Annotated in this window: 211 protein-coding genes, 3 tRNA genes and 3 pseudogenes (1 of these 217 only partly in view); 113 read left to right on the top strand and 104 right to left on the bottom strand. The window is 67.6% G+C overall.

Annotation, left to right across the window (positions count from 1 at the left end; translation table 11 throughout):
• Positions 1–84 precede the first annotated feature (84 nt).
• The 11 genes from AB8K43_RS02855 to AB8K43_RS02905 all read right to left on the bottom strand — a co-directional run bounded on the left by AB8K43_RS02855 (position 85) and on the right by AB8K43_RS02905 (position 19,063).
• Positions 85–3,759: an Eco57I restriction-modification methylase domain-containing protein gene (locus tag AB8K43_RS02855; protein WP_370891241.1), complete on the bottom strand. Its 3,675-nt coding sequence runs from the start codon at positions 3,757–3,759 to the stop codon at positions 85–87.
• A 263-nt stretch (positions 3,760–4,022) separates the two neighbouring features.
• The gene (locus AB8K43_RS02860; RefSeq protein WP_370891243.1) at positions 4,023–5,618 is read right to left on the bottom strand and encodes a helicase-related protein; all 1,596 of its coding nucleotides are present in this window, start codon (positions 5,616–5,618) and stop codon (positions 4,023–4,025) included.
• Positions 5,579–7,186 carry a DISARM system SNF2-like helicase DrmD gene (gene drmD, locus AB8K43_RS02865; protein ID WP_370891246.1) on the bottom strand — a complete coding sequence of 536 codons (1,608 nt, stop codon included), beginning with the start codon at positions 7,184–7,186 and terminating at the stop codon, positions 5,579–5,581. Before drmD ends, AB8K43_RS02860 begins: the two co-directional genes overlap by 40 nt.
• Positions 7,187–8,322: 1,136 nt before the next feature.
• Positions 8,323–8,811, bottom strand: coding sequence for a hypothetical protein (locus tag AB8K43_RS02870; RefSeq protein WP_370891250.1), 489 nt, complete (start codon positions 8,809–8,811; stop codon positions 8,323–8,325).
• A 214-nt stretch (positions 8,812–9,025) separates the two neighbouring features.
• Positions 9,026–10,228, bottom strand: a complete 1,203-nt coding sequence (locus AB8K43_RS02875; protein WP_370891253.1) for a hypothetical protein — start codon at positions 10,226–10,228, stop codon at positions 9,026–9,028.
• 198 nt (positions 10,229–10,426) lie between these two features.
• Entirely contained in the window at positions 10,427–11,227 is an 801-nt protein-coding gene (locus AB8K43_RS02880) for a protein kinase (RefSeq protein WP_370891266.1), read from the bottom strand.
• Positions 11,228–11,448: 221 nt separating this feature from the next.
• Positions 11,449–14,844, bottom strand: coding sequence for a DEAD/DEAH box helicase family protein (locus tag AB8K43_RS02885; protein ID WP_370891268.1), 3,396 nt, complete (start codon positions 14,842–14,844; stop codon positions 11,449–11,451).
• Positions 14,841–15,266 (bottom strand): hypothetical protein, encoded by a 426-nt coding sequence (locus tag AB8K43_RS02890; protein WP_370891271.1) that lies wholly within the window; start codon positions 15,264–15,266, stop codon positions 14,841–14,843. The genes AB8K43_RS02885 and AB8K43_RS02890 overlap by 4 nt, the downstream gene beginning before the upstream one ends.
• Positions 15,267–16,373 (bottom strand): endonuclease NucS domain-containing protein, encoded by a 1,107-nt coding sequence (locus AB8K43_RS02895; RefSeq protein WP_370891274.1) that lies wholly within the window; start codon positions 16,371–16,373, stop codon positions 15,267–15,269.
• 3 nt (positions 16,374–16,376) lie between these two features.
• A complete protein-coding gene (locus AB8K43_RS02900; RefSeq protein WP_370891277.1) occupies positions 16,377–17,552 on the bottom strand; it encodes a restriction endonuclease subunit S in 1,176 nt (391 codons plus the stop codon).
• Complete coding sequence (locus AB8K43_RS02905) at positions 17,549–19,063, bottom strand: N-6 DNA methylase (protein WP_370891289.1); 1,515 nt, start codon at positions 19,061–19,063, stop codon at positions 17,549–17,551. The genes AB8K43_RS02900 and AB8K43_RS02905 overlap by 4 nt, the downstream gene beginning before the upstream one ends.
• A gap of 283 nt (positions 19,064–19,346) precedes the next feature.
• Here AB8K43_RS02905 and AB8K43_RS02910 point away from each other — a divergent pair, with 283 nt between their 5' ends.
• From AB8K43_RS02910 to AB8K43_RS02920, 3 genes are all read left to right on the top strand, one after another.
• Positions 19,347–19,580 (top strand): hypothetical protein, encoded by a 234-nt coding sequence (locus AB8K43_RS02910; protein WP_370891291.1) that lies wholly within the window; start codon positions 19,347–19,349, stop codon positions 19,578–19,580.
• A 138-nt stretch (positions 19,581–19,718) separates the two neighbouring features.
• Positions 19,719–20,678, top strand: a complete 960-nt coding sequence (locus AB8K43_RS02915; protein ID WP_370891294.1) for a site-specific integrase — start codon at positions 19,719–19,721, stop codon at positions 20,676–20,678.
• 10 nt (positions 20,679–20,688) lie between these two features.
• A complete protein-coding gene (locus AB8K43_RS02920) occupies positions 20,689–22,305 on the top strand; it encodes a hypothetical protein (protein ID WP_370891296.1) in 1,617 nt (538 codons plus the stop codon).
• 277 nt (positions 22,306–22,582) lie between these two features.
• Here the strand turns inward: AB8K43_RS02920 and AB8K43_RS02925 are convergent.
• Positions 22,583–22,665 (bottom strand) — tRNA-Leu (locus AB8K43_RS02925).
• Positions 22,666–22,871: 206 nt separating this feature from the next.
• Complete coding sequence (locus tag AB8K43_RS02930; RefSeq protein ID WP_370891298.1) at positions 22,872–23,333, bottom strand: MarR family winged helix-turn-helix transcriptional regulator; 462 nt, start codon at positions 23,331–23,333, stop codon at positions 22,872–22,874.
• 80 nt (positions 23,334–23,413) lie between these two features.
• Between AB8K43_RS02930 and AB8K43_RS02935 the strand changes: the two genes are divergently transcribed.
• The 8 genes from AB8K43_RS02935 to pknB all read left to right on the top strand — a co-directional run bounded on the left by AB8K43_RS02935 (position 23,414) and on the right by pknB (position 33,896).
• Positions 23,414–25,480 carry an MMPL family transporter gene (locus AB8K43_RS02935; protein WP_370891300.1) on the top strand — a complete coding sequence of 689 codons (2,067 nt, stop codon included), beginning with the start codon at positions 23,414–23,416 and terminating at the stop codon, positions 25,478–25,480.
• A gap of 608 nt (positions 25,481–26,088) precedes the next feature.
• Positions 26,089–26,295: a hypothetical protein gene (locus AB8K43_RS02940; protein WP_370891302.1), complete on the top strand. Its 207-nt coding sequence runs from the start codon at positions 26,089–26,091 to the stop codon at positions 26,293–26,295.
• 94 nt (positions 26,296–26,389) lie between these two features.
• Positions 26,390–27,340, top strand: a complete 951-nt coding sequence (locus tag AB8K43_RS02945) for an FhaA domain-containing protein (protein ID WP_370891304.1) — start codon at positions 26,390–26,392, stop codon at positions 27,338–27,340.
• Between the two features lie 38 nt (positions 27,341–27,378).
• Positions 27,379–27,867 carry an FHA domain-containing protein gene (locus tag AB8K43_RS02950; RefSeq protein WP_370891307.1) on the top strand — a complete coding sequence of 163 codons (489 nt, stop codon included), beginning with the start codon at positions 27,379–27,381 and terminating at the stop codon, positions 27,865–27,867.
• An 18-nt stretch (positions 27,868–27,885) separates the two neighbouring features.
• Positions 27,886–29,136: a Stp1/IreP family PP2C-type Ser/Thr phosphatase gene (locus tag AB8K43_RS02955; RefSeq protein WP_370891311.1), complete on the top strand. Its 1,251-nt coding sequence runs from the start codon at positions 27,886–27,888 to the stop codon at positions 29,134–29,136.
• A complete protein-coding gene (locus AB8K43_RS02960; RefSeq protein ID WP_370891315.1) occupies positions 29,136–30,512 on the top strand; it encodes an FtsW/RodA/SpoVE family cell cycle protein in 1,377 nt (458 codons plus the stop codon). Before AB8K43_RS02955 ends, AB8K43_RS02960 begins: the two co-directional genes overlap by 1 nt.
• Positions 30,509–31,966, top strand: coding sequence for a peptidoglycan D,D-transpeptidase FtsI family protein (locus tag AB8K43_RS02965; RefSeq protein WP_370891319.1), 1,458 nt, complete (start codon positions 30,509–30,511; stop codon positions 31,964–31,966). Before AB8K43_RS02960 ends, AB8K43_RS02965 begins: the two co-directional genes overlap by 4 nt.
• Positions 31,967–32,030: 64 nt before the next feature.
• Positions 32,031–33,896: a Stk1 family PASTA domain-containing Ser/Thr kinase gene (gene pknB, locus AB8K43_RS02970; protein WP_370891324.1), complete on the top strand. Its 1,866-nt coding sequence runs from the start codon at positions 32,031–32,033 to the stop codon at positions 33,894–33,896.
• A 15-nt stretch (positions 33,897–33,911) separates the two neighbouring features.
• Here the strand turns inward: pknB and AB8K43_RS02975 are convergent, their stop codons facing one another.
• From AB8K43_RS02975 to AB8K43_RS02985, 3 genes are read right to left on the bottom strand one after another with little or no spacing between them, the layout of a single operon-like run.
• Positions 33,912–34,895, bottom strand: coding sequence for a YihY/virulence factor BrkB family protein (locus AB8K43_RS02975; RefSeq protein WP_370891326.1), 984 nt, complete (start codon positions 34,893–34,895; stop codon positions 33,912–33,914).
• Between the two features lie 16 nt (positions 34,896–34,911).
• Positions 34,912–35,568 (bottom strand): aminodeoxychorismate/anthranilate synthase component II, encoded by a 657-nt coding sequence (locus tag AB8K43_RS02980; protein WP_370891328.1) that lies wholly within the window; start codon positions 35,566–35,568, stop codon positions 34,912–34,914.
• 36 nt (positions 35,569–35,604) lie between these two features.
• Positions 35,605–36,408 carry a DUF881 domain-containing protein gene (locus AB8K43_RS02985; protein ID WP_370891330.1) on the bottom strand — a complete coding sequence of 268 codons (804 nt, stop codon included), beginning with the start codon at positions 36,406–36,408 and terminating at the stop codon, positions 35,605–35,607.
• A gap of 141 nt (positions 36,409–36,549) precedes the next feature.
• Here AB8K43_RS02985 and AB8K43_RS02990 point away from each other — a divergent pair, with 141 nt between their 5' ends.
• A complete protein-coding gene (locus tag AB8K43_RS02990; protein WP_370891332.1) occupies positions 36,550–36,864 on the top strand; it encodes a cell division protein CrgA in 315 nt (104 codons plus the stop codon).
• A 104-nt stretch (positions 36,865–36,968) separates the two neighbouring features.
• Here the strand turns inward: AB8K43_RS02990 and AB8K43_RS02995 are convergent, their stop codons facing one another.
• Positions 36,969–37,802, bottom strand: coding sequence for a rhomboid family intramembrane serine protease (locus AB8K43_RS02995; RefSeq protein WP_370891334.1), 834 nt, complete (start codon positions 37,800–37,802; stop codon positions 36,969–36,971).
• 59 nt (positions 37,803–37,861) lie between these two features.
• Positions 37,862–38,380 (bottom strand): peptidylprolyl isomerase, encoded by a 519-nt coding sequence (locus AB8K43_RS03000; protein ID WP_370891336.1) that lies wholly within the window; start codon positions 38,378–38,380, stop codon positions 37,862–37,864.
• Between the two features lie 138 nt (positions 38,381–38,518).
• Between AB8K43_RS03000 and AB8K43_RS03005 the strand changes: the two genes are divergently transcribed.
• From AB8K43_RS03005 to AB8K43_RS03015, 3 genes are read left to right on the top strand one after another with little or no spacing between them, the layout of a single operon-like run.
• Positions 38,519–39,412 carry a hypothetical protein gene (locus tag AB8K43_RS03005; protein WP_370891338.1) on the top strand — a complete coding sequence of 298 codons (894 nt, stop codon included), beginning with the start codon at positions 38,519–38,521 and terminating at the stop codon, positions 39,410–39,412.
• 30 nt (positions 39,413–39,442) lie between these two features.
• Complete coding sequence (locus AB8K43_RS03010) at positions 39,443–40,300, top strand: LssY C-terminal domain-containing protein (protein WP_370891340.1); 858 nt, start codon at positions 39,443–39,445, stop codon at positions 40,298–40,300.
• Entirely contained in the window at positions 40,297–40,731 is a 435-nt protein-coding gene (locus AB8K43_RS03015; protein WP_370891342.1) for a hypothetical protein, read from the top strand. The genes AB8K43_RS03010 and AB8K43_RS03015 overlap by 4 nt, the downstream gene beginning before the upstream one ends.
• 570 nt (positions 40,732–41,301) lie before the next feature.
• Here the strand turns inward: AB8K43_RS03015 and AB8K43_RS03020 are convergent.
• The 3 genes from AB8K43_RS03020 to AB8K43_RS03030 are packed head-to-tail and all read right to left on the bottom strand — an operon-like array spanning position 41,302 to position 45,650.
• A complete protein-coding gene (locus AB8K43_RS03020) occupies positions 41,302–43,200 on the bottom strand; it encodes a DUF262 domain-containing protein (protein ID WP_370891344.1) in 1,899 nt (632 codons plus the stop codon).
• Positions 43,201–43,218: 18 nt separating this feature from the next.
• On the bottom strand, positions 43,219–44,178 hold the full coding sequence (locus AB8K43_RS03025; protein ID WP_370891346.1) for a BsuBI/PstI family type II restriction endonuclease: 960 nt from the start codon (positions 44,176–44,178) through the stop codon (positions 43,219–43,221).
• Positions 44,175–45,650, bottom strand: coding sequence for an Eco57I restriction-modification methylase domain-containing protein (locus AB8K43_RS03030; RefSeq protein WP_370891350.1), 1,476 nt, complete (start codon positions 45,648–45,650; stop codon positions 44,175–44,177). Before AB8K43_RS03030 ends, AB8K43_RS03025 begins: the two co-directional genes overlap by 4 nt.
• A 280-nt stretch (positions 45,651–45,930) precedes the next feature.
• Between AB8K43_RS03030 and AB8K43_RS03035 the strand changes: the two genes are divergently transcribed.
• Together AB8K43_RS03035 and AB8K43_RS03040 are read left to right on the top strand one after the other, a co-directional pair.
• The gene (locus tag AB8K43_RS03035; protein WP_370891354.1) at positions 45,931–46,485 is read left to right on the top strand and encodes a TetR/AcrR family transcriptional regulator; all 555 of its coding nucleotides are present in this window, start codon (positions 45,931–45,933) and stop codon (positions 46,483–46,485) included.
• A gap of 438 nt (positions 46,486–46,923) precedes the next feature.
• Positions 46,924–47,955: pseudogene (locus AB8K43_RS03040) on the top strand (recombinase family protein); the annotation flags it as partial.
• Here the strand turns inward: AB8K43_RS03040 and AB8K43_RS03045 are convergent.
• The 7 genes from AB8K43_RS03045 to gyrB form a co-directional block, all read right to left on the bottom strand.
• Entirely contained in the window at positions 47,875–48,309 is a 435-nt protein-coding gene (locus tag AB8K43_RS03045) for a hypothetical protein (RefSeq protein ID WP_370891356.1), read from the bottom strand. The pseudogene AB8K43_RS03040 and the gene AB8K43_RS03045 sit on opposite strands and share 81 nt — an antisense overlap.
• A 235-nt stretch (positions 48,310–48,544) precedes the next feature.
• Positions 48,545–48,617: transfer RNA gene (locus AB8K43_RS03050), tRNA-Ala, on the bottom strand.
• Between the two features lie 43 nt (positions 48,618–48,660).
• Positions 48,661–48,825: a hypothetical protein gene (locus AB8K43_RS03055; protein ID WP_370891358.1), complete on the bottom strand. Its 165-nt coding sequence runs from the start codon at positions 48,823–48,825 to the stop codon at positions 48,661–48,663.
• 30 nt (positions 48,826–48,855) lie between these two features.
• Positions 48,856–48,932 (bottom strand) — tRNA-Ile (locus tag AB8K43_RS03060).
• A 91-nt stretch (positions 48,933–49,023) separates the two neighbouring features.
• Positions 49,024–49,536, bottom strand: coding sequence for a DUF3566 domain-containing protein (locus AB8K43_RS03065; protein ID WP_370891359.1), 513 nt, complete (start codon positions 49,534–49,536; stop codon positions 49,024–49,026).
• Positions 49,533–52,088 carry a DNA gyrase subunit A gene (gene gyrA, locus AB8K43_RS03070; RefSeq protein ID WP_370892081.1) on the bottom strand — a complete coding sequence of 852 codons (2,556 nt, stop codon included), beginning with the start codon at positions 52,086–52,088 and terminating at the stop codon, positions 49,533–49,535. Before gyrA ends, AB8K43_RS03065 begins: the two co-directional genes overlap by 4 nt.
• A gap of 110 nt (positions 52,089–52,198) precedes the next feature.
• A complete protein-coding gene (gyrB, locus tag AB8K43_RS03075; protein ID WP_370892083.1) occupies positions 52,199–54,244 on the bottom strand; it encodes a DNA topoisomerase (ATP-hydrolyzing) subunit B in 2,046 nt (681 codons plus the stop codon).
• Between the two features lie 587 nt (positions 54,245–54,831).
• Here gyrB and AB8K43_RS03080 point away from each other — a divergent pair.
• Positions 54,832–55,350 carry a hypothetical protein gene (locus AB8K43_RS03080; RefSeq protein WP_370891361.1) on the top strand — a complete coding sequence of 173 codons (519 nt, stop codon included), beginning with the start codon at positions 54,832–54,834 and terminating at the stop codon, positions 55,348–55,350.
• Between the two features lie 31 nt (positions 55,351–55,381).
• Here AB8K43_RS03080 and AB8K43_RS03085 read toward each other — a convergent pair whose 3' ends face one another.
• The 8 genes from AB8K43_RS03085 to AB8K43_RS03120 all read right to left on the bottom strand — a co-directional run bounded on the left by AB8K43_RS03085 (position 55,382) and on the right by AB8K43_RS03120 (position 62,603).
• Positions 55,382–56,188: a hypothetical protein gene (locus tag AB8K43_RS03085; RefSeq protein WP_370891363.1), complete on the bottom strand. Its 807-nt coding sequence runs from the start codon at positions 56,186–56,188 to the stop codon at positions 55,382–55,384.
• A gap of 40 nt (positions 56,189–56,228) precedes the next feature.
• Positions 56,229–57,674: an aldehyde dehydrogenase gene (locus AB8K43_RS03090; protein WP_370891367.1), complete on the bottom strand. Its 1,446-nt coding sequence runs from the start codon at positions 57,672–57,674 to the stop codon at positions 56,229–56,231.
• 2 nt (positions 57,675–57,676) lie between these two features.
• A complete protein-coding gene (locus AB8K43_RS03095) occupies positions 57,677–57,883 on the bottom strand; it encodes a 4-oxalocrotonate tautomerase family protein (RefSeq protein WP_370891371.1) in 207 nt (68 codons plus the stop codon).
• The gene (locus AB8K43_RS03100; protein ID WP_370891374.1) at positions 57,883–58,665 is read right to left on the bottom strand and encodes a 2-keto-4-pentenoate hydratase; all 783 of its coding nucleotides are present in this window, start codon (positions 58,663–58,665) and stop codon (positions 57,883–57,885) included. The genes AB8K43_RS03095 and AB8K43_RS03100 overlap by 1 nt, the downstream gene beginning before the upstream one ends.
• The gene (gene dmpG / locus AB8K43_RS03105) at positions 58,662–59,738 is read right to left on the bottom strand and encodes a 4-hydroxy-2-oxovalerate aldolase (protein WP_370891383.1); all 1,077 of its coding nucleotides are present in this window, start codon (positions 59,736–59,738) and stop codon (positions 58,662–58,664) included. Before dmpG ends, AB8K43_RS03100 begins: the two co-directional genes overlap by 4 nt.
• A 2-nt stretch (positions 59,739–59,740) precedes the next feature.
• Complete coding sequence (locus AB8K43_RS03110) at positions 59,741–60,715, bottom strand: acetaldehyde dehydrogenase (acetylating) (protein WP_370891385.1); 975 nt, start codon at positions 60,713–60,715, stop codon at positions 59,741–59,743.
• Complete coding sequence (locus tag AB8K43_RS03115) at positions 60,712–61,512, bottom strand: 2-keto-4-pentenoate hydratase (RefSeq protein WP_370891389.1); 801 nt, start codon at positions 61,510–61,512, stop codon at positions 60,712–60,714. The genes AB8K43_RS03110 and AB8K43_RS03115 overlap by 4 nt, the downstream gene beginning before the upstream one ends.
• 278 nt (positions 61,513–61,790) lie before the next feature.
• Positions 61,791–62,603, bottom strand: coding sequence for an IclR family transcriptional regulator (locus tag AB8K43_RS03120; protein WP_370891390.1), 813 nt, complete (start codon positions 62,601–62,603; stop codon positions 61,791–61,793).
• A 94-nt stretch (positions 62,604–62,697) separates the two neighbouring features.
• Between AB8K43_RS03120 and AB8K43_RS03125 the strand changes: the two genes are divergently transcribed.
• Complete coding sequence (locus tag AB8K43_RS03125; protein ID WP_370891392.1) at positions 62,698–63,462, top strand: IclR family transcriptional regulator; 765 nt, start codon at positions 62,698–62,700, stop codon at positions 63,460–63,462.
• 237 nt (positions 63,463–63,699) lie between these two features.
• On the top strand, positions 63,700–64,641 hold the full coding sequence (locus tag AB8K43_RS03130) for a type IV toxin-antitoxin system AbiEi family antitoxin domain-containing protein (protein WP_370891394.1): 942 nt from the start codon (positions 63,700–63,702) through the stop codon (positions 64,639–64,641).
• Positions 64,642–64,851: 210 nt separating this feature from the next.
• Here the strand turns inward: AB8K43_RS03130 and AB8K43_RS03135 are convergent, their stop codons facing one another.
• From AB8K43_RS03135 to AB8K43_RS03175, 9 genes are all read right to left on the bottom strand, one after another.
• Complete coding sequence (locus AB8K43_RS03135) at positions 64,852–65,946, bottom strand: NADH:ubiquinone reductase (Na(+)-transporting) subunit F (RefSeq protein WP_370891396.1); 1,095 nt, start codon at positions 65,944–65,946, stop codon at positions 64,852–64,854.
• A gap of 101 nt (positions 65,947–66,047) precedes the next feature.
• The gene (locus AB8K43_RS03140; protein ID WP_370891398.1) at positions 66,048–66,377 is read right to left on the bottom strand and encodes a phenol hydroxylase subunit P4; all 330 of its coding nucleotides are present in this window, start codon (positions 66,375–66,377) and stop codon (positions 66,048–66,050) included.
• Between the two features lie 2 nt (positions 66,378–66,379).
• The gene (locus AB8K43_RS03145) at positions 66,380–67,924 is read right to left on the bottom strand and encodes a YHS domain-containing protein (protein ID WP_370891400.1); all 1,545 of its coding nucleotides are present in this window, start codon (positions 67,922–67,924) and stop codon (positions 66,380–66,382) included.
• Positions 67,925–67,936: 12 nt separating this feature from the next.
• Positions 67,937–68,230 carry an MmoB/DmpM family protein gene (locus AB8K43_RS03150; protein ID WP_370891402.1) on the bottom strand — a complete coding sequence of 98 codons (294 nt, stop codon included), beginning with the start codon at positions 68,228–68,230 and terminating at the stop codon, positions 67,937–67,939.
• Positions 68,231–68,241: 11 nt separating this feature from the next.
• Positions 68,242–69,237 (bottom strand): hypothetical protein, encoded by a 996-nt coding sequence (locus tag AB8K43_RS03155; protein WP_370891404.1) that lies wholly within the window; start codon positions 69,235–69,237, stop codon positions 68,242–68,244.
• Between the two features lie 26 nt (positions 69,238–69,263).
• Positions 69,264–69,710, bottom strand: a complete 447-nt coding sequence (locus tag AB8K43_RS03160) for a hypothetical protein (protein ID WP_370891406.1) — start codon at positions 69,708–69,710, stop codon at positions 69,264–69,266.
• A complete protein-coding gene (locus tag AB8K43_RS03165) occupies positions 69,707–70,144 on the bottom strand; it encodes a heme-binding protein (RefSeq protein ID WP_370891408.1) in 438 nt (145 codons plus the stop codon). The genes AB8K43_RS03160 and AB8K43_RS03165 overlap by 4 nt, the downstream gene beginning before the upstream one ends.
• Positions 70,145–70,237: 93 nt before the next feature.
• Complete coding sequence (locus tag AB8K43_RS03170) at positions 70,238–71,179, bottom strand: catechol 2,3-dioxygenase (RefSeq protein ID WP_370891410.1); 942 nt, start codon at positions 71,177–71,179, stop codon at positions 70,238–70,240.
• 3 nt (positions 71,180–71,182) lie between these two features.
• A complete protein-coding gene (locus AB8K43_RS03175) occupies positions 71,183–71,545 on the bottom strand; it encodes a 2Fe-2S iron-sulfur cluster-binding protein (RefSeq protein WP_370891412.1) in 363 nt (120 codons plus the stop codon).
• A gap of 198 nt (positions 71,546–71,743) precedes the next feature.
• Between AB8K43_RS03175 and AB8K43_RS03180 the strand changes: the two genes are divergently transcribed.
• Entirely contained in the window at positions 71,744–71,983 is a 240-nt protein-coding gene (locus AB8K43_RS03180; protein WP_370891414.1) for a hypothetical protein, read from the top strand.
• A gap of 34 nt (positions 71,984–72,017) precedes the next feature.
• On the opposite strand, the gene AB8K43_RS03185 is transcribed toward AB8K43_RS03180, so the two are convergent.
• The 5 genes from AB8K43_RS03185 to dnaA all read right to left on the bottom strand — a co-directional run bounded on the left by AB8K43_RS03185 (position 72,018) and on the right by dnaA (position 78,165).
• On the bottom strand, positions 72,018–72,593 hold the full coding sequence (locus AB8K43_RS03185) for a DUF721 domain-containing protein (RefSeq protein ID WP_370891416.1): 576 nt from the start codon (positions 72,591–72,593) through the stop codon (positions 72,018–72,020).
• Positions 72,590–73,840 (bottom strand): DNA replication/repair protein RecF, encoded by a 1,251-nt coding sequence (gene recF, locus AB8K43_RS03190; protein ID WP_370891418.1) that lies wholly within the window; start codon positions 73,838–73,840, stop codon positions 72,590–72,592. Before recF ends, AB8K43_RS03185 begins: the two co-directional genes overlap by 4 nt.
• A 3-nt stretch (positions 73,841–73,843) precedes the next feature.
• Positions 73,844–74,818 (bottom strand): phosphogluconate dehydrogenase (NAD(+)-dependent, decarboxylating), encoded by a 975-nt coding sequence (gnd, locus tag AB8K43_RS03195; RefSeq protein WP_370891419.1) that lies wholly within the window; start codon positions 74,816–74,818, stop codon positions 73,844–73,846.
• Between the two features lie 32 nt (positions 74,819–74,850).
• Positions 74,851–75,984: a DNA polymerase III subunit beta gene (dnaN, locus tag AB8K43_RS03200; RefSeq protein WP_370891421.1), complete on the bottom strand. Its 1,134-nt coding sequence runs from the start codon at positions 75,982–75,984 to the stop codon at positions 74,851–74,853.
• A gap of 684 nt (positions 75,985–76,668) precedes the next feature.
• A complete protein-coding gene (gene dnaA / locus AB8K43_RS03205; RefSeq protein WP_370891423.1) occupies positions 76,669–78,165 on the bottom strand; it encodes a chromosomal replication initiator protein DnaA in 1,497 nt (498 codons plus the stop codon).
• Between the two features lie 490 nt (positions 78,166–78,655).
• Between dnaA and rpmH the strand changes: the two genes are divergently transcribed.
• From rpmH to AB8K43_RS03245, 8 genes are all read left to right on the top strand, one after another.
• The gene (gene rpmH, locus AB8K43_RS03210; protein WP_370891426.1) at positions 78,656–78,793 is read left to right on the top strand and encodes a 50S ribosomal protein L34; all 138 of its coding nucleotides are present in this window, start codon (positions 78,656–78,658) and stop codon (positions 78,791–78,793) included.
• 15 nt (positions 78,794–78,808) lie between these two features.
• Positions 78,809–79,156: a ribonuclease P protein component gene (rnpA, locus tag AB8K43_RS03215; RefSeq protein ID WP_370891428.1), complete on the top strand. Its 348-nt coding sequence runs from the start codon at positions 78,809–78,811 to the stop codon at positions 79,154–79,156.
• Entirely contained in the window at positions 79,156–79,509 is a 354-nt protein-coding gene (gene yidD / locus AB8K43_RS03220) for a membrane protein insertion efficiency factor YidD (RefSeq protein WP_370891430.1), read from the top strand. The genes rnpA and yidD overlap by 1 nt, the downstream gene beginning before the upstream one ends.
• Complete coding sequence (gene yidC / locus AB8K43_RS03225) at positions 79,506–80,498, top strand: membrane protein insertase YidC (RefSeq protein WP_370891432.1); 993 nt, start codon at positions 79,506–79,508, stop codon at positions 80,496–80,498. The genes yidD and yidC overlap by 4 nt, the downstream gene beginning before the upstream one ends.
• A 116-nt stretch (positions 80,499–80,614) precedes the next feature.
• Positions 80,615–81,208 carry a protein jag gene (locus AB8K43_RS03230; RefSeq protein ID WP_370891434.1) on the top strand — a complete coding sequence of 198 codons (594 nt, stop codon included), beginning with the start codon at positions 80,615–80,617 and terminating at the stop codon, positions 81,206–81,208.
• Positions 81,209–81,490: 282 nt separating this feature from the next.
• Positions 81,491–82,159 (top strand): 16S rRNA (guanine(527)-N(7))-methyltransferase RsmG, encoded by a 669-nt coding sequence (gene rsmG / locus AB8K43_RS03235; protein WP_370891436.1) that lies wholly within the window; start codon positions 81,491–81,493, stop codon positions 82,157–82,159.
• 389 nt (positions 82,160–82,548) lie between these two features.
• A complete protein-coding gene (locus tag AB8K43_RS03240; RefSeq protein WP_370891438.1) occupies positions 82,549–83,778 on the top strand; it encodes a ParA family protein in 1,230 nt (409 codons plus the stop codon).
• Complete coding sequence (locus AB8K43_RS03245) at positions 83,775–84,794, top strand: ParB/RepB/Spo0J family partition protein (RefSeq protein WP_370891440.1); 1,020 nt, start codon at positions 83,775–83,777, stop codon at positions 84,792–84,794. Before AB8K43_RS03240 ends, AB8K43_RS03245 begins: the two co-directional genes overlap by 4 nt.
• Positions 84,795–84,914: 120 nt before the next feature.
• On the opposite strand, the gene trxA (AB8K43_RS03250) is transcribed toward AB8K43_RS03245, so the two are convergent.
• From trxA (AB8K43_RS03250) to AB8K43_RS03285, 8 genes are all read right to left on the bottom strand, one after another.
• Entirely contained in the window at positions 84,915–85,238 is a 324-nt protein-coding gene (gene trxA, locus AB8K43_RS03250) for a thioredoxin (RefSeq protein ID WP_370891442.1), read from the bottom strand.
• A gap of 67 nt (positions 85,239–85,305) precedes the next feature.
• Entirely contained in the window at positions 85,306–86,271 is a 966-nt protein-coding gene (gene trxB / locus AB8K43_RS03255; protein ID WP_370891444.1) for a thioredoxin-disulfide reductase, read from the bottom strand.
• 145 nt (positions 86,272–86,416) lie between these two features.
• On the bottom strand, positions 86,417–87,175 hold the full coding sequence (locus AB8K43_RS03260; RefSeq protein WP_370891446.1) for a hypothetical protein: 759 nt from the start codon (positions 87,173–87,175) through the stop codon (positions 86,417–86,419).
• A complete protein-coding gene (gene sigM / locus AB8K43_RS03265; protein WP_370891448.1) occupies positions 87,172–87,804 on the bottom strand; it encodes an RNA polymerase sigma factor SigM in 633 nt (210 codons plus the stop codon). Before sigM ends, AB8K43_RS03260 begins: the two co-directional genes overlap by 4 nt.
• An 11-nt stretch (positions 87,805–87,815) precedes the next feature.
• Positions 87,816–89,618 (bottom strand): discoidin domain-containing protein, encoded by a 1,803-nt coding sequence (locus AB8K43_RS03270; protein ID WP_370891449.1) that lies wholly within the window; start codon positions 89,616–89,618, stop codon positions 87,816–87,818.
• Between the two features lie 82 nt (positions 89,619–89,700).
• A complete protein-coding gene (murJ, locus tag AB8K43_RS03275; RefSeq protein WP_370891451.1) occupies positions 89,701–91,389 on the bottom strand; it encodes a murein biosynthesis integral membrane protein MurJ in 1,689 nt (562 codons plus the stop codon).
• Positions 91,390–93,495 carry a DUF6049 family protein gene (locus tag AB8K43_RS03280; RefSeq protein ID WP_370891453.1) on the bottom strand — a complete coding sequence of 702 codons (2,106 nt, stop codon included), beginning with the start codon at positions 93,493–93,495 and terminating at the stop codon, positions 91,390–91,392. It abuts the gene before it with no gap.
• On the bottom strand, positions 93,468–93,950 hold the full coding sequence (locus AB8K43_RS03285; RefSeq protein ID WP_370891455.1) for an NUDIX hydrolase: 483 nt from the start codon (positions 93,948–93,950) through the stop codon (positions 93,468–93,470). The genes AB8K43_RS03280 and AB8K43_RS03285 overlap by 28 nt, the downstream gene beginning before the upstream one ends.
• 198 nt (positions 93,951–94,148) lie before the next feature.
• On the opposite strand from AB8K43_RS03285, the gene AB8K43_RS03290 reads away from it, so the two are divergent.
• The gene (locus tag AB8K43_RS03290; protein ID WP_370891457.1) at positions 94,149–94,799 is read left to right on the top strand and encodes a prepilin peptidase; all 651 of its coding nucleotides are present in this window, start codon (positions 94,149–94,151) and stop codon (positions 94,797–94,799) included.
• A 30-nt stretch (positions 94,800–94,829) separates the two neighbouring features.
• On the top strand, positions 94,830–96,302 hold the full coding sequence (locus AB8K43_RS03295; protein WP_370891459.1) for a CCA tRNA nucleotidyltransferase: 1,473 nt from the start codon (positions 94,830–94,832) through the stop codon (positions 96,300–96,302).
• A gap of 35 nt (positions 96,303–96,337) precedes the next feature.
• On the opposite strand, the gene AB8K43_RS03300 is transcribed toward AB8K43_RS03295, so the two are convergent.
• Entirely contained in the window at positions 96,338–96,922 is a 585-nt protein-coding gene (locus tag AB8K43_RS03300; RefSeq protein ID WP_370891461.1) for a hypothetical protein, read from the bottom strand.
• Positions 96,919–98,013: an OmpA family protein gene (locus AB8K43_RS03305; RefSeq protein WP_370891463.1), complete on the bottom strand. Its 1,095-nt coding sequence runs from the start codon at positions 98,011–98,013 to the stop codon at positions 96,919–96,921. The genes AB8K43_RS03300 and AB8K43_RS03305 overlap by 4 nt, the downstream gene beginning before the upstream one ends.
• Before the next feature lie 407 nt (positions 98,014–98,420).
• Between AB8K43_RS03305 and AB8K43_RS03310 the strand changes: the two genes are divergently transcribed.
• Genes AB8K43_RS03310 through AB8K43_RS03330 form a run of 5 tightly spaced genes read left to right on the top strand, consistent with a single transcriptional unit; the run spans position 98,421 to position 103,551 of the window.
• Positions 98,421–98,894 carry a hypothetical protein gene (locus AB8K43_RS03310; protein ID WP_370891465.1) on the top strand — a complete coding sequence of 158 codons (474 nt, stop codon included), beginning with the start codon at positions 98,421–98,423 and terminating at the stop codon, positions 98,892–98,894.
• Positions 98,895–98,909: 15 nt separating this feature from the next.
• Positions 98,910–99,692: a PP2C family serine/threonine-protein phosphatase gene (locus AB8K43_RS03315; protein WP_370891467.1), complete on the top strand. Its 783-nt coding sequence runs from the start codon at positions 98,910–98,912 to the stop codon at positions 99,690–99,692.
• A gap of 39 nt (positions 99,693–99,731) precedes the next feature.
• A complete protein-coding gene (locus tag AB8K43_RS03320) occupies positions 99,732–101,285 on the top strand; it encodes an FHA domain-containing protein (protein WP_370891469.1) in 1,554 nt (517 codons plus the stop codon).
• A gap of 20 nt (positions 101,286–101,305) precedes the next feature.
• Positions 101,306–102,817, top strand: a complete 1,512-nt coding sequence (locus AB8K43_RS03325) for a serine/threonine-protein kinase (protein ID WP_370891471.1) — start codon at positions 101,306–101,308, stop codon at positions 102,815–102,817.
• Positions 102,814–103,551, top strand: a complete 738-nt coding sequence (locus AB8K43_RS03330) for a hypothetical protein (RefSeq protein WP_370891473.1) — start codon at positions 102,814–102,816, stop codon at positions 103,549–103,551. Before AB8K43_RS03325 ends, AB8K43_RS03330 begins: the two co-directional genes overlap by 4 nt.
• A gap of 103 nt (positions 103,552–103,654) precedes the next feature.
• On the opposite strand, the gene AB8K43_RS03335 is transcribed toward AB8K43_RS03330, so the two are convergent.
• A complete protein-coding gene (locus tag AB8K43_RS03335; RefSeq protein WP_370891475.1) occupies positions 103,655–103,873 on the bottom strand; it encodes a biotin/lipoyl-binding carrier protein in 219 nt (72 codons plus the stop codon).
• 89 nt (positions 103,874–103,962) lie between these two features.
• Here AB8K43_RS03335 and AB8K43_RS03340 point away from each other — a divergent pair, with 89 nt between their 5' ends.
• Positions 103,963–105,369 (top strand): OmpA family protein, encoded by a 1,407-nt coding sequence (locus AB8K43_RS03340; RefSeq protein ID WP_370891477.1) that lies wholly within the window; start codon positions 103,963–103,965, stop codon positions 105,367–105,369.
• 22 nt (positions 105,370–105,391) lie between these two features.
• Here AB8K43_RS03340 and AB8K43_RS03345 read toward each other — a convergent pair whose 3' ends face one another.
• Positions 105,392–105,661, bottom strand: coding sequence for a hypothetical protein (locus tag AB8K43_RS03345; RefSeq protein WP_370891479.1), 270 nt, complete (start codon positions 105,659–105,661; stop codon positions 105,392–105,394).
• 31 nt (positions 105,662–105,692) lie between these two features.
• Between AB8K43_RS03345 and AB8K43_RS03350 the strand changes: the two genes are divergently transcribed.
• The 3 genes from AB8K43_RS03350 to AB8K43_RS03360 all read left to right on the top strand — a co-directional run bounded on the left by AB8K43_RS03350 (position 105,693) and on the right by AB8K43_RS03360 (position 107,336).
• Positions 105,693–105,956, top strand: a complete 264-nt coding sequence (locus AB8K43_RS03350; protein WP_370891480.1) for a hypothetical protein — start codon at positions 105,693–105,695, stop codon at positions 105,954–105,956.
• 82 nt (positions 105,957–106,038) lie between these two features.
• Positions 106,039–106,917, top strand: coding sequence for a serine aminopeptidase domain-containing protein (locus AB8K43_RS03355; RefSeq protein WP_370891482.1), 879 nt, complete (start codon positions 106,039–106,041; stop codon positions 106,915–106,917).
• Complete coding sequence (locus AB8K43_RS03360) at positions 106,914–107,336, top strand: MarR family winged helix-turn-helix transcriptional regulator (protein WP_370891484.1); 423 nt, start codon at positions 106,914–106,916, stop codon at positions 107,334–107,336. The genes AB8K43_RS03355 and AB8K43_RS03360 overlap by 4 nt, the downstream gene beginning before the upstream one ends.
• A 102-nt stretch (positions 107,337–107,438) precedes the next feature.
• Here AB8K43_RS03360 and AB8K43_RS03365 read toward each other — a convergent pair whose 3' ends face one another.
• Together AB8K43_RS03365 and AB8K43_RS03370 are read right to left on the bottom strand one after the other, a co-directional pair.
• Entirely contained in the window at positions 107,439–108,530 is a 1,092-nt protein-coding gene (locus tag AB8K43_RS03365; RefSeq protein ID WP_370891486.1) for an inositol-3-phosphate synthase, read from the bottom strand.
• Between the two features lie 11 nt (positions 108,531–108,541).
• Entirely contained in the window at positions 108,542–109,153 is a 612-nt protein-coding gene (locus AB8K43_RS03370) for a PadR family transcriptional regulator (protein WP_370891488.1), read from the bottom strand.
• A gap of 246 nt (positions 109,154–109,399) precedes the next feature.
• Between AB8K43_RS03370 and AB8K43_RS03375 the strand changes: the two genes are divergently transcribed.
• From AB8K43_RS03375 to AB8K43_RS03485, 23 genes are all read left to right on the top strand, one after another.
• Positions 109,400–111,712 (top strand): transglycosylase domain-containing protein, encoded by a 2,313-nt coding sequence (locus AB8K43_RS03375; protein WP_370891490.1) that lies wholly within the window; start codon positions 109,400–109,402, stop codon positions 111,710–111,712.
• The gene (locus AB8K43_RS03380; protein WP_370891492.1) at positions 111,713–113,065 is read left to right on the top strand and encodes a hypothetical protein; all 1,353 of its coding nucleotides are present in this window, start codon (positions 111,713–111,715) and stop codon (positions 113,063–113,065) included. It begins immediately after the preceding gene.
• A 480-nt stretch (positions 113,066–113,545) separates the two neighbouring features.
• Entirely contained in the window at positions 113,546–114,469 is a 924-nt protein-coding gene (locus AB8K43_RS03385) for a type IV toxin-antitoxin system AbiEi family antitoxin domain-containing protein (RefSeq protein WP_370891494.1), read from the top strand.
• Positions 114,470–114,980: 511 nt separating this feature from the next.
• Positions 114,981–115,268, top strand: coding sequence for a 30S ribosomal protein S6 (rpsF, locus tag AB8K43_RS03390; protein ID WP_370891495.1), 288 nt, complete (start codon positions 114,981–114,983; stop codon positions 115,266–115,268).
• Between the two features lie 93 nt (positions 115,269–115,361).
• Entirely contained in the window at positions 115,362–116,003 is a 642-nt protein-coding gene (locus AB8K43_RS03395; RefSeq protein ID WP_370891497.1) for a single-stranded DNA-binding protein, read from the top strand.
• A gap of 107 nt (positions 116,004–116,110) precedes the next feature.
• The gene (gene rpsR, locus AB8K43_RS03400; protein ID WP_370891499.1) at positions 116,111–116,347 is read left to right on the top strand and encodes a 30S ribosomal protein S18; all 237 of its coding nucleotides are present in this window, start codon (positions 116,111–116,113) and stop codon (positions 116,345–116,347) included.
• A gap of 25 nt (positions 116,348–116,372) precedes the next feature.
• Complete coding sequence (gene rplI / locus AB8K43_RS03405) at positions 116,373–116,819, top strand: 50S ribosomal protein L9 (protein ID WP_370891501.1); 447 nt, start codon at positions 116,373–116,375, stop codon at positions 116,817–116,819.
• Positions 116,820–117,027: 208 nt separating this feature from the next.
• Entirely contained in the window at positions 117,028–118,782 is a 1,755-nt protein-coding gene (locus AB8K43_RS03410; RefSeq protein WP_370891503.1) for a hypothetical protein, read from the top strand.
• A gap of 147 nt (positions 118,783–118,929) precedes the next feature.
• Positions 118,930–119,469 (top strand): hypothetical protein, encoded by a 540-nt coding sequence (locus AB8K43_RS03415; protein ID WP_370891505.1) that lies wholly within the window; start codon positions 118,930–118,932, stop codon positions 119,467–119,469.
• A gap of 281 nt (positions 119,470–119,750) precedes the next feature.
• The gene (locus AB8K43_RS03420) at positions 119,751–119,993 is read left to right on the top strand and encodes a hypothetical protein (RefSeq protein WP_370891507.1); all 243 of its coding nucleotides are present in this window, start codon (positions 119,751–119,753) and stop codon (positions 119,991–119,993) included.
• A gap of 358 nt (positions 119,994–120,351) precedes the next feature.
• On the top strand, positions 120,352–120,900 hold the full coding sequence (locus AB8K43_RS03425; RefSeq protein WP_370891509.1) for a hypothetical protein: 549 nt from the start codon (positions 120,352–120,354) through the stop codon (positions 120,898–120,900).
• Between the two features lie 420 nt (positions 120,901–121,320).
• Positions 121,321–121,680, top strand: a complete 360-nt coding sequence (locus AB8K43_RS03430; RefSeq protein WP_370891511.1) for a hypothetical protein — start codon at positions 121,321–121,323, stop codon at positions 121,678–121,680.
• A complete protein-coding gene (locus AB8K43_RS03435) occupies positions 121,677–124,400 on the top strand; it encodes a VWA domain-containing protein (protein WP_370891512.1) in 2,724 nt (907 codons plus the stop codon). The genes AB8K43_RS03430 and AB8K43_RS03435 overlap by 4 nt, the downstream gene beginning before the upstream one ends.
• 33 nt (positions 124,401–124,433) lie before the next feature.
• Entirely contained in the window at positions 124,434–127,979 is a 3,546-nt protein-coding gene (locus AB8K43_RS03440) for a tubulin-like doman-containing protein (RefSeq protein WP_370891514.1), read from the top strand.
• A complete protein-coding gene (locus AB8K43_RS03445) occupies positions 127,972–130,617 on the top strand; it encodes a hypothetical protein (protein ID WP_370891516.1) in 2,646 nt (881 codons plus the stop codon). Before AB8K43_RS03440 ends, AB8K43_RS03445 begins: the two co-directional genes overlap by 8 nt.
• 3 nt (positions 130,618–130,620) lie before the next feature.
• Positions 130,621–131,391: a hypothetical protein gene (locus AB8K43_RS03450; protein WP_370891518.1), complete on the top strand. Its 771-nt coding sequence runs from the start codon at positions 130,621–130,623 to the stop codon at positions 131,389–131,391.
• 62 nt (positions 131,392–131,453) lie between these two features.
• Complete coding sequence (locus tag AB8K43_RS03455; RefSeq protein WP_370891520.1) at positions 131,454–133,640, top strand: hypothetical protein; 2,187 nt, start codon at positions 131,454–131,456, stop codon at positions 133,638–133,640.
• Positions 133,637–135,478, top strand: a complete 1,842-nt coding sequence (locus AB8K43_RS03460; protein WP_370891522.1) for a hypothetical protein — start codon at positions 133,637–133,639, stop codon at positions 135,476–135,478. Before AB8K43_RS03455 ends, AB8K43_RS03460 begins: the two co-directional genes overlap by 4 nt.
• A 281-nt stretch (positions 135,479–135,759) precedes the next feature.
• The gene (locus AB8K43_RS03465; RefSeq protein ID WP_370891524.1) at positions 135,760–136,602 is read left to right on the top strand and encodes a hypothetical protein; all 843 of its coding nucleotides are present in this window, start codon (positions 135,760–135,762) and stop codon (positions 136,600–136,602) included.
• Positions 136,599–137,597: a hypothetical protein gene (locus AB8K43_RS03470; protein ID WP_370891526.1), complete on the top strand. Its 999-nt coding sequence runs from the start codon at positions 136,599–136,601 to the stop codon at positions 137,595–137,597. The genes AB8K43_RS03465 and AB8K43_RS03470 overlap by 4 nt, the downstream gene beginning before the upstream one ends.
• Positions 137,594–138,151 (top strand): TerD family protein, encoded by a 558-nt coding sequence (locus AB8K43_RS03475; RefSeq protein ID WP_370891529.1) that lies wholly within the window; start codon positions 137,594–137,596, stop codon positions 138,149–138,151. The genes AB8K43_RS03470 and AB8K43_RS03475 overlap by 4 nt, the downstream gene beginning before the upstream one ends.
• A gap of 263 nt (positions 138,152–138,414) precedes the next feature.
• On the top strand, positions 138,415–138,975 hold the full coding sequence (locus AB8K43_RS03480) for a hypothetical protein (RefSeq protein ID WP_370891531.1): 561 nt from the start codon (positions 138,415–138,417) through the stop codon (positions 138,973–138,975).
• Between the two features lie 49 nt (positions 138,976–139,024).
• On the top strand, positions 139,025–139,576 hold the full coding sequence (locus AB8K43_RS03485; RefSeq protein WP_370891533.1) for a hypothetical protein: 552 nt from the start codon (positions 139,025–139,027) through the stop codon (positions 139,574–139,576).
• A gap of 9 nt (positions 139,577–139,585) precedes the next feature.
• Here the strand turns inward: AB8K43_RS03485 and AB8K43_RS03490 are convergent, their stop codons facing one another.
• Positions 139,586–140,530 carry a DUF2690 domain-containing protein gene (locus tag AB8K43_RS03490; RefSeq protein WP_370891535.1) on the bottom strand — a complete coding sequence of 315 codons (945 nt, stop codon included), beginning with the start codon at positions 140,528–140,530 and terminating at the stop codon, positions 139,586–139,588.
• A 245-nt stretch (positions 140,531–140,775) separates the two neighbouring features.
• On the opposite strand from AB8K43_RS03490, the gene AB8K43_RS03495 reads away from it, so the two are divergent.
• The 9 genes from AB8K43_RS03495 (at position 140,776) to AB8K43_RS03535 (ending at position 152,404) form a co-directional block, all read left to right on the top strand.
• A complete protein-coding gene (locus AB8K43_RS03495; protein ID WP_370891537.1) occupies positions 140,776–141,492 on the top strand; it encodes a response regulator in 717 nt (238 codons plus the stop codon).
• Positions 141,493–141,555: 63 nt separating this feature from the next.
• On the top strand, positions 141,556–143,907 hold the full coding sequence (locus AB8K43_RS03500) for a sensor histidine kinase (protein WP_370891539.1): 2,352 nt from the start codon (positions 141,556–141,558) through the stop codon (positions 143,905–143,907).
• 123 nt (positions 143,908–144,030) lie between these two features.
• The gene (locus tag AB8K43_RS03505) at positions 144,031–144,642 is read left to right on the top strand and encodes a hypothetical protein (protein WP_370891541.1); all 612 of its coding nucleotides are present in this window, start codon (positions 144,031–144,033) and stop codon (positions 144,640–144,642) included.
• Positions 144,643–144,747: 105 nt separating this feature from the next.
• The gene (locus tag AB8K43_RS03510) at positions 144,748–145,449 is read left to right on the top strand and encodes a LuxR C-terminal-related transcriptional regulator (RefSeq protein ID WP_370891543.1); all 702 of its coding nucleotides are present in this window, start codon (positions 144,748–144,750) and stop codon (positions 145,447–145,449) included.
• 184 nt (positions 145,450–145,633) lie between these two features.
• Positions 145,634–147,133: a CoA-acylating methylmalonate-semialdehyde dehydrogenase gene (locus AB8K43_RS03515; protein ID WP_370891545.1), complete on the top strand. Its 1,500-nt coding sequence runs from the start codon at positions 145,634–145,636 to the stop codon at positions 147,131–147,133.
• A 142-nt stretch (positions 147,134–147,275) separates the two neighbouring features.
• On the top strand, positions 147,276–149,147 hold the full coding sequence (locus AB8K43_RS03520; protein WP_370891547.1) for a DUF3352 domain-containing protein: 1,872 nt from the start codon (positions 147,276–147,278) through the stop codon (positions 149,145–149,147).
• A 137-nt stretch (positions 149,148–149,284) separates the two neighbouring features.
• Positions 149,285–150,823 carry a gamma-glutamyltransferase gene (locus AB8K43_RS03525; RefSeq protein WP_370891549.1) on the top strand — a complete coding sequence of 513 codons (1,539 nt, stop codon included), beginning with the start codon at positions 149,285–149,287 and terminating at the stop codon, positions 150,821–150,823.
• Between the two features lie 17 nt (positions 150,824–150,840).
• Entirely contained in the window at positions 150,841–151,704 is an 864-nt protein-coding gene (locus AB8K43_RS03530; protein WP_370891550.1) for an ion transporter, read from the top strand.
• An 85-nt stretch (positions 151,705–151,789) separates the two neighbouring features.
• Positions 151,790–152,404, top strand: coding sequence for a hypothetical protein (locus AB8K43_RS03535; RefSeq protein ID WP_370891552.1), 615 nt, complete (start codon positions 151,790–151,792; stop codon positions 152,402–152,404).
• A 7-nt stretch (positions 152,405–152,411) separates the two neighbouring features.
• Here AB8K43_RS03535 and rpsN read toward each other — a convergent pair whose 3' ends face one another.
• Genes rpsN through rpmB form a run of 3 tightly spaced genes read right to left on the bottom strand, consistent with a single transcriptional unit; the run spans position 152,412 to position 153,117 of the window.
• Positions 152,412–152,711 (bottom strand): 30S ribosomal protein S14, encoded by a 300-nt coding sequence (gene rpsN / locus AB8K43_RS03540; RefSeq protein WP_370891554.1) that lies wholly within the window; start codon positions 152,709–152,711, stop codon positions 152,412–152,414.
• Positions 152,711–152,881, bottom strand: a complete 171-nt coding sequence (rpmG, locus tag AB8K43_RS03545; protein ID WP_370891557.1) for a 50S ribosomal protein L33 — start codon at positions 152,879–152,881, stop codon at positions 152,711–152,713. Before rpmG ends, rpsN begins: the two co-directional genes overlap by 1 nt.
• The gene (rpmB, locus tag AB8K43_RS03550; protein ID WP_370891559.1) at positions 152,881–153,117 is read right to left on the bottom strand and encodes a 50S ribosomal protein L28; all 237 of its coding nucleotides are present in this window, start codon (positions 153,115–153,117) and stop codon (positions 152,881–152,883) included. The genes rpmG and rpmB overlap by 1 nt, the downstream gene beginning before the upstream one ends.
• A 58-nt stretch (positions 153,118–153,175) precedes the next feature.
• Here rpmB and AB8K43_RS03555 point away from each other — a divergent pair, with 58 nt between their 5' ends.
• Genes AB8K43_RS03555 through ykgO form a run of 3 tightly spaced genes read left to right on the top strand, consistent with a single transcriptional unit; the run spans position 153,176 to position 154,647 of the window.
• Complete coding sequence (locus AB8K43_RS03555) at positions 153,176–154,285, top strand: GTP-binding protein (protein WP_370891561.1); 1,110 nt, start codon at positions 153,176–153,178, stop codon at positions 154,283–154,285.
• A gap of 39 nt (positions 154,286–154,324) precedes the next feature.
• A complete protein-coding gene (gene rpmF, locus AB8K43_RS03560; RefSeq protein ID WP_370891563.1) occupies positions 154,325–154,513 on the top strand; it encodes a 50S ribosomal protein L32 in 189 nt (62 codons plus the stop codon).
• 11 nt (positions 154,514–154,524) lie between these two features.
• Positions 154,525–154,647, top strand: a complete 123-nt coding sequence (gene ykgO / locus AB8K43_RS03565) for a type B 50S ribosomal protein L36 (protein WP_370891565.1) — start codon at positions 154,525–154,527, stop codon at positions 154,645–154,647.
• A 21-nt stretch (positions 154,648–154,668) separates the two neighbouring features.
• Here ykgO and AB8K43_RS03570 read toward each other — a convergent pair whose 3' ends face one another.
• Positions 154,669–156,000: an MATE family efflux transporter gene (locus AB8K43_RS03570; RefSeq protein ID WP_370891567.1), complete on the bottom strand. Its 1,332-nt coding sequence runs from the start codon at positions 155,998–156,000 to the stop codon at positions 154,669–154,671.
• Between the two features lie 4 nt (positions 156,001–156,004).
• Positions 156,005–157,219 carry a PucR family transcriptional regulator gene (locus tag AB8K43_RS03575; RefSeq protein ID WP_370891569.1) on the bottom strand — a complete coding sequence of 405 codons (1,215 nt, stop codon included), beginning with the start codon at positions 157,217–157,219 and terminating at the stop codon, positions 156,005–156,007.
• Between the two features lie 177 nt (positions 157,220–157,396).
• On the opposite strand from AB8K43_RS03575, the gene AB8K43_RS03580 reads away from it, so the two are divergent.
• The 7 genes from AB8K43_RS03580 (at position 157,397) to AB8K43_RS03610 (ending at position 167,150) form a co-directional block, all read left to right on the top strand.
• Complete coding sequence (locus AB8K43_RS03580) at positions 157,397–159,517, top strand: discoidin domain-containing protein (protein WP_370891571.1); 2,121 nt, start codon at positions 157,397–157,399, stop codon at positions 159,515–159,517.
• Between the two features lie 225 nt (positions 159,518–159,742).
• Positions 159,743–160,015: a DUF2277 domain-containing protein gene (locus tag AB8K43_RS03585; RefSeq protein ID WP_370891573.1), complete on the top strand. Its 273-nt coding sequence runs from the start codon at positions 159,743–159,745 to the stop codon at positions 160,013–160,015.
• 417 nt (positions 160,016–160,432) lie between these two features.
• Positions 160,433–163,084 (top strand): replicative DNA helicase, encoded by a 2,652-nt coding sequence (locus tag AB8K43_RS03590; protein WP_370892085.1) that lies wholly within the window; start codon positions 160,433–160,435, stop codon positions 163,082–163,084.
• 433 nt (positions 163,085–163,517) lie between these two features.
• A complete protein-coding gene (locus AB8K43_RS03595; protein WP_370891575.1) occupies positions 163,518–164,318 on the top strand; it encodes an ABC transporter ATP-binding protein in 801 nt (266 codons plus the stop codon).
• Positions 164,315–165,112 carry an ABC transporter permease gene (locus tag AB8K43_RS03600; protein ID WP_370891577.1) on the top strand — a complete coding sequence of 266 codons (798 nt, stop codon included), beginning with the start codon at positions 164,315–164,317 and terminating at the stop codon, positions 165,110–165,112. The genes AB8K43_RS03595 and AB8K43_RS03600 overlap by 4 nt, the downstream gene beginning before the upstream one ends.
• A gap of 132 nt (positions 165,113–165,244) precedes the next feature.
• Positions 165,245–166,024: a MerR family transcriptional regulator gene (locus AB8K43_RS03605; protein WP_370891579.1), complete on the top strand. Its 780-nt coding sequence runs from the start codon at positions 165,245–165,247 to the stop codon at positions 166,022–166,024.
• Positions 166,025–166,754: 730 nt separating this feature from the next.
• Positions 166,755–167,150, top strand: coding sequence for a tautomerase family protein (locus AB8K43_RS03610; RefSeq protein ID WP_370891582.1), 396 nt, complete (start codon positions 166,755–166,757; stop codon positions 167,148–167,150).
• Between the two features lie 48 nt (positions 167,151–167,198).
• On the opposite strand, the gene AB8K43_RS03615 is transcribed toward AB8K43_RS03610, so the two are convergent.
• A complete protein-coding gene (locus AB8K43_RS03615; RefSeq protein WP_370891584.1) occupies positions 167,199–167,588 on the bottom strand; it encodes a GNAT family N-acetyltransferase in 390 nt (129 codons plus the stop codon).
• Between AB8K43_RS03615 and AB8K43_RS03620 the strand changes: the two are divergent.
• Positions 167,476–168,032 (top strand): annotated as a pseudogene (locus AB8K43_RS03620) (IS3 family transposase); the annotation flags it as partial. The gene AB8K43_RS03615 and the pseudogene AB8K43_RS03620 overlap by 113 nt on opposite strands.
• A 261-nt stretch (positions 168,033–168,293) precedes the next feature.
• On the opposite strand, the gene AB8K43_RS03625 reads toward AB8K43_RS03620, so the two are convergent.
• From AB8K43_RS03625 to AB8K43_RS03655, 7 genes are all read right to left on the bottom strand, one after another.
• Positions 168,294–168,650, bottom strand: a complete 357-nt coding sequence (locus tag AB8K43_RS03625; protein WP_370891586.1) for a hypothetical protein — start codon at positions 168,648–168,650, stop codon at positions 168,294–168,296.
• A 29-nt stretch (positions 168,651–168,679) separates the two neighbouring features.
• The gene (locus tag AB8K43_RS03630; RefSeq protein ID WP_370891588.1) at positions 168,680–169,066 is read right to left on the bottom strand and encodes a TetR/AcrR family transcriptional regulator; all 387 of its coding nucleotides are present in this window, start codon (positions 169,064–169,066) and stop codon (positions 168,680–168,682) included.
• A 651-nt stretch (positions 169,067–169,717) separates the two neighbouring features.
• Positions 169,718–170,323: a hypothetical protein gene (locus AB8K43_RS03635; protein ID WP_370891590.1), complete on the bottom strand. Its 606-nt coding sequence runs from the start codon at positions 170,321–170,323 to the stop codon at positions 169,718–169,720.
• 1,055 nt (positions 170,324–171,378) lie between these two features.
• The gene (locus AB8K43_RS03640; RefSeq protein WP_370891592.1) at positions 171,379–171,810 is read right to left on the bottom strand and encodes a VOC family protein; all 432 of its coding nucleotides are present in this window, start codon (positions 171,808–171,810) and stop codon (positions 171,379–171,381) included.
• A 212-nt stretch (positions 171,811–172,022) separates the two neighbouring features.
• Positions 172,023–172,658 carry a M23 family metallopeptidase gene (locus AB8K43_RS03645; RefSeq protein ID WP_370891594.1) on the bottom strand — a complete coding sequence of 212 codons (636 nt, stop codon included), beginning with the start codon at positions 172,656–172,658 and terminating at the stop codon, positions 172,023–172,025.
• 473 nt (positions 172,659–173,131) lie between these two features.
• The gene (locus AB8K43_RS03650; protein WP_370891596.1) at positions 173,132–173,419 is read right to left on the bottom strand and encodes a hypothetical protein; all 288 of its coding nucleotides are present in this window, start codon (positions 173,417–173,419) and stop codon (positions 173,132–173,134) included.
• A gap of 45 nt (positions 173,420–173,464) precedes the next feature.
• Positions 173,465–174,577 (bottom strand): DUF2332 domain-containing protein, encoded by a 1,113-nt coding sequence (locus tag AB8K43_RS03655; RefSeq protein WP_370891598.1) that lies wholly within the window; start codon positions 174,575–174,577, stop codon positions 173,465–173,467.
• Positions 174,578–174,721: 144 nt separating this feature from the next.
• Here AB8K43_RS03655 and AB8K43_RS03660 point away from each other — a divergent pair, with 144 nt between their 5' ends.
• Positions 174,722–175,579: an RCC1 domain-containing protein gene (locus tag AB8K43_RS03660; RefSeq protein ID WP_370891600.1), complete on the top strand. Its 858-nt coding sequence runs from the start codon at positions 174,722–174,724 to the stop codon at positions 175,577–175,579.
• 48 nt (positions 175,580–175,627) lie between these two features.
• Here the strand turns inward: AB8K43_RS03660 and AB8K43_RS03665 are convergent, their stop codons facing one another.
• From AB8K43_RS03665 to AB8K43_RS03685, 5 genes are all read right to left on the bottom strand, one after another.
• Complete coding sequence (locus AB8K43_RS03665) at positions 175,628–176,218, bottom strand: carboxymuconolactone decarboxylase family protein (protein WP_370891602.1); 591 nt, start codon at positions 176,216–176,218, stop codon at positions 175,628–175,630.
• A 12-nt stretch (positions 176,219–176,230) separates the two neighbouring features.
• Entirely contained in the window at positions 176,231–176,593 is a 363-nt protein-coding gene (locus AB8K43_RS03670; RefSeq protein WP_370891604.1) for a DsrE family protein, read from the bottom strand.
• Between the two features lie 105 nt (positions 176,594–176,698).
• The gene (locus tag AB8K43_RS03675) at positions 176,699–177,814 is read right to left on the bottom strand and encodes an alpha/beta fold hydrolase (RefSeq protein ID WP_370891606.1); all 1,116 of its coding nucleotides are present in this window, start codon (positions 177,812–177,814) and stop codon (positions 176,699–176,701) included.
• 244 nt (positions 177,815–178,058) lie between these two features.
• A complete protein-coding gene (locus AB8K43_RS03680; protein WP_370891608.1) occupies positions 178,059–178,823 on the bottom strand; it encodes an anti-sigma factor domain-containing protein in 765 nt (254 codons plus the stop codon).
• Complete coding sequence (locus AB8K43_RS03685) at positions 178,810–179,358, bottom strand: RNA polymerase sigma factor (protein ID WP_370891610.1); 549 nt, start codon at positions 179,356–179,358, stop codon at positions 178,810–178,812. The genes AB8K43_RS03680 and AB8K43_RS03685 overlap by 14 nt, the downstream gene beginning before the upstream one ends.
• A gap of 303 nt (positions 179,359–179,661) precedes the next feature.
• Between AB8K43_RS03685 and AB8K43_RS03690 the strand changes: the two genes are divergently transcribed.
• Positions 179,662–180,243 (top strand): fasciclin domain-containing protein, encoded by a 582-nt coding sequence (locus AB8K43_RS03690; RefSeq protein ID WP_370891612.1) that lies wholly within the window; start codon positions 179,662–179,664, stop codon positions 180,241–180,243.
• A 221-nt stretch (positions 180,244–180,464) separates the two neighbouring features.
• On the opposite strand, the gene AB8K43_RS03695 is transcribed toward AB8K43_RS03690, so the two are convergent.
• Both AB8K43_RS03695 and AB8K43_RS03700 read right to left on the bottom strand, forming a co-directional pair.
• Positions 180,465–181,700 carry an RNA polymerase sigma factor gene (locus AB8K43_RS03695; RefSeq protein WP_370891614.1) on the bottom strand — a complete coding sequence of 412 codons (1,236 nt, stop codon included), beginning with the start codon at positions 181,698–181,700 and terminating at the stop codon, positions 180,465–180,467.
• Positions 181,701–181,706: 6 nt separating this feature from the next.
• On the bottom strand, positions 181,707–182,093 hold the full coding sequence (locus AB8K43_RS03700; protein WP_370891616.1) for a YciI family protein: 387 nt from the start codon (positions 182,091–182,093) through the stop codon (positions 181,707–181,709).
• 151 nt (positions 182,094–182,244) lie between these two features.
• Between AB8K43_RS03700 and AB8K43_RS03705 the strand changes: the two genes are divergently transcribed.
• The 3 genes from AB8K43_RS03705 (at position 182,245) to AB8K43_RS03715 (ending at position 186,789) form a co-directional block, all read left to right on the top strand.
• Positions 182,245–183,663, top strand: coding sequence for an NAD(P)/FAD-dependent oxidoreductase (locus AB8K43_RS03705; RefSeq protein WP_370891618.1), 1,419 nt, complete (start codon positions 182,245–182,247; stop codon positions 183,661–183,663).
• Between the two features lie 71 nt (positions 183,664–183,734).
• Positions 183,735–185,909, top strand: a complete 2,175-nt coding sequence (locus AB8K43_RS03710; protein WP_370891620.1) for a heavy metal translocating P-type ATPase — start codon at positions 183,735–183,737, stop codon at positions 185,907–185,909.
• A 253-nt stretch (positions 185,910–186,162) separates the two neighbouring features.
• Positions 186,163–186,789, top strand: a complete 627-nt coding sequence (locus AB8K43_RS03715; protein ID WP_370891622.1) for a YdeI family protein — start codon at positions 186,163–186,165, stop codon at positions 186,787–186,789.
• A 118-nt stretch (positions 186,790–186,907) separates the two neighbouring features.
• Here the strand turns inward: AB8K43_RS03715 and AB8K43_RS03720 are convergent, their stop codons facing one another.
• Both AB8K43_RS03720 and AB8K43_RS03725 read right to left on the bottom strand, forming a co-directional pair.
• Positions 186,908–187,615, bottom strand: coding sequence for a VOC family protein (locus tag AB8K43_RS03720; protein ID WP_370891624.1), 708 nt, complete (start codon positions 187,613–187,615; stop codon positions 186,908–186,910).
• Positions 187,616–187,728: 113 nt separating this feature from the next.
• The gene (locus tag AB8K43_RS03725; RefSeq protein ID WP_370891626.1) at positions 187,729–188,448 is read right to left on the bottom strand and encodes a hypothetical protein; all 720 of its coding nucleotides are present in this window, start codon (positions 188,446–188,448) and stop codon (positions 187,729–187,731) included.
• Positions 188,449–188,656: 208 nt separating this feature from the next.
• Between AB8K43_RS03725 and AB8K43_RS03730 the strand changes: the two genes are divergently transcribed.
• Positions 188,657–190,072 carry a hemolysin family protein gene (locus AB8K43_RS03730; RefSeq protein ID WP_370891628.1) on the top strand — a complete coding sequence of 472 codons (1,416 nt, stop codon included), beginning with the start codon at positions 188,657–188,659 and terminating at the stop codon, positions 190,070–190,072.
• Positions 190,069–191,112, top strand: coding sequence for a CNNM domain-containing protein (locus tag AB8K43_RS03735; RefSeq protein WP_370891630.1), 1,044 nt, complete (start codon positions 190,069–190,071; stop codon positions 191,110–191,112). Before AB8K43_RS03730 ends, AB8K43_RS03735 begins: the two co-directional genes overlap by 4 nt.
• Here AB8K43_RS03735 and AB8K43_RS03740 read toward each other — a convergent pair.
• Complete coding sequence (locus AB8K43_RS03740) at positions 191,038–192,057, bottom strand: LysR family transcriptional regulator (RefSeq protein WP_370891632.1); 1,020 nt, start codon at positions 192,055–192,057, stop codon at positions 191,038–191,040. The two genes, AB8K43_RS03735 and AB8K43_RS03740, sit on opposite strands and share 75 nt — an antisense overlap.
• 112 nt (positions 192,058–192,169) lie before the next feature.
• Here AB8K43_RS03740 and AB8K43_RS03745 point away from each other — a divergent pair, with 112 nt between their 5' ends.
• Positions 192,170–193,021 carry a hypothetical protein gene (locus AB8K43_RS03745; RefSeq protein ID WP_370891634.1) on the top strand — a complete coding sequence of 284 codons (852 nt, stop codon included), beginning with the start codon at positions 192,170–192,172 and terminating at the stop codon, positions 193,019–193,021.
• Between the two features lie 12 nt (positions 193,022–193,033).
• Here AB8K43_RS03745 and AB8K43_RS03750 read toward each other — a convergent pair whose 3' ends face one another.
• Complete coding sequence (locus tag AB8K43_RS03750; RefSeq protein WP_370891636.1) at positions 193,034–193,687, bottom strand: YitT family protein; 654 nt, start codon at positions 193,685–193,687, stop codon at positions 193,034–193,036.
• Positions 193,688–193,749: 62 nt separating this feature from the next.
• Between AB8K43_RS03750 and AB8K43_RS03755 the strand changes: the two genes are divergently transcribed.
• Both AB8K43_RS03755 and AB8K43_RS03760 read left to right on the top strand, forming a co-directional pair.
• The gene (locus AB8K43_RS03755) at positions 193,750–195,198 is read left to right on the top strand and encodes a PLP-dependent aminotransferase family protein (protein WP_370891638.1); all 1,449 of its coding nucleotides are present in this window, start codon (positions 193,750–193,752) and stop codon (positions 195,196–195,198) included.
• Between the two features lie 37 nt (positions 195,199–195,235).
• On the top strand, positions 195,236–197,017 hold the full coding sequence (locus tag AB8K43_RS03760; RefSeq protein WP_370891640.1) for a glycoside hydrolase family 15 protein: 1,782 nt from the start codon (positions 195,236–195,238) through the stop codon (positions 197,015–197,017).
• Here AB8K43_RS03760 and AB8K43_RS03765 read toward each other — a convergent pair.
• Positions 196,998–197,696: a DUF4386 domain-containing protein gene (locus AB8K43_RS03765; protein ID WP_370891642.1), complete on the bottom strand. Its 699-nt coding sequence runs from the start codon at positions 197,694–197,696 to the stop codon at positions 196,998–197,000. The two genes, AB8K43_RS03760 and AB8K43_RS03765, sit on opposite strands and share 20 nt — an antisense overlap.
• Positions 197,697–197,794: 98 nt before the next feature.
• Between AB8K43_RS03765 and AB8K43_RS03770 the strand changes: the two genes are divergently transcribed.
• Positions 197,795–198,502: a TetR/AcrR family transcriptional regulator gene (locus tag AB8K43_RS03770; protein WP_370891644.1), complete on the top strand. Its 708-nt coding sequence runs from the start codon at positions 197,795–197,797 to the stop codon at positions 198,500–198,502.
• A gap of 85 nt (positions 198,503–198,587) precedes the next feature.
• Positions 198,588–199,235, top strand: coding sequence for a GAP family protein (locus tag AB8K43_RS03775; protein WP_370891646.1), 648 nt, complete (start codon positions 198,588–198,590; stop codon positions 199,233–199,235).
• A gap of 3 nt (positions 199,236–199,238) precedes the next feature.
• Here AB8K43_RS03775 and AB8K43_RS03780 read toward each other — a convergent pair whose 3' ends face one another.
• Both AB8K43_RS03780 and AB8K43_RS03785 read right to left on the bottom strand, forming a co-directional pair.
• The gene (locus AB8K43_RS03780; RefSeq protein WP_370891648.1) at positions 199,239–200,285 is read right to left on the bottom strand and encodes a TerC/Alx family metal homeostasis membrane protein; all 1,047 of its coding nucleotides are present in this window, start codon (positions 200,283–200,285) and stop codon (positions 199,239–199,241) included.
• 206 nt (positions 200,286–200,491) lie between these two features.
• Positions 200,492–201,547: a TIGR03617 family F420-dependent LLM class oxidoreductase gene (locus tag AB8K43_RS03785; RefSeq protein ID WP_370891650.1), complete on the bottom strand. Its 1,056-nt coding sequence runs from the start codon at positions 201,545–201,547 to the stop codon at positions 200,492–200,494.
• Positions 201,548–201,816: 269 nt separating this feature from the next.
• On the opposite strand from AB8K43_RS03785, the pseudogene trxA (AB8K43_RS03790) reads away from it, so the two are divergent.
• Positions 201,817–202,182: pseudogene (gene trxA / locus AB8K43_RS03790) on the top strand (thioredoxin); the annotation flags it as partial.
• A gap of 15 nt (positions 202,183–202,197) precedes the next feature.
• On the top strand, positions 202,198–202,503 hold the full coding sequence (locus AB8K43_RS03795) for a rhodanese-like domain-containing protein (RefSeq protein WP_370892087.1): 306 nt from the start codon (positions 202,198–202,200) through the stop codon (positions 202,501–202,503).
• Positions 202,504–202,518: 15 nt separating this feature from the next.
• Here the strand turns inward: AB8K43_RS03795 and AB8K43_RS03800 are convergent, their stop codons facing one another.
• The 4 genes from AB8K43_RS03800 to AB8K43_RS03815 are packed head-to-tail and all read right to left on the bottom strand — an operon-like array spanning position 202,519 to position 206,102.
• Entirely contained in the window at positions 202,519–203,400 is an 882-nt protein-coding gene (locus tag AB8K43_RS03800) for a biotin-dependent carboxyltransferase family protein (protein WP_370891652.1), read from the bottom strand.
• Positions 203,397–204,035: an allophanate hydrolase subunit 1 gene (locus tag AB8K43_RS03805; protein ID WP_370891654.1), complete on the bottom strand. Its 639-nt coding sequence runs from the start codon at positions 204,033–204,035 to the stop codon at positions 203,397–203,399. Before AB8K43_RS03805 ends, AB8K43_RS03800 begins: the two co-directional genes overlap by 4 nt.
• An 11-nt stretch (positions 204,036–204,046) precedes the next feature.
• The gene (locus AB8K43_RS03810; protein WP_370891656.1) at positions 204,047–204,829 is read right to left on the bottom strand and encodes a LamB/YcsF family protein; all 783 of its coding nucleotides are present in this window, start codon (positions 204,827–204,829) and stop codon (positions 204,047–204,049) included.
• Positions 204,830–204,875: 46 nt separating this feature from the next.
• A complete protein-coding gene (locus AB8K43_RS03815) occupies positions 204,876–206,102 on the bottom strand; it encodes an NRAMP family divalent metal transporter (RefSeq protein ID WP_370892089.1) in 1,227 nt (408 codons plus the stop codon).
• A 195-nt stretch (positions 206,103–206,297) separates the two neighbouring features.
• On the opposite strand from AB8K43_RS03815, the gene AB8K43_RS03820 reads away from it, so the two are divergent.
• Positions 206,298–206,999, top strand: coding sequence for a GntR family transcriptional regulator (locus AB8K43_RS03820; RefSeq protein WP_370891658.1), 702 nt, complete (start codon positions 206,298–206,300; stop codon positions 206,997–206,999).
• 6 nt (positions 207,000–207,005) lie between these two features.
• On the opposite strand, the gene AB8K43_RS03825 is transcribed toward AB8K43_RS03820, so the two are convergent.
• The gene (locus AB8K43_RS03825) at positions 207,006–207,482 is read right to left on the bottom strand and encodes a glutathione peroxidase (RefSeq protein WP_370891660.1); all 477 of its coding nucleotides are present in this window, start codon (positions 207,480–207,482) and stop codon (positions 207,006–207,008) included.
• Between the two features lie 9 nt (positions 207,483–207,491).
• Positions 207,492–207,920 (bottom strand): MauE/DoxX family redox-associated membrane protein, encoded by a 429-nt coding sequence (locus AB8K43_RS03830; RefSeq protein WP_370891662.1) that lies wholly within the window; start codon positions 207,918–207,920, stop codon positions 207,492–207,494.
• A 410-nt stretch (positions 207,921–208,330) separates the two neighbouring features.
• Between AB8K43_RS03830 and AB8K43_RS03835 the strand changes: the two genes are divergently transcribed.
• From AB8K43_RS03835 to AB8K43_RS03845, 3 genes are read left to right on the top strand one after another with little or no spacing between them, the layout of a single operon-like run.
• Positions 208,331–210,031 (top strand): carbon starvation protein A, encoded by a 1,701-nt coding sequence (locus AB8K43_RS03835; RefSeq protein WP_370891664.1) that lies wholly within the window; start codon positions 208,331–208,333, stop codon positions 210,029–210,031.
• Positions 210,032–210,033: 2 nt separating this feature from the next.
• Positions 210,034–210,303, top strand: a complete 270-nt coding sequence (locus AB8K43_RS03840) for a cory-CC-star protein (protein WP_370891666.1) — start codon at positions 210,034–210,036, stop codon at positions 210,301–210,303.
• A complete protein-coding gene (locus tag AB8K43_RS03845; protein WP_370891669.1) occupies positions 210,300–211,310 on the top strand; it encodes an ArsA family ATPase in 1,011 nt (336 codons plus the stop codon). Before AB8K43_RS03840 ends, AB8K43_RS03845 begins: the two co-directional genes overlap by 4 nt.
• Before the next feature lie 103 nt (positions 211,311–211,413).
• Here AB8K43_RS03845 and AB8K43_RS03850 read toward each other — a convergent pair whose 3' ends face one another.
• The gene (locus AB8K43_RS03850) at positions 211,414–212,412 is read right to left on the bottom strand and encodes an AraC family transcriptional regulator (RefSeq protein WP_370891671.1); all 999 of its coding nucleotides are present in this window, start codon (positions 212,410–212,412) and stop codon (positions 211,414–211,416) included.
• A gap of 118 nt (positions 212,413–212,530) precedes the next feature.
• Between AB8K43_RS03850 and AB8K43_RS03855 the strand changes: the two genes are divergently transcribed.
• The 5 genes from AB8K43_RS03855 (at position 212,531) to AB8K43_RS03875 (ending at position 217,557) form a co-directional block, all read left to right on the top strand.
• Positions 212,531–213,505: a quinone oxidoreductase gene (locus AB8K43_RS03855; RefSeq protein ID WP_370891673.1), complete on the top strand. Its 975-nt coding sequence runs from the start codon at positions 212,531–212,533 to the stop codon at positions 213,503–213,505.
• A gap of 43 nt (positions 213,506–213,548) precedes the next feature.
• Positions 213,549–214,451 carry a TauD/TfdA dioxygenase family protein gene (locus AB8K43_RS03860; RefSeq protein ID WP_370891674.1) on the top strand — a complete coding sequence of 301 codons (903 nt, stop codon included), beginning with the start codon at positions 213,549–213,551 and terminating at the stop codon, positions 214,449–214,451.
• 98 nt (positions 214,452–214,549) lie between these two features.
• Entirely contained in the window at positions 214,550–215,602 is a 1,053-nt protein-coding gene (locus AB8K43_RS03865; protein ID WP_370891675.1) for a 3-keto-5-aminohexanoate cleavage protein, read from the top strand.
• Between the two features lie 31 nt (positions 215,603–215,633).
• Positions 215,634–217,013, top strand: a complete 1,380-nt coding sequence (locus AB8K43_RS03870) for an MFS transporter (protein WP_370891677.1) — start codon at positions 215,634–215,636, stop codon at positions 217,011–217,013.
• A gap of 142 nt (positions 217,014–217,155) precedes the next feature.
• Entirely contained in the window at positions 217,156–217,557 is a 402-nt protein-coding gene (locus AB8K43_RS03875; RefSeq protein ID WP_370891679.1) for an RBBP9/YdeN family alpha/beta hydrolase, read from the top strand.
• A 109-nt stretch (positions 217,558–217,666) separates the two neighbouring features.
• Here AB8K43_RS03875 and AB8K43_RS03880 read toward each other — a convergent pair whose 3' ends face one another.
• Positions 217,667–217,996 (bottom strand): putative quinol monooxygenase, encoded by a 330-nt coding sequence (locus tag AB8K43_RS03880; RefSeq protein WP_370891681.1) that lies wholly within the window; start codon positions 217,994–217,996, stop codon positions 217,667–217,669.
• Positions 217,997–218,115: 119 nt separating this feature from the next.
• Between AB8K43_RS03880 and AB8K43_RS03885 the strand changes: the two genes are divergently transcribed.
• The 4 genes from AB8K43_RS03885 to AB8K43_RS03900 are packed head-to-tail and all read left to right on the top strand — an operon-like array spanning position 218,116 to position 220,937.
• Positions 218,116–218,616 carry a MarR family winged helix-turn-helix transcriptional regulator gene (locus AB8K43_RS03885; protein ID WP_370891683.1) on the top strand — a complete coding sequence of 167 codons (501 nt, stop codon included), beginning with the start codon at positions 218,116–218,118 and terminating at the stop codon, positions 218,614–218,616.
• Positions 218,613–219,482, top strand: coding sequence for a pirin family protein (locus tag AB8K43_RS03890; RefSeq protein WP_370891685.1), 870 nt, complete (start codon positions 218,613–218,615; stop codon positions 219,480–219,482). Before AB8K43_RS03885 ends, AB8K43_RS03890 begins: the two co-directional genes overlap by 4 nt.
• Positions 219,479–220,078 carry an NADPH-dependent FMN reductase gene (locus tag AB8K43_RS03895; RefSeq protein ID WP_370891687.1) on the top strand — a complete coding sequence of 200 codons (600 nt, stop codon included), beginning with the start codon at positions 219,479–219,481 and terminating at the stop codon, positions 220,076–220,078. The genes AB8K43_RS03890 and AB8K43_RS03895 overlap by 4 nt, the downstream gene beginning before the upstream one ends.
• A 52-nt stretch (positions 220,079–220,130) precedes the next feature.
• A complete protein-coding gene (locus AB8K43_RS03900) occupies positions 220,131–220,937 on the top strand; it encodes an alpha/beta fold hydrolase (RefSeq protein ID WP_370891689.1) in 807 nt (268 codons plus the stop codon).
• 5 nt (positions 220,938–220,942) lie between these two features.
• On the opposite strand, the gene AB8K43_RS03905 is transcribed toward AB8K43_RS03900, so the two are convergent.
• Both AB8K43_RS03905 and AB8K43_RS03910 read right to left on the bottom strand, forming a co-directional pair.
• Positions 220,943–222,523, bottom strand: coding sequence for an APC family permease (locus AB8K43_RS03905; RefSeq protein ID WP_370891691.1), 1,581 nt, complete (start codon positions 222,521–222,523; stop codon positions 220,943–220,945).
• Positions 222,483–223,334, bottom strand: a complete 852-nt coding sequence (locus tag AB8K43_RS03910; protein WP_370891693.1) for a universal stress protein — start codon at positions 223,332–223,334, stop codon at positions 222,483–222,485. The genes AB8K43_RS03905 and AB8K43_RS03910 overlap by 41 nt, the downstream gene beginning before the upstream one ends.
• 120 nt (positions 223,335–223,454) lie before the next feature.
• On the opposite strand from AB8K43_RS03910, the gene AB8K43_RS03915 reads away from it, so the two are divergent.
• The 3 genes from AB8K43_RS03915 to AB8K43_RS03925 all read left to right on the top strand — a co-directional run bounded on the left by AB8K43_RS03915 (position 223,455) and on the right by AB8K43_RS03925 (position 228,343).
• On the top strand, positions 223,455–224,495 hold the full coding sequence (locus AB8K43_RS03915; protein ID WP_370891695.1) for an agmatine deiminase family protein: 1,041 nt from the start codon (positions 223,455–223,457) through the stop codon (positions 224,493–224,495).
• Positions 224,496–224,606: 111 nt separating this feature from the next.
• A complete protein-coding gene (locus tag AB8K43_RS03920; RefSeq protein WP_370891697.1) occupies positions 224,607–227,366 on the top strand; it encodes a patatin-like protein in 2,760 nt (919 codons plus the stop codon).
• Between the two features lie 86 nt (positions 227,367–227,452).
• A complete protein-coding gene (locus tag AB8K43_RS03925; protein ID WP_370891698.1) occupies positions 227,453–228,343 on the top strand; it encodes an SGNH/GDSL hydrolase family protein in 891 nt (296 codons plus the stop codon).
• Between the two features lie 17 nt (positions 228,344–228,360).
• On the opposite strand, the gene AB8K43_RS03930 is transcribed toward AB8K43_RS03925, so the two are convergent.
• Positions 228,361–229,191, bottom strand: a complete 831-nt coding sequence (locus AB8K43_RS03930; RefSeq protein WP_370891700.1) for a GTPase domain-containing protein — start codon at positions 229,189–229,191, stop codon at positions 228,361–228,363.
• Between the two features lie 71 nt (positions 229,192–229,262).
• Positions 229,263–230,097: the 3' portion of a DUF2252 domain-containing protein gene (locus tag AB8K43_RS03935; RefSeq protein WP_370891702.1), read on the bottom strand. It continues 527 nt past the right edge of the window; the window shows 835 of its 1,362 coding nt (coding positions 528–1,362); its start codon lies off the right edge, out of view; it ends in the stop codon at positions 229,263–229,265.

Here is a 230,097-nt window from a genome sequence, read left to right on the forward strand (position 1 = left end):
GACGCTTCCTACTGTTCGTCATGATCTGACCAGTCTCCCTGCCCGCCACCGCGGGCAACAGGACGACTCGCATAACGACCGGACCTACGAAACGGGGTCAGCCCACCGGTACTCGTGAAACGCGTGGTTGGTCGCGATGTCGTCCCAGCCATAGGCAGCGTTGACTGCTAGGTCAACCTCGACGTGAAGATCGCGGATGCGGTCGACATCTGCGTCGCCCGCCACCGATCGATCGTTCACCATGTTGTACAACTTGGTAAGCCCAAGGTCGCGCCGAAGCATGATTCGCCGGCGTTCTGCGTCAAGTGCCCGGCCAATCTCCTGGAGTGCGTTGGCGCTGTCTGGGCGTGGGAAAGTCTCGAAGACGTCTGAGGGCGTGTAGCGCACTCGCGTTTCTAGTGTCGAGCCGTACGTGATCGCCCAGAGCTGGTGAAGGCTTGATGACAAGACTGCTTGGTCGCCGTAGCCATCAGTGGCGAAGACGCCGAGCGCATGGCTGAACACTTGACCCGCTGGAACTCGCAGCGGCATGACGGTCTTGCTGACAAGGGCGATGACCAGCACCTCAGGCAAATCCGCGATTGCCCGCCTCATGGACATCTGCTTCTCAGCGAACTGCCACCAACGGTCGCGGTACGCCTTCCTCGGCCCCTTCGCGCGTTCTGGCTGCACGTTCACAACCACATGGTCGAAGGGCGCAGAGTAGGTCTTTGCAACCTCAATCGGCCGGTCGGCGAAGTCAACGATCCAACGGGACGCAGAACTGTCGGGTCGTTGGTTCAGGTCTTCGCCGTTGAGGTAGGGAAAGACGACTTCGTTGACCCGAGGCTCATCCTCGACCCACGTGGCAGCGAGCTCCGGCGAGATGGTGAAGCCCATTCCAAGCACCAGGCAGCCAATGTGAGCAATGCCGGCGTTCTCGGCCAAGCGGGATGGGAGTCCTGCGACTCTCCCGACTGGTTCAAGTAGCGTGCTGATCCGCCGCACATCGGCGCCGTCGGCGACCCGTGGGAGGTCCTCCGGGACCGTCTCGACAGTGCCCCATACGGCTGCGTACTCCAGATTGGCGCTCGACGCCGGCCAGGAACGAGACTGGATCGCCCGGGTAATCGTGAAGCCGTTAGTGACCATGACGTCAAGCCCAACCTCACGGGTGTCGCCCTGAGCAACGGTGTTGGTCGCGATCAACCCCAGGGTGCCCTTCGCCTGCAAGAGCGACGTGGCACGCAGGAAGAAGTAGGCGACCAAATCAGCGTTCCCTTTCACGCCCGATGCCAGACGGTTGACGAACCACTCGCGGACCTCCGTGCCCACGGCTCCGCTGATCTTCTTTCCGCCAAGGAACGGCGGGTTGCCGATGATGGCATCGAAGCCGCCGTTGTCGATGATGACGTCGGGCGCCTCGATCACCCAATGAAGAGGCTGCCACCGCTCGTAGTCGGTCACGACCGTCGGCTTCAGTCCGGAGTCGATCAGAGACTCGAGGGAGGCGTCGTCGGGGTTGCCGTGGTCGGGGTACGCGGCTCGCACGGCAAGTCGCAGGTTGTCATACGCGTCGTCCAGCGCCTTGCCAGGCTTGCCGCCGCGCGAAAGACCAACGGCAACCACGCCGTCAGCGATGCGACGCAGGTCAGAGGTGACCTTCCGGAAATCCGCCAACTGACGCCGTTTGGCGGCGCTCGTACGTGCCGGGTCGTCTTCTTTGATTTCGGTCGCGAGCGTGCGTCTCAGCTCGGCAGCCTTGTGGATGATGGCGTCAATGTCGACGTCGAACTCTCGCGAGAAGACGAACTTCGGCTTCTTCTTCTCGTTGATATGAAGATGTCGGAGCTGTGTCAGGCTGGTGATCCCGAGCAGCGAGTTCCCCAGCAACACCTTGTCATCGACGAAGGAGAACGGCAGGTCCCTGTCGAGGGAGACGAGCCAGAGGGAGAGCTTGCACATCTCGACGGCCATGTCGTTGATGTCAGCTCCGTAGAGGCAATTCGCGACGACCTGGCGGATCGCGCGGGTATACAGATCCTTGCGGGAAGCGTTGCGCGGATCTTCGGACGTCCACGCTTCCACGACACGTTCAGAGAGATACCGAGCGGCTGCCACAAGGAACGCGCCCGAGCCACAGGCGATATCGGCGACCTTGAGACTCAGCAACTCGTGGGATGGCTTGAGCTTCCACTCCTCCTCATTAGCGGTCTGGTGCGGTCCTGGCGAGTAGCAGAGGGGCTGGAGCGCGTGGAGTACGACGTCTTCGGCAAGCGACTTGGGTGTGTAGTGCGCGCCGGCGTTCTTGCGGGAAGGGGTCTCCTTGACGACGAGGCCGCCATCAAGGACCACGAAGGGTCGCTGGCGCAGGTCGAGGCGGACCAGGCCGAGCCACGGCAGCACCCGGTCACGCAGTTCGAGGTCGCCACCAACAGCCTGAGTCAGTGCGCTGACGATGCTTGGCTTTACGTCCGCACTCATTGCCTTGGCGATGGCCGCCGCCGAAGAGGGCTTTGCCGAAGGCTGGTCGCCTACGACGAAGGCGCGGATTGCCGCGGCGAGCTCCTTCGGGTCGGCGTGCTCGGTCGCTAACTCTTCGAGTTTCGCGAGCGGGATCTCCGGCTCCGCGCCCAGGGTGCCCTTCAGCCCGACGGTGACTTCGCCGGTGATGGATGCTGTGTAGCCAAGAAGGCCCTCGTAGATGTAGCCGATCTGCTCGACGTCGATGTCGCGGAAAGAGATTCGGCGGGCTTCGCCCTTGATGTCGGCGACCTGGACTGAGCGCAGGACGTGGAGCATCACGCGGTCGGAGACCGTGATGGCGAGCGTCCCCTGCTCGTTGGTGTCGGTGAGGAACGGGAAACGGGCCGGGTCGAACAGTGAGCCGCCGTAGGCCGGCATCCGAAGGTTCTCGAAGCTCGCGCCCTGGTAGAGGGCCTGACTGGTGGCGAGGAGCCGGTGCCAGGTGAGCGAGGTCGCGTCGAGGGCCTCCTCGCTATCTTCTGTCTCACGCGCGATCAAGCGTTCCAGTTCGCGGGCAATGCCGTATCCCTGCTCGAACAGCTCACCCGAAGGCAGCAGTCCGCGCTCCTCGGCGAAGAGCAGGAAGACAGCCCGCATCATCACCGTGACGGCGGCCTCATAACTGTCGTGGGCGCCCCCTCTCGGATCAACCGGTGGGAGCGGGTTCGGCAGGCCCCGACGGCGTGCGTCGGCGGCGGACTCGGAGAAGGACTGAATGAGCAGCTCAACAGCGCGGCGGACCTGGGCACCGAGAGCTTCGGTGATCTCTTCTGCCGCAGCGACGGACTCCTCGAAGAGGGCAGGAAGCCGCTCGGTCGGGTCCCCGCCGATGAGGTGCTGTCGTCCGATAAGCGCGAAGAAGGCGTCGCGCGTACGTGGCTCTTCGATCCATGTCAGGGCGTCCACGATGCCGGAGGCGGCCATCGCGCCATCGCGGGCGCAGACGAGGCCCCACCAGCGGCCGTCGGTGACGATGCCGATCGGAATCTTGTTCTCACGAAGCATGACCTCGACGCGGTCGATGGGGTTGGCGGCCCACAAGTCACCGGGGGTCTGACGCAGCGAGTCAACAGAGTCGACGACATGGACGATCGCGCCGATGCCGTCGGCGCCGTCGAGAGATGCCTGGGGTCGGACCGTCACCGCTCGATTGGGTGACTGCGCCTCAACGCCGGGAATGTCGCCCCACGAAAGGGAATCGGCCCATCCGGCGACATCACGCAGGATCGTCTCAACCCACTTGTCGCGGGCCACGCGGTAGGAGTCCTGAGCGGTCTCGGAGTCGGGCAAGCGGTCGAGGGACTCCCATGCGGCTTCGAAGTTCTTACGAGCATCAACGAGCGTGGTCTTGCGCTCATCGGCGAGCCTGGGCATCCCTTGGGGCCACACCCGCTTCAGCGGCGGGATAGCGAGGAACGGTCCTTCGGTGTCGACGAGTTCTAGCCAGGCACGGTGCTGGTCGGAGGCGTTGATCGTCATGGCGCCACGAGTCGTGGTGCTCTTCTTGGGGCGGGCCATCACTCAATCCACCCGTCTGCGTCAGCGCGAGTCAGTGCGAACACCACGGCTGCCGCCGTGGTGTGGGGCTTGACGTCGGCGTAACGGTCGGCGATGGCGGCGATCTCTCGTGCTTCTTCATCGTCGAGTTCGTCGAGTCGGCGGCTCATGGCGTCGATGTCACGCCTCCACTGGCGCGTCTGGTCGGGGTCGGTGAATAACTGGCCCTGCGCCTCGTCCTCCTCCGCACGCAGCCGTCCGAGCGAGTCCCGAAGATTGGCACGGAATGCCGCGAAGATTTCCTTCGCGCGTTGGATGTCGGCGGCTTGGCGTTTGGCGAGTTGCTCAATCACCAACTCGTGACGACGGCCTGCACGGGCTTGCATCGACTCTTCCAGCCGCAGACGCAGCGGTGCGTCAGGAACGTTCCACAGATCGCAGAGCTGATCGCGGACACGGTCGGCGGCCACAGAGAGACGCTCACCGTCGAGTGCCTTGTCGAGCGCGGCTTCGGCCTTCTCTTCGGCCATCGCGCGGCGACCCTTCAACCGGACACCGGCGAGGAACACCTCTTCGTGGAGCCGGACACCGCCGCGGCCGACGAGCACCATGCGGGTGACGGCGGCGACGAAAGATTCTGCGAGGTCGTCGACCACTACGGCGGTCACCCGGTTGAGTGGCGAGTCAACACTCCACAACGAGCGGCGCAGGAGGCGCTGGGCCTTCTGCACGATGGGGTGCCCGAGGTGGACGTACACGAGGTCTTCCGGCCCAACTTTGTGGTCCTCGTCGAACGCGGCGGGGTCGAAGGTGATCGGTCGCAACTCGCCGGGCTTGAGTCGAGTGTCGAGGCCACGCAGCGTGTCGTGCCAGCCGGTCGTCAAAGTGGGGACGGTGAAGACTTCGGCGTCGGTGTCCTGAGCGAACTCGTGGTTTTCGATCAGTGGCGACTGGTGGTTGATCCGGAGCGCCGTGTCGACCACCCGACGCAGGTTGGCCGGGTCGAGGTGCATTTCCGTGCGGGACTCGTCGTAGCCCTGTTCCAAGTGGGTGAGGCGGGCGTTGAGCTCCCTGCCACCTGCGAGGGCCGAGTTGATGACCTCGTTGGTGTCGACACCCTTGGGCTTCGCCTTGGCCAGGGTGTGCTTGCCGAAGTGGCCCTGAATCTCCTCGCCGACGACCTGGTTGGCGGAGCCGAGGTCGTATTCGACCTGAGCAATCTTACGCGCGATGCGCTCCATGAAGTTCAGGTCGGCGGAGTACGTAGAGGAGTCGACGACTGGCACGAAGTGGAAGACCTGCGGCTCCTCGGTCTGGCCGTACCGGTCGATGCGGCCGATGCGCTGTTCGAGGCGCGAGGGGTTAAACGGGATATCGAAGTTAACTAGCCGGTGGCAGTAGGTTTGGAGGTCGATACCTTCACCAGCGGCGTCGGTGGCGAGAAGCACGCGCACGGGCTCCTTGGTGGGGTCGGCAGTGAACTGCGAACGGATGTACTCGCGCTCGTCCGTTGGCGTCGACCCCTGGATGACCGCAAGTCGATCACCGGTGTAGCCCTTCTGGTTCAGCACGCGACTCAGCCAGTCAACCGTGTGGGCATACTCCGTGAAGACCACGACGCGCTCGTTGGACCACGTTGTGCCAGCGGGCGGCAGACCGCGTCGAGGAACCTGATAAGTCGTTCGAGGCGGGAGTCGGCACGACTCTCGTAGCCCAGTCCCCACTCCATAAGAGTCTCGAGTTGGCCCGGTTCGGCCGCGACGAGCGGGTCGGACCCCTTGGACTCGCGCAGTTTCTCTGCCTCGTTCTGCTCCCACAGGCCCTCCTCCTCGTCCGACTGGCCCTCTCCGAAGATGTCGTCGTACTCGTCATCGGACAGACCGCGCCCGGCCTTCGAGGCAACGTAGTGGCTCAGCGTCATGCCGAAGGCGAACGGGCTGGACAGAAATCGCTTCTTCAGCAGCATCGTGACGATGTCGCCGCCAGGCTTGGTGCCGTTCTGCTTCGCGCTCTTGGTGACGACGTCGTCGAGCAAGGAGAACATCTGCTGCTCGGAGTCGGACGGCGTTACATCGAGGGTGCTGACCTTGCGCTTTTTGAATCCCTTGCCGGACAGGTCAGTCTTTAGTCGACGGACGGTGACGTCTTTCAGCGCGGCGGAGTCAAGGTTCGCGCCACGCGCGAAACGGCGCGGGTCGATCATTTCCATCAAGGCCGTGAACGACTCGGGGTGGCCGTTATGGGGAGTCGCACTTAGGAACAGGCGATGCTCGCACTTCTCGGCCAGTTGACGAACCGCCACCGTACGTTGGGTATCGACGGCATAGCCGCGACCGTCAGCGATGGATGATGGGCTCGAAGGCGCGACGTGGTGGGCCTCATCGACCACCAGGATGTCGAAGGCGTACCGCTTTCCGGTCTTGGGGTCGTTGGACTGGCCATAGACATCGCGGAGCAGGCGCTGGGCACGGACCTGCGGGAGCCACGCCATGCTGACGATGACGCGCGGGAAGAGTTGGAACGGGTTGGCGTGCAGGCCGTGGGTGCGACGGACCTGAGCCATCAGTTCGGAGTTGACGATCGTGAACTCCAGACCGAACTTCTCGCGCATCTCGTCCTGCCACTTCAGCCCGAGGCTGGGCGGGCAGACGATGACGGCAGTGCGAGCGCGGTGACGCAGGAACAACTCCTGAATCACCAGGCCGGCCTCAATGGTCTTACCGAGGCCGACGTCGTCAGCGAGCAGGAGGTTCGCGCGTGGGGCACCGAGGGCGCGACGGAGTGGTTCAAGCTGGTAGGCCTCGACGTTCACGCCCGACCAGAAGGGTGCTTGGTATCGGTTCGCGTCGGCACTGGTCACCGCTCCCCACCGCATCGCGTCGATGAACCCTGCGAGGGTGGCCGGCTCATCGAAGGCGTCCGCATAGATGACGTCCGGGAGTCCCTGTGCGGGAGTGACAGTGCGACCCACTTCGAGCTCCCAAACGACCGAAAGCTGCTCCCCCAGACGGTCCTCGTCTAGCGACTGAAGGTCGACAACGTGCGACAGCTGCGCAGTGGCCTCGTCGGCAGGACTGCGCGGCAGCCCCTGGACCTGCACATTGGCGACAGCCCACGTCGACCCCCGCACTTCGACAACCTGACCTGGCTCCGGACGCAAAGGGGTGGAGATCGAACTGCTCACGGTCCGACCCTACGAGACGAGTTCAAGAACTGGCAGACACACCGCGCCGCTTAGGGCGGTGAGCACCATCGATCATGCGTTAGCAGTCGGCGCCTCTTGTCGACGCCATCCAGGCCGACGAGCCTCTTGAATCGCAACAAATTGGTTGGCGAACGCCCTCGTTCGTCGGTCACAGTTCACCCAACCATGTGAGACCGACGGGACCCCCTAACCCGCAACGCGTGGTGCCAATGCGGGACTTCAGTCGCATGACCCGCACCGGCCTACGACGACAAGGCGACAGCTGGACCTCCCGAGCCGCCTGCGAACCTGTGGCAAGTTACTCGCATGGCTTGGGAGTGGGTAGGACCATCCGGAACGGTCGTTGTAGCACTGGCGGGTATCGGCGCAACCCTTCGGACGGCGGCTCAAGGTCGAACTCACGCCGAGCGCCTAGCCTCGGAGAATCATGAGCAAGCCAGTCAAGAGAGGCGGCGAGAAGAGCGTCTTCAGCTCTACTCACACGCGTTGGCTCACGCCGTCGATCAGGAACGCAGGCTAAACGCCGTATGGGTCTCGTCAGGAGAGCGGCACATTCAACTGTCGCCGACGCCGGCCGGGGGCGTTCCTCTTCTAGCCGCTATGGACGAGGTGACAGTCAAAATGCTCCTGATCGCCGAAGACGAGGTCGGGGAGGCGTGGACGGCATTTGTCTCAGCCTGGGAGCGTCTCCACTGGTGGGCGGCGAACGAGCACAGCGGCGACCCGAAAGAATCCGCACCTGTCGATATTGAAACACCGCTCAGAGCCTCGATAGAAGGCCTCAAGAACGCATGCATGCGCTCTCTGAACATGCTAGGGGACCGACGGCGCAGGTCGTGCACCCAGTCACGATCCTAATCCGGGCCCGGTGCGGCACCGCTGGCAATGACAAGCGACCAGACCGCCACTTAACCGCCGCGCAAACCTACAAAAAAAGCCCTGAGTCGCGACACCGTGTAGACGATGTCGCGACTCAGGACAATAGTGGCTGGTCAACGAAATTCGCTGACCAGCGCAATCGTGGATGCCACGGGAGGGTTGGCACGTCAGCTTCGGTGCGGTTGGCACAGGTGGGTGGACGGCTGACGGGTGGCGTGCCGAGACGCGCCGTTCGATCAGTCCGCAGACCAGGTTTCGTCGAACCAGTCGAGGAAGGCGGCGACGGATCCCACCTGGGCGATACGCGAATGGATTGCCCGCTGGTCGTGCCCCGGCAGGAACAGCGACTTCGTCTCAGCCCCGCAGCCACACCGGCAAGCGCCCATGTCGAAGGTGGAGTCCTCATACCGAATCGGATTCCGAGTGCCTTCGGCGTGCTTCCCAACGTAGGCATCGTAGACGGGGTGGCCGATCTTCAGCGGCTTACCCACGAGGCGGTAGCGGTCGTCCGTGCTCGGGCTCGCGGACTGCCCGGCGAGTGCAACGCCGAGGACTTCGATGGCCATGACCACCTTCCCGTCGTGGACGGCATAGGCAAACCGCTCGCGTTTCGCCCGCTCCGGGCTGAGGACCCAGTCGCCAGCCATACGGTCAAAGAGGGCCCTTTGGCCCAGGGACGCCACGGGCTTGTCGCCGTCGCGGTCAGTGAGGGTGATCTTCAGCATTGACCTCTCCGTATACATTTGGTAACCGGGAGTATGAAGTATTGCATGTAGAGACCTATACTTGCTACTCCCGGTGACCAGGAGTAAATCAGTCGCTCAATCAGGCCCCGCCCGTCTTGAACGTCTGGCAACGCCCCCACGGGAGCCGCACCGGTCAGGGCTCGACGACGCCCCACTCATCCACAGACGTGCTCGTCGGTGATGCCGCCGGCGCCTACTTCTCCCGGCTCTTGGAGGCAGCTACGGCCATGACACCGATGCCGATGGCGGCAGTGCCGGCCATCGATGCCTTCTGTCCTACCTCGATGCCTGCGGTCTTGAGCTGCTCCCGATCCCTCAATGCCTCGGTCCAGGCCTTGAGTAGAACTTCTTCCCGGTCGAGGGTGACTCCCAGCGGCGCGTGGAAGTCAGCGATCGTTTCCGCCGTTCGATTGAGCGAGCCGACGATGGAGCGGGCCGATCGGGCGTGCAGGAGGACATTTGCCGCGGCGACCTCCCCCGCCGCGTCGAGGCGCCCCATGATCCGACTGGTTCGCTCGAGTACGTCGTCGCGGCGCTGCTGCCGGGCTGCCTCGACACCTTGACGGTGTCCCGCGAGCGTCTTCGGAGCCGTCGCGTGGACATGGTCCAACTCGACGACGCGGAACTCGTCCTGCAACTCGAAGCACCGGGCAAGGATCGACAGCTGTAGACCGATGTCACCCTCGATCTCTCGTGCCACCTTCTTGAGCTCACCGGTCTTGGTCTTGCCCTCCACCTTGTCCGCCAGCGCTCCGAGCGCTCGGAGGGTGTATCGCTGCACCTCGTGAATGGCACTCGACTCGCCTTGCACCTTGTCCCATAAGGTCTCCGGATCCCCGCCATGCGCTCGTATCGTCATGGCCTCCTTGATCGCTTCAGCCGCCGCGTCCAACTTGGCAAGCACTTCGTCGCGCTGGGCCCGGCGCAGGTCGTCGAGCTTCTCGTCCATCCGCACGAGCAGCGCCTTGAGCTCCTGAGCCTCAGCCTGCTGGGCAAACTGGCTCATCACTCCACCGAGTCCGGCCAGAACCGCGGGGTTGGTCAGCAGTGCAGCGGCGCCGTCCTCCACCTGAAGCCACGAGCTGACGTCTCCCGGCTTGCCGAGCATGGCGTAGCTGATGCCGTCCTTCTTCGTCGGCATGAGGCCACCTGCATCCTTGAGCTTCTGCGCGGACTCCGGCGTCAGCTTCAGATAGCGAGTCGAGTGCTCGGCCACTTGCCCAGCGCTGATTGCAAGGTCGCCCGCGGTGCGCAGCCACGTGGACAGACTGCCGGGGGGGTACTCAAGCGCCGCGCCGAGCCAGTCGTGCTCTGCCAGGAACCGCTCGACCGCCGCGGCCTCTCCGGCAATGACCACGCCCTCGCCGTCACTGATCAACTCGATCTCGTCGCCCATTCGCACCCCTCAACGTCTCTCGGTCCACACCGTAGTCGGCCGGGTGAGCTACACCGGCCTCGGACGGCGGACTCACCCGACGCGCCGGGATGATGCGAGCCGGCGCCTTGGGCTCCCGATGGAGAACGAGCCCGAGCTTCCGTCCAGCCGTGAGGTGCCCGCGCCGACGTAGCGAAGGTGTGAGTCAAGTCCCGGCTGCTACAGGAGTCTGACGAGTTCAGCCGCGCTCTGGGGGCGCTGAGACTTCACCGAGATCGCCGCCTTGATCGCGTCACGCAGCGGACCCTTGGTCGTGAACCGGTTCACCGCGACCTTGCCCATCGTGTTGTCCTGCAGTTCTCCGGATGCAAGGGTGGCCATGAGAAGCCCGACCTGAAACACGTCATCCGCAGGCCGCCAGAAGGCCTGGAGATCGTTGGGGGCGAAGGCCCAGTTTGCTACGTCGGCGCGAACGCCCGAACGGATCAGCCCAGTCTTCGCGATGCCGAAGTCGCCCAACTTGAGAGCCTTTCGGTTTCCGACGAACACGTTCATGGGGGTGATGTCTCGGTGGCTCACACCCCTCTCATGTAACAGATCGAGGGTCCTCAGCAGCACCTTGGTCTTCCTGAGGACTTGCTCCTCGCCCCATGGCTCAGCGCCGAGCCCGAAGTGGTCGGCGACGCTGCCGCCGGGGATGTACTCCATGACGATCGCGAAACCTAGACGCTGCCCACCGCGCACGGGAATGAAGGTTGGGAAGGCGTCGAGCTGTCGAACTACGCTGGTGGAGCCCTTCAGAAGTCCGGCGTAGAAGGCCTCGCCATGCCAGACATCTGCATCTAGGCCCACCTTCACGCAGAAGGGGACGCCGTCGTGAAGGGGACGGCCGTCGGCCGGCGATGCGGCGAAAATCGTGCCGAATCCTCCCTGTCCGATTGTCGCTTCGAGTCTGTAGTTGTCGCCGGTGGTCATGTTGGTGAGCACGGTGCCGACTGGAATAGCCAAGGCCATGATCATTCCCTCCGTAGTAGTCCCGATGCGTGAAGCATGCTGCCCGCAATGCTGCCGATCTCCGATGACTCGAGCTATGACGTCACGACGGCCCTTCAAGGCCATGGACCTGTCGGACTGGACAGCAAGCCCGGCGGATCCGTGGCGCTTTCCCGTCCCTCCTGTCGGCGATCATAAGAGGGGTTAGATTTCGTTAAGAACCAGACACTCTGTGCGGGATGCCACCGTCACGCGACCGTCTGGGTAACGACGGCGCGGGCGCGGACCTGGTCGAGGACGACCACCAGCCGATCCACATCGCTGTCGTTGAAGAGGAAGTCCGGTCCCGTCGGGGCATGGTCGGTGAAGGGCGGTTCGTAGAGGCGCTTGGCCTCCAGCACCCCGTTGGCCGTCAGGTGCTCGACGATCAGCTGGATGAACCGGATCTCCGCGACGCTGAACCGTGAGTCGGTGAGGAACTCGGAGAAGGCATCGGTCGCTGCTTCACGATCCAGGCCGACGAGCGAGCGGATGAAGACGCCGAGCCCTTGGGACTCCTCGCGCGCTCGGCTGATGTCCTCGGCTCCGCCGGCGCCGGACGCAACAAGCATCTCTTCCAAGGCGGACAGATCGGTGTCGGTCATCTGCTTGTTCCGACGCAGTTTCTGCAAGGCGACGTGGTCCTCGTGGTCCTTCAGGTAGGCACGCGCCTTGGCCTTGAACCGTTCCCAGTTGGTGCCGACGGCAACTCCGGGCAGGGTGACGATCGACCCGTCGCCGATCTCATCCTCGAAGTTGGTGTAGACGATCGGGCGCTTGGTCTTCTCGAGGAACCTGACCAGGCCACGAATCCGTCGGCGCGCTAACTCGAGCATCGGCAGGGTGACGTCCACCCACCACTCATCCTCGGAGACCTCCGCCAGCAGCGCTTGCTGTTCGGCGATGGCAGGGATGGCGCTTTGGTTGAGCAGTGATGACGTGATCTGTTGGACCTGCTGGCGCAGGCGATCCGCGGTCAACTCATCGCCGTCGAGCTTGGCGAGCTGGATTTTGAGGATCACCAGGTCGAACCGCTTGGCGTCCTCGTCGTCGTCCCGTACGGCAGACGGGAGACCAGCCAGGTGAGTGGCGATGTCGCCGGCCGCCTGCGCCGATAGAGACGTCCATGGCTCCCACTCCGCGTACCTCTGGACCCATTCCCGCTCGGGACGCACCACGAAGTTGTCGAGGTTCATACCGACAACGACCTTGTGCAACTGCTTGGCCGTGTCATCACGCAGCGCTCCGACCTCGTCGGCGAGGTCAGCGTGATCGAGTGCCGCTACGAGTCCTAGGCGCGCCTCGAAGAGTCGCTGCCCGAGCGACTTCTGCACCGACCCCTCGGACCCGGCACCGGGCTGGTTGAAGTACTCGAGGTTCATGCAGAAGTCGAAGACGTAGAAATTGGCCTTGTGGTCACCGGGCCCGTAGAGGTCCTCGCAGAGCCGGGTGCCACGGCCGATCATCTGCCAGAACTTCGACACCGACCGCACGAGCTTGAAGAAGACGAGGTTGACGACCTCGGGCACGTCGATGCCGGTGTCGAGCATGTCGACGCTAATCGCGATGTGCGGCGCCTTCTCCTTCACGGAGAAGTCGTCGATGAGGCTCTGGGCGTACTCGGTCTTGTACGTCACGACCCGCGCGAAGTGACCCGCATACTCGGGGTATGCCGCGTCGAAGCGTTCGCGGATGAACTCGGCGTGGGCGTTGTTCTTCGCGAAGATGATCGTCTTGCCCAGTCGGTCACCGCCGGCAACCTTGTGCCCGTACTCCATGAGGTGCTTGAGCGCCTTGTCGACCGTGTCGGCGTTGAAGAGCCACTTGTTCAGCTCTTCGGGGTTGACATCGGTCGGGACCTGATCGTCCTCGCCCCAGTCGAGGGAATCCCACTCGTCCTTCTCGGCCTCGGAGAGCTGGTCGTAGTGGATCCCAGCCCGCATGAACTTCAACGGCACCGACACCGACACCGGCGGCACCAGGTATCCCTCGGCCACCGCCTCGTCGAGGCTGTAGACATCGGTTGGCACCCCCGCTTCCAGTCCGAACAGGGAGTAGGTGTTGCGGTCGATCTCGTCCTTCGGCGTCGCGGTCAAGCCCACGAGCATCGCGTCGAACCAGTCGAAGATCGCCTTGTACTTGGCGTACACCGATCGGTGGGCCTCGTCGATGACGATCAGGTCGAAGTAGCCCGGCCCGAACCGGCGGCCACCGACACCATCGGTTGAGTTGATGAGCCCCATCATCGTCGGGTAGGTCGAGACGAACACGCGCCCATCGGGGACCTTCTCGTCCACCAGGTTGATCGTCGCCACCGTTGGCAGGTGCGTCTTGAACGCCCCCACGGCCTGGTTGACCAACGCGACACGGTCGGCGAGGAAGAGCGCTCGTTTCACCCAGCCCCGCTTCATCAGCTGGTCGACAAGAGCAATGACCGTGCGGGTCTTGCCCGACCCGGTCGCCATGACGAGCAGCGCCTCGCGTCGATGGGCTTCGAACGACTCACCAACAGACCGGATGGCCCGGGTCTGGTAGTGCCGCTCGACGATCGCCCTGTCGATGACCGCGTCCTTGAGTGGCAGCCGCGTGTGGCGCCGCTGGACCATGAGCTCGAGCTCGTCCCTGGTGAGGAATCCGGCGATCCGCCGGGGTGGGTAGCCGGCGGCGTCGTCCCAGATCCAGTGCTGGTAGCCGTTGGACCAGAAGATGACCGGTCGCCGCCCCGTCATCGACCCGAGGCAGTCGGCATACAGCTTGGCCTGCTGCTGCCCGACCGCCGGGTCCTTCCGTGAACGCTTGGCCTCGATGACGGCCAGGGGAAGGCCGTCGTCACCCCACAGCACATAGTCGACGAACCCATCGCCGCTCTGGTTCGGCATGCCGGTGACTGGGAACTCCCGATCCCGGCCGGCGGTCAGCGCCCAACCCGCCTCCAACAGGTCGGCGTCGATGAACAACTCCCGCGTCGAGGCTTCATCCCAGTCGAACGCTGTTGCCCGAGGGGCCTTGGCCGCCTGCGCCGTGGCCACCTCCGCCCGCGCCTTCTCGAGCTCGGCCTGAAGGGCTGCACTGGTCTCCTTCGCCTCCGCCAGCGCGGCCTCCTTGGCCTCGAACGTGGCCAGCAGCTGGTTCAGCTCCGCGGTCGACAACGGCGGCTGGGCGCCGCTGCTCGCGGGTTCCGGAATGGAGGCGGGGTCGTATGCCGCGCTCGTCGGCACGGTGTCCGGTGCCGTCGAGTAGGTGTACGCCGCCCACTTGAGCACGTCGTGCAACTGCCGGAGGACGTTGAGCGCCGTCTGCGGGGTGATCTGCCGGTTCTCGTGGACGGCAACGTTCCCGACCTTGCGGATGGCGTCCATCTTGGCCGCGATGTCGGCGCCGACAGCCGACCGGAACCCGCTGTCGCCGATCCGGGCCGCCAAGTCCGGCTTGTACGGGGCGGCGAGACGCTCGAGGTCAAAGATCCGGACCACCACCTGCTCGACCACGCGACGTGCATAGAACACACAGGACCTGGGGTCGGTGCGCCCATAGGTCTCCGCCCGCACCGCGTCGGAGCGCGTCTCTCCCCAGCCGGCGGGAACGAAGTCGAAGTTCGACGTCACGTCGCCCCCTGGTCACTCGCCGAGGGGTCAAGGGTCCACACCCGGATGGTCCCGTGCGGTGACTCTCCGTCGAGGACCTCCCGCTTGCGGGCGCGGATCTCGTCGACCCGCTCATCGTCGACCTGGGGACTGCGCCACTGTCCCGGTCGGGAGCCGATGACGGTCGCCAACGCGTCGATGGTCGGCTTGATCAGGTTGTCCAGGTCCCAGCCGGGGTGGCCGCCTGGACGGGTCGGCAGAACGAAGTCGAGACCGATCCCCAGGCGCCCCTCAAACGAGGCTTGGCCCGTGACGCCGATCGCGGCAGCGGCCTCAACCTCCGCCCGCCAGGGCTTCTCCCCTGCGGTCGCGAAGGTTGCCGGCGTCGCGGACACGCGGAAGGCCACTTCGCGCCGACCATCGATCACGTCCCCCACCAGCACTCACTCCCCCTCGTCGCCGTCGAGGTCGAAGTGCTGCGCGAGCCGCTCGAGCGTGAACTCTTGGCGGAGCTTGCAGGCGCTGTTCTGGTTGGCGAACATCCCCTTCTCCCAGTACGCCTGCTCGGCCGGCACCGACGTGAACCACCGGACCGGCACGACCCACTCCCCCATCTCGTCGGTCTCTCCCTCTCCATCTCGACCACGCAGATATGTGCCGACCAAGGTTTGGCTCGCAAGTGGGACCTCGACACCGTCGACACTGATCTGCGCGCGGTCGAAGCGTTCCGCAGGCCCGATGACCTCGCCGATCGCCACGTAGCCGCGCGACGGGATGTGCACATTGATGCGCGCCCCGAGAGGCAGGTTGCGCAGGCTGCGTGAGTACCAGACGTCACCGCCAGCACTGACGAAGCCGTACTTCTCCCCGTCCACCCACGACCGACCAACGGGATCGTCGCCGAAGGACACGAACCAGTCACGTCCATTCCACTCGGCACGCTTGCCCTTCTTGGTCTTTGGGTATGCCGTGCCACCGGGTTCGCTCTCGTCCTCCCGCGCCAACCACGAGCGGGCGAGGTAGCAGCGACCGTCGTCCTCGAGGTAAGAGAAGAAGACCGCATTGACCGGGACGCCGAAGGTCCGCAGGTAGGTGACGATCCGCTCGGAGCCGGGGTCGAGGTCGGTGGCGACGATGGTCAGCTGCAGCGCGGCGTTGAGCTCGTCGGGTGCGGAGGTGCCGAAGACTTCCTCGAAGGCGGACTCGAAGGGCACGTCGAGGTGGTGGTTGGCGAGGTCGATGATCGAGTCACGGTCGAGGGTGCTCACCCACGAGCCGTAGTCGAGCACCTGAGCGACAACATCGCGTGGGGTCTTGTCCCGCTTGAGCTCCAAGACGTGGAGATTGCCCTCGCCGTCCATGGCGAGCAGGTCGATCAGCTTGCCGTGCGGCGTCTTCACCTGCCGGCCGATAACGAGGAGTCGCTCCCCGAGCAGCGAGGGGTCCTTCTCGAGGTACTGCTCCAACGTCGCCTCGGACGGCAGCATCGCTGAGGTTAGACGCTTCGGAGTGTCCCCGTCGATCCGCCACATCCCCATCTCCACCGGCATGTGTCACAGCCTCCCCGAAAATGCCCGGCCCTGCAGCGCTGCGAAGAATGCGGCCAGTTCGTCCCCCTGCCGCTGCATTCGATCCTGAACCGACTGCACCCCTTTCAAGCGATGAACGAACTCGCGCTGTGCATCGAGTGCGGGGATCCGGACCAGAAGACCCTTCAGCTTCGCCACGTTCAGCCCAGGCATGACCGCGCCTGAGCTTTGGCGCGCCAATTGGCCTGCTACGGCGGGACTGTGATGAAGCTGATGAGAGAGGAACTCCGGTAGCACACGATCGGTGTCAACCCGGATGCGGAGAAGATCTGAATGCATGATTCCCGGCTTCTCATGTTCTGGGTAGACAGCGCAGTTCCCAACGGTCCCCTTGCGCGTCATCACGATGTCTCCCGGCACGATGTCGTACGAGCGCAATCGCTGGGCCGTTGATTCATCGAGGAACTCATGGGTCGGGATACCGAAAGCACGGTTGACTTGCTTGATACCCCACAACGGGACCCCCGTCGACCGGAACTCAGATCTCTTCAGCTGGGTCCCGAAGGGGCCGCACTTGATGTCATCCGGGCTGTGGCAGAGGTCGGCAAGCGCAACCTTGGGGGCGTCGGTCGATGCAACCCTTTGGGCATAGACAGCCTGGACCAATGTGGCCGCTCCCTTCCGTGCCTCATTGTTTGAGGACATCAACCGGGCCGCCTGGTCGAGGATGGCGGCGATGCGGCGCTGCTCCTCGATCGGCGGCAGTGGAACCTCGAGGCCGCTCACGAATCCAGCGGGCACACGGCGTTGCCCGCCGCTGCCTGTCATACGCAACTCGCCTGCCTGACGGATCCAGGCTTGCCTGAGGAAGTGCAGCGCGTATCGGGGGTCTAGTCGATCAGCGTTGGGGCGGACAACATGAAACTCGGTCGATCCGACCCCGATCGGTCGACTCAGCTGAGCCTGTCCAATCTTGCCGTTCTCGAAACACGGAGTGATCTTCGCGACGAGCAGATCTTGGTCCCGAAAGATCGTGTAGCCCTTGGACACGTCCTCGAAGGGACGGACAGTACCGGGGCCAGCCACACCGATCTCGGCCGACAGATCGGCCATGCCAACGAAAGACACCTCCTCGTGGACGGACGGCCTGTCGCCGCGAGGGTTGATATCAGCCACGTCGCCCAGCGCAACCGTTGTCACTTGAGCATGGCTTTCAGATCGGTGAGCCCTTGCTGTATCTCGGCTTCGAGAGCTTCGAGGTCGGCGATGATGTCAAGCGGGTCGCGGTGCTCGACCTCCTCGTGGACGACCTCCTTGTATCGGTTGAGCGACAGGTCATACCCCTGCGCGACGATGTCCGCCTTCGGGACCAAGAACGACTGCTCGGTCCGCGCTCGCCCCGATTCGGTTGCGCGAGAACCCCACCGGGCGAGCACGTCGGGGAGGTTGTTGCGAAGGTGCTCGTCGTCGGAAAGGGGAGCGGACGACAGACAGCCGAGCTTGTCCTCGGCCAGCAACGGAGTCCGCTTGTCGTCGAGACTCCACCCATCCGCTTGGATGTCGTAGAACCACACGTCGTCCGTGCCGCCCGAGTCGGTGCGGGTGAAGAAGAGGATGGCGGTGGAGACACCGGCATACGGGCGGAACGCTCCCGAGGGAAGCTTGACGACAGCGTCGAGCTTCTGGTCCTCGACGAGTCGCTTGCGCAGCGTCTTGTGAGCGGTGCTCGACCCGAAGAGGACACCGTCCGGGACGATGACCGCCGCGCGTCCGCCGGGCTTGAGGAGGCGGAGGAAGAGGGCGAGGAAGAGCAGCTCGGTCTTCTTCGTCTTCACGTCCTTGAGCAGGGCCTTGGACGTCGACTCGTAGTCGAGGCTGCCGGCAAAGGGCGGGTTCGCGAGGACGAGCGAGTAGCGGCCCTCGTCGGACGCGGCGCCCTCGGAGAGGCTGTCGCGGTAGCGGATGTCCGGGGCCTCGACGCCATGGAGCAACATGTTCATGCTGCCGATGCGGAGCATGGTGTTGTCGAAGTCGTACCCGTGGAACATCGAGTGGTTGAAGTGCTTCCGCTGGGCAGTGTCCGTCATCACCGTCGGGTGGGTCTCGCGGAGGTGCTCGGACGCGGCGACGAGGAAGCCCGCGGTGCCGCAGGCTGGATCGACGATCTCGTCCGTCGGGGTGGGCGCGGTCATCGCCACCATGAGCTGGATGATGTGTCGCGGGGTGCGGAACTGGCCGTTCTGGCCGGCGGTGGCGATCTTGCCGAGCATGTACTCGTAGAGGTCGCCGTTGGTGTCGCGGTCGGTCATCGGCACGTCGTCGAGCATGTCGACGACCTTGGAGAGCAGCGCCGGGGTGGGGATCGTGAAGCGCGCGTCCTTCATGTGGTCGGAGTAGGTCGACTCCTCGCCGCCGAGCTGACGGAGGAAGGGAAAGACCTCCTCGCCGACGACCTTGAACATGACGGCGGGGTCGTCGTTCTTGAACCGGCTCCAGCGGAGATGGTCCTGGCCGGGGAGGAAGGTGGGGTCCTCGACCGGCTCCTTGAGGCGGCGCGCGCGGTTCTCCTTGAGGGTCTGGAGCTCGTCGAGTCGCCGGATGAACAGGAGATATGTGATCTGCTCGATCACCTCGATGGGGTTGCTGATGCCACCGGACCAGAAGGCGTCCCAGATGCGGTCGATCTTGCTCTTCAGGTCTCCGGTGATCACACGAATCAGGGTATCCATGGTGCAGTCTCCGCGCCGGAGAAGGCCGGCTTGCCGCCGACCACGGTGGCCAGCCCGACAGGATGACAGGGGGCACTGACAGAGGTGGCCACATCCCGAGCCATGGTCCTGTCGGCGTGGGTTCTGGAACGCGACCGCTTGCGTCGCTACCGTTGACCTCACCAACACCCGCAGGCCGACCACCTGCCGAGCGCGTCGGGAGACGCGCATGAGAAGGACCGCCCGAGGCGGCAGAGAACTTCAGAAGGTCGGCAGGAGAAGGGTGATGGGAATCGAGGAGACACAGCAGGTGCGCCTGCGCCGTGCTGCTACCGGGCGCCGTCGCGACGCCCGTGAGCTCGGGGTGGACGACGTCGTGCGCCTCGAGATCCGGTTGCCAGCGGCGGTCGCCGCGGTCCTGTTCGACCACGCTCATGAGACCCAGGAGCCGGTCAGCCGTGTCGCGGCCCGGCTCCTGGGCCGTTGCCTGGGTGTTTCCGTGGAGCCGCCCATGAGGTAGGCGATCCAGGTCGGCGCCCGACGACGCGCCCAGAAACGGCAAAGGCCGGGATTCGCACTCCCGGCCAGCCGCTCGGACAACGAGTTCGCACCTCGTGGTCCGCCCCGAAACCTCCCCGTCTCACTGAGGAGCTTCTGCATGCCATCGTCTCGTCCCGCCCGCCGCCGTGTCAACGAGCATCGCCGTCAGCCCGCGCTGACCGCTGGCCAGGCCATCGAGCAGTACCGCCCACACTTGGCCACTCGCGAAGAGTGGAGCGGAGTCGCGGACTTCGTCCGTGCGGCAGTTCGCGACCTCGACCCGGAAGGGCCACACCGAGCCCGGGAGTGGCTTCGGACCGTCACGGCTCTCGCCGTGTGGTCGCAGCGCGAGGGCATCCCGCTGGACCGGGAGGAAATCTTCGCCCCGGACAACATCCGGCGCTATGCCGAGATCGGTTGCCCTGAGCTGTCTTCTCCGTCGACCGCCACCAGGAGGGCGGTCCTGCGCACGATGGGTCGCGCACTCACCGAGGACGCGCCGTGGCCGGCGCCCGAGCCGATGCTGCCGCAGCGGCTGCGCCACCCGCCGTACAGCGCCCGGGACGAGCACCGCCTTCGCTCACTACGGCTGCCAACTCGATACCAGCAACGCCGACTCGACGCCGTCCTGGCACTCGGGCTTGGCGCGGGACTCTGGGCGCGTGAGTACCTGACCGCGACACCCTCCGACCTACAGACCGCCGACGGCGTCACCCGACTGCAGGTCCACGGCACACGCGCCCGGCAGGTAGTCGTGCGCGCTCGAGACGCTGCCACGCTCCTTCGGCTCGCTGCCGAGTACCCGCGCGAGAACTTGGCCGGGTTCCGCGCCAGCGAATGGGACCGCTCCCGGACATGGAACGCCATCCGCGCCATCGACACACCGACCGACCTGCGGCTGGAGACCGAGCGCCTACGCAGCACCTGGCTCGTGCACCACCTCGACCGCGGCGTGCACTTGACCGTCCTCGCCCGGCACGCCGGCCTGAAGACCACCCGCGCGTTCACGCTGCTCATGCCCTTCCTCACCGAGCCGCCCGAAGCAGTGACGAACCGGCACCTCGCGGACCTAGAGTGACGCGACGATCGTGACGACGCAGCCGGCAATCGAGCCTCGATGGCGGCCCCGGAACCGGACCGTGGCCGACCAGCTGCGCTACGCCACGGCCGCCGTCGACAACTCAGCCGAACTGATTGCCATCGCCGACGCCCTCACTGCCCGTACTGGCCGTCCCAGGAACATCCCCTTCCGCGCGCTGCTCATCGCCTGCTGCCTCCACGCCCGGGTGGACCCGACCAACATGTACCGAACGCGGATCGCGGACCTCCTTGTCAGCCTCAACGCCGCGCAGCGCCGCGAGCTCGGCATCGCTGGCCCCGTGTCCTACTCGCAGGTCGAGCGTGCCGCTCTCAAGCTCGACCGCGCCGCGCGAGACGGCATCACCCTCGCAGCGAACGACCACCAGAACGCTCAGATGCTCAACCTCGACGCCGTCATGTCCCTCATCTGCTCGGCCGCCCTGCCACCAGGCTTCATCACCACAGCGACGGTCGCCGCCGACGGCATGGACTTCGAGTCCCCCGCACGGCCCCAAGGATTCGTCGACAAGCGCACCGGCGAGATCCTGCAATGCGCCGACCCCGACGCGGGTCTTGGTCACCGGACCGCCACGCCGAGCCACCCGAGCTCGTGGTTCACCGGTCAAGAGGTCACTGTCGTCACCAACGCGCCCGATCGCCCCACCTCCCGGACACCCCCGGCACCCGCGCCCACAGTCGTCCTCGCCGCGGGCATCCGGGCGGCGGCCTCGGACCGAGCAGGAGTCACCGCCGGGCTCGTGTTGTGGTGGCACCAGCGCGTCCCGGTCCGAGAGTGCGCCGTCGATCGCGGCATCAGCCAAGGCAGCGACGACGACTTCGCTGCACCGCTGAGGCGCGCGGGGATCGAGCAGATCATCGACCTGAAGACCCAGGACCGGAAGATCCATACCGCGTGGACCAACGACCAGGTGCTCATGATCAACGGCGGTGTCTTCACCAAGGGCACCCCGGAGACGCTCTACACCGACCTGCCCACCCCGAAGATCTCAGACACCACCGAGGAGAAAGTCCGCAAGCACGAGATCTACGACCGGCTCCAACCCTTCGTCTGTCAGCCGCTGACCGCGATCGACGAAGCCGGTCGGCAACGCTTCCGCGGACCGGCCCACAAACGCGTCCGCCGTGTCCGCTGCCCCAACTCGCCACGGTCGATGCGATGGTCGCTGCTGCCGAAAACCCGGTGCGTCAAGGGCGAGCCCTGCATCTGCTCCATCACGTTCACCCTCGGTCCCGAGGACGACATCAAGCTCCGGCAGCGCGACCTGTGGATGACCACGAAGTGGAAGGCCAGCTACGGCCGGCGCAACATGGCCGAGCAGGGCATCTCCCAGGCCCGCGTTCACGCCGGCAAGCTGGTCCGCCTCTACACCCAGGTCCGCAACCGCGCCGGCCAGGGCATCGCCGCCGCGTTCTCCCTCTTCGGCACCAACCTAAAGATCATCCAGGACTGGTACGACACCCGAGGCATCGACGACCCCTGGGTCGCGTTCCTCGGCGAGCAGACCCTCGACTTCAGCGATCACCCACGGATCGCGCGCGCCAACCGCAAGAAGTACAAGGCCAGCCTGCTCAAACGGCTCACCTCGGGAACCGACCCACCCTGACCGGCCGAGCACCCATCACCACGGCGGCGGGATCCGGGCCGCGAACCACCAGCCGAGAAAGTGCAACAAGCTGCTGCACAATTGCGCCTCGCCGCGCCCGACCGTGGCCAACAGGCGCCCCATCAGGTCCGACCACGCGGCCCTGCCCCTCCCCACGACCTCCTGATCGCGGTCCGGAACGACATCGGCGCGCCACCAGACGCGAAAACTCCCGGCCGGGTGACCCGACCGGGAGTTTCGTTCAGCTTTTCTGGCTGATTCGTTGACCAGCCAATAGTGCGAGAGGGGGGATTTGAACCCCCACGCCCATAAGGACACTGCCACCTGAAGACAGCGCGTCTGCCGTTCCGCCACTCTCGCGTGAGTGCTGCCGACCGCGCGAAGCGCACGACCAGCCCCCATAGTGTGCTGCATGCCGGTCTGATCCGCCAAACCAGTTCGTCGATCACCCTCGCTAGGGATGCCTAGCCCCGTCGGTAGATTCCGCTAGACGACCACATCCACCGCGACCGACCCTCGCCACGAAGGGGGCACACCAACCAAAAACCGACACCCCACCACCAGCCCTACGGACCCTCCAACTGACGAATCGCCCTGGTCGCCGCCGTCAGGAAACGCACCACCGCCTCGCGCTCCTCATCGGTCATCGCCGCATCGACAGCCGCGAGTTCCGCGAGCATCGGCGACAGGTGGCCGATCGCCTCGGCCCGCCCCGAGTCCGAGATATCCACGACAGTCCGCCGGCCATCGGCCGGGTGTGGCGCCCGCGACGCGTGCCCCCGGGCCACGAGCCGGTCAACAATCCCCGACATCGCCGCGGACGTGACACCCACGACCCGACTGAGCTCAGCCGGACTCGTCGCCCCATCAGAGAGCAACTCGAGCACCTGGAGCTCGGAGTGCGACAGCCCCGCACGACGCGCCACCACGGCCGGAGTGCGCTGCGCCACTCGCACCAATTCGCGCAGGGCGAGCATCGTCTCCGGAGGCGTGGGCCGATCGCCTTCACCCCAAGGGGCGTTCGACACCGGCCGACCCGACCGCGTAGATTCGTCCACGATTGCTCACCAAGTTAGTTATCTGCTGACCTATTTCCGGGAGTCTACCGATGCTCGACCGCCTGACCGGCGTCGTGACGAATCGGCGCACCGCGCCCATCGTCATCCTCCTCGCCCTCATCGCCGTCGGGCTCGTCATGGGCGTCTGGGGCCAGGCCGAGCGCACCCCCGAGATCGGGGACCAACTGCCGAAGGGCGCCGACTCCACCCTCGCCGCCGAGATGCGCGACCAGCTCCCCGAGGAGCCCGGGTCGAGCGCGCTCATCCTCTTCACCGCCGACGAGGGCAAGCTCACCGAAGCCCAGATCGGGCAGATCGCCCAGGTCGCACAGAAGGAAGGGGGCGAGCAGGCCCGGCCGATCCCCGCCGAGGACGGCACCGCCGCCTTCGCCGTCATCCCGACCGAGTCCTCCAGCGCGAGCGCCAACGCCGACGAAATCACCTCCCTGCGCGACCGCCTCTCCGACGAAGCACCGGACGGCGTCACCGCCCGCGTCACCGGCCCGGCCGCCGTGCAAGCCGACCTCGCCGCGGTCTTCGAGGGCGCCAACTTCCGACTCCTCGGCGCCACCGCCACCGTCGTCGCGATCCTGCTGATCCTCACCTACCGCTCGCCGATCCTGTGGATCATCCCCCTCACCGTTATCGGCACGGCCGACCGCGTCGCGACGATGGTCGCCACCCACGTGCTCGAAGCCGCCGGCTCGATCGGCGTGGCCTGGGACGAATCCACCACCGGCATCCTCTCCGTCCTCGTCTTCGGCGCCGGGACCAACTACGCCCTGCTCCTCATCAGTCGATATCGCGATGAGCTCCGCCGTGCCCCAGAGACGGCCGAAGGGCGACGCGAAGCCCTCCACACCGCCCTGACGAGAGCCGCCGAGGCGATCTTCGCCAGCGGCACCACCGTCGTCGTCGGCGTCATCACGCTGCTGCTCAGCCTTACCCCCGCCACCCGCGGGCTCGGCCTCGCCTGCGCCGTCGGCATCTCCATCGCCGTCATCGCCGACCTCGTCGTGCTCCCGGCCGTGCTTTCCCTCTTCGGCCGCTGGATCTTCTGGCCCAAGGTCCCCCACCAGGGCCAGGCCGCCCTCACCGACACCCGCTCCCTCTGGCGCCGCGTCGGCGACACCGTCGCCAAGCGCCCGCCCGCCTTCGTCGCAGGAACCCTCGCCCTGCTCGTCGTCCTCGGCATTGGCCTCACCCAAGTCCGCCTCGGTCTGCCCGCCAACGAGCAGTTCCTGCGCACCCCCGAGGCGATCAGTGCCGCCGACCGCCTCGCCGAGTCCTTCCCTGCTGGCAGCGCCGACCCGGCCGTGATCGTCACCAAGGCCAACCCCGAGCAGGTCACCGAGGCCGCGAAGGGGGTTAAGGGCGTCACCGACGTCCGCACCACCGGCGGGGCGAACGGCATCGCCGAAATCCAGGCCGTCCTCGCCGACCCACCCGACTCCGACGCCGCCGAACGCACCGTCGGCGACCTCAGGTCAGCCGTCTCCTCCTTCGACGACACCCACGTCGGGGGCACGACCGCCGAAGCCATCGACATCGCCGACGGCGCCCAACGCGACCGGATGCTGCTGATCCCGCTGATCCTCGCGCTCGTCCTCGGCGCCCTGGTCCTCCTGCTGCGCAGCGCCGTCGCCCCGGTCATCCTCGTCGCGACCGTCGTCGGCACCTACCTGGCGAGCCTCGGCGTCTCGTGGTGGATCTTCACCGGCATCTCCGGCTTTAGTGCCCTCGACGACTCGGTACCGCTCCTCTCCTTCCTCTTCCTCGTGGCGCTCGGCGTGGACTACAACATCTTCCTCGTCACCCGCGCCCGCGAAGAGTCCCGCGAGCACGGCCCCCGCGAAGGGATGCTCCGCGCCCTCGCCGCCACCGGTGGCGTCATCACGAGCGCCGGCATCCTGCTCGCCGCGGTCTTCGCCGTCCTCGGCGTCCTGCCCCTGGTCGTCCTCGCCCAGATCGGTCTGGTCATCTGTATCGGTGTGCTGCTCGACACCCTCATCGTGCGCACCGTGCTCGTCCCGTCGATCGCGCTCACCCTCGGCGAGCGCTTCTGGTGGCCCCGCCGCATCGCCGATCCCGAGGCAGAACCCGCCTCCGCGGAGTGACCTAACGAACGCTCAGCCGCGGCAGCAGCAATGACAGCAGCTCGGGTCACTGTCGTTGACCTATGGCTAGGGTTGCTGATGTGACGACCGGTTCTCCTGGCGAGCCAGGCTCGAGCGTCCCTGGCGAGCAACCTGCTTCCATGGCTAAGCCAGGACCGAGCCGTCTCCTGATCGCGCTTCTCGCGGTCATCGCTCTGGCCACCGTCGCAATTGCTGGCCTACTTGGCTTCCTCGTGTACGAACGTACCCAGCCGACTGCTCGCGAGATCGGACGGTTAGAAGGTCGAGACTGGCGTGCTCACGCAAACCCTGGCGAGGAGCTGGGTCCGATGGGACGGCTAATCAAGTGCACGATGTCGGACGCCTTTGAGCCCGAGAGTGGTGCGATCGACCCCATCTACGTAGGCCCGGGGGACGAAGGAGATTTCTTGGATGCTTGCACGGCTAGCTTCAAAGAGGCCGCTGGCGGGGGATACATTCCGGATGCTGAAGAGGACCTCACCAACTGATCTGAGGGGGCTCCTTTCCCCAGGACGTGGCGTCAGGGAGCGACGGCCGAAACCGATCGAACCCCTCCGCCCGACGCGGTGGGAAACCCTCCGAAAGCGTTGAGCGGTGGCGCGGGTGAGTCTCGCGTCGCGCTCTACGCCGCGATCCGCCGCGAGGCCCGGGCTGGGATGTCGAACCGCGCCCTTCAACACAAGCACGGCGTCGGCTACCGCACCGCCCCCGCTGCGCTGAACTCGGTGTCGAAGGCGTCATCAGCGCGACGGACTTCATGGAACCCCGAGGACGCCCAAACGGCCTTCATCTAGCGCGCCCCAGGGTTCTCCCAGCCGCGCGCCGATAGGATCGGACGGATTGTGCTGACAATCGAGTAACCGATCGAGCCGAAGGGAGGCCACGCACGTGAGTCTGTTTGAACGCATGGAGCGCAAACTCGAGCGCACCGTCAACGGCGTCTTCGCCAAGGCCTTCCGCTCGGAGGTGCAGCCACTGGAGCTGGCCTCGGCGGTCCGCCGCGCGATGGACGACCGGGCCACGCTGCTCGGCCGGGGCAACACGATCGTGCCCAACCTCTTCACGATCGAACTCTCCGACGAGGACTTCGACCGGCTCATGGAGTACGGCGTCGAACTCGAAGACGAGCTGATCGCCGCCGCCCGCGACCACGCCGAGAGCCAGCGCTACCAACCGCGCGGCCCGCTCCAGGTCCTCTTCGACGCCGACCCCGAGCTCGAGGTCGGTGTCTTTCGGGTACGCCCCGCGACCTCCCGCCAGCGAGTCGAGCGCCCGGCCCAGGTCCAAGAGTCCGCCGACGATTACGCGGCCGACGACTACGACGAGTACAGCGACTCCTTTGCCGCCCGAAGCAAGGACGCCGACCCTGCGCCTGCGCCCCAGCCGGACGGACCTCCGTCGCCCCCACCGGTCCCGCCGGTCCCCTCCGCGCCGGCCGGTAATGCCGCCGCCGGGGCCCCTCCTGTGCCGCAGCCGACCTCGGCCCGTCCGGCGAGTCCTCCAGCTCGACCCGCACCCCCGGCCCCTCGCCGGGTGTCGGTCACCGAGCGCCCCTGGATCGAGGTCGACGGCGAGCGCTACCCCCTTCTCGGCAACCTCACGGTCCTCGGCCGCGATGACAGCGCCGACATCGTCTTGGACGACCCGGGGATCAGCCGCCGTCACTGCGAGATCCGGATCGTCGACACCGGCGATCGCCTGGACGCCTCGCTGCGCGATCTCGGCTCGACCAACGGCACCTTCGTCAACGGTCACCAGGTCGACGCCTCCCGGATCACCGACGGCGACCGGATCACCGTCGGACGTACGTCGGTGAAGTACCGCACAGCCTCGCGCTAAACCCCCGTTACCTCCGAGCAGTAAGGATTCTTGAGCCCATGAGCGAGCTGACCGTCACCGTGCTGCGGCTCGGCCTGCTCCTGCTCTTGTGGATCTTCGTGATGTCGCTCGCGGGCGTCTTGCGCACCGACCTGTACGGCACCAAGGTGATCTCTCGCTCAGGTGGCGGACGGCGCGAGACCCGCAAGGAACGCAAGGCCCGTCGAGCCGAAGAGGCCCCGCGCCGGGACCCGAAGATCCCCAACCATCTCGTCATCACCAACGGACCGCTGACCGGCACCCACCTGCCGCTTCGCGAACCGGGAGTGCTCATCGGTCGCAACCCCGAGTGCACCCTGGTCCTCGACGACGACTTCGCCTCCGGCCGGCACGCGCGCATCGTTCGCGGCGACGACGGCTGGTACGTCGAGGACCTCGGGTCCACCAACGGCACCTACCTCGGTCAGTACCGAGTCGGCGAGGCCGTGCCCATGGAGACCGGACAGAGCATCCGGATCGGCCGTACCGTCATCGAGTTGCGGAACTAGCGAGGTTAAGCCACCGACATGTCGATCGCCTTTAGCTACGCCGCCCGCTCCGATGCGGGCATGGTGCGCAAGAACAACCAGGACTCCGGCTATGCGGGTCCGCACTTGCTCGTCATCGCCGACGGGATGGGTGGCCACGCCGGGGGCGATATCGCGAGCTCGACGGTGATCTCCGAGCTCGTCTCGATCGACCACGAGTCCTTAACGGCCGGGGAGGCGAGCGAGCAACTCTCCAAGGCCATCGCGACCGCCAATGCCGAGCTCTCCCGCGCGGCCGAGGACAACCCTGAGCTCGAGGGCCTCGGCACCACCGTCACCGCGCTCATGCGCGCCCGCAACAAGCTCATCCTCGCCCACATCGGTGACAGCCGCTGCTACCTGCTCCGCGGCGAGAAGTTCACCCAAATCACCCACGACCACTCCTTCGTCCAGACGCTGATTGACGAAGGGCGGATCACCGAAGAGGAAGCCTCCACCCACCCGCAGCGCAGCGTCGTGACGCGCGTGCTGACCGGCGATCCCGGCGACGAGCCCGATGTCGGCGCGCGCGAGGCGATCGTCGGCGACCGCTACCTGCTCTGCTCCGACGGGCTCTCCGGCTTCGTCGCGGGCGACACGATCGAGGACATCCTGCGCGACGGCAAGGCTCCCGGGACGACCGCCGATGAACTCGTCGGCCTGGCCCTGAAGGCCGGCGCCCCCGACAACGTCACCGTCATCGTCGCCGATGTCGTCGACCTCAATGCCCTCGAGACCCCTCCATCGACCCAGCCCCAGGTCGTCGGCTCCGCGGCCCTGCGCCAAGAGCGCACCCGCCCGATCGAGAACTCGCCGGCCGCGAAGGCGGCGGCGCTCTCACCCCCTTCGGACGAGGCCCCGACCCAAGAGATCCGATTGGCCGAAGAGGAGCGCCCCGGAGCCCTCGGCCGCTGGGCCAAGCGCCTCGGCGTGCTCGCCGTCTTCGCCCTGATCGTTGGTGTCCTCGGCTACGCGGGTTGGACCTGGACCCAGAACCAGTACTACGTCGGCGCGCAGGACTCCCGGGTCACGATCTATCAGGGCATCAACCAAAACCTCGGCCCGATCCAGTTCTCCCACGCCGTTCGGCAGACCGACATTCCGTTGAGTGACCTCCCCGGCTTCTATCGCTCCACGGTCGAAGAGACCGTCGCCGTCGAATCCCTTGACGCCGCCGAGCAGCGCGTCGACAGCCTGCGCGTCGCCGCCGTGCGCTGCACTCAGCTCCGAGAATCCGGCCAGGAGTGTTGATGAGGGCGATCACCACGATCGCCCCCAAGCGGGGTCGTAACGTCGAACTCCTCCTCACCGCGCTCGCGATCGGGGTGGTGGTCCTCGCCTACGTCAACGTCGCGGTCGCCGAGACCGGCACGACCCCTCCGGACCTGCTCTTCCTCACCGGAATGCTCGGGGCGATCGCCCTAGTCTTCCACCTCGTACTGCGCTTTCGGGCCTCCTACGCCGACCCGCTGATCTTGCCGATCGTGGTGATGCTGAACGGCCTCGGCGTCGTCATGATCTACCGCCTCGATATCGCCGCGGGACGCTCGTTCAGCGAGGGCCAGGCGTTCAAGCAGCTCCAGTGGACCCTGCTCGGGGTGATCTTCGCGATCGCGGTGCTGATCATGCTCCGCGACCACCGCGTACTGCGCCGCTACACCTACCTCGCGGGCCTCACCGGCTTCATCTTCCTGCTGCTGCCGCTCATCCCCGGGCTCGGCCGCTCGATCTACGGCGCCCGGATCTGGATTGGGATCGGCCCCTTCTCCTTCCAGCCCGCCGAGGTCACCAAGATCCTCCTCGCGATCTTCTTCGCTGGGTATCTCGTCCAGACCCGCGATGTGCTCGCCCTCGCCGGGAAGAAGGTGCTCGGCTTTACCTTCCCCCGCGCCCGCGACCTCGGACCGATCCTGCTCGCCTGGGTCGCGAGCATCCTGGTGCTCGTCCTCGAGACCGACCTTGGGACCTCGCTGCTCCTCTTCGGCCTCTTCGTCTCGATGCTCTACGTGGCGACCGAGCGGGTGTCTTGGATCGCGATCGGCCTCACCCTCGCCGCCGCGGGCGCCTACGTGGCCTACCTCCTCTTCTCCCACCTTCAGGTCCGGGTGCTCTGCTGGCTCGATCCGCTCGGGCCCGAGGGACTGGAGCCCTGCTACCAGTTGAACCAGGGTCTGATGGGGATGGCCGCCGGCGGGCTCTTCGGCTCCGGTCTCGGCCAAGGGCGGCCGTGGCTCACCCCCCTTCCCGAGTCCGATTTCATCTACGCCTCGCTCGGTGAAGAACTCGGCCTGATCGGCCTCTTCGCGATCCTCGCCCTCTACGCCCTGCTCGTGCAGCGCGGGATGCGTACGGCGATCGGCCTGCGCGACGGCTTCGGCAAGCTGCTCGCGGTGGGTCTGTCCTTCACCGTCGCGCTGCAGGTCTTCGTCGTCGTCGGTGGGATGACCCGGGTCATCCCGCTCACCGGCCTGACGCTGCCCTTCATGGCCTACGGCGGATCCTCGCTGCTCACCAACTGGACCCTCATCGCGCTGCTGCTGCGGATGAGCGACCACGCGCGCCGCCCCGAGCCCGAACTCGACCCGGCCGCGATCGACGCACCGACCGAAGTGGTGTCGCTCAAATGAACGATCCCATCCGGCGCCTATCGATGATCACCGGCATCTTCTTCGTCATGTTGCTCGCCGCGAGCAGCTGGCTGCAGGTCCTCGGCGCGAGCGCGATCAACGAACGCGCCGACAACCGGCGGACCGTCTTGTCCTCCTTCGCCCGGGAGCGCGGTCAGATCCTGATCGACGGCAAGCCGATCGCGAGCTCGACACCCCTTGAAGACGGCCAGTACAAGTGGCAGCGGGTCTACGAGCAGCCGGAGCGCTACGCCCACGTCACCGGGTACTACTCCTTCCTGTATGGCGCCGGCGGTGGTATCGAGGGGGCCGAAAACAGCCTGCTCTCCGGCCAGGACGACAAGCTCTTCTACGGTCGGATCGGTGACACCCTCGCCGGGCGCGAGCCGAAGGGGGCGAGCGTCGAGCTCACCATCAACCCCAAGGCTCAGGCCGCGGCCGAGCAGGCGCTCGGCGACCAGCGCGGCGCGGTCGTCGCGCTCAACCCCAAGACCGGCGCGATCCTCGCGATGGTCTCGAACCCGACGTACGACCCCACCCCGCTAGTGAGCCGCGACCAGCAGGTCGCCGAACGCGCCTGGAAGTCCTACAACGAAGACTCCGCCCGGCCCATGGTCAACCGCGCGATCGGCGGCAACCTCTACCCACCGGGCTCGGTCTTTAAGGTCATCACCGCGGCCGCCGCGCTCGAGGACGGCCGCTGGGACGAAAACTCCTCGATCCCAGGCCCGGCCGTGCTCGACCTGCCGCAGACCAGCGCGGACCTGCCGAACTCTCACCCGGGCGCGTGCGGCCCCGGCGGCCAGGTGACGATCGCCGACGCGATGCGCCAGTCCTGTAACACCGCCTTCGGCTGGCTGGGCCTCGAGCTCGGCGGCCAGGCCGTCGGTGACCAGGCGAGCAAGTTCGGCTTCGGCGACAACCTCTCGGTGCCCATGCGGGTCACCCCGAGCACCTTCCCGACGAACCTCAACCCGCCCCAGGAGGCGCAGAGCGCGATCGGTCAGTACGACGTGCGCGTGACCCCCCTTCAGGTCGCGATGATGACCGCCGGTGTCGCCAACGACGGCGTCGTCATGCGCCCCTATCTCGTCGGCCGGACCCTCGGGTCGGATCTGAAGGTCCTCTCCGAGACCGACCCCGAAGAACTCTCGCGGGCAGTGAGCCGCGGCACCGCCGACCAACTGACCGACATGATGAAACTCGTCGTGAGTTCGGGGACGGGGACGCGCGCGCAGGTGCCTGGCGTGAGCGTCGCCGGCAAGACCGGTACCGCGCAGCACACCGCCGGCGCCGCCCCGCACGCCTGGTTCACCGGTTTTGCCCCCGCCGACAATCCCGAGGTCGCGGTCGCCGTGGTCGTCGAGGACGGCGGCAACGCCGGCAACGAGGCCGCGGGCGGGTCGGTCGCCGGTCCGATCAGCGCGGCCGTCATGCAGGCGGTGCTCAACTAATGATCTTCAACGCACGACGCCGAGACGACTTCTCCGGTCCCGGATCCACGAAGGAGAGTGCACCGTGAGCCCATCCACCCCACGCCTGCTCGGCGGCCGATACGAGGTCGACGAGCTGATCGGACGTGGCGGCATGGCCGAGGTCCACAAGGGGTACGACACCCGCCTCGGCCGCCCGGTCGCGATCAAGATCCTGCGTAGCGACCACGCCCGGGACATGACCTTCTTGCACCGCTTCCGCCGCGAAGCCCAGTCCGTCGCTGGCCTGAACCATCGCTCGATCGTCGCCGTGTACGACTCCGGCGAGGACCAGTACCGCGAGGCCGGGGGCGCCCTGCTCGACGTGCCCTACATCGTGATGGAGTACGTCGAAGGGCGCACGCTGCGCGAGGTCCTCAACGCCGACGGCCCCTTCGAGCCCGATGAGGCGGCCCGGGTGGTCGCGAGCATCCTCGACGCCCTCGCGTACAGCCACCAGATGGGCATCGTGCACCGCGATATCAAGCCCGGCAACGTGATGATCGGCGCCGATGGCGCGGTCAAGGTGATGGACTTCGGCATCGCCCGCGCCGTCGCCGACACCCAGGCGACGATGACCGCGACGAGCGCCGTCATCGGCACCGCCCAGTACATCTCGCCCGAGCAGGCCCGCGGCGAAACCGTCGATAACCGCAGCGATATCTACTCGACCGGCTGTCTCCTCTTCGAGCTCCTCACCGGCCGCACCCCGTACACGGGCGAACCGATCTCCCTTACCTATCAGCACGTCAACGCCGAGATCCCGCGCCCGAGCGAGATCAACCCGGATGTCCCGACCGAGCTCGATGCGATCACCACGCACGCGCTCGCGAAGGACCGCGACGATCGCTACCAGGACGCCGCCGATATGGCCGACGACCTGCGCTCGTTCCAGGCGAACCGCCCGATCAGCCCGGCCGCGCTCGCCTCGATCGGGTTTGGCGCAGCTGCTGGTGCGGCAGCCGCTGCTGCTGCGGGTTCCGATACCCCCACCGCCGCGATGACACGGGCGATGACCCCGCCGCCGAACCCTCCGGTGACCCCGGCCCCGGAGGACGAGGCCGACGATGACACCGCGGTCGCGAACCGTGCGCCCGAGAAGCGGCGCAGCCCGTGGGGTTGGATTGTCGCCTTCATCTTGTTGCTCGCGCTCGGTGGCGTGGGCTTCTGGGCGTTCAGCAACCGCGCGCCCGAGGTCGAGCGGGTGAGCGTCCCCGGCATCGTCTCGATGGATAAGGACGCCGCCGACGCCCGGCTCCAGGCCGAGGGGCTCGACCCGGCGGGAGAGCGGGTCGAGTCCGACAAACCGGTCGGCGAAGTGCTGACCCAGTCCCCCGAAGAGGGCACTCAGGTCGATCGGGGCGCTCGCGTCGAGTACACCTACTCCGGCGGCCCGGGCGCGACGACCGTGCCCCAGTTGGAGGGTCTCACCGTCGAAGAGGCCCGCACAGCCTTGGAAAACAACGGCCTCGAACTCGGCAATGTGACCGAAGAGGACAGCCCCGAGCAGGAGAAGGGCAAGATCATCAGCTCGAACCCGGGCCTGGCCTCCTCGGCGGAGAAGGGGAGCAAGGTCGACGTCGTCGTCGCCTCCGGCAAGGTCCAGCTGCCGAACCTCTCGGGCCAGAGCCTCGATCAGGCGCAGAACACCCTTCGGGATCTGAAGCTCAACGCCAAGCTGGAGCCGCGCGAGAGCGCCCGACCCGAAAACACCGTCCTCAACACCTCGCCCGGGGCGGGCAAGGTCGACCAGGGCGCGACGATCACGCTCATCTACGCGATCCCGAAGCCGGAGCCGTCGACGCCGACCGACACCCCCACGGACACTCCGACGGACACGCCGACCGATACCCCGACCGACACCCCCACGGATACGCCGACCAACGACCCGACCAACCCGGAGAACTCGTAGGGGTAGGCCGAGGGGCTAGGCCCCGGGGTCCTTGGGCGCGGCCTTATCGCGCTCGAAGCGGACCTCGATCTTCTGGTAGCCCTTGAGGCGCTGCGCCGCGGCCTGGCGGCGGTAGGCCTTCACATCGGCCGGGGTGAGGTCAACGTTGTCGGTGAAGGGGGTGAGCAGGGCCCGTGGGTAGAGGCGGTCCTTGCGCACGACGTTGATCTCGACGGTGATGAGCACGATCACCGACAGCGTGTAGAGGAAGACGAGCATGCCGAGGACGAGGGCGAAGACACTGTTGAGGTTGCTCGCGCGGGCGATCACCGTCCCCACGTAGGTTGCCCCGACCGACTGCAGGACCTGCCACAGGAGCGCCGCGATCACCGCGCCGGGCAGGACATCACGCAGGTCCAAGCGCCGGGTCGTCGCGATGATGTAGACGAAGGCGAAGACGAGCGAGTTGACGATGATCGAAATCAGGTCGATGAACTCGCCGACGTAGGCCCCCGAGAGCCGCGATCGGAGGAAGGCCGTCATCACCGTCGTCGAGACCAGCACCACCCCCGCCGTGAGCAGCAGGAGCAGTCCGCGGCCACGGCTGAGGAAGGGGTTGGGCCGGCTATTGCGCGGCACCATCCAGGCGGTGTTCATCCCGTACTGGAGGGCCTGACCGACACCGAGGCAGCCATAGAGCGCAGCGAGCCCACCGATCACCAAGCCGAGCGGACCACCGCCGAGCGTGCCGGTCTCGCGCAACTCGTCCCCGACGATCGGGAACTCACTGACCGCCGAGGTGAGGATCGCCTCTTGCCAATCCGGCCGGTCGGCGAGGACCAGGCCAAGCACGGTCGACAGGAGCAGCAACATCGGGAAGATCGAGATGAAGGCGTAGTAGGTGAGCAGCGCAGCGAGATAGCCGCCGAAGTCGTCGATGAACTTGTAGATCACCGCGAGCGGGAAGCCGACGACCTTATGGCGTCGCTGGAAGTGGTCGATCCGATCGACAACTCCCACGGGACCCCCTTCGCCCTTATCCGGCCGCAACGGCGCGGGCGACACCCTCGGTGTCACCGACCAGGGGAGAGAGGCCCACGCTCCGTGCGACGGCCTGGTCATCACCGACGATCTCGAGCCAGTTCGCGAGCAGGCGGTGTCCGCCGGTCGTGAGCACGCTCTCGGGGTGGAACTGGACACCGTGCAGGGGCAGGTCACGGTGACGCGCAGCCATGATGATCCCCGTCTCGGTGTGCCCGTTGGGGATCAGCTCGTCGGTGAGCGTCGCCGGGTCGATCGTGAGCGAGTGATAGCGGGTCGCGGTGAAGGGGGAGCTCAGCCCGGCGAGGACGCCGCTGCCGTCGTGGACGACCTGGCTCGTCTTGCCGTGCAAGAGCTCCGGCGCGCGGCCGACCGTCGCTCCCGTCACGACTCCGAGCGCCTGGTGGCCAAGGCAGACGCCCAACATCGGCTGGGCTCGCTCGGCGCAGGCTTCGATCATCGCGATCGAGACGCCCGCCTCTTCGGGCGTACCGGGGCCGGGGGAGATCAGGACTCCGTCGTACTCAGCGCCGTCCGCGGGCGTGATCGCGTCATTACGGACGACGGTGGTCTGCGCCCCGAGCTGCTGGAGGTAGCCGACGATCGTAAAGACAAAGCTGTCGTAGTTGTCGACGACGAGGATGCGGGCCACCGCCCCAGTATGCCGGGTGCGGGCAGCAGGTCCGGGCTACGGCTGCTCTGGCGGAGCGGCGTACTTGAGGCTCATCGTGCCTTCATAGGCCGGCAAGAGCGTCTTGTCCGCGGCGCTCACCTCATAGCCGAGCCCGACCGCCTTCACATAGTCGCGGTAGATCTTCACGCCCGGGTCGGCATCGAGGGCCTGCTGCATGCTCGCCTGGTCGCCGATCGCGGTGATCGTGAAGGGGGGCGAGTAGACCCGTCCCTGCAGGATCAGCGTATTGCCGACACAGCGCACGGCGCTGGTCGAAATGACCCGCTGGTCCATGATCATCATCCCCTCGGCGCCACCGCGCCAGAGGGCATTGACCACGGCCTGGACGTCCTGCTGGTGGACCACGACATCATCGACGGTGAAGCCCTCGGGGATCGTGTCGCTGCTGAGGTGCGCGTCATCGAGCGTCACCGTCAGGCTCGGGCCCTCGATCGGGACGCTGCCGGCGTTTGGTCCGACCGCGCTGATCTTGTCGTTGAGCGCGCTCACCTGCTTGCTGTCCGGGGCCGCCCTTTTGGACAGGGCCTCGACCTCGCTCTGAAGGACCTTCACCTGGACACCGGCCCGGGCGTTGTCGTGAGTGCGTGATCGGATCACATCGGGCAAGTCGGTCGCCTCGGAGCGCAGGTCGGTCCCGCGAGCCGTCGTGCCCGAGACGGCGAAGAGGAGGCCCGCCGCGAGCGCGATGACCGGGACCAGGGAGGACCACTTCGTCGGGCGGTGGGTGAGCCACGCGCGCAGCATCCGGGGGCGGTCGGGTTCTTGGTCGGGGTCGACGTGTCGCCCTTCGCTCTTCATGGCCCTGCCCCTCTCTTCACCTGGGGTTCGCGCGTCCACCGGCATGATCCGACGGCTTCGCCTACTACGCTAAGGCAGAATCATCGCGCTCGTTATTCCCCGGGCGCGGCGCGCGAGCACCAAACCCAAGGAGTACCCACCGTGGCGAAGTCCGCCGACCGCAAAGATCTCAACGCCAAGGCCCGCTCCGGCGACCCCCGCAAGAAGGCCGAAGCCGACGCCGTCGAGGAGCGCAAGGAGACCGTTAAGCGGGAAAAGGTCAAGGCTCAGCGGATCGGGAACCCGTCGTGGTTTGTCCCCGTCATGCTCACCCTGATGGTCGCGGGCTTGCTCTGGGTCGTCATCTACTACATCTCCGACTTCACCTATCCGGTGAAGGCCTGGGGACAGTGGAATCTCGGGGCGGGCTTCGCCCTGATGATGGCCGGCTTCGCCATGACGACCCGCTGGCGCTGATCCCCCTTCGTCCCCTGCACGGGGGATGACCGCAAGAAACCCTGTGGATAACCGGAGTTATCCACAGGGTTTCCCACAGCTGGGGACAAGTTACAGCGGTGTGATTACCCAATCCCGAGCGCGGTCGAGCCGTAGCGCAGCCACCACAGGCCGACGCAGACCCCGAGGATCACGGCGATCGCTCCCCAGGCGATAAGCGGCCGGCGCTGCTGACGGGACTGGGCGAAGGCGAGCGCGAGCAGCGCCCCGACGGCGAGACCACCGAAGTGGGCCTGCCAGGCGATGTTGGGGATCACGAAGCCGATCACGGCGTTGATCGCCACGGTGGCGAGCATCCCGGAGGAGTCGCGCCCGAGGTGACGGTTCAAGATGATCACCGCGCCGAAGAGGCCGAAGACGGCACCCGACGCACCGACGACGGGCGTCAGCGAATCGGTCGGCTGCACCATCAGGTAGGCGATGGTCCCGCCGATCGCGCAGGAGAGGTAGAGCGCCGCGTACCGGAGCCGGCCGAGCAGCATCTCGAGATACGGCCCGACCATGTAGAGCGCGAACATGTTGAAGCCCAGGTGCATCAGCCCGGCGTGGGTGAAGGCCGAGGTGATGATCCGGTACGGCTGCTCACCGGCGACGATCGGGGCCAGCGCCAGGTCGCCCCAAAGTCGTGGCGCTCCCATGACTGCGAGTTGCACCACGACACAGATCGCGATAATCCCGTAGGTGAGGTAGGGGACGGGCCCGCTCGCTCGACCGCCCATCGCGGTGACCTCTGGGCGCGCGTCCCGTTGGGCCTCGGCGACGCAATCGACGCACTGGAAGCCGACGGCGGCCGGGCGCTGACAGTCGGCGCAGGCCGGACGGTGGCAGCGCTGACAGCGGACATAGGAGACCCGGTCCGGGTGGCGCGGGCAGACCGGGGTCTCCTCGGGCGCCTCCACGGGACCGGGTCCCTGAAATGGTGGGTTCGTCACCGGTGGTCTTTCGTCGCTGTCGAGCCTTAGGAGAGGATCTCGACCCGCTCGATGACCACCGGCTCGACCGGCTTGTCCATCGGGCCGGTCTGGACGCCCGCGATGGCGTCGACGACCGCGCGCGAGTCGGCGTCGGCGACCTCACCGAAGATGGTGTGCTTCCCGGTGAGCCACGGGGTCTCGGCGACGGTGATGAAGAACTGCGAACCGTTCGTGCCGCGCCCCATCCGCTTGCCCGCGTTAGCCATCGCGAGGAGGTACGGCTTGGTGAACGCGAGCTCGGGGTGGATCTCGTCATCGAAGGCGTAGCCGGGGCCGCCGGTGCCCTGACCGAGCGGGCAGCCGCCTTGGATCATGAAGTTCGGGATGATGCGGTGGAAACCGAGACCATCGAAGTACGGGGTGGGGTTCGTCCGGCCCGCGTCGTCCCGGTACTCCTTCTCGCCGGTCGCGAGGCCGGTGAAGTTCTCGACCGTCTTCGGAGCCTGGTTGTCGAAGAGGGTGACGGTGATGTCGCCATGGTTGGTGTGCAGAATTGCCTTCATGGCGTTCATCCTCGCATGAGGCGCTGAATGAGCGCTGAGACGATGTTGGCAGACTCGTCCCTTTGAACGTTCCCCCGCCCGCCCGATCCGGGGCAGGATGGGGGAGTACTGCCCCAATCCCAACCTGAAGGAGCAATAGTGTTCCGCACGAAGTCCAACACCGAGGTCGGCCGGGAGCGTGCCCACGAGACCGCTGACGCGGCGAGCACCAAGGTGCACGAGTGGATCGACAAGGTCGCCGAGCAGGCCGAAGTGGGCCAGGAGAAGGCGGCCGAGTTCAAGGAGACCGCGGCTGCGCGGGCTGCCGAGCTCAAGGCCACCGCCGAAAAGGACGCCGAGGTCCGGGGCCGTCGCGCGCGCAAGCAGGCTAAGAAGGCCAAGAAGGAGGCCGACAAGGCCGCCGAGGACGCCGCCAAGAAGGCCAAGAAGCGCGCGAAGAAGGCCGGCAAGGATGCCCAGGAGTTCGGCGACAAGGTGAGCGCCGCCGCCGTGGGTCTCGCTGGCGCCGGGGCCGCCGCCGCGAAGGCTGGGTGGAAGGAAGCCGGCGAGCGCGCCCCCGAGGTCGTCGCCGCGCTGCGCGATGACCACGACGCCAAGGCCGCTCTCGCCGCCGCCAAGGGCGAGAAGCCGAAGAAGGGTCGCAAGCGCAAGCTCCTCCTCTTCGCCGTCATCGGTGGCGTCATCGCCGCGGTCGTCGCCAAGAAGGCCCAGGGCGAGAAGAAGGACCCGTGGGCCGTGCCCGCCGGTGACCCCTACAAGGCCCCGGAGACCGGCCGCGACTCCAGCGTCGCGACGCCAGCCCCCGCTGTCGAGGTCACCCCGGACGCCGAGATCGCCGAGCCGGGCCTGCCCGCCGGTGACGACCTCGCGGCGCCGGTCGACGCGACCACCCTCGAGAGCGTGACCCCGAGCGATGACCCGCTGGCCGAGGACGGCACCGTCAGCGAGTCCACGGACGCGCCGAATGACGCGACCGACGTTACCGACGAGGGCGGCCACGACGAGGGTCGGCACGACGAGTTCAAGGGCTGATCCCCGTCGTGGGATGAGCCACGCCAGCAGATGCTCGAGACCAGGCGCGCCCGCTTCGCGCGGCGCCTCGACACCTTCTTCTTCGTCTTCGCTGGTCTTGCCGCTATCTGGCTGGCGTGGCTCGTCTTCCACGAGGTCTTCCGCCTCGGGTGGTGGGGGATCGCCCTCGCCATCGTCTTCTGGGCGCTGCTCGCCTACCTAGTGCTGCCCCGGGTCCACCGGATCCTCACGCAGTTGTACGTCCCGGACTACTACATCGGTCGCTCCCGAACCGCCGATGGGCTCCTCGGCGACCCGGTCAACCTCGGCATCATCGGCACCGAGGAGCAGTTGAAGACCGCGATGAGCGCGGCGCGGTGGACCCAGGCCGACGAGGTCACCCTCGCGAGCAGCATCAAGATCGTGACCTCCACCCTCAAGCGCGTCTCCTACGACGAGGCGCCCGTGAGCCCCCTTCTGATCTGGGGCAAACAACAGGACCTCGCCTACCAGCAGGAGGTCGACGGCAACCCGGCCAAGCGGCATCACGTGCGCTTTTGGCGCTGCCCGGAAGGGTGGCTGCTCCCCGGAGGTCATCGGGTGGACTGGCTCGGCGCGGGGAGCTTCGACACCGCGGTGGGCGTCTCCTTCTTCACGCTGCAGGTCACCCACCGCATCTCCGGAGATATCGACCGCGAGCGTGACCACATCGTGGGGACGGTGCGGGAGGCGTCGCCCGGCGTCGAGGTGATCGTGCTGAAGGACTATTCGACCGGTTACCACTCCCGCAACGGTGGCGGCGACTCGATCCACACCGACGGCGATCTGCCGATCATCGACCTGCGCCATCTTGGCGAGGCGCTCCCGCCGGGAGAGCCGCCCGTACGCGAGATCACGGGGCTTACGTGAGCGTGCTGCAGGCGGGCCCCGCCGATGAACTCACCCACAACCAGCGCCGTCCCGTGCAGGTCTGGGTGGGCGTCGCGATCGTCGTGCTGCGCGCCCTCGCGGTCGGCTCGGCCATGCTGCTCACCGTCGTCGCGCCCGAGGAGATGGAACTCGCAGCCGAGGACACCCACTTCGCCATCATCGTGTTGAGCATCGTCGCGGTGATCCAGGTGCTCTTTGCGATCGGGCTCTTCTGCGGGTCCAACCTCGCCCGCATGCTCGTCATGGGGATCGCGACGATCTCGATCATCACCGCCGCGTGGGCGTATTTCGGAGACGGTCAGCAGATCCGCACGAGCACGACGCTCGTGGCCGTGACGCTCGACGTCTTCATCCTGCTCGCGCTCTCGAGCGACGCTGTCCGCCGCTGGATCCTCGACCCCCGGCGCTGATCCCCTTCGGCCATCGTGTGTGGCTCCGGACTCCCCATGCCAGACGAGGCCCTGCCGAAGCGGCATCCCCGGAGAGGACGGACTTCGAGACTCAGCCCCGCTCGGTCCGGCTGGCGATAGCCTCACCACATGTCGACCGCCATCCGGCAGCTCCTCGATGAACTCTCTTGGGAGGGGTCCTCCGTCCCGTACCGGGGCGGCGGCCGCGTCCGACAAACCAGAACGGCCTCGGTCCGACGTTTCCGCGGGACCGAGGCCGTTCACTCGGTGGGCGCAATGGAGCACTATGGGAACAGGCGACTACGGGTTGAGAGGCTAGTTTCCGCGTGGAATCAGGGCATCCGCGAGGATGCCACCCCTGTCGGAGAGCCGGACGACCCCCTGATCGACGCGTCGGCGGAACCAAGTAAGCGACCTCGAACACGCCTCACGGACAGCGAAGTGGACGCTATGCGAACAGCCCGAGCGAGCGGCGTCAGCGTGAACGCGCTGGCGAGGCAGTTCGGCATCCACCGTGGCACGGTGTGGGCCAGGATTCGTGAGCATTAGCCGGTCGAGCGGGATGACTTCTCACAAGGCGTCGGAACCGAGGTCCTCGATTTCAGTGGGGTCCTCATCGAAGTCCCCATCGGCTTCGGGAGCTTCTGTGATGATTACAGGTTTTCCAATTGCCTTCTCGATCAGAACCACAAGCTCATTGCGGCGCTTTCGGAACGCCGACTCGAAGTCGTCGGTGCGCAGCAGAGCCGGGTCTACGAGGTGACTCCGCAGCCTGCTATTGACTTCCTCAGGCTCAGCACCGTCGCCTTCGATGCGCGCGAGGTACTCGCTCGGTGCGATGCCTCCGATGATCCGATTGGTCCGGGCTGTAAGTGGGGTCTTGTTGATGATCGAGTCGTAGACCTGCTTCGGGATGCCCGTCTTCTTGCACCAGTCCTGCGGAAAGATGTGGTGGATGTCCACGTTCTCATCAAAGAAGATCGTGTGACTGAATGTCTGACCCGAACGGAAGTCCTCTGCCCCGCGGTTCATGAGCAGTGCGTTCACTCCCTTGTAGGCGGCAGAGAGTCTCATGCGCATCGTATCCAGACGATCGGCTCGTACCGTTGCGTCGCGCACTGTCGAGGGCTCTGAACCACCGCGCACCCATTCCACAACCTCGATGAAGTCCTTCGCGATTCGCGTCTCAGTGGACGAGCCGTATAGCTCACCGAAAACGCCATTCCAATACCACCGACGAATCTTCTCGATAGCTGCCGGTGAGTCAGCATCGCGACCAAGTTCGGCGAGAATCGCAGCAAGTGGGACAACTTGGCTCTGGTAGGGCAAGTCCTTCACGCGGTAGATGTCGAGCTGGATCAGGAACTTGGCGGCTGAGAGGAAGCCCTCTTCGACGCGGTGCTGGTACTGCTTGTACGCGTCCAACGGGAGATTGAGCAGGACCTGCCTGGTCGCGGAGACTTGAGGTAGCTCTCTGCCCACCTTGCCCTCCGCCTTCGCGGATTCACGCAAGTCTCGTGTGTGAAACAACGAGATCGCTTGTAGGAAGTCGGTGTTCCCGACCCCGGAGAGCACGCCTTCTGCCGCTGATGGCAGCTGCATTGCTGCGCGCAGTCTGCCATGCCGCCCTTCGCCCTCTTCTGTGCCAAACCAGTCCTTTCGCAATTCGTAGCCATCGGCTGCATACATAGCGGTGATGAGTTCGAAGGCGTCGAGCGCCTTACCGCCAGTATTCACCTTCTCGAAAACGACACAGACCGCTTCTTTGCTTGTGGACGCTGAAAGTTCAATCTGCGGCACGAGGTACGCCGTGAAGTTCTTGATTACCCGTTCATGGAACTCGTTCAGTCGCTGGAACCGAGTTTGGAAGTCCGCAGTCCCGCTGTATTGCATTACGAACGCCGTTTGCCAGTCGGCGTAGTCGAGGACCGAGGTCAGTGGGAACATCATGTTCTCGAACTCCAACTCGCGCGTGGAGAGATCGAGTTCGACTACCCGCCCGAATTCTGACGTCACCCGTCGGCTCTCGGGAAGGATGACAACGGCCTCATCACGATCCCCGGCCTCGTCCAGGCATTTCTCAATGTCGAGATAGAACCACCTTCTTACCCGCTGGCGCCTCGGAGTCAAGGTCGCCACGACCTGCTTGCGCACCAGTACTTGGTACAGGGATGTGAGACGTTGCTGGCCGTCAAGCAAGAGGGAGTCGGGAGTCTCATCAGCCGCAGCCGCGGGTGCTCCCTCCAACGGCCGTGGCTTGAAGTCCACTGCACCGCCTGTACGCAGGGTCATGACGGCACCAACTGGGAACCCTCGAGAAATGGAAGCAATCAGGCCCCGGATACGCTCTTCATCCCACACCCAGCTGCGCTGAAAGTCAGGCAGCTGGAGTCGCCCCTCTCTCGCATTCTCAAGGAGGGTCTGTAGTCGGACAGAGCTGGCGGTGAAGCTGGTATCGGGGTTTGTCACTGTTTCCTCGTTCGATGCTCAGGCGTATGGCCCGAGGAAGCGTTCGCCGTTGTAGTGGATCATGTGGGTCGGGTGGTCGGCGCACCAGACTTCGGACTCCCAGGCGATCTTGTCGACGTACTTGCGGAACTCCGCCCGGTCAGGGAAGCACGACACGTAGACGAGACCTGCCGTTGACTCGGCGAACAGGTCGGTGAGTTCGGCTTGTCGCTTGGAGTCCACCGGGCCGTGGGAGCTTGCTGCTTCCAAGAGCACCAACCAGTTGCGGTCTGGAAGGTAGATGACGAGGTCCGGCATCTTGCCATGCTCATTGACCTTCACGTTGAGCGCCGCCAGGGCTTCGCGTTCGAAGAGCGCCCACTTGTCGCCGGCGTCGCCGATGTAGAGCACCTGCCCACCTGGGGTGAAGCGGGGGCAGAAGTCTTCGACCATTGACTTGAGAAGCACGTTTTGGCCGCCGGGGGTCAGGGTGAAGGTCGACCCGTCGGGAAGGGTCAACGGGATGCGATCCATCTCGCGCGCAGCCGCGTAGCGGGCCTTGAGCCCTGGCAGCTCCGCGAGGTACTGGTCGACGGCCAACTGCCAGTAGTCGGTGCCGTATGCACGCAGGACTTCCAACGCCTCGGCGGTGACCTGGTAGTTCCACTTTGGGGAGTTGACTGGGCGTTGCGGCTCATCGGAGTTCTGCACTACGAGCTGTGCCTCCACGAACTGATGGAGCGTGAACCGACGGACCGTCTCGCGAGTGTTCGGTGCGTAGTCTTTGCCGTACTCGTCACGGATGAAGTCCATGATCGCCCGCGTGCCGAGCATCGGGTTCGCGGCCTCGGCCCAAGACTCGGATGGCGCGAGGCGCAGAAGCGCCAGGAGCACAAGCGCCGATCGTTCGTTACTGCGCTCCGCGTCCATGCCGAGCGTTTCGAGGACTACCCGCGCATCTTCCACTCGCTCATAGGCGGTCTCGCTCAACTCGCTCACGCGGCGATCAACTCCATGACCAAGAAGTCCACTTCGACCTGGGACGCGGCACCGTTGCGGCCCAGGTCGCGCAGTGCGGCTGCTGTGGGGAACCGCAAGGTTCGTAGGTCGGTGGCGTTGACCTGGGTGTGACCGGAGAAAGTTCGGAAGAACTTGTCGATGACGGAGGAGTTGAGCCACATGGCGATGCCCTTGGCGAGGTCCTTGTCCAAGCCGTGGCCTCCGACATGGAAAACGTTGAGGTGGTTCTCGAACGCCACCTCGCCGGGGTTATCCACGGGAGACCAGACCGAAGCAACGATCCGACGGCGCTCTTCCTTCGCGCTGAAACGCTTGACGACCGCGTACCAGCCCTCTGGCAGGAGCATTCCGCGGTCCTTGTCATCACTGGGTCGGAACCACTGGGGCTTACGAATCTCTCGTGGCCAGAGCACGCTGCCGTCCCGGAGATTGCCGGGATAGACCAATGGCACGGCGTCCGGCTGTTCGACGGCGCTCAGAGCATGACGCGACCGGAAGTCCACCACCCGACCAGTGGAGACTTGAACACCAAGATCGGTCAGCGAGCACGGCTGGGAGAGCACCACGTCGGCGACAGCCGTGTCGTCGGCATTGGTCGCCAGCCGGATGAATCGGTGGGGGTCGTTGGGGAAGACGACCTCTTCGTAGGCAACGGCACGGGACGAGATGTCATCGGTATGGCTGCGGCTGACCGAAATTTCGACGACCCCAGGCGTCGCACCTCGTGTTCCGGCGAAGACCACGTTTTCCTGGAGGACCCCGGTATCTGCGAAGACTGTCGAGCGGGAATCGAAAACGTGCACTCGGTCGAGCGCGATCGAGTCGAGCAAGTGGGCACGGAACGCGCCGAAGTACGGGCCGTTGAAGAACGAGCGGGGAGTGATCGCGACGACCTGCCCGCCTGCCCTGAGTGCCGCAACGGACAGAGAAAGGAACGCCGCATACAGGTTCGGCGCATCGACTCCGGCAGCACGCATGGCCGTCCGGTGTGCGCTCGACACTGCTAGCTTCCCGTACGGAGGGTTTTCGATCACGAGATCGAACTGGCCATCCAGGCTGAGTGATGCGCCCAAGCCGACGGAGTCGAGAATGAAGTCCGCTTCGACAGCCTCGGCGTTGACCCGGCCACCGCCGACGTGCTCGCACGCAGAGAGCGTGGCCCGAAGACTCGGCAACACAGCGGGGTCGCGCTCAACCGCAACGATCTCAATTGACAGGCCCGGTCGCTCCGATAGCGCGCGGCTGACGAGTGCTGCGGCAAGCACGCCTGAGCCCGCGCCAGGGTCAAGCACACGCAGAGTTCCCGCCTCGGGTAAGCGGGGCATCGAAGCGATGAGCTGAGCCGCAGCTGCAGGCGTGAAGAACTGACCAAGCTCGCTCTGAGTACGCACATCAAGCCCACCGAGGGCGGCGACTCGCTCGACCTCGGCGACATCCAGGAGGTCCGCCATCAGCACTATCCCATCGTATCTGGGCCCACTGACGCGCCGCCGGAAACACGCAGACCGCGAGCAGGGTACCGCTCCTCCCAGGTCGCCACACGGGTCAGTCTCGCTCGTTGCCGCTGACCTCGTTTGAGCGATCACGCGTCTTGCAGGTCAAGGTCCGTACTAGTCTGTATGGAACTGGGTGATGTGGCCGAGCATAGCCGCCCAGCGGTGAGGAGTGATCAACGTGGTGGAGAAGCGGCGGGGTCCGGGTCGTCCGGCGTATGACTCAAAGCAGAAGCTCGTGGCAGCGACATGCACGTTGCTGTCGGAACGTGGGTTCGAAGCGACGAGCCCGGTGATGATCCAGCAACGCTCCGGCATCGGACAGGGCAGCATGTACCACCACTTCCCCGGCAAGGGGAAAGAGGGCCTGGCGCTGGATGCGATCAGTCACATGCGGGCCAGCACCCTCGCGTTCCTCGACGGCACCCCCTCGCCTCGTGGCGCAGACGTCGAGGCGGTGCGCGAACACATCGTCGCCGCGCTCGATCGTCTGTTCGACCGTCGCGAGGGTCAGGCGCTGATCCGGCTCATGGCTGACGGGGTGGCCGGGGCGATCAAGCCCCTCGCTCAGGCGACGCAGGACTGGTGTGACGACATCCGTGGAGTGATCGTGGTGATGCTCCGCGCCGACGATCCTGCCGAAGACCCTGGGGTGGCTGATGCGGCGGCCAGCTTCCTCGCTCCCGAGTTCGAGCACCTCGCCGACGAACTCTTCACTGCTGCGCTCGGGCGCGGTCTGGCCAGGTTGCCGAAGATCGCGTTCCACCTGTTCCCGGACGGCGAAGAGGCGTAGTCTGGCCACAAGACAATTCCATACGGAGTAGTACGGTGCTCGAACTGCAAGAGGCGTGTCGTCTCGAACAGGGTCTGATTGACGGGCAGTAATCCGGTGTCGTGATCCGCATTTTGGGAGGTGCTGCGCACCTACCTGTCATGAGGACTGAGGATCGACGCCTACGGCTACGGGTGACACGGAGAGACGAGCCTGATCTCGGCAAGCTCATCGAGTGGGTGCTCGGAATCACCGAGGCCCGGCACCGCGCATGGATCAACGGCGAGCCCGACCCCTACGGGCTCCCGCTGCCCGTCGGCATAGAGCCCTTGATCTTGGGTGGCGCAGTCGGTGCCGGAAAATTTCCGGGACCGTCAGGCTCCCCGAAGCGCCGAGCGGTTCGACCACCATGATCTCCACTACTCGAAGCGACCGGCTCGACCACGAAGGAGGCCCATCATGACCACCACGCTCACCACTGACGCCAGCACCGAGGAGGAAGCCCCGGTGCTGCTTGCGGTGTCCTACCTGCGGGTCTCGACGCGGGAGCAGGCTGAGCGTGGCGGCACTGAGGAGGGGTTCTCGATCCCGGCGCAGCGTGAGGCCAACCAGCGCAAGGCCGACGAGCTGGGGGCGCGGATCGTGCGGGAGTTCGTGGACGCGGGCGAGTCTGCGCGTTCGGCGGATCGCGACGGGTTGCAGGACATGCTCGCCTTCATCGCCGCGACGCGGGTGCAGTTCTGCCTAGTGCACAAGCTCGACCGGCTCGCCCGCAACCGCGCCGATGACGTGAAGATTCACGAAGCTCTGCTTGCTGCCGGGGTCACTCTCGTGTCGGCTACCGAGTCCATCGACCAGACGCCCTCGGGGATGCTCGTTCACGGCATCATGTCGTCGATTGCCGAGTTCTACAGTCGCAACCTCGCTACCGAGGTCACGAAGGGGCTGACCCAAAAAGTCGCGCAGGGTGGAACGCCGATGCGTGCGCCGGTCGGGTACCTCAATGTGCGTCGCACCGACGAGCAAGGCCGAGAGGTCAGGACGGTTGAGGTTGATCCCGAACGTGCTCCGTTGATCCGGTGGGCATTCGAGACCTACGCCCAGGGCCAGACTTCCGTGACTGGGCTGCTGCGAGACCTCACCGCACGCGGCCTGACGACCGTGCCGTCGCCGAAGCGACCGTCGAAGCCGCTGGGGAAGAACACGCTCTACAAGCTGCTGACCAACCCGTACTACGCGGGCGTGATCCGCTACAAGGGTGCGCTCCACCCAGGCGCGCACGAACCGCTCATCAAGCCTGCCCTGTTCGACCAGGTGCAATCGCTCCTGAAGGCACGCAAGGCGCAGGCAACCCGACATGTCCAGCACGCCCACCATCTCAAGGGTTTGTTGCACTGTGGAAGCTGTGGATCACGGATGCTGCTCGACTTCGCCACCAACCCGCGCGGCACGACCTACGCCTACTTCGTCTGCTCCGGACGAGCGGCGAAGAAGACGAACTGCACGAGGCGAGCGGTGCCCGTGCAGGTTGCGGAACGACTGGTCGAGGACTCCTACGCCAACATCACGATCAGCGAAGACGACTACCGACACCTCGCCGCCGAAGTCGACGCAGCATTCGACAAGCGAGGTACCGGGCGTGACCAGGAGTTCGCCGACCTCACCGCGAACCGAGCACGACTCGAAGCCGAGAGCGACAAGCTGCTCGCCGCGCACTTCACCGACGCCATCGACCTCCCGACGCTCAAGCGGCATCAAGACCGCATCCGCGCTGGGCTGGCCGACATCGAGCAGCGCCTCACCCACCACGACGAACAACATACCGGCGGTCGGGCGTTCCTTCACGACAGCCTGCGGCTGCTCACCGACGCGCACCGCGCCTACGCGCACTCCGATGACGGAAGCAGGAGGCTCGCGAACCAAGCGTTCTACACCCGGCTGGAGATCACCGAAGACGAGCAACTACGCCAGACACTGGCCGAGCCGTTCGCGACCATGGTCCACGAGGCCGGAGGCAAGGAAGCCAAACGGGAACACTCCACATCTTCTGATGTCGCGTGTTCCCGTAAGACACTGTGGGTGGAGGCGATCGGACTCGAACCGACAACCCCCTGCTTGCAAAGCAGGTGCGCTACCAATTGCGCCACGCCCCCGAGGGCTTTTTCAGTTGTCTTTGCTTAAGCACCGCCTCGATGCTCACGCTGGAGGGTAAGCATCGAGGTCTTGCTTAAGCAAAGTCGGTCCGGGCGCGGTTGCGGCGGCGGCGTAGAGGTCGCGCTCGGCCCGCTCGCGTTCGACCTTGGCCGCGAAGTAGAGCGCGCCCACTGCGGCCATTGAGGCGGCGAGGAGGATCTTCTTCATGGGCGGGACCCTTCGACAGGGGAGTCGACGTGGTGGGCCTAAGAGGACTTGAACCTCTGACCTCTTCCTTATCAGGGAAGCGCTCTAACCGTCTGAGCTATAGGCCCGTTGGCGCCGTCTCCGGCACCGATTTCACGCCCCAAGGACGCGACGCCCGAGGTTACCCCATGTGGAGCGACGCGACCAAAACGCGCTTGATCAGTCGTCGGTGAGGGTGAGGTTGAGCCCGCCGACGAGGCTCGCGATCGTGTTGTAGAGGAAGGCGCTCAGCGTCGCGAGCGCAGTCATCAAGAAGACATCGATCACCGCGACGACCACCGAAAGCGAGACCACGCGGCCAAAGCCCATGAAGTCCAAGACGTCGAAGGACGCGCCCGCGCCCTCGCCGACGATCTGACCGGTGAGGTCATTGATCGCGTCGAAGACGCCCATCGCGGCCATCAGCGACCACAGCACGGCGGTCATCACGACCATCGCGATCCCGAGGGCGACCGAGAGGAGGAAGCCCACCTTCATCGCCGACCACGGGTCGACCCGGGCCACCATGAGCTTGACCCGGCGGGAAGGGCGCTCCGCGGCGGTCTGGCTGGTCCGATCGGCATCGCGCGCGCGATCGGACTCGGTCGAAGGGGGCGGCGGCACCTCGTCGTAGTCGGTCACCGCAGAACCCTTGGCCTCATCAACCCTCGGCGTTTCGCGCGTCGTGCTCATCGGTCACCTCCGTCAGGGCCGTCCCCCTGGTCGTCGCCCGACTCGTCCGCGACGGGCTCAGACTCCGACGGTACCTGCTCGGGCCCCTCCGGCGTCACTTCGTCCGCGGTGACATCGCCGTCAGTTGCGTCCTGCGGGTCCTCCGAGCCTTCCTCGGCTCGCTCGGTGTTGCGGGCGACGGCGACGATCGTGTCGTTCTTGCGCGGGGTCGCAAAGCTCACGCCCATCGTGTTGCGCCCGGTGCGGTGCACCTCATCGACGCGGCTGCGCACGATATTGCCGCGCTCCATCACGACCATGACCTCGTCGCCTTCGTCGACGGTGAGAGCGCCGACGAGATGGCCGCCCTTCCCGGAGCGGGCCGCGGTGACGCCGAGAGTGCCGCGCCCCTTCGGGGTCCATTCCGAGGCGCTGGTGCGCTTGGCGACGCCATTTTCGAAGACCACGAAGACGTCGGGGTCGGTGCCCTCGGGAATGACATTCATCGCGAGCAGCGAGTCGTCCCCGCGGAACTTCATGCCCGTCACACCGCTCGTCGCGCGGCCCATCGGGCGCAACTGGGCATCGGTCGCGTGGAAGCGCACCGACTGCGCCTGCCGCGAGACGAGGAGCAGGTCGTCCTCCGCCGACGCCAACGCGGCCGAGACGAGCTCGTCCCCTTCTCGCAGGTTGACCGCGATGAGGCCACCAGTGCGCGGTGAGTCGTACTCGGTGAGGCGAGTCTTTTTCACCAGGCCCTTGTGCGTCGCGAGCACGAGATACGGCGCGGCGTCGTAGTCCTCGATCGCGAGGACCGCCGCGATGCGCTCCTCGGGCAGGAAGGCCATGACGTTGGCGACGTGCTGGCCCTTGGAGTCCCGACCGGCGTCGGGCAACTCATAGGCCTTCGCCCGGTAGACCCGGCCGAGGTTGGTGAAGAAGAGGAGCCAGTGGTGCGTCGTCGTCGTGAAGAAGTGCTCGACGACGTCCTCACCGCGAAGGGAGGTGCCACGCACCCCCTTCCCTCCGCGACGCTGGCTGCGGTACTCGCTCACCTTGACCCGCTTGGCGTACCCGCCGCGGGTGATGGTGACGACCACGTCCTCTTCGGGGATCAAGTCCTCCATCGACATGTCGCCGTCGAAGGGGACGATCTGGGTGCGCCGGTCATCGCCGTAGCGGTTCACGATGTCGGCGAGCTCGTCGGAGACGATCTGGCGCTGACGCTCGGGCTTGGCGAGGATGTCGCGATAGTCGAGGATCCGGGCCTCGATCTCGTCGTGCTCGTCGATGATCTTCTGGCGCTCCATCGCCGCGAGCCGGCGCAACTGGAGGTTCAAGATCGCCGTCGCCTGGATCTCATCGATCGCGAGCAGTTCCATCAGGCCGGTCCGCGCGTCCTCGACGGTGGGGCTGCGACGGATGAGCGCGATGACCTCATCGAGGGCGTCGAGCGCCTTTAAGAAGCCCCGCAAGACGTGGATCGCGGCCTCGTCCTTGGCGAGCCGGAAGCGGGTGCGCCGGACGATGACCTCGATCTGGTGATCCACCCAGTGCCGCACGAAGGCGTCGACCGGCAGGGTGCGCGGCACACCGTCGACCAGGGCGAGCATGTTGGCGCCGAAGGTGGTCTGCAGTTGGGTGTGCTTGTAGAGGTTGTTGAGCACGACCTTGGCGACGGCATCGCGCTTGAGCTTGATGACGAGGCGTTGGCCGGTGCGACCGGAGGAGTGGTCCTCGATGTCGGCGATCCCCGCGAGCTTGCCGTCCTTGACGAGGTCGGCGATCTTCAGCGCGAGGGTATCGGGGTTGACCTGGTAGGGGAGTTGGGTGACGACCAGCGCCGTGCGGCCCTGGATCTCCTCCACCTCGACGATGGCGCGCATGATGATCGACCCGCGCCCGGTCGTGTAGGCGTCCTCGATCCCCTTCGTGCCCATGATGAGCGCGCCGGTCGGGAAGTCCGGGCCCTTGACCCGCTCCATGACCGCAGTGAGCGTCTCCTCGCGGGTGGCGTCGGGGTGGGCGAGCAGCCACTGGCAGGCCTCGGCGACCTCGCGCAGGTTGTGCGGAGGGATCTGCGTCGCCATGCCGACCGCGATCCCCGCCGAACCGTTGACGAGCAGGTTCGGGAAGCGCGCGGGCAGCACGCTCGGCTGCATCGTCTTGCCGTCGTAGTTCGGCTCGAAGTCGACGGTGTCCTCGTGGATATCGCGCACGAGTTCCATCGCGAGCGGCGCCATCCGGCACTCGGTGTATCGCGGCGCGGCGGCGCCGTCATTGCCGGCCGAGCCGAAGTTGCCCTGCCCGTCGATCAGCGGGTAGCGCATCGCCCACGGCTGGACGAGGCGCACCATCGCGTCATAGATCGCCGAGTCACCATGCGGGTGGTACTGACCCATGACGTCACCGACGACGCGGCTGCACTTGTTGTACCCGCGGTCGGGGCGGTACCCGCCGTCGTACATGGCGTAAACGATCCGGCGGTGGACGGGCTTCAAGCCATCGCGAACGTCGGGCAACGCGCGGCTCACGATGACGCTCATCGCGTACTCGATGTAGCTGCGCTGCATCTCGGCGTTGAGGTCGATCGGCTCGATCCGGTCGCTGACGGGGGGAGGTACGTCGGTCACTGAGGTTCCCTTTGAGGTTTAGAGCGAAGGGGGGATGCGGGCGGGGCCGCTTAGATGTCGAGGAAGCGCACGTCGCGGGCGTTGCGCTGGATGAAGGTCCGACGCGAGTCGACGTCTTCGCCCATCAGGACCGAGAAGACCTCGTCGGCGGCGGCCGCATCATCGAGCGTCACCTGGAGCAGGACCCGGTGATCGGGGTCCATCGTGGTCTCCCACAGCTCCTGGTAGTTCATCTCGCCGAGACCCTTGTAGCGCTGGATCCCGTTTTCCTTCGGCAGGCGCCACCCCTGGCTCTGGCCGTGCGTGACCATGCCGTCGCGCTCGCGGTCGGAGAAGGCGAACTCGTGCTCGTGGTTGGTCCACTTCAGGCGATAGAGCGGCGGCTGGGCCAGGTAGACGTACCCGGCCTCAATCAGCGGCTTCATGAAGCGGAAGAGGAGGGTGAGCAGCAGGGTCCGAATGTGCATCCCGTCGACATCGGCATCGGCCATCAGCACGATCTTGTGATAGCGGGCCTTGGCGATGTCGAACTCTTCGCCGATGCCCGTGCCGAAGGCGGAGATCAGCGACTGGACCTCTTGGTTGGCAAGAACCTTGTCGATCCGGGCCTTTTCGACGTTGAGGATCTTGCCGCGGATCGGCAGGATCGCCTGGGTCACCGGGTTGCGGCCCTGGGTCGCCGAACCGCCGGCCGAGTCCCCTTCGACGATGAAGACCTCGGAGATGCTCGGGTCCTTGCTCTGGCAGTCCTTGAGCTTGCCGGGGAGCCCACCGGACTCAAGCAGGCCCTTGCGGCGAGTGGCCTCGCGGGCCTTGCGCGCGGCCATCCGGGCCGCGGCGGCCTGGACCGCCTTGCGCACGATGTCCTTGCCCTCGCTCGGGTGCGCCCCGAGCCAGTGCCCGAACTCCTCGGTCATCGCGCGCTGAACGAAGCCCTTGACCTCGGAATTGCCGAGCTTGGTCTTGGTCTGACCCTCGAACTGCGGTTCGCCGAGCTTGACCGAGACGACCGCGGTGAGGCCCTCGCGGATGTCATCGCCGGTGAGGTTCTCGTCCTTGTCCTTCAGCAGGTTTTGCCGGCGGGCGAAGTCGTTGACGAGCTTGGTCAGCGCCGCGCGGAACCCCTCTTCGTGCGTGCCGCCCTCATGGGTGTTGATCGTGTTGGCGTAGGTGTGGACCGACTCGGAGTAGGCCGTCGTCCATTGCATCGCGATCTCGACCGACAAGGAGCGCTGAGCGTCCTCGGCGGAGATGTCGATGATGTCGGGGTTCACCGCATCGCTGCGCTTGGACGAGTTGAGGTGCTTGACGTAGTCGACGAGACCGCCGTCGTAGCGGTAGGAGACCTTGCGGGCCCGGACGACCTCACCGGCGGCGCTGCCGTCCTCTTCGTCCTTGACCACCTCGGCGACGTCGGCCTCGAGGTCATCGAGATCGACCTCATCGGTCTCGGGCTCGTCGACCCGTTCGTCGATCAGGTTGATCGTGAGGCCCTTGTTAAGGAAGGCCATCTGCTGGAAGCGCGCCCGGATCGTCTCGTAGTCGTAGGTGACGGTGTCGAAGATCTCCGGGTTGGCCCAGAAGGTGATGGTGGTCCCGGTCTTGTCGGTCTCTTCCATCTGGGTGAGCGGGCCGGTCGGCACACCGTGGTCGAAGGACATCCGGAAGGCGTGCCCCTTCTGACGCACGCACACATCGAGCCGCGTCGAGAGGGCATTGACCACCGAGGACCCGACGCCGTGGAGGCCACCGGAGACCTTGTACCCACCGCCGCCGAACTTCCCGCCGGCGTGGAGCTGGGTCAAGACCAACTCGACGGCGCTCACCCCTTCGGTTTCATGGATGTCGGTCGGGATGCCGCGACCGTTGTCCTTGACCCGCACGCTGCCGTCGGCCATCAAGGTGACATCGATCGTGTCGGCGTACCCGGCGAGCGCCTCATCGACGGAGTTGTCGACGATCTCCCACACGAGGTGGTGCAGGCCGCGCTCACCGGTCGAGCCGATGTACATGCCCGGGCGCTTGCGCACGGCCTCCAAACCCTCAAGGACGGTGATCGCGCTCGCGTCGTAGGTCGTCTCGACGGGGCCGCTCACCGGTGCCGATGCGGGCTCCGTGGCGTCCTGCTCGGTCGCGGGATCGGGCTCATTGGGCTCAGGCGTGTGCTCGGCCACGGTGCTCCTCGTCTAGGGGGCGAAAGATGCGACATATCGCGGGTCGCGGCCGGTGCTCGGCCGGCCGCGGGACTGACTCCTCATCTTACCTTCGTCGGGCCCCTAAAGCCGCATCTGAGCGCCCGTAACGGTGGATTACAGCGCCGAAGGGGGGATCGCCCGAACCCCCACACGCAACCCGGGCTTCTAGCGCGTCTCCGACGCGCTGGTGCGACCCGGCGTCGGCGCCCCATCTGAGTGTTACGCGAGCCCTAGCAGAACGGCGGGCGAGCACCCGGTAAACACCGGCTACTCAAGGGTAACAAAACGATCACGGGAATCCCGATTTTCCGCGTGGGTGTTTCGCGCTCTCCGTAATCTCGTGAATCGACTTCCTTTCGCTTTTCGCCTTTTATGGCTCACTGCTTTTCCCCTGTACACCTCACCTTTCCCCTGTGAGCAACGCCGCTGCCAAACGACACATGGGGTCGGACCGCGCCTGCCGCGAGCACCACCGAGGGATTTTTCTGATGACCACCACACCGCATACCCGACCGATCACCCGTCGCACCCTCACCAAGGGGGTCGCCTGGGCCGCTCCGGTTCTCGCCATCGGCGTCGCCGCCCCCGCGTACGCGACCTCGGGGCCGGCACCGACCTTTACTTTCATTAAGGCCTGTAAGAGCCCGGGAGACTCGTGCAAGGTCTTCCCCAAGGGGTACGAATTCCGGTTCACCGTTTGTAACCCCGGGACCGAAACCATCTGGCTCTACACCGTGACCTACACGGCCACCGGCACCAACTTGAAATTGATCCACGCCTCGCCGCCACTGCCCATCCGGGTCGATCCGGGAGGGTGTCGTGAGGTCGTCTTCCGAGCGGACAGCAGCAACAGCGCGAATCAGGACTTCCAGGCCACCATGACCGTCACCTGGGGCCACACCCAGACCGCCGGGGGAGATCCGAACCCGCACCCCCCGGTCAGCACTACCTACACCGTCCCGGGGACCCCTCCCGACTGCGCGTGCACGGCCGCCCCGGTCCCGTAGGCCACTTCCCGGGTGGCTTCGGGCACCCGGGTCAGTAGAGGTAGACCACCGCGTTGTTGCCTCCGGTGCAGCGGGTGACCGCCGCCCCCGAGCAGGACATCCGGTAGACCTTCCCGGTCGCCGGGCTCTTCGCGCGGACCGTGATCGCGGAGCCGTCGCCGCCCCCTTCGATATAGGCCTTGCGGACGCGCACGGCGAAACCGCAGGTGGTCGATGTGGTGCCGACACCGACGCGGGTGCCGCGCCACGATCCGGCGCAGACCTTCTTCACCGCGGCGGGCTTGGTTCCGCTGCGCTTGACCCCGGTGGAACTCGTGGAGCTCTTGCTCGGCGAGGTGCTGGTCGAGCTTGGGGTCGTCGGGGTCGGTTCCCCGGTCGTGGTCGGCTCTGGGGTGGTGGTCACGGTGGTCGTCGCTGGCGCCGCGCTCTGGTTGTCCGAGCCCATGATCTGGAACAGGCCCATAATGAGCGCGCCCACGAGGACGGCTCCGACCAGCATCGCGACCAGGGCGAAGGGGGAGAGGCCCGCGCCACCCGCGCGAGGGGCCGCGGAGCGCGTGCCTGCCGCCGGGCCCTGCGCTCCTGCAGACGCGGGGGGCGGATAGGCCGGCGACGGCGAGGCCGGAGGCACGACGGGCGGCGGCGGGGTGGCCCGCACCACGGGCTGCGGCGCGGTGTCGTCATCGGCGTTCTCGGACACCGGCAGCGGCGGGATCGGCCGGGTCGGCGCGGCGTTCGGCGGTGCCTGATGGGTCGACGGCTCCCCGCGGGAGCCGAAAAGGTCCTCCAGCGCCTCGACCCCTTCGGGCTGCTCGGATCGACGATCGTCGCTACTCATGGGCGGCAACGATACGTGCCGACACCGTGCGGGGCCGCGGCTAACCCCGATCGATCTGCATGACGACGGCCTTGGGCTCGGTGAAGAACTCCCGGCTGAAGTCTCCCCCTTCGCGCCCCACACCGGAGTCGCCGACCCCTCCGAAGGGGGTCCGCAGGTCGCGGATGAAGAAGCAGTTGACCCAGACGGTCCCGGCCTTGAGGCGCGAGGCGACGCGGTGGGCGCGGGAGAGGTTTTCGGTGAAGAGCATGGCGTTGAGGCCATAGCGGGTGTCGTTCGCGAGGTGGACCGCCTTGTCCTCGGTGTCGAAGCGGTTTACGACGCAGACCGGGCCGAAGATCTCCTCGCAGTACGGCGCCGAGTCCAGTCCAAGGCCCTCGATGATCGTGGGCCGCACGACCCACGTGCCGTCATCGGCCACGCCGCCGGTGCGCAGGGTGCCGTCGAGGTCCTTCGCCTGCTGGACATAGGAGGAGACCTTCTCGAAGTGCTTGCGGCTCGCGAGCGCGGAGAAGGTCGTCGTAGGGTCGAAGGGGTCACCGATCGTCAGCGCCTCCGCGGCGGCGACGAAACGCTCCATGAAGGCGTCATAGATCCCGTCTTGGACGAAGAGGCGCGAGCCGGCGAGGCAGATCTGCCCGGCGTTGCGGAAGATCGCCTCGATCGCCCAGTGCACGGCGTTATCGAGGTCCGCGTCATCGAAGACGATGTTGGCCCCCTTCCCGCCGAGTTCCAGCGACACCGGGGCGAGATGGGTTGCCGCAGAGGCCATCACGAGCTTGCCGGTCTGCGAGGAACCGGTGAAGGTGACCCGATCAACCCGGTCATCACCGGTCAGGGTGGAGCCCGCGGGGGCGCCGTGGCCGTTGAGGACATTGAGGACCCCATCTGGCAGGCCGGCCTCGGTGGCGAGCCGCCCCAGCAAGGTCACCGACGCTGGGGTGTCCTCGCTCGGCTTGATGATGCAGGTATTGCCCCAAGCGATCGCCGGCGCGATCTTCCAGGTCGCCATCATCAGCGGGAAGTTCCACGGGCTGATCGCCGCGACCACGCCAGCCGGGCCGAACTCGGAGTAACTGTGGTGGCCGCTATCCATCGGGAAGACCTCGCCGGTGTGGTCGCGCTGGTGATCGGCGAAGAAGCGGAAGTTGTGCACGGATCGGGCGACATCGTGCTTGGCCTGCGCGAAGGGCTTAGCCATGTTGGTCGAGTCCAAGGTCGCGAGGTCATCCGAGCGCGCTTCCATCAGGTCGGCGAGGGCGTGGATCGCGCCCGCTCGCTCAGCCCGGGACATCCGCGGCCACGGCCCCTCATCGAAGGCCCGGCGCGAGCTCGCGATCGCCCGGTGCGCATCCTCTTCCTGCCCATCGGCCGCGCTCGCCCAGACCTCGCGAGTCCACGGGTTCCACACCTCGAAGGTCTCACCGCCCGCGGACGGCACCTCCTCGCCGTCGATGATGTGGCCGAAGAAGGGCTGGTCGCTCATGGCTACTCCTTAGGGGGCGCGGCGTGCCGCTCGGCGAGGGTCACGTCACCGGCGGCGAAGTGGGTCGTCGGCACCTCGCGCACGACGACGCGAATGCTCGGGATGGGGGCGTCGATGCTGTCGGCGACGGCGTGGGTCAGGGCGCTGATCATCGAGCGGATCTGCTCCGGCGTGCGCCCCTGCGTCAGCGTGACCTCGATCAGCGGCATCAGGCGCCGCCGCTCACGTGGACCGAACCGAGGCGGCTGAAGTGGAAGGCGAGGCTGGCCCCCGCGGGCGCGGGGACCGCGTCGGTCATGCCACCGGTTAAGACGATCCAGCCCGGCTCGATCGCGTGCCCGCGACGGGCGAGGTCATTGGCCGCGAGAGCGAGGGCTTCGGCCGGATGCCCTTGCACCGCAGCGCCGGTCGCCGAATCGGTGACGACCCCGTCGACCTCCACCAGGACCCCTTCGAGAGAGAGGTCGAGCTCGCTCGGCGGTAGCGCGATGGGCCCCGTGACGAAGGCGCCGGAGCTCGCGTTATCGGCAGCGACGTCCCCGGCGGTGAACCGGAAATCCCGGTACCGGCTGTCGATCACCTCGGCGCCGCCGAGCACGACATCGACGGCAGCGAGCGCCTGCGCGGCAGTCACGCCAGGGCCCTCGAGGCGCTCGCCCATCACGAAGACGATCTCCGGCTCGACGCGTGGGTGGATCAGGCGGTCCTGGGGGACCGGGTCGCCGGCCGGCAGGATCATCGCGTCGGTCAGCCAGGCGACGAAGGGAGTGTCGACCCCCATGCGCTGCTGCTTGGCGCGCGAGGTAAGGCCCAGCTTGACGCCGATCAGGCGCTCGCCGCGATCGAGTCGGCGCTGCAGGGTGAGGTCCTGGATTTGGTACCCGGTCGCGAGGTCGAGTTCGGGCCAGTCGTCGGTGAAGGGAGGGCGGTCGCGCCGCTCGTCCTCACACGCAAGGAGCTCAGTCGCGACCGATTCGACATCCCAGGTCACGCGGGCACCCCCTTCGCCTCGAGGAGTTCGCGCCGGAGGCCGAGCGCGACGTCGATGATCATGTCCTCCTGGCCGCCGACGTAGCCCGCTTCGCCGACGCGGCGCAGGATCTCGTGGGCGGGCACGTCGTAGCGCTCGGCGGCGCGCTCGGCGTGGAGGAGGAAGCTCGAGTACACCCCGGCGTAGCCCTGCATGATCGACGAGCGATCCATCCACGGCAGCCGGCGGATGATCGGGCGCACGACGTCTTCGGCGGCGGCCATGACCGCGCCGAGGTCGACCCCGGTCGCGTAGCCGCTGCGCTCGAAGGCGGCGACGAGGACCTCGGTGGGGGAGTTACCCGCACCGGCGCCGAGCGCGCAGAGGGCACCGTCGATCTGGGTGGCGCCCGCGCGGACGGCGAGGACGGAGTTGGCGACGCCGAAGGACATGTTTTGGTGGCCGTGATAGCCGACCTGGGCGTCGCCCCCGAGCTCGGCGACCAGGGCGGCAACCCGGTCGGACGCCTCTTCGAGGATGAGGGCGCCGGCCGAATCGACGACGTACACGCACTGGCACCCCGCGTCGACCTGGATGCGGGCCTGCTTGGCGAGTTCCTCCGGCGTCGTCTTGTGGCTCAGCATCAAGAAGCCGACGGTCTCCATCCCGAGATCGCGCGCCGCCCCGAAGTGCTGGATCGAGACGTCCGCCTCGGTGCAATGCGTCGCGATCCGAGCGATCTGAGCGCCCATGTCATGCGCGCGCTCGAGATCCTCGACCCGACCCAGGCCGGGCAGCATCAGCACCGCGATCTTCGCCCGCTCGGCCTCCGCCACTGCGGCCTTGATCAGGGCCATCTCGTCGACCGCGGAGAAGCCGTAGTTGAAGGACGACCCCCCGAGACCATCGCCGTGCGTGACCTCGATGACCTGCACTCCGGCCTGGTCTAGCGCCCGCACCGTGGTGCGGACCTGCTCCTCGGTGAACTGGTGCTGCATCGGGTGCGAGCCGTCACGCAAGGTGGTGTCGGTAATCCGCACGTCCACCCCTTCGCGGAAGGTCGGAGTGACGTAGGGGTGCTGGGGCGTGGTCATCGTCAGGCTCCTGCCGGGACGGGCTCGCTCGCGCCGTGCTCGGACACCCAGCCCGAGGAGACGCCGAGGCGATGGCTGATGATCAGGTCGCCGACGCGGGCGGCGGCGGCGGTGATGATGTCGAGATTTCCGGCGTAGTCGGGCAGGTAGTCGCCGCGGCCGCGGACCTCGACCGGGACGGTGACCCGAGCCATGCCGTGCCAGAGGTCGCGGGCGTGGTCGTACTGGGGCTCGGCGCGCAGGTGGTAGCCGGGCACATACTCCTGGACGGTCGCGACCATCTGCTCGATCGAGGCATTGACCGCGTCGTTGAGTTCGCCCGGCTCGGCGGCCTCGGCGGGGATCGCGCAGAAGACGGTGTTGCGCATCATCAGCGGGGGCTCGACCGGGTTCAAGATGATGATCGCCTTGCCGCGCTTGGCGCCGCCGACCACTTCGAGGGCCTCCGACGTGGTCTCGGTGAACTCATCGATATTGGCGCGCGTGCCGGGGCCCGCCGACTTCGACGAGATCGAGGCGACGATTTCGGCGTAGGAGACATCGACGACCCGGGAGACCGCCTTGACGATCGGCGTGGTCGCCTGACCGCCGCAGGTGATCATGTTGACGTTCATCGCGTCGAGGTTGAACTCGAGGTTGACCGGCGGGCAGATATACGGGCCGACTGCCGCGGGGGTGAGGTCCACGGCGACGATCCCCGCCTCCGCGTAACGCGGGGCATTCGCGGCGTGCGCCTTGGCCGAGGTGCACTCGAAGACGATGTCCGGCAGCTCATCCTGCGCGAGCAGCCAGTCCACCCCTTCGTGGCTCGCCTCCAAGCCCACCGACGCGGCGCGGCGCAAACCATCGCTCGCCGGGTCGACGCCGATCATGTAGCGCGGCTCGATGATCTCGCTGCGGCGCATCAACTTGAACATCAGGTCGGTGCCGATATTGCCGGGACCGACGATCGCGGCCGTGCCCTTGGGGGTGCTCATGCGTTCTCCTTGGCGAAGCGTGCGGTCACCGAGCCGAGCCCGGCGAAGGTCGCGGTGAAGGTGTCCCCCGGGGCGATCGGGACCATCGAGGTCACCGAGCCGGGGAGGATGACGTGGCCGGGCTCGAGGGTGACCCCGCGAGCGCCGAGGGTGTTGGCGAGCCAGACCAGCGAGGTGATCGGAGAGCCGAGGACCGCTCCGCCGACACCGGTCCCGACGATCTGCGCGTTGCGGGTGAAGACGCAGCCGGTGAGGCGCAGGTCGACGTCCTCGAGACGGGTGGGGGTCGAGCCGAGGACGAAGGCGCCGGAGCTCGCGTTGTCGGCGATCGTGTCGACGAGGGTGATCTTCCAGTCGGCGACGCGACTGTCGACGATCTCAAGCGCGGGCAGTACATAGTCGACGGCGCTGATCGCCTGGGCGACGGTGACGCCCGGTCCGCTCAGGGGCCGGCTGAGGACGAAGGCGACCTCCGGCTCGACCCGTGGCTGAAGGAAACCGTCGAGCGGGATCGGCTGGTGCTCCAGATAGGCGAAGTCGTCCATGAGGTGGCCGTAGTCGGGTTGGTCGACCCCGAGTTGCTTTTGCATCGCGGCGCTCGTCAGGCCCACCTTGTGCCCGATGATCCGGCGCCCGGATTCGGTCCAGCGCTGCACCTGCGCGAGCTGGATCGCGTAGGCGTCGTCGACGGTGAGGCCGTCGAAGGTTTGGCTGAGGGGGTCGGTCGGCGCGCCGCTGTCGTACGCGTCGAGGAGACGCTGCGCTGCCTGCGTCTGCGTCTCGCTGGGGTGATCCATCACGGCTCCTGGTGCCATCGGTCGCGAAGGTGCTTTCGCATGCTAGGTCGCCGATTCCCCCTTCATCCGGGCTCGTTCCTCCCCCGGGAACGTCCGACGAGGTGGTGCGCTGTTGCGGTGTTAGTGGCGGGGAAACCGTCGCCGGACGCGGTTTTTTCCCCGTCCCGTGACCGGGTCCGCGGCAGGTCTGGGTTCCGGTGGGGAAGGGGGCTACCGCGCGACGCGGCGGCGGGCGGCGCTGCGTCGGTCGTGACGGCGGCGGTCGAAGGGAGGTGAGCTCACCTCAACTGGGTCGCGGCCCGGGCGATCCGGCGCGCGGCCGCGGTGAGGACCGGGACGACGCGCTCGATGTCCGGGCCCACGGACGCGGTCGGGCCGAAGATCGACACCGATGCAAGTGCCACCCGATCGATGATCACGGGCACGGCGACCGAGGAGACGCCCTCGAACGACGCGTCGGTCGACATCGCAAAGCCGGAGCGCCGCACCTTCTCGAGTTCGGCATCCCACACCTCTTCGCGCCGGATCGTTCCGCGTAGTCGCGGGGGGAATCCGGCGTCCCGGCGGGCCCGGTCGAGCGCGGCGTTGTGCGCGGCGATGGCCTTGCCGGACGAGGTGCAGTGCGCGGGGAGGCGCCGTCCGACGTGGCCGAGGATGCGCACTCCGGCCTGGGTTTCGAGGCGCTCGACGAAGACGATGTCGGCGCCGTCGGGGACGCCGAAGTTGACGGTGTGCCCGGTGACGCGCGCGACCTCGCGCAGGGTCGGCAGGGCGACATGGCGGATCTCGTTACGCGCCTGAGCCAGCTGGCCAAGTTCGTAGAGGTGGATCCCGAGGCGGTAGAGGCCAGAGTCCTCATCCTGCTCGACGAAACCGCGGCTCGACAGGGTCGTGAGGACGCGGTGGGCGGTGGATTTGGCCACCCCGAGACGCCGCGCGATATCGGAGACACCGAGTTCGCCGTCGGTCGCGAAACACTCCAACACATCGAGCGCGGTCCCCACCGAACGCAACCCGGCGCCCCCTTCGCGATCGGTCATCCGCTTGGGCGTCGAAGCGCACCACGGGTGCTCGGCGGAGGAGAGGACCATGGGTGCCGCCCTTTCGGGGATTGGGGCCGGGGCGCGTCATTGAACCGGCCGGTAACCCCTGACGATGACGGGCTCTTCGTGCTTTGATCAACCCATGTGTCCCGCTGAGCGGAACGAGGTGGCGCCGGGCGTCGTCGATAAGGTCGCGCTCATCTTGGCCGCCTTCGACTCCGGGGAGACGGACCTCGGGGTGCGCCAGATCGCCGCGCGCACCGGGCTCGCGACGAGCACCGTGCATCGGCTGACCAGTGAACTCGTGACGCACCGGGTGCTCGAGCGGGGTCTTGATGCCCGCCTACGCCTCGGGCTGCGCCTCTTCGAACTCGGCGAGCTCGTCCCGCGCCACCGCACCTTGAGTCAGGCGGCGCGCCCGATCATGGAGGACCTCTGGGCCGCCACGCACCAACGCATCCACCTCGCGGTGCTCGACGGCGTCGACGTCGTCTATGTCGAGATTGTCGGCGGGACGGGGCTCCCGCTCTCGTCGCGCACCGGTGGCCGGCTGCCGGCGCACGCGACCGGCGTGGGCAAGGTGATCCTCGCGTACTCCTCCGACGCGGTCATCCAGTCGGTCATCGACTCCGGGCTCCGTGGTCTCACGCCTCAGACCATCACGAGCGCGGAGGATCTGCAGCGGGCGCTCGCGACGATCCGCGCCGAGGGCACGGCCTATGACAACGAAGAGTCGCACCGCGGGATCTCTTGTGTCGCGGCACCCGTCTTCGGGATGAACCGGCAGATCCGGGCGGGGTTGTCGATCACCGGACAAACCCGCGCCATCGACCCCTTCCCGCTCGGCGTCGCCGTCCGGACGGCCGCCTTCACGCTGAGTCGCGCGCTGCGCCGCAGCCGCCTCTAACCCTGCCCGCGGGCGACGCCCCCTCGCCCCACTCCCGCGGTCCCCGGAAACTCCCAAAATCCCGCGGAACTCCACGAGAATCTCGGAACTTCCCTCGACGGAAGGGGGCCACGCTCGCCCGGCTCTCTCCGCCCACCTCGGCCGCGCACCGCCCTTCCTCCACCACGTTATCCACCGTGTGGGCAACGCTGTGGATAGCCGCTGTGATCTCGACGGGAAGGCTGTCACCGTTGCCCGATGAACGAGCGACTAGAGGCCTTCTCGATCAGCCGCGGTGGAGTCTTCACCGCCGAGCAGGCGGCGCGATTCGACGTGGACCGCCATGACTTGGCGTGCTTGCGCAGCCGCGGGCAGATCTGCCGGGTGCGACGCGATGCCTATGTCCTCGGCGAGGTCTGGCGTGCTGCGACGCCCGAGGAGCGGCTCGCCCTGCGCACGCGGGCGGTGCTCGCCGCTCGAGTCAGTGGGATCGCCAGCCACCAAAGTGCCCTCGCGCTCCACGGCCTGCCCTTGCTCGATCCCGAACGCGAAGTGGATGTTGTCGACGATGTCGTGAAACCACGAGTCGTCTCGGGAGTCCGGATCACTCCGCCACGAAAGGTCGGCACGGTGCGGTTCGCCGACGCGTTGGCGTGGGTCATGGTGGGCGGTTGCCCATCGCTGCCGATCTCCACCGCGGTCGTCGTGACGGCGGCGCGCGACGGGTTGTTGAGCGGACTCGTCCCCCTGGAGGCGGCACTACGCACCCGACAGTGCACCCTCGAGCACGTTAAGAGTGCGCTCGGTGTCGTACCACTTAGCCCCCGCGGGCGCCAGCGCGCTGAAGGGCTCTTGGCGCACGCCGACCCCGCGAGTGAATCGGTCGGCGAGACCCGCACCCACGTGCTCTTGAGCGATCTTGGCTTCCGGTGGCGCAGCCAGGTGCGCATCACCGACGCGGGCGGCGCCTTCGTGGCGCGCGTCGACTTCCTGGTCGAGGGGCAGGTCGTGGTCGAGTTCGATGGGGCGCTGAAGTATGACGGGCTGGAAGGGCGGGCCGCTCTCGTCGCCGAGAAGCTGCGCGAGGACCGGCTCCGCGCACTCGGCTATGCGGTCGTTCGCCTGACCTGGGCCGACCTCGACCACCCCGGGCACGTCGCCGCGAAGATCCGCCAGGCGCTCGGGCGCCTCACGGCCTGACGTCTCCCGCGCGAAGCCACCTCCGTCGCGGGAAACTCCCAACATCCCCTGGAACTCCACGAGAATCCCGGAACTTCCCGATACCCCGCCCGCGCACCCGACGCGACGGGAACCCCCTTCGTCGCGGGAAACTCCCAACATCCCGCGGAACTCCACGAGAATCCCGGAACTTCCCGAGACTTCGGCGGCCGCGGTCCGAGCCGGCCCGGGTCAGCGCTTGATCAAGGGGGAGTTGAGGCCCCCGCCAGCCTTGTCGCCCTCGTTGAAGAAGTCTTCCCGGTAGATATCGCGGGGGAAGAGGCGCCGGGACATGAGCGTCTTCAGCGCCGCGTCGACCATGAGCGGCGGACCGCAAAGATAGCCCGCGCACCCGGTCAGGCGCTGATGGTCGGCAGCGATCACATCCGTCACCATCCCGTAGGCGTATGCGTCCGGATCATCGCCCGAGGCCGCCACCTGCTCGGCCGTCTCCTCCGACAGACACGGCCGGTAGGTGAGCTGCTCGTACTCCTCGGCCATCTCGCGGAACCACGCCACGTCATAGAGCCACTCCCGCGAGCGCGCCCCCGCGTAGACCGTGATCTCGCCGTCGTACTCCTCGTTTTCGAGGGCGTGGCGCACCATCGACTTCATCGGCGCCAGCCCCGTGCCACCGCCGACCATGATCGCGTGCCGGTCATCGCCGCACTTCAGCACGAAGCGCCCATACGGACCTGACAGCGCGACCAGGTCGCCGACCGCGAGGTCCTTAAAGACCCACCCGTCGGTACCTCGTCCGCCCGGCACGCGTCGGATGTGAAACTCGAGCATCCGCCCTTCGGTCGGCGGGTTCGCCATCGAATACGTCCGGTCGCACGCCGACTCACCATCACGTCCGGGAACGACAAACTTCATGTACTGACCGGCGTTAAAGCCCAGGTCGCGGTCGAGTTCGACGACGAGGCGCTTGGTATCGGCGGCGATGTCTTCGAGCACCGCCACCGTGCCCGTGTAGTCCTCCACCGGAAAGACCTCGAGGTCCTCGTCGACATCGATATCAGCCTCGATCGTGACGTCCGAGCGCGGACGAGCGCTGCAGGTCAGCAGCTTCTCCTCCCGCTCAAAATCCATCAGCGCAAACGAGCTCGCGTCACCGTGATCGACCTTGCCGTCGAGCAGATCGCACTTGCAGGTCGCGCAGGTGCCGTGGGTGCACGAGTGCGGCAGCCACACCCCGCTACGCAGGCAGGCATCGAGGATGCTCTGGTCCTCGTCGCATTCGATCTCGCGACCGACGGGCTCGACGGTGATCGTGTACTTGGCCATGACGTCCTTCTAAAAAAAGTAGGTGCGGCGATCAAGGTGGGGCACGCCGCGCAGGGGTCGCGGTCGTGCCCCACCGGTCGATCAGGCGAAGGGGGAAGGGGTTACGCCGCCAGGACCCTCATCCCGATGACCTCCTTGTGCCGGACGCCGAGCTCCTCGAGCGTCTGGTCATCCGAGGGCGTGATGACTTCTCCACGCAGCGTCCACTCGCGGCGGGCGTTCGGGTCGAAGTCGGGGTCCTCTTCGGCGTAGGGGACGACCAACTGGGAGTAGAAGTCGCCCCACGACATGGCCTTCGGCGCCCTAAAGCACGCCGAGGCGCAAAACCACGGGTTCTCTTTGAACCACACGTGGACGAGTTGGCCGTCTCCATAGAGTTCCTGACGCGAGCGCGACGGGAACGAGTACTCGCCGATGCTGTTGACGGCCATGATCAGCCCACCTCCGTGCCGAGCCGCTCGTGGTCGGCGTCGTCGTGCCATTGCTTCCAGTTGCGGTCATCGCGAGAGCCCGCGTGCTCGCCGTTGTCCCCGTCCTCGATCCCGTACCAATCGAGCACCTCGGGGACCGACGGTCCGCCGCAGACCCCTTGGTAGATCTGATGCACGGGCAGCCAGGCCTGGATGTACTTCTCCGGCTCGCGCTCGAAGATCCACTGACACCCGTTGGAGCAGGTCTGGAAGAGCTCGCCGTTGTACTCCGACTCCCGCTGACAGATCGTCGTCGGGTCGCCGGGCTCGGTGAAGGCCATCGGGATCTGGCAGACCTGGCAGAGCTGGGGCAGGCCGCGCACGAAGTGGCGACCGCCGGCTTCGATATTGGCCCGCTCCTTCTCCCACAGCGGCCGGTAGTACCGGTCGAAGGTGTCGGGATAGGTCTTGGAGAGCCAGTCCATGTGCTCGTCGCTCGGCACGCTCGTGGTGAAGGCCGCGGCGTGCGAGAACTGGTAGAGGATCCAGTACACCTGGTGGGAGAGGATCTCCTTCTCCGCGAGAGCATCCTCGACGTGGCGCGGGGGCGTGATGCCGTAGAACTCGAGGTCCTTAAAGAGCCCCTGCATCATCTGCTGCTCGAAGTAGAGCTCGAAGGCTTCCTTCCAGCTCATCACCTTGCGCGGCAGCATGTAGTCGAGCATCTGGGCAACGAGGCCGGTGACCCGATAACCGCGCCAGAACCACTTATCGATCCAGGCCTGCACGATCGGCACGTTGTCCTCGTCCTGCTCGAGGAGGAACTTGATCGCCTCGAGTCCCAGGGTCATGTGCCGCGACTCATCGGACTGCGCCGAGAAGCCGAAGGTCATCGTCGGCAGGTCGCCGTTGAAGGAGGCGCCGGACATGAAGGGGACGAAGAGGAGGTTCGTCAGCAGGTACTCGAAGGAGAACCCGATCGCGATCAGGAACTCGAAGGGGCCCGCCGCGAGCGCGTCGTCGAAGAAGGACTTCGGCACCGAGAGGTACCAGACGCGGTCGTGCATCTGCAGGTAGTTGTGGAAGCCGCTGTAGTACTTGTTGTAGTTCGACAGCGTGTGGACTTCGGTCTGGATATGCCGGATCTCGTCGATGCTCTGGCACAGCGCCGCAAACCGCGGACCAGGCCCGGCGAGATGCCGCGCGAGGTAGGCGAAGTTGCGGTGCGCCTGGTACTCCAGCGGCGCGACGCCCTGCAGGAAGAGCTTCATCGCGTTGAGGTACGACGCGTCGGTGAGCGTCAGGTGTCCCTGGCCTTGCGCGAAACCATCGAGCACGGCGTAGAGCCGCTTGTCCTTCTCGGCCTGGTACTTGCAGTAGGCGTCGACGGTGAGCCGGAAGGGGTCCTCCCAGGCGCTCCAATCGTGGATCTTGATCCCCTCGAACTCGAGGAAGGGGAACATCTCATCCTTGTCGACATAGCTCGGCTCCCAGTCGAGGTCGCGGGTAAGCGCCTCGTACTTGGCCTTCATCGACAGCTTGCGCGGCTTCTTCGGTGCGATCGTCATGTCGGTTTCCTCTTAGTGATTCCAGGCGATGACGATCTCGTCGTCATCCCACTCTTGGATGTGACCGAAGTAGGTCACGATGGCCATTTGGAACTCGTGGGTCTCCCACTCGCGGCCGAGGCGCTCTTCGACGGTGGCCTGGTTGATCACCAAGCGGGTCGGGCTCGTGATCCGGACGAGGCCGGGCATGTGCTGCACGGAGCAATCGGGGTTATCGGCCTCGATGGCCTCGACGACCGCGCGGTTCTGCTCGGATTCTTGGATGTCGACGCCGACCATCCGGCCGGTCTGCTGGGTTTCGGTCATGGCGATGTCCTTCAGCTAGCGGTGGTCGGTCGAAGGGCGGCGATCGCGATGTCGAGCGCCGGGCCGCTCTTGGCGTCGACGTGGGAGTCGATTGCGGCGACGAGCGGAGCGAGCGCCGTCGCGGCGGTATCGAGGGTGCGGTTCACGGTCTGGGCGAGCAGGGCGGCGTTGGCATCGCCGTGCTCGGGATCCTCGCGCCAGGCCTTGTAGAGGGCATCGAGCCAGCGGCGCTGATCCTTAAACCAGTCGCTCAAGTGGGCGGCGATCAGCGAGTAGGTCCCGGCGCCGGCGTCGATGGCGGCCTCATCGAGATGGCCGTAGAGCAGCCCGTAGAGCACCTGGTCCATCGTGTCGAGAGCGACGAGGGAGACCCCCCAATCGCGCTCGGTGATGGTCTCCTCGATGAACTTGCGCAGCCCCTGCATCGACTCGTCCTCGACCCAGATCGCCTTGGCGTTGGTGAGCACCGCGGTGGTCTGCTCGCCGAGCGCGATCCCGACGCGAGAGAGCTGCTGGGCGTTGCCGATCCGGTCGAAGCCGGCGTACGCCGCGCACTGCGTGATCGAGGTCCCGAAGCCGAAGCGCGCGACATCGACCGAGACCAGTTGGGCACCGGACTCGTAGTGACGGGTCGGCACGATGACCTCGGCGAGCACCTCACGCCACCCTGCTGGGAGGCGGCCGAGCAGCCCCCTCCCTTCGACATAGTCCAGCGTCGTCGAGAAGGCATCGGAGATCCCGGCGCGCGAGGTCACATAGGGCGCGTAGTAGTACTGGCGGGGGTCGAGGAAGGAGTAGGGGTCGGTGAGCTTGAAGGCGGAGAAGTCCTCGTCGTAGATCTCCTTGCTCGGATCCCACAGCGGCCGGAAGTGGAAGTTTTCCTTGGCCTGCACATCGACCGTGCCCTCTTCGTAGCGAGTGGCGGGCCGATCGCCGTAGCGCTTCACCAGGTGGTCGAAGGTCTTGCGCTGCGGCTCGATGACTTGGGTACGCAGTTCGTATTGCACGGCAGTTTTCTCCTTGGGTGCGCGGGTTAAGCGGTGCGCTGATGGGCGTGGTCGGATTCGACGATCAGCCGGATCAGCAGATCGGGCAGGGCATCGGCGCTGTCGAGTTCCTGCGGGAGTTCGCTCGCGAACCCGTCCCCGACGAGCCGCCCGTAGGCCATCCCGTCGGCGAAGACCGTCGAGACACGCACCGCACGCCCGCGGTGGGTGACGTTGAAGGCGAGCTCGCTTGGGTGCGTCTCGTCGTAGAGGTCCAAGGTGTCGTCACCTCGATGCCCGGAGACAAAGATCGCGTTGGCCTCGCACACGAGTTGCTCGGCGAGCGAGCGGATCGCGACATGGCGATCGGCGCCGGTGCTGGTCGCGATCTTTTGGCTGATCCGGGTGACCGGCATCGGCGCGAGCGTGTCGAGGTCGAGGGGCTCGTCGGGCACGCCGACGACCTCTGCGACGCGTTGCATGAAGGGGGTCATCGCTGCTCCTTGGTCGTCACGGCCGCCGCCCCGGCCGAGGCGACCTCCTTGTCCTGCTGGGCGCTTCCCCCCGAGACACCGACGGCGCCGATGAGGTCATCACCGACCCGGATCGGGACACCACCACCGAAGGCAGCGATGCCCGGGCGGTTGGCGATCCCTCGCACGACCGCGTCCTCGCCGGCGAGTCCGTCATAGAGGTCGTCGGTCGCGATCCCCTCGAAGCCGCACACCGTCGCGGCCTTATCGATCGCGATCGACCCGGAGTGCGCGAAGGCCCCGTCCATCCGGGCGAAGGCGAGCAGGGTTCCGGCGCCATCACAGACCGCGATGTTCAGGGCGAGGCCCAGGTCGGTGGCCTTGGCGAACGCGGCGTCGAGGGCCGCGCGCGCCCCGGCGTAGGTCAGGGTCGTGCTCGTGCGGACATGCATCATCGAACCTCCTAGCCGGCAGAGATCGGCGGGTGGGATGAGGGGGGTCACCACCCGGTGCCGGGGCAGGGGCCGGCCGGCACCGGGCGAGATCGATCAGGTGTAGACGGTGGTGAAGCGCTCGTTGAGTTCGCGAGCGTGGTAGAAGATGCCCTTGGCGATCTGGTCCGGCGTCCACTTCACGGTCGGCCGGTCGCGATAGGCGAGGTAGCCGCCGGCGAAGACCTCGTTGCGGTTCCCGGAGGGGTCGAAGAAGTAGATCGTCTGACCGCGGGTGATGCCGTGGCGGGTCGGGCCGATGTCGATCGGCACGTCGTCCATCGCGAAGAGGTCGCCGGCGCGGCCCACTTCGCTCCAGTCGCCGAGCTTGAAGGCGAAGTGGTGGAGCTTGCCCTGAGCATTGCCGGGTGGGCCCTCGAGAACCGCGAGCTGGTGGATCTGGTTGTTGCTCGTCATCCAGGTCGCGATGTAGTGCGCGTCGTCGTCGTTGAGATCGGTCTGGACGCGCTCGGTCGGGAAGAAGTCGAAGACATCGGTCAAGAAGCGCTCCATCGTGCGCACGTCCTCGGCGAGGACGAGGGCGTGGTCGAGGCCGGGGACACCGACACCGACCAGATGCCGCGGGAAGCACTCCGGGTTGTGGGTGCCGACCTCGGTCCCGATCAGGGTCTGCCCGTGGTAGACCTCGAAGACGTGATCGCTCGGGGTCGTAAAGCGAATCCCGTCGCTGACCTCGGGGTTCTCGCCGGCGCTCATCCGCTCGACGGTGACGCCGAAGGTCTGGGCCTTCTTCTCGACCTCATCGATGTCCTCGGGGCGCTCGACCTTCCAGCCGAACTTCGCCACGCCCACGCCGCCCTCTTCGAGCACGACCGAGTGGTGATCCCACTCGTCCCAGCCCTTGTAGAAGACCCGGCGGCCGGTCGCCGTCTCGTCGGTGTGCGTCTCGTACAGGCCCATCGTGTTGGCGTAGTGGTGCTTGGCCTCGGCGAGATCGGTGACCCGCGCGTGGACGTACCCCATCCGCATAATGCCCATGTCCTACTCCTTTGCCGTGCTGCTCGCCAGGGCGCGCGCACGCGCCGAGTCGTTGATCTGGCGAAGCAACGGGTTGATAAGACGCAGGGAGCCGTCCCGCATCTCGATGGTGATGTCGCTCTCCGGGACAGCCCGGCAGCTCAGGCAGGTGCCGTCGGTGCGCTCCTCCTCGGAGACCACCGATTCGGCAACCGGTCGGTTATAGGTGAAGTCGCCGTCGGTGACGTCGATCTTGCAGATCCCGCAGCCGCCGCGTCGGCAACCGACGGTGTAGGCGAAGCCGGCTTTGTACAGCCCCGCGAGCACGGTCTCGCCGGGGGCGAGGTAGATCTCCTCGCCGCTCGGCTGAATCGTCACCGTGGGCACGTGGGGCGCTCCCTTGCGCGTGATCTGGATCGGCACCGGCCGGGACCGGTGCCATCGGGCTCTTGCGATTGAGAGTGCTCCGCCCGGTACGCCCCACCTAGCCATGTTCCCCGTTGCGGAACATCGCCGGATCTGGCTGCGCGTGGCGCGTCCCGTGAGGTGAATGGACCCATGCGTCTGGCGTGAGAACATCGCCGCATGGGCCGCTATACCGTCAACGGGACGAGCTATGACTCGTGGGATGACGTGCCGCCGGCCGCCCGCGACGCCCTTCGCGCCGTCGGTGCTGGTCCCCGTGATGAAGGGGGTGCGCCTCCCCCTTCGTCATCGTCGGTCTCACCCCCTGCGAAGGGGGCGAACCGGTACCGCTATCTCGTCATCGCGCTGGTGGCGCTCATCGTCGCGCTCGCGCTGATCGCGGTGCTCGCGCTGACCTGAGCCCGCCCTTGCTCCTCACGATCGGCTCTTTTGCTCAGCCGTAAGTGTCGCGGGGGCCGCGGCCTTTGATCCGGCGCGGTCCCTTGGACCAGGTCGGCGCGCTCGGACCGTCGATTCGCAGCGTTTCGACGACATCGGGGCCGACCACCTGGGTGATCTGCTTCAGGATCTCCGAGCGCATGAGCCCCAGGTTGGTTGCCCAGGACGTCGAGTCCGCGCGCACCCGCAAGACTCCGGCCTCGAAGGAGACGGGTTGGCAGTGTTCAGCGACTTGAGGGCCGACGATGTCGGGCCAGCGCCCCATGACCGCACCGGCCGAGACATCCACACCCCAGCCGCGGTCGGTGACGAGCCGATCGACCTGGTCGCCGATCAGGGCGGGGTCGCGGGGAGCTCGTTTGCCGGGCTGACCCGGTGTGCGACGGGTTCTGCGCGGCGGTCGGCTGCCGGGACGCAGCCCGCGCTGAGCCGCGACCGCGCGCGCCCGGGTCAGGGCTGCCGAGGCGGCGTCATCGACCCGCTCGGCCAACTCGGCGTTGGCCTCCTCGGCCGCGTCGCCTTCGGTCGCCGCGTCGCCCGGCTCCGGGGCGCCGGGGTCGTCGGTGCTCATGGTTCGTCGGGTGCAGCGGGGACGGCGACCGGATCCTCGAGCGCTTCGCTCGACGGGGCCGACGACACCTCTCCGAGGCGGATATGGACGGTATCGCCGGTGAGACCCTCGGGGACGTCCTCGACGACGGCCGCGGTGATCAGGACCTGTTCGCAGTCAGCGATCATCACCGCGAGTCGCTCGCGACGCCCGCTGTCGAGTTCGGCGAAGACGTCGTCGAGGATCAGAACCGGGTCGTCACCGAGGTCGTGGCGCAGCAGTCGGTATGCGGCGAGGCGCAAACCCAGGGCGATCGACCACGACTCCCCGTGGCTGGCGTACCCCTTCGCCGGCATCTCACCGAGCCCGAGGATCACATCATCGCGGTGCGGGCCGACGAGGCTCACACCGCGCTCGATCTCCTGGCCGCGAACCCGCGCGAGCGACTCGAGGATCAGCTCGCGGATCTGCTCCGGCTCGGGGACCTCGCCGGCCGCGATCGCCGCGGCCGCCTCGTCGTGCAGGGAACTGCGGTAACGAGCGGTGACCTCCGAGGTGGCGTCGGCAACCTCGCGATAGGCCTGTTGCAGATGCGGCACGAGATCGCGCATCAGCCGCAAGCGCGCATAGATCAGTTGCGACCCGACGGTCGCGAGGTGCTCATCCCAGATGTCGAGGGTGCGCAGGGCGTCGGCGGCGGCCTCCGCCGGGTCGATCCCATCGGCACGGCGGCTCCCACGCCGCCCCTTACGCAGATAGGGCGCGGCCGACTTCAACAGGGCGCCGCGCTGCTTGAGGATCTTGTCGTAGTCACTACGGACCCCGGACCAGCGCGGTTGTCGCTGCACGAGGAGGTCATCGAGGAAACGCCGACGCTCGCCCGGATCCCCCTTCACCAGGGCCAAGTCCTCCGGAGCGAAGAGGACCGTGCGCAGGGTGCCGAGCACATCACGAGTGCGCGGAAGGGGAGAGCGGTTCAGTTTGGCGCGGTTCGCTCGACCGGGGGTGATCTCGAGTTCGACGAGCTGTTCGCGCCCTTCACGCACGACCGCGGCCCGCACCACCGCCCGCTGCGCACCGAACTTCACGAGCGGTTGGTCGGTCGCGACCCGGTGGCTCGATAGCGAGGCGACGTACCCGATCGCCTCGACCAGATTGGTCTTGCCCTGGCCATTGCGGCCGAGCAAGGTCGTGATCCCCGGGCGCAGCGCGAGGTCGGCGCCGGTATAACTGCGAAAGTCGGCGACGGTGAGGTGCCGGACGTGCAAGAGCTAGCTCTTCTTGCCGCTGCGCTTCTTGCCCTTGGCGGTGACCGCCTTCGCCGCGGCCTCACGCGAGGACTCGGCGCGCAACTCCTGGCCCTCGGCCGTCGTGAGCACGGCGTGACCGCCGAAACCGCCGCGCAGCGCGGCCACGGCCTGCATCGCGGGGCTCACTTCCTGCCGCGAGGCAAAGCGGGCGAAGAGGCTCGCGGTGATGACCGGCATCGGGACGGCATTGGCGATGCCCTCCTCGACGGTCCATCGCCCTTCGCCGGAGTCGGCGGCGTAGTCACTGACGTCATCGAGGTCCGGGTTCGCTTCGAGGGCGGCAACCATCAGGTCGAGCAGCCACGAGCGGACCACCGTCCCACGGCTCCACGCCTTGAAGGAGCCGGGCACATCGGTCACGATCCCCTTCTTCTCGAGCAGCTCGTAGCCCTCGGCATAGGCCTGCATCAGGCCGTACTCGATGCCGTTGTGGACCATCTTCACGTAGTGGCCGGCGCCGACCTTGCCAGCGTGGACGAAGCCCTCGTCGCGCGGGCCCTCGGGGCGCAGGGTGTCGAAGATCGGCATCGCGCGCGCGACATTCTTCTTCGTCCCGCCGACCATCAGGCCATAGCCGTTCTTCAGGCCCCAGATCCCGCCGGAGACACCGCAGTCGAGGTACTCGATGCCCTTGGCCTTCAGCAGCTCCGCGTTGATCTCGTCATCGCTAAAGCGGGAGTTGCCGCCGTCGATGACCAGGTCGCCGGGCTCGAGCCGGTTCGACAGATCCTCGATCACGCCGCGGGTGATCTCCCCGGCGGGGACCATGACCCACACGGTGCGCGGCGCCTCGAGGGCATCGATCATCTCCTGCACGGACGCGGCATCGGAGACCTCGCGGTTGCGGTCGTAGCCGACCACCTCGTGTCCCCCGAGGCGGAGGCGCTCGCGCATATTGCCGCCCATCTTCCCGAGGCCGATCAGACCGAGTTGCATGGTGACTCCTTGAACGAAGGGGGTGGACGTCCTCAGCCGGCCAGGCGGACGGGCTGCAGGACGTAGCGGTAGGTGGTGTCGATGTCGGCGTCGGCGCTCTCTTGCCCGGTGATCATGGCGGGCTTCAGCGGCGCGTTGAATGACATCCGGGTGAAGGTGGTGCCGAGCGCGCCCAGGCCGTCGAGGAGGTACCCCGGGTTGAAGGCGATCTCGATATCGGGTCCGTTGACGGTCGCGGCCACGGCCTCCGAGGCCTGGGCGTCATCGCCGGCACCGGCCTCGATCGCGACCTGACCCTCGGAGAAGCGCAGGCGCACGGGCGTGCTGCGCTCGGCGACGAGCGCGACGCGGCGCACCGCCTCGATGAGTTCGTGAGTGCTGATGACCGCCTCGGTTTCGCTGGAGGCCGGGAAGATCTTGGCGACCTTGGGGTACTCCCCATCGAGGAGGCGACTCGTCGTGCGGCGCTGGCCGGCTTCGAATCCGACCAGCCCTTCGCCACCGGCAGCTCCGGCGAGGGAGACCTCCACCGTGCCTGCAGCGCCGAGCGACTTCGCGGTCTCGGCGAGGGTACGTGCCGGGATCAAGGCCACGGCGCTCGTGTCCGGGACCACCGGCGACCAGGTGATCTCGCGCATCGCGAGGCGATACCGGTCGGTCGCGAGCAGGGTCATCGACTCCCCTTCGACCTCGACCCGCACGCCGGTGAGGATCGGCAGGGTGTCCCCGCGGTCGGCGGCGACGGCGACCTGGGCGACCGCCTGAGTAAAGACCGTGCCGTCCACCGAACCACTGCCCTCGGGCGACGTCGGCAGCGTCGGGTAGTCGTCGGCCGGCATCTGCAGCAGGGCGAAGCGCGAGCTGCCGCAGATCACCTGAACCTTCGCGCCCTCGGTCACCACATCGACCGGGCGGTTCGGCAGGTTGCGGGAGATATCCGCCAGGAGGCGGCCGAGGACCAGCACCGTCCCCGGCTCTTCGACATCGGCCGGGACCGTGATCCGACCCGAGACCTCGTAGTCGAAGGACGACAACGTCAGGGTCCCCTCGGCACCGGCCTCGATGAGCACCCCGGCGAGGACCGGGACTGGGGGGCGAGCGGGAAGGCCTCGGGCAACCCAGGTGACCGCTTCGGCCAAAACATCACGCTCGACGCGGAACTTCACGGTTGAACCTGCCCTTCATGGTGCGCGGCTGCACACCGCATGCTCGTTAGTCGTTCCCCCGTCACGCGCAGGGGTAAACCACATTAGCCGTAACCCCAGCACCGGCGTGCAGGGAGCGCGTTTTGCTTGCCGCGGGTCGATGTCCACCGTGGGGCCCAGCACCATGCTCGGGGCGTGGAGCTGACCTAGAGATAAGTCATCGTTGTCATCGGTCCGGTGGATTGTGTGGATATGACGTGTTTGGGCAGGTCAGACCTCAGCTGACGGTGTTGACGTAAGGGTGGGCGGCTGGGGACGAACGGGCCGGTTCGGGGGATCGAGATCTCTCCACCACAGGTATCCACCACGCTCAACGGAGGCATCCGACGCCGATCCCCACCGTTGCCCACCGGGCGCGGTCGTCGATCAGGGTCGTAACGGCTCGCCGGGGGACATGGTGCGCGATTTTTCGGTCGAGACGGCCTGGACCCGGGGTCAGGTGAGGCTGAACTACCCACAGTGTTGTCCACCGGGTGTGGACAGGTGGCCGTGACCGTCGCCGGGGTCGATCCCGTTGTGCGGCAGGACGATTCGTCGTCGTGTGGGTGCCGACGAAGGGCGCCTCGGGACCCCCTTCGCAGGGGTAGATATCCACGGGCAGGGCGTACTGTCCACAAATCTGTGGACAGCGGTGTGGAGAAGGGATCAGGTGGACTGTTGCTTGATCCGGTTCGTCAGCTCCGTGACCTGGTTATAGATCGCGCGACGCTCACCCATCAGTTCGCGGATTTTGCGCTCGGCGTGCATGACGGTCGTGTGATCGCGGCCGCCGAAGGCCCCACCGATCTTGGTGAGCGGCTCGTCGGTGAGCTCGCGGCAGAGGTACATGGCGATCTGGCGCCCGGTCACGAGGACCCGTGAGCGCGAGGGGCCCTGGAGGTCTTCGATGGTGAGCGAGAAGTAGTCGGCGGTCTGGGCCATGATCGTCGCCATCGTCGTTTGACCGGAGGTCTCGTTGGGGATCAGGTCCTTGAGGACGATTTGGGCGAGGCCCATGTCCACGGGCTGACGATTGAGGCTGGCGAAGGCGGTCACCCGGATCAGGGCACCTTCGAGCTCGCGGATATTGGTCGAGATCCGGCTGGCGATGAACTCCAGAACATCGTCGGGGACGGAGAGGTTCTCCTGGATCGCCTTTTTGCTGAGGATCGCGATGCGGGTCTCGAGGTCGGGTGGCTGGACGTCGGTGAGGAGCCCCCACTCGAAACGGCTGCGCATCCGCTCCTCGAAGCCGGAGAGCAACTTCGGTGGGACATCGGAGGTGATGACCACCTGCTTGTTGGCGTTGTGCAGCGTGTTGAAGGTGTGGAAAAACTCTTCCTGCGTTTGCATCTTGCCCGAGAGGAACTGGATGTCATCGATTAGCAGGACGTCGACATCGCGGTAACGGCGCTGGAAGTTCGCGGCCTTGTCATCGCGGATCGAGTTGATGAAGTCGTTGGTGAACTCCTCGGAGTTCACATAGCGCACCTTCACCTGGGGATAGAGATTGCGCGCGTAGTGCCCGATGGCGTGCAGCAGATGGGTCTTGCCGAGGCCGGATTCACCGTAGATGAACAGGGGGTTATATGCCTTGGCCGGCGCCTCGGCGACCGCGACGGCGGCGGCATTGGCGAAGCGATTGCTCGCGCCGACGACGAAGGTCTCGAAGATGTACTTCGGATTGAGCCGGGTGACCTCGACCCCTTCGGGGGCCTGCCGAACGGGCCTCGGGCCGGGGCGCGGCGCCACGTCGTCGTCATCGACCAATCCGTCATCGCGGCCGTCGAGCGGCAGGGTCGAGGTGAGCGGGCGAAGGGGGACCACCGTCGTATCCGGCACCTCCTCGGGCGAGGAGTCGGGCTCGGGCGCCCCGACGGGCTCGGGCTCACCGTCGGCGAGGGACGGGTCGACCGTCACAGCCAACCGGACGGAGCGCCCCACCTGGTCGGAGAGGGCCTGAGTGACTTGGACGCGCAGGCGCTGCTCGACGAACTGCTTGGTGAAATCGTCGGGGACCGCGATCAAGGCCGTGTCATCGAGCAATCCGACGACCCGAGCCAGGCTGAGGAAGGCGCGGCGCGCGATGGGGACGCCTTCGGCGTCGAGCGAGTCGAGCGTGGTCCGCCAGACCTCTGCAAAATCGACGTCGCCGTCACTCACGCTTGTCACGCCCCATCCCAGACAATCTGCACGTCGTCTCGTTCGTCCCTCGCGGGCGGTAGCGCCGAGGTCCGGTCGCGACCCTTGGCTAGCATCCATCCACACTGTTATCCACAGATGGGGACAGACGATGGTCAGCGCGGTGACGCTAACAACTGTGGCCGCCCAGGGCAAGCCCATCGGCGCAGATCTCGGAGCATCTCGGCGTGTCGCAGGGACATCTGCGAGGCCGCGTGGCAGGGTGTGGCTCTTTTTGGCCTTGGCGGCGGTTTGACCCTGCCGCGGCGTCTGCCGTACCGTCTACCTCTGGCCTATCGGCTGCCTTCGCATGCCCATGATCATCTCGCCTGCGCTTCGCAGGTGCGCGTGAGGTGGGTTTCCGATAGCGACCGACGGCGGTGGTGCTTCGCGTTCACGCGATCACCACTGGCACACCGACACCACCATGGACAACGGACGTTGTCCAAGACAGCACCTTCCGGAGAAGCTCATGAGCAAGCGCACCTTCCAGCCGAACAACCGCCGCCGGGCCAAGGTCCACGGCTTCCGCCTGCGGATGCGGACCCGCGCCGGCCGCGCGATCCTCGCGAACCGCCGGGCCAAGGGTCGCGCCAAGCTCTCCGCCTGACGGCGGCACGCGTTGTTGCCCGCGCCGCACCGCCTCAAGGAGCGCGCGGACTTTACTGCGGTCGTGCGCGCCCGGGGCGGATCTCGCCGCGGGTCGCGACTCATCGTCGTCCACGCTCACCACACCGACGCCCGAGCGGGCCTGCCGCCGCGCGTCGGTTTTGTGGTGTCCAAGGCCGTCGGTAACGCCGTGGTCCGCAACCGAGTCAAGCGCCGGTTGCGCGCTCAAGTCGCGCTCTTGATCGACGCCATTGGATCTGGGACCGATGTCGTCGTGCGGGCAAACCCCGCCTCGTCGACGGCGAGTTCCGACGCCCTTGCCGACGACCTACGCCGGCTCTTACCTCTGGGGCGGGCCGCCTGATGAGCGAACCCTTGCGCAATGAGGCGCACCGATCGGCCTGGGAGCGGATCGGTGCGGTGCTCGCGTGGCCGCTCATCGCCCTGGTCCGGCTCTACCAGGTGACGATCTCCCCCCTTCGCCCGCCGACCTGCCGCTTCTATCCGAGCTGTTCGGCGTACGCGCTCGCCTCGCTGCGACGATTTGGGCCGTTCCGCGGTAGCTACCTGATGGTGCATCGCCTTGGCCGATGTCATCCCTGGAATCCGGGCGGGATCGACCACGTGCCCGACACCTGGGACCAGCGCGGCGCCCCTGAACTGAGCCAGGTTCGCTTGGCCCCTACGCCTGATCCGAAGAGAAAGGCTCTCTCGTGAGCTTCAGCTCCATCATGTATCCCTTCGAGTGGCTCGTCGCCTGGATCATGTATCTCTGGCACGAGCTCTTCACCTGGATTGGCCTACCAGCGGCCAATGGGTGGACCTGGACCCTGTCGATCATCGGCCTGGTGATCGTGATGCGAGCGGCGCTGATCCCGCTCTTCGTCAAGCAGATCCACGCCTCGCGCAAGATGCAGCTGATCCAGCCCGAGCTGCAGAAGATCCAAAAGAAGTACAAGGGCAAAAACGATCCGGACTCGCGCCAGGCGATGACCCAAGAGACCATGGCGCTCTACAAGGACTCGGGGACCAACCCGCTGTCGTCGTGTCTGCCCATCCTGGTCCAGTCCCCCTTCTTCTTCGGCCTCTTCCGCGTCCTTAACTCGTTGGACGACATCGCCAATGGCAAGCCCGCGATCGGTCCGATCACCCAGGACATCGCGAGCCAGGCGGAGTCCTCGCAGATCTTCGGCGCGCAGCTCTCGGCCCAGTTCTGGGGCTCGAGCGACCTCAACGTCCAGATCGTCACGATCGTGCTCATCATCTTGATGTCGGCGACGACCTTCACGACGCAGTACCAACTGATGCGCAAGAACATGCCGGCCGCCGCGCTGGATAACCCCTTCGCCAAGCAGCAGAAGGTCCTGCTCTACCTCTTCCCGATCATCTTCGCCGTCTCCGGTATCCACTTCCCGATCGGTGTGCTGATCTACTGGTTCACGACCAATGTGTGGACTATGTGCCAGCAGTTCTACGTGATCCGCCGGATGCCGGCGCCGGGGTCCGCGGCCGAGAAGGCCATGCAGGAGCGCCGCCGCCGCCAGGGCAAGCCGGTCGACACCCCCGAAGAGCGCCGAGAGCGCGAGCACGATGCCGAGATGGCGGCCGAGCTCGAGGCCAAGGGGATCGCCACCACCGGCGGGCAACGGGTCCAACCCAAGAGCAAGAAGCGAGCCAAGAAGGGCGGCCGAGGGCCCGGGCGATAACCGCTGTTACGCCCCGACCCCCGTCCCCAGCTAGAAACCCCATGGATGGGCCGAGGCCGCCGCTTCAGGAATGGAGCACCAGGCCGTAGCGCCCGAGTCCGCCTCAAGGAGAACCAATGACCGAACAGCAGGCCGCCGCAGCGGTCGATGAGCAGGAACCCACCGCTTCGGCGGAGGTGCCGGAGCAGGCCGCCGCCGAGGAGGAGGCTGCGCGCCCACGCCGCCGCGAGGTGCGCCGCGAGCAGCTCGAACGCGAGGGCGAGGTGGCCGCCGATTTCCTGGAGACCTTGCTCGACATTTGTGACCTCGACGGTGACATCGACCTCGGTATCGACGGGGACCGCGCCGCCGTGTCGATCGTCGATTCGGAGGATGGGCGAGTTCCCCGCCGCCTCGTGGGCAAAGACGGCAAGGTGCTCGACGCCGTCCAGGAGCTCACCCGTCTTGCGGTACAAACCGCCACTGGCGATCGGAGCCGGCTGATGTTGGACATCGCCGGCTATCGCGCCGGCCGCAAGGCCGAGCTGATCGAGGTGGCCAAGGTGGCGATCGGGAAGGTCAAGGAGAGCGGCGAGGAGATGGCCCTCGACCCGATGAGCGCCTTCGAGCGCAAGGTCGTCCACGACGAGGTGCTCGCGGCCGGGCTGAGCTCGGAATCCAGTGGGAGCGAGCCCCGGCGGTACGTCGTGGTCCTGCCCGACCCCGCCTGACCCGCTCGGACCGATACGAAGTGAAGGCCCCCGCCGGTTAACCCGGCGGGGGCCTTCCGCTACTCCTGGCGGCCTCGAACCCGGACCGCGTCGGCGGGGAGTGTTTCACGTGAAACATCGACCTCTCGACCGTGCGCACCGGACCGGAAAGGTGGCGGATGACGGCGACGGGGGGCACTCAGCACCCCGACTTCTCGGCCGCGGCGCGCGGGTCATGGATGCCTCAGGCCCGCGGGCATCGCGAACTGGCCGGGGGCCGCACACCCGTGACACGCTGAGCCCATGGATCACCCCCCCGAGATTCCCGAGGCCGCCCTTCGCTTTTTTGGCGATCGCCGAGAGCTCGCCGAGCGCTTCGTGGCGCACCTGGCCGATACCGGCGTCTCGCACGGGCTGATCGGACCACGGGAAGTACCGATCCTGTGGGAGCGGCACGTACTGAACTGCGCCGTGATCGAGGACGCCTTCCCGTCTGATGAGCGGGTCATCGACGTGGGTTCGGGTGCTGGCCTCCCCGGCCTCGCGATAGCGATCGCCCGCCCGGACCTCACGGTCGACCTGGTCGAGCCGATGCAACGACGCACCGAGTGGCTTCAGATGGTGACCGACGACCTTGGGTTGGACCGCGTCACGGTGCATCGCGCCCGGGCCGAGGAGGTGCACGGTGTGCTGTCGGCCCCCTTCGTCACCGCCCGGGCCGTCGCCCGGATCGACAAGCTCGCCCGGTGGTGCTTCCCGCTCGTGAGCGATGGTGGGCAGTTGATCGCGATGAAGGGGCGAAGCGCTCCCGAGGAGTTGACCGCGGCGACTCCGGTGCTGCGACGGCTTGGGATGAGCGGTGCACGAATCAGCGAGCACGGCGGGGACGTCCTCGACGAGCCGACGCTGACGATGGACCTCACGGTCCAGCGCAAGCGCGCCTCCCGTGCCGGTCACCAGGGACGAAAATAGCCGGTTGTCCCGTCGGGCCGCGCGTCATGTTTCACGTGAAACATGAAACCCAGTGGGGTTGCGGTGCGGACGGCGGACCTGTCGACCCGGCATGTTTCACGTGAAACGGGGGAGAGGCGCCGACGCCCACGCTGCGAGTCGCCGGAGGGACCGGTCGTGTTTCACGTGGAACGGCACGTCACCAGGGCGGAGTTCTGCGGGGGCCGATGACGCCGCTCGCCGGCATGTTTCACGTGAAACAGTGACTGCGGTGCCAGGACGTTTCACGTGAAACGCCCCCGCGACGGCTACGCGCCCCCGGTCGTCGCGCCGTCCCTGGTTGGCGGGGTCGCGGTCGGTGAGGTTGACTAAGGCGTTCGCGATATCGGGTGGGAAAGAGGACGAAGGTCATGACGAGCGCAGAAACCAGCGCGGCCCGGCGGGTGGTTCCCGGCATGGGCTGGCCCGGACTTCCCGCCCGAGAGGACAGTGCACCCGTCGGTTGGGCCGGCACCCACGACTGCCGGGCCACCCCAGATACCGGCGCCCCGGATGCCGACGACGGTGGTGACGGGGCTGCCACCATCGCCGAGTCCGACGATGAGGATGCGGCCGATGCAGCGACCGACGAGGTCGACGAGTCCGCGCATGGCGAACCACCCGACCCCACACCCCGGACCCCCACGACAGGAGAGAGTGTCATCGACTCCGTAGCAGGAGAGGCGCTAGCCGACTCCCCGGTCCTTCAGGCCGTCACCGAGGATGCGCGCAAGCGCGCGCGACTGGCGAGCGCCGGTTTCCCTCGACCCGAGCACACGCGAGTGCTCACCGTCTCGAACCAGAAGGGCGGGGTCGGCAAGACGACGACCGCGGTCAATATCGCCGCCGCCCTCGCTAGTCGCGGGCTCAACGTGCTGGTGGTCGACACCGACCCTCAGGGCAACGCCAGCACCGCGTTGTCGATCGATCATCACGCCGATATCCCGAGCATCTATGACGTGTTGGTCGACGGCGTCGCGATGAGCGAGGTGGTCCAGCCCTGCCCCGACGTCGAGAACCTCTGGTGCGTCCCGGCGACGATCGACCTCGCTGGCGCCGAGATCGAGTTGGTCTCCCTCGTTGCGCGCGAAAGCCGGATGAACAAGGCGCTCACTACGCTGGCCAGCGACCGGGAGGCCGCGGGTCAAGAGCGCCTCGACTACGTGATCATCGACTGCCCACCGAGCCTGGGTTTGCTCACGGTGAACGCCTTTGTCGCAGCGACCGAGGTCTTGATCCCGATTCAGTGCGAGTACTACGCCCTGGAGGGGCTGTCGCAACTGCTGAAGAACATCGAGCTGATCAAGACGCACCTCAACCCCGCGCTGCATGTCTCGACGATCCTGCTCACCATGTACGACGGGCGCACCAATCTCTCGCAGCAGGTCGCGCAGGAGGTGCGCACCCACTTCCCGGACCAGGTGCTCGACGCCGTGGTGCCACGATCGGTGCGGATCTCGGAGGCACCGAGCCATGGGCAGACCGTGATCACCTACGACCCCGCGAGCACCGGCGCCTTGTCCTATCTCGAGGCCGCCGCCCAGATCGCCGATCGCGGCGTCGCCCACCCCCTTGACCCGCAAGCGAAGGACCCCGCATGAGTGAGAAGCGACGCGGCCTTGGCCGTGGCCTCGGCGCCCTGATCCCCGACCCGTCGACCGCCGGGACGAGCCGTCCGGTCGATGTGTTCTTCCGAGAGCGAGCCGGTGAAGGGGGAGAGAGTCACCTGCCAAATACGGCTGCCGGCAAGGCGGCCGAGGCGATCGAGCGCGCCGAACAGGACGCTCCCGCCCTCAGTCCAGTGCCGGGTGCGAGCTACGCCGAGATCCCACTCGATGCCATTCGACCCAATCCCCGTCAGCCGCGCTCGGTCTTCGACGAGGACGATATGGCCGAGCTCGTCCACTCGATCTCGACGATCGGGGTCTTGCAGCCCATCGTGGTGCGGCGCGTCGATCACGGTGACGATCCCGTCGCGTTCGAACTCATCATGGGTGAGCGTCGCTGGCGAGCGAGCCGCGAGGCCGGTAAAGACACGGTCCCGGCGATCGTCAAAGAGACCCACGACGATGTCATGCTCCGTGATGCGCTGCTCGAAAACCTCCACCGCAGCGAACTCAACCCGCTCGAGGAGGCGGCCGCCTATCAGCAGCTGCTCGAAGACTTCGGGTGCACCCAGGAGGAGCTCGCCAGCAGGATCGGCCGGAGTCGGCCGCAGATCTCCAACACGATCCGCCTCCTTCGCCTTCCTCCGCACGTCGCTCGACGGGTCGCGGCGGGGGTCCTCTCCGCAGGGCACGCCCGCGCCCTGCTCACTCTGAGCGACGGGGCGGAGATGGAGCGGCTGGCTCAGCGCATCGTCGCCGAGGGCCTGTCGGTCCGGAGCGTGGAGGAGATCGTCACGCTTGGGGTCGCTCCGGAAAAGGCGCAGCGTGCGAAGCCCCGTCCTGGCGCACGGCATCCGCAACTCGATGACATTGCCGCCAAGGTCAGTGACCATCTCGACACCCGCGCGCGCCTCACCCTCGGTCAGCGCAAGGGCAAGATGACGATCGAATTCGCCTCGGTCGACGACCTCAACCGGATCCTGGCCCAGATGGGGATCACCAACCTCTGAGTATGGCGAATCCCCTTCCCCTGCAACGCATTTGGAGATGACGAAGGCCCTGGGATCGAGATGATCCCAGGGCCTTCGTCGAACCGATCCGAACCGATCCGAGGGGACCGGCGCGGCGGCTCAGAGAACGTCGTCGATCTCGCGGATCAACTTCGGCTTCGGCAGGGCACCGACCAGGGTCTTGACGACCTCACCGTTCTTGACGAGGTAGATGGTCGGGATGCTCGTGATGCCGTAGCGGGCGGTGACCTCGGGGTTCTCGTCGGTGTTGAGCTTGACGATCTTTAGGCGGCCGTCATAGGTGTCGGCGAGCTCCTCAAGAACCGGCGCGATCGCCCGGCACGGGCCGCACCAGGGCGCCCAGAAGTCCACCAGGACCGGTAGGTCGCTGCCGAGGACATCGAGTTCGTAGCTGTTGTCGGTCGTGGCGGTGGTGCTGGCCATGAGTTCCTCTTTCTGCGCGTCTGGGGTGTGGTTGGTGATGCTAGGCGAAGGGGGTGACAGCGCGCCGTCAGCCCTGGTCGGCGGTGTCGGCGAGCCAGCGCTCGGCGTCAAGGGCGGCGGCGCAGCCCGAGCCGGCGGCGGTAATGGCCTGGCGGTAGGTGTGGTCGACGAGGTCACCGCAGGCGAAGACCCCGGGGACACCGGTCCAGGTGCTTCGCCCTTCGACCACGACGTAGCCCTCGTCGTCGAGCGGGACCTGGTCGCTGCCGTCGGGGCCGGTGCCCTTCAGCAGATCACTGCGCGGGTCGTGACCGATCGCGACGAAACAGCCGGAGACGGCGAGGTCGCGCTCCTCCCCGGTTGTGGTGTCGCGCAACGTGAGCCCGCTCAGCTTGGCGTCACCGTCGATCCCGGCAACCTCGCTGTTCCACGCGAAGCTGATCTTCGGGTCGTTCAGGGCACGTTCGGCCATGATCTTGGAGGCGCGCAGTTCGTCGCGGCGGTGGACCACGGTCACGGACCGGGCGAAGCGGGTGAGGAAGGTCGCCTCTTCCATCGCGGAGTCCCCACCACCGACGACGGCGATGTCCTGGTCCCGGAAGAAGAAGCCGTCGCAGGTCGCACACCACGAGACGCCGTGACCGGAGAGGCGCTTTTCGTCCTCGAGTCCGAGCTCACGGTAGGCCGAACCCATCGCGAGGATGACCGAGCGGGCGCTCCAGGTGGTGCCTTCGCTGTCGACGACGGTCTTGATCTCGCCGGTGAGGTCGACCTTGGTCACGTCGTCGGTGATGATTTCGGTCCCGAAACGCTCGGCCTGGGCGCGCATCCCCATCATCAGATCCGGACCCATGATGCCGTCGGTGAAGCCGGGGTAGTTCTCGACATCGGTGGTGTTCATCAGGGCGCCGCCAGCGGTCACCGAACCCTCGAAGAGCACGGGCGCCAGGTTGGCGCGAGCGGCGTAGACGGCGGCGGTGTAGCCCGCCGGGCCGGAGCCGATGATGATGACATTGCGGATGTCAGCGGTCATGGGTGATGTGCGTCCTCGTCTTGGGGTCTGCATGGCGTCGCGGCAGGCGCGACATGTCTATCGCTTGGTGTCGCCGATCATCGGCGCACCAGCCGGTCTAACGCCATCGTAGGTGCTGCGGATTCCCGCGGGGACGGGGCCAGCGCTACAGCTGCGCGGGGTCGCGGTAGATCAGGTGACACCCTTGCGTGACCGCCCAGGCGGTGCGCTCGCCCTTCGGGCCCCGGGCGATGAGCACCATCCCGGGGGCGCCGTCGAAGGTCCCGACGTCAACGCGCACGGCGGTGGCATCGCTGCCGAGGGAGGTCAAGCAGTCCTGGGCGCCGAGTTTGGTCGCGATCGGGCCGAGCGTCGGGGCCTCGGCGGCATTGGGAGAGACCGGCTCCGCCGGAGCATCAGCGACCTGGCGGGCCTGATCGGTGAAGGCCTCCTTGGTGTAGGCGGTCTTGCTGATGGTGAGCACGAAGGGGGACGCGCCCAGCGAGGGCGGTGCGGCCTGATCCGGCCCGCTGCTTGGGGCCATGTCCTCGGTGGTCGCCCCGCTTGGGCCACCGAAGGCCACGCTCGAGTCCTGCTCGGAGGAGTTCAGCCCCCGCAGCGCGGCGATTCCGAAGGCACCGCCGACGATGAGGACGGCGGCAGCCGCGGCGGCGGGCATGACCCAGCGGGTGCCGCGGCGCCGCGCACGGGCGGCCTCGAACTCGCTCGGGCCGGCCGCGGCCGCGGACGTCGGCGTTGCCCCGGCGCTGGCGCGTTCTTTGGCGGCCGCGTCGAGGCTCCCTTGGATCCGATGGACGAGGTCAGGCGGCATGGGACCGGGGTCGCCGAGCGAGCCGAGGAGGTGGCGGACCCCCGTCGGGTCGGGCTCGTCTGGTGGCGGCGTGCTCGGGTGTCGGTCACTCATGTCGCGGATCCTCCTTTCGTCGGCTCACTGGTGTCTGACGCACCGAGGGGATGGTCGGTTCCCTCCGGCGGTGGCGTGAGGCCGGGTAGGCGCGGCGCGAGCAGGTTCGCGAGCGTCGCCCGGCCGCGAGCGCAGCGGGACTTCACTGTCCCCTCGGCGACGTCCAGGATGTGCGCGGCCTCCCGGACCGACAGCCCGTGCATATCGACCAGGACGAGGGCGAGCCGCTGGGCCTCGGGGAGCGTGGCGAGGGCGTCCTCCACCACCATCCGGGTCTCGACCTCGGCGGTCGCGTCGCGGGTGTCGGCGATGTCCTCTCGGGGCCACTCCCCGGTGGGTTTAACGCGCCGCAACCGATCGAGGCAGGCGTTGACGACGATCCGGTGCAGCCAGGTCGTAACGGCCGCATCACCCCGGTAGGTGTCCGCCCGCCGGAAGGCCGAGAGGAAACCGTCCTGGACGGCATCGGCAGCAATCTCGTGGTCGCGGCAGACGCGCAGCGCGACGGCCCACATGCGGTCCCGGTGACGCCGGAAGATCTCCCCGAAGGCGTCCGGATCACCGGCTACGTGGCGGTCCAGGAGATCGCGGTCGTCCACGGATCGAAGATCCGGGAGGGGCGGGTTCATTGTGGGGGAGGTCAGGGGGCCCGCACGACGATTTCGGCGAGGGAGGCCCGGTGGCGACCGTCGTCACCGGGCGCGGTGGTCGTGAACCACACCGTGACGTAGCGGGCGGTGATCGGCTCGTTGGGGGTCAGGGTGACATTGCCGGACCGGCCACCGGTGTTGCCGACGCTGGGGCCGCTGTTGGCCGGCTGATCCGCGGCGTAGACCGTCGCGCGAGCGGTGCTCGGCAGGGTCAAGGTGACCGATCCGATGGATTGCTCCTGGCCGAGGTCCACGACGATCCCGACGCCGGGCTTGTTGCCGAAGTTGGGGTCGTTGTAGCCCTCGCTCTGCCAGATCGTCGACGGGTTGCCGTCATACACCCTCGGGGCATCGGCGTTGCGTTCGACCCCATCGCCGGCCGGGTCGTAACCGACCGCCTTGATGATCGCGAGCTGCTCGCCCTGCTTGGTGCCCGGGCTGGACGAGGGCGTGGTCGAGCTGGTTCGGCTCGTGGTGGTGGAGGGCGCCGTCGCGTCGGAGCCAAAGATCGCGTCCAGGTTGGTATTGGCGCCGATCCGACTGACGCCAATCAGCCCGATCACGAGGGCGCCGACCACGAAGGCCACCATGAGCCACAGCACCGCGCGTTGCTGGGTCTGGTTCGGCATGGCGCCGGAGCCGGACGGGAGCAAGGGAGCGGGCGGCTCGAGATCGCTTGATGTCCCGGCCTGGTCGAGACTGACCTGGTCGTTATTCTCGGCGGCTCGCAGGGTCTCTCGCTGCGCGCTGCGTTCGGCCCGGACGTCCTCGGCCTTGTCCCGAGCCGAGCGGGCGAACTGACTGATCTTGTCGGTGACGGCCTTGCCGGCACCGGCCACGGCCGCGACGGCCGCACCACCGGCGGCGGCGACGGAAGCCCCCTTCCCCCCGTCATCCTCGGCCTCGTTCGTTGAGGGCGCGGCGCCTGGAGTCGGCGGGGGCGGAGGGACGGCGGCCGGCGTTGAGGGTGGCGATGGCGGCGGCGGCACGGCGCTGATGGGGGCCGGGTTGGCGGGTGTGGTCTCCCATGGACCAATGAGGCGCGCGATCGCGCCGGGAGTCTGGGGGCCCTGGTCTTCGTCGAGGACCTCGCGGCAGAGATCGTCCAGGTCGCGGGGGACACCGACGGCCAGAAGGGAGGGCGCGGCCACCCCGTCGTCGGTCCGGTGCGCGGGGGGCAGGCCGCCGCTCTCGGTCGAGAGGGGCCAGCGTCCGGTGAGACCCGCATACGTCAAAGCGACCGTCGCCACCGCGTCGGTCCGAGCGGCACGCTCGCCCTCTTCGTCGTGGCCATCGAGCGCGCCATCGGTCCCAAGGCCTCGTACGAGCACCCGGCCGTCGTCGGCCATGAGGACCGATTCCGGGTTCAGCGCCAGGTGATGCACGCCCCGGCCGCGAGCGACCTCGAGGGCGGTCGCGATCTCCCCGGTGACCCGGCGGACCTCCTCCGGCGGCAGGCCCGCGCGACCGATCGCGGCAGCGAAGGTGCGCCCGGCGATCGCCTCTTCGGCCACCCAGGCCGCGGACTCGTCGCGATCGACGTCGAGGATGCGCACGAGTTGCGGGAGTTCGATCCCGGCCGCGCGGCGGGCCGCGTCGAGCGCGGCGGCGAGGTGCGGGGCCGAAGGGTCGATGACGGTGAGGATGACGTCCTGGTCGCGGCTGGGGTCAGTCGCGGTCCATCGCTCGTCCGTCCCTGGCCGCGAGGAGAGCCGCCTGCCGATGACGTACCGACCGAGGTTTGAGCCTGGGCCAACCCCGTGCACGTGGATCCCCTTCGTCGTTGGTGACACCTAGCCTGCGCCATCCTAGGTCCTGACCCTGCGCGCGGCGGGGACGCCGGGGGGTGTGGTGGGTGATCCGTCGGCCTCAGGGTCAGCTGCGTCGGGCGTGGCGGGGTCGCCGGCGCTTTAGCACCCGGCCGGCGAAGCGGTCGATCACGTCGTCCACCTCTCGGACGTTGAGTTTGGCGGCGCCAACCATCGACAGCAGGAGGATCACGAACCCGACGATCAGCGCGATGACCGCAGAGGCGCTCCAGCCCGAACCGAGCCACCCGACGAGGGCGCGCAGCAGGAACCAGCCGATCGCGGTGGCGAACCCCGCGGCGATGATCAGCTTGAGGTTTTGGCCGAGCACCGAGCGCAACCCGAGGGGGCCGAGCTTGCGCCGCAGGAGGTAGAAGCCCAGGGTCGCGGCGGCGAGGTTGCTCACCGACTGGCCGATACCGACCCAGGTGGCGACCTGTTCCGGGGGCCGGGTCGCGGCGTAGAGATTAAAGCCGGTCGCGATCGTGGTGACCACGACCTGCAGGATCAGCGGGGTGCGCCCGTCCTCGTAGGCGTAGAACGCTCGCTGGATGAGGTAGAGCCAGCCGTACGGCACGAGCCCGATCATCATCCCGACGAGGACCCCGACCACGGTGTCGGTGCTCGATCGGTCGTTGCCGATCAGCGTGGTTTGCAACACGAGCGGCGCGAGCAGGATGCTCGCCGCGGTGCCTGGGATCAAGATGACCGCGGGCATCCGCATCCCGCGCCGCAGGTCCGCGGTGACCGCCGCAGTGTCCCGGTCGTGGGCGGCGTGCGAGAGCCGGGTAAAGAGCGCCGTCACGAGGCTCACCGTGATGAGCGAGTGGAGGAGCATGAAGAGGAGGAAGGCTTGCGAGTAGCCGGAGAGCCCCGCGACTTGGACCTGGTCGACGGCGGCTTCCTGGGTCGAGCCGGTCAGGACATTGGACGTCACGATGTACCCGGCCTGGCCGACGACGACCGCGCCGAAGGCCCACATGGCCATCCGGGAGGCTGACCCAAGACCCGAGCCACGCAGGCCCCAGACCGGCCGGTAGCGGAAGCCGATCTTCATCAGCGAGGGGATCAGCACCAGGGCCTGGAGCATGATCGAGATGGTGGCGCTGCCCGCGAGCACCGCGATCATGGTCGGGGTCCATTGAGAGACCGGAGCCTTCAGCGTTTGCCCGGTGAGCGGGAACCAGGCGAGTCCCGCGATCGCGACGAGATTGGCGAGCGCCGGCGCCCACATGAAGGCTGCAAATCGACTCTTCGCGGCGAGGACCTGCCCGAGAAGGGTGTAGAGGCCGTAGAAGAACACCTGCGGCATGCAGATCACGGCGAAGGCGGTGGCGAGGCCGCGCGATGGACCGTCCCAGGAGCTTGAGGTGAAGAGGCGGACCAACCAGGGAGCGGCGAGCACCAGGATGACCGTGACCGCGGCCATCACGGTCATCGCCAGGGTGAGGAGCCGGTTGACGTACGTGACGCCCCCGTCCTCGTGGCGCATGGCCTTGGTGATCTGCGGGACGATCACCGCGTTTAGCACTCCACCCGCGAGGAGCAGGTGGAAGAGGTTTGGGAGGGTGTTCGCGGCGTTCCAGGCGTCGGCCGCGATGATGCCGAAGCCGATGACGGCAGCGGTCAGGGCATTGCGCGCCAGACCCAGGATCCGAGAGACGAGGGTGCCGGCGGCCATGACGATGCTCGATCGCGCGAGGCTGGCGTCGGAGGACGTCGCGTCCTCACCGGCGCTCTCGTCGACGGCACTCATCTAGCGGGCTTCCTCGGGTGGGACACGTGGCGTCGCCGGTTGGCGGCGCCGTCGCACACTACGCCAGGTCCCGGCGACGAAGAACACCACGGCGAGCGCCCCGAGGGCCCAATACACCCAATCGCCGGTGGGGCTCACGAGGACCTGGAGGTTCGCGGGGGTCGAGAGCGGCTCCCCCTTCGGATCGAGGACCTCGATCTTCACCGGCACGTTGCCCGCCGCACGGGCCTCGGCACTGACCGTCACCGTGTGCCGAGCGTTGGGGGCGATCGCGAAGGGCTCGGGTTGGTCGCTGATCCGCAGGATGGGCGAGTTCGGCGAGAGCCGCACGCGCAGGCTTTCCAAGCTGGCGCCGGTGCGGTTCACGACGGTGATTTGCAGCCGCCCGGTGTCGGCGAAAAAGTTCACCTGCCCCGAACTCACCTCGAGCCCATCGGTCGGCAGGCTCGTCACCCGGTCGGTCCAGCGCAACTGCGCCCGAGCCTCGTCCGGGTCGGCCCGCCACCGCGCGGAGGTGAGCTGGGTCAGGCTCGGTTCGGTGCTGAGGCGCCACCCGTCGCCATCGGTGCGGACCGAGGCGAAGGAGGACAGGGCGCGAAGATTGGTGGTGATCCGCTCGGCCGAGCGGGTGCCGAAGACGGCCGGGCGACTCGGAGCACCGGACTCCTTGGCGAGCGCCTGCGCCTCTTTCGTCGTCGGGGGAAGGGCGAGTTCGGCGGCGCTGTCGGTGCGGCCGAGTTCATCGGCGATATCGGTCGTGGTGACCCAGGGCAGGTCGGCGACCGCGGACCGCAGCGCGCGATACGCGCCCGGGTCGGGGGCGCTGTAGCGGTCTGGGATGACCAAAAGGGTGCGCGCCTCATCCGGGGCGAAGCGCACATACGCCGCCGTCTCGGCGGCGACGCGCTGGCGGATCAGCACTTCGTTGTCTTCGGTGAGCGGCGCAACCGCGTCGGAGAGTTGGGAGTCCGCGAGGAGCAGGTGCGTCCCGTCCGGGGTGCGTCGGGCAGCCGACCCGGTGAGGATCGGGGAGCCGAAGGTCGTGGTCGGCACGATGGTCGCGGCGGGGTCCGCGCCATACACCCGCTGCAGCGCGGGGACGCGCTCGTCGGAGAGCAGGCCGTCGGCCGGCCAGGCGACCTCCGAGCGGGTGCCGAGCGCTGCCGCGCTCGACCGCGCCTTGTCGACCTGAGCACGCAGCAGCTCAGCGGTACCGGGCCGGTCGGCAACCGAAATATCGGCGTCCGCGACCGGAAGGGTGAGGGTGCGTTTGGAATCCAGGTCATCGCCGAGTCGCACCGCGAACTCTTCGCGGAGCGCGTACTCCTCGCGTTGGCTGGTCCGGCCGTCGACCTGCTCCGGCGTCGCCTCAACCGGCAGGTCGGACAGGTCCGGGTCGACGCCCCCTTCGATCAAGGTCGGATCGAGGAGCCAGAAGGCCCCCTTCTCCGGAGGCGTGGCGGTCAGGTCCGAGAGCCGCGAGCGCGGCTCGAGCAGGCTCTCCCAGGCGGAGAGTCGTCGACTCGGGCCGGTCGCCCAGAGTTCGTGGTCTGCTGGAAGGGTGACGGGGATGCCCCAGAGCATCCGCACCGGTTGATAGTTCTTCGATCCCTCATGGGTGAGGTAGGTGTGGACCGCGGTGTCTCCGCTTTGGACGCTGATCGGGGTCACGCCCCAGCCGGTGCGCGGGAGCCGTTCGGCGGGGATCTTCACGGTGAAGGGGGTCGCCGTATCCGGGGCGAGGGCGTCCTTGGCTCGGGTTGATCCGAGGGCGGGCCCACCGAGGACTTCCCGGCTCGCGCTCCACCGCGCGATCGGCTCGCGATCGCTCGATACCGGTCCGGCGACGACGTCGATTCGCGGCCGCGCGAGGTCGCTGCCGCCGGTGTTGATCACCCGTCCGGTGATGACCGCGTCATCGCCGCTCTTCAGCAGGGGGGTGATCGAGTCGATCGCGATCGTGCGGCTCGGGGCGGTGAGCGAAGCGGCGGGCGATGGGCGCGGAGACGCGCTGGAACTCGAGGCGACCACGACGAGGGCGAGCAAGAGACCCGCCAGAGCTGCGGCGGCCGCCGAGGTCAGGCGTCGCCGGCTAACCGTTGCCACGCCTCCCTCGCGATGCGTCGCTCGTTTGGGAAGGTGAGGTGCCGGTGGGCTTCGCGAAGCGGCAGCCAGGCGACGTCGACCGCCTCGTGGTCCGGGTCGTTTTCGATCGTGAGATAACCACCGACGGCCTCGAGCAGGTAGTGGTGCACGAACTTATGGATTCGGCGGTCCGGGGTGGCAAACCAGTAGTCGATCGTGCCGAGTTCGACGAGCACCCGAGCTTCGATGCCGGTCTCCTCGGCCACCTCGCGGGCCGCGGTCTCGACGAGGGTTTCGGCGCCTTCGATATGACCCTTCGGCAGGCACCACTCGAGCCGACCGGCCCGGTTACGCCGCGCGATGACGGCGATTCGGGCCTGGCCCTCGTGGACATCGACGACCACTCCGCCGGCGCTCCTTTCCTCGACCGCGGGCAGGCGCCGCGGCGATCGAGGAGCGGGAGCGGCGCTGGTCATACGTGTCACTGTAACCAGGTCCACCTGTGAGGCACATGGGACGCAGGTGACGACACGCCTCGAAGCCGCGCCCCGTCGGTGCCCCGGCTCGGGCCCCCTTTGCGATCAGGGGAGGAGGTCGCGCTCCTGTTCCTCGGGCCGTCGCCTCTCTACCGTGGGTGCTGTTCGCGTCGGCGAGGCGAAGGGGGTGGGCGTGCGGTGTTCGGGATCGCGCTGGGCGCCCTGGGCGCGGGATTCCTCGCCCTCTGGTGGTGGCCGTGGTTGCGCGACGCGCGATACCGCTACGACCACGAAGGGGGTGTGCGCCCCCTTCGGCCGACGTGGATCATCCCGACCGCGGTCATCGCGGGCGGAGCGATCGGCGGAGCGCGGGCGTCGGATGCGCGGTTTGCGACGGTGGCGGTGCTGGCCGTCGCCCCCCTTCTCGCGCTCGCGGCCATCGACCTCGATGTGCGTCGCCTCCCGGATCGGATCACCGCACCCTTGGGGGCGGCATTGCTGCTCGGGGTGCTGATCGCAGGGACTGTCGCCGGGACGCCGCAGTCGTGGCACCGGGCGGTGATCGCGGGCGTCGTGCTCGGCGTCGCCTTCGCCGTCCTCGCGATCATCGGCGGCGGACTCGGGCTGGGAGACGCCAAGCTCGCCCCGAGCCTTGGTCTGCTCCTTGGCTACCTCGGTTGGCCGCCGGTGATGGTGGCCGTCGTCCTCGCGTTCATCACCGGGTCGCTCCACGCGGTGTGGTTGATGGCCTTTCGGGGGGCGGGGCGGCGCAGCACCTTCGCCTTCGGCCCGCACCTCATCGCCGGGACCCTGATCACCCTGGCCGTGCCCGCGCTCGCGACCTTTTAAAGCCTCCGTGTCACTTATCCTGGCTCGATCATGACGACCCCCCCGCTGCCGCCCGACATCTCTGAGCGCGCCGTCACCCAGCTCGCCCCGGTCCTGCCCGTCCTGACCGACCTCGGTCGCCTCTTCGTCGACGCGGGCCACGAGTTGGCCCTCGTCGGTGGGCCGGTCCGCGACGCCTTCCTCGGTCGGGTGAGCACCGACCTCGATTTCACGACGAGTGCGTCGCCGGATGAGACCGAGCAGATCCTCGCGAAGTGGGGTGACGCGCACTGGGATATGGGGCGCGCGTTTGGCACCATCGGAGCCCGCCGCGGCGACCTCGTCGTCGAGGTCACGACCTACCGCGCCGACGCCTACGACGGGGTGACCCGCAAGCCGGTGGTCGCCTTCGGCGAGTCGCTCGAAGAGGATCTCGTGCGTCGGGATTTCACGGTCAACGCGATGGCGCTCCGGCTGCCGGATTTCACCTTCGTCGATCCGCACGGTGGCCTGCTGGACCTCGCCGCCAAGCGGCTGCGGACCCCGAGCGCGCCGGAAGTCTCCTTCGCCGACGACCCGCTGCGGATGATGCGAGCGGCCCGGTTCGTCGCGCAACTTGGTCTGCGCCCCGCGCCCGAGGTCGTCGCGGCCATGACCGAGGCGGCACCGACCTTGCAGATCGTCTCGGCCGAGCGGATCCGCGACGAGCTCGTGAAGTTGGTCCTCGCTCCCGACCCCCGCCCCGGCCTCACCTTGCTCGTCGACACCGGGCTCGCCGATCAGATGTTGCCCGAGCTGCCCGCCCTTCGCCTCGAAATTGACGAGCACCACCGGCACAAGGACGTCTACGAGCATTCGCTCACCGTCCTTGAGCAAGCGATGGATCTCGAGAACCACCCGGGCGATGGAGTGGCCGAGGAGGCGCGGGTCGACGGCCCGGACCTGGTCCTGCGCCTCGCGGCCCTGCTGCATGACATCGGCAAACCGGACACTCGGCGTTTCGAGCCTGGTGGCGGCGTCTCCTTCCACCACCACGAGCTGGTGGGGGCCAAGCTCACGACGAAGCGGATGCGCGCCCTGCGTTTCGATAAGGAGACGACCAAGTCGGTCGCGCGCCTCGTCGAGTTGCACCTGCGCTTCCACGGCTATGGCAGCGGGCAGTGGACCGACTCCGCGGTGCGGCGTTATGTCACCGACGCCGGCCCGCTTCTCACCCGCCTGCACCGCCTCACCCGCGCCGACTCGACGACCCGTAACCGCCGCAAGGCCGAGCGGCTGCGGCGCACCTACGACGATCTGGAGGAGCGCATCGCGCGACTCCAGGCCGCCGAGGAGCTCGGCAAGGTCCGCCCGGAGTTAAACGGTCATGAGATCTCCGAGGTCCTCGGGATCGCGCCCGGACCCGAGCTCGGGACCGCCTACACCTACCTGCTCAACCTCCGGATCGAAGAGGGGGTGCTCGGCAAGGACGTCGCCGCCGAGCGTCTGCGGACCTGGTGGGCCGACCGGGACGACTCGGCCTAAAGCCGCGGCGCCACGGCGCACCCACCCACAGGGGGTCAGCGGGTGACCGGCACGGTCACGGGGTCGAGCCCGGGCATGCTGACCCGGACCTCGGTGAGGTCCTTCGGCAGCGGCGGGTAGAGACCCTGCTGGGTCGCAAGACCCGGCCCGGCGAAACTATCGCCGGTGCTCACGGTGATCTCGCGTCGGCCCTCGTCGGCGAAGGGATGACCGGCGGTATCGACGAGATAGGCCTCCTTGGCGGCCGGGTCGATCAGCCTCGGCTGGTTGATCCAGTCCAGCCGATCGATGTCGTGCCCGGTGGACTTCGCGACCTTAAGTCGCCAGGTCAAGACGGTGCCTGTCGGCGTGGAACGCAGCTGGAGGATCTCCAGCGTGACCGGTCGCTGACCGAAGGAGGTCTCCAGATCACCGCTCGTCGAGGCGATCGGTTCGGGTTGGTCATAGGCGAGCAGTTCCTCGCTGACATCTCTGCCCGGTGCCGTCGGTGGGGTCGAGGCGGGCGCATGCTCGCTGGTGCCATCGGCCGATGTCGTGGGCGAGGACTCGTCGGTGCACGCGGCGACTCCGGCGACCGCGAAGGCGACCACCACGGCGGACACGAGAGCTCGGGCGATCATGACGTGCCCCCCGGCGTGAAGGTGACGGTGACGCGGCGGTTTTGTTGCTTCCCGGAGGCGGTCTCATTTGAGGCGATCGGTTCGGACTCGCCCTTCCCGTCCACCGTGACCTCGAGCCCGTCGGGCAGAAGGGGGCGCAACTCCTTGGCGGCAGCCTGCGCGCGACGGGTGGAGAGGTCGAGATTGTGGCTCTGAGAACCATCCGAGTCGGTATGGCCGGTGATCGTCACCCTTCCGGTGGCCTTCTGCTCGGTGATCTCCTTGGCCGCCGAGCGGAGGAGGTCGCGGGCCTTCGGGGTGAGTTTTGCTTCATCGACGGCGAAGAGGACATCGGCCGCGATATCGACCGACGTGGTCTCACTCTCTTCCCGAGTGCCGAGGTTGCCGGTCAGGTCGGCCCGATGCTCGGTGAGGGGATAGATCGAGGATTCGGCATCGGCCCGGCGTGCGGATTCCAGGTCGATGACCGGCCAACCGGTGCCGACCGCAATCGGCTCATCGGTGGACACCGCCGGGAGGAGCGCTCCGCTCTCGACAGGGACATCGGCGAAGACTCGGCCAGCGACGGTCACCGAGACTCGCTCGACCTCGTCGGGAAGCGCCGGCAGGGCGGCGTAGGCGACGCTGATGGCCCCCGGGGTGGGATCGATGGCGTCGACGAAGGTGCTCCCGACGCAGGTGAGCGTCGTGGGGTCGGTGCCGATTGCGAGCGGGGTGTAGACCTTCTTCGCGGCTCGGTCGATGACCCCGATATTGCACATGCTCTCGCCGTGCACCCGCCGCCTGAAGAGGTTCGCCGTCGAGTCCAGACCGAAGGCATTCGTCACATCGGCTTGGTCTCCGGCCTTGGAGTCTGCGCGCAGACCTACGGACCAATAGACGACGGTGAGGCCCTCGACGCGGCGGACCGAGTGCAAGGTGATGAGGACCTTGCGTGCTCCGTCGTCTTGATTGCTCGTGGGGGTCGCCTCCGCCTGTCCGACGACGGGCACGCCGTCGATATCGTCGGCTTGCGCCGGCGGCACGCCGAGGCCAAGCCCCAGGGCGGCGAGTGCGCCGAGGGCACTGCGGCGCAGGCGCGACTGATTCATCGGCTTACCTTCGTTACGCAGGTCATGGGGCTTCACCCTGCCGGTTTCCTCGTCCGCCTCGCTAGGGGCTCGCCGGGGGAGGGCTCCCCATCGTCACGTCCGGTATGGCCCGCCTAGCGTGAGCCACGGGGAGCATCGATTGCGGGTCGCGCAACGGGCCGAAGGGGGATCACGCGTGGGGGTACGAGGAGCGGGCCAGCCGGCCAGTGAGGGATCAGCGGGCGGTGCGGAGTTGCCCGAATCCTTTTACCGGAGGCGGCATGCGCGGCAGGATGGCCCCGACGTCCCGGTCATCTCGCACCGGGCCGCCACCGATAACACTGTCGGTGCTGGGGCGGAAGTGGGCCTCTGGCTCGCGCGGGCCACCCCCTTCGCCCTCGAGCACCGACCGACCACGAAGGATGGGTGTGCGTTCGCTGACCTACCCGAGTCGGGAGTTCCCCGGCCCGCCCGGGGTGAGCCTTGACGTGCCGGACACCTGGGCGCCGGTTCGGCTGGGTGGGACCCTCATGTCCTGCCGCCGTGCCGCCGGTGAGGACGGGTTCGCGCCGAGCATCGTCGTGCGCGGCTACCAGCGCGGACCGGACTTCACCCTCGTCGAGGCGATCACCGAGCTCGGCGACTACGTGCGCGGGCAAAACGGCGGGACCATCGATCCCCCCTTCGACCTCGAACGTGCTGGCACGATGCTGCGCGGAGTAAACGCGTCCTGGCAGGACCCGGTGGTCGGCCAGGTCGTCCAGGTGCACCTCTTCGCCTCCTCCCGGCGCGGGCCGATCGTCGACCTGATCCAGGTGACTGGATCGGTGGGCGGCGCCGACGCCCCGGCCGCGTACGCCGAAGTGCGCAGCATCCTGACGACCCTGCGAATCACCGCGTAAAGGACCAAGCGACCGATGACCGTTACCGCTGCCGCCGCCACCGACGTGGGACGCGTGCGCGAACACAACGAGGACGACCTCGCCGTCACCGACCGGGTGTGGGTCGTCGCCGACGGCATGGGCGGGCACGCTGCGGGCGAGGTCGCGAGCCGCATCGCCGCCGAGACGATGAGCGAACTCGCGGTACCCGACCAGGTGAGCGCGCAGGATGTCATCGACCAGATCGCGCTCGCGCACCGCCGCATCGAAACCGCCATGCGCCAGCACCCGTCGCGCCGGGGCATGGGCACGACGGTGACCGGCCTCGCGCGGGTCGACGAGGAGGGAGAAGGGGAGTGGCGCTGGCTCGTCTTTAACGTCGGCGACTCACGGGTCTATCGGATCGTCGAGGGCCAGCTCGCCCAGGTGACCCGTGACCACTCAGAGGTCCGAGAGCTGATCGACGCCGGGGTGATTACCCCCGAAGAGGCCCGTCGGCACCCCCTTCGCAATGTCATCACCCGCTCCCTCGGAGGCGGCGCAAACCCGGTACCGGACCAATGGCTGCTGGACCCGCAGGCGAGCGAACGCTTCGTCATCTGCTCGGATGGTTTGACCGGTGAAGTCCCCGATGAGGAGCTGCGTGCCATCCTGGAGGCGCACCCCAATGCCCAAGACGCCGCCGATGCTCTGGTCCGGGCCGCCGTCGAGGCGGGCGGACGAGACAATGTGACCGTGGTGGTCGTGGACCACGGGTCACACGATGGCACGCACGACGTCAATGACACCCAACCGCGCTCGCGGCTGGCCACCCGCTGACCGCCCGCACGAGAGGACATCAAGGAAATGGATTTGACCGTGAATGCGCCCGACGGCTGGACGACCCTGCGCCGTGACGGCCTGGAGTTGCTGCTCCACGGATCCTCGACCGAAGGGGTCGAAGCCGCACTCGCCGCGCGGGGTGAGAGCGATCCTGCCGATGTCGTCCTCGATGAGTTGATGACCGACGGGTTCCGGCAGGCTCCCGATTTTGCCTTGATCTGTCGCTGCGAGCAGGCGAACCGGGTCATCGTGCGCGGTCGCGCGGTGGCGTGGGTGACCCGCGATGACGGCCCGAGCGAGGAGCTCGCTGCCGGTCCGCGCGCCCCGTGGCGCGATGAGGACCTGCCGGACGATGTGTCGGTGGTCGAACTCAATGTCCTCGGCGACGATGGTGCGGTCCTGCCAGCGGCTCACGCCCACGACGTGGTCGACGGTCAGGACGCACGCGAAGAGGAGCAGGCGCCGCTCGCCGAGTCGCTCACCACCTCGAGCCCGCAGGAATCCACGTCGGACGATGGGTGGGCAACACCGTCGGTCTTCGGCGGGGCCGCGCTCACCGCCGGAGCGAGCGAGGCGAGCATCGACTCCGGGCCGGTCGCAGAGGCAGGCGGGTACCACGAGCCCACGCCGCAGGGCGAGGCGACACTAGCTCCGCCGAGCGAGGACGACCTCGACGCCTATCTCGACCGGTCCTCGCAGAGCGCAGGGGATGCGCAACAGCCCGACGACATCCTGGCGGTGGCGTCGTCGGAGAGCGCGCCGATGACCGGCGCCGACGAACCCTGGCAGCCGGCGTCCTTCACCGAGTCCGCCCCAGCGAGCGATGACGGCGAACCGGCCGGGGCCGACGATTTCGCTTCGATCGGGGCGCCCGTCGCCGCGCAGGAGGGCGAATCCGACGGGACCGCTTCGCCGGAGGCGCGCTTCCCGCACTTCGAGGACGGCCACCTCGTCGGTCACCGCCTCGCACCTGCGCCGGCGGCTGCCGCGTCGCCAAGGTTTGACGAGGCGACCCAGGCCGAACTCCCCGCCTACAGCGAGCCCGAGCCGACCCCCCAGGAATCGGCACCGGAGTACGGCGCGGGCGCCGCACTCCCCGAGAGTGCCCCGCCGGCAGCGGCGCGGCCGCAGGTGCTCGCGGTGCGCTGCCCGAATGGCCATCTGAATGCCCCCCACGCGCCGCGGTGCCGGGTGTGCCACGTGGACCTGCCCTTCCAGGAGCCCGAGCTCGTCGATCGGCCGGCGCTTGGCGTGCTGCGCCTCCCGGACGGGACCGCGCTGGCGCTCGATCGCGGTGCCTTGATCGGGCGCGCTCCGAAGGCCGCGGCGGATCTCGCGCCCGAAGAGACGCCGCACCTCGTCCGCGTGCCGAGCCCAGATAACGAGATCTCCCGGAACCACGCCGAGATCATCATCGACGGCTGGCACGTGATGGTGCGCGACCTCGGGTCGATCAACGGGACCGTCGTCGCCCTTCCGGGGTCATCGCCGATGCGCCTGCGTCAGTTTGATCAGCAGGGCCTGGAGCCCGGTTCGACGATCACCCTGGCCGACCAGTACACGATCACCTTCGAGCCGGACGGGTCCTAAATGGGGGTCGCCGACCGTCGATGAGCGTCCCCATCCCGCCCGAGATCGAGGGCTTGGACTACGTCAAACCGCTGGGTTCCGGCGGCTACTCCGACGTGCTCCTTTACGAGCAGCAGCGCCCCCGCATGCGGGTGGCGGTGAAGGTGCTGAAGACCGACGGCATGACGGCGACGGCTAAACGGCAGTTCATCGACGAGGCCGACACGATGGCCGAACTCGCCGATCACCCGTATATCGTCCAGGTCTTCCAGTCCGGCACCTCCGCCGACGGCCGGCCCTACCTCGTGATGAAGTACTACCCGCCGCCGAACCTCTCCCAACGGGCGAAGACCTCGCGCTTTTCGGTCTCGGAGGTGTTGCGGACGGGCATCCAGTTGGCGAGCGCGGTGGAGACCGCTCACCGCGCCGGTGTGATTCACCGCGATATCAAGCCGGCCAATGTCCTCGTGAGCCAATACGGCACTCCGGCGCTGACCGACTTCGGCATCGCGGGGCGCCGCGCGACCATCGACGATGACGATGACATCGGTGTCTCGGTGCCGTGGGCGCCGCCGGAAGTCCTCTTCGGTCGCAGCAATGGCGACGCCCGGGCCGATGTCTATGCCCTCGCCGCAACGCTCTGGCAACTGCTCGTCGGGCGGTCCCCCTTCGAGGTCCCGGGAAGCCTGAACAACACCAACGCGCTGATGGCCCGGATCGGCTCCATGCCGGTGCCGATGACCGGTCGACCCGATGTGCCCTCGTCGCTGGAGCGACTGCTCGCGCAGGCCATGGCGAAGAACCCGTTAGCGCGACCGGCAACCGCGATGGAGTTGGCGCGCTCGCTTCAGCAGATCGAGCAGGACGAGCGACTCCCGCGCACGGCGATCGTGGTCCTCGACGAGGCCGGTCACGCCGACGTGATCGAGCGCCCGCCGCCCGTTTCGCCGAGCGACACCCTGGGTGATTCGCAGCCGAGCGGGCCGCCGCCCCCCTTCACTCCACCCCTGCCTCTCCCGGAGCCGCTGGGCGCGAGGTCCAGTGGTTCGCGCCCCGACAGCGGGGCCCGCGCCCCCTTCTCGACTCCGGCGAGCGGCAGCACCCCCCTTCCGTTGCCGCCGCCGACATCCAATCGCCTGAAGGACCGTCGCGTCCTCGCGGCCCTGATCGGTGGCGGCCTGGTCCTGATCCTCGGGATCGGAGGGGTGATCGCCGGCGCGACCGGGCTCTTTGGTGGGTCGAGCGACCCGACGGCCTCGGGTGATGAGGCGAACTTGCCCGGTACGCCGGTGCTCTCGGTCCAAGCGCAGACGCGTCAGCTCACCTTCACGTTTAGTTACGATTCTCTGCAGGACGGGGATCAGTACCGTATCCGGACCTCCGATGACCCCAGCCGGATGGACCGCGGGACGCCCTCGACGATCCCGGCGGGTCAGACGAGTTTTGCGATCGCGGTCGATGCCGGCAAGGAGCACTGCGGGCAGGTCCAGGTGGTGCGTGGCCAGGAGCGAACCGCCTGGTCAGAGACGAAATGCGAGGTGGCAGGCAGTTGAGCGGCAGCGGAGTGACGATCGACTTCTGCGGGGAACTCACCCCGGCGGATCCAGACCGGCCCCTGCTCATCGGGCGCGAGGGTGATGTCGAGATCGACGACAACCCCTTCCTCCACCGCACCTTCTTGCAAGTGACGAACGAAGGGGGTCTGTGGTGGCTGAGCAATGTCGGCACGACCCTGACCGCGACCGTCTCCGATACCCGCGGCCTCTTCCAGGCGCTGCTGAATCCTGGCGCGCGGATCCCGCTCGCCTTCGATCGGGTGACGGTCTGGTTCACGGCCGGGCCGACGACCTACGACTTCGACATCGTGGTGGATGCCCCGTCCTTCGCGACGGTGGAGCAGGACGTGGTGACCCGGACCGCCGGTGGTGAGACCACGGTCGGGCGGGTCGACCTGACCCCAGATCAGCGGCTGCTGATCGTGGTGTTGTGCGAGGACTTCCTCCGGCGGGCGACCGCTGGAGCGGGCGAGATCCCGAGCTCGGCCGCGGCGGCCGAACGGATCGGCTGGCGCCTCACGAAGTTCAACCGCAAGCTCGACAACGTCTGCAGCAAGCTCGCCGATGCCGGTACGCGGGGCCTGCATGGTGGGCCCGGGAAGCTCGCGAGCAACCGCAAGGCGCGCCTCGTCGAGCATGCGCTCTCGACCCGTCTGGTGACCGTCGATGACCTTGAGTTGCTCGATGCCGCGATCGATCACGCCAAGGCTGCCGCGCCGTCCGAGGACTGACGCGCCCCTGCGCGCGGCGTGGTCGCCGCGGGATCGGACGGGATAGCGGTCACCGGGCGGGGTAACGACCGCGCCCAGCGTCGTTAACCGCGTCCGCGAACGCTCAATCGTCGAGGACAACCAGGCCCTCGCCCTCTTGGACGACATCCCCCACGGTGACCTTGACCGCGGCGACCGTCCCGGCGAACTCGGCGACGATCGGGATCTCCATCTTCATCGACTCCAGCAGCACCAACTCGTCGCCGACCTGCACCTTCTGCCCGACCGTGGCGCGCACGGCGATGACATTGGCGACGAGTTCGGATTCGACGGTGTGACTCATGCCACATATCGTACGGCCGAAGTGGGTGAGACTGGACAGCAGTCAAGGCGGGGTCGGGCCCATCGAATCGGGGACCAGAGGGGGAGCAGATGAGGCGCGTGACGAAACGGACCGGGACGAGGATTGCTGCCGTGGCGGTCATCGTCGCCCTGGCGACGGCCTGCACATCCAACGAACCGGCACCCCCGCCTGCCGGCAGCGGTGAGAGCGCTCCGAGCAGTGAGACCAGCCAGTCACCCAGTCCGTCCGTGAGCCCCGGGACCGATTACGCCTTGCCAACGAAGGAAACTCGGCCGGAACCCGAGGTGGTCGAGACCAAGACGAAGGGGGATTCCGCCTTCAGTCTCGTCTCGGTCGTGCGCATCGCCGACGACCGGGTGGTGCTAAGCGGTGTCCTCACGCCCGCAGACCCCGTCGATATCGGCATCAACGCCGAGCCGGGATATGTCACCTTGGTCCGCGGCGGGGACTTCTCCTCTGTCGAACTGACGGCGAAGGGTGACGATCTCACCTATCTCCCGGTGCGCAACGCCGACGGGGACTGCCTCTGCAGTTCGGTGCGGCCCGGTTTTGAGGGCGCCCAGCTGCCCGTCTCGGTCGTGATGAGCGCTCCGAAGGACGCGACGACCGTCGACCTCACCATCGCGCCCTTTGGGACCTTCGCCGGGGTCGAGGTGCGCGAGCCCGCCCCGACCGAGGGGATGCGGACCCCCTTCGGTCTCACCCAGACCCTCGTCATCGACGAGCTGCAACGTGCTGACGGACGGGTCACAGCCGGGGTGCGGGTCCAGCAACCAGGGGAGCCCAAGGAGTCCTATACGCGGGGTGTCTATAACCCGCCGCTGATCGGGGAACAAGGGAGCTGCCTGCGCTCGGTGATGGTCATCGGCGGTTCCCGCGGCGGGTGGGCCAAGGACGCATCCTGTCCGGGCGGCAATATGCCGGCAGCCGATCAGCAGGTGCGCCTTGACCTTGATCTCGGCGATCCGGGCGGGGACACCGTGGTCGTCCTACCGTCCGATGGATTCCCGATCTTTGGCGCCCCAACCACCGGGGAGGCCGCCGAGGGGACGAGCGACGTGGCCGAGTTCTCGGTCCGCACTCGCTCCGATGCCGCGACGGTCGAGCGCGGCGAGAAGGTGAAGGTTGACCTCGCGACCGAGGTGCTCTTCGCCTTCGACAGCGACAAACTGACCTCTCAGGCGGACGCGAGCCTCGACGCCGCGGCCGAAGCCCTCACCGCGCAGGATGGGCGCACCGTGGCGGTGGCCGGGCATACCGATAGCCAGGGCAGCGCGTCGTACAACCTCGCGCTCTCCAAGCGGCGCGCAGAAGCGGTCCGGGCGGCAATCGCCAAGCGCCTCGGGTCGGGCTGGACGATCACCGCTCGAGGCTACGGGCAGACCAAACCGGCCGCCGAGGAGAAGGGATCGCCGGCCGTCATCAAGGCAGCGCAGCAGCGCAACCGCCGGGTCGAGATCACCGCCACGAAGTGAGGTCGGCACTGGTCGCTTCGCGCTAGGAGGCGATGAGGCGCGGACACGCGAAGGCGGCCTCGACGTCCGGCCAGGCGACGATGACCCGGGTCGTTCCGTCGCGCCAGGCAAGGCCCGACTCCCCTCCCTTCGGAGGCTGGGTGAGGAGGGGGAGGATCGCGCCACGGTTGGCCCCGAAGGCGGTGATTTGCTGAGCGGTGAGTTCGGGGCACTTCGTGGCGATCTCCCGCAGGGACCCCTTGGCGAGGGCGTCGGCGAAGGCCTGCACCGACGCTGGCGACAGGTCACCCATGGTGCCGACGACGACCCGCCCGGTCTGATCGATGTCGGTGACGTGGGCAGGTGACCGCGGCGTCGCCGACGACGATGGCGCTCCAGAGGTGCTCGATGAGGTGGCCGAAGACGGGGGGTCAGACGTGGCGGGTGAACTCGGCTCCGTCGGCCCGGTGGTGGAGCGCTCAGCCGGCGGGGGAGCCGGATCGCTCGCACATCCGCTCACGCCGATCGCCGCGAGAGCGAGCATGGTGACGGCCCGGGTCGAGCGTCGGGGGCGCTGGCGATCAGTGGAAGCCCGCCGGCGGGGATGACGATGGTGGCGCATCCCCCCTTCCTACCTGGTGAGGAAAGGGAGCAGACAGGGATCTCGGCGGGTGGAGTACTTTAGTTCGTATGCGAACTACATCGGGTGTCCTCACTGAGGACGTCGTGATCCCCGTGGGCGACGGCGTCGTGGGCGCCACGATCAGCGCACCCGCGGCCGCGCGGGCCGTCCTGGTCATCCACCCTGCGACGGGCGTGCCGACCAAGATCTACCGCGCCTTCCGGGAAGAGGCGGCTCGCCGGGGATACGCCACGCTGACCTATGGCTATCGAGGGACCGGCGGTGCGAGCGGGAGCGCCAAGGACCACGCGACGGTGCGGATGCGGGACTGGATGGATGAGGACGTCCCCGCAGTGACCGACTGGGCAAAAGAGAGGTGGCCCGGGTTGCCGATGGTCGCCCTCGGGCACAGTGTCGGCGGGCACGCGCTCGCCCTCGATCGGGGATCGGCGGGGCTGCGCGGCTTCATCACGATCGCGTCGCACGCCGGCGTGACGAGCCAGGTCCCGGGCCTTGCCGAACGCGCGAAGCTGTGGCTGATCTTTAACGGCCCGGGCCCGCTCGCGGCCCGCGTGCTCGGCTACTTCCCGACCAAGGCGCTGCGGATGGGCGAGGACGCGCCCCGCGATATGTGGCTCGACTGGGCGCGCTGGACCCGCAAGCGGCACTACTTCTTCGACGACCCGAGCATGGAGGCTGCCGCGCGGGCCGCCAGGGTGAGCGGCCCCGTCCTCGCGGTCGGCTTTACCGACGACCCCTGGGCCACCCCGCAACAGATCGACGCCATCACCGACCGGCTCGTGAACGCCGAGGTGGAGCGGCGAACCTACGCCCCCGAGGAGTTTGGCGCTCGGGCGATTGGCCATCTCGATTTCCTGCGCCCGGAGCTCGCCGAGACCCTCTGGCCGGTGCTCTTCGCGTGGCTCGACGACCGGGTGCGCTCGTGAGCGCCCCGCGGCTCATCGATGGGCTCGCCCGCGCGGAAAAATCGGTTCGCCGTGAGATCCGGTCAGGATCCACCCGCGGGATCAGCGCGAGCGGTTACGGCGTCCTGTTCTATCTCGGACGACACCCCGGCGCGTCGGGTGCCGAGGTCACCGCTGCGCTCGGGGGATCACCGGCGGGGATGTCCGGTCTCCTTGGTCGCCTCGCCGACGCAGGACTGGTTGAGCGAGCCGCGGCCGTCCATGACCGCCGGGCGAGCGCACTCACCCTCACGGCGGCGGGGGAGCGCGAGTGCGCCCTCGGCCTGGAGGCGGTCGACGACCTCAACGAGTGGCTCCGCACCGGCTTCACGACCGCTGAGCTCGCGATCGTCGATCGCTGGCTGGCGCACGTCGCCGCGGGCCGGCCGACTAAGGGCTGACTCCCTTCGACCGAACCTCAGACGCGAGAAGGGGGTGAGCCGACCGAAGCGGTCAAGCTCACCCCCTTCAGCGTCGTGAACGGGAGCGTCGCGAAGAGGCGATCAGCGGGGCTCGTCCCCGGCGATGAAGGCCTCGAGGCGCGCGCGGCCCTCGGTGTCCTCGCGCTGCTCCGGCGGGGACTTCATCAGGTAGGAGGAGGCGGAGAGCAGGGCGCCGCCGATGCCGCGGTCCTTGGCGATCTTGGCCGCGCGGATCGCGTCGATGATGATGCCGGCGCTGTTGGGGGAGTCCCACACCTCGAGCTTGTACTCAAGGTTCAGCGGCACGTCACCGAAGGCGCGACCCTCGAGGCGCACGTATGCCCACTTGCGGTCATCGAGCCAGGCGACATAGTCCGACGGGCCGATGTGGACGTTCTTGTCCTCGATCTTGCCGGCGAGCGGGCCGTTGAGGTTCGAGGTGACGGCCTGGGTCTTGGAGACCTTCTTGGACTCCAGGCGGTCGCGCTCGAGCATGTTCTTGAAGTCCATGTTGCCGCCGACGTTCAGCTGGTACGTGCGGTCCAGCACGACGCCGCGGTCCTCGAAGAGCTTGGCCATGACGCGGTGGGTGATCGTCGCGCCGACCTGGCTCTTGATGTCGTCACCGATGATCGGGACGCCGGCCTCTTCGAACTTCGCGGCCCACTGCGGGTCGGAGGCGATGAAGACCGGCAGCGCGTTGACGAAGGCGACGCCCGCGTCGATCGCGCACTGCGCGTAGAACTTGTCGGCCTCCTCCGAGCCCACCGGCAGGTAGGAGACGAGCACGTCGACCTTGGCGTCGCGCAGCGCAGCCACGACATCAACCGGCGACTCGTTCGACTCTTCGATCGTCAGGGCGTAGTACTTGCCGATGCCGTCGAGGGTGTGGCCGCGCTGGACGGTCACGCCGGTCTCGGGGACGTCGGCGATCTTGATGGTGTTGTTTTCGCTGGAGTTGATCGCTTCGGAGAGGTCCTTGCCGACCTTCTTGGCGTCGACATCGAACGCGGCGACGAACTCGACGTCGCTCACGTGGTAGTCACCGAACTGGACGTGCATGAGGCCCGGGACGGTGCCCGCCGGGTCGGCGTCCTTGTAGTACTCGACACCCTGGACGAGCGAGCTCGCGCAGTTGCCGACGCCGACGATGGCGACGCGGATGGAACTCATGGACTTACTCCTTATTGATCTTGGTCGTGGGGGGACGAAGGGGGATTGCTGCTCGCCTGTTCGGGACCGGAGGCGGGGGGCCGGTTGGTCGTGCCGTGGTGCTCGGCCTCGATGAGTTCGCTGAGCCAGCGGACCTCGCGCTCGGTCGTTTCTTCGCCGTAACGCTGGAGTTCGGTGGTCCAGGTGTCCATGCGCTCACGTGACTCGTAGGTGGCGCGACGCATGGAGTCGAGCCGCTCTTCGAGCCGGGAGCGACGCCCTTCGAGGATCCGCAGCCGCACATCTCGCTCGGTGTGGCCGAAGAAGGCCAACCGCACGTCGAAGCCTTCGTCGTCCCAAGCGGCCGGATCGGTCTGTGCGGCCAGGGTGGCGAAGTGCTCCCGACCGGAATCGGTCAGGGCGTAGGTGATTCGCGGCCGCTTGCCGGGCGCCGCCTGAGAGCGGTCTTCGACGAGCCAGCCACGTTCAAGCAGGGCCTTCAGCCGCGGGTAGAGCGTGCCGAAGGACAGCGCCCGGAAGGCGCCGAGGGCGTCGTTGAGCCGGCGGCGCAGTTCGTAGCCATGCAGCGGTCCCTCGTGGAGCAGGCCCAAGATGGCGAAGTCGAGCAAGTCACGACGGCGCATGCTTGCTTCTCCTTCGTCGGTCGCTGGGTGGCTCGAGGGGGCGTGACGGGGTCAACGCCGCAGCACACCCTACACCAGATATATCGAGCCGATAGATCGGATGAGGGGTAGGCCGGTAGGGTGGGGCGTTCCTCTCATGGCCGACGCAGCCAAATCACAGGGTGCGTGGTCATAATCAAAGACGGCCACGGCGCGATGGGTCCGAGGCTGCCCTTTTCCTTTGCCCCCTTCCACGAGATTGTCGTCATGTCGAACACTGCGAACAGCCGATCCGAAGCGCGCGCCGCGCGCAACCGGAAAGACGCCTCCGGACCAGGTCGCCGGGGCGCCAAGAAGCAGCGCAAGGGCGGACGCCTGCGCCGATACCTGCTGCGCGGCCTGCTCGCCCTGGTGATCCTCGGTGTGCTCGGTGTGGTCGCGGTGGCGGTGGCCTACCTGCGGACCGATATCCCGAAGCCGCAGGACCGCGCGATCCAGCAGGCGTCGACGATCTATTACGCGGATGGCAAGACCCCGATGGACCGGATCGCGGAGGTCAACCGCGAGTCCGTCACGATCGACAAGATCCCGCGGGGTGTCCAGGATGCCTTCATCGCGGCGGAGGACCGGACCTTCTACGACAACGACGGCATCTCGGTGAGCGGCATCGTCCGCGGGGCCTGGGCCACCCTGCGCGGGGGCGAGACGCAGAGCGGATCGACGATCACCCAGCAGTACGTGAAGAACTTCTACCTCACCCAGGACCAGACCCTGAGCCGTAAGGCCAAGGAGATCTTGATCTCGGTGAAGATCGACAAGGAGCTCTCCAAGGACCAGATCATGGAGAACTACCTCAACACGATCTACTTCGGGCGCGGCGCCGATGGCATCCAGACCGCGTCGAAGGCCTACTTCGGGAAGAGCTCTTCGAAGTTGACGGTGCCCGAGGGGGCCTTGCTCGCTTCGGTGATCCGCGGTCCTTCCCTGTACGACCCCCGTCTCGGACCGGAGCAGGAGGCCGCCGCGAAGGATCGCTGGAACTACGTGATGGACGGCATGGTCACCCAGGGCTTCATCACCCAGCAGGAGCGGGACGCGGCCGAGTTCCCGAAGACCAAGGCGATTAAGCGGTCGACGACTAACACCTCGGACATCGGCTTCATCACCCAGGAAGTTCGGCGGGAGCTGAAGTCCAAGCTGGATCTCACCGACGCCGACATCGATCGCGGCGGCTTCAAGATCGTCACCACGATCGACAAGGACGCCCAGGCCGGAGCCGTCGCGGCGGTCGATAAGCAAATGCCGACCGGGCCGGAGGGCAAGGACCTCCACGTGGGGCTCGTCGCGATCAAGCCGGGCGACGGGGCGATCCGGGCGATGTATGGCGGCCCGAAGTATGGCGAGAAGGGCAGCTTCTATAACTCGGCCACCCAGTCGGCGATGCAGGCTGGATCGACGATGAAGCCCTTCACCATGGTGGCCGCGCTCGAAGAGGGGATTCCCCTCTCGACGAAGTACTCGGGTGCCTCCCCCTTCTACGCCCCGGAGTTCAAGTCGCAGGGCACCGCCGTGCAGCAGCAGGGCGGCGTGATGAACTACGGCAACAGCCAGTACGGCGTCATCGATATGCGCACCGCGACGATGAAGTCGGTCAACACCTATTACGCCCAGCTCAACCTCGCGGTTGGCCCGGGCGCGACGGCCAAGGCGGCCGAGACCGCTGGCGTCCACGCCTATAACGGCATGGAAGAGGTGCCACTCTCGAAGACCCCCGCCAACACCTTCGGCACCGACTCGGTGCGAGTCATCGACATGGCGAACGCGTACGCGACGATCGCTGCCGAGGGCAAGCGCGCTGACCCCTACCTGATCCGATCGGTGAGTGGCACCGGCGCGTACAAGCTCGACTACAAGGCCAAGCCGAACGTCAAGCGGGTCTTCCCGCAGGATGTCGCGCGCGATGCGATCCAGGGTCTCTCTGGGGTCGCGACCGCCGGGGGTACCGCCGGCGGCACGGCCGGGCAACTCGGGCGCCCGCTCGCGGGCAAGACCGGGACGACCTCGGATAACTACGCCGCCTGGTTCGACGGTTTCACGCCGGGCCAGCTCGCGACCGCCGTCGGGATCTACAAGGGTGACGGTTCGCTCACCGAGAAGAACCGGCTGCACAACATCCCCGGCTTCGGTGAGATCACTGGTGGTTCGCTTCCCGCGCTGATCTGGGCGGACTTTATGAAGGCGGCGCTCGACGGTGAGCCGGTGGCGCAGTTCCCGCCCCCCGGCAACGTCCAGTACCGGCCGCAAGACGGCAAGCCCTCGCCGGGGATGACGGCCCCGCCGCCGCCCCCGTCGACGTCCCGCCCGACGTCGACGTCCACGACGACGTCCAGTAGCTCGACCTCGACGTCGAGTTCGACGACCAGCAAGACCGAGACCACCACCTCGACGACTCCCACGGGAGAACCGACGACCGATACCCCGACCCAGGACCCGACCACAACGACGGCCCCAACCACCTCTACCCCGACGACACCCGAGGCGCCTGCCGGGAAGAAGCCGAAAGCCCCGAGTACTCCCTAGGTGGGACGTGACCTTCTCCCCCCTTCGGCCAACGCCCTGATCGGGGGTCCCCTGGGACGCCGCGCGAGCGCGGCGTCCCAGTCGGTGCGCGCCCTGTTGCCGCTCATCGTCGCGTTGACCGTGGTTCCGCTGTCGATTGCTGTCCTGCGGCAGGGTGACTGCCTGCAGAAGGGGTGGAACGGCAACGATCAGTTTTGGCGGGGGTGCTTCACCGACCTCCCGGCGCAGTACTCCCTGGCCGGGATGAACGCCGGTCTCGACGGTTGGCGATCCGGACCGACCGTCTTTGAGCAGCTACCCCTGCTCTCGGCGGTGATGTCCTTCGTTGGAGGACTCGTGCCGGATGCGAGCGCGCTGGACCAGACGCGCTGGTACTTCGCGCTGTGGACCGTCATCATCGCGGCGGTCGCGATGGCCCTAACCTGGATGGTCGGGATGCTCCACCCCGACCGCCTCGATCTTGCGACGCAGATGGCGCTCACCCCGATGTGGGTGATCGCGGGTCTGCTCTCGGCCGACGCCCTGGTCGCCCTTCTGGTCGTGGCCGCCTTCTTCGCCTGGGCGCGAGGCAAGGTCGTCCCGGTCGGGGTGCTCCTGGGCTTCGGGATGCTCGCGCACGCTTGGGTCGCGATCGCCGCGGTGGCGCTCGCGCTCAGCACCCTGCGGTGGGGGCACGCTGAGCGGGCCGTGCGCGCCCTGGGCCTCGCGGCACTCACCGCGGCTGCCGGCTATGCGCTGAGTTATCTGACCCGCGGCGCGCTGGTGACCGGCCCGGTGCGCGCGTGGTGGGAATCCGGACCGGGCTACGGTTCGCCGCTCTATATCCCGCAGGCCGCCGGTTACCCCCTTCCGGTCGGGCTCGCCACAGCGGTCGCGTTGGCGGGGGTGGTGCTTGCCGTGGTTGTCGGCATTCGCTTCGCGCGGGTGTCCTGGGCCGCGCCGACCTGGGCGCAGGTGGCCGCCGTGATCGTGCCGATCATGGTGATTTTCGGGAAGGCGGTGCCGGTGCAGGCAGGGCTCTGGGTGCTGCCCCTCGCGATCGCGGCCGGGATCTCGTGGCGCGCGCATCTGTTCTTCGTCGCGGTCGAGGCCCTGCACGCGACCGCCCTGTGGCTTCACATCCCTGCCGCTGATGCTCCCGAGCGCGCGCTGCCGGGCGCGTGGTACGCGGTGATTCTGGTGGTTCGCACCGGGGGCTGGGCGCTGCTGCTGTGGAGCCTTTGGTACGTCCCGAACCGCAACACCCATCCCCTCCTGCGCCCCGATGCGACATCGGACGCGCTCCCCATGCTCGCGCCGGGCGCGGCCGTGATGGCGGTCCCCGACGAATCGGTCGACGCCCGGACGCAGTAACGGCCCCCGGCGGGTTCGTGCCGCGGAAAAGGTGCTCGGGCGCAGCTATATCCGCGCCCGATGTCCGTTCCCCGCCCGTCTCGTGATGGCGGGTGACCGGCTTCCTCTCTTCTCCTCGGCGTCGGCTGCTGCCGCAGAAGTAGTGGCCGGGCGGGGTTGTATCCGCGTCTCGTGTCCCTTTCCCCGCCACCGGTGGAGGGGGTGTGCTGGCGGGCGGGTCGTGCCGCGGAAATAGCGGCCGGGCGGGGTTGTATCCGCGTCCGGTGTCCCTTTCCCCGCCACCGGTGGAGGGGGTGTGCTGGCGGGCGGGTCGTGCCGCGGAAATAGCGGCCGGGCGGGGTTGTATCCGCGTCCGGTGTCCGTTTCCCCGCCGTCGCCGAAGGGGGCCGACGACCCCCCTCGCGACGGTCAGCGCCCCCGGCGCTGTCGTTGTGGATAACTCGGCGCGCGGTTTACCGAAGCGGAGCATGATGCATCGGCATGGACGAGCGACTACATGCATTCGCCGCATCGCGCGGGATGGTCTTCTCTGCGCGGGACGCCGCGACTTTGGGGCTGGAGCAGCCCGACCTGCGGCGGCTCCTTCGCGGGGGCCACATTGTTCGCGTCCGGCGCGATGCCTACGTGCTCGGCGCTGCGTGGGTGGCGGCGCATCCCGAGGAACGCCTGGCACTTCGGGTGCGGGCCGTCATGCGGTCGCGGCCAGGGTCGATTGCTGCGTACCAGAGCGCCCTGGCCCTGCACCGTCTCCGGCTCTACCGCGTCTCGATGAGCACCGTCGACCTCTTAGGTCCGGTCAATCGAGTCCGCGTGGCCGGCGCCCTTCGCGTCCATCCAGATTGGGAAGGACATGATCCGCAGATCGCCGACGGTTTCCGGTGCGTGTCGATCCCCGACGCGATCGCTCAGGTGGGATTGCGTTCCGGAGTCATGGCCGCGATCGTCCCGCTCGATGCGGCCTTGCACGACGCGAGGTGCACGATCACCGACGTCGCTCATGCCCTTGCCGAACGCGCCCGCCGCCCGAAGGACCATCGCATCGCCGAGGCAATTCTCGAAGGTGCTGATCGTCGGTCCGAGTCCAGTGGCGAGAGCAGGGCGAGGGTGATCTTCGCCGACCAGGGATTTGAGGTCATCCCGCAGTACGAGATTCGCGACGACGATGGCGAGGTGATTGGGCGAGCCGATCTGCTCGTGGATGGGGTGGTCACCGAGATCGACGGTGCCGTGAAGTACGGGGGTGCGCAAGGGCGGACCGCTCTCATCGCCGAGAAGCGGCGCGAGGACCGGATCCGTGCGCTCGGGTATCCGATGGTGCGCTTCATGACCTCGGAATTGGACCGCCCCGAAGTGATGGTCGCCGCCGTACGTCGAGCTCGCCGGACCGGGCGCAGTTCGGCATGACCGGAGCACTCGCGGCCCAGTCGCCGGTGCTTGCGGGGAAAAGGACATGGGGCGCGGTTGTGTCCGCGTCCGGTGTCCGTTTCCGGGTGGGGGCGGCGGACGGTGGGAGGCGGGCGACAAGTTTGGCGGGGAAGGGGGAATGGGGCGCGGTTGTGTCCGCGTCCGGTGTCCGTTCCCGCGACCGGAGGTCACGGATGCGCGGAGCGGGCCTCGTTTCAGCGGTGAGCACCCCGCGACGGCGCCATCCACTTGTTATCACCAGGTTGTCCACATCGACTCCCAGGTGCGCCGAACGATCCACCGCCGAATCTCCCTTCCCCGGGGGCCTCGCGTGGCGCGGATGATCGAGGCAGGAGACACCGGGATTTCGGGCGAGGCGGGTCTGGCGGCTACCCTTGGTCGGTCCCCACTTGTGGTCGGCGGTTCCGCCGTGCCCAAGGGGACTCGATGCACAACCCTCCTGTCACGGAAAGACCGTGACCGCCAAGACCGAAGGAGGCGGGTTATCAGCATGCGTCAGTACGAACTCATGGTCATCTTCGACCCCGAGCTCGACGAGCGGACGGTTGCACCGACGTTCGAGAAGTTCCTCACCGTGGTGACCAAGGATGGCGGCACCGTCGACAACGTCGACCACTGGGGTCGCCGTCGCCTCGCCTACGAGATCAAGAAGAAGGCCGAAGGCATCTACGCCGTCGCGAACCTCACCTGCGAGCCGGCGACGAGCAAGGAGCTCGACCGCCAGCTGGGTCTGAGCGAGCAGGTCCTGCGGACCAAGCTCCTGCGCGCCGACGCCTAAGCACTCTCTTCGGTCCGACGCCGGAGGACATCCGGTCGACGACCCACCAGCTGAACCAAGCGATCGCTCTTTAAACGCGAGAAGGAACCGCACATGGCAGGCGAAACCGTCATCACCATCATCGGGAACCTGACCGGTGACCCCGAGCTGCGCTTCACCCCGAACGGTGCGGCCGTGGCGAACTTCACCGTGGCGTCCACGCCGCGACAGTTCGACCGGCAGACCAACGAGTGGAAAGACGGCGAGACGCTCTTCATGCGCTGCTCGGTCTGGCGCGACGCGGCGGAAAATGTCGCCGAATCGCTCCAGCGTGGCGCCCGCGTCATCGTCTCTGGGCGCCTCGTCTCCCGTTCGTGGGAGGACAAGGAATCCGGTCAGAAGCGCACCGTGATGGAGATGCAGGTCGACGAGGTCGGCCCATCCCTGCGCTACGCCACCGCCAAGGTCAACAAGACCCAGCGCGGCGGCGGCGGCAACTTCGGTGGCAACCAGGGTGGCTGGGGCGGCAACGCCGGCGGCCAGCAGGGTGGCCAGGCTCGCCAGGACGACCCGTGGGCGACCGGTGGAGGCCAGCAGGCCGCTCCGGCGCAGGGTGGTCAAGGTGGCCAGAGCACCTCTGGTGGTTGGGGCGCCCCGCAGGGCAACCCCGGTGGCCAGGGCGGTCAAGGAGGCCAGGGCGGCCAAAACGGCGGCGGCTGGGGCAATGCCCCGGGCTACGACGAGCCCCCCTTCTAACCCCCGTCGAGCCTCGCAGGGCAACCCGCGCGGTTCAGCGAAAACTAAACGCAATACCCATCCCGAGGCACACCCTCGGGCTCTCACCCGAATAGGAGAGCACCACGATGGCCAAGCCCGTTGTGCGTAAGCCCAAGAAGAAGGCCAACCCGCTGAAGGCGGCGAAGGTCGAGAACATCGACTACAAGGACGCGGCGCTGCTGCGCAAGTTCATCTCGGACCGCGGCAAGATCCGCGCCCGCCGCGTGACCGGCGTGACCGTGCAGGAGCAGCGCCTCATCGCGCGGGCCGTGAAGAACGCCCGCGAGATGGCCCTGCTGCCGTACTCGTCCAGCAACCGCTGATCACCGGTAAAGGAGTTAAAACGACATGAAGGTGATCCTGACCCACGAGGTGACCAACCTCGGTACTGCTGGTGACATCGTCGACGTCAAGCCCGGTTATGCCCGCAACTTCCTCTTCCGCCGTGGCCTCGCCACCGCGTGGACGAAGGGCGGCCAGAAGCAGGTCGACTCGATCGCCGCGAGCCGCTCGGCCCGCGCCGTGAAGTCCCTTGAAGAGGCCCAGTCCATCAAGGGCAACCTGGAGGGGCAGACCTACTCCGTCTCGGCGCACGCGTCCGAGAGCGGTCGCCTCTTCGGCGCCGTCACGAGCCGCGAGATCGCCGAGGCCGTCACGGCCGCTGGCGGGCCCTCGCTGGACCGTCGCAGCATCGAGATCCCGACCCCGATCAAGGCGGTTGGCCCGGCTAAGGCTCTTGTGCGTCTGCACGATGACGTCCAGGCCGAGGTCGCCCTCGAGGTCGTCGCCGGCTGATTGACGCCTGCACCCTTAAAGGGGGTGGAGCGCACGATGAGTGCGCTCCACCCCCTTTAGCGTGTGTCCACTGCCCACCCATGCTGCCCTCCCAGGCCCCGATCCGGTTACGGTAGGAGCGAAGGGGGAAGCGCGATCCCGATCGCCGAGGGATGACAGGCGGTCGGTCGCGGTACCTCTTGACGCCACCAACACCGGAAGAGATGCCATGACGAACCCTCCCGCCTACCCCGGCGGTCCGTCCGACCAGCCCGGCTCCACGCCCGGAGCCTGGGGCCCGCCCCCGCCCGCGGGGCCGCCCGCACCGACGGGTCAGCAGGGCCCGCCGCAGCAGTGGGGCCCTCCGCAGGGATACGGCCAGCAGCCGGCGCACGGCTACCCCCAGCAGGGGTACGGGCAGCCGGGCTACGGGGCTCCTCAGCAGAGCGCGCCGCCGATCGACGTCGGGGCGCTGCTGAAGGGGCAGTGGCCCGCAATGGTGCGCGATGGCCTGGCTCTCGTGCTGTTGCTGTCCTCCCTCGGGCTGACCTGGACGTCCTATGACATCCACGTGGGCTACGTCCTCTTCGTGCTCCTCGCCGCGCTGGCGTGCTTCGTGCCGTACGTGACGATGTTCGCGATGCGGGGCCGGTCGACCCCGACCCTGGTCCGACTCATCCGATTCGGGCTCGTGGCGCCGCTCCTGATCACCATCGTGATCCAGGTCATCCGCGCCCTGACTCAGGACATTGGCGGGTTCGGATCGGGCCTGATCGTGGCGGGCGCTGGCGCGGTCCTCGCGCTCCAGTCCGGCGACCGTGGGGTCGCCTCCGCTCGTCAGCTGTGGACCTGGGCGGTGATGGCCCTCGGTGCTCTCGCGGTCCTGCTCGGGATCTACGAGGTCATCAAGTTGGCGATGGACCTCAGTGACATGGGTGCCTTCGACTACAGCAGCAAGGTCGCGAGTCTTGCCATCGTGTTGCAGGTGATCCATGTCGCGGTCATCGGCGTCGCGCTCGGGCTCGCGATCCTCGCCGCGCAGCGCGGTAACGCGGTGATGTGGACCGGAATCGCGGCGCTCACGGCTGTGGTCATCGCCTCCTTCGTCTTCGTGGGTCTTGGGAGCACCGCGCTCGCTGACGGTTACGGTCCGGCGCCCTTCGGCATGTCGACATCGAGCATGCTCTTCGCGGTCCTCGCGCTCACCGCGGCGCTCGCCCCACCGATCATCGACGCGCAGCAGCCTGCTCCCTTCGCGGGCACGGGTGCCCTCACGACCTGGATTCTTGGTGTGGCGCGCATCAGTGGGATCGTCTTCGCGATCGGGTTTATCACCTTGGTGCTGATCCTGGTCCTGACCGAGGGAGACCTCGACTCGTGGCTGGTGGGCTCGGCGGTCTTCACACTGCTCGCGGCCGCGGCGTGCTTCGCCACTGCGGCAACGCTCGGGAAGGACCCCCGGCGAGGCGTCATGGCGGCCACCGGAGCCGGGGCCTTCATCGCGGTGGTCGCGATCGTTTTCCTCATCGGTCGCGATGACCGGTCGGCGAGTCCGCTGATCGGTCCGCTGCCGTGGCTGTTGCTCGGCCTGGCCTTGCTCGGCCTCGCCGTGACTCCGCTCATCAAACAGACTCTCGCCAATGCTGCCCAGCAGCCTCAGACCGGCGGGTACCCCCAACAGGGCTACGGGCAGGCGCCCCAGGGCTACGGTCAGCCGCCGCAGCAGGGGTATGGCCAGCAGCCGTACGCGCAGCCGGGCCAGCAATCCGCGGGCGAATCTGGCTATGGGCCTGCGCCCCAGGGGTACGGCCAGCAGGCTTATGGTCAGCCGCAGCAGGGGTACGGCGAGCAGGCTTATGGTCAGCCGCAGCAGGGGTACGGCGAGCAGGCCTACGGTCAGCCCGGTTCGCAGCCTCCGGCGCAGCCTGGCTACGGGCAGTCGTACGGGCAGCCGGCGAAGCCCCCTTCGGACGAGACCCCGTAAGAGGCACCATCGGTCGGACCCGGGCAACTCCCCGGGTCCGACCGGGCAACAAGGCTTCGGATGGCGAGGCTCGCCAACCGATACGGTGTGCCTCGGATCAACAGATCAGTCGTGGTGGAGGGGCTTTCGATGATCAAGCGTGGACGAGTGGCACTGGCAAGCGCCGCCGCGATGACCGCAGTGCTGATCGCAGGGTGCACGAGCCAGGGCGAACCCGAGAGCGGGTCGACTGTCAGCGGGGACGCCCGCAGCGATAACGGCGCGGCCGACGCCGGAATCGACGCCAACAACCCGCCCAAAGCGCTGTCGACCCATGTCATCACCGCCGTCGATAAGCCCTTGAGCGAAGCCAAGGTGTCGCTCCTGTCATTGCGCCGCAACGGCGAGACCGCCACCTTGTTGTTGTCGGTGACGCCGACCATGTCCGAAGGGGCGAAGTCCGAGTCGGTCAGCCTGTACTCCGCGCTCGGGAATTTCACGCCGAACCTGCTGGATGCACCGAACCTGCTGCGGTACTCGCCGCTGAAGGCTGACTCGACCGACGTCGCGACCAGCACGAGCGGAGTCAACCTCTATGACGGCAAGCCCACGTACTACTACGCCGTCTTCCCCGCGCCGAAGGGGGACACGGTCGACGTTCAATTGGGGGCGGGGTTGCCCTCCTTCACGGGAGTCACGGTCCAATGAGCTCGCCCTCGGATCGAGAGCCGGACGAGTCCACCACCGCGGCTCGGCCGGCTAGCGACACCGAGCCGGTCCCGCCGCCACCCGACAAGGCCGAGGGCACAACGGCCGTCCGTCGGGCGGTCTCGGATCGCACGGCCCCGCTCGGACCACCCTCCGGGCAGGGCCAACCTCCCGCCAGCCAGCCCACCGCGCGATGGGAGAACCATCCTGGTTCACCCGCTTCGACACGCCCGGCCGCCCCTGCGGAGTCCGCGAGTCGGCGCGGCTTGCTCGTGGTGGGAATGGTCGGCGCCCTCATCATCGCCCTCGCGGCAGGGGCCATCTGGTTCGCGGTGAACCGTTCGGGAGGCGGCGAGCAGGATGCCGGTCCCGTCCCGAAGGGCCCGCAGATCCCACCGGTTACCGCCGCCATGATCGCGGAGGCGACCGACTCGCTGTCAGGCGGGCCCAGCACGGGCCTGGACCCGGGGAAGTCAACCAGCGGTCTCGACCTCGAAACCGCAACAGAGTCGACTGGCCCATAGGCAGCAGTGGACTCAATGGATTCGCCGATAGTCGTCGGCCACGAAGACCCATAGGGTCGAAGGGGATCGACGTGCCGTGCGGGCACGAACTCGCGCTAGCGCTGCCGAGGGACCAAGGAGCTCAAGTATGGACTGTCAGACGTGTGGATCTCGCGTGGACGGGGCGTTCTGCGGTCTGTGCGGTGCGCCCCGCGGCGGTGGCCTGAGCCTCTCGAAGGGCGGGTCGACCCCGTCGACTCCGCACCCGGAGGCGTCGACTCCTCCCGAGTCCGCGCACGGTCCGTGGTCAGACCCTTCGGCAAATGCGCCGCTCGAGCCCAGCGCGACAGGCGGGGAGGGAAAGAAGCGGTCCGTCGGAGTGCTGATTGCCGTCATCGCGGTGGCTTTGATCGCCGGCCTGGTTGGACTATTGCTGGTCGCGAACGCATTGGGGTCCGATGATCAGCCCATCGCAGAGGTTGGGACCTCGACCGTGACGGAAACGGCGACGGCCGGTGAGCCCGCCACGACCTCGGCTGAACCGACGGTCGACCTTCCGTGGCAGGCGAGCGGTGATGCCAACGCCCCCAGGGCCGCGACCAGCGCCGAGGTCATCCGTGATTCGACCCATAAGGAATGCCGATCGGCGGGCTCGAAGGTGGCGGGTTATCCCGTCGGCAACTGTGACGTCTTCCGGGGGACCGAGGGCTACGAGACCGGGGTCTACCTCTCCAAGGGAGAGGTCGCGATCGTCTGCCAGCGCCAGTTCCCGAGCCGTGAAAACCCGCAGTATCTCTCCGGGCAGGAAAACACGTGGTGGTTCTGGGCCCGTTCCGGTCAAACGTGGGACTGGTTCCCCGAGACGGCGATCTCGCAGGGTGGATCCCGACTTCCCCTGGGCAGGATCGCTGTGTGCCAGGGCAGTTGACGTGGGCGGTGAAGGACGATTCAACACTTTTGGGGACATGACAGGGGCGCAGGCACCGCGTGAGTATCGTTTGAATGAGCCATGCAGGGACGTGGCTTGGTCAGGAGGATTGATGCTCGCGCGACGCGCAACGAGGCCACGCGGTGGGCACCCACGACGTTCGCTACTTCCTGATGAGCACACGCGCGCCGATCCAGACGCATCCGCATGCCGCTCAATCGGCGGGTCTGTTGCGAGGCAAGCCCGTTGAGTTTCACAACCCCAGGCCACGATCCCAACGAGGAGTATCCGAGCGCGTTCGGGTGGGGGAGGCCAGCTGACGAGCCAACGGTCTCGATTCCGGCGACCGGGGAGCGGCCCGCGGACAACCAATGGTCAAGTGCGACAACGGAGGCGTGGAGCACCGGGCCCCCTTCATGGGTGGCAGACGGTCCATCCGATCCCGACCAATTTCACGAGGAGTCATTGCCGACGCCGGCGGGTCCGCCCGTCGTGTGGCTCGCCATCAGTGCAGTGGCAGTGGTGACGGCAGCCGTGCTGGTCGTGGTGTTCGGATCGGCGACAGCGGGACTTATCGGTTGGATTCTCGCTGGTCCCGTGGCGATCTCCTTGCTGGCGGTGTTCGGTCTACGGGACGGGGCCGTACGGGCCACCGGCTGGTACCGCCCGAGCGACGTCGCTGAGTGGGGCCGTCGGGCCATCGCGGTAGCGTGCCTGCTCGTCGTCGTGCTGAGCGCCTACCAAGTCGCCGATGACGTGGCGCGGGGGATGTGGTCATGAGTCGGCGCCTGTCTGTGGTCCCGCTCGTCCTTCTCCTTGGTCTCCTCCTCGTCTTTTCCTCGTTATCGGTGCCGCAAGCGACGGGTTCGAGCCGGGGGAGCACGGATGACAAGCAAACGGCGAGCGCGCGGATCGGGGGGTGTATCGCCGGCGGGGGAAGGGGGCAGATCTTGCTGCTCATCGACCGGTCCGGCTCGCTGACGTCGACCGACCCCACGGGCGCGCGGGTCGACGCGGCCCAGTACCTCGTCTCCCAGATGGAGCAGGTGGCGACCTCGACATCGGCGCACATTGACGTCGCGGTGGCCGGATTCGATGCGACCTACGAGCGGACCCTGAACTGGACCAAGCTCACGGCCTCGTCGTTGGGGACCGTGCGTCAGGATCTTGACTCCTACCGGCAAGCCAATCGCGGGGTCGATACCGACTACTGGGTAGCCCTCGACGGGGCCCGTAAGGAGATTGCTCAGCGGACGAAGGGGGCCCGAGACTCGAGTTGCTCGATGATCGTGTGGTTCTCGGACGGGCAGTTCGACATCGAGCCGCGCGACGGGACGGGCACCGAGGGCGTCCTCGGCGAGGACAAGCCCTATGCCGCCGGGATGCCGCTTGGTAGTCGAGCTCAGGCGGACGCGGCGCGGGAGCGTGGCGAGCGAGACCTGTGCCGCCCCGGGGGCCTGGCGGATCAGGTGCGCAGCCAGCAAACCGCCCTCATTGGCGTTGGTCTAAGTGGAAGCGGCAAGCCCGATTTCACCCTGATGAAGAACGTCGCGACGGGAGGTTCGGGCGGCCGTTGCGGCAAGGTGACGTCACCCGCGCCAGGTGAGTTCTTCCTTGCCGAGAACATCGAAGACCTGTTCTTCGCGTTCGACGCCTTCTCCAGCCCTGGGCGGGAACCGCTGCGGCGCGAGACCGCCACCTGCCAAGGCCGTCCGTGCGCCGAGGGAACGCACACCTTCGTCCTCGACACCTCGATCGGGCAAGTTCATGCTCTGGCGTCCACCACGGGTGCTGGCGCTCGGGTCCTGGTGAAGAACCCCAAGGGCGAGACCGTCCAGTTGTCCAAGAGCAGCGGGCAGAAGACCGTCGGCGGGGCAAAGTTGGCGTGGAAATGGGTGTCCGAGAGCGCGGTCTCGGTCGATATCACCCGGCAGGGCGATGCAAACTGGGCGGGACCCTGGGGATTGGTCTTCTTGGCCGATCAGAAGGGCAAGGCGAGGTCTAGCCTTCGGATTTTTGGTGATCTTGTCCCCACCTGGGACGCCTCAGATCCTCGCGAACTGACCCTTGGAGAAAAGACGCCCCTGACCTTCGGTCTTGCCCACACCGACGGGAAGCCGGTCAAGCCTGCGGATGTCGCCGGGGAGGCTGAGCTCAGCGCTCAGCTCGTCCTGCGCGATGGCACGACCGTCCCGATCGTGCAGGGCGCGAAGGGGGAGCAGATCGCCAAGCCCGTCGAATTCGACCCCGGCAGCGTGACCCCCGGCCCGGCCAAGGTCAGTGTCGAACTCAAGGTGACGACGGCCGATTGGCGGGACGGTAATCGCACCGTATCGGGCACCGTCCTGGAGCCACAGAGCAAGGAATTTCCGGTCGAGGTCAAGGCTCCTGCGAACTACCCGAAGGTGACTGGCGCGCTGGACTTCGGCCAGACCGAATCCACCGACCCACGCACCGCGACGCTTGCCCTCGACGGTGAGGGGTGCGCGTGGTTGACGGGTGAGACGAACATGACGGCGACGCCCGAAGGGGTCAAGACCGTCACCCTGGCCTCGCCAGCTAAGGACCAATCGTCCTGCGCAAGCGGGGAGTTGGAGGTGACCCTAACGCCGAGCGAGGTTGGCAACGGCCTCGTTGGTGGAGACGTGACCGTGATGACGGCACCACAGGACGGCTCCGCCGAGGCGCTCGCGGTCACCGTCCCCTTCTCCCTGGAGATGCAGCGACCCCGCGACACGGGCGTGTTCCTCCTGGTGCTCATCGGGGTCACATTGCTTGGGCTTCTGATCCCGATCGGGCTGTTGTACGGCGCGAAGTACCTGACAGCCAGGGTCCCTGGGACCAGCGTTCGCGCCATTTCGGTCCGTGGTCGGATCGATGACTCGGAGTCCTTCCTCGATGCCGGAGCGCCGATCGCCCAGGACAAGGCCCAAACCGCGATCCTCGAGGGGAACGATCGGCGCAATGTCCCGATCGCGGGCAAGACACTCAAGGCGAAGGTTGGGCTGGACCCCACCGGTCCGGGGCACGTGATCGTCGAGCAAGCCAGCCGGATCGCCGGGGCGGGGAGTAGCGCCGAGAACGTGAAGGGCTTGGCCCGGCTGCCCCTGGCCGTCCAGGGTCACTGGATCATGACCCTCGACAGTACTGACCCGGTGGCGGGTGATGTGGAGGTCACTTTCTTCACGGCTGCGGGCGACCCTGGTCTCGAGGAGATGATCGATGACGCCCGCTCTTCCGCGCGTGAAGTGGTCGCCTCTTTGCGGGATCAGTTCGCTCAGGATCCGACCGCTGCGGCACCCGCCGTGGTCGACGAGTGGAGCACGACCCCCAGCTCTGGAGGGTTTGACGCGTGGTCCGATCCCGATCCCGCAGCTGCCGGAAACCCGACGAGTGAGACGGACTCATCTCGGATTCGGGCCACCTCGGCTCAACCACCTGTCACCGGTGAACCGCCAGCGCATCCGCCCACTTCCTCGCCAGACGACGACGCCTGGTAACCAGGTTTAAGCAGCAGAGAGGCTGACCAGCACATGCGCAAGTTCCTCATCGTGGGATGTGGCGGCTCCGGGGGCGAGACCCTCCGCTACCTCATCGACCAACTGCGGGCCGACCTTCGTGCTCGGGGAATCGGCTCCCTGCCGGATGCCTGGCAGTTCGTTCACGTCGATGTGCCACTGGTGGCCGAGGGGACGGAGTCGCAACTCGGCAACATCTTGTCGATGGGCGGCCGGTACGTCTCCTTCGCGACGCCGGCGGGCAACTACGAGACGGCAGCGCTCAACGTCGAGGCCAAGCTCGGACAGGGCGCGAGCGCCAACTACGCGCCCCTGCTCGGGTGGGCTCCGCGGGATAAGGCGAAGGCGAATGGTGTGCCGGTCAAGGATGGTGCTGGCCAGTACCGGGCGATCGGTCGCATGCTCACCCTGTCCAAACTCAACGACCTGCATCGCGGCCTTCTCGCGGCTCATTCCGCAGCCATGTCGCCGACGGCGTGGGGCGAGATTCCGCCAGCGGATCGTGGGGGTGACACCGTGGTCCCCATCATCGTGGGCTCCATGGCGGGCGGATCTGGGGCCTCGATGTTCCTGGATGTCGCACGAATCCTGGGTCTCGTACCGAACATCGACCCGGCGTCCATGGGGTGCTTCCTCTACACCGCCGACGTCTTTACCTCCCTGCCCGAATCTCAGCGCACCAACGTCGAGGGCAACGCGATGGGCGCGCTGTCGGAAATCATTGCCGCGATCGCTCGGTCCTCCGACGGGTTCGACAAGGAAGCGCTGTCGGCCTTTGGGATTTCGTCGGGGTATGGGGACACCCCCGCTTTTGGACGGATCATTCCCGTAGGACTGAGGGTCGGTGGCTCTGGCGCTCTCTTCGGTGACGGTCGCCCGAGCGGTGTGTACCGGGGGATCGCTCGCGCCCTCGCGGCCATCATGACGTCAGAGACGGCGAGCATGCAGTACATCAAGGGGTTCTTGGAGAACCCCACCCCGCTCATGACGACGAGCGAGCGCTTTGGCTGGAAGACCAATCCCTCGGACCTCCCCTTCGCCGGCATGGGGTTCTCGACCCTAAGCCTCGGCCGGGATCGTTACCTCGACTACGCCGCTCAGCGGCTCTCTCGCTCGGCAGTCGATCACCTCGTCGAGGGGCACGAAGACCCGACGAGCCAACTGCCGGGCACAGAGCAGTTGCGCATCTTGATGGACAACCAGTGGGCTGTCAGTACTCAAGCGATCGGCCTGCCATCACCGGGAGAAGCGGTGCCAGCGTGGTTCCAGAACGTGGCCTTTCCCCGGATCCAGTGGGAGGCCGCGGCCCGCGACGCGACCGAGGTCATCGCGGCGTCCATGGGATCGACCGGGAGCGCGCCAGCGGGGACCTGGCTCGCCACCGTCCAGGCCAATGCCGGGACGGTCCGCGGTGCCATTACCGGATCGGTGCAACGAGCGGCGTATACCTGGGCGGAGCAATGGGCCGGTCAGTTGGAGCGGGCGACCAAGGCCGAATTCTTGAGGGTCACCTCGGCGTTCGGCCTGCCCTACGGCCGCGAGCTGATGTCTCGACTGCGAGTCCAGTGTGACCAGGTCATTGGCGCGCTCGCCCAAGCGGGCAGCGGTGCGACCAGCATCGACCCGGTGGCGGGTGACCCCGGTGTCCAAGGGCAGGCTCAAGCTCTGGGGAAGCAGGCAATCGGCGCGGAGCACGCGCTCGCCAAGATTTACCGCCGGGGCATTCAGGCGACGACCGAGAAGCGGTTGCGTCTCGAGGCGGCTGACCTTGCTGCCCGAGTGCTTCAGTCGTACGCCAGCGACGTCCTGGGCGCTCTCGAGACCGCAGCGAACGACGCTCTCGCAGGCTTGGAGCAGGCCCGCGCCAGCGCAGCCACCCCCAAGGCGGGTCTCGCCCAGTTGCATTCCACGATCTATAAGGACTGGCCGGACGAGTCCTCCCGGGTGCCCCTTCGCTTCGATCAAGCACACAACGAGGTGCTCCTTACGACATCGGAGCAGTTCCCGCAGCAGTTCGTGGCCGATGTCGCTGCGGCTGGCGGTGGGAGCACCTACACCGAAGGGATCCGGGTGGTCCGCACGGAGGTGCTCAGCGGGATCTGGGAGACCGCTGGTGCGCGAGCCGACCATCCGGTGATTGACCAGGTCGGTCACTGGAGAGCGTCGGTGCTCACGCGCGACGCCCTTAGCGGTCAGCCCACACCGCCCGCTAAGCCCAAGTACGTGCTCGCCCTGAGCCCCAAAGACATCGTGCGTCGGGCAGCCGCCCGGCTGTCGTCACCTGGTGATGTGTTTGAGCGCTTTTCCGGGCAGTCGATCGCCGAGTACCTCAATGATGGGTCGGTCGCGGCAGTGGAACTCGACCGGCGAAGGGGGGCCTTCATCGATTCCTTTATCAAGGCTCTCGCCCTTGCTCGGCCTCTCGTGGGCGTCGATCCGCAGATGGCGCTTCGCCTCCACAGCATCGACATGACGTACACCTATGCGTTTAGCGAGATTCCGCTCGACGGAGCGTCGGAGGTGGCCGACGGCCTGCGGTCTTATGTCACGAGCGCACCGGATATCGACGATCAGGTCACGGATTCGCTCGACCAAGCCTTCCAGGGCGACACCAGCCGGGCCGGCAAGATTGCGGTCTTCGGCGGGTACCCCAAGATCAGCCCGCTCTGCTATTCGTCCCTGCTGAGCTCCATCAAGCAACGCTGGGCACAGTCACCGCAGTCGTTCCAGCGATCGCTCTGGCTTTGGAAGCGCACCAAGCCACTCGCCGCCTCACTTGCGATGTCTCCGGCCGAGGCCGAGCGAGTGGTGGCTGGGTGGTACCTCGGCCGGCTCCTCGGTCTGGTCCGCCAGCCCGATATCGGCAGCCCTCAGGTGGCGACGACGAACGGCTGGGTGAGTGTCGGGCCTTACCTCGAGTCCGAAGAGGCCGCCGTTCACGGTCCGATGGACGTCCTGGCAGGGGTGATGATGTCCCATGCCTGGGCCATTGCCCGATGCGCGGGAGACCCGGATCTCAGTCCGCTGATCCCCTTCGAGGCGATCCGGGAATTCGCCGACGAGACGCAGTCCACCCAGGCCTTTGTCAGCACCGATCAGTTGCGCGGCACCAAACTCCTCGCGGCCGCCTTCCGGGATCAACCCCTTCGTTCCAAAGAGGGGGTCCTACCGAGCGATCCGCTCAGCCCCGTCCTCGCGGGCGCTGGTGCCGCGCCGCCAGAGGGCGCCATTAGTCTCGCGCCGCCTCCTCCCCCCGGCTCTGTCAGCGGGTCGCCGACGCGAGAGTTGGTGGTCGCCCGGCATGCGGCGCTCGTCCGGTGGATCGAAGAGTTGCAGCAGTTCTATCTCGGCCAGGGCTACGTGCGAAAGGGCGACGACGGCGTCTTCCGAGCGCACGTGACATCCATGGCTGCCGTCGTGCAGGCACCCCTATCGGCAGAGTTGGCTCCGGTGGCGATGAGGGCGCTGGACCTTCTTCGTCGGATGGCCGATGCCGCCCTCGACCTTGACTCCGGTGGGCCGATCGACGACAAGCACCACGGCGGTGGGATCTTTGTCTGAGATCGTTATCATCGCCGCTCGTCGGCCCGTCGCGGTCGAGTTCACCGCCATCCTTCGAGACTGGAGCGCCCTTCAACTCATCGAGCGCACTCTTGTGGTGGACCTCGATGCTGGGGACGTCGCCGATCCGCGTCGCCCAGTGGTCGTGATCGAGTCTGGAGTGATTCAGACCGGCCTCCTGCAAGAACTTCTCACCGAAGATTCGTACGCGCGGGCCAGGCTCTGCGTCGTCAGCCGGATCGATGAACCGACGAGCGCCGTGCCACACGGTCTGTTGTCATCGATCCTTAATGAGGTCCGAGTCAGCTTGCCGACCGCTGCCCTGGTGCAGGCTCACGTCCTGACCGGCGGCCCGAACGATGCGTGGGGCGATGTCGTCGAGCCACTGCCGGGGTGGCACACACTGGCCTTGTCTCCGGAGCAGTCGAGCGCTCCGGATCAGGGTGCGGCGCCACTGTTTCGCTCCGCGGCTGATCCACGCTGGCTCCTCCACGTCGTCGGGTCGGTCTGCACTTTGCTCGGTCAATGGCGCGGCCAGGACGGCAGCGTGCTCGATGACCGCAGCGCACCCTCGGGTGGCGCGATCGTCCCCTTCCGAGCGTTTAGTCGGTCGCTACGAGCCGATGCGGTCGAGTCGGTGCTCCGAGCCCGACTGCTCGACGTGGGTGCTCGCTACCCAGCGCCTCGGGTCGACACGACCGCGGCGGTCGTGATCGACGACGAAGAGCAAGCGGCCGTCGGCATGGCGGATGACCTTCTGCGAAAGCACTACGACGTCCTCCCGCGGCAGCGCATCTTCCCGAAGCGGCCTCCGGCCGAACGGATCGGTGTGTTCGAAGCGTTGAAGCAGTTCTTCCGTTTCCTGTTGAACGCCCTGAAGAACGCGCCCCGTCATCTCGCCGACAGCCTGGTGCGAGCGACGGCCGCGAAGACGGCCGGGGCGGTTCAAAGCGTGGTCTTCGGCGGGGCGGACGCAGGCTTTACCGTCGTGGTCAAGGGGGTGCGTTCGGACGGCTCGCTGGCGTCTTGGAGTGAGTTCGAAAGTGGCCTTGAGTCCGTGATGGAACGCAGCGCTCCCTCGGCTCAGATGGCTGCGCCACCACAGAAGCAGGAACTGTGGCAGGACTTCGTCGGCGCCGGGATGACGCTGTTGGATGCCGGGCGTCGGGGCTCGGATGACCTCGGGCCGCGAATGGTGGGCGCGCAGCGGGCGGTGATCGTGACCACCGATCGCGTCGCGCCAGCTGCCAAGGAACGCTTCACCCTGCCTGCTCATATTGCATCGCACCTTCCGTCGTGGGAGCTGGAGGTCGGCGACGACATCGCAGGCTGGCGTCTGTTCGAAAGGCTCGTCGCGTTGCGAACCTCCCACCCTCACTTAGCGACGGATATCACCGCTCAACTGCAGCGGCTGAAGGCATGGAGCGCGGAGTCCAGGTCGACCTACGTGGGCCGCGTCGGACACCGCTTCGGCGAATCGTTCCGAGCGACCATTTCCGAAGTCGATGAACTCAATCGCAAGATCGAGGCGCTCCAAGCGAGTGCCGGTCTCCCGGACGAGTTGGGCGAGCAGCAGGAACGCCTCGCCCGACGGGTCCGGTTGTTCTCGGTGATCAGTTGGCTGTTCGTGGCACTGTTCCTTGGCCTTGCCGTAGGCGGGGTAATCACCTGGCTGTGGAGCATCGCCTTGATGTTCCTATCGGTGCTGACCTGGATTGTCGGGGGAACGCTCATCTATATGCGCGGGCAGGCGCAACTCTTCCGGTACCTGCACCGACGCGGACAAACCGCCACCGAGTTGGAGACCGCCCGGCAGCATCGACTGGAGGCGTTAGAAGACCTTCGCCGGCTCTCTCGCGCGTATCGGCAGTACTTGGATTGGAGCCGGGCGTTTCGAGCCTTCGTTCACGCTCCCTTGGGCCGAGTTCAGGCCGAGGCGGTCCCGGAGTTGTTGGCTGGGCAGGGGATGCCTCGCAACTTCGGTCTCGGCGAGGCAGTGCCGGATCCAGAGGTCGTCGAGGAGGTCGCCAACCGGTGGAAGGATCGGCTCTTTCGCACGGAATGGCTGTCGGGGTGCTGGAGCGAGTTCCAGTCCGAATACCCGAACGAACTCGGTGACCTTCGCTACGCGCTGCGCCGTCAGGGTCCGAGCTTGCTCCTTCAGGACCCCAACCTCGATGGCCAGGGACCGGTCCTCACGCGGTGGAGCCATGCCGTGGCGAAGGCCGCCGAGCGCCGTGCTCCTTCCCGCGATTTCCTCGCGAGAGTGGCGGAGCTCACCGAGAGCGATACCCAAGACCGCGATCGGCTCCTGGATGCTGTGCGCATCTGTGATCATCAAACGGGGGAGCCGGTCGAGCGGAATCGAGCATCGTTCGTCGGTGGTTTAGATCAGGTCAGGGGTGACGCCGGGCCGACGACCTTCCTAGACGTGATGTTCTCGCCGACAAAGACCGCCCTCGATGCCCTCAGCGTGAGGGAGTCGATCTCGCGGACCCAGTACCAAGGGCTCACGATGGCCACCACGGTGGTTCAGTTGGGTGAGGCCCTGCAACCCGATCAGTTCCGGTCCGGGAAACCCCCGTCGGACGGCTATGGGCCTCCGGACCCGCCGCCAACTGGCCCCACCTTCGTGTAACCCATGCCGGACGGACTCCTCCTCATTCTGGCGATTAACACGGCGATCAGCGTCGTGGCCTCGGCAGTGGCCGGATACGCGATCGCCGCGCGCGCCGGGCGGCCCGGATGGCAGGGCGCGTTACCCGGTGCTCTGGTGCCCTGGCTATCACTCGTCGTGCTGAGCCTGGTGTGGAATCAGCCGGGGCGGGCAGCGTCGCCAGGGAACGCCGCGCGCCGGATTGCTGCGGTGCTCATCGCGCTTGGGGCGCTGGTCATCTTGGTCTCACTCACCATTGATTGGTTCGCGGTATCCGGAGACGTTGAGGGGTATCTCGAAGGGGGAACCGCCGCGGGTGTTGGCGACAGCGGGTCGGGGATCCTCACCGTTGCCATCGTGGTGGCCGTGTTCCTCGCTATCGCCGCTGCAGTCTGGTGGCACGGGGGGCTCCGCTACTCGGTCCCGGCCCTATTTGCGGTCTCGATCATCGGGACCCTGATGCTGGACACCCTGATCACGGCCACCTTCGTCAGTGATGCTGCTGGCGGGGTCGCCGTTTTCAGCGGGGGCCACGCCTCGGCGACCCTTGACGTGGGACTGGGCGCCTGGCTCGCCTTGGTCGGCCTCGTATTCGTGTACGCAGGCGCACTCTTAGCGGTGCTTCGCAACCGCCACTCCGGGCCGCATGCGGCGGCGGAGCCACTTCCCTCGGTTCTTCAGTTCTCGGACGGTGAACCAGCCCGGGCGGCTTCTCGCAGCCCAGAACCCCACCAGACCTCACTGGACGATTGGTGACATGGATGAGTAACCGAGCGCAGACCGTTGCCGATGCGGTAGCTGTGTTGACGAGCAAAGGAATGACGCTGCGTGATGCAGCGTTGCTGGCGGGATTGGGACTAACCGATCAAGGAGCCTTGGACCATGTGATCTGGGAGGAGCCGCAGCAGGTCTTCAAGGTGTTGGCCGAAGTGACCCAGACGGCGGGCGTCTCCGGCGAGCCCACGGTCGACCATGGGCTGGCGAAGAAGGACGAGGAGGTGGCCACCGCCGCCACCGCCGCGGAAGGTACGACGACCGACGATGATGCCGCCGCCCCGGCCGACGAACCGGACCAGGTCTTGGCTGGGTTGCTCCAGTGGCAACGCGCGGGGGTCGGCGACCACCCCGATCTGGCCGCGCTCGATGAGGCGACTCTCCGGCGCATCGCATCGGCGAAGATTACGAGCGCCGCGTCGCTGAAGGCACAGGCCGTCCGTTTTGGCTCGGCACGTTCCGTCGTCGCGAAATGGGCGGAAGAACTCTGGGGAGTGCTGGCCGGCGAATCGTTGGAACCGAGCGATCAGGATGAGCCGGAGTCGGCCGGTCCGAGCGATGAGCAAGAGGCCCCCAACACTGATCCACCCGCCTGGTTGCCCACTCCCGGTCCGTTTGCCAGCTACGACTGGTCACGATTGGACCAAGAGGCCCCGGAGCCGTCGGCGATGCTGATTAGTGCCTCGGGCGCTCAGATCGAGATGACCTGGCCGGATGTCGCCGTCAATGGCGAAGTCGTGCTGTACCGGGTGGTGCAATCACCTGACGCATGGCCGGAGGTCGCTCCTGACGAAACCGTCGCCGATCTGGTCGGTGTCGCGACGCACACTCGGGTCGTTAAGGCGCTGCCACAGATCGGGGCCGTCACCTACCTCGCGGTGTGGGCGAACCGGGGGGCCGATGAGCATGCCGCTCGCGCCGCGCAGCCCGAACTGATCGCCAAGGGGGAAGTGGTGTGGCCGCCCACGGACTTTTCCATATCGCAGACTCCCGCCGGGGAGGTGGCCGGTCTGTTCAAGGCGCCCCCGGGAGCCAGTGTTGAGGTTCACCGTTTCGGACCGGGCCAAAGCGTGCGCTATGACCCGCGAGCGGCGCTGCCCACCCCTTCGGTTCAAGAGTCCGGGTTCCTCGATTTGGAACCGCCCGTGGACGACCTCACGTACGCGGCCTTCACCGTCGCTCAACTCCCGAACGGCAAGAGGTTGCTCTCACCTGCTGCGGTGGCGACGGTCTCGGTCCATACGGAGCCGGTGGCCATCTCGTTGAGCGTGGTCTCGTCTCAGACACGCGCTGGCGCCTACGACATCTCGTGGGCGACTCCGGAGGTCGGAACGGTCGAGATCCACCTGACCAACGAGCAGCCGCCTACCGGGCTTGGGGACGAAGTTCGCTCGCCCGATGCGATCGAGCGAGCCGGCCTCGATGCCCGAACCAGGGTGCGGTACCCCCCAAGCAGCCAGGGGGAGCACACGGTGATCCGGAACGTGCAGTTGGACGAGGCCTGGGTAAGGGGCTACTTCGTCGCGGTGCACATCACCGGCCGCGAGAGCGCCCGCGTTGGCCCGACGGTGAGCCAGGTCAAGCCAAAGCCTCCGACGGATCTCATGCTTGTCGAACGCGTCGACTCTCAGGTGTTGCTTCTGGCCTGGCCCGATGGCATCGAGTTGATCGAGGTATTCCAGGGCCCGCGTGGGCAGGAATATCTCGACCCCTCGAGCGCCGAAGGGGTTGCGACCTTGAACCGGGATGAATATCAACGGATGGGCGGACTGCACATCACGAGGACCCTGCCCCCGAATGGGTGCTCGTTGCATGTCTTTAGCGTTCTCTATCAGGAGGGGATCCCGACCCGCTCCGAAGCCGCGCGAGTGGATTACGAGGGCATCACTCGGTTGCGATACCACTTCGATCCTGTCTGGCGAGACGGTGCTGACCCCCAAAAGGAAGCGCCGATCGCCTTGAAGTTGATGGCGAAGGCCGACGCCTTGATGCAGGACGAGCCGATGTGCCTGGTGGTGAAGGATCGCGGACTGCCTCTGCATCCTCAGGACGGACAGATGGTCCAAGACCTCACCGTGTCCTTGATGCCCGACACCGAGACGACCCTGGCGCAGATTCCGTGGGGCGCGAGGATGGGGACCGTGCGCCTCTTCCTTAACAAACGGCCTGCGGAGAGTGGGCAGATCGCGGTGCTCGATCCGCCCCTTCCGATGCTCAGGGTGGCTTTGTGACCGCGCAACTCACCTTCGCTAGCGCGGACTCGGTCGCTGGTCGCGCCCACGGTGGGTGGGGGGTGCTCGAACGCAGCCCAGGGCTCTCCCCCGAAGAAGAACGGATCATGATCGAGCGTGTCTCGGTCGCGATCCCGACGACGGTCTCGACCTTCCCCACTCCGGCAGAGATTGCGGCACGCCCCGTGCGACTCCGGATCCTTCCTCAGTCTCTGGGAACGGTGACTGTCACACGTTCGGTGGAAGCGGGACCCGATCACACGAATCGTCCAGGGAATGTTTTCACCCACGCGATCCTCGCCGAGCCCGCGCTGGAGACACGGCTGATCGATCTGTCTCGCTCGGAGTCGTGGCTTAGCCCCTTTGGTGCCCAAGAGGTCGGGTCGGCCCGCCTGCCGGCGGCGTTTACCGGACCCCGGGATGGTGGGGGGCTGGCGGCCGGTTGGTTCGTTGACGACGGTCTCGCGGTGGCTCCGGCGGTGCCCTGGGTCGTGGACGTGACGATCCAGGCGATCGCGCAGCGTCAGCCCGTTTGTTTGCTGGTCGAGGACAGCGACGAAGCCCTGGCCTGGATGAGCGTGATCTGCTGGCTCCTTGGACCGGATGAGGCTGCTCGATTGTCCTGTTCGACCCTGGAAGATTCCGCTGATCGCGCAGGGGAGCTCGGTCTCGACCTCGTCTGTGCGATCCGAGGCACCGTCGGTGATTGGCCAGGATGGGTTGTCGTCGATCCCAGGTGGGAAGTGGACGAAAGCCTCGCCGAAGCGAGCGGAAACTGGTCGTTGCCAAATGGCTCCGTCTGGCCTCGCCAATGGTGGTCCGACGTTGCGCCCGAAATGATCTGGGCGGAGCGAGAGGTCGTGGTGGCGGCACTGCGTCACCGGGACCGACTGGCCGACGAGCTGGTAAAGCACCATGGTTGCGAAGCCCCGGTGGCGTCGGAGGCGGCGCTACGAGCTGCGATTCTGCTCCAGCCGGGTTTAGTCCCCGTCGACCGGGATGGCGCTGTCCGAGATCTCATCGAGGTGCTGCCCCGGTCCGCGCGGCGGTCATCCCCATTTTGTGAGCTCGCGGGTGAAGAGGCGCTAGGAGCCATCGAGTTGGGGCCAACGCCCGTTAGTCGACAGCAGCCGTCATCGAACGAGGGCGGCGCAGGACTACAGGCCATTGACGATGTCGTCACAACGCCCGGTCAGTTCGTTGGAGCCACGGGGGTGTCGGATTGGAGCATCTCGACGATGCCTGCCTACCCGACCGCCGAGTCCGCTGCTCGTGCCGCGGGGTGGCTCGCAGCAGACGGAGTGACGCGGTCGTGGCTCATCGATCAGGGGAGATGGCCAAGTGTCCTCCGCCGCAATGATCCTGATGCCGGATCTGCGGTGCTACACCTCCTCGCGGCGGAACGTCGACTCGACATCGATCCGGGTCTGCTCGTCGAGTCGGTCTACGACTGGGACGTCGAACACTACGAGGCGGTGGTGACGGCGTTGCTGCAGATCGTGGTTCGGCGCTGGGTGTACACCCAAGAGACCATTCAGTTGGTCGGCGCAGGATGGGGCCGACTGGTCAAGGCCGTGGGGCGGATGGGTCCGGACGAGCTGCTCTATCTCGGAATCGTCGTCCACCCGTTGAATCGCTGGGTTGAGGGGGACCGCGACTCAACCCGGGCCGCGGAAGCGATCCACGAGCAAGCGCTGCGGGGGCCCAACCTGGATCTGTGGGGAATGGTGGATGGCTCCGGCCGCTCCTTGGCGGCCAGCGTGAGCCGCGTGCTCAACGGGATGGGCGCCCCGGCGACCTCAACGGGGCCATCGCCACGAAATGACGGGAGTATGTGATGGCAATTGTTCAACTCGGCGCCCAAGGGAAGGTGGCCGCGCCCCCATCCCCGTTCCTCCTTGAGCTGAACGCTCCGGATGGGGTGGTCCTGCGGCTTCGCGATGCCGAAGACCGAGAGACGATCATTCCGAGGCACCGGCTGAACGATCGGCGAGTCATTGTGTCCGTCGACGACCGGGGACTTTCGATCGGTGCGGCTCGCGCGGACGGTCAACCGTTTGAGCCCGCAGTGATGGTTGGCGTCACGATCTCGAGCTTGCAGACCCCTGATGATCACATCGTGAGGACGCAGATCGATGCCGGGGGACGGCCTCACGTGCGGTTGGTTCGCACCGCAGTCCTCGACTCGGTGGCTAGCCTGATCGACGCCCACGATGTGGCCTTCGAACCGCAGCCGGACGTTGATAAAGAATCCTCCGACGAGGGAGGAGTTTCGCAGGACCGCCCGACCATTGCCTCCACACCACGATTCGCATCGAGACCGGCTGCCGCCATCGAGCAGCGGGACTGGCATCGTCGTGGGGGCTACGCCTACCACGCAGGCCACGAGAGTGCTGCGCAGTCGGGCGCCTGGGCCATGGTGATCGACGGCTCGGCGTCGATGCGGGTGCGTGACCAAGGTGAGGTGGCGCGCCTCCTGGAAGCCATCATCGGGATTACGATCGCTGCTCGCCTCGGGGGGCCCGAGTCGGTCGGAGTTACCCGTTTGAATGGCAGCCGAGAGCTGGGCCCCGACCTCGATCACGACGTCGCCGACTGGTCCACCCTCTTCAGCGGAGCGCCGAGCCCCTGGTCGCAGGTCACGCCCGCGGTGCGGGCCGCAGCCCAGCAGGTCGGGCCGGGCGGGCTCGTCGTGCTGGTGGTCGACGGCACCCCGGTCGATGCCCTCGACCTTGTCGGATGGTCGAAGGAGAACCCGGAGCGAATCGAATTGCACGTGGTGGCGCTCGGGCGGTCCGGGTCGAAGCACCGCGAGGCGTTGCGGTGGTGGGAAGACGAACTCGTCGTCTTGGCACCTCTTCGCGAAGCCGGTCACCGGCTGGTTGCCATCGATGGACCAGCCGCCGTCGCGGATCACCCGACGGAACTCGCCGACGACTTGTACCCCCGGGAGCGCGGATGAGTACCTACTGCCCGTGCTGTGCAAAGGCGATCTCCTCCGCCGGGCCGTGTGTGAACTGCGCCTTCGACGTCCCGTCGGAGTGGCTTGATGACGTCCAGGTATCGCTGGCGATGACCGGAGCTCGGACGGCTGGCAAGACCGTCTTGATCGCCGCCATGATGTACCAGTTTGAAGAGTTCTTAGCCCGCCACCACCGTTCGTTCCTTACCGGTCTCGGTGATACGGCAGAACGCTTCCGAGACGACTATGAGACGCCCCTCTTTGAATTACGCCAGCTCCTTCCCCCGACTCCTCGCGCTGAGCAAGCGAACCTCAAGCCGCTGATGTGGACCTTCTCGGTCGGAGGGCAGAAGTGCTGCCTGTCATTGGTCGACGCGGCGGGGGAGGACTTTGAGACGCTACGGGCCGACGACCCACGGTTTGCTTACCTCGGCCACGCCGACCTGATCGTGGCGCTCATCGACCCGCTGAAGGTGGCTGGGGTCGGCGCCGTCCTCGCGGGAATCGCTAACGCTCCCCAGGGGTCCGGTCGCGACATTGAGGTGCTGCGCCGGGTCCTAAGGGCGCGCAACGCCCACCGCTCGCAGGCGAAGACGGAGCAGTACTTGGCGCTGACCCTGAGCAAGTTCGACGTGTTGCAGCAGATGCGAGACCTCCCAGCCGCTCCGTGGCAGTCGATCATGAATCGTCCGGGCTCGGCGATGCAGCGGGATCGGTCCTTCGGCACCGCCTATGACGACACCGTTGACGGAGACCTGCTCAACGCGGAACTGAACGGCCTGCTGCAGGCCATGGGGGCGGAGATGCTCTTGGCAGCGGCCGAAGAGGCCCAGATCCCCTACCGTCTCTTCGCGACCTCGGCTCTTGGGCTTCCGCCCACCCACGACGCTGTCCATAAGGGCGGGATCTGCTCCTATCGGGTCCTCGACCCTCTCAAAGCGGCGCTCAGCATGAAGATCGACGCGTCTCGAACCGAGAAGGAGTGGACGGCGTGAGCAGGGTCTTGCAGCCAGGAGGGGCGACCCGGATTGAGGTCAACGGGAAATCGCCTCATGCGGTTGGGGTGCTCGTCGACTGGGAAAACCCGGCAGCGGATCTCGACGTCACTGCCCTGCTATGCGACGCGCAAGGCAAGGTGCTGAGCAATGCTCACTTCATCTACTGGAGCGCCCCAGACGGGCCGGACCGTTCGGCCTTCATCCGTTCGGTGGGCGTCGGCGCACCGACGCGGCGAGGTGGCCGGGGCCAGTTTCTCGTCAACCTTGAGGATCTTGACGCGGGCGTCATCCGGATCTTCGTGGCGTTGTCGACGGTCGCAGCGGGCCACTCGATCGGCTCGGGCGGTGCTTTTCGGGTCCGTCTGGTGAGTTTGGATGACGGGTGGGAGATCGCCTCCTTCGGACCGGTCGCTGGCTCTCAAACGGACTATTGTCTCGTGCTCGGCGCCCTGGTCCGGGGGCCCGCCGGGTGGGACTTCCACGTCGTTGCCCAGCCCCACCCGCATGGCCTGAACGGGCTGGTTCGAGCTCACGGGGTGAACGTGCAGTGAGCCCATCACCGCCCGAACACGACGAAGGCTCCGCTAGAGAGCCGGGTATCGATCTCACGAAGGGTCCCCCTCGCGACGACAGTCCGGGGGCCTTGGATCCCGGACCCATCTATCTGCCCGTCAATGACTCGTCGACGGGTTATGGGGGGACGGATCCTGCCCCGGCGAGCGATCCGAACTCGCCGCCGGTACCTCCGGTCGGCCCCGCTCGATCAGGACTGACGTCGCGGGCGGTCCTGCTTGGCCTGCTCGCGGCGGGTGTCGTGGTGATCGCCGTCGCGGTCATCGCGCTCATCGTGGCGGTGCGTTCCTCGAGTCCGGATGACGTGGCCGCAGAGACGCCGTCCACCTACACCGAGACGATGACGGAGACAGCGACTGTCGAGCCGACCACGGAATCGACGACTATTACCCCGGAAGAGGAGGCGCTGGACTCGCTTCAAAGCCAGCGAGAAGCGTCGCTGAGTGGCTTGGACCTCGACAGTCGCTGGGTGGCGGTGCTGTCCGCAAAGTACGACGGCGTCAGCGACCCGCTTCAGCAAACATCGTCGGGAAGTCACACGTGGTACCTCCCCGACATCGTCGAACTGAACGACTCCCTCGTGGAGCAAATGGATAGCCAAGGGGTGTCGACCCTCGTCCTGTTGGCTACCGATTTCGGTCGCGACACCAATTCGAACTCCAACGAGATCTGGATGACGATCGCCGATCCGGGCGGTCTCTACTCGAGTGAGGATGTGACCAGCTGGTGCGAGAGCCAGTTCCCAGGACAGTCGGGGGAGGAACTCCTCAACTCATGCTTGCCGCGCCAGCTGCGTCCATAGGGGCGAGGCGTCGTGGCACCAAGGGAACCGACATGCTACGAATGAAGGCGTGCGCGCCACCCCCTTCGCCCTCAGCCTGATCATCGCTGCGGTTCCGCTTGCCGCCTGCACCACCGAGAGCGCTTCGTCGGTCGAGACCACCCAGGTGAGTCCGCCGGCCCCACCGCCGAGCCACGACTACACCCACCCGTGGTACGGCTTCGTCCTGCCAGTGCCCGACTGGCTCGGTGAGCCAAAGGATTCCGGCGACGGCACTGGGGTCATCTGGTCGGCGCGTGATGTCACCCTCGTCGCACGAGGTGGTCAGCTGCCGAAGGGGGACAAGCTCACCCCGGAGAGCGTCGATGAGCAGTGGGAGAGCGCCGGCGGTGAGGTCACCTACCGTTCGACCGAGGACGAGCAGAATTTCAGCATCAGCGGCTACACCGATAACTCGCGCGACACCATCTTCTACGAGCGGTACCAGGTGGAGGGACGCAATTTCCGGCAGACCCAGTGGCGCTATCCCACCGCGATGAAGGTGGAGATGGACGCACCGGTGACCGCAACCGTCGTCAACTACTCGACCGGTCCCATGGGTAAGGGTCTCCCCACGAAGTAGCCGGGTGCGTCAGCAGATGTCGTCGCCGATGACGATCTGCCGGTTGCCGACATAAACCCAGGCGGCCGCGCACATCGTGTCGCTGCGGTCGCGGCGCACCAGCATGCCCGTGTAGGTGGTGCGCACGTTGGGATCAGCGGCCCGCTCCATCCGATTCTTGTCGCCGAGTTGATAGACCTGCACCGCGACCCGGTTACCGATTGCCCGCCCGTCAAGGCGTTCGACCCGCGCCCAATAGGACTGGCAAGCGGGCGAGTAGACGAGCTTGAGGGTTCCTTCGGTGTGGGTTTCTGATGCGGCGATCCGGGCGTCGTTCATGCAAAGGGATTCGTTGGGGTCATCCCCATCGCTCACCGTGACCGAGCCAGGAGCCAGGGGCGCCGCGACGACGGTCGGTGACCCCCTTCCGAACACCGCCCAGGTCACCGCCGAGGCCAGGAGCGCGCAGGTAACAGCGATGAGCGCGGTCGCGAGCCAGGTCGGGCGTTTCCAGGTTCGGCGCCGCGGGGTGTCCGAAGGGGGAGTGCCGGCCTCGTCGTGAGCGGGGCCGTCATCCTCAATCCGCGCGTCGTCACCGCCAGAAGACGAAGGGGGGTCATCGATCGAGGCGGGCGGTGCGGCGGCGGTGGCCCGAGCAGGGGTCGGGGCCGGTTCCCCCTTCACAACCCGCGCGCGGCGGGCGAGCCATGCGTCGACCTCGTCGGGCGCGAGGACGCCGACCATGGCCGCGACTACCCGCCGACTGGGGAGGCGGTTCGTGCGGGTGACGGCGTCATTGAGGGTCGATTTGCTCAGGCCGGTCCGAGCGGAGAGAGCGGCGAACTTCGGGGAACCGCTCTCGATCCAGAGCTCTCGGAGGTCGGCGACGAGCGCCGCAACCGCCTCTTCCCGACTTGTGTGGTCGGCAGGGTGATCCCCCGGCGCCAGGCGGCGGGGGTCCCCTGCAGTGCTCACCCAACTCACGCTAGCGAGCCAGATCTCCCGGTACGAAGGGCCTTCGGGCGGTTGAACGCCGAATTGTTATCGACTCTGCTTAAGACTTCAACAAGTCCGCAGCGGACGGTCCGCGGTGGCGGACGAGACGCGCTTCATATCGACCATGGGGAGCGTCCTGCAGGGTGGTCGGCAGACGCCCATCAGTCGGTCGCGAGCGATCCCCGTCGCCGCGCGGCCACCGATCCCCCTTGAGGAGATCCCCTGTGCCTGCCTCGCTTGCACCTGCCCCGATCGCCGTCGACACCGCACCACGCATGGTGCCCCATGAGGGGGCGTGGCGCGTCGCCGCGGTCGATGATCACCCGTTGCTCGTCGAAGGGATCGCCTCGGTCCTGGCCCGAGCCGGGCAGGACCTCACGTGGCTCGGTGCCGCGAACTCCTGGTCGGCGCTGCAGGAGCTCCTCACGAGGGCGACGCCCGACATCGTCCTCGTTGACCTCCACCTCGGGGACGGGTCGGATTCTGCCGAGGTGATCAGGCACCTCGCTGCGGAGGGGATCCGCTGCGTCATTCTCACCTCTGAACTCAGGCCAGTACCGGTGCGCCGGGCGGTGGCTGCGGGCGCGGTCGGTCTGATGCTGAAGTCGGATCCCGTCGAATCCATGGCCGCCACCTTGGACGCGCTGCGCACCACCCCCTTCGCCGTCTCGAGCGACCTCGCTCATGTGATCCTGACCGACCCCGCGGCGTGCGCTTTGCTGACCGGAAGGGAGCAGGAGATCCTGGTGCTCCTTGCCGAGGGCTACACCCGAGAATCGATCGCTCGGCGCACGACCGACGGGATCACCGAAGCCACCGTCTCGAGCCACCTGAACCGCGCCAAGCGCCGATACACCGCGCTCGGTCGGCCGGTGTCGTCATCGATCGAGTTGCTCCGAGAGGCACTCGCCGATGGCTACCTGCAAGGCGAGCAGCGCTAGCTCCGCAGACGACTGCTCAGCCGTGCGCAGCAGCCCCTCACCTCAGGTGGTGAGTCCCAAACCGTGACCGCGCCGACCCATCGCGGCGAGCGGATCGCCGCGCACCTGCCGTCCCGTCCGCAGCTGCCGCAGGCGAGGACGTGGAGCGAGGCGGCCTGGATCGCGCTGCGCTGGCTGGCGCTCATCGTGGTCCTCACCAACGCCGCAGTTCAGGGACCGACCGTCGTCGGCCTCATCGCGACGAGGGGGGTCCCCGCGATGATCGCGCCCCTCATCATGGCGGCGGCGCAGATCGCGATCTTGCGGTATTTCTGGTCCACCGACAACGGTTGGCCACGTCCGCTCTCTCGGACGGGGGCGGCACGCGTGCTCCTCGTCTCGACGATCGGGATCACGGTCGCAGCGATTGTGACCCCACCCGACCCGGTACCCGCGTCATGGTGGCCGATCCAGCACGTCTTCGTCGTCGGGATGTATGTGATCGCCGTCAGCCTCGGCTCGATCCGCGGATGGCTAGTCGGCGGAGGATGGGTCGTCGCCGTCGGCGTCGCGATGTACGGCTCGTGGATCGGCGGACCGGCGAGCGCCAGATGGCAACAGGGGACCATCCAGGTCGGGCTGGTCTTCGCCATCATGGCGACCACTCACCTCGCGATGCGCGGCATCTCGCGTTACGCCCAGGCCGCTGATCGCGCCGCGGCAGCGCAGCGGGCCGCCTCTGTGGCTGAGGAGCAGGAGTGGCGCGCCGCCAAGATCCTCCAGGAGAGCCGCCGTTTCATCCATGACGAGGTGATGTACGCCCTGCGCGTCATCGCTATGGATCGTCGCGATGTGCCCGCCGAGCAGGCACTCACGGCATCCCGCGAACTGAAGGACCGACTCTCCGTCACCCACCAGACACCAGCGCTCGCGGGCGGGGCAGACTTGGTCCCCGCTCTTCGTCACCTCGACATCGGGGGCGTCGACGTGACGTATGTAGGCCCGTCGAGAGCCTTAGTGGTTCGGCCGGTCGCCATGGTCATCGTCGACGCCGTCGCCGAGTGTTTGCGCAATGTCGCCCGGCACTCGGGGACCTCGGCCGCGACGGTGCGGGTGACTCGATCAGGAGCCGCGGTCGAGGTCACCATCCGCGACGATGGTGACGGTTTCGATGTCCATTCGATCGACCCCGAGCGGCACGGGCTTCGGGACTCCGTCGTGGCCAGGATGGAGGACATCAAAGGGCGGGCCCTGGTGAGGTCGGCTCCCGGAGCCGGCACCACGGTGACCCTCTCCTGGGCACCTCGCCAGGTCACCGCCGTGGGCCAGCGCTGGCATTGGGAGGACGACACACTTGCTGGACTCGTCGACCTCGCCCTGCTCCTTTGCACCCCTCTTGTCGCGATGGGCCTCGTCACGAGCGTGGTGCTGTGGGACGAGTGGACCCATCCGGTCCTTGCCGTGACCATGATGGTGGCTGGCATCGCCAGCGTCTTCGCCCTGGTCCGGCGGGGGAGGAGCGATGGCCTCAGTTGGCGGGGGTCGCTCGCGATCTCGCTGATCGCGATCCTCGTGGTCGCGGGCGCGACCTTCTGGATCCCTCCGGGCGTAGCCTCGGCGCTCGCAAATCCCGCGATCGGAATTGCGGGCTTGGCGCCGGTGGTGCTCGTCGTTTTCCGGCCGCGATCAGAGGCCGTCATCCTCGCCATCGTGCTCGCGGTGATCGGTTGGTGGGTCGCGGAGACCCACATGGGGCTTGCGGGACAGCCCGGGCAGTACTGGCCGATGGTCTTGGCCCCGGTCCAGGCGGCACTCTGCAGCCTCGTGCTCCGAGCGGGGTTGGACTCGGCCGGGGCCCACGCGGCGGCCGCTCAGCAGGCCGATCGCCACGCCGCTCTCCTCACGGCTCAAGTCGACGCCCTTCGCACGGAGGTATCTGAGCATCTGGATCGGGTGAGTTCGGCGGCGCGGCCCTTCATTGCGGCCGTCGCTGACGGCGCGCTGGACGTTCGCGATGATGCGGTCCGGGCACGCGCGGATCGGTTGGAACGCGTTCTGCGCGAGGACCTTTCGCTCGGCTACGCCCCCGGGATCCGCTGGGCGGCGAACCAGTTGCGTGAGCGGGGATGGTTCGTCACGGTCCGGGTGGAGGCCGAGGACATCGACGATGGGGGCAGCGCTGCTCCCTTCACCAAGGCGGTTCCGTCACCGGTCGATCGGGCCGTGCGGGCTCTGACGGCCGAGGCGATCTCCGAAGGGGTGGCTGGCGATCTGCCCAGCGGCCCGCGCTCGCCGATGGCCTCGGCGGATCGCGGGTACGCGACGATTTCCGCGACCACCATCGCGGGACAAACGAGCGTGACCGTATTGCTGCTCGACAACGCCGGCTGCGCCCGCCCTTACCAGCAGGATTTGCCGGCCGGACAGATTCCATGAGGTCGTGCGCCGCGAGCATCGCAAGGCGAGACGGTGGCGACGACTCGGCCACGAGGAGACTCCCAGTGAATGCGCAGGGTGAAGGGGGCGTGCCCGCCAGGGGCCAGCGATAACGTCGCCCTCGTGGCCGCCCTCCCCGACGATTCCGTCGCCGACCCGCACCGGGGCGACTCGCGGCGCCCGTGGCGGGTCGTCACCACCGCCGTCATCGTGGCGACTGGGCTGGGAGCGGTCGCCCTGATCGGGTCGGCGATGCCACCGGGTGGCACTCTCGTCCTTCTCTTCACCGGACTCACGGTCCTGCTCATCTGCGGCATCGTTTGGGTCGCCGTCGCCCTCTGGGGGTGGCTCAGCCACCGAGCGTGGAAACTCTCCCTCATCGCACCCCTCCTCGGTGCAACCGCGATCGGGTTGGTCGCGCTCTCGGTGCCGACCCGCGTCGGGTTCCTGATTGACCAGCCTCGGTACGCCGCGATGGTCGCGAATGGGTGCCGTGTGGATCAAAGTGCCGCGCAACCTGTCTTCGCGACGGTGATTAGCGCCGAAGAGGTGGACCTGGGCGCGACCCAAGGAAGCGCCTGCCGCCTGAGCCTCGCATCGGGCGCGCTCAATGACGAAGCCCTCGTGTACGCGCCTGCTGGCCGGCCGCCGCTGCTCGATCCCGAGGTCGATCTCGGCGTCCGCGACGTCACGCATCTCGATGGTCCGTGGTACCACGTCTCCTACTCTTGGTAGGGGTGAGCAGCCCGCCCTTCGCCCTCCAAAGTGGTGGGCCGACCGGGCGAGTCCACAGAAGTGTGGACTGCCGCCGGGACGATCTCTCCTGCCACGCTTAAGGCCATGATCGAAGTTCCGTCGGGCGCCGGAGGGCCAGTGCAGTTCCCGCGGCCTTGGCGGGTCGCGGCGATCGATGACCACCCGGTCGTCGTTGCCGGGATTGTCTCGGTCCTCGAGCGGGCCGGTGAGCCCATCGAATGGCTCGGCGCGGCGACGACGTGGGGGCAGTTGCAGGCCCTGCTGAAGACCTGGGCGCACCCTCCCGACCTGGTCTTTGTCGACCTGTACTTGGGCGATGGCTCCACCCCGGAAGAGGTGATCAGCGCCTTGACCGCGCAGGGGATTCGGGCGCTCGTGGTCACCTCCGAGCGCCGCCCGGTACCGATCCGCAGCGCGATGGCCGCTGGGGCCGTCGGACTCGTGCTGAAGTCCGACCCTCCCGAGCGCATCGGTGACGTTTTAGCGCAATTGCGCGATGGGCAATTCGCGGTCTCGAGCGACCTCGCCTACGTGATCGTGACCGACGAGGAGTTGATGACCCACCTCACCGATCGCGAGGTGGAGATCCTCCGCTTGCTCTCCCAGGGGTATACCCGGGCGATGGTCGCGGCGAGCCTCGATCCGCCCGCGAAGCCATCGACGGTCAACACTCACATCAACCGGTGCGCCGCGCGCTATCGCGAGCGCGGGATCACGGTCTCCTCCACGGTCGATCTGCTGCGGGCGGCCGATGCCGACGGCTACCTCGGCGGCGACCCCCACTGACTCCTTCGGTCGCGGACATGGTCATCGGGCGCGGTTTTTTCCGCGCCCGCTGCCGATAACCGCGTCGCGGGGGCGCTCGCCGCGGCCCCCGTGAGCGCGCCCAGCGCAGACCACTCATGATGTGCTGTCATTACCGCAACGGCCCAACCCCCTAACCCCACGTGTGACGACCAAGGAGTCAACGATGACCGCGCCGGCCCGCATCACCCACTTCATCGACGGCAGCCCGTGGGGCGGCCAGGCCGAGCGCACGAGTCCGGTCTACAACCCCGCGACCGGGGAGCAGACCGGCGAGCTCGACCTCGCCTCGGGCGACCTCGTCGGGGAAGCTGTCGCCGCGGCGCACACCGCCTTCGCCGAGTGGGGCCGCACCTCGCTCGCCAAGCGCGTCCAGGTCCTCTTCCGCTTCCGGGAGTTGCTCAATGAGCGGAAGGGGGAGATCGCCGCCTTGATCACTGCCGAACACGGCAAGGTGCTCTCCGACGCCGAAGGAGAGGTGGCTCGCGGGCTCGAGGTCGTCGAGTTCGCGTGCGGGATCCCCCACCTGATGAAGGGGGGTTACTCCGAGAGCGCGTCCACCGGCGTTGACGTCTACTCGATCCGACAGCCGCTCGGGGTCTGCGCGGTCATCTCCCCCTTTAACTTCCCGGCGATGGTGCCGCTGTGGTTCCTCCCGGTCGCGATCGCTACTGGCAACACCGTCGTGCTCAAGCCCAGCGAGAAGGACCCGTCGGCCGCCCAGGCCATCGTCGAGCTCTGGCACGAGGCCGGGCTCCCCGGAGGCGTCCTCCAGCTCGTCCATGGCGACAAGGAAGCCGTCGACGCGCTGCTGACCCACCCGGACGTCAAGGCCGTGTCCTTCGTGGGATCGACTCCGATCGCGAAGTACGTCTACGAGACGGGCACCGCGCACGGCAAGCGGGTCCAGGCTCTCGGCGGCGCGAAGAATCACATGCTCGTCCTGCCCGACGCCGACCTCGACCTCGCGGCGGACGCGGCGATCAACGCGGGCTTCGGCTCCGCCGGGGAGCGGTGCATGGCGATCTCCGCGCTCGTCGTCGTCGACTCGGTCGCCGACGAACTGGTCGCGAAGATCAGCGAGCGGATGGCCTCCCTTCGCACAGGTGACGGCACTCGCGGCACCGACATGGGACCGCTCGTCACCGCGGCGCACCGGGACAAGGTCGCCGGGTATATCGACGCGGGCGAAGAGGCCGGAGCGACGCTCGTCGTCGACGGGCGCGGCGGCGATGTCGACGCCGACGGGGAGGGCTTCTTCGTCAACCCGACCCTCTTCGATCACGTCAGTTCCCAGATGTCGATCTACACCGATGAGATCTTCGGGCCGGTCCTATCGGTCGTGCGTGTCGCGACCTACGACGAGGGCTTGGACCTGATCAATGCGAACCCGTATGGCAACGGCACCGCGATCTTCACCAATGACGGGGGAGCCGCTCGCCGCTTCCAGGACGAGGTGCAGGTCGGCATGGTCGGGATCAACGTGCCGATCCCGGTGCCGGTCTCGTACTACTCCTTCGGCGGGTGGAAGAACTCCCTCTTCGGCGATAGCCACGCCCACGGCACCGAAGGGGTCCACTTCTTCACCCGGGGCAAGGTCGTCACCTCGCGCTGGCTCGACCCGAGCCATGGGGGCATCAATCTCGGCTTCCCGCAGAACGCCTGACGCCGCGCGGCGGGAAGGGGGCGAGGGGGTAGTCCTACCCATCGCCCCCTTTTGTTGCCGCCGATAACGTGTGGTTCGTGCCGCACCATCCTGCGCGGGGCAACGCCCCGACCGCACTGTCGTAACGAGGGGGAAAACACCCATGACCGATCACAACCAGCCTCAGGGACCGAACCCGCCGAGGGGCCAGCAGCCGCCTCCGCCGCCTGGCTTCGGGACCACACCGCCGACCCAGGCGTACCCGCAGCAGGGTCCGCCGACCCAGGCATACCCGCAAGGAGCCCCTTCGGGTCCGCAGCCACCGCAGGGTCCGCCGCCCGGATACGGCTACGGCCCGGGTCAGCCGCAGATGCCGCAGGGTCCGGCTCCTTACGGCCAAGCTCCCTACGGGCAGACGCACCAGCAGCCGGCTCCCGGGCAGCAGATGAGCACCACGGAGCGCAAGGGCCGCGGAGGCAAGGGGCTCGCGATCGGCATCTCGGCAGCGCTCGTGCTCGGTCTGCTCGGCGGCGGCGCGATCTTTGCCTACAGCAAGCTGAGTGGGGGCGGCCCGCAGCCCGAAGAGGCGCTGCCGGCGAGCACCGTGGCGTTTATGAAGGTCGACCTCGACCCGTCCGCGGGGCAGAAGGTCGACGCCTTCCGCTTCGCGCGCAAGTTCCCCGAACTGCGCCAGCAGCTCGAGGGCGTGGACGAAAACGGCGACCTGCGCGAAGAGCTCTTCAAGGCGATTCAGAAGGACGGCCAGGCGGCCGACCTGGACTATGACAAGGACATCAAGCCGTGGCTCGGTGACCGGGTCGCCGTCGCCGCGGTCAAGCAGGACGGCGGCAACGGCCCGGTCCCGGTCATTGCGCTCGCGGTCACCGACCAAGGCAAGGCCAAGGAAGGCCTCGAGAAGATTCGCAAGAGCGGCGGGGACACCAATAGCGGCTACTGCTCGGTCCAGCCGGACTTCGCGATCTGTGGTGATGATCAGGCGAAGGTCGACACGGTGGTGGCGGAGGCGAAGAAGGGCAGCCTCGCCAACTCCGAGAACTTCAGCGAGGACATGAAGACTCTCGGCGAGGACGGCATCGCCTCCGCGTGGTTCGATATGGCCGAAGCATCCGCGCTCTCGGGACCCGGGACGAGCTTGTTCGGGCCGAGCACCGGCAGCCCCTTCCCGGGCGTCGCTCCAACGGACCCCTTCTCGACGCCGGACCCCTTCTCCACGCCAGACCCGTTCTCGACGACCCAGAGCAGCTATGCGCAGAACGCGTCGCTCCCGGCGGCCGCTTCCGAGGACCCGAAGGGGCGCGTCGCGATGGCGCTGCGCTTCGATGGCCCGAGCCTGGAACTCGCGATGGTGACGACTGGGACCGGGCAGAAGTGGGAGGCCAACCGGGGGACGACGCTCGGTCAACTGCCCGCGGACACCGTCGCTGCGGTGAGCATCAACGGCCTGGACAAGGTGCTGAACGACAACTGGGGCACGATCGAGCAGCAACTCACCTCGCTCGGAGGCACCGACGTCCAGAACAGCATCTCCCAGTTCGAGAGCGAGACCGGCCTCAGCGTGCCGGGCGATCTGGCGAAGATGATCGGCAACGACGCGACCGTGGCCGTCGGTCCGAACAAGGCCGCCAACGGTGAGGTGATGGTCGCCCTGCGCACCAACGGTGACCGTGGGTTGGTCGACAAGTTGATGGGCTCGGCGACCGAAGGGCAGCCCGACGCCCCGACGGTCGTGAGTGGCACCAACAACTGGACTGTGATGAGCAACGACGCCGGGTATGCGAACGCCGTTGGTCAAGGCGGCGATCTTGGTGGCAGCGATGCCTTCAAGGACGCGATGCCGGATGTCGACAAGGCTCAGGCGGCTGGGTACGTCAACATCGCCTCGCTCGTCGACTCCTTTAGTGACCAGCTCTCCGAGAGCGACCGGGCCACGCTGGAGCCGCTCGCCTCGCTCGGCTTCACGGCCTGGAGTGAGGACGACACCGCTCACATTCGGGTCCGGCTCGCGACGAAGTAGTCGCTCGGCGAAGCGCACCCGACCGGTCGGTTCGCGCGGCCCGGGCACCCCCCTTGGCGGTGGGGTGCCCGGGCCACCGCGTGCGTCACGGGTGCCCGAATGCCGAATTGCGGATCCCCTCGGGCAGAATCGGAGCCATGTCCCACCCCACCCCGCACGCCGCGATCGCGGCGCCGAACCGTGCTGCGGCCGACGCGGCGACCCGGATCGCGCGCAGTGGGGGCAACGCCGTCGACATCGCCCTCGCCGCCATGTGCGTCGCGATGACCACCGAACCCGGAATCGTCTCGTCCATGGGCGGGGCCTTCCTCACGGTGTGGCCGGATGATGGGCCGGCCGAAGTCATCGACGGCAACGTCCAGATGGCCGGCAAGGGGCGGCCGGCGTCGGCCTTCGGGTCGGGCCTGCGAGAAGTTCGCACGACCTACGGCGGCGGCCTCACCCTCTTCGCGGGCCATGGTTCGGTCGCCGTTCCCGGTGCCTGGGCCGGGATGGGCCGTGCGCACGAGCGACACGGCTCGCTGCCGTGGGCCGAGGTCATCGCGCCAGCCATCGACGTCGCCCGGGCGGGTTTTGTCGTCGGGACCGCGGCCGCGTCGTACCTGAACCTCGTCGGCGAGAGCATCTTCGGGTGGGACGAAGGGAGCCGCGCGCGCCTCCACGTCGACTCTCGGGTGATTCGCGCCGGGGAGGTCGTGGTCGACGAAGAACTGGCCCAAACCTACGAGCACATCGCGAGCGAAGGGTGGCGCACCGCCTACACCGGCGAGCTGGCCCGCGCGCTCGTCGCCGACATGGATGCCCGCGGCGGCCTCGTCTCTCACGAGGACCTCGCCGAGTACGAGCCCGTGGTGCGCGAGGCACTGCCGATCGACCTTGGCGAGTGGCAACTCGCGACCAATCCGCCACCATCGGTCGGTGGGCCGATGCTCGCGCTCATGTTGACTGCACTCGCCGCGCGAGAGCGCCGCGACTGGGCGGACATCATCGACATCCAGCGGGCCGTGCTCACGTACCGAGCGAGCGAGCACGATCTGAGCGCCGATCTCGAAGAGGCCGGGTGGGCAGCCCTTCGACGCGCTCAGCGCTATGGCCTCGACGGCCTCCCGACCTCGCCCAATACTGCCAACGTGTCGGTCGTCGACTCTGGCGGCATGGCGTGTGCGATCACCGCATCGTCGGGCTACGGGTCGGGTGCGATCGTGCCTGGCACGGGCTTGGCGCTTAACAACGCGCTCGGCGAACTCGAACTCAACCGCCTCGGGGTGCACGCCCTCGCTCCCGGCACGCCACTGGCGTCCAACATGGCGCCGACGGTCGGTCGGGCGCCGCAGGGTCGTCGCCTCGCCATCGGCTCACCAGGCGCGGATCGGATCACGACCGCGCTGATGCAGGTCGTGAACCAGGGCTGCCTCCACGGGCAGGACCTGCAGACCTCCGTGGACGCCCCCCGCGTCCACATCAAGGCCTCGGGCGCTCCGGACGGTGGCCCCGTCGTCGAGCACGAGAGCGATCCGGCCATCGAGATCGCGGTCGCGCGAAGTGGTCTCCCCGGCCACGATCATGGGGCCCGCTCGATGTACTTCGGGGGTGTCGGCGCCGCCTACCGACGCGAGGACGCCGTCTTGATCAGCGCGGGTGATCCGCGCCGCGACTCGGTCGCCGTGGTCGCGTGACGGCGGGGGATCGCGCGGTGCCGACGGCCGACGTCTCATCGGCCCGCAGCGGGCACCGTCAGCGCTTGCGCGAATGGGTCGAGTCCAAGCCCGTCCAGCGCGTCATCATCATCGTCATCATCATCAATGCCGCGGTGCTCGGCCTCGAGACCTCGGCCCGGATGAACGCGTCCTTCGGTACGGCCCTCGTCTCAATCGACCGGATCTGCCTCGCGATCTTCGTCGTCGAGCTGCTGATCAAGATGTACGCCTTCGGGTGGCGGTTCTTCACCTCGGCGTGGAACATCTTCGACTTCCTCGTCGTCGGGATCGCTCTGGTGCCCGCCTCCGGCCCGCTCGCCGTCCTGCGTGCCCTGCGCGTCCTGCGCGTGCTGCGACTTGTCTCGACGATGCCGCGCCTGCGCTTCGTCGTCGAGGCGCTCATCACGGCGGTGCCGGGGATCTTGTCGATCGGCGCGCTGCTGATGCTCGTCTTTTATGTCGCCGCGGTGATGGCGACCTCGCTCTTCGGCCCGACCTTCCCGCAGTGGTTCGGCTCGGTGGGCGATTCGCTCTACAGCCTCTTCCAGATCATGACCCTGGAGTCGTGGTCGATGGGGATCGTGAGACCGGTGATGGAGGTCCACCCGTGGGCCTGGGCGTTCTTCGTCCCCTTCATCTTGATCAGCGCTTTTACGGTGCTGAACCTCTTCATCGCGGTCATCGTCGACTCGATGCAGTCGGTGAAGGAGGGACACCTGCCGCCGCACGATGACGAACCGGTGCTGATGGGCTCGGCGGGTTCGCCGGACACCGAGGCCTTGGAGCAGCGCGTCGACCACCTTCAGTCCCAGCTCGACGAGGCCCTCATCCTGCTGCGGCGGCTCGATTCTCGCGAGTGAGCGGGCCCCCTTCGACCGGCGCAGAGCGCGGGACGGGGCGGCGTTCCCCCTGCACGGAAGGGGGCGGTCGTGACACGATGTGGCCGTGACTGACGACCACCTGCAGCAGAATCGGACCGAGCGCGCGGCGTACTGGCGCGGGGTCGGTCAACTCGAGACGGTCCCGACGATCCGCCCGGCGCGTGGCGGCGACCCGACCTGGCCGGGGGGCAGCCCCACCTTCCTCACGGTCGTCACCCCCTACGCCGGGGTGTACGCCAGCGATGGCCTGAGCGATGCGGCGGGTGTCGAGGTCTATGTCGAAGGGCGCGAATTGGTCCCTGGTTCGAGCGAGGGCGGCGACTGGTTGCGCGACCTGCTCGAAGAGCTCGCGAGCTCTCTCGCGGGCGCCGGTGATGTGCGCGCCGAGATCGTCGAGCACGGTCTGCTCTCGGTCGACCTTGAGGTGCCGAGCGCACCGGAGGACTGGCGCAGCGATGGTCACGTGAGCGCGTTGCTCGGTATCCACCTGCCCGGTCGCGAACTCGCTGCGGCGGTCGGCGGCGGCTTTGTCCCGGTCCTGACGGTCTCGCCGCTGCGCCCAAGCGAACGCGCGGTGATCGAGGCCGAAGGGGGCGCCGGCCGCCGCCGAGTCGCCGATGCGCTGGCGGCGAGCGGGTGGCACTCCTATGCGGAGACCGCCCGACCCGCCGTCCTGTAGTTGCGGGCTACCAGCTGGACTTCGTGACGCCGGGCAGATGCCCAGCGTGCGCGAGGTCGCGCAGGCGAACCCGGGAGACGCCGAAGACACCGACGTAGCCGCGCGGGCGCCCGTCGACGGCGTCGCGATTGCGCAGCCGGGTCGGGGATGCATCGCGCGGGAGGGCGCGAAGGGCGCGCTGGGCGGTCTCGACCTGCTCGGGTGAGCCGGTGCGCATCGTTTCCTTCAACTCCGCCCGGCGCTCGGCATAGCGGGCGACGATCGCTTCGCGCCGCTGTTGGGCGGCGATCTTAGAGCGCTTGGCCATTAACGCGTCTCCTTGAAGTCGACATGGCGGCCCACCCGAGGGTCGTACTTGCGCACGATCAGACGGTCGGGGTCATTGCGCCGGTTCTTCTCGGTGACATACCGATACCCGGTGCCAGCGGTGGACTCGAGGGTGATTTTGGGCCGGAGGTCGGCAGATTTCTTCGCCATTAGAGGCGGACTCCCTTCGCGTGAAGTTCGGCGACCACGGACTCGATCCCGCGGCGATCAATGGTCTTGATCCCGCGAGGCGAGAGCGTAAGTCGGATGGTGCGGCCGAGGCTCGGCACGTAGTAGCGCCGGGACTGGACGTTGACATTGAAGCGCCGCTTGGTGCGTCGGTGGCTGTGCGAGATGTGGTGGCCAAAGCCCGGCTCGGCGCCGGTGACCTGACATTTGCGAGACATGGTGTCCCTCCTGTAGGAATGAGAACCGTTCTCAGCATACCTAACCAAGGAAGCGCTCGTGTCATTCCCTCCGTCTTCGCACCAGGTCCCCGTCTTCCTCATCACCGGCATCGATGACGAGGCGGTGGCTGCCGCCACCATGGGTCTGCAATGGGACTTGCCCAGTCCGGTGGTGCTCGCCTACACGATCGAGCGGCAGAGCCAGCACCTCATCCGGGTCGTGAGTGACCTCACCGGCGTGCTCGAGCGCGAGGTGATCGACCTGGCCCATGCCTGCGTGCACTGCGCGATTCGCGAAGAGGTCATCCCGACGCTGGTGCGTCTCGCGGGCTTGCACCGGTGGGAGGCGATCGTCGCCCGCCTGCCGCTCGCGGCCGAGGCGATGCAGGTGTGCCGGGTCGCCGGGTATGAACCGTCCCGGGTGGCCGAGTTGCGGATCGCCGGGGTGATCGCCGCGGTTCGTGGGGAGAGCGCCGGTGACGACCTCAGCGGGACCGACCTCCTACCGGAGCGAGGCGTCGACATTTTCGACGGGGATGAGCGCGGCGTCGCCGAGGTCGCTGCTGGCCTGATCGAGTACGCCGACATCGTGACCGTGCATGGCGAGATCGACTCGGGCTCCGCCGATCTCGTGCGCGCTCTCGCGAGGCCGGGCGCGATGGTGGTGACCGACTGGCCCGGTTTTGACGGGCGTCAGCTCGCGGCCGGAATCCACGATCTCAACTCGACCGAGGCCTGGGTCGCCGAGGTGCAGCGGGGCCCCCTTCCGCCCCTCACCGAATCGGGTGTCTGGCGCCTCGAACTCACCTCCGAGCGCCCCTTCCACCCCCAGCGACTGCAGGACCAGATCGAGATCCTTGGTACCGGGGCGCATCGGTCGCGGGGATGCTTCTGGCTGCCCAGTCGGCCCGAAGCGGTGTGCGCGTGGAATGGCGCGGGCGGCCAGTTGAGCATCGGGGTCGCTGGACAGTGGCGCTTCCGCGAGCAGCCGATCACCCGGATCGTCGTGACCGGGCGCCACGCCGACGGCGACCCCCGCGCGGAGCTGCGCGAGGCCTTCACCGCGGCCCTGCTGACCGATGCCGAGGTGGCGTCCCGCGATCTCTATTGGCCGGTCCGCCGCGATGGTCTCGAACCCTGGCTCGGCGCGATCTCCGAGACGGCCTGACCCCCTTCGCTTCACCCCTTCTCACCCGAAAGGCACCCAATGGCAGTCCCCAAGCGCAAGGTTTCTCGCAGCAACACGCGTCACCGCCGGGCCAACTGGCGCGCGACCCCAACCGACCTCGTCCCCGTCACCGTCGACGGCCAGACCTACCGCGTCCCGCGGCCCATGGTCCGCGCGGTCCAGCGCGGCCTGATCGACGTGTCCACCCTTCCCACCGCCCCCCGCTAGGAGCACCACAGATGAAGGTCCGCAAGTCTCTGCGATCCCTGAAGAACCAGCCCGGCAGCCAGATCGTGCGCCGTCGCGGCAAGACCTATGTCATCAACAAGCAGAACCCGCGTCTCAAGGCCCGCCAGGGCTGAGCCCACTGGCGGCGAAGGGGGTCAGCGGGTGGCGCCGACGACCGCCCACCCGTCGCCGCGGATCCGCCAGGCCATGAAGACCGCGCGGATCGCCATGAAGGCGGTGAAGGCGACCCAGAGGACCACCATCGCTGCCGGAGGCTCGAGATCGGCCCCGACCGAGCGGGCGAGCCAGATCACCGGGGCGTAGAGGGTCAGGATCGCGATCATCGACCAGGCCAGCCAGCGGCCATCGCCGGCGCCGATCAGCACCCCGTCGATGACGAAGACATACCCCGAGAGGGGCTGCCCGATCGCGATCACGATCAGGGCCGTCGCGATCGCCTGTTGGGTGGCGATGTCGGGGGTAAACGCGCGCGGCAGGATCGTGTGCACCGCGAGGATGCCGAGGCCAAGGACGACCCCGGCACCGACGCCCCAGCGGATCATCGTCGCGTTCGCGCGGCGCGCCCCGGCGACGTCACCGGCCCCAAGGGCGCGGCCGGTGAGAGCCTGCGCGGCGATCGCGAGCGCGTCGAGGGCAAAGACGAGGAAGGACCAGATCGTCATGCTCACCTGATACGCCGCGAGCGGGACGTCGCCGAAGGAGGCCGCCGCCGCGACGGTGAGCAGCAAGATGGCGCGAAGCGCGAGGGTCCGCACCAGAAGGGGGACGCCGTCGCGCGCCGCGGCGAGGACCCGCCCGGGGTGGGGACGCAGGCCGGCGTCGACAGCGCGGGCGTGACGGATCACGACGACGACCAGGGCGGCCGCCATCCCCGCCTGCGCGATCACGGTGCCCCAGGCCGCTCCGGCGATGCCCCAGCCGAGCCCGAGGACGAGGACGATATTGAGCCCGGCGTTCGCCGTGAAACCCACCGTCGCGACGATCAGCGGCGTCCGGGTGTCGAGCAGGCCACGCAGGATCCCGGTCGCCGCGAGGACGACCAGCATCGCGGGGACGCCGAGGGCGGAGATCCGAAGGTACGCGACCGCCTGGTCGGTAGCTCCCGGTGAGGCCCCAAGCGCGATCACGAGGGGGCGGGCCGCCCCGGCGAGGACCCCCGCGACCAGGCCGCCGAGGCCGACCGCGAGCCAGACCCCACCGATGCCGGAGGAGATGGCCTCCTGGTCGTGGCCGGCGCCCATGTGCCGAGCGACCGCCGAGGTCGTGCCGTAGGCGAGGAAGACAAACAAACCGGTCGCCGTGAGGAGCACGGCGCTCGCGGCACCGAGGCCGGCGAGTGGCACGACTCCGAGCCGTCCGACGACCGCCGAGTCGACAAGCAGGAAGAGCGGCTCGGCGATGAGGGCGAGGAAGGCGGGGACGGCGAGGCGCAGGATTTCCCGTGAGGTCGCTCGCTCGGTGGTCACCGACCTATGGTGCCCCGTGCGCGCCGTCGTCCTCGGCTTCGTCCGCGTCGAGGGCGGTCGCGCGGATCGGCCGGTCGTAGAGGGCGACCGCGAGCTCGAAGCGCGACTGGGGATCATCGAGCCGATCGCCGAGGACCTCGCGCAATTGTCCGAGTCGGTAACCGATCGTCTGTGGGTGGACGTCGAGCGTCTCGGCGACCGGTCCGCGTTGCCCCCAGTGCCGCAGCCAGAGGGCGAGGGTGTCGAGGAGGCGTTCGCGCGATCCTTCACGGACGCGCTCGAAGGGGGCCAGCACACGGCCGCGCAGGGCGTCCAGCGCGATCGGATCGCCGTTGACCGCCAGGCTCGCGAGTCGGTCTCGAGCGAGGCGAAGGGCTCCCCCTTGGGTCCACACGCGGCGCGCGAGGTGGGCCGATTGCGACGAGGACTCCCAGGCGGTGACCGGCCCGACGCCGACATCGATCCCCTCGAGGGTGCGCGCGAGCAACTCGGGGTCGAAGGCGGTGCGCGGGAGGATGAAGGTGGCGACCTCGTCCTCTTCGGCGACCAGGGCGGTCTCGCCGAGCCGGCGCGACACCTCGGTCGCGGCGTTCCGGTCGGTGGCGAGGGTGACCACGGGGGTCGCGAGTGGCCAGTTCACCTCTTCGGCGAGGCGCTCGATCTCGGGGCCTCCGGAACCGGTCAGCATGCGCTGGATGAGGTCGCTTCGTTGCTGATCCTTCACCCCGCCCTGGGAGAGCAGTTGCTTGGTGTACCCCTGCGCCGAGGCTGCCGAGACCTCATCGACATATCCGAAGATCGCATCCGAGAGCGTGCCGAGGATGTCGGCGTCGAGCCGGCCGGCGTCCTCGAGGGCGAGGACGATGATGCGCAGCGCAAGCCGAGCCCCGACCCGGTAGGCGGCGAGCAGGGTCTCGAGCCCACGCCCTTCATGGGCTTCATCGGCGCCGAGTTGGGTAAAGACCGCGTGGCTGTCGGTGGTAAGGGCCGGTGTGTCCTGGCCGATCACCGAGATGAAGGAGGTCGCCGCGAGATTGACCGCGGTCTCGACGTCCTTCGAGAACGTGGGGTCGGTGCGCGCGACCGTGACGAAGACGGGAACCTCGCGCTCCAGAGCCTCCCGGAGTTCCTCGACGAACTGCGGGACATACGGGTTCACCAGGCCAGAGATGTCCGGGGGGAGGGCACGCCATGGGCGATCTGGGGGCACGTCGGTCACAGAGGCGAGGATATTCCCCGGCGGGTGGTCGAGCGGGCGCTTTGGCAGGGCTCGTTCGTCAAGGGCCGCGATACGCGTGGACCACAGCCGCTTGACGATTGGGCTCTAGCGCCAAGTGTTACTCGCAGGTAAGGTCTGCCCATCCCCTGCCGACGGGTCACCTCGAGGAGCCACCCGATGCCGTCCACGCCACGCCACGTCTTGCCGCCTGTCTTCGATCGAGCGCGCCGCTTGATCCGCCATCCGATGGCCGCCCTGCTCACGCTCGTCCTCGCCACCGTCGGGATCGTGAGCGCGACCAGCGCGACGGCCGACTCACGCCCCTGGTACGAGGCGAGTAACCCGCAGACGCCGGACTCTGAGGTCAACGTGACCGGCGCTCCCTTCCAAGGCACGGCTGCCAATGGTGAGGTGCGCGGCCTGATCGACGCGCACACGCACCTGATGTCCAACGAGGGCTTCGGCGGCAACATCGTCTGCGGCAAGACCTACAGCGAGAAGGGGGTCGCCGATGCCTTGAAGGACTGCGACAACCACTATCCCGACGGCTCGCTCGCTCTAATCGAAAACCTCACGAAGAAGGGCGGCGACGGCAACCCCTTCGCCAAGCACGACCCGACGATGTGGCCGACCTTCAAGGACACCCCGTCGTGGAACTCCCTCACCCACCAGCAGATGTACTACAAGTGGGTCGAGCGGGCCTGGCGTGGCGGGCAGCGGATCATGGTCGCTGACGCCGTCAACAACTCGGTGCTGTGCGCCCTTCCGCTCCAGAAAAACAAGTACTCCTGCGATGACATGGCGACCGTGCGCCGTCAGATCCAGGCGACCAAGGACCTCGAGAAGTTCATCGACAACCAGTTCGGCGGGCCGGGCAAGGGCTGGTTCCGGATCGCCTACAGCGCTGACGAGGCCCGCGGCTATATCGAGCAGGGCAAGCTCGCCGTCTTCTTGGGTGTCGAGATCTCGGCCCCCTTCGGCTGCGGCAAGACGCTCGGGATCCCGCACTGCGACAAGAACAAGATCGACGCCGGGCTCGATGAGCTCTACGGGCTCGGGGTGCGCTCGATGTTCCTCTGCCACAAGTTCGACAACGCCCTGTGCGGGGTGCGCTTTGATGAGGGGGCGCAAGGCACGATCGTCAACCTCGGCAACTTCCTCTCGACCGGCGAGTGGTGGAAGCCCGAGGCCTGCACGACCAACCTGCGCGACAACACGATCGGCAACGGCGAGCTGCCCGATGGCCTCGCGAAGTTTGCGCCGGGTTCGGTCCTGCCGATCTACCCGAAGGGCCCGCACTGCAACAAGTACGGCCTGACAAGCCTCGGCGAGTACGCGCTGCGCGGGATGATGAAACGCAACATGCTCGTCGAGATCGACCATCAAAGCGTCAAGGCCGCCAAGCGCTCCATGGAGATCCTCGAGTCCGAGGGCTACCCGGGCGTGCTGTCGACGCACTCGTGGATGGATAAGTCCTTCACCGAGCGGATCTACAAGCTGGGCGGCTTCATCACGCAGTACGGCCATGACGTGCGTGACTTCGTGAGCGAGGGCAAGGACGAAGAGGCGGTGCGCGCCAAGTACGGCGCGGGCTATGGCTTCGGGATGGACATGAATGGTTTCGGCGGGACGCCGGCGCCGCGCAAGGACGCCGCGACGACGCCGCTCGTCTACCCCTTCCCCACCGTGACGGGTGAGGGGTCGGTCGACAAGCAACGCTCCGGCCAGCGGATCTGGGATTACAACAAGGACGGCGTCGCCCACTACGGGATGGTGCCGGACTGGGTCCAGGACATGAAGGTCGTCGGCGGATCGGACGGACAGGCGGTGGTCAACGACCTGCTGCGCGGGCCGGAGACCTACCTGCGCACGCTGAAGGCCACCGAGGAGTATCAGCGAGGCGCGAACCTCGCCGAAGGCATGCCCGCCAAGGCCTCGAGCACGGAGTGGACCGTCCTCGGGCGCTACCTGCCGGCGAAGGCCGTCGATGGGCAGTCCGAGACCCGCTGGGCCAGTCAGTGGAAGGACGGCCAGTGGTGGCAGGTCGACCTCGGGACGCCGCGTCAGGTGGGCAAGGTGACGATCGACTGGGAGCGGGCGTACGCGAAGGGGTACACCGTGCAGGTGAGCCTCGATGGTCAGGCGTGGTCCACGGTCGTCACGGAGAACGCGAGTGATGGCGGTCTGGATACGCACCGCTTCGACTCGACATCGGCGCGTTATGTGCGGATCACGGGCACCGAGCGAGCGACCCAGTGGGGGATTTCGATCCAGGAGGCGGGGGTCTTCAGTAAGTAGTCGACCCGGCCGCGGAAAGTGACCTGGGGCGCGGTTACTTCCGCGTCCCGGGTCACTTTCCGGGTCGGGTGCGCTGTGGTCTGCGGGCATGGGCAGTCCGTGGCGGGGTTGGTGTCCTCGGGCGCGGTTATTTCCGCGTCCGAAATCCTTGACCGCGCCCGCGCCCCCAAACCCGCTCGATCGCAGCCCGGCTGGCGCCCACCGGAATGGGTCATGCTGGAGGGCATGTGCCGAAACATCCGGACCCTGCACAACTTCGAGCCGCCGGCGACGCGTGACGAGGTCGAGGCGGCGGCGCTGCAGTACGTCCGCAAGATCAGTGGGACGCGAACGCCCTCCGTGGCCAACCGAGAGGCCTTCGACCACGCCGTGGCGAGGGTGGCCGAGGTGACAGCGGAGTTGCTGGATGCGCTCGTCACCAACGCGCCGCCGAAGGACCGCGAGGTCGAGGCCGCGAAGGCCCGGGCGCGCTCCGCCGAGCGCTACCGCACGGCCTGACCTCGACCGGTGTCAGCGGGTCCCAGCGACGGGCGCCCGCTGAGTGATTCGTGTGCCTGGCGGGAGCCGTGCGACGAGTGTGCAGGCTTGGGTCTCCCCCTTCGGTTGTGGACAGCAGAATTGGTCAAAGTTCATGAGATCCACACGGGGTGAATGGCGTTCGCCCAGGTCAAAGCCGATCGAGATCTCCCTTCGGGGTGAAATCCACCGACTTACCCACACTATGTGCACCACGGTTTCGCGTGTCGCCCACCGGTTATCCACCTCGCCGTCCACCGGGTCACTTGGGGGTTGTCGGACCCGGGTGCGACAGTGACTGCTGGACCCCCGATCCACGCGTGCGAGCGCTGCCGGAGAAGGGGGTGACGAGGCGCGAAGGACGAGGGGGGATACGTGACGGCGAGTGACCTGAGCACCATGTTTGAGGGGCCGACTGGGGGGGCGGAACCGGGGCGCTTCGACGATCGGCTGCCGCCGCAGGACGTGGGTGCGGAGCAGTCCGTGATCGGGTCGATGCTGCTGAGCAAGGATGCGATCGCCGACGTCGTCGAGACGGTGCGCGGAGTGGACTTCTACCGCCCGTCGCATGAGTTGATCTACGACGCGATCATGGACCTGTACTCGCGTGGGGAGCCGGCCGACGCCATCACGGTTTCGGATGAGCTCACCAAGCGCGGCGACCTGCAGCGCGCGGGTGGGCAGGCGTACCTGCACGACCTGATCCAGTCGGTCCCGACCGCGGCAAACGCTGGCTTCTACGCGCAGATCGTCGCCGAGCGCGCGGTCCTGCGGCGCCTGGTCGACGCGGGGACCCGCATCGTCCAGATGGGATACGCCCAAGGCGGTGGCGATGTCGAGGACATCGTCAACGCGGCGCAGGCCGAGGTCTACCAGGTCGCGGAGACGCGCGGCGGCGAGGACTACGTGCCCCTGTGGGACACCCTCACCGAGACGATGGCCGAGATCGAGGTCGCCTCCGGGCGCAGTGACGAGATGATCGGCGTGCCGACCGGGTTCCCCGACCTCGACGAACTCACCCACGGCCTGCACCCCGGCCAGATGATCGTCATCGCGGCGCGACCAGCGATCGGCAAGTCGACTCTCGGAATCGACATCGCTCGCGCGGCGGCGATCCACCATGGCCAGGCGACGGCGGTCTTCTCACTCGAAATGAGCCGCACCGAGATCACGATGCGCATCCTCGCGGCAGAGTCGAGCATCCTCCTGCAAAACCTGCGCCGTGGCCAGATGAGCGACCCGGACTGGACCAAGCTCTCGCGGGTGATGGGCAAGATCAGCGACAGCCCCCTCTTCATCGACGATTCCCCGAACCTCGCCCTGATGGAGATCCGCGCGAAGGCGCGGCGGCTCAAGCAACAGCACAACCTCAAACTGGTCGTCATCGACTATCTCCAGCTGATGACCTCGGGGAAGAAGGTCGAGTCCCGCCAGCAGGAGGTCGCCGAGTTCTCGCGGGCATTGAAGCTCCTCGCCAAGGAACTCGAGGTCCCGGTCATCGCGATCAGCCAGTTGAACCGAGGCCCCGAGCAGCGCACGGACAAGCGCCCGCAGATGTCTGACCTTCGCGAATCGGGCTGCCTGACGGCCGACACGCGCCTGCTCCGAGCGGATACGGGTGCCGAGACCACGCTCGGCGAACTCCACGCGAGTGGCGCTCGCGATGTCTGTGTCTGGGCGCTGGACGACTCCCTGCGGTACGTGAAGCGGACGATGACGCATGTCTTCTCCACGGGGATGGCGCCGGTTTTCAAGCTCACCTTGGCGTCGGGCAAGACCGTACGCGCGACCGAGAACCACAAGTTCCTCACCTACGAAGGGTGGAATGCGCTCGCTAACCTTCGCGAGGGTGATCGCCTAGCGGTCCCGCGCCACGTCCCGTCCCCGCGCGCACTCACCGACTGGTCTGACGCGCAGACAATTCTGCTCGCGCACCTCCTCGGCGACGGGTCGTTCGTCAAGCGGCAACCGCTGCGGTACGCGAGCATCGACGAAGCGAATCTGGAGGCCGTCACCAAGGCTGCGCTGACCTTCGGTGTGGCTGCCGTCCGCGACGATTACCCGGCCGCGCGCGTCTCGACGCTTCGCCTCCGCGCCCCCTTCGCGCTGGCTCGGGGACGGCACAATCCGATCGCGGAGTGGCTCGATGGCCTGGGCCTGTTCGGTTTGCGCTCGCACGAGAAGTTCGTACCTGAGCAGATCTTCTCTCTCCCGAAGGATCAGATCGCCCTCTTCATCAAGCACATCTGGTCGACCGATGGCTCGGTGACGGTGCGGAAGGATGGTCGCGGCGGGCGCATCTACTACGCCTCGACATCGCGCCGTCTCGTGGATGACCTGACCCGGCTTTTGCTCCGCTTCGGGATCCAGACGAGGCTGAAGACCGTCCGTAAGGCGGGGTACCGCGATGGGTACACCATCGACATATCGGGTGCAGATAGTCAGCGCCGCTTCCTGCAGGAAGTCGGCGTGCACGGAGCTCGCAACGCTCATGCGGAGCGTCTCCTTCAGATCGTGCGAGAGACGAAGGCGAACACCAATGTCGACACCGTGCCGCGCCAGGTCTGGGATGACGTCCGCGACGTCATGTCCGAGTCCGGGATCACCTCGCGCCAGTTCCAAGCGGCGCTTGGGACGAGTTACTGCGGATCTGCTCTGTACGCCTCGGCCCCTTCCCGCGAGCGGCTATCGCGTGTCGCCTCCGTACTCGATTCGGCAGAGCTCGAACTGATGGCGGTCAACGATGTCTTCTGGGACACCGTCGTGGCGGTCAAGGCAGATGGGGTGGAAGAGGTCTTCGACGCCACCGTCTTGGGTCATCACAACTTCGTCGCGAATGGGATCGCGGCTCACAACTCGATCGAGCAGGACGCGGACTTGGTGATACTTCTCCACCGGGATCGTGACCCGGAAGCGCAGCGGGAAGGGGAAGCGGATGTGATCGTGGCCAAGCACCGTAACGGCCCGACCGCCGACATCACGCTCGGCTTCCAAGGCCACTACGCCCGCTTCACCACCATGGCAAAGGACAGTGGCGGCAGCGGGTTCTAGGGGTGTTGTCGAAATGCAGCGAAAATGTCACAAACCGGGTTCGTATGTGCCATAAACCTATGGTTATGGGTGGGCTATACCGACGACGATTCCTCGCAGCTCACCGACGCTGCGATCGACTGGATCGAAGAGACAGCCAACGGAGAGCATCTCCAGTCCTGATAGCAGGGAGCCGGATCGAGCCGCTTGCTTCGCCCGTCCTCATCTACCAGGCCGCCGGCCTGCGCTTCAACAAGTAAACTCTGATGCACCCTTATGCCGCGAACCGCGCGGTGACGGGTGCCCGACGGCGCCTCGAGCGACCGCTTCCTTGCGGCGGGGCGAGTTAGAACCCGCGCTGTGGCCGAACACCTGGCTGCGGTCGAGAAGGGGTGCCGCGGTGTGGCCGATCCCGCTTGACCTTAACCTTGCGTCAGGGCTGCAGGCTGCTGTCATGACCACAACACCAGCGATCGCGGTCCGCGATTTGACCAAGGCATTCGGCGACAACGCCGTTCTGCGCGGGGTCGACCTGGACGTCCCCGTGGGCCACATCGTGGCCCTGCTCGGTTCCAATGGGGCGGGTAAGACCACGGTCGTGCGGATCCTGTCCACCCTGCTCAAGGCGGACGGCGGCACAGCCACCGTTCACGGGTCCGACGTCAGTGTGGACCCCGGCACGGTCAGGGAGTCGATCAGCCTCACCGGCCAGTTCGCCGCCGTCGACGACGCCCTCACCGGACGCGAAAACATCATCCTCATCGCCCAGTTGCGGCACGTGCCGGACGCCCTCGCAGCCGCCGACAACCTGCTGCGCCGGTTCTCCCTGACCGACGCCGCCGACCGGAAGGCGGCAACCTACTCCGGTGGCATGCGCCGCCGGCTCGACATCGCCATGAGCCTAATCGGCGACCCGGCCGTCATCTTCCTGGACGAACCCACCACAGGCCTGGACCCGCAGGCCCGCAATGAGGTCTGGCATACCATCAAGCAGCTCGCCAGCGCCGGGACGACCGTGCTGCTCACGACCCAGTACCTCCACGAAGCCGAGCAACTCGCCGACCGGATTGCGATCCTGCACCAAGGACGCATCATCGCCGACGGAACCCTGACCGAGCTCAAGGCCCTCTTCCCGCCAACGACCCGAGAGCTCGTAGAGAAGCAACCCTCGCTCGAGGAGATCTTCCTCGCCATCGTCGGCGATCACGACACCCCCTGCACCCCTGACCCCACCATGCCCGAGGCCCACCGATGAGCACCCACGTTCTACGTGACACCACCGTCCTGACCAAGCGGTCCCTGCGGCACATCCTGCGCAGCCCCGACACCATCCTGACCACCGCCATCACCCCGATCGCGATGCTCTTGCTGTTCGTCTACGTCCTCGGCGGCGCGATCGCCAGCGGCGGCACCATCCCCGGCGCAAGCGGCGACCGCGGCAGCCGCGCCGCCTACGTTGACTACCTGCTACCCGGCATCCTGCTCATCACGGTGGCCTCCGGCATCGCCTACACCGCGTTCCGGCTGTTCACCGACGTCTCCAGCGGAGTCTTCGAACGCTTCCAGTCCATGCCTATCGCACGCTCCGCCGTGCTCTGGGGGCACGTGCTCACCTCCATCGTCGCCAACCTCATCGCACTCGTCCTCGTCACCGCGGTCGCCCTGCTCATCGGCTTCCGCTCCAGCGCAGGCGTACTCAACTGGCTCGCCATCGCCGGACTGCTCATCCTCTTCACCCTCGCCCTGACCTGGCTCGCCGTCATCCCCGGCCTCACAGCGACCTCCGTCGACGGCGTGAGCGGCTTCTCCTACCCGCTGATCTTCCTGCCGTTCATCAGCTCCGCGTTCGTGCCCACCGACGGTATGCCGCGTCCCGTCGCGTGGTTCGCCGAGCACCAACCCGTCACACCCATCGTCAACGCCCTGCGTCACCTCATGGCCAACCAACCGGTCGGCACCGACGGCTGGACCGCACTCGCCTGGTGCGTCGGGTTACTCGTCGTGGCGTACGCCCTGGCGATGATGACCTTCCGTCGCGAGCTCAAGTGAGCCAGCTGCATCCAGTCCGCGATACAACGAAGGAGATCGATTCGCCATGACCACCCCCACCGCCGCGCTGCAGTCGGTCTGGCGGGAAAGTCTTAACCGCCACGCGGGCAAGAAACGCGATTGACTGCAGCCATGCTCACGATCAGCCAGCTCGCGGCGTACGCCGGGGTAACCGTGCGCGCGGTCCGGCACTACCACGCCAAGGGACTGATCGCCGAGCCCGAGCGCGACCACTCCGGCTACCGCCGCTACGACGCCGCCGCCCTAGTCGAGCTCATTAAGATCCGCACCCTGGCCGAGGCCGGTGTCCCTCTCGCCCGAGTCCGGGAGCTCCTGCACGCCGACCAGGAACAGCTTGCGGCGGCGGTCGAGGACATCGACCGCCGCCTACGAGCGGAAATCCGTGAACGCCACAGCCACCGGAGGCGCATCGCACAGCTCGTTGCCGGCGACAGCCTCGCCCTACCTCCCGACGTGGTCGTCTACCTCGACCTGTTAAGGCAGCGCGGCGCCACCGAGGCGATGATCGCTCCAGAACGCAACGCCTGGATCCTCATGGCGGCCCGCTGGCCCGACCTGATCCCGGCCATGATGGCCGACAAAATCGCCCAGCTCGAGGATCGACGGGTTGCGCGGCTCTACGAGCTGTTCGGCCAGATCGCCGCCGAGTGGGACGCCTCCAGCGACGACGTCGAGACCCACCTCAAAGAGGCCGCAGACCTGCTCCACACACTCCTGCAGGCGGCCGACTCCACGGGCCATCTCGACAGCGCACAGCCCGCCGACACGTCCTACAACGACCTGATGGACTCCTTCGCCGACAACGCACACCCCGCCGTCGCTCGGCTTCGCGAACTGCTCTACGAACGCGGCTGGACCGGGTGGACCCGGGTGGAGAAGCGAGCACCCTGAATCGTTGCACCTCGGGTGGGTGAGACCAACCCCCGCGGCATCGGCCTTGACCAATCCGCACAAGGCGGAGCAGCCAGCAGTGACATAGTCACCGAGCCGGGCACGCTCATGCCGCGCCGGCGCGGTCTCTGCACGATCACACTGAGGAGCAGCGTTCGCGCAAAGTCCAGTGCTTAGTGCAGCGCAGTCATCGGTGCATCTCGGCACCCCTGCTTCTTCTGCCAACGCCTGATTTCGCGCGCCTGTCGACGTACAGCGAAGATTGCGCAGCGACTTTGCACACCGCTGACTAAGAGCCCGACTCCGGGCTGGTGGGGTCCTGACCTGCGGTGATCGGGCGCGCCCGACCTTGCACGACCCTGTCCAGGAGGTCGAATTGTGCAAGGTACCCCGCACGAGGTCGTGCAATCTTGGCTGCATCTCGACATCTGTATCTCGCGCGTGTTGCCCGCTGTGCGTTATTCACCAGGGTGACTCGTCTGGCCTTGAGGCCCGGACGGTATGGTTCGGATGACACAGCCGGTTGAAGCCGGCGCGTCCTCATGGGTGCGGGCCTGAAGGCAGGTCAACTGCCTGCCGAAAGCGGTGGGCAAGGCTGTGGAGCGCGTCAACGAGTGCGAAGGGGTGAACATCGGAGAGGTCGGTGTCGAAGGTGGCGGTCGGTCGCCCTCGGCAGCAGGAGCCGACGGCGGTTTGAGAACATGATCGGACCTATACGAAAGGGGTCGCCATGCCTTGGGCGCTCATCGAGGTCCGCCGCAAGTGGTCTCGCGAGCAAGAGATCGCGATCATCGACGCTGTGCATGGTGCACTTGTCGCCGCCTTCCAGATACCCCCGAAAGACAAGCACGTGCGTCTCCAGGTGCACGAGCCGCATCGCTTTGCGCACCCGCCGACGCTGACACAGCCTGAGAACGCGACGTTGGTAGCGGTCGACTGCTTCGCCGGTCGCTCGGTCGAGGCCAAGAGACGGCTCTACTCCGAGATCGTCGAGCGGTTGGAACCGTTGGGCATCCCTCGCGACCACGTCTCCATCACCTTGCGCGAAAGCCCCTCGGAGAACTGGGGCATCTCCGGCGGCCAGGCCGCCTGCGACGTGGATCTGGGTTTCAACGTCAACGTGTAGTCGCACTGACATGCTGCTGTCGGTGGGCCTTAGTCGGCCCGGCGCTCGTCAAGACGACGGATACAGGAAGGCCCGGCAGGGGATGCCCTCGTAGTCCTCACGCCCGTATTCGCGAAGGCCGGACTTCTTAGGCACGCGGGCGCTGGCGTCGTTGCCGACATGGACGATGGCTCTCAGCAGTGAGTTGCCGACGTTGGTCAGGTGCCAGTCGAAGAGTGCCGTCGCGATCTCGGTGGCAAGACCGTGGCCCCATAGTTCGCGGCGAATTAGGTAGTGTGTGGAAGATCTACTCCAGGCACGGATCGTCTCCGCGCCCGCCCGCGCCCGGGGCCGGTGGAAGAAGCCAGGCCCGCCGGTGCACGACGACCTGGTCGAGCGCGACTTCACCGCGGCCGGCCCGAACCGGTTATGGCTGACTGACCTGACCGAGCACCCCACCGCCGAGGGCAAGTTGTATCTGTGCGCGGTCAAGGATGTCTGGTCCCGGCGGATCGTGGGCTACTCCATCAGTGACCGGATGCCCTCAGCGTTAGCGGTCGACGCCCTCGAGATGGCTGTCGCCCGCCGCGGCCGTGACCTGGTCACCGGCTGCGTGGTGCACGCGGATCGGGGCAGCCAGTTCCGCTTCCGGCCCTATGTCGCTGCGTTGCACCGCTACGGGCTGGCGGGGTCCATGGGCCGGGTCGCTTCCAGCGCGGACAACGCCGCGATGGAGCGCTTCTTCGCCCTCCTTCAGAAGAACGTCCTCAACAGTCGCCGCTGGGCCACCCGGTCCGAACTGCGGCTGGCGATCGTGACCTGGATCGAACGCACCTACCACCGACGGCGCCGGCAACTATCCCTCGGCAAGTCCACCCGATCGAGTTTGAAACCATCTACTAGCCCGCGCACGCGGCCTGAACCACCACACCGGAAGTGTCAACCGAACCTTCAGCAGTCCCGACCAACCGAGCAGCCACCTACGACAAACTCCTCACCAACTTCAATGACGCGGGACAACGCCACCGCTGACAACGATCACCCACATAATGCCGATGTGCGGACGGGAGGAGACCCCCGGGATAGTCGGTGGAGTTTCCCGCTAGGAGGCCGGGCAATCTTGGTGGCGTCGGGCGGGTAGATGAGCGAGTGGGCCCATCCGGCTCAGCCGACAGCGTCGTTGATCTCGTCCACGAGCGCACGGGCGTCGGCCACGGTGAGGAAAAGTCGCGCGTAGTGCTCGTCCACGAGCTCGATCACGACCAGTTCGGTGGGGCCGCTGACGTTCCAGAAGTGCTTCTCGCCCTCAAGGGTCCAAGTCCCCGAGAACTTCTTGGGCAGCCCCAGCCCGGGCCCACGGATCCCCTTGTGGGCGGCCATGGCGCCGTCGTCCTGCGTCGCGCCCCGGACGTGCGCCAGGGGGATCTCCAGGCGGGAGGTGAACGACCACATCTTGTCCAGGCCGCGCGGCTCGACGACCATCAACTGCTGGTCGCGGTCAACGATGACGGTGTTGCTCATGAGGGTGCTCCTTCGTAGGTGGCGGTGTCTTAGCGGTGGATTGTGAGTCCGGAGCGGGCAAGCAGCCGCGCACCAAGCCACCGTGCGGCGTCCTCGCCGGCGGGAACGGCGACCAGCGCGTCGGCGCAGCGCTGGCGTACCTGGCGATCGCGCGACGCGAGCTCGAGGACGGCGACCAGCAGCAGGTCGACAGCACGGTCGGGTAGCGGCGTCCTCGCCTCTGGGGGCATGGCCCTGTCCAGGCAGCACAGGAAGAGCCCCCGCTTGGATCCGAAGGTCCCGTAGAGGCTGCCGCGGTGTACGCCGGTGGCGCCCACCAGGCGATCGATGGACGTCCCTTCGTAGCCCGTCTCCACGAAGCACGCGGTGGCCTGGTCGATGACGGTGCCGGGGTCGAAGCTGCGGGTGCGTCCCATGTGCAACACGATGGATGAAGAAGAACGGTCGGTCAAGAACGATCAGTCATAAATTTTGGGCATTAACCCCCAGTGATGCGAGCTCGACGGACACCGCACTGTCCCGCCGCTGTCCGCGCGATGTTTACGCGGTCGCCGGCCAGCTGATAGCTCGTGCAGGATGCCCTGCGTGGTGTCGTGCAATCTGCGCTGCATCTCGACATGTGCGTTATGGACCAGAGTGACTCTTCTGGCCTTGGAGGCGCGGACGGCCTGGTTTGGATGGCACCAGACGGTTGAAGCCAGCATCTCCTCATGGGTGCGAGCCTGAAGGTCGGCCAATTGCTCGGCGAAAGCGGTGGGCAAGGGTGTGGAGTGCGTCGACACGTACGTCGGGGTGCATGTCGGAGAACTCGGTGTCGAAAGGAGGCGTAGAGGCCGGCCACACGGGCCTAGGACCACCCTCCGTCTGCGCAGCGAGTCGGTGCTGCACGGGTGGCGCGAGGTGTTCGAAGACCGCTACCTGCACGCCGGCGGGCCCCAGCACACCGCTCTCTTCATCGAGAATGGTGAAGGATTCGAACTCGAACTCGTCGCCGACTGAGCACGCTGTTGTGCCGGGGGTTACGGTTCGCGCCAATGAGCGCCTCAAAATCTAGTCTGGTCCCATATTCAGCCGATCTTGGAAGCGAAGTCGACGACGGCGGCAGCGGTCGCCCGGTGATCACGGGCGGAGGCGACCATGCTCCCTGTCTCTAGCGCATGATCAGCCCCGGGCAGCTCGATCACCTCGCCGCGGCCAGTGAAGCCGTTCACCCACAACGGGTCTTGAGTCCCGCCCACGACCAAGTTGTCGGTGGGGTACGTGCGGATGCGTTGCTTCAGCGCTTCGCTCTCCGCTGGCATGGGATGCAGACCTGACGCTCTGAAGATTGGCGTGAGCCAGACGGCGGGGTAGCCGCGTTCGGCGCTCCAGTGTGCGGCCAATGTGCCGAGTGACTTCGCCACCACGAGCACTGGACCCGTCTGACGTTCTACCGCGTCTAGTTGTGCGGCCGCGCGCTCGACGAACCCTCGAGGATCGTGGGGGAGGCCTTCCAGGTGCCACTCGGCCTGCAGGACAACCCACCCGTCGGACCGAAGGGCTCGCGTCGTCTGTGCCAGCAGTGGCATCTCGCAGGAGTAGGCGCGACCGGGGAGCATCAACACAGTGCCGCGCCGCTTCAGCGCGTCGCGGTGCGCGGCCAGGGCTCGGAATCCGAGGCTCACTTCAGTCATGCACTTCACGCTTCCACGGATGCCCCTTGAAAGACGACAGTACGGTCGAACGAGCAAGGCCAGCCCCCGCATCTGCGGCCCCGCCGAGGACATTCGGACTTGCCGATCCGCGCGTTGCTCGTAGGGGCCGCGGCCGGAGGTTCACGCTGGGTCAGTCGGAGAGCTGGAACTTCACCATGACCCTCCAGGAGTGGTGCTGTGTCGAGAGGGCGGGGCCGGACCACAGCTCCCACCACTACGGCGCGGTGGACGATAGGCAGTAAGGGCCTGAGGGTCTTCTCGATGGACTGCAGGACGTCGACCGCACAGTCGTGGGCGACCGTCAGGCGCGGATAGATGTTGTCGAACGCACCGCCGTGGATCGGGTAGTCCGGGAACGCTGCTTCTACCTGTCGGGTGAGGCGCCATCCGGTGGGGGTCGCGCGAGTCCAGGAAGAGCACGTCGGTGTTCAACATGCCGCCTGGGTCTCGGAGGACACCGGCGTCCTCAGGCTGGGACTTGAATCTTGGGCAGGGGTTGTCATAGGAGGTGGCTGGTCAGGCGCTCAGCGCCGGCCGTGCAGCCACCACTAAGAAGCCCGGCGGCCAGAGCCAGCGCGAGGGAACGATGCGAGTTCTCCACGACAGGCCACCTACGTTCGGTTGACAGTCGGCCTCAGTGTGAGAGGGCGACCTGCCCCGTAGGCATGTAGTGGTGGGAAGTCCTCATCTACCGGTGTGTGCGCGTGTTTGCACGGCCGCATGGCAGAGGTGGGTTCGTCCAAGATGCCCTGCGTGGTGTCGCGCAATTTGCGCTGCACATCGACAGTCGCCCTATCCAGTTACGGCCCCGAGGACACCTCGTGCCCAGCTGCGGTAGCAGCGTGGGAGGCGTCTCTGTCGGAGCGGCTCCGGCGCCTCCGGCACTCGCGCTCATGCCGATGAGTGGTGGTTTGTCCCGCGCCAATCATCGGATCGCGTGACGCGATGGCGGGTTTAAGGTCAACGTGTACCGATCCGGATTCTTGCGGCGTCGCCGGCGAGGGATGATGGGTTCGGAGCCATGCGGAGACCCTTTAGCGCGGTGTGCACCCTCGCGATCCTGCCGCTAGCAGCTCCTCATGGCGCGCAGGTCGACTCGTCGATCTCAACCCTGCTGGAACGATGCGGTTGCCGAAGGGGTCGAAGGTGTGGAACCGGCGAACCCCCGGAATCTCGCCATCGCCTCGTACGCAGTTGTGCCCCTCGGCAGCAAGTCGCTCGTGAAGGTCATCTAGATCAGAAACCAGGAATGCCGGGTGGGCCTTCTGTGCCGGAGCGAAAGGGTCCTCGACCCCAAGGTGAAGCACCGCAGTCCCGGATTCGAACCAGCATCCTCCGCGGACCGCCAGCGCCGAGGGCTTGGCGACCTCCCTCATGCCCAGCAGCTCGCCGTAGAAGCCTCGCGCCAGGTCCTCGCCACCGCGCGGAATCGCTACCTGAACGTGGTCCAGTCCAGTGATCGCCATCGTCCCGCCCTTCTCTTGATATCAAGATAACAGAGGGGTGAGGGCCAGAGCGTGACTATTAGTTGCCGTCACTGCCGCTGTGCATGGCGCCTCGGAACCGAACGTGTGTGAGCGGGGCATTGAGGCGTTGTCGTTGGGCAAGTCGCGGTTTGAGTGGTGAGCTCGGCTTGACCTCAGATGCCGGCGACCGCAAGGCCATCGTGGGCGGGTGGCTAGTGCACCCATCCCCGCCACACCTGGCCGTTGCGTGGGAGGCCGCCGTCGAAGGTAATTGGCAGCGGCCGAGCCCGCTGCGGGTCTGGACCGTCCATAGCCTGCAGGTGCAGATGCGGTTCGGTGCTATTGCCCGAGTTTCCGCACTGGCCCAGTGGATGGCCCGCCTCGATCCGGCCATCGATGGCAACCGTCAACGACCCGCAACGGAGGTGTGCGAGGGCGACGTACACCCTGGGGGCGGTCTGGATGACCACATGGTTGCCAGCGAGTCCGGGCCACCCGCGTTGTACCCGACGCCGCTGGCCCAACGCGTAGCCAACGGAAGGGACCCCGCGGTAGGCATCGTGGTCGTGATCACTTCCGTGCACCGCGACGACGGTCCCGGACACGGGCGCGAGTACGGGCATACCGAAACCCGGGAACCGCTCCAGTGGTTCGGGCCGAAGGATGGTGCGCAGCGTGACGGGCGCGGTCCGCCCGGTTTGGTCCACGGGCACGAGGTCGATCGAGTATGCAGTCGCGAACCGCTCCGTCCCGTGGCTCGGCACCCGATTTGCTGGGCTGTTCTGCACCAGGCAGGGGCCGGTGAAGGGGGGCTGGAGCACGACAGCACTCTCGGTGCTGTCGCTCATCGGGTCACGGCCTCCCGAAACTCGCACTACAGCAGGTTAGAGCGCGAGTGACGGGGATTGTTGAGGGTCGGGACCCCTGCCTGACCCGCAAGGTGAGTGTCCCCTTCAAGCAGTCAGGCATCGAGGCAGAACCCTCACTTTCAGGTCGGGAGTCGGTAGGTCCCTCGGACGCGCGGTCTCCTTCACTCCCCTTGCCGAGGACGTCCGGAGCCCATGCGGGAAGGGCTTGTGTGCTGTCTTCGTTGAAGTAGATGCGTAGCGAAGCGTGCCTGTGTCGTGGGCCGCGACGATCTCGCGACAGCGCTCGCTGAGTCGCTGGAAGTGCGTCGATGTCTGCACCGGCGACACAAACAGCGCGCATCACCGCATCAGAGAGGCCGGTTCCGCACAGATCGAGCGCCGCTGAGATCGCGGTCGACGAACTCCTCCGACTTTCCCGCGACCTGGTGGGTCCTCGTCTGGCACTCCCCGCCTCAACTATCCGTTGCGGCGGACCACCCTTCGTCATCGGCCAGCGCTCCGGCATCCGTCTCCGGCGGAGGGGTGCGTGCGTCGCGGAGCAATTGGTCGTCGAGTGCGGCGTTCTCCTCAGAAGGGAGTCCATCGACATCGTCACCGTGAGTCCTTGGAACTCCGGACTCCTCGAGGTGTTCGGCGTGCTCGATCGACTCCTGCTCGAGAGAGTCGGCCTCGGCGAGGCGAGATGCCTCGAGGCGCGCCTTGTCGTCAGGGGACAGATCATCCGGTGGGGTATCACTCATCAGACTTCCTCCATCGCATCGCGGCGGATGTTCGTCTTGACGACGCTAGCAGCGCGCGGCCAGCGAGGGGTGTTGCGAGACGGACATACTCGTGCCCTTCCGGAAGAGGACTGGCATGCCGCTAAGACGTTTTGGATCAGACCAGCTCGATCGGCGGGCCATGGTGATGGCTGCGCGCGACCACATGTCCGTCGACGGTGAGCTGCGGTCCGTGGTGAGCGATCGTGTACCCGTCCCCGCCATCCGCAGGTGGGACCCCTTCCATCGTGATGTGGGCGATCGGCATCCTGGCGCGGGCCGCCCCAACGACGTCGTCGACTGCGGTTGCTTCGGAAGGGGGCGCCAGTACTGGCGGGTGATCGATTGCCACACGACGGTAAGCACCTCGGGCGGCATGGGTTCGGCAAGGTGACGTTGGAGCCACTGGCTGGCGCTCGCGCGGTCGACCCGCACGGGATGGATTGCGGCGACGCGCAGTGCTGCCTCCAGCCGAGCGTGTCGGTCGAGGTCGAAGGGCCAGACGAACGAGGTGAGGTACCGCGCGCCGTCGGGGGAGGACGCGTCGACGGGCTGGAGGTCGCATCCGCGGCGAGCCACGATCTGAAGCGTTTCGGGGCGGGCGTTCGCGGCCCGGGTGTCGAGGAGAAGGGGGCTCTGCGCGTCGCCCCACGACCAGCCCGGGCCGATGATCCGGTAACGGTCGACGTGCAGGTTGAGGCCACCGGAAGCGCCGATTTCAAGGAGCCGTATCTGCCTCAACTCGCTCCTCCGCACGGCGTGAAACAGCCCGACGGCGAGGCAGGCTGCTCGGCCGGGTTCATTGGTTTGAGGCGGTAGGTCCAGGGCCCGGCGCAACTCGTCCTCGTGCTCGGTCAGCACGTCCCGCATCACCGGCCAGCACTCGCTGGCGTCGGCGGTACCGCCAAGCGCCGGATAGAAGCGCTCGAGCTGGGGCGCGTCGCCACGCAAGACCACGCGGAAGACCCCTGCGAGAAGCCGGAGTTGGACCGCGCCGCTGCGCGGGGCGTCGAGGTGGTTGCGGCAAATCGACGCGACGATGCCGCCGGCGTCGAGGTCGTCGGCCATTGCCTGGAAGAGGACGCCGTACAGATGGTCGCGGGGACCGAAGTGTCGTCGGAAGTGCTCCGAGAGAGCCATCGGCCTATCTCATCAGAGTTGGATCCGACGATCGGCAGCAACTCGTCGACCCGCGCAGACGGGACGGCGGATGAGCCTCCCGCGGTGGACCGGGTGGCATCGTGCGAGATACACGGTCGCGCTGGCCCGACCTGAGGAGGAGAAGTGGACGACGCCCCGGTTCTGATCATCGTCGATGCTGGGCGTCGCCATTCAATTGGTCTGCGGCGCAACGGAACGGTCGTGGCAACCGGACATGGCGGAGCTGGCGAACTCGCCGTCGGTCACTGGACCGACGCGATCTCGGTCGCCGCAGGCAACGTTCACCCAGCGAAGAACACCGGCCAGTCCCACAGTGTCGCCCTACTCCGTGGAGGGCAGGTCCGCGCCACCGGGTGGAATGGCGACGGTCAGTGCGACGTCCAGACCTGGGCCGGGGTCGTCGCGATTGCGGCGGGCTGGCGGCGCACCCTCGGGGTGCTAGGTGACGGGACGGTCATCGCGGCTGGACGTCGCGGTGAAGGGGCCTGCGAGGTCTCCTCGTGGCGCGATGTCGTCGCCGTCTCGTGCGGCGATTGGCACTCGGTCGGGCTGCGCGCCGACGGCACCGCGGTTGCGGCGGGCAGTAACCAGTGCGGCCAGTGCGATGTGCAGGAGTGGAAGGACTTGCGCGCCATCTCAGCGGGCTATCTCCATACGGTCGCGGTGACCCGTGAAGGGAGGGTAGTGGCGACGGGGGCTGAGGCGACCGGAGCCTTGCGCATAGATCAGTGGCGAGACGTTGTGTCGGTAGCGGCCGGGAGCCTCCACACGGTGGGGCTCACGTCGAGCGGCCGCGTGCTAGCCACTGGGAACAACGACGACGGCCAGTGCGACGTGGATACCTGGACCGGTGTCGTCGCGATCGCCGCCGGGGCGCAACACACGCTCGGCCTCCGTCGGGACGGGTCGGTGGTCGCTACCGGTCGCAATGACGTCGGGCAAGCCGAGGTCGCCCAGTGGTCCGACCTCCGGACCCCGTGACCCCCTTCGTCAGACAGCCACTCGGGATGGTGCGCCGTCGGCATCGGGTCAGCCTGGACCCGGCTTCCGGCCGACGGTGAGCACGCCCAGCGCTGCCGGGGCGAACTCCGCTGCGGTGGCGGCGTCGAGGTGCGCGCCCAGGCTGTCGAGCACGGTCGTGAAGAAGAGGCGAAGACCGACGGTGTACGCGATGTCGGCGATCGCGGCGTCGTCGAGGCCGACCGCGCGCAAGGCGTCGATGTCCCCTTTCACGATCGACGCTGGATCGCGGGCGATCTGGCTCGCGAAGCGGTACACCGCCGCATCCTCTTCGCTCAGGGTCTCGCCGGTCGGATCCTCAAGCAGCGCGTCAAGGGTCGGCTGGTCGTCGCAGACATCGCGAAGGAACTTCGAGTGCGCCACCGCGCAGTAGGTCGACCGGCGCGCGCGAGCCGCTGCGATCGTGACCAACTCGAACCGGCGTCGATCCATGGGTTCGCGGATCGTCTTGGCGAGTTCCAACCACGCATCCGCGACGCGAGGGCGCGGCGCGAAACATCCGGCGTAGTCGGGCACGAACCCCCACGCCGCACGCTGGCCTTCGACATAGCGCCCGAAGGCCTCAGCCTGGTCGGGCTCCGGCACCGCCGAGATATACATGTCGCCGCGTCCCTAGTAACTGAAGGTGGTCGCGCCCTCGTCGCCGATCCACTCCCAGAGCTGGACCGAGCCACCCTTCGTCGCGTTGTCGATGAGCTTGGTGGCGTCGATCTCCTTCGCGTCGACGCAGATGCTGCACGCGAGCATTTCTCCGCCGGCGGCGGCGTAGCGCTGGAGGAGTTCCTCGAGGGGAGGGCAACCGTTGCAGGCCACCGCCCGCGCGACGCCGGGCACCGCGAGGCGCACCGCCTCCTTCGTCAGGAACATCATCGTCGGGCGGCCGGACTCCGCGGCGCCGACGGCGACGAGGAAGGCGACGGTGACCCGCTCCGCATCCTCGAGCCCGGTGGTGAGGCTGATTGCTGCCTTGCCCATGAGAAACCTCCCTGTCCGCGGCGGGCGATGACCCGCCGTCGATTCGACGGTAGGGGCGAGCACGGGGGTGGCGCTAGCGTGCCGTCACCCAATCCGCCGACCTGGTCAGGGGATCGGTGTCGGTCGACGCGTACCGGAATCGTCACGCAGCAAGATCGCCACGGCGCCAGCGCGCGCGGCGGGTCCGGAGAGCCCCAGCTTGGCGTAGATCCGCTGCAGATGTCGCTCGACGGTGCGCACGCTCAGATGGAGATCAGCGGCGATGTGCGCGTTGTCGAGCCCCTGTGCGGCAAGGCGCAGGACATCGACTTCGCGTGCGGAGAGGTCAGGCAGACCCCCTTCGGAGACGACGGCCTCGCTCGCTCCTTCGCGCAGGAAGGCCGTCACCTCGCGGATGAAGACCTGCCAGGCGGGCTCATGCTCCAAGAGGATGTGGTTATTGCTCTCCAGCGGGATCAGGCGCGCCCCGGGGATCTCGGAGGCGAGGGTCCGCGCGTGCTCGAAGGAGTTCATCCGCTCATGCCGCGAATGGATGACCAGCGTCGGGACGTCGATCAGGGGCAAGAGGTCACGCGAGTCGGCCTTGCCCCGCTCGACTCGGGACGCCGACGCCGTCCGCGCCGTCACCGCGCGCTGGTGCAGATCGTCGACCCACGCCATCTGCTCCTCGGTCGCGTCGGGGATCAGCATCGTAGTAAAGACCCGGCGGAAGGTGGGGTCCTTGCGGTCCCACCCCGCGCGGATCAGGGCCTGGAAGGCGTCCTCGAGGTCGCGGTCATCGTCGGTGACGTGCATCCCTGGCGCGGCGTAGGTACTGGCACACACGAACCTCGTCACCCGACCGGGATGGTCGTGGATGTACCGCAACGACACCGGCCCGCCCTGAGCCATGGCGATCAGGGCGAACTGGTCCAATCCCGCGGCCTGGGCCACGGCCGCGAGATCGTCAACCCGGCGATCGAGACTGAAGTCGGTGACGTCTCGATCAGAGAGCCCATGCCCCCGCTCATCGAAACGGATCACCGTCGCCACCCGGCCGAGTTCGACGAGGTAATGACGCCACACGGGGCTGCGCCAGTCGAACTCCAGATGGCTCAGCCAACAGGCGTCGAGCAGGACCGGAGGGCCCTCGCCGTGGACGGCGTAGGCGATCCGCACGCCGTCGCTCGAGGTGCAAAATCGCAGCCTCTGCGAGGCTTCGAGCTCTGCGGCCGTCCGCATAACGTTCGAGGGTAGTCCTCTGCCACTCGCGGCGCTCTCCTTAACGCAGGCTCGGTGAGCTCGCCGGAGCAGCGCCGCCCCCTTCGAGGTCATAGCGGTGGGCGATCACCCCGTCGAGGTGACGGTAGGGGACGAAGCCGAGGGATTGGTAGTAGCCGAGAGCATGCGGACTCCGCGCACCACCCCGTTGTGAAGGAGGGGCTCGAACGACCGGCAGGGACGAGCGATCGACGCCTCCGCCGGGTCAGGCCAGCACCCCACGCGCAAGGGTCTTGCCCGAGTGGGCCGGGTTGTCATCGAAGGGTTCGTCGGAGATGTCGACGATCACATATCCGGCGTCAATCAGTGTTTGAGAGACCTCGAAGGTCTGCTCCGTCGCGCCCGGTGGCAGCACACCGATCGAGACCATTCGCTGCTGATCCTTGTTGATGAGCCAGACCGCAAGGTAGCCATCGGGTGCGTCCATCGGCTCGGTCGTGACCTTCAGGGTCAGGGACGAACCGGTACGGACGAGGTCGGCCTCTCCCTTCGCCACGTTGGTATCCAGGGTGTCGAGGTTCGCCTGCTTGACCACCGTCGTCGTCGGCTCGTTGTGGTTGACGAGGGCGACGGTCCCGCCACCGATGAGCAGGCCAGCGGCGGCCGCGGCGGCTGCCCAGGGGAGGACGAGCCGAGTGCGCGACGGCGACCTCTTCTTCCGCCCTTCGGAGAGGTTAGGGCCGGACCCAGTATCGCCCTCACGCTCGACGAAGGGGGAGTGCGCGGGCCGCTCGGGCAGTGACGCGGCGCGCTGGTCAGTGGTGTCGGTATTGTCGACGATCCGAGTCCACACCTGGTCTGGTGGAGGCGTCAACGAGGTGGGCCCACCCGATAGCGCCGCGGCGATGCCCGCGATCTCGGCAACCTCGGCGCGGCATTGAGCGCACTCGCCGACATGCCGTGCGATCTCCTCCTCGGAGTTTTCGCCGAGCGCGTACCCCGCGAGAGCTTCGGGCTCAGGATGCATCATCGTGCACCTCCTTGAGGTGGGCGCGGAGGTGGAGCAGACCTCGTCGGATATGAGACTTCACCGTGCCGATCGGCAGGTCTAAGGCGGTTGCGATGGCCTGGTGGGTCTGGTCTTGGTAAAAGGCCATGGCGATGATGGTGCGGCGCGGCTCGTCAAGCCCCTCGACCAAACCAGCCAGCATGATCCGATCCTCCGGCCCATCGCCGGGTGGGTCCGCTCGGGTCACCTCCGGGTCGGCGACGACGGTGACTCTCGAGCGCGCGGCGTAATGATCGGCGCACCTGTTGCGAGTGATCCCGACCAGCCAGCCAGCCAGCGTGCCCCGCTCCGGGTCGAGGCTGCGGCGTCCTCGCCACGCGGAAACAAACACCTGCTGGGTGATGTCCTCTGCGTCCTGATGGTGGCCGACCGAACGCAACGCCAATGAGTGCACGAGCGGCCCCCATCGGCGGTACGCCTCGGCTAACGCGGCCTGATCGCCATCGCGCAGACGGCGGGCGAGCGAGCGGACATCTAGATCCGCTTCGGTGGTCACCACATGATCGTATCGACCGGCCCGTCGTGTGCTGGGCGCCCGGGTGCTGCGCGAGTGCGCTTCGGCATTGATCGTTCCTCTCAATGGGGGGCGGAGGAGGGGGACCCCCCGTCACCTTCTATTACTGCCAGGCGTTGCCCGACGGATGCACGGGAGGGTGTGAATTGGTCGACGGGGTCATCTCTCCCAGCACCGAGAAAAAGAAATCCAGGTCTTGGTGCATCCGGATCGGGCCATGACGAGGAAGTAGGGGTGTCACATCAGCCGAAGGACCACCGGTCCTTGCGTCCGAAAGGAAGCCCCATGCGTCGCTCCCTCCTGATCGCCCCCGTCGCTGCCCTCGCTCTCGGCCTAACCGCCTGCGGGAGTTCCGACGACTCGGCGGCCACCGACACCACCACGACCAGCCCGATGACGTCCGAAACCACGACGTCTCAGAGTCCGATGCCCGAAGAGAAGGACATCGTCGACACGGCCGTGGCCGCGGGCAGCTTCAAGACCCTCGCTACCGCCCTGACCGAGGCCGGCTTGGTCGACACCCTGAAGGGCGATGGCCCCTTCACGGTCTTCGCACCCACGGATGAGGCCTTCGACAAGCTCCCCGACGGGACGCTGGACAGCCTCCTGGCATCCCCCGAAGACAAGCTGAAGCCGATCCTCACCTACCACGTGGTCGAAGGGAAGGTTCTCGCCAAGGACGTCGCCACCATGGACGGCGAGAAGGTCAAGACCGTCAACGGTGCCGAACTCACCATCGAAGTGGGCGGCGACGAGGTCATGCTCGTCGACGCGACCGGGGCGAAGGCCAAGGTCACCCAACCCGATGTGATGGCGAGCAACGGGGTCATCCACGTGATCGACACCGTCCTGATGCCCACGAAGTAAAACGCTCGACAAGCCTCACGGTCGGCGAGCCCCCAGGTTCGCCGACCGTGATGTGCGTGGACGCGCGGCGGCGCCTGCGACCACCCACCACCTGAAGGGGGTCAGCGAGGCGACCCTCGGCGGCCGCGTCGAGGGTCGCGGTGAGGCCTTGCCGCAAGTCCCCCCCCACCGACCGCTAACCTGAAATGCGCCCCCGACCTGCCCACATCGTTTAGGGGGCGTTAGCGACAGTGGTCGGCTCGGTCGTTCAGGTAGATCTGCTCCGGTATCGAGGCGGTGAGCGCAGCCGCTCGTCGATAGCACGCCTCCGCTTCGGGGTCCCCGATGGCGTCGAGGAGGTGGGCGCGCGCCGCGAGCACGCGGTGATCGCGCGGCCGTCGCCTCACCAAGTCCTCCAGGGCGCGAAGCCCCGCCCGCGGACCGTCCGCTTCGCTCACCGCGATCGCAGCCCCAAGGTCAACCGCTGGGCTCGGAGCCACGGATCCCAACATGTCGTACAGCGCCCGAATCTGCGGCCAATCGGTCTCTGCGAAGGTCGCCGCTGTCGCGTGGACCGCGGCGATGGCTGCCTGCAATTGGAAGGTGCCGACCCTCCCTTCGGGCAACGATCTCTCGAGCAGCGCGACGGCTTCGTCGATCGCGTCCCGGTCCCACAGCACTCGGTTCTGCTCGGGAAGGGGTATCAGCCGCCCCTTCACGATGCGACTGGAGGACCTGGCGTCGACGAGGAGCATCAGCGCCAGCAGACCAGCGGTCTCGCCATCCCTTGGGACCGCGCGATGGAGGCGCCGCGTCAGTCGGATCGCCTCTCGCGTTAGCCCTTCGTCGATCACCTCAGGTCCGGTCGTGAGGGTTGAACCGGCGGTGAAGATCAGGTGTAGCACGTGACGCACGGCGTGGAGGCGGCGTGGCAGGTCGCGAAGGGGGACCGGTCCGAACGATGCGCCGGCCTCCCTCAGCGTGCGCTTGGCGCGACTGATCCGCTGGGCGGCACTCGACTCGGGGATGAGCAGCCCGTCGGCGACCTGACGCGTGGAGAGGCCGGCGACCGCGCGCAAGGTGAGGGCGACCGCCGACCCGGCGGTGAGAGCGGGGTGGCAGCACAGCACCAACAACTGCAGGGAGTCGTCAGCGTCGGTGACGCTGGTTGCCGGCGCGGTGGGCCGGTCCACTTCGGCAGCGTAGGCATCGCTCATTTCGCGGCGGTTGCGCGCCTGATCCGCCCTTCGGGCATCGATGAGTCGGCGGGAGGCCACCCTGATCAGCCAACCGCGTGGGTTGCTGGGCGCGCCGTCGACCGGCCATTGAAGGGAGGCCGCGAGGCAGGCTTCCTGCGCGGCGTCTTCGCAATCCTCCAGCGCGTCACCCCGGCGAAGCAGTGCCGCCAGGACGTGCGCGGCTTCGCGCCGCCACACCTCCTGCACGCCACCCTCGGTCGATGGTGAAGTCTCGGGCATGAGCGCCTAGGAGTGGCAGCCCGGCGTCATCACCGGACGCAACTCGACCGTGTCGCCCGGACACGAGAACGCCGCGGCGATCTGCTCGGCACGCTCCTGCGTCTCAACGTCGATCAGGAAGAAGCCCGCGAGGTGTTCCTTCCCTTCCGCATACGGCCCGTCGGTCGGCAGCGGCTGCTCATCGAAGTGGAACACTCTGGCTGCCTCCGGCGCCCCCAGGGGACAGCCGTACACCACTTCCCCATTGGCATCGGCCTCGCCGAAGACCCGCTCCCAGTGCGCGCCGAGCTCATCTTGCTTCTCCTGCGGCAGCGCCTGGTACTCCGGCGTGTGGTCACACGTGGGGTGGGCCCACGGGCGCGGGTTGGAGTGGATCAAGATCACGAACTTCATCTACGGCCTCCTTCGGTGCCGTCGACCGGCGATCGGCCGACACCCGAACGTCGGAGCCATCACACCAGATTCGACACGGGCTCAGGGTGGACTCGGATGGGCGGCCTGCGACGATGGATCGATCAACACGACGTCGCAATGGAGTGACCGCATGAGCGAGCCTGAAGTCTTTGATCTGATCGTGATCGGCGCCGGACCGGCCGGCGAGAACATCGCGCAGTACGCCACCGAGGGGACGGACCTGACGGCCGTCCTGATCGACCGCGAGCTCTTCGGCGGCGAGTGTTCGTACTACGCGTGCATGCCCAGCAAGGCTCTGCTCCGCCCGATTGAGGTGGCCGCGACCTCTCACCATCTGAAGGGGGTGAGCGACGCCAAACTCGACGTCGATGCCCTGATCAGTCGGCGTAACTACTGGGTGTCCAACTACGAAGACTCCGGCCAAGTGAAGTGGGCGAAGGGTGCGGGTCTCGAGGTCATCCGCGGTGATGCCAGCTTCGCCGGACCCCGCCAGGTGCGCGTCTCCGGCGAAGGGGGAGACCGACTCCTTGAGGCTCGCACCGCGGTCGTGATCGCCACGGGCACAACGGCTTTCGTCCCAGACCTGTACGCCGATTGCGCGCCGTGGGGGTCACGCGACGCCACCGGCATCCGCGAAGTCCCCGACCGTCTCATCATCGTGGGCGGCGGTGTGGTCGCGTGCGAAGCAGCGACCTGGCTCGCAGCGATGGGCTCGCACGTCACGATGATCGTGCGCGACGAACGCGTGCTCCCACGCTCCGAACCCTTCGCCTCCGAGATCGTCGCCACCGCGCTGCGTGACGCGGGCGTGGACCTGCGCCTGAAGACCGATGTCTCTGCGGTTCGGCGCGACGGCGCCCGCGACACCGGGATCGGGCAGATCCACGGCGGACCGGTGACCGTCACGCTCGGTGACGAAGAGGTCGAGGCCGACGAAATCCTCGTCGCCGTCGGACGCTGCCCCGCCCTCGACGGTCTCGGCCTCGACGTCGTGGGCCTCGATGAGTCGTCGGTCCTCGACGGCGACCTTCCAGACTGGCTTCTCGCGGTCGGCGACGCCTCCGGCGAAGCCGCTCTGACCCACTGGGGCAAGTACCGTGCGCGCGTCATCGGAGCCCAGATCGCCGCCCGGGCACTCGGCCACCCCGAGCCCTATGAGCCCACGAATGTGCCTGTGCCGCAGGCGATTTTCACCGACCCGCAGGTCGGCTCCGTGGGCCTCACCGAGGCCGAGGCGCGGGAGGCAGGGCATGACGTCGTCGTCGCGTCGACGCCCTGGTCCTCGGCGGCGGGGAGCGCGCTGCTTCAAGACGACGCGAAGGGCGGCGCTCAGCTCGTCGTCGACGCATCGAGTCACCGGGTGCTCGGGGCGACCTTCGTCGGGCCCGGCGCCGCCGAACTCGTCCACGCGGCCACGATCGCCATCGTCGGGGGCGTGCCGACCGAGGTGCTGCGCCACGCGGTCCCGAGCTATCCGACGGCCAGCGAGTTGTGGCTACGCCTCCTCGAGGACCTGCCTCCCGCCCTTCGTGATCGGCCGACATCGTGACCGCGTGAGCCGCGCCTCTTCTCGGGCGTCGACGGTTGATTAATACCCCCAGGGGGTATTAGCGTGAAGGAATGCGCAGTGAGCACCACCATCCGACGGAGCACTCCACCACTTCTCATGACCCACATGCTGGGCATGACGCGCACGGCGGACACGACCACCACCCAGGCGAGGCGGAGCACTCCGCTCACGCAAACCACGGTGGCCACGCAAGTCACGGCGGCCATGCCGGGCACGGTGACCACGCAGGTAATGGCGGGCACGGCGATCACGTCGCGCAGTTCCGTCGGCTGTTTTGGATCATGCTCGCCCTGGCGATCCCGGTGGTCGCCTTCAACGACATGTTTGCCGACCTCATCGGCTACTCGCTGCCCGACGCTGAGTGGGTGCGTTGGGTCTCGCCGCTCCTCGGGACGGTCGTGTACTTCTGGGGTGGACGCCCCTTCCTGACCGGCGTCGTGAGCGAAATCCGCGCTCGCAAGCCGGGGATGATGCTGCTCATTGGCCTCGCGATCACGGTCGCGTTCATCGCCTCCTGGGGCGCCACGCTCCACCTTCTCGACCACGAGCTGAACTTCTGGTGGGAACTCGCGCTCCTCGTCGTGATCATGCTGCTCGGGCACTGGATCGAGATGCGTTCGCTGGCACAGACCACATCCGCGCTGGACTCGCTCGCGGCGCTCCTGCCCGATGAAGCGGAGAAAGTCGTCGGCGACGAGGTCGTCACGGTCAACCCCGCCGACCTGGCCGTGGGTGATGTCGTGATCGTCCGGCCCGGTTCGTCGGTCCCAGCCGACGGCCGAATCGTCGATGGCAGCGCCGCGATGGATGAGTCCATGGTGACCGGCGAATCCCGCACGGTCCGTCGCGGGAAGGGGGATCAGGTGGTGGCCGGCACCGTCGCCACCGACTCCGGCCTGCGCGTCGAAGTGACCGCCACCGGGGATGACACCGCGCTCGCCGGGATCAGCAAGCTCGTCGCCGACGCCCAGGCGTCCTCTTCGCGGGCTCAACGCCTGGCCGATCGTGCGGCGGGCTGGCTCTTCTGGTTCGCGCTCGGCGCCGCCGTCATCACCGCGATCGTCTGGACGCTGGTCGGCACCCCGGAGACCGCTGTGGTCCGCACCATCACCGTGCTCGTCATCGCTTGTCCCCACGCCCTGGGGCTCGCCATCCCCCTCGTCGTCTCGATCGCGACGGAGCGCGCGGCGCGGGCCGGCGTGCTCGTCAAAGACCGGCTCGCCCTCGAGTCCATGCGCACCGTCGACACCGTGCTCTTCGACAAGACCGGCACCCTGACGAAGGGGGAGCCGACCGTCACCGCGATCGAACCGGTCGGCGACCGCAACGCTGACGAAGTCCTCGCGCTCGCTGCGGCAGCCGAGTCCGACAGTGAGCACCCGCTCGCTCGGGCGATCACGGGCGCGGCCCGCCACCGAGGCCTGGCCGTACCCGCCGCCGCAGGCTTCACCTCTTCGCCCGCCGTTGGGGTCCAGGCCACCGTCGATGGCGCGAGCGTCGAAGTCGGCGGGCCCTACCTCCTCGAGCAGCACGATGCGGCTGAGGTGCCTGTCGCGAAGACCTGGCGGGACGAGGGCGCGATCATCCTGCATGTTCTGCGCGACGGGGAGGTGATTGGCGCCCTTCGCCTCGCCGACGAAATCCGCCCCGAGTCTCGCGCGGCGATCGACGCCCTCCACTCGGCCGGAGCGCAGGTCGTCATGATCACTGGCGATGCCCAAGCGGTCGCCGACACGGTCGCGGCCGACCTCGGGATCGACCGGGTCTTCGCTGGCGTCCGGCCCGAGGACAAGGCCGCCAGGGTGTCCGAACTCCAGCACGAAGGGCGCAAGGTCGCCATGGTCGGCGACGGCGTCAACGACGCTCCCGCTCTGGCTCAAGCCGATGTCGGCATCGCGATCGGCGCGGGCACGGATGTCGCCATCGCCTCCGCTGGAGTGATCCTCGCCAGCGACGACCCGCGCTCGGTGCTGTCGGTGATCGAGCTCTCTCGCGCGAGTTACCGCAAGATGAAGCAGAACCTCTGGTGGGCCGCCGGGTACAACCTCGCGGCGGTGCCACTTGCCGCGGGCATCCTCGCGCCGATCGGTTTCGTGCTGCCGATGAGCGTCGGCGCCATCTTGATGTCCGCCTCGACGGTCGTGGTCGCGCTCAACGCTCAGGTGTTGCGCCGGCTGGACCTCTCTCCCGAAGCCAGCACCGCCGCCTTCCTCCGCCGCGACTGACCGGCCGGGGTGCAAAGGGTGCGGGGTGGGGCGCCCTTCGCAGGCCAGGTCGCGGGGGTGGGGTGCTGAGGGTGCGGGGCGGGGCGCCCTTCGCAGGCCAGGTCGCGTGGGTGGGGTGCTGAGGGTGCGGAGCGGGGGCGCCCTTCGCAGGCCAGGTCGCGTGGGTGGGGTGCGGGGTGCGGCGCCCTTCCCAGGCGGTGGCGGAGGTGGTCACGGAGGATCGCGAGGCGACTCGATCGAATTATCATCGCGTATGGCGATGATCACCGATGTCGAGGACTACTTCACCAAGGGCTGCGGTCGGTGTGAGCGTTTCGACACCCCCGACTGCTCGACCCGGCTCTGGATCGATGACCTCATCGCGCTACGGGCGATCTGTCTCGATGAGGGCTTGAGCGAGCAGGCGAAGTGGGGGCACCCCACTTATATGCACGCCGGGCGCAATATCGCGATCATGGGGGCCTTCCGCACCGACTTCCGGCTCACCTTCTTCGACGCCGCCCTGCTCGCCGATCCCGAAGGGGTCCTGCAGCGCCAGGGCCCGAACAGCCAGCACCCCGACGCCTTGCGCTTCACCGCGCTCGGCCAAGTCGCCGAGCGCGAGCCGGTGATTCGCGCTTACCTTCGCGAAGCGATGGGGTATGCGGAGAAGGGGGTTCGCTCGCCGAAGGTCGAGCGCGAGATTGAGATGCCCGAGGAGTTGATCGAGGCGCTCGCAGCCGACCCCGAGATGTCCGCCGCCTTCGATGCGCTCACGCCCGGGCGACAGAAGAGCTGGGCCTTCCAGGTCGGGTCGGCGAAGAAATCTCAGACCCGGGCCGATCGAGCCGCCCGCGCGCGGGACAAGATTATGGCCGGCAAGGGCGCCCTCGAGCGCTGATCCTCCCTGACCCGTAGCCGGCGCGCGGTTGGCGTGGAGTGTTTGGACGGTCAGGACCGTAAGAAGGCTCCACGCCACCTCGCCTACACCAGCGGACGGTCTCCAGCGGCGGGGTGGATCAGCCGTCGGAGGTGGCGGGCGCGCGGGTGCAAAGGACACCCTTGTTGCCTTCGGGGTCCGCGATGACGACGAGGGAGGGCGCTTGGCTGTCATCGACCACGGTGCCACCAGCGAGCAGGGCCGCCTTCACCCGCTCGACGGCGACCTCGGGCGGCACGTACACCTCGATGTGGAAGCGCTGGGGCTCGTCGGAGTCGTCCGCGAGGTCGCCGAACCACAGGTGCGGCACGCGATCGGTGGCGTCGCGGATCTCGTCGCTCGGCGTCCCGCGACCTTGAGCGTTCGCGTCGCCGGTGAGCAGCGCCGCCCAGACCGGGGCGACGGCTCCCGACTCGCGCGTGTCGAGCCCGAGTTCGAGGGTGCTGACCGCGGCTGGCTCCGGCATCAAGTGGTGATCGGCGGCTACGTCGCTGAGGCGCCGGGCGATGTCGAGGTCGGCCTGCGTGACCCATTCGACGACGTACTCCATGCCGTCGTGATCGCGGTAGATCGCGTCCGGGCTCACCACCTTTAGGTCGATGTACCCGTTGCCGATCGTGAGGCTGAGGTGGCGATGCAGGTCGTCTCCGCATGCACCGGCGGCGTCGACGAAGCGTGCCGCAGCAGCGAAGTCCTCGACGAGGTACCGCGCATGGAGTCCCTGGGCGAGGTGGCGCCAGTCCGTCAACTTGGCCGCGGCGACCTGGTCGCCCATCAACATGTCCATGCATCACCGTAGTGCCACGTGTGGTGCCGCTGGCAAGGCTCACCCGCAGGTCTGTAGCCATCTGCAGACAAATCGCCGGCGACCCGGTCCCCTCGTCGGAGCCCCTCGCCACCTTACGAGCGCACCTGGCTCGGCGCCTCGGCCTTAGCGCGCGGACCAACCTTGCGGGCCATCCAATACGCCGGTTCGCGCAGCGCGGTGACCCAGCGATACGGCGGGAGCTCGGGCAGGTGGTGCTGAAGGGGGTCAGCACGCACGGAGTCGTCGTGGTCACCCCATTCGCACTCGACGGTGCCGATCGCGATCCACGGACCGGTCGCGGTGGTGACCGAGAGCGTCCATCGAGTCGGTGGGAGGTCGCCGTTAATCGTCGATGCGAGGGCAGGCTCGACACCCAACAGGACGGCCCCGTGCTCCCCCTTCACCGGCAGCAGACTGCCCATGAAGCCGAAGTGACCGGGCCGCTGCACACCGAGCAGATAGCGCGAGACCAGCCCTTGCCCGGTCGTGGCGAAGAGGAAGTCGGCCGCGTCGTCGTCGGCGCGGAGGCGCAGCGCCAGCCCGTGGATGTCGGTCCGGGTCGGCCCGGTGCCGACGGCCCAGGAGAACCGCGCGGTCCCGGTCAGCGTCTGCTCCGAGCGCAACAGCGGCGTCGGGGCAGCCGGGTTGCCGTCGAGGGTCACCGTGCACGGCCCGACGACCCCACGAGGGTGAAGGGGGCGGGCGCTGCGGACCGCGGTGATCGCTGCCGTGGCGGCGGCGAGCCCGCCCCCGGCGGTCGCGGCGAGGGTGTCGCCGAAGAGGCGAGCAGGTCGTAGGAGGGGAGCAGCCATAGCCCAACGCTGACAGGGCTTTACCCCCTTCGGATAGGTCCAAGGGGGTGACCCTCACCCCTTCGCGCGGTGGGCGGACGTGAGTTCGCCCCCACCGGCGGGGGCGAACTCGCTCCCTTCGCTAGCCGTGGCTTAACTTTGGGAGGGTGACCACGAGCGCGAGCAGAGCGACCGATCGCCCCCGAGATCCGAGGGGTGCTGCGTCGGCATGACCGAGGCTCTCCTCATGCTGCTCGGCGGGATCCTCGTGATCTTGGTGATCATCGCGGTCAACGGGTACTTCGTCGCCCAAGAGTTCGCGTACATGTCGGTCGACCGCAATCGACTGGCATCGCGCGCGCAGGAGGGTGACGCTGCCGCCGAGCGCGCGCTGAAGGTCACCAAGCGCACCTCCTTCATGCTCTCGGGCGCGCAGCTCGGGATCACCGTGACCGGCCTGCTGGTCGGGTATGTCGCCGAACCCATGGTCGGGTCGGCGCTCGGGGTGCTCCTCGACGGTGCCGGGGTGCCGAAGTCGGTCAGCATCCTCGTCGGGACCGTCGGCGTGCTCGCCGTGGCGACGATCGTGCAGATGCTCTTCGGCGAGCTCTACCCGAAGAATCTCGCGATCGCGAACGCCGAACCGATGGCGCGTCGGATGGCGCGTTCCACCCTCATCTACCTCACCGTCTTTGGCTGGCTGATCTCCTTCTTCGACAAGTCCGCGAACCTCCTCCTTCGCCTCGTGCGCATCGAACCGGTCCACGACCTCGACACCAGCGCGACGGCCGAGGATCTCGAGCGGATCGTCGCGGATTCGCGTGACAGCGGTGACTTGCCGGAGGAGCTCTCCCTTCTGCTCGATCGGATCCTCGACTTCCCCGATCAGGACGTCGAACACGCGATGATCCCGCGCGGCCGGGTGGACACCGTGCCCGCCAGCATGGCCGTCGCGGAGGTGCGCCAGCTGATGGCGCAGGCTCACACGCGCTACCCCGTGATCGATGACGAGGGGCAGCCGATCGGGGTGGTGCACCTCGGTGACGTGCTCCGGGAGGCCGCGGATTCGACCGCGCCCGTGGAGCGGATCATGCGCCAGCCGGTGATCGTCCCCACCCTGATGCCGCTGCCGACCGCGGTCGGTGAGCTCGACGAATCGGGCGAAGAACTCGCCTGCGTGGTCGATGAGTACGGCGGCTTCGCGGGCGTCCTCACGATGGAGGACATGGCCGAGGAACTCGTCGGCGAGATCACCGACGAACACGACGCCGAGACGCCCGAGCAGATCACCGCGACCGGCGACGATGCCTGGCGGATGGACGGCGATGTCCACCTCGACGAGGCCGAGCGAGCCCTGGGGCACCGCCTGCCTGAAGGGGACTACGAGACCGTCGCGGGTCTGCTGATCGCCGAGACTGGTGAGCTTCCGGACGTCGGGCAAATGGTGACGATCGAGCTCCCAGAGGACCCGTCCGAAGTGGTCTCCGACGAACCGGTCCGCCGCAGCCTCGACATCGAGGTCCTGGCGGTCGAGCGCCACGTCCCGAGCGAGGTCGCGGTGCAGCTCGTGACCCGCGCGGCCGATGACATCGCGCCAGTGACCGAGATCGATATCGAAGCGCCGACCGAAGGGGGTGCGCGGTGAGTCATCCCGTCGTGGTCATCCTCGTCACGATCGCGCTGATCGTCGCGAGCGCCTTCTTCGTCATCATCGAGTTCGCCCTGCTGGGCGCGCGCCGACACCGCTTGGAGCCGGAGGCGGCCACCTCCGCGGCCGCCCGCTCCGCCCTTCGCGGGATGAACGAGCTCACCCTCATGCTCGCCGGCGCTCAACTCGGGATCACGGCGGCGACCTTCGCCCTTGGTGCGGTCACTAAGCCCGCGATGGACCGTTGGCTCGGCCCGGTCTTCACCGCCCTTGGTGCTCCCGGATGGCTCGCGGGCAGTGCCTCCTTCATCGTCTCGCTCCTCTTCGTCACCTTCTTGCACCTCGTCGTCGGGGAAATGGCGCCGAAGTCCTGGGCGATCGCGCATCCGGAGCGCGCCGCCAAACTCGTCTCTCCGCCCGGCCGGGTCTTCATCTGGCTGGTCCGGCCGCTGCTGATCGGCATCAACCGCCTGGCCAACCGCCTGGTCGCGGCGAGCGGGGTGACCCCCGTCGACCGGGCCGCCGCGGGTGGCCAGGACGCGGCGACGATCCGGCAATTGGTCGAGCACTCGGCAGCCACCGGGGCACTCGCGACGGACTTCCATCGCCAGATCGACCGGGTCATCGACCTCGAACGGCTGACCCTCGGCGACATCGTTCCCGAGGGTCAGCGCACCGCCTCGGTGGGCGAAGACGCGACGGTGGGCGATGTCCAAGATGCCGCGACGGGCAGCGGACACCTACGGATCGTCGTGGCCGCGAAGGGTCAGGCCGCCGGGATCATCCATGTTCGGGACACCTTGCTCAGCGAGAGCGGTGATGCGGCACTGCCTCTGGCGCGACCCGCCTTCCTGCTCACCCCGTCGACTCCCGTGTACGAGGCGCTGGCCCGGATGCGCGAAGGGGGCGAGCAGCTCGCCGTCGTCGCGGAATCCGGGAGGACTCGAGGAGTGGTCAGCGTGTCAGACATCATGCACCGGGTCCTCCCGAGCCAGGTGCTCGTCGATCCCGCCATCGGAGTCACCGAGGCGCGGTGACCCCGGCGCCGCCGACAAGGTGTCGGCGATGAGTTCTTGCTCCACATACGCCTCCTGCTGGGCGAGGCGGACGAAGGCCTCGCTGCTCGCCGAGCGGTAGCGATCCTGATGCCAGGCGATCCCGACGATTCGGGGAGGGACCCCGGCGAGGGCTCGCGTGCGCATCCCGGGGCGGGAGCGATCAACCGACAGCCACGAGACCACCGCAGCGCCGACCCCTTCGGCGGCCAATCCGAGGATCGTGCCGTTGTCGTTGGAGCGGAAGGCGATCTGGTCGCGTAGTTCCGGGCGGCCGAGCCGGTGTTCGATGGCGTGGACCTCGCGCATCTTCGCGTAGGTGACCAGCGGGACGCCGAGCAGGTCGGCCGGGCGGATGGGCCCAGGGTCGGAGCCCAGCGGGTCCGTCTCGCGGGTGACCACGACATAGGGGTCTTCGAGCAGTTCGCGGTGGGCGAAGGGGCCCGGGAGCAAGGGGTAGGCGATGAAGGTGAGGTCGAGGTCGCCGCGCTCGACGGCGGTGAGAAGTTCACCGTCATCCTCGGCCTCGGTGAGCTCGACCGTGACCTGGGGCCACTGCTGCTGGAAGGTCCGCAGGATCCGCGGAACGATCCGCACGCCGACGCTTTGGTAACAGCCGATGCGCAGGACGCCGGCGCCCCCTTCGGTCAGCGCGTTGAGGTCGGCGTTGATGCTCTCCAGGCGTGCAGTAATCGCCGTGGCATGTCCCAAGAGGAGCTGACCGGCGGTCGTTAACGACACCGGTCGTGAGCCGCCCGGCCGTTCGATCAACGGATGCCCGACCGCTCGCTCGAGCCGCGCGATCTGCTGACTGATCGCCGACTGGGTATAGCCGAGGGCGTCGGCTGCGCCGCTGAACGACCCCGTCCGCGCGACCTCCGTGAGGGCCACGAGATGGCGCAGTTCGATCGCCCGAGATCGCGTCATCCATTGACTATAAGCGGCGTTAATGAAGACCATCGGGATGACGAATAGCGCTGATGGCGAGGTCGCTCCATCCTGAAAGAGGCAAGATCACGGACGACCCAAGGAGAACGCCATGACCTCGAGCGCCCACAGCGCCCCAGCGACCGCTGCGGGCTACGCGGATGTCGTTGACCTCGAGACCTATCCGATCGACGACCTCGACGGCCCCGAAGGGCGGGCCCTCGTCGAGTCATGCCGCAGCCAGCTCGAGGAGACGGGGGTGTGCACCCTGCCCGGCTTCGTTCGGGACGAGGCGATCACCGAAATGATCCGGATCGCCGAAGACCTGATCCCGCGAGCCTGGCGCTCGGATCAGCGGCACACGATCTACTTCGAGCCGGTGGACGCCGAGGTCGACCCGGGTCACCCGCGCGCTCACACGGTGCGCTCGGCCAAGGACGGCATCGCCTACGACCTCATCCCCGCCGACGCCCCCGTCCGCCGGATGTACGAGTCGGACGACCTCACCCGCTTCATCGCAGCGGTGCTCGGCAAGACGGTCCTCTACCGCAGCGCCGACCCCCTTGACGCCATGCAGATCACCGCCTTCCACGAGGGTCAGGAGCTGGGGTGGCACTTCGACAACAGCGAGTTCTCGATGACGCTGATGTACCAGCAACCCGAAGCCGGCGGTGAGTTCGTCTACGTCCCTCGGCTTCGGTCGGCGGAGGAGGAGAACTACGAAGGGGTTCGCCGGGTCCTGCACGAAGAGGACACCGCCTCCCTTCGCACCCTGCCGAGCGCCCCCGGGACCCTGGCCTTCTTCCGCGGGCAGCACGCTTTGCATCGCGTGACCGAGGTGCAGGGCGAGACCCCGCGCCTCAACACTGTGCTGACCTATGGCGAGCGCCCGGATATGCGCCTGCGCGATCTCACCTCCGAGCTCTTCTACGGTCGGAGGAGCCCCGCCCCCGACGCGCGCTAGGGATGCGGCGGGTCAGGTGCGAAGTTCCACCGTGAAGAAGGGGAGGAGGGCCTGAGTGAGCGGACCGATGGCGAGTGCGTAGAGCACCGTGCCGACGCCCAAGGCTCCGCCGAGCAGCAGGCCGATGACCACCACGGTCACCTCGAGCATGGTGCGCACCAACCGCAGGGATAGCCCGGTGCGCCGGTGAAGTCCGGTCATCAGGCCGTCGCGCGGGCCGCGGCCAAACTGAGCGCCGATGTAAAGAGCAGTGGCGAGCCCATTGGCCGCGACCCCGCCGACCAGGAAGAGGGCGCGAAGCCAGAGCGAGTCGGGGCGGTCGAGGACCGCGAGGGTGGCATCGGCCGAGAGCCCGACCACGACGGCGTTGGCGATCGTGCCGATACCCGGCTTCTCGCGAAGGGGGATCCACAGCAGCAGGACGAGGAAACTGAAGACGATCACCGCCTGCCCGAGCGTGATCGGGACGTGGCGCGTAAATCCAGAGTGGAGGACATCCCAGGGGGCGAGGCCGAGCCCCGCGCGCACCATGAAGGCCAGGGACATGCCGTAGAGCCAGAGCCCGATCAGCAGTTGCGGCAGTCGGCGGCCAAGGCGTCCCGCCCGGAGTTGGGCGATTGGTCCGAGGTCGACTAAGCCCCGGGGCGCGTGCACGGTCGATGTCATGCCCCAAGCCTGTCTCCTGATTGGCCTTGTGTGAAATAGCCAATCGGGCAATAGTGGCCTTCATGGGACGCGCTCTTTCCGCTCGCAAGGTGGCCACGCTGGTCGGCGACTTCCCGCGCTCGCCTGCGTACCTCGGCCTGGCCGACGGCCTTCGCGTCCTGATTGGCGACGGTCGGATCGGACTCGGCGTGCGACTTCCGAGCGAACGCGAACTGACCCAGGCGCTCGACGTCTCGCGAACGACGGTGACCCGCGCCTACGAAACCCTGCGCGACCAGGGTTACGCAGAGTCGCGGCGAGGAGCGGGCACGTTTACCCGTGTCCCCGGCGGGCTCTCGCGGGCCCATGACCGCTCGCTGCTGCCGGCCTCTGCCGGGCGCGATGCCATCGATCTCAATTGCGCGGCGCCCTCGGCACCTCCCGGCGTGAGCGAAGCCTTCCAGCGGGCGGCCGAGCATCTGCCGGCCTACCTGAGCGGCCCTGCGTACTTCCCGATGGGAGAACCCGGGCTCCAGACCCGCATCGCGGCCAGTTACGAGGCGCGCGGACTGCCGACGACCCCCGACCAGATTATGGTGACGAGCGGCGCCCTCTCGGGGGCGGCGATCGTCGCCCAAGCATTCGCTGGCGCGGGACTGCGAGCTCTCGTCGAATCCCCGACGTACCCCAACGCCACGCAGGCGATGACCCATGCCGGCGCGCGCCTCGTGCCGTTTGCGCTCGATCCGCACGGCTGGGACCTCGATGCCTTCGAGGCGACCGTGCGCCAGACCGCGCCGCGGCTGGCCTACCTGGTCCCGGACTTCCATAACCCCACCGGACACCTCATGCCCGATGCCCAGCGCGAGCGCCTCGCCGCGATCCTCGCCGCTGGCCGCGTGGTCCCGGTCGTCGATGAAGCCCATCAGGCGCTCGCCCTCGAGCCCGGACTGGCCGAGGCGATGCCCGCCCCCTTCGCCCTCTTCAGCAAGAGCGCGATCACTCTCGGGAGCGCGAGCAAGGCGTACTGGGGAGGCCTGCGGCTCGGGTGGATTCGCGCGTCGAGCGAGATGATGCCGCGACTCATGCGGGCGCGGATCAGCCTGGACCTCGGCTCGCCGGTCATGGAGCAGCTCGCCCTGAGCGAGCTTTTCGATCGCGCGGCGGAGGTGCTCACCGCCAACCGCGAGCGTCTGCGAACGAACCGGGACGCGCTCGTCGCCGCCGTCCGAGAAAACCTCCCGAGCTGGGATTTCCTGATCCCGAAGGGGGGTCTCGCCCTCTGGTGCGAACTCCCGCAGCCCGTGGCGACCGCGACCAGTGCCCTCGCCGAGCAACTCGGTGTGGTGGTCGCACCCGGTCCGGTCTTCGCGGTCGAAGGGGGACTGAACCGCTTCCTTCGCATCCCCTGGACCGCCGAACCAGAGGCGCTGATCGAAGCTACCCGCCGCTTGGCGGCGGCGTGGGAGCAGGTCAACGCCGCTCCCGATCACACCTCGACCGCGAAACGCTCGCGCGTCCTGATCGCCTAACCGCCCCCGCCGAGACCGGGGCTGAGACGATGACGAGGTGCAGGCACCGGTCGGGGACTACGCGCTGCTGAGCGATCGGCAGACCGCGGCGCTGATCGCCCATGGCCAAGTGGCGTGGTGGTGCGTACCGCGCTTCGACTCCCCGGCGGTCTTTGCCGCCCTCCTCGGCGATGAGGACAACGGCCACTGGACGGTGGCACCCGTCGACGGCGTCGAGCGCCGCCGGGGTTATCGGGAAGGCAGTTTCGTCCTCGACACGGTATGGGACACCCCGGGCGGACGGGCGGTCACGACCGACGCTCTGGTCGGGCATCGAGGCGTCGCGGCACCCGAACGCGTCACCCTCGTGCGCGAAGTGCGTTGTGAGTCCGGGGTCATCGAGGTGGCCAGCGAACTCGTGATGCGCTTCGACTACGGCCGGACCGTCCCGTGGGTGCGTCGCACGGCCGATCGCCGCGGAGAGCCGGTGTTGCACGCGATCGCGGGACCGGACTCCCTCACCCTGCACGGGCCCGACCTCACCGCTTCGCTCCAGGCGCACCGGGGTCGACACCGCCTCACCGCTGGCCAATCGCTGGCGTGGTCGCTCACCTGGCAACCTGCGCACCTCGATCCGGTCGGGGCGCTCGACATCCCCCGCGCGATCGAGGAGATGGTGACGGACTGGCAGGCGTGGCGCGCGGCGGTCCCGGTGGTCGGGCCGTACGCGGGCTCGGTCGCGGACTCGCTCGCCGTCTTACGGGCGCTCACGGCACGCCGCACCGGCGGGATCGTCGCAGCCCCGACGACCTCCCTTCCCGAGCACATCGGCGGCGAGCGCAACTGGGACTACCGCTACACGTGGCTGCGGGACTCGGCGCTCACGATCCAGATCCTCGCCAGTCATGGCCACCCGCACGTGGCGCAGCACTGGCGGGACTGGTTGCTGCGCGCCATCGCCGGCGACCCCGAAGACCTGCAGATCATGTACGGCATCGCCGGGGAGCGTCACCTCGCCGAACACACCTTGAGTCATCTCGCGGGTTACCAGGGGTCGGCGCCGGTGCGGATCGGCAACGAGGCGTACCACCAGTATCAGGCCGACGTCGTCGGCGAAGTGATGATGGCGCTGGCTGCCCTGCGCGAGGCGGGCATCGCCGAAGACGACTTCTCCTGGCAGCTGCAACTCAGCCTCCTGGAGTTGCTCGAACGACGCCTCGATACCCCCGACCGGGGGATTTGGGAGGTCCGCGGCGAGCCGCATTGGTTCACCCACGGACGAGTCCTCATGTGGACCGCCTTCGATCGGGGGGTGCGCGCGGTCGTCGACTATGGGCTGGACGGTCCGGCTGAGCGGTGGGCTCGTCACCGGGACCGGCTGCACCGCGAGATCTTCCAGCGGGGCGTGCGCGGCGGGACCTTTGTCCAGCACTACGACACCGACGCGGTGGACGCGGCGCTCTTGCAGATCCCGCAGACCGGTTTTGTCGCGGCGGATTCTCCCGTGATGCTCGCGACGGTGGCTCGGATCGAAGACGAGCTGATGACTAAGGAAGGCTTCGTCCGCCGGTACCTTACTGACGGGAGCGACGGGATCGCGGGCGGCGAAGGGGTCTTCCTCATGTGTACCTTCTGGCTCGCCGAGCAGCACGCGCGGACCGGGCGACGTGATGAAGCGATCGCGTTGATGGACCGGTTGCTTGGCCTTCGCAATGACCTCGGGTTGCTCTCGGAGGAGTACAGCCCGGAGGCCGACGTCCTCCTTGGCAACTACCCGCAGGCCTTCAGCCACCTCGCCCTGGTCCGCGCCGCTGAGGCGATCACCGCCTCGGGCGACTGAGCAGAGGCGCGAGACCCCCTTCACCGCGCTTCCCGACCCCCAGGCCGGCGCGTAATCCCCGGAACGCGAGGTAGCTGGCGAGCGAAATCTCCCAGGCGAAGAGGGGTAGAGCGAGCGCGGGTAGTGGGCGGGTGAATCCGAAGAGGACGGCCAGGTTCATTACCGCGACCAGCGCTGCCCCGACCAGGCCGAGTGCCGGGATGAAGGGGGCGACCAGCCGATGGCGCCACAGCACAGTGGCAAGGACAGCGGCATTGACGGGGTTGATCAGGCCGGGGCCGATGACGAAGGTCCAGTCATGCAGCAGGTGCAGGCCGCGCACTACCTCCGGGGCCATGCCCGACGCGGCGGTCGAGCCCGGGATGGCGACCGCCGGCAGGATCGCGACGACGCCGACGAGGATGACGCCAGCTTCCAGAGTCCGCAGCGCGACATATCCGAGGGCACCTGCGGGATCGTGTCCGCGCAGCAGAGGGTAGAGCGCCAGGGCGGTACCGACGACGGCCGCCGCAAGGATGACTTCGAGGGCGCTCGCGAATAGGACCGAGGACCGGCCCGCGAGTGGTTCCCCAGTGCCGAGAGCCGATCCTCCGTAGAGGGGCACCGCGGCCACCGAGGTGATCCAGGTGATGAGGAAGAGGACTGCCGCGAGTCGTGCGCGGCGGCGAGTGGTGGTCATGGGGGCGTCCCTTCACGGTGAGGTGTACGGCGTACACCTTCGCGCAATGACTGTAGGTATACGCTGTACACCGCGTCAAGATGGAAGGGGAGGACATGGTGGATCGCGCGAGACCGCAGCGGGTCGCCCTTCGTCGGCAGACCGTGCTCGATACCGCTGTCGCGCTCGCCGACGCCGAGGGGCTCGGCGCGCTCAGCATGCGCCGACTGGCCGATGCCCTCGGGGTCGTCCCGATGGCGCTGTACAAACATGTCGCCGACAAGGAGGACCTCCTTGACGGCATCGTCGGGACCCTCATCGATCAGGTACCCGAGACGACGGTGCGTCCGGCTGGAGACTGGAGGCTCGCTGCCCACGAGACCTTGACGGCAATGCGCGCGGTGGTCATGAGCCACCCGTGGGCCCGTCGGGTGATCGAGACGCGCACGAGGCGCACGCCGACCGTCTTGGGGCACATGGAGCGGGTCAGTCAGATCTTCCTCGGCGCAGGATTCTCCCCAGACCTCACTCACCACGTCATGCACGTGCTGGGGAGCCGGATCTGGGGCTTTAGTCCCGAGCTCTTTGACGAGTCCATCGGTTCGTCGGCGGGGCGGCGGAGCACCTCTGGCGACCCCGATCCGGATGATTACCCGGGGATTCTCGCGATCGCGGCCGATGCTAGGTCGCGCCGCCCCGAGGCGAGTGGATGCGACGAAGACTTCGAATTCGCCTTCGCGCTTGAGGTCATCCTCGACGGCGTCGCCCGCCTCCACCAGGAAGGATGGGCGTCGTCGGCAGGGGGCGGCGAGGAGGCCCGCTCATGACCATGGCAGCGTTTGTCGCCGCCACCCGCCGCTCAGCGCGGCTGGCTGACCGGGCCCGATCGCGCAGGTCGGAAGGGGGTGGCGCATGGGACGGCTGCTGCTAACCCTGCTCCCGGTCGCCCTCGCCGCGGGCGTGAGCCCGATGATGTTGAGCGAGCAGTTGCTGCTGCTGACCAGCCGCGACGGCGCCCGGCGCTCGAGGGCCTACGCCGCGGGGATGGCGACGGTGCTGCTCGGCCTCTCGGTCGTCGTGCTCACGATCGGGCGCTCACTGTCCCTCCCGAAGGCACCGACCTTAAGCGCCGGCCTCGACATTGCCCTGGGTACGGCCCTGATCATCTTGGCGCTGGTGCTTCGCACGCACACGCCGAAGCCGCGCCCTCACCGCGCCCCGTCCTCGGACAGCTCGAGTGGCGTCGGCGCCGCGTATGGATTCGGGGCGTTTTCGATGCTGACGAACTTCACCTCCCTTCCGCTCATCGTCGTCGCGAGCAAGGACATCGCGGCCAGCGGCGTCTCTCCCTTCGGCGTGGTCCTCGCACTGGTCTTGTTGCTGCTCGGAGGGTGCCTGCCCGCGTGGGCGCCGCTCGTGCTGAACCGCACCCCGGCGGGCGCGCGGGCGCTCCGCGCCGTGGCGCATGGTTTCGATGCGCACGGCCGCACGCTCGTGGCGATCGCCGTCGCGGGTGTTGGGCTGCTCTTCGTCGCCAAGGGGACGGTCGGCGTCCTCTGACGCTCAGCGCGGAGTCGACCGCTCCGACGGCTCGTCCGCGCTCGCCGCGACCTGGGCATCGGCGCGGTTGGCGAGCACGCTCGTCACCGTGGTGATCGCGAGCGCGGCGATGATCACGGCGAGCGAGGCGAGGGTGGGCACCGTCGGGACCTCGGGCCAGATCCCGTGCGCCCAGTGCAGGACGAGCTTGACGCCGATGAAGGCAAGGATCGCGGCGAGCCCGAAGCCCAGATGGCGCAGCTTGGTGAGGGCGCCCTGGAGCACGAAGTAGAGCGCCCGCAGGCCGAGCAGCGCGAAGGCGTTGGTGACGAAGACGAGGTAGGGGTCGCCGGTGATGCCGTAGACCGCGGGCACGGAGTCGATTGCGAAGACGAGGTCGGTCCCGAGGATCGCGAGGACGACCAGGGCGAGCGGGGTGAGCGCCCGGCGTCCCCCTTCGAGCACGGTGAGGCGCGACCCGCGATAGTCCTCGGTCACCGGGAAGAGGCGCCGCGTGACTCGGACCAGGCGCATCTGGTCTACGTCGACGCTATGTCCACCCGAGCGCGCGTCCCGCAGCACGCCCCACGCGGTCACCAGCAGGATCGCGCCGAAGGCGAGGAAGATCCACGAAAAGCGCGCGATGAGCGCCGCCCCGAGCGCGATGAACGCCGCCCGCATGATGAGGGCCCCGATGATCCCGATGAGGAGCACCCGCTGCTGGAGCACCTTCGGGACGGCGAAGGCGGAGAGGATCAGGATGAAGATGAAGAGGTTGTCGACCGAGAGCGACTTCTCCACCAGGTAGCCGGTGTAGTACTCGAGCCCGATCTGGGAGCCGTGCGACTGCCAGACCCAGACACCGAAGGCGAGCGGGAGAGCCAGGTAGAAGGCCGACCAGCCGAGGGCTTCGCGCATCCCGACCTCGTGCGGGCGGCGGGTGAGCATCAGGTCGAGCAACAGCAGCGCGATGAGCCCGCCGATCGTGAGCACCCAGAGGCGGGTGTCGGCAATGGTCGTGAGGGCCGCGGGGTCAGCGGCCGAAGGGAGCAGGGTGAGTGGTGATGACATGGGGGTCCTCGCAACAGGTCGAAACGTTGCGAGGTCTCCTTCACCCCGAGTGGGGCGCGCACCGGGCGGGGCATGGACCCCGCGCACTGACCGGCGACGGCTTTGGGAAGTACTCCCCTCGTGGGGCGAGACGATAAACGCGGGCGCCGAAGGGCGTCAACTTCTGGCGGTTCGCTCCCTTCCGCTGCGGCGAAGCCTGGGACGACTTAGCCGGCCTGGTCCGCCACCGCGGCGATCACGTCGAAGGCCACATCGAGCGACTCGGCCCGGGTGTCGTTGATCGTTACGCGATCGGCCCAGCCGCCGTAGCGGGCGATGAGTTCGCGCGCCACGGTGTCCGGCTCTCCGACCACCGCGTAGGTGTGGAGTTGCTCGTCGGTGATGAGCGCGGGCATCTTGTCCCAGCCGTTCGTCACCGAGAGTTGGTGCAACTCCTCGTGGAGGTCGCCCCAACCGTGATGCTCGAGCACTCCGCGGTAGGTCGGCGTCGAGGCGTAGAAGGCGATCCGGGCCTTGGTCGCCTCGATGGCGCTCGCGATCTCCTCGTCGGTCCGGCCCGTCGCGACGAGCACTCCGGCGCTCACTTCGAAGGGTCGCGTGGTCCATGGCTCGCCGGCGGCTTCGCTCTCGGCCCGGGCTTCGAGCGCGCCGGGTAGCACCCGTTCGCGCAGGTAGGACGGGGAGCCGAAGGGGTGGGTGAGGAAGCCATCGGCGACGGCCCCAGCCGTCCTGGTCATCAGAGGGCCGACTCCAGCGAGCAACAGCGGTGGCGGGCCACTGGGGAGCAGTGGCGGCGAGAACATCGGCGGCATCAGCGTGTGCTGATAGAAGTCGCCGCGGAAGTTCAGCCGAGTCCCGTCCTGCCACGCCGACCAGATCGCGCGGGTCGCGAGGACGAACTCGCGCATCCGCGCCGCCGGTCGGTCCCAGGTCATCGCGAACCGTCGCTCGATGTGCGGTTTGACCTGCGATCCGAGACCGATCACCGCCCGCCCTTCGCTCACTTCGCTCAGCGTCCACGCTTCGTACGCGAGCGTCATCGGGGTGCGCGCGAAGGCGATCGCGACCCCGGTCGCTAACTCCAAGCGCGAGGTCTGACCCGCGATCCCGGCGAGCATGACGAAGGGGTCGCGTGCGAGTTCGGGGACGGTCAGACGCGAGACTCCCCGCTCCTCGGCGGTTCGGGCGATCGTCCCGACGACGGCGGGTGTCCCGTCTGCTGAGGCGTCGGCGATCAAGGGACGCGCTTCACGCGAGGTCATGGCACTCCTAGAAGGGTCACGGCGACATTGCCGAAGGGGGGACCGCTCACCCGAGCCTAGAACGCCCTCGGGGTGTGAGGGGTGCTCTTTCACGGGGTGCCCGGGGTGTCAGGGGTGCTCCGCCGCGCACCATGCGCACCCCCCCTTCCGCAAACGCCCGGGCTTTTGCCAAAGGAGGGGGAGGGGCGAAATAGCGGGCGAGCGTCGCGTGTTCGAAGGGGTGATCAAAGACAACCCGGTAACCGATACCTGATGCGAAGGAGCGCCCCATGGCGACCATCACCTTGACCGACGAGACCTTTGAAGCCGCCGTAGCCGAGAACTCGATCCTGCTGGTCGACTTCTGGGCGGAGTGGTGTGGTCCGTGCCGTCAGTTTGCGCCGATCTACGAGCAGGCGTCCGAGCAGCACCCGGATATCGCGTTCGGGAAGGTCGACACCGAAGCCGAGCGGCAGATCGCTGCCGCCGCGCAGATCACCTCGATCCCGACGCTGATGATCTTCCGCGAGGGCGTCCTGCTGTTCTCTCAGCCGGGAGCGCTCCCGGGCAATGCCCTCGAGGACCTCATCGACCAGGTCAAGGGCCTGGATATGGAGCAGGTCCACGCCGAGGTCGCCCGCCAGCGCGAACTGGCCGACACCCCGGTCGACATCAGCGCCGAGGACTTCGCGGCGGCGTGGACGGCCGAGACCCCTGTCATCGACGTCCGTGAGCCCGCCGAATTCGCCGCTGGCCACGTCCCGGGGGCCACGTCGATCCCGCTCAACCAGCTCCTTGAGCGCGCTGGGGAGTTGCCGACCGACGGGCCGCTGTACGTGATTTGCGCGTCGGGCAACCGCAGCCGCAGTGCTACTGAGGCGTTGCGCCGCACCGGGATCGAGGCCTACTCGGTTGCCGGTGGGACCTCCGCGTGGGCCGACGCCGGCCGCGAAATCGTGACCGGCGACAGCGAGTAGCAGGCGCGCAAGACCTCACCGAGGAGGCGACTCGTCCCAGCGCAAGCGGAGCTGGTCACCCGGCCGAAGTTGGGCGACCCGATCGATGTCGGCGCTACGCACGACCCCGATCACCGGGTATCCGCCGGTGACCGGGTAGTCGTTCAAGAAGATGACCGGCTCGCCATTGGGCGGGACCTGGATCGCCCCGCGGACCATCCCCTCGCTCGGTAGTTCCGCGTCCAACTGCTCCCGGGTTCTCTGCAGAGACCCGCCGGTGAGGCGCACCCCCTTCCGGTCGCTGCGATCGGATACCGACCAGGTGACGCGTTCGAGGTCGGTGGGGTCCGCGAACCAGTCGCGTCGCGGACCTGCACCGACCCCGATGGTGATCTCTCCCGCCATGAATGGTCGGGTTGGGGCGTGGTCGACGTGGGGGAGCTCGCGGGGAGCGGGGCCGATCGGGACGACGTCCCCGGCGGTGAGCGCGGGGGGCCCGAGTCCCGACATCGTGTCGCTCGACGTGGAGCCGAGGACCGGGTCGTAAGCGAGCCCGCCGCGCACCGAGACGTAGGTGCGCAGGCCCGCGGGTGGCACCCCGAGACGCAACTCGGCACCGTCGCGAAGGGGGAAGGGGGCGCCGTAGGCCACCGCGCGCCCGTCGGCGGTGGCGGGCGCTTCGGCTCCGGTGAGGCAGAGCGTGAGGTCGCCCCGGGCCCGTAGCCGCAGTCCCCCGAGCACGACCTCGATCGCCGCGAGCCCCTCCGGATTGCCGAGCAGCCGACCGCCGAGCGCGTACGACCCGTGGTCCGCAGCGCCCGCGCGACCGACCCCGACTGCCATGTGCCCGGGTCGTCCGGAGTCTTGGATCAGCGCCAGCGGCCCGGATTCGAGGATCTCGATCGCCTTGGCGCTCATCGGGATTCGTCCTTGAAGCGGACCGTCATCCCGGGGACCAGGAGCGCCGGAGGCTCGCGGTCGGCGTCCCACAGCGTGGCGTCGGTCGTGCCGATGAGCTGCCAGCCACCGGGCGATTGCCGGGGATAGATCGCGCTGAACTCACCCGCGAGCGCGACCGACCCGGCGGGGACGCAGGTGCGGGGCGAATCAAGGCGGGGCACCTGGAGGCGCGGATCGCCGCCGACGAGATAGGCGAAGCCGGGAGCGAAGCCGCCGAAGCCCACCCGCCACGGAGTCTCGGTATGAGCGGCGATGACCTCCTCGACGGTGAGCCCGGTGTGCGAGGCGACCGCCCCCAGATCGGGCCCGTCGTAGCGCACCCGCACCTCGAGCTCCTCGCTCACCGCGGCGGCGTCGCCAGCCGTGACCCCCTTCGTCGCGGCGCGGATCGCGGAGGCCAGATCGCCAAGGTTGGTCGTCGGCCGCGCGACGACGAGCACGGTCCGGGCGGCGGGCACGAGGTCATCGACCTGCGCCCACACGCCCTCCCCGGTGGCGACCCGAGCGGAGAGCGCGGCATCGATCGCGAGCACCGCATCGATATCGCTCGTCTCGACGAGCAGCGCCGCGTCGCCCATCGGCAGCAGCCGCACCGGGACCTCCATCAGCGCGGTTCGGCGTCCGAAGAGGCGAAGGGGCGGACCTCCACCCCGGCGTCGGTGAGGGCGGCCTTGACCGCGCGCGCCATGGCGACGGCGCCGGGCGAATCCCCGTGCGTGCAAATCGAATCCGCGGACACTGCGATGTCCTCGCCGTTTGCTGCGGTCAGGCGCCCTTCGGTCGCGAGCCGCACCATTCGCGCGGCGACCTCGTCCGGGTCGTGGAGGAGAGCGCCGGGTTCGCGGCGGGAGACCAATCGCCCTTCGGGGGTGTAGCCGCGATCGGCGAAGGCCTCACGGATGACCCGAAGACCCGCGGCCTCACCCGCCGCGAGGAGCGCCGAACCCGGTAGACCCATGAGCGGCAGGGAGGGGTCATAGGCGACGACGGCATCGACCACAGCCTGTGCCTGGCGCTCGTCGACGGCGGCGGTGTTGTAGAGCGCCCCGTGCGGCTTCACATAGCGCACGCGCGTCCCGGCGACGCGGGCGAGCCCGTCGAGCGCACCGATTTGGTAGAGGACATCGGCGGTGAGCTCCGGCGATGGCATGTCGATCGCCCACCGCCCAAACCCGGCCAGGTGGTTGTACCCCACCTGCGCGCCGATCACGACGCCCCGTTCGGCGGCGGCCGCACACGTGCGCTGCAGGGTGAGGGCATCTCCGGCGTGGAAACCGCAGGCGACATTGGCGGAGGTGACGACCTCGAGCATCGCGTCGTCATCCCCGAGCCGCCAGTTGCCGTAGGACTCGCCGAGGTCGGAGTTGAGGTCGATCTGGATCGTCATGGTGCTCCTTGGTCGTCGTGCTCAATCACAAGTGACGCGCGGGGGTTTATGCGGACCACAGGGCGCTCAGGCCGGAGAGGGAGTTCCAGCCGAGGTAGAGGGTGAGCAGCCAGGCCAGGGCGCCGAGGCCGAGCAGCCACTTCGGGTAGTCGTACCCGCCGAGGAGGTCGCGGCGGCGCCAGGCCACCCAGAGGATCACGGTGAAGCCGAGCGGCAAGATCACGCCGTTGAACCCGCCCGCGAAGACGAGCAGTTTGGTCGGCGCCTGCTCGAGGATGAGGAAGAGGATCAGACAGACCGCGATGAAGGCGACGGTCACCAGGCTGCGGTTGCGCGGCGCGGTCTTTTGCGTCGTGAGAAACGAGACGGTCGTGTAACTCGCCCCGATGACCGAGGTGATTGCGGCGGCCCAGAAGATGATGCCGAACATCCGCAGGCCCACTTCGCCCGCAGCGTGCTGGAAGGCGCTCGCGGCCGGGTTATCCGCCGCAAGGCTGGCGCCGCTTGCGACCACGCCAAGGATCGCGAGGAAGAGGATGCCGCGCATGATGCCGGTGACCACGATGCCGATGATCGAGCCCCGGGTGATCTCGGGGGCGTGGGCGGGTCCGGTGCGACCGGATTCGATGAGCCGGTGAGCACCCGCGTAGGTGATGTACCCGCCGACCGTGCCCCCGATCAGGGTGGTGATGGCGAGGAAGCTCACCGACTCCGGCATCACGGTGTTCTTCAGCGCTTCACCGACGGGCGGATTGCTCGTGATGGCGACATAGGTGGTGAGCGCGATCATGACGACACCAAGGCCGACCACGATCCGGTCGAGGGCGATCCCGGCGCGCTTGGAGAGGAAGATCGCGATGGCGATGGCGCAGGAGAGCAGCGCGCCGAGCTTGACGTCCAGGCCGAGCATGGCGTTGCTGCCGAGGCCGCTTCCCGCGATGTTGCCGATGTTGAAGACGAGCCCGCCGATCAGGATGAGCCCGGCGAGGGCGTAGCCGAGGCCCGGGGCGACCTGATTCGCGAGTTCGTTCGCGCGCAGGCCCGAGACGCCGATCACTCGCCAGACATTCATTTGTACGGCGATGTCGACGAGGATCGAAACGACGATCGCGAAGGCGAAGGCTGCCCCGAGTTGGATCGTGAAGGTCGTCGTTTGGGTGATGAAGCCCGGACCGATGGCCGAGGTGGCCATGAGGAACATCGCGCCGAGGAGGGCGCTGCGCTTGGACTGGGAGACCCCCGGATCGTGCCGGATATCGGCCTCGCCACCCATGGCCGGGTCGGCGGGGTGCGGCGTGTGGGGTCGTGGGTTCTTCGGGGGGCGCGGGTCGGACATCGCGGGTCTCCTGCCATCGATGGCAGCCGCCACCGGCGGGACCGGCACGACTGTGTGCTGGATCACGACGGTAGCGGATTGTTGAACAATCCGGCAATACCCCGAAACTCGAAACTGCCCTACAGTCCAAGCGTGCGCAATGACGACCTCGCGGCGGCCCTGCAGCAGATCCCGGCAGCCCCGCTTGCCCGCCCATCGGCGGCCGAGCAGGTCCGCCGGGTGCTGCGCACGCAGATCATCGACGGACTCCTTCGCCCCGGGACGCGCCTCACTGAGGAGACCATCACCAGCGTTCTTGGCTACAGCCGCAACACGATTCGCGAGGCTTTCGTGCTCCTCGCCGCCGAACGCCTCGTCGTCCGCGAGGCTCACCGCGGGGTCTTCGTCGCGACCCCCGGTGCCGATGACATCCGCGACATCTTCGCGACCCGGCGCCTCATCGAGCCCGCTGCGGTCGAAGGGGGCCGAGCCTTCTCCGACCACCTCGTTGGGCGCCTCCGGGACGTCGTGGACACGGCGCTGGCCGCTGCCGAGCGCGGGGATCTCCCCGGGGTCGCCCAGGCCAATCAGGAGTTCCACCGCGGCCTCGTCGCCTTCTCCGGCAGTGCGCGCGCGGCCACCCTCATGGAAGATGTGCTCGCCGAGATGCGCCTCGTTTTCCACGCGATGGCGACGGATCCGCGCTTCCACCTCGACTACCTGCAGCGCAATGTCCAGATCGTCGCGATGCTCGAGCGTGGGGAGCGCCGCGAGGCGGCCGCGGCCCTGACCCAGTACCTCGATGACGCGCAGGCGAGGCTCCTCGGCGAGTCGGCCGGAGGCGCCGACGGCTAGTCCCCGTTAGAGGGCAGCCTCGATGTCGCTCGTGAGGTCGGCGGGCTTGGTCGTCGGGGCAAACCGCTCGATGACCTGGCCGTCACGACCGATCAGGAACTTGGTGAAGTTCCACTTGATCCGATCGCCGAGCAGGCCCCCCTTCGACTCCTTCAGCCACGTCCAGAGCGGGTCGGCGTGCTCACCGTTGACGTCGACCTTGGCGAACATCGGGAAGGTCACGCCGTAGTTCACCTGGCAGAACTCGCCGATCTCGTCGTCGCTGCCCGGCTCCTGAGCGCCGAATTGGTTGCACGGGAAACCGAGGACGACCAGGCCGCGGTCGCGGTAGGTCTGCCAGAGCTCTTCGAGCCCCTCGTACTGCGGGGTGAAGCCGCATTTGCTCGCGGTGTTGACCACCAGCACGACCTGCCCGTCGTAAACCGACAGCGGCTCGACCTCGCCGGTCAGGCGGCGGGCGGAGAAGTCGTAAAGGCTCGTCATAGAGCCAGCCTACGGGCGGCGGCGCTCGCGCCAGGCGCGCCACGCGCCGGTCGACCACAGCGCCCACGTGATGAGTAGGGGCTGGAAGGCGAGTCGGGTGAGCCGCGCCCCATCGGAGTCGAGCCCGAAGGCATCGCGCCCCTCGGTGTACTGCGCGATATTGCCGGGGAAGACCGCGACGAAGAGGGCGGCCGCGACCCAGCCCAAGATGACCCGGTAGCGCGGGAGCAGGATCAGCGCGGCCCCGAGGAGGAGCTCGACGATCCCGGAGAGAACCACGACGAGATCAACATCAAGCGGTACCCACGGCGGCACCTGCGCCTGGAAGGTCTCGCGGGCGAAGGTGAGGTGTCCGAGACCGGCGAAGACCAAGAACGCCCCGAGCACGATCCGTCCCACATGAGCGAAGGGGGAGACCGCTGGCTGCTCGCTTGTCATGCCTCCAAGCATCGCAGCCGTGCCCATCGCGCTCGACCGCGCGCCGTCCGGTCCGGATCCCGGAGTCATCGAGCCCGTCACCCGGCCGAGCGGAAGTGTCGGTATGTGCAGGGTCGGTGCGCTCGGCGACGCTTTGGTGGTGGGGAAGTGTCGGTATGTGCAGGGTCGGTGCGCTCGGCGTCGCTTTGGTGGTGGGGAAGTGTCGGTATGTGCAAGGTCGGTGCGCTCGCCGTCGCTTTGGTGGTCGGGAAGTGTCGATAGGTGCAGGGTCGATGCGCTCGCCGCGCTCCGGGTCACGATTGGCCAACGTCTCACCCGATCGGGTGAGGGCAGCCTCCCTTCGCGCCGATCGGGCACCTACAGTGACGAAGGATTACCTCACCTGGTGACGATTCAACGGAGAACACGTCATGAACTCGCTCGTGCTTGCGCTCATCGGTATCGCGATGATGCTCGCCGGATACGCCCTGTACTCGAAGTTCCTCGCCGGCAAGATCTACGGCCTGGACGATTCGCGCCCGACGCCAGCGCACGAGCAGGAGGATGGCGTCGACTTCGTCCCGACCAACAAATACGTCCTCTGGGGCCACCATTTCACCTCGGTCGCGGGCGCGGCGCCGATCGTCGGCCCGGCGATCGCGATCATCTGGGGTTGGTTCCCCGCCTTCCTCTGGGTGACGATCGGGACCATCTTCTTCGCGGGGATGCATGACTTCGGAGCCCTCTGGGCCTCGGTCCGCCACCGCGGGAAGTCGATGGGCACCCTCTCCGGCGACTACATCGGTGGTCGCGGTCGGGCCCTCTTCCTCGTCATCATCTTCCTGCTGCTGCTGATGGTGATTGCCGTCTTCGCCGTGGTGATCGCGAACCTGCTCGTCTCGACCCCAAGCGCCGTGATCCCGACCTGGGGCGCGATCATCGTCGCTCTCGTGATCGGTCAGGCGATCTACCGGTACAAACTCAGCCTGCCGATCGTCTCGGTGGTCGGTGTGGTCGCGCTCTACGCCCTGATCCTGCTCGGCGACCGCTACCCGATCGAACTCCCGGAGACCGTGCTCGGCCTCTCGACGGCCGCGTTTTGGATCGTCGTGCTCATGATCTACGCGGGCATCGCCTCGATCCTGCCGGTCTGGGTACTGCTCCAGCCGCGGGACTACATCAACGGGCTGCAGCTCTTCATCGGGCTCGGCATCCTCTACGTCGCGATCCTGCTCTCCCGCCCCGAGATCGTCGCGCCGGCGATGAACGACGACGTGCCAGCGGGGACACCGGGGCTCTTCCCCCTTCTCTTCGTCACCATCGCGTGCGGAGCGATCTCGGGCTTCCACGGGATCGTCTCGTCGGGCACGAGTTCGAAGCAGCTCGACAAGGAGAGCGACGCCCGCTTCGTCGGGTACTTCGGCGCCGTCGGTGAGGGCCTCCTCGCGCTCGGCACGATCATCGCCGTGAGCGCCGGCTTCCAGACCGCCGCTCAATGGCGCGAGCTCTACGACGCCTTTGGGAAGGGGGGGGTGCCCGCCTTCATCGAAGGTGGCGGCAACATCATCGAATCCGGCGTGGGCCTGCCCTCCTCCCTCGCCGCGACGGTCCTCGCGACGATGGCCGTCCTCTTCGCCGCCACCACGATGGATACCGGCGTGCGACTGCACCGCTTCGTCACCCAGGAGATCGGCGAACTCGCGGGCGTGCGCATCCCGAAGGGGATCGCGACCGTCATCGTGCTCGCGCTCGCCTTCGGCTTGGCCTTCGGCGCGAGCAGCGATGGCACCGGCGGCATGCTGATCTGGCCGCTCTTCGGCACGACGAACCAGCTACTCGCCGCGCTCACCCTCTCGGTCATCACGGTGATCCTGCTGCGGATGCGCCGCAACGTGCTGCCGATTGTGATCCCGCTCGTCTTCGTGCTCGTGATGACGGTGTGGGCGCTCGCGGTCCAGTTGGGTGAGTTCTACGCCGCCCGCGACTGGCTGCTCGCGATCCTTGGGACGATCGTCCTCGTCGCCGCACTCTGGGTCGTCGTCGAAGCCGGAATGGCCATGCGCCGCACCGCTGCCCACCCCGAGCCGATCGATGAGGACGAGGACGCGCCGTCCCCGTCCGATCGGGTCTGACGATGACCGGCGCACGCCCCGGCCGCCTCGCTCAGGTGGCGGCCGGGCTGCGCGACTTCTACAGCGCGCCCTACCGGCGTACCTTCGCGCGCGCCCAGCGCGACGAGGATGACCTCTTCATGGTGATCGTGATGGCCGAGGCCCTCGGCGTGCCCAATCCCGCGAGTTATTACACGATCGAGTTGCTCCCGGTGGTGTACGACCAGTTCCACGACTGGCACCGCCGGATGGGTCTCGACCGCAGTCCGCTCGACCACTTCTCGTGCTGTTGAGCCCCCTTCGATCGCTCGCCGAATCCCGCGAGGTCCTCTTCGTCGGTGGGAAGGGGGGCGTCGGCAAGACCGCGGTGGCTTCGGCGATCGCGCTGGAGCAGGCGAAGGGCGGGCGCCGCACCCTGGTCGTCTCGACCGACCCGGCGCACAACCTCGGGCACCTTTGGCAGCGCCCGATCGGAGACACACCGGTCGAGTTGGCGCCCCTACTCCGCGGCGTCGAGGTCGACCCGGCGCGCACGACCGATGCCCATCTCGCCGCCGTCCGCGCGACCATGACTCGGTTGATGCCCGAGCACCTCTCCGGGGAGGTCGCCAAGCACCTAAGCCTCGCCCGTGACGCGCCGGGTACCCATGAAGCCGCCGTGCTCGAACGCGTCGCCGAGATCGTCGAAGGGCGTGAACGCGACGAGTTGATCGTCTTCGACACCGCGCCGTCCGGGCATACCGCCCGGCTCGTGGCGCTCCCCGAACTGATGCAGGCCTGGACCGAGGGTCTGCTGCGACGACAGGAGCGCTCGGCCTCCTTCGGGGCGGCGCTGCGCGGGCTCGAGCGCGAGGACGAGGACCCGATGGCGGCCTCGGTCGTCGGGATCGGGGCCCGTCCGAAGGGTGACCGGGATCGCCGGGCGCGGCGGGACAGCGAGATACGCACGATCCTGACCCGTCGTCAGGAGCGCTTCGCTGACCTGCGCGCCGTCCTGCAGGACCCGGCGCGCACCGCCTTCGTCATCGTCCTCGCCGCCGAACGCTTACCGGTGCTGGAGACCATCGAGCTCGCGGAGCAATTGGGCCGCTCCGGCATGGACGTCGGTGCGCTCGTGGTCAACAAGCGCTCGCCAGCCGACGCGGGCCCCCTTCTCACTGCTCGGCGCGAGGTCGAAGAGGGGTACCTCGCCACGCTCGCCGGCGCGCTGCCCGGCCTGCCGCGCGTTGAGGTGCCACTGCTGCCGGGAGAGGTGCTCGGCGAGCAGGGGCTCACCGATCTGGGGCGCCACCTCCACTAGCCGCCGCGCGCTCACCCCGAGCCAGGCCAGCGGCGCGACATTTCCCGTGAAACTCCCGACATCCCGTGGAACTCCACGAGACATCGGGAGTTTGACGGGATCGCTAGACCGAGGCACGCCACCGGCTCGGCGGCACCCCGTACTCGGTGGCGAACCACCGCGAAAAGCTGCTGATCTCGGCGAAGCCCAGGCGTTCGGAGATCTCGGTCATCGAATGGCCCGCCGCGAGATAGCGCTCGGCGCGGTGGTGGCGCACCTGCCGGAGCAGGCGCCCAAAGGTGAGCCCCTCGGCGCCCAGCCAGCGGTGCAGGGTCCGCCGATCGACACCGACCGCAGACGCGACCCGGTCGGCCGAGCAGCGGCCAACCGGTAGGAGGTCTTCGACGATGCCGCGGACCTGCTCGAGCCGATCCTCCGGGGCCGCGGAAGCGACGGCTTCGAGATAACGGCGGGCGTAGACCCGGCGTTGCGGATCATCTGATGGGCGGATCTCGTCGAGCACCTCGGCGTCGAACTCGACGCTGTCGGTCTCGGCGCCGAACTCCACGCTCGTGCCGAGGATGCGCTCGTGCTCGCTGACATCGGGCGGACCCGCATGGCGGAAGAGGACGCGCCGCGGGGGGCGGTCGTCGCCGAGGAAGCCCTCGGCGATCCGGCAGATCACGGCCGCGGCCAGTTCCGGCGCCTGGGTGTGGCGCACGGCAGTCCCGAACTCGAACCGCACGACCGCGTTGCTGACGGCCCCTCGGTCGACGAGGCGCAGGCGCAGCGATTCGTTGTACGAGGGCCAGAAGCGGCCGAGGGTGGTGAGGGCTTCGCGCAGGCTCGGCTCCTCGGTGAGGACGAGCCCGACCGGGCCGAGCGTCGTGATGGTCCGGTGGGTCGACATCCGAAGGGCGAAGGTGGGGCACCCCGAGAGCAGGGCCGCGGACTCCATGGTCACCGCGACGTCGACGCTGCGCGCCCACGCATCCGGCTGGTCGAGCAGCTCCGGGTCGAGGCCCTGGCGGCGCATCAGGGCGCGGTGATCGACGCCCACCTCACGGCAGACGGGCGCAAAACCGGCCAGGGCGGCGTATCGGACGATCGGAGCAGACTTCATCTCGTCCCGAATTGTCAACCAAGATGTCCCGAATCGTCAAGCAGTGGCCCGCCTCACATCCCTACCGTCGTCGCATGCCGCACCGAAGCGGTGAGCAACGACCAAGGAGTGAAGAGTCATGGCAGGCGCAATCGTCTTCGAGCGGACCGGCGGGCCCGACGTCTTGCAGTGGGCCGACGTCCGCGTCGGAGAGCCCGGCGCCGGCCAGGTGAGAGTCCGGCACGAGGCGGTCGGACTCAACTTCGCCGACACCTACTTCCGGACCGGGCTCTACCCGGCGCCGCTCCCGTCGGGGATGGGCGTCGAGGCCTCGGGCGTGATCGAAGAGGTCGGCGCCGATGTCACCGACTTCGCCCCCGGCGACCGGGTCACCTACACCGGCTCCCCGCTCGGGGCGTACAGCACCGAACGCGTCATGCCGACCGACAGCCTGATCCACCTGCCCGACGCGATCACCGCCGAGACCGCCGCCGCGATGACCATGCGCGGTCTCACGGCGGCCTACCTCATACGCCGCATTGCCCCCGGCCTCGGCGCCGGTGACACGGTCCTACTGCAGGCGGCTGCCGGCGGCGTTGGCCTCATCGTCTGCCAGTGGGCGCGGCTGCTCGGCATCAACGTGATCGGCGTCGTCTCAACGCCGGAGAAGGGCGAGATCGCTCTCGCCCACGGAGCGACCGAGGTCCTCGTGGGGCGCGACAACGTCGCCCAGCGAGTCCGTGATCTGACCGACGGGAAGGGGGTCCCGGTCGTCTTCGACAGCGTGGGCGCCGCCACCTTCGAGTCCTCCCTGGACGCCGTCGCCCGCCGCGGGCTGCTCGTGTGCTTTGGCACCGCTTCGGGCCCCATCCCACACATCGACGCCATGCAGCTCGCGATCAAGGGCTCGATCTACGTCACCCGCCCGGCCCTCGCCGACTACATCGCCGACCCGGCCGAACGCGCCGAACTCGCCGGTGAGCTCTTCCAGCACGTCGCCGCCGGCGATGTCCGCATCGAAGTGGGTCAGCGTTTCCCCCTTCGCGATGCCGCACGCGCCCACGAGGCACTCGAGAGCGGGACCTCGATCGGGTCTTCCGTCCTCACCGTCTAAGTCCGTCACCTACCGACCCACCGAAAACAGTTGGAGGACAACGATGTCCATCACCGCACCTGACCTTCGTCCGCATGAGCCAGCCGTCCCGGCGAACTGGAGCGTCGAGCGGCTCACTGCCACCCTCGGCGCCCAGATCCACGGCGCCGACCTCGGCGAGATCTCGCGTCACGACGAGCAGTTCGCGGCGTTGCGCTCGCTGCTCCTCACCCACAAGGTCCTCTTCTTCCGCGATCAGGACATCACCCGCGGCGAGCACGTCGCGCTCGCCGAGCGCTTTGGGCCGCTGGAAGATCACCCGGTCGCACCGAGCGACCCCGAGCACCCGGGCCTCGTGCGCATCTACAAGGACGTCGACAGCCCCGCCGATCGCTACGAGAACGCGTACCACAGCGACGGTTCGTGGCGCGCTGAGCCCGCCATGGGCTCGATCCTGCGGTGCGTCGAGTGCCCGCCGGTCGGCGGCGACACGATCTGGGTCGACATGGTCAGGGCCTACGCCGATCTCCCCGATCGGGTGAAGGACCAGATCGCGGACCTGCGGGCCAAGCACAGCATCGAGGCGACCTTCGGCGCCGTCCTGCCGGCAGACCGTCGGCAGGGCCTCGCGACGACCTACCCCGACGCCGAGCACCCGGTCGTGCGAACTCACCCCGAAACCGGCGAGCAGATCCTCTACGTCAACTCGTTCACGACCCACTTCGTCAACTACCACACGCCCGAACGGGTGACCCACGGGATCGACTTCGTCCAAAGCGCTCCCGACCTGCTGACCTACCTGCAGCACCGGGCCACGATCCCCGACTACCAGGTCCGCTGGCGTTGGCAGAAGAACAGCATCGCGATCTGGGACAACCGCTCGACCCAGCACTACGCGGTCATGGACTACTGGCCGAGCCGGCGCTACATGGAACGCGCCGGAATCTGCGGCGACCGCCCCTTCTAGAGCTTTAACGCCACCGCCTCGGAAGGGGGCGAATCCCCCCTTCTCAGGCGGCCTCATCCCCCTTTGTTTCACCCTCACCACACCCAAGGAGTACTGCCATGCATTTCCTCGACGACGCCCTGATGCCCGAACTGCAAGACCCGCTGGTGATCACCGCCGCGCCCTACGGGCCGGAGTGGGAGCCGGGCGACTTCCCCGAAGACATCGCGGTCACGATGGACGAGCAGGTCCAAAAGGCGGTCGACTGTTTCGAGGCCGGCGCCACCGTTTTGCACATCCACGTGCGTGAACTCGACGGCAAGGGCTCCAAGCGCATGTCGATGTTCAACGAACTGCTCGGCCGCTTGCGCGAAGCCGTGCCCGAGATGATCCTCCAGGTCGGCGGGTCCATCTCGTTCGCTCCGGAAGGTGATGGGGCCGAGGCGAAGTGGCTGAGCGACGACGCCCGGCACCTCCTCGCCGAGCTCGACCCGAAGCCCGATCAGGTGACGATCGCGATCAACACCAACCAGATGAACATCATGGAGCTGATGACCGCGGATGACATCCGGGGGACCTCGATGGAGCGCCCTGAGCTCGCTCACACCTACGCGGAGATGACCGTCCCGGCGGGGCCGGAGTGGGTCGCCGAGCACCTGAAGCGCTTGCGCGCCAACGGGATCCAGCCCCACTTCCAGCTCGCCAATATCGCCCAGCTCGAGACCGTCGAGCGGCTCGTGCGCCGTGGTGTCTACCTCGGCCCACTCAACATCACCTGGGTCGCGATCGGCGGCGGGTTCGACGGCCCGAGCCCGTACAACATGATGGAGTTCATCCGCCGGGTGCCGGACGGGGCGAACCTCACCCTCGAGTCCATCCAGCGCAACGTGCTCCCCATCAACGCGATGGCGATCGCCATGGGCCTGCACACCCGCTGCGGCAACGAGGACACCCTGTGGGGGCAGAAGGGGGCCAAGGCCACTTCGGTCGAGCAGATCACCCAGCTCGTGCGCCTCGCGAAGGAACTCGGCCGCCCGGTCGCCGACGCCAAGGAAGCGCGCGATCAGTACAAGCTCGACACCTGGTACGACGACGTCGACGACGCCCTCGCCCGTCTCGGGTTCCCCCCCAACCGCAAGCCGGGTCAACTCGGCTTCCTGATGCACGCCTGACCGGCGCCCGATCCCACGACGAGGTCATGACATGTCAACGACGACAGATCGAAACCCGCTGCCGGGAGGCCATGATGGCGCCGCGTCCGATGCCCTCGGCGACGCGACAGCGGCCGCCCCGGACTCGGCGCCCCGCTCCCGCTTCTTCCCGGGACTGGTCTTCGGGCTCACCTTCGCCCTCCTGCTCTCGGACTACATGTCCCGGCAGGTTCTCGCCGCGGTCTTCCCCTTCCTGAAGGCCGAATGGGGGCTCACCGACGTCCAGTTGGGGACCCTCAACAGCGCGGTCGCGATTGCGGTCGGCCTGCTTGCGGTGCCCCTTTCCATCCTGGGCGACCGCTTCGGTCGGGCGCGGGCCATCGTCGTGATGGCGACGCTGTGGAGCCTTGCGACCCTGGCCTCGGCGTGGGCGAACAACTACGGCGAACTGCTGACCGCCCGCATCCTGGTCGGGGTCGGTGAAGCGGCCTACGGCAGCATCGGCCTCGCCGTGGTCTACCTCGTCTTCAAGCCCCATCTCCGCTCGACCCTCTCGGGTGCCTTCCTCGGTGGCGGTGCCTTCGGCTCGGTCCTCGGTGTCGCGATCGGCGGGGTCGTCGCGATGCTGCATGGCTGGCGGATGGCCTTCATCGTCATGGGAATCCTCGGGCTCATCCTCGCTCTGGTCTACGCCTTCACGGTCACCGAGAAGCGGTTGTCGGCTCATGCCATCCCGGATGCGGCCGCGCACCTGGAGCCCGAGGAGCAGCGCCTGATGACCCGAGCCCGCTTCCGGACGCTCTTTTCGACGCCGGCCGTGGTGATGGCCTATCTCGGAAGTGGTCTCCAGCTCTTCATGACGGGCACCTTGCTCGCCTGGCTGCCGAGCTACTTCAACCGGGCCTACGGGATGCCGGTCGATAAAGCCGGCAAGATGGCGGCGATCTTCCTGCTGCTCCTTGGCGTCGGCATGATCGTGACCGGCGTGATCAGCGATCGGCTGAGCAAGTACAACTCGCAGCGGAAGTGGACGACGTCCATCGTCTACGCGGTCATCGCGCTCGTCTTCTTCGTCGCGGCGTTCTCACTCCCGCCTGGTCCCGCCCAACTGGGGTTGCTCGCCGTCGCCGCCTTCGTCTGCTCGGGTCCGGCCGGTCCCGCTGGTGCCATGGTGGCCGCGCTCACGACCCCCTCCATCCGGGCCACGGCCTTTGCCACCTTGGCCCTCGCGAACAACATCCTCGGCCTGGCCCTTGGGCCGATCGTGACGGGCAAGATCGCCGATGCCATCGGCCTTGCCGGGGCGATGCGGGTCGTGCCGTGGGTCGGCCTCCTCGCGATCGCCGCGCTCATCGTCGGCTACCGCACGCACCACGCCAGCCTCGCCAAGCTCGGTGTGAGCGACCCCGCTCGTCCGTCGGTGGCGTCGTGACGATCATCCTGATGCCGGGTTTGCGCGGGGCCGCTCCGGACCACTGGCAGCAGCACATCGCCCGCCAGACCGGCGCGGTTCACCTCCGGACCGATCGCTCCTCGCGGGACCTCGCGGCGCGGGTTCGCGATATCGAAGAGCGGTGCGCGCGGCAGACGGCCCGGTCACCCTCGTCGCGCACAGCGCGGGGGCGCTGGCCACGGTGCACTGGGCGGTCTCGGGCTCGACCGATCTCGTCGCATCGGCGCTACTCGTCACGCCGCCGGCGCTCATCGAAGAGCTCCCGCCGAAGTACCCACCGCTCGAGGCCCTGCGGGCCGAGGGGTGGCTGCCGATTCCGATGCGGGAGTTGCCCTTCCGGGCTCAGGTCGGCATCAGCGATGACGATCCCTTGGGTCCGGTGGACGCGGTTCGCGACCTCGCCCGTGCCTGGGGTGCGACGGAGCTGCGCCTCGGCCGGGTCGGGCACGCCAACCCGGACTCTGGGTACGGGTCATGGCCGGCCATCGAGCAAGTGATCGAGGGCGCGCCAGTGCGCGGGTGACCCCCTTCGCCCCAACGTGCCCGCGCGAAGATCCCCGGAAACGCCAAGAATCCCCGGGAACTCCACGAGATATCGGGAGTTTCCGGGGATTCGCGGCGAGCGAAGGGGGTCAGGCGCGGGGCTGGATCTCGCCCATCGGCCCGAAGTCGGTGACCTCTTCGGAGTCGACGTAGATGATCTGCGGCTGCTTCGAGACGATGTCCGGCATCGCCTCCATGAAGCGGGTGACGTGCTCCTGCTGCATGTGGGCCTCGCCCGCCGCGGCATCGCGGAAGCCCTCGATGCAGACGTAGGTGTCGGGCTCGGCGATGCTCTGCGAGAACTCGAAGAAGACGTTGCCCGGCTCGGCGCTCACGGCGCGGGCGTAGTCGGCGGACAGCTCTCGCCACTGCTCGAGCTTGTCGTCACGGATGGGGAACTTCACGACGATGAGGATCATCACCTCAGCGTAGCCAGTCGCGAACCTGCACCGAAGGGTGCAAGGAGCCAGATAGGTGCACATGCACCTATCTGTCGGCTAGCATGGTTCCGGTATCGATCAAGGGAGGTCGGACGGAGATGTCGACCGCGACGGCGACAGCACCCGATCGCACGACGCCCCAGGCGCCGAGCGGGCCCGTGGAGATCTGGCGCGCCATGCTCGAGTTCCATGCCGAGGTGATCGGCCGCCTCGAGACCGCGTTCCGCAGTCGCCATGACCTCTCGGTCTCCGAGTTCGACGTCTTGATCAACCTCGGCCCGCACGAACACCTGCGCCATGGCGAACTCGCCGAACGCGTCATCCTCACCCGCACCGCGCTGACCCGGTTGATCGACCGGCTCGTCGCGCGAGGGCTCCTCACCCGCACCACCTCCGCACGCGATCAGCGCGCCGTCTTGATCAGCCTCACCGACGACGGCCGCACCTTGCGCCGCGCCGCGGCTCGCACCAACGCGGCCGTCGCGCGCGCCCCCTTCGCCGCCTTGAACCCGCAGCAACTTCAGGCCCTTGGCGAGACCATCCAGACCCTGCGCAATGCCGCGCAGGGCTCCGACGAAGGTAAGGACACGTCACGATGACGACCCGCACTCTCAGCCAGATCGTCTCCGGCGATGGCTTCCACTGGGTGGGCGACGGCTTCTACGTCACCCAACTCCTCCCCGGGAACCCGAGCCTGCAGGAGATTGCCGACCCCTTCCTGCTGATGGACTACCACCCGGTCAAGGAGTACCCGCCGACCGACCGACCCCGAGGGGTCGGTGCGCACCCGCACCGCGGCTTCGAGACGGTGACCCTCGCCTTCGAGGGCGCGGTCCAGCACCACGACTCGACCGGTGGTGGCGGCATCATCTTCCCCGGCGATGCGCAGTGGATGACTGCCGCGAAGGGGATCTTGCACAAGGAGTACCACGAGGTGGAGTGGGCCAAGCAGGGCGGCCGCTTCCACATGATGCAGCTCTGGGTGAACCTGCCGAGCTACGACAAGATGAACGAGCCGCGCTACCAGGCCCTCACCGCCGAGCAGATGGGCAAGGTCAAGCTCAACGGCGGCGGCACCGTCACCTTGTACTCCGGCGAACTCGACGGCGAGAAGGGGCCGGCGCTCACCCACACCCCGATCGAGCTCTGGGACGTCCAGCTGAGCGCCAATGAATCGACCGAGCTCGCGGTCCCCGACGGCCACACGATGATGGTCTTCGTCCTCGACGGCTCCATCGAGACCGAAGGGGGCACGATCGGGCACGAGCAACTCGGGATCTTTGAGCGCTCCGGCGACCAGCTCACCCTCACCGCTCCCGAGACCGGTGCCCGCGCGATCGTCCTCGGCGGCGAACCGATCGGCGAGCCGGTGATTTTCTACGGACCCTTCGCCATGAACACCGAGCGTGAGATCGTTCAGGCGATCCAGGACTTCAACGCCGGCACGTTTGGACACCTCGTATGAGCACTGACACCGCACCCACAACGACCAGCGAGCAGACGCGCGTCCCCGTCATCGGGGTCCTCGTCGGGAGTACCCGCCCGACCCGGATCGGCCGCGATGTGGCCGACCAGGTCGCCGAGATGGCGCGCTTACGCTCGGAGGCGACCGTCGAAGTGGTGGACCTCGCCGAGGTAGGACCGCCCCTTCTTGATGAGCCGAGGATGCCCGCGAAGGGCGACTACGTCCGCGAGCACACGAAGGCCTGGAAGCAGGTCATCGATGGGCTCGATGCGGTCATCGTGGTCTCGGCGCAGTACAACGGCGGCTACCCGGCGCCGCTAAAGAACGCGATCGACACGCTCTACGCCGAGTGGAACGACAAGCCGATCCTGCTGGTCACCTACGGCTATCACGGCGGCGTGCGCGCAGCCGAGCAGTTGCGGGTGGTCTTCGGGGTTGTGCGGGCCGATGTCCTCGACCCGACCGTCGCGATCACCGTGACCGACGCCGACCGGGACGAAGAGGGACACCTCACCAACGCGTGCGATGTCGTCGAGCGGCATCGGGCCGAGCTCGAAGTGGGATTCGCGGCGATTCACGCCGCGCTCGGCTGCTGAGGCCGGCTGCGGCCTAGGCTGAAGGCAGACCCCCTTCGGACTAGGAGCGCAGATGACCACACGCAGTGAGTTCACCCTCGACGGCGGGGCCGGTGCTCTGGCCGGTGTGCGGTGGGCCGGTGATGAGCAGCGCTATATCGCGGTGCTCGTCCACGGGTATGGCGAGCACCTCGGTCGATACGAGTGGGTCGCCGATCGTCTCGTCGCCAACGGCGCGGTGGTCTACGGAGCGGACCACGTGGGGCACGGCCGCAGCGATGGCGAGCGGGTCCTGATCGCCGACTTCGAACCGGTGGTCGAGGATGTGCGCCGGGTCGTGGAGCACGCCCGCCGCGAGCACCCCAGCCTCCCGGTCGTGATCATCGGCCATTCGATGGGTGGCATGATCGGGGCGCGCTACCTCCAGCGGTTCGGTGGGGATGTCGTGTGCGCGGTGCTCTCCGGGCCGGTCCTCGGACGGTGGGGCGTGACCGAACTGCTCGACCTCGATCAGATTCCGCCGACGCCGATCGATCCCGCGACGCTCAGCCGCGATGCGAGCGTCGGCGCCGCGTACGAGGCCGACCCGCTCGTCTGGCATGGCGACTTCAAGCGCCCGACCCTGCAGGCCCTCGCGACCGCCCTTCGGACGATCAATGACGGCGGGACCCTCGGCGTCCCGACGCTTTGGCTGCACGGCTCCGACGATCACCTCGTGCCGATCGAGGACACCCGCTACGGCTGGGAGCAGATCGCCGGCGACACCAGCCACGCCAAGCACTACGAGGGCGCTCGGCACGAGATCTTCAACGAGACCAACAAGGACGAGGTCATCGCCGATGTCCTCGCCTTCATCGACGAACACCTCCCGGCGCGGTAACGCCCCTACTCCGGCAGGGTGACCGCGTCGTCTTCGTGTCCGTCGGAGACCCCTCGAGTGAGCGTCTCTCCCTTAAAGAATCCCGGCATCGTGATCCGCTGCCAGAGCATGAGGAGAATGCCGACGATCATCACGGTCATCCCGAGCACGAAGACCAGCCCGACCCCGCCGATCGACGATCCGGACCCGTACTTGGGGTCCATCGAGTCGATCAGGGTGTGGACGAACAAGACCAGCAGGACGGTGCCGCCGATGAAGGGGGCGAGCCCCATAAAGACGAAGTTGCGCGCGCTCTTGGTCAATTGGGTCCGGAAGTACCAGACGCTCGCGTACGCGGTGAGCCCGTAGTAGAAGCAGATCATCATGCCGAGGGCGGTGATGGTGTCCCAGAGGACGTTTTCGCTGATGAAGCGCATCACTGTGTAAAAGACCGAGGCGATGACCGAGGACACGAGGACCGAGAAGCCCGGCGTGAGGAAGCGCGGGTGGATGCGCGCAAACGCCTTCGGTAGCGCCCGGTAGTGCCCCATCGCGAGGAGGGTCCGGGCGGGGGAGACGAAGGTGGCCTGGAGGGATGCCGCCGACGAGGAGAGCACGGCGAGCGACACCAGGGCCGCGAGCGGTCCGAGGACGGGCCCGGAGAGCGCGTGGAAGACGTTTTCTTGGATGTGCTTGTTGCCGAGCCCGTACTCGCCGGTGCCCGTCCCCGCATACATCAGCAGGGAGATCGACAAGAAGAGATAGAGCGTCACGATGGTGATGACGGTGAGCGCCGCGGCGCGGCCGGGGGTCTTGTCGGGGTCCTTGGTCTCCTCGTTCATCGTGAGCGTCACGTCCCAGCCCCAGAAGATGAAGATCGAGAGGGACACGCCCGCGGCGAAGAGGCTAAAGGACTCGACGGCGGTCGGGTTCAGCCACTCCCACGAGAAGGCGCTCGCGTCGTAGGCCTCCCCTTGTGTGAAGCGGTAGATCGCCATCGCGCCGAAGAGGATCAGCACGGCTACCTGGAAGGAGACGAGGACATACTGCAGGCGCTGGGTGGTCTGCATGTCCCGGTAGGAGATCGCGGTCGCGGCCGCCATGAAGGTCAGACAGGTGACGACGTTGATCCACACGTTGTCGGCGAGCGCGGCGATGCCGTCCTGGCCGGTGACCTGCGAGATCAGTAGGTAGAGGAACTCGACGGCGATCCCCGCGAGATTGCTGAGGACCAGGATCGTCGCGGAGATCAGGCCCCAGCCGCCCATCCACCCGAGGTAGGGACCGAAGGCGCGCGTTGCCCAGGTGAAGGAGGTCCCCGAGTCCGGCATCGCATGGTTGAGCTCGCGGTACCCGAGCGCGACCAGCAGCATCGGGATGAAGCCGACCAGGATGATCGCCGGGACCTGGAAGCCGACCTCGGAGACGGTGGGCCCGAGCGCTGCGGTCAGCGTGTACGCGGGCGCGACGCACGAGACGCCGATGACCACGGCGCCGAGCAGGCCGATGCTCCCTTCCGAGAGGCCCTTTTTGCTGATCGCGTGCTGGTCTCGGGCCTTGACGTCCTCACTCACCGGCCGACCTCCCTTCGGCGAAGGGGGCGTCATCGCTCTCGCGCGGGATGACGACGATCGGGATCGGTACTTCCCGCAGGATCTTGCCCGCGGTGCGGCCGAGGAAGAGCTGGCCGCGCGGGGCGAGGCGGGACGACCCGACGAGCAGCAGCTCCTCTGGCTCCCAGGTGAGCGTGCCGAGCGCCTCGACCACGGTCTCGCCCTCGGCGAAGGTCGCGGTGACCTCGACCTCGCCGGCGACGCCGAGCTCGGCTGCCGGGTCATCGGGTGCCGGTTCATGATCTCCGGGTCCGATCAAGGTGACGAGGCGAAGGGGGCAGCCCATCTCCCGGGCGACCTCGGCCCCGCGGGAGGCGACCGGCCCCGGACCGGCGTGTTTGACCGCGACGGAGAGGCGAGAGACGCCGTGCAAGGTCACCTTGCGCAGGCGACGTGGGGCAAGCGCGATCGGGACCGGGCTGGAGTGGAGCAGCACGCGCGCCAGGCTGGAAATGTTGAGGCGACCCTTGATGCCGCCGCGCGCCCCGCCGACCATGATCGCTCGCGCGCCCAACTCTCGAGCGGCGTCGACGAGCCCTTCGGCCGTCGACTCGCCGAAACGCTGGTGAGTGCGAATCCGCGACGGCGGCAGGATCTTCTCCGCGCGACGCCGAGCGTCCTCGAGCCACTCGTCAGCGGCCGCCTCGACGTAGCGGGTGTAGCCGTCCAGGGGCGGGGTGGAGCGCTCCGCGGTGCGGACGACGACGATGTCGAGGTCGACGCCAGCCGCCTCGGCACAGCGGATCCCGAGCGCGAGGGCGTCACGTCCAGCGCCGGTGTCCGAATACGCCACCAGATAGGACACGTCAGGTCCCCCTTCTCCCGAACGAGGCACCCGCATCATCGCGAGGTGTTGAGCGTCACTGTAGACCTGGGCGACATACCCTGTCGGCACCAGGTAGTGCGACGGACAAGGGGGTCAGGCGTGACGCGACAGCCAGGGCGACGGGCCGTACTCGGCGGACTCACGGCACTCGCGCTCCTCGGCGCGAGCGCGTGCAGCCAAGAGCCGGAGATGCCGATGGTCGAAGACGACCTCGGCGACGACCCGTGGCGGCTGCCCGCCGACGGCCACGATCACGAACGGACCTGGATGGCCTACGGGGCCACCCGCGCTCAGTGGGCGGGCGACCTGGACCGGGCTCGGGCCGCCGTGGCGGCGATCGCCGCCGCGATCACCCCCTTCGAACCGGTCTCTATGCTCGTGCGACCCGATGAGGCGGCCGAGGCGCGTGACCGCCTCGGCGAGTCCGTCACGCTGGTGGAGACCGAACTCGCTGACCTCTGGATCGGGCGCAGCGGGCCCACCTTCGTCACCGAGAATCGGCGGCTTGGCGCGCTCGCGCACGGCGCTTCGTCCGGGGACGATGACGGGACCCGGGTCCCCTCGGTCGTCGCCGATCGGGCCGGCGCGCGTCCCGTGCGGACCGAGCTGATGATCGAAGGGGGCGCGCTCTCGGTCGATGGTGGTGGCACGGCCCTGCTGGCCGAGTCGGCCGTGCTCGGAGGTGAGCGCAACCCCGGGTGGGACAAGGACGCCGTGGAACGCGAACTCGACCTGCTCCTCGGGCTCCGCACGATCATCTGGTTGCCCGGTGAGGCGCAACGCGATGGTCGAGGCGGTGGCCGCTACGCGCGGTTCGCGGGGAAGGGCACGGTGCTCGCCGCTCGACCGGGCACCGCCGGAGCGGGCGCGGACGAGATCATCCGATCGCAGGTGGAGGTCCTGCGAGAGGCCCGCGACACCGACGGCGACTCCTTAAAGGTCATCTCCGTGTCGGCCGAGTCGCTCGACTACTACGTCTGCAACGGCGGGCTGATCCTGCCGAAGGGGGTCGACGCGGCCGCGCGAGAGGCGCTCACCGAGCTCTACCCCGATCACACGGTGACCGAGGTCGACGCCGAGGTCCTCGCGTCTGGGGGCGGCATCAGCGACGCAGCGCTCGCGCAACCCGCACTCTCCTGACCCCTTCGCCCGCAGCGCTCAGCCCGACCGCCGGTGGAGCGCCGCTCCACACCCCTCGTCCTACGATGTGAGGCAGGTCACGATGTGTGGGTCGCGGGAGGCGTGAATCGGGTGGAGCGGAACCATGCCGTCGGCGAGCGAGAGCTGCGGATTGCGCCGGTGATGACGGGCGGGTTCAGTCTCGCGGTCTGGATGGGCGGCGCCACGGTCGAGCTCTACCGCCTCCTCGAGAGCCGTGACGCCGAGGGTGGGGGCAACGACCTCTACCGGCGCCTGCTCGACCTCACCCAGACCCGACCGGTGGTCGATGTCGTGACGGGGACGAGCGCCGGAGGGATCAACGGCGCGATGCTCGCCGCGGCCGTCGCGTGGCAGGTCCCGGTCGCCGAGGTGGAGGACGTGCGGGAGGTGTGGACGCAGGCCGCCGACCTCGGCCGACTGATCCGGCGATCGAGCGAGCCGGACCCGCCGTCGATCCTCGATGGCGACGGAGCCTTCTACCCGGTGCTTCGGGACCGCCTCGCGAGGTGGTGCGCGGACCGGCGCGCTGCGGGCGAGCGCATGGTGGATTTGGTGACGACCTTCACCGCGGTCACGGCGCGGCACCGGGTCCTCGTCGACGACTTCGGAGAGGTCATCGATGAAGACCAACGGGCGGGGACGCTGCGGTTTCGGACCGAGCACTTCGCGGACCCGGAGGCCTGCGAGATGCCCGCCAAGCTGGCGTGGGCGTCGCGAGCGACGGCGTCGGTCCCGGTGATCTTCGAGCCGGTGTATCTGCCGATCGGGCGGTCCGAGGCCGGACGCCCGGACGTCGGCCCGCACGTGAGCCTCGGCGGGATCGACCCGGGATCGGGCCTGTGGGCGGTCGATGGTGGGCTGATCAACAACCTGCCGCTCGGTGCCGCCGTCCAGCGGATCTTCCGCTGTGAGTCCGCGGCCGAGGTGCGCCGCGTCGTCCTCTACGTCAGCCCGACTCCCGTCCCGGCCGGGGCCGATCTCGAACCGGGACCCGAACACGCGGACGACCCGCCGAGCGCGCTCACGGTGGCGGTCGCCGCGGTGAACGCCTTCGCCTCCGAAGGGGTGAAAGATGACCTCCGCGAGATCACCGATCACAATCTCGCGGTGCGCCGCCAACGCGCCGCGCGGGCCGGAATCGCGATCACGACCCTCGATCTCGGGACCCCGATCGACGGCCCGGTGCCGCAGGCGATCATGCGGCTCTACCGGCGCCGGCGAGCGGAGGACTCGGTCGCGCTAACCCTTGGCCGGATCGAGCAGGTGGTGACGCCATCGCCGCAGGACTGGTCGCGCCAGCGCGCCGTACTCCAGCGCGCGCTCCTCACAGCGCGTTCTGCCCCCGAGCGGCTCCCGGAGCAGGTGCCGTCTCCCGAAGACGTGACCACCGAGGAGTGGGCGTGGGGGATCGCCCCGGTGGAGCAGGCCGTCTCCCTCGCCCTCGGTCTGATCAACCGCACCCTGGGCCTGCCGATAGTCGGTCGCTCCGAAGGGGGCGAAGGCGCCTCGGATCCGTCCGGGCGCGATCGCCTCATCGAGGCCAAGGCGAGGGTGCACGAGGTGCGGCGGACCCTCGATGTCTGGCGGGACCGCAACGCCGAGTATTGGCGCGAGCAGGCACCCCGCTTGCGCGCTGCGACCGCGGCGGATGTCGACCAGGCCGCCGAGGCCGCCTACGCCGGTTGGCCCGGGGGCGGGACCGGCGAGCGCGCCAGAGCTTTTACCGCCTTACGGGACGCGATGGAGGCGATCGCGGGCATCCTCGCGAGCATCGAAGAGGACCTTCTCCCCCTTCTCCAGCGAGCCGGTGGCACTGCGCCACAGTCGGCCAGCCGAGGCGACGCCGACGCCCCCGATCCGGTCAGTGTGCCTCTCCCGCCGAGCGCCGATGAGGTGACCGAAGAGGCGCACTGGCTATGGGCCGAGTACCGCTCGGTCGTGCCCCCTGCTCGCGATGACCGTCGCGTCGCCCGGGTCATGGTCGCCCTGCTGCGCAGCCACATCTACCAAGAGGTGCTGCTGAGCGGCGTGGTCCCGAGGGAGCAACCGGTCGAAGTCCTTCAGGTGAGCTGGAACTCGCCCGACTACCTCTCGGGGACGGCGCCCGAGGACAAGCTCGTCGGCACCGAGTTCGCTCGCTTCGGCGCCTTCGTGAAGCAGAGTTGGCGGGCCAACGACTACCTCTGGGGGCAACTCGACGCCGCCGCTCGTCTGGTCCTGCTCGTCCTCGACCCGCACCGACTCGTCCAACTCGCTCGGACGTCAGGGGAGGTGATCGCGCAGCTGGGCCTCGATCCGGGCGATGCGGGCCTGCGGGAGGAGTTGGCCTTCCTCGACGAATTCGCGGCCCCCGCCGGGGCCGGGTCCGATCGCACGATCCCCCTCACGCTGCCTCGGTTGAGCGCGGCGGTCGCCTCTCGGCGTCAGCATCAGATCGCCTCCGAGGGGTTGGGGGGCGTCGCGGACGCCGTGCGGCGCGGCGCTGCAGCCGGCGAGGGACTGGAGCCGGAGGCGCGGGCCTTCCTTGACGCCTATGACGCGGCTGCCAAGGAGCCCGACGGGCGCATCGCCCCCGAGGCGGTGAGCGCGGTGATGCAGGCGCTGCGTATTGGGGAGCGAAGGGGGTCCGACGAACTCGGCAGCGCCGCGATCGCCGGCGCCGCCCGCCGGTTGGCGCGCGCGAGTGCATCGCTCGCCAAAGGCCTCGCGCGGCGCTCGGACACCCCGGCGTTTGCTCGGATTCCTCTGCGGCTCATGGGGATTGGATTGCGGCTCACGGCGATGGCGGCGTGGTTCGTCGAGCGGTGGCGTCGGCTGCGCGATCGAGTTCGCCGCGAACCCACCGCGTAAAGCCCCCGAGAGGTCCTCGACGGGTCCATGCTACTGGCAGGTAATAACGCCTACCTCGCATCCCCCTTCGCCTCGAGGAGATTTCGATGACCCCGTCCTTCCTGCGCCGCGCGCGCACGTCAGCCACCGTGATCGCGGCGACCTGCGCCCTCGTCGCCCTTCCCAGCGTGGGCGCGAGCGCGGCCAGCACGGCCGAAGAGCCTGGAGAGATCGTCGCGATGGGTGACTCGTGGGCCGCGGGGTCTTGGGTCGCGCCGATCGCGAACGACGCCCCCGCCCTGTGCTTCCGCTCGGCCGAGAACGCCGGAGCGCTCATCGCCAAGCAACACGGTCTCGCCCTCACCGACGTGACCTGTGGCGGAGCGCAGACCAAGGACTTCCGCGGCCAGCAGTACCCCTGGGTCAAGCCCCAGCTCGCCGCGCTGAAGCCCACCACCGATTACGTCGTGTTGAACATCGGCGGCAACGACAACCAGACCTTCCTCGCCGCCGGGATCGCCTGCCTGACCGCGGCCCCGACCACGCTCTACAGCGGGTCGCCGTGCAAGAAGATCTACGGCTCGCGGTTTGTCGACAAGATCAACGCCGCCACCTACCCGGCCGTCAAGCAGGTGTTGCAGGACATCCGCGCCAAGGCGCCGAGTGCCAAGATCGCAATCCTCGGGTACCAGGACGCGCTGCCGCCCACCTTCACCAAGCGGTGCCAGGCGCTCATGCCCTTCGCCGAGGGCGACTTCGCCTACATCCGTGAGGTGCAGGACACGCTCAATAGCGCGGTGAAGCGGGCCGCAACCGAGACCGGCGCCACCTACGTCGACATGCCCGCCGTTTCGATCGGGCACGACGCGTGCAGTGGGCGTGAGAACCGGTGGGTTGCCCCGATCAACTTCTCGGTAGACAACATCGCGATCGTGCACCCGAGCGCGCTCGGCAACCGCGCGATGGCCGAGCAAGCCGCGGCCGCGCTCGGCCTGTGAGCGCTAGCGCCCTTCGGCTAGACGTGCCCGCTCAGTTGACCGAGTCGGGCTTCGAGCGCGGAGAGCATCGCGGCGCACTGCTTGGCCGGCGCGATCTCCCCCTTCCGGCGCTTGGTCCCCTTCGCGGCCTCCTTGGCTTCCTTGGATTCGAGCGCGCACACCGGGAGCACGTCGATCGACAACCGGGCTCCACCGGCGAGCGCGCGCAACTCATCGAGCTTGGCGCCGAAGGGAGATCCGCTGCCGGGTGAGTAGTAGGCGACGGCCTCATCGACCTGGTCCGGATAGAGGTCGGTCTTGGTCACGACGATGATCAGCCACACCGGCTTGCCGCGCCGGACAGCCATGGAGGCGATGCGGTGAGCGGTGATGGAGAAGTCCTCGAGCTCGGCGGCGAGTTGCTGGTCACGCGTCGCCTCGGCGTGCCCGGTGGTGCCGGCCGTGCGGCGCGCGGTGGCGTGCCCGTAGGCCACCACGTGCAGCACCCCGTCGACCGGTTCGTCGTGGAACACCTCGTCCAGTGCGCCGAGCCGGGTCGCGGCGTTGTCGCCGGGGACGACCCGGAAGCGGAACCCCTTCCCCTTCGCCGATCGCCGGGTGCGCCGCTCCATGGTGGCCGAGCCGACCTCGGCGGCCGCGTCCGGTGTCGATCGGCGCGCGAGCCGGTCGGCGAGGCGGGTCTTGCCGACGCCGGTCATTCCGGTCACGGCGACCGCGGGGAAGCGGCCGTGGAGGAGTTGGCTGACCTGGTGGCGCGCGCTCGCGAGGGCAGGGATCGCGGTGCTCGCGATGGTCGTACCGATCGCTGCGCGGGCGGGTCCGTTGAGGCGCATCGAGGGGCGGTTCATGGCACTTGTCTACCTGGTCGAGGGCTCGCGATGCGCCTTGGCCCGAAGAGGATGGCCGCTCGGGGCATCGATTAGACGCCGAACTCGGCCGGGATATCGCCCTTCTTCGCCGCCTGGGCCAGGGTCTTGTAGTCGCGCTCGTTGACATCGGCGTAGCCGCGGGCCCAGGTCGCGAAGGCCTCGTCGGTCTTTGCCGATGAGCCGAGGTAGGCGCTCGCCTGAGCGGCGCCGACCGACTGCGAGTGCGCCCGGGCGAGCAACGCAGCGCACACCTCGCCCATCCGGCGGTAACCATCGGGCTTCAAGGACGAGAGGTCGATCGACCCCTTCATGTCGCGAAATTGGCGGAGGTAGTAGTCGACCCGCACGTGCTCCCCCTTCGCCCCGTCGTATCCGACGATCCACCCGAGGAAGGGGTCGGACTGGGACTGCAGGATGCGCTGACCGGCGACCACGCGATGGCCCTCGGTGTGATCGGGCGCCTCGATGACGCCGGGGATGGTTTGCGGCATCCCGCCGTAGGTGACGAGGACCGACGGACCGGCTTCCTTGATCTGGATGAAGAGCGGGTCGCCCGACGGGCCCTGCAGCGCGACGATGTAGCAGCGGGTGCCGACGCTGCCGACCCCGACCACGCGAAGGGCGTAATCGGTGACGCGGTACTGCTGGAGCAACTGGGAGATGTCCGCGCGGACCGTGTGCGTGTACGAGGTGATGAAGCGCTGGAGTCGGTCGTGGCTGGCGTGTCCGGTGTGCTGCAGGATCGGCGGGTCATCGACGATCAGCAACTCACCGTCCTCGGTCACGGTGCCGATCTTGTCGAGGACCTGCTCGGAGGTCCGGCCCCGGGCCTTGGCCGTGACCTTGCGGATCTTGCGGGCTTGCTTGCTGGTCTGCGCGAAGGAC

This window comes from Janibacter sp. GXQ6167 (genome assembly GCF_041365945.1).
GTDB lineage: Bacteria > Actinomycetota > Actinomycetes > Actinomycetales > Dermatophilaceae > JBGFSK01.

Excerpts from the sequence above, each read along its gene's own strand:
- AB8K43_RS02870 (WP_370891250.1), bottom strand. The coding sequence starts at position 8,811 with ATGCTGAAGATCACCCTCACTGACCGCGACGGCGACAAGCCCGTGGCG.
- AB8K43_RS02875 (WP_370891253.1), bottom strand. The coding sequence starts at position 10,228 with ATGGGCGACGAGATCGAGTTGATCAGTGACGGCGAGGGCGTGGTCATT.
- AB8K43_RS02880 (WP_370891266.1), bottom strand. The coding sequence starts at position 11,227 with ATGATCATGGCCTTGGCTATTCCAGTCGGCACCGTGCTCACCAACATG.
- AB8K43_RS02895 (WP_370891274.1), bottom strand. The coding sequence starts at position 16,373 with ATGCCGGTGGAGATGGGGATGTGGCGGATCGACGGGGACACTCCGAAG.
- AB8K43_RS02910 (WP_370891291.1), top strand. The coding sequence starts at position 19,347 with ATGGGAATCGAGGAGACACAGCAGGTGCGCCTGCGCCGTGCTGCTACC.
- AB8K43_RS02915 (WP_370891294.1), top strand. The coding sequence starts at position 19,719 with ATGCCATCGTCTCGTCCCGCCCGCCGCCGTGTCAACGAGCATCGCCGT.
- AB8K43_RS02935 (WP_370891300.1), top strand. The coding sequence starts at position 23,414 with ATGCTCGACCGCCTGACCGGCGTCGTGACGAATCGGCGCACCGCGCCC.
- AB8K43_RS02950 (WP_370891307.1), top strand. The coding sequence starts at position 27,379 with ATGAGCGAGCTGACCGTCACCGTGCTGCGGCTCGGCCTGCTCCTGCTC.
- AB8K43_RS02955 (WP_370891311.1), top strand. The coding sequence starts at position 27,886 with ATGTCGATCGCCTTTAGCTACGCCGCCCGCTCCGATGCGGGCATGGTG.
- AB8K43_RS02960 (WP_370891315.1), top strand. The coding sequence starts at position 29,136 with ATGAGGGCGATCACCACGATCGCCCCCAAGCGGGGTCGTAACGTCGAA.
- AB8K43_RS02965 (WP_370891319.1), top strand. The coding sequence starts at position 30,509 with ATGAACGATCCCATCCGGCGCCTATCGATGATCACCGGCATCTTCTTC.
- AB8K43_RS02985 (WP_370891330.1), bottom strand. The coding sequence starts at position 36,408 with ATGAAGAGCGAAGGGCGACACGTCGACCCCGACCAAGAACCCGACCGC.
- AB8K43_RS03000 (WP_370891336.1), bottom strand. The coding sequence starts at position 38,380 with ATGAAGGCAATTCTGCACACCAACCATGGCGACATCACCGTCACCCTC.
- AB8K43_RS03010 (WP_370891340.1), top strand. The coding sequence starts at position 39,443 with ATGCTCGAGACCAGGCGCGCCCGCTTCGCGCGGCGCCTCGACACCTTC.
- AB8K43_RS03030 (WP_370891350.1), bottom strand. The coding sequence starts at position 45,650 with ATGGCGGACCTCCTGGATGTCGCCGAGGTCGAGCGAGTCGCCGCCCTC.
- AB8K43_RS03055 (WP_370891358.1), bottom strand. The coding sequence starts at position 48,825 with ATGAAGAAGATCCTCCTCGCCGCCTCAATGGCCGCAGTGGGCGCGCTC.
- AB8K43_RS03065 (WP_370891359.1), bottom strand. The coding sequence starts at position 49,536 with ATGAGCACGACGCGCGAAACGCCGAGGGTTGATGAGGCCAAGGGTTCT.
- gyrA (WP_370892081.1), bottom strand. The coding sequence starts at position 52,088 with ATGCAGCGCAGCTACATCGAGTACGCGATGAGCGTCATCGTGAGCCGC.
- AB8K43_RS03080 (WP_370891361.1), top strand. The coding sequence starts at position 54,832 with ATGACCACCACACCGCATACCCGACCGATCACCCGTCGCACCCTCACC.
- AB8K43_RS03085 (WP_370891363.1), bottom strand. The coding sequence starts at position 56,188 with ATGAGTAGCGACGATCGTCGATCCGAGCAGCCCGAAGGGGTCGAGGCG.
- AB8K43_RS03090 (WP_370891367.1), bottom strand. The coding sequence starts at position 57,674 with ATGAGCGACCAGCCCTTCTTCGGCCACATCATCGACGGCGAGGAGGTG.
- AB8K43_RS03095 (WP_370891371.1), bottom strand. The coding sequence starts at position 57,883 with ATGCCGCTGATCGAGGTCACGCTGACGCAGGGGCGCACGCCGGAGCAG.
- dmpG (WP_370891383.1), bottom strand. The coding sequence starts at position 59,738 with ATGACCACGCCCCAGCACCCCTACGTCACTCCGACCTTCCGCGAAGGG.
- AB8K43_RS03110 (WP_370891385.1), bottom strand. The coding sequence starts at position 60,715 with ATGAGCACCCCCAAGGGCACGGCCGCGATCGTCGGTCCCGGCAATATC.
- AB8K43_RS03115 (WP_370891389.1), bottom strand. The coding sequence starts at position 61,512 with ATGGATCACCCCAGCGAGACGCAGACGCAGGCAGCGCAGCGTCTCCTC.
- AB8K43_RS03120 (WP_370891390.1), bottom strand. The coding sequence starts at position 62,603 with ATGGTCCTCTCCTCCGCCGAGCACCCGTGGTGCGCTTCGACGCCCAAG.
- AB8K43_RS03125 (WP_370891392.1), top strand. The coding sequence starts at position 62,698 with ATGTGTCCCGCTGAGCGGAACGAGGTGGCGCCGGGCGTCGTCGATAAG.
- AB8K43_RS03130 (WP_370891394.1), top strand. The coding sequence starts at position 63,700 with ATGAACGAGCGACTAGAGGCCTTCTCGATCAGCCGCGGTGGAGTCTTC.
- AB8K43_RS03135 (WP_370891396.1), bottom strand. The coding sequence starts at position 65,946 with ATGGCCAAGTACACGATCACCGTCGAGCCCGTCGGTCGCGAGATCGAA.
- AB8K43_RS03140 (WP_370891398.1), bottom strand. The coding sequence starts at position 66,377 with ATGGCCGTCAACAGCATCGGCGAGTACTCGTTCCCGTCGCGCTCGCGT.
- AB8K43_RS03145 (WP_370891400.1), bottom strand. The coding sequence starts at position 67,924 with ATGACGATCGCACCGAAGAAGCCGCGCAAGCTGTCGATGAAGGCCAAG.
- AB8K43_RS03150 (WP_370891402.1), bottom strand. The coding sequence starts at position 68,230 with ATGACCGAAACCCAGCAGACCGGCCGGATGGTCGGCGTCGACATCCAA.
- AB8K43_RS03160 (WP_370891406.1), bottom strand. The coding sequence starts at position 69,710 with ATGACCCCCTTCATGCAACGCGTCGCAGAGGTCGTCGGCGTGCCCGAC.
- AB8K43_RS03165 (WP_370891408.1), bottom strand. The coding sequence starts at position 70,144 with ATGATGCATGTCCGCACGAGCACGACCCTGACCTACGCCGGGGCGCGC.
- AB8K43_RS03170 (WP_370891410.1), bottom strand. The coding sequence starts at position 71,179 with ATGGGCATTATGCGGATGGGGTACGTCCACGCGCGGGTCACCGATCTC.
- AB8K43_RS03180 (WP_370891414.1), top strand. The coding sequence starts at position 71,744 with ATGGGCCGCTATACCGTCAACGGGACGAGCTATGACTCGTGGGATGAC.
- AB8K43_RS03185 (WP_370891416.1), bottom strand. The coding sequence starts at position 72,593 with ATGAGCACCGACGACCCCGGCGCCCCGGAGCCGGGCGACGCGGCGACC.
- gnd (WP_370891419.1), bottom strand. The coding sequence starts at position 74,818 with ATGCAACTCGGTCTGATCGGCCTCGGGAAGATGGGCGGCAATATGCGC.
- rpmH (WP_370891426.1), top strand. The coding sequence starts at position 78,656 with ATGAGCAAGCGCACCTTCCAGCCGAACAACCGCCGCCGGGCCAAGGTC.
- yidD (WP_370891430.1), top strand. The coding sequence starts at position 79,156 with ATGAGCGAACCCTTGCGCAATGAGGCGCACCGATCGGCCTGGGAGCGG.
- AB8K43_RS03230 (WP_370891434.1), top strand. The coding sequence starts at position 80,615 with ATGACCGAACAGCAGGCCGCCGCAGCGGTCGATGAGCAGGAACCCACC.
- rsmG (WP_370891436.1), top strand. The coding sequence starts at position 81,491 with ATGGATCACCCCCCCGAGATTCCCGAGGCCGCCCTTCGCTTTTTTGGC.
- AB8K43_RS03240 (WP_370891438.1), top strand. The coding sequence starts at position 82,549 with ATGACGAGCGCAGAAACCAGCGCGGCCCGGCGGGTGGTTCCCGGCATG.
- AB8K43_RS03245 (WP_370891440.1), top strand. The coding sequence starts at position 83,775 with ATGAGTGAGAAGCGACGCGGCCTTGGCCGTGGCCTCGGCGCCCTGATC.
- trxA (WP_370891442.1), bottom strand. The coding sequence starts at position 85,238 with ATGGCCAGCACCACCGCCACGACCGACAACAGCTACGAACTCGATGTC.
- trxB (WP_370891444.1), bottom strand. The coding sequence starts at position 86,271 with ATGACCGCTGACATCCGCAATGTCATCATCATCGGCTCCGGCCCGGCG.
- AB8K43_RS03260 (WP_370891446.1), bottom strand. The coding sequence starts at position 87,175 with ATGAGTGACCGACACCCGAGCACGCCGCCACCAGACGAGCCCGACCCG.
- sigM (WP_370891448.1), bottom strand. The coding sequence starts at position 87,804 with ATGAACCCGCCCCTCCCGGATCTTCGATCCGTGGACGACCGCGATCTC.
- murJ (WP_370891451.1), bottom strand. The coding sequence starts at position 91,389 with ATGAGTGCCGTCGACGAGAGCGCCGGTGAGGACGCGACGTCCTCCGAC.
- AB8K43_RS03285 (WP_370891455.1), bottom strand. The coding sequence starts at position 93,950 with ATGACCAGCGCCGCTCCCGCTCCTCGATCGCCGCGGCGCCTGCCCGCG.
- AB8K43_RS03295 (WP_370891459.1), top strand. The coding sequence starts at position 94,830 with ATGACGACCCCCCCGCTGCCGCCCGACATCTCTGAGCGCGCCGTCACC.
- AB8K43_RS03300 (WP_370891461.1), bottom strand. The coding sequence starts at position 96,922 with ATGATCGCCCGAGCTCTCGTGTCCGCCGTGGTGGTCGCCTTCGCGGTC.
- AB8K43_RS03305 (WP_370891463.1), bottom strand. The coding sequence starts at position 98,013 with ATGAATCAGTCGCGCCTGCGCCGCAGTGCCCTCGGCGCACTCGCCGCC.
- AB8K43_RS03315 (WP_370891467.1), top strand. The coding sequence starts at position 98,910 with ATGACCGTTACCGCTGCCGCCGCCACCGACGTGGGACGCGTGCGCGAA.
- AB8K43_RS03325 (WP_370891471.1), top strand. The coding sequence starts at position 101,306 with ATGAGCGTCCCCATCCCGCCCGAGATCGAGGGCTTGGACTACGTCAAA.
- AB8K43_RS03335 (WP_370891475.1), bottom strand. The coding sequence starts at position 103,873 with ATGAGTCACACCGTCGAATCCGAACTCGTCGCCAATGTCATCGCCGTG.
- AB8K43_RS03340 (WP_370891477.1), top strand. The coding sequence starts at position 103,963 with ATGAGGCGCGTGACGAAACGGACCGGGACGAGGATTGCTGCCGTGGCG.
- AB8K43_RS03345 (WP_370891479.1), bottom strand. The coding sequence starts at position 105,661 with ATGGGTGACCTGTCGCCAGCGTCGGTGCAGGCCTTCGCCGACGCCCTC.
- AB8K43_RS03350 (WP_370891480.1), top strand. The coding sequence starts at position 105,693 with ATGTCGGTGACGTGGGCAGGTGACCGCGGCGTCGCCGACGACGATGGC.
- AB8K43_RS03355 (WP_370891482.1), top strand. The coding sequence starts at position 106,039 with ATGCGAACTACATCGGGTGTCCTCACTGAGGACGTCGTGATCCCCGTG.
- AB8K43_RS03365 (WP_370891486.1), bottom strand. The coding sequence starts at position 108,530 with ATGAGTTCCATCCGCGTCGCCATCGTCGGCGTCGGCAACTGCGCGAGC.
- AB8K43_RS03370 (WP_370891488.1), bottom strand. The coding sequence starts at position 109,153 with ATGCGCCGTCGTGACTTGCTCGACTTCGCCATCTTGGGCCTGCTCCAC.
- AB8K43_RS03375 (WP_370891490.1), top strand. The coding sequence starts at position 109,400 with ATGTCGAACACTGCGAACAGCCGATCCGAAGCGCGCGCCGCGCGCAAC.
- AB8K43_RS03385 (WP_370891494.1), top strand. The coding sequence starts at position 113,546 with ATGGACGAGCGACTACATGCATTCGCCGCATCGCGCGGGATGGTCTTC.
- rpsF (WP_370891495.1), top strand. The coding sequence starts at position 114,981 with ATGCGTCAGTACGAACTCATGGTCATCTTCGACCCCGAGCTCGACGAG.
- AB8K43_RS03395 (WP_370891497.1), top strand. The coding sequence starts at position 115,362 with ATGGCAGGCGAAACCGTCATCACCATCATCGGGAACCTGACCGGTGAC.
- rpsR (WP_370891499.1), top strand. The coding sequence starts at position 116,111 with ATGGCCAAGCCCGTTGTGCGTAAGCCCAAGAAGAAGGCCAACCCGCTG.
- rplI (WP_370891501.1), top strand. The coding sequence starts at position 116,373 with ATGAAGGTGATCCTGACCCACGAGGTGACCAACCTCGGTACTGCTGGT.
- AB8K43_RS03410 (WP_370891503.1), top strand. The coding sequence starts at position 117,028 with ATGACGAACCCTCCCGCCTACCCCGGCGGTCCGTCCGACCAGCCCGGC.
- AB8K43_RS03420 (WP_370891507.1), top strand. The coding sequence starts at position 119,751 with ATGGTCGGCGCCCTCATCATCGCCCTCGCGGCAGGGGCCATCTGGTTC.
- AB8K43_RS03435 (WP_370891512.1), top strand. The coding sequence starts at position 121,677 with ATGAGTCGGCGCCTGTCTGTGGTCCCGCTCGTCCTTCTCCTTGGTCTC.
- AB8K43_RS03440 (WP_370891514.1), top strand. The coding sequence starts at position 124,434 with ATGCGCAAGTTCCTCATCGTGGGATGTGGCGGCTCCGGGGGCGAGACC.
- AB8K43_RS03450 (WP_370891518.1), top strand. The coding sequence starts at position 130,621 with ATGCCGGACGGACTCCTCCTCATTCTGGCGATTAACACGGCGATCAGC.
- AB8K43_RS03455 (WP_370891520.1), top strand. The coding sequence starts at position 131,454 with ATGACGCTGCGTGATGCAGCGTTGCTGGCGGGATTGGGACTAACCGAT.
- AB8K43_RS03470 (WP_370891526.1), top strand. The coding sequence starts at position 136,599 with ATGAGTACCTACTGCCCGTGCTGTGCAAAGGCGATCTCCTCCGCCGGG.
- AB8K43_RS03510 (WP_370891543.1), top strand. The coding sequence starts at position 144,748 with ATGATCGAAGTTCCGTCGGGCGCCGGAGGGCCAGTGCAGTTCCCGCGG.
- AB8K43_RS03515 (WP_370891545.1), top strand. The coding sequence starts at position 145,634 with ATGACCGCGCCGGCCCGCATCACCCACTTCATCGACGGCAGCCCGTGG.
- AB8K43_RS03520 (WP_370891547.1), top strand. The coding sequence starts at position 147,276 with ATGACCGATCACAACCAGCCTCAGGGACCGAACCCGCCGAGGGGCCAG.
- AB8K43_RS03525 (WP_370891549.1), top strand. The coding sequence starts at position 149,285 with ATGTCCCACCCCACCCCGCACGCCGCGATCGCGGCGCCGAACCGTGCT.
- rpsN (WP_370891554.1), bottom strand. The coding sequence starts at position 152,711 with ATGGCCAAGCGCTCTAAGATCGCCGCCCAACAGCGGCGCGAAGCGATC.
- rpmG (WP_370891557.1), bottom strand. The coding sequence starts at position 152,881 with ATGGCGAAGAAATCTGCCGACCTCCGGCCCAAAATCACCCTCGAGTCC.
- rpmB (WP_370891559.1), bottom strand. The coding sequence starts at position 153,117 with ATGTCTCGCAAATGTCAGGTCACCGGCGCCGAGCCGGGCTTTGGCCAC.
- rpmF (WP_370891563.1), top strand. The coding sequence starts at position 154,325 with ATGGCAGTCCCCAAGCGCAAGGTTTCTCGCAGCAACACGCGTCACCGC.
- ykgO (WP_370891565.1), top strand. The coding sequence starts at position 154,525 with ATGAAGGTCCGCAAGTCTCTGCGATCCCTGAAGAACCAGCCCGGCAGC.
- AB8K43_RS03580 (WP_370891571.1), top strand. The coding sequence starts at position 157,397 with ATGCCGTCCACGCCACGCCACGTCTTGCCGCCTGTCTTCGATCGAGCG.
- AB8K43_RS03585 (WP_370891573.1), top strand. The coding sequence starts at position 159,743 with ATGTGCCGAAACATCCGGACCCTGCACAACTTCGAGCCGCCGGCGACG.
- AB8K43_RS03590 (WP_370892085.1), top strand. The coding sequence starts at position 160,433 with ATGTTTGAGGGGCCGACTGGGGGGGCGGAACCGGGGCGCTTCGACGAT.
- AB8K43_RS03595 (WP_370891575.1), top strand. The coding sequence starts at position 163,518 with ATGACCACAACACCAGCGATCGCGGTCCGCGATTTGACCAAGGCATTC.
- AB8K43_RS03600 (WP_370891577.1), top strand. The coding sequence starts at position 164,315 with ATGAGCACCCACGTTCTACGTGACACCACCGTCCTGACCAAGCGGTCC.
- AB8K43_RS03605 (WP_370891579.1), top strand. The coding sequence starts at position 165,245 with ATGCTCACGATCAGCCAGCTCGCGGCGTACGCCGGGGTAACCGTGCGC.
- AB8K43_RS03610 (WP_370891582.1), top strand. The coding sequence starts at position 166,755 with ATGCCTTGGGCGCTCATCGAGGTCCGCCGCAAGTGGTCTCGCGAGCAA.
- AB8K43_RS03625 (WP_370891586.1), bottom strand. The coding sequence starts at position 168,650 with ATGAGCAACACCGTCATCGTTGACCGCGACCAGCAGTTGATGGTCGTC.
- AB8K43_RS03630 (WP_370891588.1), bottom strand. The coding sequence starts at position 169,066 with ATGGGACGCACCCGCAGCTTCGACCCCGGCACCGTCATCGACCAGGCC.
- AB8K43_RS03635 (WP_370891590.1), bottom strand. The coding sequence starts at position 170,323 with ATGACTGAAGTGAGCCTCGGATTCCGAGCCCTGGCCGCGCACCGCGAC.
- AB8K43_RS03640 (WP_370891592.1), bottom strand. The coding sequence starts at position 171,810 with ATGGCGATCACTGGACTGGACCACGTTCAGGTAGCGATTCCGCGCGGT.
- AB8K43_RS03645 (WP_370891594.1), bottom strand. The coding sequence starts at position 172,658 with ATGAGCGACAGCACCGAGAGTGCTGTCGTGCTCCAGCCCCCCTTCACC.
- AB8K43_RS03650 (WP_370891596.1), bottom strand. The coding sequence starts at position 173,419 with ATGAGTGATACCCCACCGGATGATCTGTCCCCTGACGACAAGGCGCGC.
- AB8K43_RS03655 (WP_370891598.1), bottom strand. The coding sequence starts at position 174,577 with ATGGCTCTCTCGGAGCACTTCCGACGACACTTCGGTCCCCGCGACCAT.
- AB8K43_RS03665 (WP_370891602.1), bottom strand. The coding sequence starts at position 176,218 with ATGTATATCTCGGCGGTGCCGGAGCCCGACCAGGCTGAGGCCTTCGGG.
- AB8K43_RS03670 (WP_370891604.1), bottom strand. The coding sequence starts at position 176,593 with ATGGGCAAGGCAGCAATCAGCCTCACCACCGGGCTCGAGGATGCGGAG.
- AB8K43_RS03675 (WP_370891606.1), bottom strand. The coding sequence starts at position 177,814 with ATGCGGACGGCCGCAGAGCTCGAAGCCTCGCAGAGGCTGCGATTTTGC.
- AB8K43_RS03680 (WP_370891608.1), bottom strand. The coding sequence starts at position 178,823 with ATGATGCATCCTGAGCCCGAAGCTCTCGCGGGGTACGCGCTCGGCGAA.
- AB8K43_RS03690 (WP_370891612.1), top strand. The coding sequence starts at position 179,662 with ATGCGTCGCTCCCTCCTGATCGCCCCCGTCGCTGCCCTCGCTCTCGGC.
- AB8K43_RS03695 (WP_370891614.1), bottom strand. The coding sequence starts at position 181,700 with ATGCCCGAGACTTCACCATCGACCGAGGGTGGCGTGCAGGAGGTGTGG.
- AB8K43_RS03700 (WP_370891616.1), bottom strand. The coding sequence starts at position 182,093 with ATGAAGTTCGTGATCTTGATCCACTCCAACCCGCGCCCGTGGGCCCAC.
- AB8K43_RS03705 (WP_370891618.1), top strand. The coding sequence starts at position 182,245 with ATGAGCGAGCCTGAAGTCTTTGATCTGATCGTGATCGGCGCCGGACCG.
- AB8K43_RS03710 (WP_370891620.1), top strand. The coding sequence starts at position 183,735 with ATGCGCAGTGAGCACCACCATCCGACGGAGCACTCCACCACTTCTCAT.
- AB8K43_RS03715 (WP_370891622.1), top strand. The coding sequence starts at position 186,163 with ATGGCGATGATCACCGATGTCGAGGACTACTTCACCAAGGGCTGCGGT.
- AB8K43_RS03720 (WP_370891624.1), bottom strand. The coding sequence starts at position 187,615 with ATGGACATGTTGATGGGCGACCAGGTCGCCGCGGCCAAGTTGACGGAC.
- AB8K43_RS03725 (WP_370891626.1), bottom strand. The coding sequence starts at position 188,448 with ATGGCTGCTCCCCTCCTACGACCTGCTCGCCTCTTCGGCGACACCCTC.
- AB8K43_RS03730 (WP_370891628.1), top strand. The coding sequence starts at position 188,657 with ATGACCGAGGCTCTCCTCATGCTGCTCGGCGGGATCCTCGTGATCTTG.
- AB8K43_RS03740 (WP_370891632.1), bottom strand. The coding sequence starts at position 192,057 with ATGACGCGATCTCGGGCGATCGAACTGCGCCATCTCGTGGCCCTCACG.
- AB8K43_RS03745 (WP_370891634.1), top strand. The coding sequence starts at position 192,170 with ATGACCTCGAGCGCCCACAGCGCCCCAGCGACCGCTGCGGGCTACGCG.
- AB8K43_RS03750 (WP_370891636.1), bottom strand. The coding sequence starts at position 193,687 with ATGACATCGACCGTGCACGCGCCCCGGGGCTTAGTCGACCTCGGACCA.
- AB8K43_RS03755 (WP_370891638.1), top strand. The coding sequence starts at position 193,750 with ATGGGACGCGCTCTTTCCGCTCGCAAGGTGGCCACGCTGGTCGGCGAC.
- AB8K43_RS03765 (WP_370891642.1), bottom strand. The coding sequence starts at position 197,696 with ATGACCACCACTCGCCGCCGCGCACGACTCGCGGCAGTCCTCTTCCTC.
- AB8K43_RS03775 (WP_370891646.1), top strand. The coding sequence starts at position 198,588 with ATGGGACGGCTGCTGCTAACCCTGCTCCCGGTCGCCCTCGCCGCGGGC.
- AB8K43_RS03780 (WP_370891648.1), bottom strand. The coding sequence starts at position 200,285 with ATGTCATCACCACTCACCCTGCTCCCTTCGGCCGCTGACCCCGCGGCC.
- AB8K43_RS03785 (WP_370891650.1), bottom strand. The coding sequence starts at position 201,547 with ATGACCTCGCGTGAAGCGCGTCCCTTGATCGCCGACGCCTCAGCAGAC.
- AB8K43_RS03800 (WP_370891652.1), bottom strand. The coding sequence starts at position 203,400 with ATGAGCGCCAAGGCGATCGAGATCCTCGAATCCGGGCCGCTGGCGCTG.
- AB8K43_RS03810 (WP_370891656.1), bottom strand. The coding sequence starts at position 204,829 with ATGACGATCCAGATCGACCTCAACTCCGACCTCGGCGAGTCCTACGGC.
- AB8K43_RS03815 (WP_370892089.1), bottom strand. The coding sequence starts at position 206,102 with ATGGGTGGCGAGGCCGATATCCGGCACGATCCGGGGGTCTCCCAGTCC.
- AB8K43_RS03825 (WP_370891660.1), bottom strand. The coding sequence starts at position 207,482 with ATGACGAGCCTTTACGACTTCTCCGCCCGCCGCCTGACCGGCGAGGTC.
- AB8K43_RS03830 (WP_370891662.1), bottom strand. The coding sequence starts at position 207,920 with ATGACAAGCGAGCAGCCAGCGGTCTCCCCCTTCGCTCATGTGGGACGG.
- AB8K43_RS03835 (WP_370891664.1), top strand. The coding sequence starts at position 208,331 with ATGAACTCGCTCGTGCTTGCGCTCATCGGTATCGCGATGATGCTCGCC.
- AB8K43_RS03840 (WP_370891666.1), top strand. The coding sequence starts at position 210,034 with ATGACCGGCGCACGCCCCGGCCGCCTCGCTCAGGTGGCGGCCGGGCTG.
- AB8K43_RS03850 (WP_370891671.1), bottom strand. The coding sequence starts at position 212,412 with ATGAAGTCTGCTCCGATCGTCCGATACGCCGCCCTGGCCGGTTTTGCG.
- AB8K43_RS03855 (WP_370891673.1), top strand. The coding sequence starts at position 212,531 with ATGGCAGGCGCAATCGTCTTCGAGCGGACCGGCGGGCCCGACGTCTTG.
- AB8K43_RS03860 (WP_370891674.1), top strand. The coding sequence starts at position 213,549 with ATGTCCATCACCGCACCTGACCTTCGTCCGCATGAGCCAGCCGTCCCG.
- AB8K43_RS03865 (WP_370891675.1), top strand. The coding sequence starts at position 214,550 with ATGCATTTCCTCGACGACGCCCTGATGCCCGAACTGCAAGACCCGCTG.
- AB8K43_RS03870 (WP_370891677.1), top strand. The coding sequence starts at position 215,634 with ATGTCAACGACGACAGATCGAAACCCGCTGCCGGGAGGCCATGATGGC.
- AB8K43_RS03880 (WP_370891681.1), bottom strand. The coding sequence starts at position 217,996 with ATGATCCTCATCGTCGTGAAGTTCCCCATCCGTGACGACAAGCTCGAG.
- AB8K43_RS03885 (WP_370891683.1), top strand. The coding sequence starts at position 218,116 with ATGTCGACCGCGACGGCGACAGCACCCGATCGCACGACGCCCCAGGCG.
- AB8K43_RS03890 (WP_370891685.1), top strand. The coding sequence starts at position 218,613 with ATGACGACCCGCACTCTCAGCCAGATCGTCTCCGGCGATGGCTTCCAC.
- AB8K43_RS03895 (WP_370891687.1), top strand. The coding sequence starts at position 219,479 with ATGAGCACTGACACCGCACCCACAACGACCAGCGAGCAGACGCGCGTC.
- AB8K43_RS03900 (WP_370891689.1), top strand. The coding sequence starts at position 220,131 with ATGACCACACGCAGTGAGTTCACCCTCGACGGCGGGGCCGGTGCTCTG.
- AB8K43_RS03905 (WP_370891691.1), bottom strand. The coding sequence starts at position 222,523 with ATGACGCCCCCTTCGCCGAAGGGAGGTCGGCCGGTGAGTGAGGACGTC.
- AB8K43_RS03925 (WP_370891698.1), top strand. The coding sequence starts at position 227,453 with ATGACCCCGTCCTTCCTGCGCCGCGCGCGCACGTCAGCCACCGTGATC.
- AB8K43_RS03930 (WP_370891700.1), bottom strand. The coding sequence starts at position 229,191 with ATGAACCGCCCCTCGATGCGCCTCAACGGACCCGCCCGCGCAGCGATC.